This window comes from Mesorhizobium sp. SARCC-RB16n (genome assembly GCF_008520305.1).
In the GTDB taxonomy this organism is placed as follows: Bacteria; Pseudomonadota; Alphaproteobacteria; order Rhizobiales; family Rhizobiaceae; genus Mesorhizobium.
In genome coordinates this window covers 1-225,846 of sequence record NZ_ML703269.1, presented here as the reverse complement: position 1 = coordinate 225,846, position 225,846 = coordinate 1, and the positions used below count along the sequence as shown (strand labels likewise).

The window sequence follows — 225,846 nt, the reverse complement described above, 5'->3', positions numbered from 1 at the left end:
TGCGAGCGCCCGAGCAAGCCCAAGACGTTGCTGCATGCCCCCGGACAATTGGTTGGGATAGTGCTTTTCGAAGCCGGCAAGACCCACACGGTCGACCCAGCGGGTGGCCGCCTCGACTTGCCGGCGTCGCGGCACACCTTGTATCTGCAGGCCGTAGACAACGTTTTCCAGCACGTTGCGGTGCGGTAGCAGCGCAAACTTCTGAAACACCATCGCCGTCTTATGCCGCCTGAACTCGCGCAGCTCATGAGCCCCCATTTTCACGACGTCTTCGTCGCCAACCAGGATCTCGCCCGCCGTCGGATCGACCAGTCTGTTGATGTGGCGGATCAACGTCGATTTGCCGGAGCCGGAAAGGCCCATGATGACCTGTATCGCTCCGGCCGGCATGGTGATGTTGACGTTCTTGAGACCCAGGACGTGGCCGTGGCGCCCGTTCAGTTCGGCTTTGGAAGTCCCCTGCTCCAGCAAGGGAACCATGGCTTTGGCATTCGGTCCGAAAACCTTCCAGAGGTTCCTGATGTCGATCCCGGGCTGGTTCGCTTCAGCCATGGACGATCTCTCGGTGCTTTTGCAGGCGGCTGCCGTATGCCTGGCTGATGCGGTCGAAGATGATGGCGATACCGACAATGGCGAGGCCGTTGAAGACGCCCAAAGTGAAATATTGGTTGGCGATTGCCTTGAGCACCGGTTGGCCGAGCCCCTGCACGCCGATCATCGAAGCGATCACCACCATGGAAAGCGCCATCATGATCGTTTGGTTGACGCCTGCCATGATCGTGGGCAGCGCAAGCGGGAGTTGGACATTGCGCAGCTTCTGCCAGCTCGATGAGCCGAACGCATCCGCCGCCTCCAGCACATCCCTGTCGACCATACGGATTCCGAGATTGGTAAGACGTATCATCGGCGGAACAGCGTAGATAACGACCGCAATGACGCCGGGCACGCGGCCGATCCCCAGCAACATGACGACGGGGATCAGATAAACGAAACTGGGCATTGTCTGCATGACGTCGAGTACCGGATTGACGATGCGCTGCAACCGGTTCGAACGGGCCATTCCGATCCCGATCGGTATTCCGATCACGATTGCAAGCACGGTGCAGACGAAGATCATCGACACCGTCTTCATCGTGTCGTCCCACATATCGAACCAGCCGATGACCAGAAGCGTCACGACACAGCCTGCGACAATCTTCAGGCTGCGACTTGCGATCCAGGCAATGACCGCGACCGCCGCAATCACCACCGGCCAAGGGGTTGCGAGGAGCAGGCGCTCAGCCCAGATGAGGAAGCTCTGAAGCGGGTTGAAAAGGCTCTCTATGCTGTCGCCGTAGGCGCGTGTGAATGCACGGAAGCCTTCATCGATATTCTTTTTCAACAGACGGAGCGTATCTGCGTCCATCGTCGGAAATTTCCAGAACGAATCCATTCCCAGTTTCCCCGTGGAAAAGGCGGGACGGCACCAGCTCGGCGATGCCGCCCGCAACCGCTTGCGCGGGCAGTTAGAGGGAGGCCTTGATCTTTTCGGCCACCTCGGGAGAAACCCAGGTTTTCCAGATGTCCTCATTGTTTTTGAGGAAATGCTTGGCGCCGTCCTCGCCAGTCGCCTGATTATCCGTCATCCAGGCGATCAGCTTGTTGACGGTATCGTTCGACCATGCGCGCTTGTTCAAATAGTCCATGATTGCCGGACCGGCGCGATCGGCGAAAGTCTTGCTGACAAGCGTTTGCACGTCGTCTGCAGGCCATGCATTCGGCTTTGGGTCGGGGCAGTCGCCGATCGATGTGCAGCGCTTCCATTCAGCTGCATCATAGTCAACTCCATACCCGAGCTTGACCATCGGGTACTTGCCGAGGAGCGAGGTCGGAGCCCAATAGTAGCCGACCCAGGGCTGCTTGGCCTCGTAGGCTTTCGCAATCGAGCCATCGAGCCCGGCCGCGGACCCGGTGTCGATCAGCGTGAAACCGGCTTTCTCTCCCCCGAACGCCTTGAAGAGCTGCGTGGTTACGACCGTACCGCCCCAGCCTTGCGGACCATTGTAGACGGCACCCTTGCTCTTGTCCTCCGGAGCGGGAAAGAGTTCGGGATGCTTGAAAAGGTCGGGGATCGTCTTGATGTCAGGATGTGCCTCGGCGACATATTGCGGAATCCACCAACCTTGGATCGCTCCGTCGGAAAGGATTTTCGATGCGGCTATCGCCTTGCCTCCGTCCAGAGCGCTTTTGACCAGTTCCGGCTGCAGGCTGACCCAGGCCTCGGGAACGATATCCGGTTGTCCCTTGCCGGCGAGCGAGGTCAGGGTTGGTACAGTGTCGCCGGAAACGACTTCAGCGGAACAGCCGTAGCCCTTCTCCAAGATGAATTTGTCGAGACTGGCCGCCACGTCAGCGGATTGCCAGTTCATCGTGGCGATTGTCACTTCGCCGCATCCGGCCGCAAACGATGCCGATGCCATCGACAGAAGGCCGAGGGTTGTCCCGGCGAGACATGCAACAATGTGTCTGTATTTCATTTCTTCCTCCCAAGCGGTTGATGCAGACTTCGCTGTTTGACGACCACCGCCTCCTCAAACAGCTATCGGGAACAGCGCCAGCTTTCGTCTATGAAAGCTTTCCTCCAAGCCGGCGATGGCCGAGGCCCGGGCCTACTCCCGTTCCCGTTCTCCCAGATTGTTTTTCTCACCCGGCTTGAGACCTGGACAGGCAGATAAGATTCATCGGTGCATTACTTTTTTTGATGATGACTGCTATTCTTCACGTTGCCGTTCGGCATCGATAGGCAACGTGGCTGCTCCAGAATGCATGATTTACCGCCTTTGAAATCGTTGCGTGTTTTCGAGGCCTGTATCCGGCTCGGAAACTTTACCCGGGCGGCGAGAGAACTGAATGTCGGCCAACCCGCCATCAGTCACCAGATTCATGCTCTGGAAACAGACCTCAACGTCCAGCTGTTCGAAAGGAAGGGCTCGCTCACGGTGCCAACTGCCGAGGCGCTGTCGTACTACCAGACGATAGCGAACGGCCTCTCGGACATCGCCAGGGCGAGCGCCAAGCTCCGAAGGAACAATCGACAGGATGCCCTGACCCTCGCGACCTATCCGGGCATTGCCATGTTTTGGCTTATGGCGCGTCTGGAGAGAGTCAGGCGCCTCTATCCCGATCTGGTTGTCAGGGTAACGACGGCGGAACGCGACCAAGACATCCCGTTGGAGGAGGTGGACTGCGCTATTCTTTTTGGCAGCGGCGATTGGTCAGGGTACGAAAGCCGCTTGCTGATGCAGGAAATTGTGGTTCCGGTGGCAGCGCCCGCTCTCGCTTCGCGCCTTGCCGGCGTTTCCCGCGCCGAAATGCTCGCTCAGGGCCCTTTGATCCACCTTGAAGATCGAGAACAGCGCTGGTTCACCTGGTCGGACTGGCGAGACCTAAGGTCGCCGGACAGTCAGAATATCAATGCCGGCATCACGGTGACCAACCATGGCATTGCCATTCATCAGACCTTGATGGGGTATGGAATTGGGCTGGGCTGGAGCGGCGTGATCGACCAGTTGATCGAGAATGGGCTTCTGATTGCAATGGATCCAGAGCCGATCTCCTCCGAGCGAAGCTATTTCTTGGTCGCAAGGCAGGACTTTCTGGATAGCAAGATCGGAAGGCTTGTGGTCAATTCCTTGGTCGATCAGGAAACGACATTGCAGGGCAACTCATTGTGAAGTTCGTGTCTGTTTGTCGGCCGCGCATCGCCGCTTTCCACTTGGCGGCGTGGCGGACACGACAAGCTTCACCCCGCGCGGGAGAAGCAGCGCCGTGACGGAGCCGCGGCAGCGACACTCTGGGCAGCGCCGCTGCCGTTGTCGCGGCTAGGCGGCTACCCCACCGCGGCCTGACCTGGTACCGCTCATCCAAGGCAACGGCGCAAGCGGCTCCTGCAGGATCTTGACGGATCTCGCGAACCCAGCGACGGCATCGCGGGCGACCGATAGTGGGATCTGGCCATCGTAAGCACGCTGGCAAGCACGGAAGGCCGTTTCGAAAATCGGCCCCCGCCGCTCCCGCGGCCACTCGTCCAGGAAGTCGAATGCATCCTCAAGGCTTCCTATTTCTTGAATGAACTGGCCATCCTTGACCAACACCGGTCGATCGAACGTCCTGTCGCCCATATAGTCCTCCATTCGGTTGAGCGATTTGGTTTGCTGATTCGGCCCTTCACGCAACGGCATGCTCAGGCTCCGCGAACATGCCGCCATCCCCACATCTGGGCGGAACACCGGCGTACGCCGGAACTGGCGGCGGATCATCGTCGTCGTCACCTCGCCAGGGGTATCGCATCCAGTTGCGCCTGGTTTTGCTGCGACGCCGGCTTGAAGACGGACTGCGGTCAACCGGAGCCCTGGCCGGCGGCTTGCGCCTCACCTCGTCCAGGCTGCGGAGCGCACGAAGAATCTCGCTGACCTGAGCAATGGCACCGCTCTCCAATTGGCGCAGGGTGGGATTGTCAGGAACCGCATTGGCGTCTGAAGCCCAGAACGCGAGCAAAGCTCTCTTCTCGCCGATCGTCATTTCCTCGTTCAGGACGTCTTCGGGCGTACGCAGGGCTGCGAATTCTGCAGCGTGCTCTGTCAGTTTGGATTCATGAAAACAGTAAGATTCGGATCTCATCTCCATTCTCCGCGATCTTTGCCTCCCGGCCGAGCCGGGAGGCGGACCACAGACTGAGGTTTCCAGTATTAGGCCACCTTGCGTTGCGGCTCTGCATCTATGGACTGCTTGTTGCCGCCATCCTGAAGCGGAACCGCTCTGGCTTCGGAACCGATCTCGATGCGCCGAGGCTTGAGTTCCTCCGGCACTTCGCGGACCAGGTCCACCGACAGCAGGCCATTATGGATATTGGCCGCCTTGACCTTGACGTGGTCTGCAAGTTTGAACACCTGCTTGAAGTTGCCTATCGCAAGGCCGCAGTGGAGGATTTCCCGATTTTGCTGATCGGGCTTCCTCTGTCCGATTACGGACAATTCAGGGCCGTTCTGCACAAGCTCCACTTCGTCAAGACCGAAGCCGGCGACGGCCATCGTGATACGATAGTCGTTGTCGCCATTCTTCTCGATGTTGTAGGGAGGCCAGTCGGAGCGCACGCTGTTTTCGAGCATGTCGAACAGTCGGTCGAAGCCGACGGTGGTGCGGTAAAGGGGGGAATAATCAAAGCTTCTCATAGCCATATCCTCCGTGAAGCAACATGGTTTACGGGTCGCCGCAGCGTCGCTGCGACGTGGTATGTCGAGCCGAAGCCTCGACGGAAAACGATCTGGGAATCACGGTTTTTTTGTTCAAGAGGCCGCCCGAAATTTTTTTCAGCCATTCATGATCGGGCATGCATCATCAGACTATTGCGGCGAAAGACTTCGGTTGGAAGTGGGTGAGGACTACGGCTCGGGTGGGTGGATCAACTGCCCGAGCAAGTCCGCGCCAGTTTCGGCCTCTGGTCACGAGCTCTCTTGCACGCTCCCGCCGCCGCGCGATAGATGCGTCGGTCAAGGGAGGACATCATGCGGAAAATCCTGGCATCGGCATTGCTGCTTACAGCAGCATCGTTCGCGACCGGCGCTCATGCACTGGACCGCAGCGGAACCCCCGTCGTCGTGACGCCACTCGCGTCACGCACCACCACGGCATCCGGCCAGCCGATCACGCTGCCGCGGAAGAACGTACAGGTGCTGGTCTCGACCTACGACATCGCGCCGGGCGCGACCTTACCGGTCCATCGGCATCCCTTTCCGCGCTACGCCTATGTCGAGGCCGGAACGCTGAAGGTCACCAATGTCGAGAACGGCAACAGCAACACCTACAAGACGGGCGATTTCATCATCGAGATGATCGGGCAGTGGCATCAGGCCACCAACATTGGCGACGGGCCGGTCAAGCTCCTGGTGATCGATCAGGTCGAGGAAGGCGCCAAGAACACCGAATTGCGCAAGTAGCCACCAAGGCTATGCCCCGAAAGGCGAGAAGGCCAGCCGCCTTCCCGCGTCGTCTCACAAGCCAAGCAGTCAAATGTCGCCTGCTCCGAATGGCGTACCGTTCACGCTTCCGCGCCAGCCGTCCTGGTGCTAGGGCTCTTCACAACATCATGAACTGGATCGTCCCTTGACCACAAAAACTCGCCCGCCGCTGATCGAAATCTGTGTCGAAGGCATCGATGGCCTGCTCGCCGCGCAGGCCGCGGGCGCCGACCGGGTCGAACTGTGCGCCAGCCTGGTCGAGGGCGGCATCACGCCGAGCCTCGGCACTGTGCGCGCCGCGCTCGACCAGGCGACCGTGCCGTTCCACGTCATGGTGCGGCCGCGCGGCGGCGATTTTCTCTATAGCGAGACCGAATACCGTTCGATGCTGGCCGACGTCGCCGCACTCCGCAAACTCGGCGTGCCCGGCGTGGTGTTCGGCTGCCTGAACGCCGACGGCACCATCGACGAGAAGCGCATGGGCGAACTGACCGAGGCCGCTGGCACCTTGAACGTCACCTGTCACCGCGCCTTCGACATGACGCGCGATCCGGCCGAGGCGCTGGAAGCGCTGATCCGCTGCAAGGTTGGCCGCGTGCTGACCAGCGGCCAGCGCGACACAGCAATCGAGGGCTTGCCATTGCTTGCGGAGCTGGTCCGGCAGGCCGGCGAGCGCATCATCATCCTCGGCTGCGGCGGGCTCGATCTCGGCAACATCGCCGAGGTTCACGCAAAGACCGGCCTGTCCGAAATGCATTTCGCGGCCCTCAAGGATGTGCCGAGCGCCATGCGCTACCGCAATCCCAAGGTCGGCATGGGCGGCTCGGATCTCGACCGCGAGTATCGCAACACGCTGACCGATACACCGCTGGTGGCGGCGACAATCACGGCGGCCAAGGCATGACCTCTCCGATAGACCGCATAGCGCAGGACGACGAAGCGGCCATACTGGCGCTCAACAACGAGCACGCCGCCGAATTGTCGTGGCTCGAAGCCGAACGGCTGTCCTTCCTGCTCGGCGAGGCCTTCTATGCGCGCCGCATCGGCGATCTCGAAGCCTTCATCATGACCTTCGACCAGGATGCGAACTACGACAGCCCGAACTTCATCTGGTTCCGCGACCGCTACATCAGCTTCATCTATGTCGACCGTGTCGTCGTCGCAGCACATGCAAGAGGCCGCGGCCATGCTCGCCGGCTCTATCGGGACCTGTTCGACCATGCGGAGAGCGCCGGCCACACACTGGTCACTTGCGAGGTCAACACCGACCCGCCCAACCCTGCCTCGGATGCTTTCCACGCTGCCCTTGGCTTCACCGAAGTCGGCGACGCAGTGATCCATGGCGGGAAGAAGGCGGTGCGCTACTATGTCAGGCAGATCGCCGCCTGAACCTGCCGGCTTACCTATTCTAAAGCCGTGCGGCCCATCGTCTGGCCACTATTGGAAGAATCGGGGCGCTCACCAGTTGCGGTTGAGCCATTCGCGCGCCGGCCGCTCGATGAGATAATAGCTGCAGAGGGCGCAGGCAAAAACCCCCGCCAGCATCGGCCATGGGCTGCTGCCCTGCTCGTACACGAATTTGTAGAAGGGCTGCTGCCACAGATAGAGCGAATACGACCACAGACCCAGCATCGTCATCGGCGGGGATGACAGCCATCCGGACAAGAACCGAGTGCTGAAATCCAGCGCGTTGACGGCAATCGCCAGCAATGGCACCGCGATCAGGTAGTGGATCGGTGTCGGTACAGGGTCCGTGAACAGGAAAACCGCGCCGACAGCCGCCGCAACGGTGACATAGGGGCCCTTCAACAAAGTCGGCAGCTTGCCGTCGGCCTTGAGCAGGCAGATCGCGGCCGACAGCAGGATCGAGGCGATGTGCACGTCGGTGCGCCAGTAGGCGGTCTCATAATCCATGTGCAGGAACCAGTAGGAAACCGCGCCATTGGCCATGGCAAGCAGGACCAAGACCAGCAGCAGCGGGATGACACGGCTGCGGCTGGCAACGACTGCACTGATCGCCGCCAGGGTGATATAGGCATGCTCTTCGATGCAGAGCGACCAGATGTGGTCGAGTGCGCCCGCCCGGTTCAGGAGAATTCCGGCATAGTTGTAGGTGAATGTCAGCGCCGTCAGGGCCGCTTTCCATTTGAAGGCGATGAACGTGCCGGAAAGCGCGACCATGGCGACGACGACGAAGACCACAAGCGCCGGATAGATGCGCGAGAAGCGGCGTTTGAAGAATTTCTTCAGCGGGTAGCGTTCGATGAATAGGATTTCGGCCATCAGCCGGCCACTGAGCACGAAGAAGAATTCGACGCCCAACACGCCCAGGTTGATGCCGGGAACGGGGAAAAAATGCCCGATCAGCACCAGGGCGATCGACAGGCCGCGCCAGCCGTCGAGATAGGCCAGCCTTGTCCTGGCCGATCGGTCGGCGATCGTTCGGGAAGGAACCAACCGGGTTGCGGAAATTTCGGACATGCCGATCCTTTCGCATTGGCATGCGAAAGGGCACGGCGGTACGCGCTCCGAACCCGGCTCGCATTCCCGCCCCGACCCATACTGCAGTGCAATATAAATTTGTGCAAGTGCGAGATTGTCGTCGATGAAATTCCCAGGCAAGCATGGACCGCAATTGCTTCAAGCAAGCATGGGGACGCGGCCGCCGGCAACTGGGCAGCTACAGGCGCCAGGAACGAAAAAGGGGCCGTGACAGCCCTTTTCTTGTCCGCGTTGAGCTTGCGTCAGGCGTTGGCTGCCGCCACCGCGCGCTTGGCCATGACCACGATCAGATTGGCGCGGTAGTCAGCGGAAGCGTGGATGTCGCTCATCAGGTTCTTCGCCGGCACTTTCACACCATCGAGCGAAGCGGCATCGAAGCTCTTGGCGAGTGCCGCCTCGATCTCCTTCGAGCGGAAGACGCCGTCGTCGCCGGCGCCGGTCACGGCAACGCTGACGCCATCCTTGCCCTTGGCCACGAACACGCCGACAATCGCGTAGCGCGAGGCCGGGTTGCGGAATTTCTCGTAGGCTGCCTTCGCCGGCGCGGTGAAGGAGACCGCCGTGATGATCTCGCCATCCTTCAAGGCGGTTTCGAACAGCCCCTTGAAGAACTTGTCGGCTGATATTTCGCGCTTGTTGGTGGCGATGGTGGCGCCCAGCGCCAGCAGCGCCGCCGGATAGTCCGCCGCCGGATCGTTGTTGGCGATCGAGCCGCCTATCGTGCCCTTGTGGCGTACCGCCGGATCGCCGATCAGCGACGCCAGATGGGCAAGCGCCGGGCAGGCCTTGCGCAACTTCTCGTCATTGGCAACGTCGAAATGCGTGGTGGCGGCACCGATGGTGACCGTCTTGCCAGACACCTTGACGCCCTGCAACTCCTTGATGCGTGACAGGTCGACCAGATCGGAAGGCGCCGCCAGCCGCGTCTTCATGGCGGGGATCAAAGTCATGCCGCCCGACAGCAGCTTGGCGTCGCCGCTCTTCACGAGCTTGGCGGCTTCAGTGACCGAGGCGGCACGGTGATAGTTGACCGAGTACATGGTTGCTCCTCCTCAATGCTTCGCGGCGCGGATCGCGGCCCACACGGTCGACGGTGTAGCCGGCATGGTGATGTCGGCGATCCCGATGGCATCGGTGATGGCATTGATCACCGCCGGCGGCGAGCCGATGGCACCGGCCTCGCCGCAGCCCTTGATACCGAGCGGGTTGCTCGGACATGGCGTGTTCGACGTCGAGACCTTGAACGACGGCAGGTCGCCGGCACGCGGCATGGTGTAGTCCATGTAGCTTGCCGTCAGCAGTTGCCCGCTGGCATCATAGTGAGCGCCCTCCAAAAGCGCCTGGCCGACGCCTTGGGCGATGCCGCCATGCACCTGGCCTTCGACGATCATCGGATTGATGATGTTGCCGAAATCGTCGGCCGCGACGAACTGGACGATCTCGGTCGTTCCGGTTTCCGGATCGATCTCGACCTCGCAGATATAACAGCCCGCCGGGAAGGTGAAGTTCGCCGGATCGTAGAAGGCCGTTTCCTTCAGTCCTGGCTCCATGCCGGCCGGCAAATTGTGCGCGGTATAGGCGGCCAAAGCCACCTGGAACCACGGCAGGCTCTTGTCGGTACCGGCGACCTTGACTTCACCGTTCTCGATGACGATGTCGCCCTCGTCGGCCTCGAGCAGGTGCGCGGCGATCTTCTTGGCCTTGGCCTCGACCTTGTCGAGCGCCTTGGCAATCGCCGACATGCCGACCGCGCCCGAGCGCGAACCGTAGGTGCCCATGCCCATCTGCACCTTGTCGGTGTCGCCATGGACGATCGACACCGAATCGATCGGCACGCCGAAACGCTGGTTGACCAGTTGCGCGAATGTCGTCTCGTGCCCCTGGCCATGGCTGTGCGACCCCGTCAGGACCTCGATGGTACCGACGGCGTTGACCCTTACCTCAGCCGATTCCCACAGGCCGACGCCGGCGCCGAGCGAGCCGACCGCGGCCGACGGCGCGATGCCGCAGGCCTCGATGTAGCAGCTCATGCCGATGCCGCGCAGCTTGCCCTTCCCGGCCGCATCCGCCTTGCGCTTGGCAAAGCCGGCATAGTCTGCAGTCTTCATGGCCGCGTCGAGCGAGGTCGCATAGTCGCCGGCGTCATAGTTCATGATCACCGGTGTCTGGTGCGGGAAGGTCGTGATGAAGTTCTTGCGCCGCAGTTCGGCCGGAGACACGCCGAGCTCGCGTGCCGCGGCCTCCATGGTGCGTTCCAGAAGATAGGTGGCTTCCGGCCGCCCTGCCCCGCGATAGGCGTCGACGGGTGCCGTGTTGGTGTAGACGGTGCGCACATTGGCGTGGATGGCGGGAATGTCGTACTGCCCCGACAGCAGCGTCGCGTAGAGATAGGTCGGCACACAGGACGAGAACAGCGACATGTAGGCGCCGAGATTGGCGATCGTATCGACCTTCAGCCCGGTGATCCTGTTGTCCTTGTCGAATGCCATTTCCACGGTCGAGACGTGGTCGCGGCCATGCGCGTCGGTGAGGAAGCTCTCGGTGCGGTCGGCGACCCATTTGACTGGCACGCCGGTCTTCTTCGAGGCCCACAGGCAGACGATCTCTTCCGGGTAGATATAGATCTTGGAGCCGAAGCCGCCGCCGACGTCCGGCGCGATCACGCGCAGCTTGTTTTCGGGAGCGACATTGTAGAAGGCGCTCATCACCAGCCTCGCGACATGCGGGTTCTGCGATGTCGTCCAGCAGGTGTAGTGATCCTCGGCCCTGTCGTAATGGCCGAGCGCGGCGCGCGGCTCCATGGCGTTCGGCACCAACCGGTTGTTGACGATCTTCATGCGGGTGACGTGCGCTGCCTCCTTGATGGCGGCGTCGGTGGTCTTGGCATCGCCGATCTCCCAGTCGAAGATCAGGTTGTTCTCGGCCTCGGCATGGACCTGCGGCGCGCCCTTTTCGAGCGCCTTGGTCGCGTCGACGACGGCCTTCAGTTCCTTGTAGGTGATGTCGACCGCCTCGGCCGCGTCACGTGCCTGGCCCTTGGTTTCCGCCACCACCACCACGACCGCATCGCCGACATAACGGACCTTGTCGACGGCCAATGGCGACCATGCGCCCATCTTCATGGGCGAACCGTCCTTGGAATGGATCATCCAGCCGCAGATCAGGTTGCCGATACCGTCGGCCTTGAGCTCCTTGCCTGTCAAGACGCCGATGACGCCCGGCATGCCTTGAGCCTTTTTCAGGTCGATCTTCTTGATCTGTGCATGGGCGTGTGGGCTGCGCACGAAGGCCGCATGCTTCATGCCGGGAACCACCATGTCGTCGACATAGCGGCCGGCGCCGGTGATGAACCTTTTGTCTTCCTTGCGCGCGACCCGAGCGCCAACACCTTCGATACCCATTGCAGAGATTCCTCCCGAAAAGTGAATAGGAAGTAGTGAGGATAGTCGCCGGTTCAGACCGACTACTGACTACTCACGACCGACTCTTCTCTCACGCCGCTTGTTTCGTCTTGCCCTTGGCCCCCTTCGACATCGTCTTCGATGCGGCGAGGATCGCCTTCACGATATTGTGGTAGCCGGTGCAGCGGCAGATATTGCCTTCGAGTTCTGTCCGTACCGTCGCCTCGTCGAGGCCTTCGGGATGACGGTTGATCATGTCCGTTGCAGCCATGATCATGCCTGGCGTGCAAAAGCCGCATTGCAGACCGTGATGTTCCTTGAAGGCCGCCTGGACGGGATGCAGGTCGGCGCCGTCGGCGAGACCTTCGATCGTAACCACCGTCGATCCGGACGCCTGGACCGCCAGCATGGTGCAGGACTTCACCGCCTTGCCGTCGACATGGACGACGCAGGCTCCGCATTGCGAGGTGTCGCAACCGACATGGGTGCCGGTCAGGCCGAGATTCTCCCGCAGGAAATGGACGAGCAGCGTTCGATCCTCGACGGCACCGCCGACCCGCTTGCCGTTCACCATCAACGAAACATCCGACATAGCCCCTCCCTGGGTGTCAACCTTGGTCATCACGCTGCCGACGAGCCGTTGGCACTTCGGCCACGCGTTATTCGTACACCGCGCAACGCACAAAAAACAGCACGACGGAAAAGGCGGATCATTGTACTTTCGGTCATGGCCAAGGCACCAAAGTGTATTCCTCCGGCCCCATTGCCAAAACGCCTCCCGACGGCAACAATGCCTTCGACGCCTGTGCGCCAGCCCTTGAAAAGCCGCGCACAAGAAGGCGTCGGAGGAAATGCGGGAGAACGCCGCTGAGAGGTTCACGGACGCGCTACGCATGCGGCTTGTCGGCGCTGACCACGGACGAGCCCGACCCCGATGTCTTCGCACGCGCGGTAGCCGCCGAGGCCGCTGCCATCGATGCTGGCTTTGCCCTCGTGTTCTTTTCCCAGAGCCTTGTCGAGGCCGGTGCCTTGTCACGGGCACTCTCGGCCCACGCCCCGCTTCTCCACCATGCCGGCTGTTCCACCGCCGGCGAGATCACGCCGCAGGGGCTCGAAGAAGGCCATATGCTGGCGATGCTGCTGCCCTCGGCATCCTTCACGGCGGTCAGCACCATGGTCGACAATTTGTCGACATCGGGCATGGACAGGATCACCGAAGAGGTCGAGGCGCTGCGGCGCACCCTGCGCGCCCGGCTCGGCGGCGAGCGGACCAGGAACACCTTCGCGCTCTGCTTCATCGACGGGCTGTCCTATGCCGAGGAAGCGGTGAGTTCGGCCATCCACTGGGGTCTTGACGACATACCGCTGCTCGGCGGCTCTGCCGGCGACGATTTGAAATTCGAGACGACGCGCTTGATCTCGAACGGCAGGGTCACCTCCGACAGCGCCATCATCGTGCTGATCGCCACGGAAATTCCGTTTCACGTCTTCAAGACCGACAATTTCGTTCCGACAGACGAAAAGCTGGTGGTGACGGCGTCCGATGCGGATCACCGCATCGTGCGGGAGTTCAACGCCACCAATGCGGCGGAGGAATATGCCGCTTCCGTCGGCATTCTCCCGCAGACCCTGACGCCGCTGAGCTTCGCCTCGCATCCGGTGGTGGTGAAGGTGGGCGGTGAATACTACTGCCGCTCGATCCAGAAGATGCACCCGGATGGGTCGCTGTCGTTCTTCTGTGCCATCGATGACGGTGTCGTACTGTCGATCGCCCAGCCCAAGGACATGGTGGAAGCGACACGAGCGGCATTGCGCGAAGTCGAGGAAAGGCTGGGCGGTATTGACCTGATCCTTGGCTTCGATTGCGTGCTGCGCCGGCTCGATGCGCGCAACCGGCAGGTCTTTCGTGATATTTCGGAGCTCTACCGGGTCAACAATGTCGTCGGCTTCGGCACTTACGGCGAACAATACCGGTCGATGCACCTGAACCAGACTTTCACCGGCATCGCTTTCGGTGACCGGCAAGCGGCTGAATAGGGCGGCGACACAGCATGCCGCTCAGGGACATAAACGATCTCGACAGGCTGAAGAAGATCAACGCCGCCCTGGTCAGCCGCGTCGAGCGCTCGATGGATCAGCAAGGTAATGCCTTTTCGCTGTTCCAGACCGCGATCTCGCTGGAAAACCGGGTGCGTACGCGCACCGAAGAACTGCATTCGACCTTGCGCAGGCTGGAACAGTCGAACATCGACCTCAGCGCCGCCAAGGAAAACGCCGAGCTGGCGAACCTGTCCAAGACAAGGTTCCTCGCCGCCGCCAGCCACGACGTGCTGCAGCCGCTGAACGCCGCCCACCTCTCCGTCTCGGCCCTTGCCGAGGTGCAGACCAGCGACGAGGGAAAAAAGCTGGTGCGGCAGGTCGAGCGCTCGCTGGAGACGATGGAAGACCTGCTGCGCACCTTGCTCGACATTTCCAAGCTCGATGCCGGTGTGGTCCAGCCCGACATTGGCGATGTCAGCCTGGAGGCGCTGTTCTCGTCGCTGCGCTCGGATTTCCACCCCGTGGCGGAGTTGAAGGCGCTGTCGCTGAAATTCCGGCCGGTCAATGCCGTGGTCCGCTCGGACAGGACGCTGCTACGCCGCATCCTGCAGAACATCCTCTCCAACGCGCTGGGCTATACACGCTCGGGCGGCGTCCTTGTCGGCACACGCCATCGCGGCGACACCATCCGCATCGATGTCGCCGACACAGGCTGCGGCATTCCCGAGGATCAGCGCGAAGCGGTATTCGAGGAGTTCCATCGCGGCACCTCGCCGGCCAACGCCGAACTCGATGGCGGCGGTCTTGGGCTCGGGCTCGCCATCGTGCGCCGCATGGCCGGCGCGCTCGGCCACCCCGTGACGTTTTCATCCAAGGTCGGCCGCGGCACCATCTTCCACATCGACGTTCCCGTCGGCATCGGCGCGCCGGCCGATGCCATCGCCAGCGCCGCCAGCCTGGAGCGGCCGCGCGGCTACGGCCTGTTCGGCACCAAGGTGCTGCTTGTCGAGAACGACGCCGAGGTGCTGGAAGCCATGACCTTCCTGCTCGAACGCTGGCAGTGCCTGGTGCGCGCCGCGACCTCGACCGACGATGCGCTCGATATGCTCGGCGATACCGACTGGGTGCCCGACATCGTCATCGCCGACCAGCATCTCGACGGCGGCGACCTCGGCACTGCCACCATATCGGAGGTCCGCGACTATCTCGGCCGCGCCGTGCCGGCGCTGATCGTCACCGCCGACAGCTCCGAAGCCGTCGCCAAAGCGGCGCGGGCCGGCGGCATCGAACTGATGCGCAAACCGCTGAAGCCCGCGCAACTGCGCGCGCTGCTGGCGCATTTATTGGCTTGAGCAGGTTGGGGATAGGTAGAACCGATGGCCAATAATATTCTTGGCTACTTGGGGAAGCCAGCATCATCCCTGTTGACGTCACCGCAGTTTGAATCCTGGAAATTCAAACGAACTGTTGACGATGACCTTCCGGAAACGCGCATCGATTACGTTTCTGCTCGTAACAAATTTTCATTCATCTGCGACGAGGATGAAAAGATAAATACAATATTCATTGAAGCCGATAGTTTAGATCGCGATCTCTTGAACATTCCCTTTTCATTCAGCCGCAGCGATGTGCTGAATGTCCTCGGTGTGCCCTCAAAGAGCGGCGCCGCACGGACAGATCCCTTTTTGGGTGAGTACGGCCCGTGGGACCGATTTGATGAAGCGCGTCATTCAATACATATCCTGTATCACGCTCACGTTGACCGAATAAGGAGGGTGGCGCTGGCGCGCGCTGACTCGGTCAATAAGTAACCAAGACCTATCTGCTCAAAATCCCGCCTGATCGCGAAACAACTCCGCATTGTCCAGCTTCGAGACCTCGATCACCGCTTGCGTGCGGCTGTAGACGTTGAGCTTGCGCAGGATCTCCGAGACATGCGCCTTAACCGTGGTCTCGCCGACCTGCAGTTCGTAGGCGATCTGCTTGTTGAGCAGGCCCTGGCGCAGCATCTGCAGCACTCTCAGTTGCTGCGGCGTCAGCTTGGAAAGGCGCTGGACCATATCGGCGCGGTCGGTGCTGTTGGCGTCTGGCGGCTGGCCCTCGTAGGTTTCCGGCACATAGATGGCGCCATCCATCACCGAGCGGATGGCGGCGGCCAGGTCGCTCTTGCGCGCCGATTTCGGGATGAAGCCGGCAGCGCCGTAGGACAACGCCTCGGAGATGATCCTCGGCTCCTCATAGCCAGACACGATCACCACCGGCAGGCGCGGATAGCGGGTCCTGAGCTGCAGCAGCCCGTCGAAGCCGTGCACGTCGGGCATGCTGAGGTCGAGAAGCGCAAGGTCGAAAGGTTTTGCGTCGGCCAGCAGATCCAGCGCCTCGGCGATCGAGCGCGCCTCGACCGTATCGACCTCGGGATAGGCCATCTGGACGGCGCTGTGCAGCGCCTCGCGAAACAGCGGATGGTCGTCGATGATAAGAAACCGGGCACGATCGGTGGGAGGGGTCATAGGGCTCGTTCCGGTTTACCGGCCACACCATAGTCTCCTGACCATGGCCGGATTATTGGCAAATAGTCTATCGCCTGTTGACGGGATTCATCGCTGCAAAAATGATGGGAAGCCTGAATTCCTTATCCAGCCGCGGCAAAGCCCGTGTTTATCAAAAGCGACGCCTTGCCCGGCCCCCAAAATCGGCCGAATGTGCCGCCAGCTCCATCAAGCGCAGAGACCGCCATGACCGCCTTTGTCCTTCCCGTGCCGCCGACGCCTTCTGTCGCCATTGCGGGTTCCGGCGAGCGCTTTGCCGTGCGGCGCATCTTCTGCGTTGGCCGCAACTACGCGGCGCATGCGCGCGAATTCGGCAATGACGAGCGTGACCCGCCCTTCTTCTTCACCAAGCCGGCCGACGCGGTGGTCGATTCCGGCACGGAGATCCCCTACCCGCCGCTGACGGAAAGCCTTCACTTCGAGATCGAACTGGTGGTGGCGATCGGTACATCCGGCTTTCGCATATCCCGTGACAAGGCGCTGGACCATGTCTGGGGTTATGGCGTCGGCATCGACCTTACCCGTCGCGATCTCCAGGATGCCGCCAAGAAGGCGGCCCGGCCCTGGGACTGGTCGAAGGCCTTCGACCGTTCCGCGCCTTGCGGCCCGCTGATTGCCGCGCGGAAATCCGGGCACCCGGCGAAGGGGCGCATCTGGCTCGCTGTCGACGGCGCGGTGAAACAGGATGCCGACCTCGCCGAACTGATCTGGCCGGTGGCCGACATCGTCTCGATCTGCAGCGAAGCAGTCGAACTGCAACCGGGCGACCTGATCTTCACCGGCACGCCGGCCGGTGTCGGCGCGGTCAAGCCGGGCGAGACGATATCAGGCGGCGTGGACGGCATCGGCACGATCGAAATAACCATCGGCCAGTCAAAGTCATGAGCGACATCGCCCTGCACAACTACTTCCGTTCCTCCACCTCCTACCGGGTGCGGATCGCGCTGGAGATGAAGGGGCTGAGCTATGACTACGTCTCGCATCATTTGCGCCACGGCGAGCATCTGGAACCAGCCTACCTCGCCGTCAATCCGCAGGGTTTGGTACCGGCATTGGTGCTCGACGACGGTACGCTTTTGACGCAGTCGCTGGCCATCATCGAGTATCTCGACGAGATCCAGCCCACACCGCCGCTGCTGCCGAAGGATGTGCTGGGACGCGCCCGCGTCAGGATGCTGGCGCAGATCATCGCCTGCGACATCCACCCGGTGAACAATCTGCGCGTGCTGACTTCGTTGCGCACCCTGTTCGGCGCCGGCGACCAGGACATCACCAATTGGTTCAGCCACTGGGTGAACGAAGGTTTCCAGCCGCTTGAAAAGATTCTGGCTTCCTCGCCGACGACCGGAACATTCTGCCATGGCGAGGCGCCGGGGCTGGCCGACATCTGCCTTGCCGCGCAAGTCACCAGCAATGCCCGTTTCGGCGTCGATATGGCGCCCTATCCGACAATTTCGCGCATCAACGCCGCCTGCATGGCGCTACCCGCCTTCCAGAAAGCCGCGCCACAGAACCAGATCGATGCCGAATAGAGTGGCCGCCGATGCCGAGGAAGCCAAGACGCTGGCCGACATCGAGGCGTATGGCTGCCATATCCTGTATGTGCTGGAAGAAGGCGACGATCCACCCTTCGCCTACTCGGTTGGCATAGAGCACAACTTCGACGCGGCAGAACTCGTCGTTGTCGGCTTGAAGCCGGAAATCTCGCAGTCCATCGTCAACGAGTACTGCAGACGCGTGCGAGAAGGAGAGCTTTTCCAGCCGGGACAGCGAGCCTCGGGCTTCGTCAAAGACTTCGATTGTGAATTCGGCGCCGTTGATGCCGCACATTACCCCGAGTATTTCGGCTGGGATATCTGGTTCTACGATGGACACGACTTTCGCGTCATGCAGCTGATTTTCCCCAACCTCGACGGTGTCTGGCCATGGGAGCCCGAAGCCGACGACTGGTTCCGGGCGCGCCAGCCACTGCTCGGTACTGCACCGTCGTCACAGACTTAGTCATAGCGGCTGCCCCGGTCCGGCCGACCTGTCGGTAATGACGGAATCGATTTCCGCTTGACTAGGCAAGGAATCGGCTATCGTTCCGGCAGCGTGGGCTGTGTGAAGGGTGGAGTGACCGATGAAAGCCGTCGTCTTCGAGAAATTTGGCGAAGCGCCGACGATCCAGACCGTGCCCGATCCGAAGCCGGCGGCCGATGGCGTCGTCGTAAAGGTCGAGGCGACCGGGCTCTGCCGCAGCGACTGGCACGGCTGGATGGGCCATGACGCCGATATCCGCCTGCCGCATGTGCCGGGGCACGAACTGGCCGGAATCGTGGTTGCCGCGGGCAAGCGGGTGACCCGCTGGAAGGCAGGCGAACGCGTCACCGTGCCGTTCGCCGTCGGCTGCGGCCACTGCTTCGAATGCACATCAGGCAATCACCAGGTCTGCGAACACCAGTCGCAACCCGGCTTCAACGCCTGGGGCTCTTTCGCCGAATATGTCGCCATCGATCATGCCGACACCAATCTGGTGCGCCTGCCCGACGAAATGGAATTCGCCACCGCCGCCAGCCTCGGCTGCCGCTTCGTCACCTCGTTCCGCGCTGTCGTCGACCAGGGCCGTGTGACGCCCGGCGAATGGGTGGCGGTGCATGGCTGCGGCGGCGTCGGCCTGTCGGCGATCATGATCGCCAGTTCGATGGGCGCCAATGTCATCGCCATCGACCTCACCGAGGAAAAGCTGGACTTCGCCAGGAAGATCGGCGCCGTGGCGACCATCAATGCGTCGAAGACACCGAACGTCGTCAAGGCGGTCAAGCAGATCACCAGTGGCGGCGCTCACATGTCGATGGACGCGCTCGGCCATCCCACCACCTCGTTCAACTCGATCGCCAATCTGCGGCGGCGCGGCCGCCACGTGCAGGTCGGCCTGATGCTGGGCGAGCACGCCCGCCCGCAAGTGCCGATGGACAAGGTGATCGCCTTCGAGCTCGAAATCCTCGGCAGCCACGGCATGCAGGCCTATCGCTACCAGGCGATGATGGACATGATCCGCAACGGCAAGCTGAAGCCCGAACTGCTGGTCGGCAAGAAGATCAGCCTCGACGAAGCGCCCGCGGCCTTGATGGCGATGGGCGGGTTTGAAGGCATCGGCATCGGGGTGGTGACGAAATTCTAGCGAGGGTCGGCATCATCACTATGCAGCCGCACGCCGTGGCAGATCCCGCTTGGCGAATTTCTTCGCCCCGAACACGCAAAGCACCACGCCGAGTGTGACGACGATCATCAGCGGGCTGACCTGTTCATGCAGCAGCGTCGCCGCCAATGCGAGCCCGAAAAACGGCTGCAAAAGCTGCAACTGCCCCACCGCTGCAATACCGCCTTGCGCCAGGCCGCGATACCAGAAGATGAAGCCGATCAGCATGCTGAACAGCGAGACATAGCCAAGACCGATCCAGGCATTGGAGCCGACGCTGGCGAAGGATGGCGGCAGGGTAACCAAGGTCAGCACCAGCATGACCGGCAGCGACAGCACCAACGCCCAGCAGATCACTTGCCAGCCGCCGAGCTTGCGCGACAATGCGGCGCCTTCCGCATAGCCCAGGCCGCAGGCGATGATGGCCGCAAGCATCAGCCCATCGCCGACCGGCGAAGCCGTCACGCCTTGCGCAAGCGCAAAACCCGCCACCAGGGCACTGCCGAGGCATGAGAACAACCAGAAGGCTGGCCGGGGCCGTTCACCGCCGCGCAGCACACCAAAGATCGCGGTCGCCAGCGGCAGCAGGCCGACAAAGATGATCGAGTGGGCCGAGGTGACATGCTTCAGCGCCAGCGCCGTCAGCAGGGGGAAGCCGACCACCACGCCAAGCGCAACGATGATGAGCGACAGCAAGTCATGACGCCCGGGGCGCTTCTCGCGGAACACAAGCAGCAGCGCCAGGCCAAGCAGGCCGGCTATGACGGCGCGGGCCGATGTCAGGAACATCGGATCGAGATCCATCACCGCAACGCGCGTCGCCGGCAACGAACCGCTGAAAATCAGCACGCCGATAAATCCGTTCACCCAGCCGCTCGCCGTCTTGTCCATCACAGGCTCCATTGCTTTCGCCTTCTATCGTGCAGACGCCCATGGTGCAGCCAGAGACAATGGGGTACAATTCAATGAAACTGTAATGGCGGATAGAGCAGTACGGATGACGGACGTTGTTTTGGAACCCGATGGTGCACGCACCCTTGTGGAAAGTGTCATGGCGACCATCCGTCAGCGGATCGCCGCGCGCAGCCTGACACCGGGAACCAGATTGCCGTCGATCCGCGCCTTCGCAAAGTCCATGCAGGTGTCCAAATCCACCGTGGTAGAAGCCTATGAGCGGCTTGCCGCCGAAGGCGCGATCCGCTCCCGGCCGGGTTCCGGTTTTTATGCTGCCGGCTCGCTGGCGCCGCTGTCTTTGGCCGAGATCGGTCCCCGGCTCGACCGTGCCGTCGATCCGCTCTGGGTCTCCCGCCAATCGCTGGATGCCAGCGACGAGATCCTGAAACCCGGTTGTGGCTGGCTGCCGGCCTCCTGGATGCCTCAGGCCGCGCTGCGTCGTGCACTGCGCACCGTGGCGCGTGCAGACGATGTCGCGCTCGCCGATTACGGCACGCCGCTCGGTTTGCCGCCGCTACGCCAATTGCTGGCGCGGCGCATGGCCGGGCACGGCATCGAAGCCTCCCCCGAACAGATCATGCTGACGGAATCGGGAACCCAGGCCATCGACCTGCTCTGCCGGTTCCTGATCGAGCCCGGCGACACGGTGCTGGTCGACGATCCCTGCTATTTCAATTTCCACGCTTTGCTGCGCGCCCACCGCGCCAAGGTCGTCAGCGTCCCCTACACGCCGTCGGGGCCGGACATCGAGCTGTTCGCCCAGGCGCTCGCCGAACACCGGCCGCGCCTCTACATCACCAACTCCGCCATCCACAATCCGACCGGTGCGATCCTGTCTCCGGTGACGGCCCATCGTTTGCTCAAACTGGCCGACCAGTCGGATCTGACCATCGTCGAGGACGACATTTTCGCCGATTTCGAACATGCCCCCGCCCCCAGGCTGGCGGCGTTCGATGGCCTCAGCCGCGTCGTCCAGATTGGCAGTTTCTCCAAGACGCTGTCGGCGTCGGTCCGCTGCGGTTTCATCACCGCGCCCCGCGACTGGATCGAGGGCCTGACCGACCTCAAGATCGCCACGACTTTCGGCGGCGGACGGCTGGCGGCTGAACTTGTGCTGACGCTGCTGAAGGACGGCAGCTACCGCAAGCACATGGATCTGCTGCGCGCGCGCCTCTCGCGTGCCATGGACGAGACCAGCGCCCGGCTGAAGGCGATCGGCATCACCCCCTGGATCGATCAGCCAGCCGGGCTGTTCCTGTGGTGCGGCCTGCCGGATGGGGCGGACGCGGCCGAAATCGCCCGCCGCGCTCTGGCCGACAACATCGTGCTGGCACCCGGCAATGCGTTCAGCCTGTCGCAGTCCGCCAGCCGCTTCCTGCGCTTCAACGTCGCCCAATGCGCGGACGAGCGGATTTTCAAGATGCTCGAAACGGCGATGGCGCACTGATCGGTCAGCGACCCGCACAGACTTCCCGTACGCACTCGCGCAGCCAGCGTTGCGCCGGGTCGGCATCGAAGCGCGGATGCCAGAGCATCGAGATAGTGACGTCCACGGTAGCGACCGGCAGCGGAAAACTGTGCATGCCGGCGCGCGCTCCTGCCGTATGCCGCTCGGGCACGCTGGCGATCAGATCCGAGGCACGCGCCATGGCAAGTGCTGCCGAGAACCCCGAGACCATGCACACGGCCGTCCGCTGCAAGCCAATCGTGCCCAGGGCCTCGTCGATCGGCCCCTTCTCGCGGCCGCGCCTCGAGACGCTGATGTGCCGGCCGCGCGCATAGCGCTCAGGCGTCACCTTGCCCTCGGCCAGGGGATGGTCGGCTCGCACCGCGCCGATGAAGCGGTCGCGAAACAGCGCCTGAATGCGCACTTCGGGTCCGGTTTCGCCGGCAACGCCGATTTCCAGGTCAATCGCCGCTTCGCGCAGCGACATCGCATCCTTGTCGGACTTGGGCGCAAAACGCAGCCGCACGCCTGGCGCATCAGCCTCGATGCGGGCGACGAGCCGGGGCGCGAACTCCTCGACGAAGCTTTCGTTGGTGCGCAATGTGAAGATCCGGTCCAGGCTCCAGGGATCAAGCAACTCGGCCGGACGCAGCAGCACTTCCGCGTCCTGGACGACACGGCCGACCTGTTGCCGCAGTTCCTCCGCACGCGGCGTCGCCACCAGGCCACGCCCGGCGCGCACCAGCAGAGGATCGCCCGTTGCCTCGCGCAGCCGCGCCAGCGTCCGGCTCATCGCCGAAGGGCTGAGGCGCAGACGGCGCGCCGCGCGCGCCACGCTGCCTTCAGCCAGCAGGATATCGAGGGCAAACAGCAAATTGAGATCGGGTAATGTCATCGGTTTATCATAGCATGATATGGCGTTTGACGCACGGATAAGATGCAAATGCTGCGCCTTCCGCCGCATCGGGCACAAGACTAGATCTATGCCCTGGCATTGACGCTTGGCAGAGGCAATTTCGGCGTGCTCAATTTGGGCTTGCTGGTCGCGGCCGGTATCGGCGTCATCGTATTCGCCATCGCGCAGGCGAAGGCGAAAGCACCCCTTGTCCAACCCGCGAGCCTCTGCGATCCGCGGCGGAGTGCTGGCCTCGCCATGAGCTTGATCGTTGCCACGGTGATGATGGCAACCCTGGTGGTTGCTCCGTTCTACCTGTCGCGCGGGCTCGGCTTGGATGCCGCGATGGTCGGAATGGCGCTTTCGACCGGGCCGCTTGTCTCGACCCTGTCAGCGCTGCTGGCGGGGCGGCTGACCGATCGCTTCGGAGCTCACAGGATGATGGTCGCCGGCCTGCTCTGCCTCGCCACTGGGACATTCCTCCTGTCGCTTGCCCTGACCAAGCTCGGCATTGCCAGCTATGTCGTTCCAATCACCGTCACCTGCTTCGGCTACGCCCTGTTCCAGACCTCCAACAACGCCGCCGTCATGAGCGGTGTCGGTGCCGGCGAGCGCGGCGTCATATCAGGCTTGCTCAACCTGTCGCGCAATCTCGGTCTGATCACCGGCGCATCGCTGATGGGCGCCATATTCGCAGTTGCATCGGCCGGTACGAGGCAAGGAACAGGACAGGACGTTCTGAGTTCCGCTTCAGCCGCCCGGGGGATGCAGGTCACCTTTCAGACGGCAACGGCCCTGGCGCTGGTTGCGCTGCTGCTCGCGCTGTTCTCACTGCGCTTTGCAGGCCGTATACGGTCCGGGATGGCGTGACCCTTTTGGCTGTTGCCGGCCGCGGGCCGCCCAAAGGACCGCCGTTCAGGCCCCCGCCCGCTTACGGCGTTCGTAAAGCATGACGAGTGTTTCAGCCATCAGCGCCGGCTTTTCCTCGCCTTCGATCTCGACCGTGTTGGCTGCCTTCATCAGATACTGGCCTGGACCCAGGTCTTCCATGGAAAGCAGCGTCGTGCGCAAGCGGATGCGTGCGCCGACCCTGACCGGCGCCAGGAAACGCACCTTGTCGAAACCGTAATTGAAGGCGGCCTGCGTATTCTCGGGCACGATCCCCATTTCGAGGGCCAGTGCGCCGATAATCGACAACGTCAGATAGCCATGTGCGATCGTGGTGCGGAACGGGCTTTGCCGCCGCGCCCGTTCAGGATCCACGTGGATCCATTGATGGTCGCCGGTGCATTCGGCGAACTGGTTGATACGGTTCTGGTCGACCGTGGTCCATTCCGAGACGCCGAGTTCCTGTCCGGACATTGTTCTCAGCTGCTCGTAGGTTGGCGGCGTTTTAGGCCGTACTTCCGTCATTCCTGCTTTCCCGATCGCTTCCAAAGCTTCCGGACCACGAACCGGCGGCCTCTGTCAATTCGTACTGCGCAAATCCGTTCCGCCGGATTCGAGCTGAATCGTGCCATGCCTTGCCCCACAATGGCAGGCCAAATCGGATTTTCCGACCTTTCAGGCTGCCGGGAGCTCATGCCGTAGCGCTAATGCAACTATGTGCAAGGTTGCGGAATCGCGAATCGGCGTGCCGTGGCGAGGGGGTAACGACAGCCGATGAGAATCTACTTCTGCCCGTAACCGGCGCGGACCTCCTCCATCGCCTCCTTGATGCGCGCGCGCAGGATGTCGATCGATTCGGTGCCGGATTTCCTGGCCAGTTCAGCCACCTCACCGGCGTTCTTGAGCGCGGCCTCGAAGGATTTTCTGGCAAACTCCGTCTGCTTGGCCATGAGTTCCTGCGGATTTCCGGGTGCGCGGTAGCTCTGCGCCATGTCGGCGACCTCGCGCAGCGTGTCCTGCAGCATTTCGCGCTGCCTTGACAACAGCGAGGATGCCCCGGCCGCACTGGTCCGTGCCGCCTTCTCCAGCGCTTCGAGGTTCTTGCGATGATGGGCAAGGATCGCCTCGACATCGACATTGGGCACCTTCAGGTCACGGCCGAATCTGCCGAACATCTCCATGAAGGAATCGGATTCTGGTTGTCTGGCCATGACTGTCTTCTCCCCTGTTGCCGCGTTTGCGGATGCCCCCCCGACGGGAGAATAGCACTCGAACGCCGCGTGTCCATTTCGAACGCACGGCTGGCGATCGATACGGATCAATTGACCGGGAGCAGCAACTCGATCGCATAGAGCACGATGCCGGCCAGCCCGCCGATGATCATGCCGTTGAAGCGGATATATTGCAGGTCCCTGCCGATGTTCATCTCGATCAGTCGCGTCAGTTGGGCAAGATCCCAGCGCTTGACCTGGTCGGCGATGAATTTCGAGACGCCGCTCTTCTGGCTCTCGACGAAGGAGGCCAGCGCCACCACGAATCCTTGGTTCATGTCGGCGCGGATGTGCGCATCGCCGGCAAGATGTCGGCCGACCTCGACGAACATGTTGGCGAGATGCTCCCGGATCAGCGAATTCGGCGCTTTGGCATCCTGCTCGATGAACAGGCTGAGGCTCTCCCACATGTCGCCGGCCAGCGCCCGGACTTCGGGTCTGGCAAGGAAATCGCGTTTCATTTTCTCCGCTCGCTTGGCATATTGCTTGGACGTGCGCAGCCGTTCGACGAAACCTTGCGCGAAACGGTCGAATTCAGCGCGCATCGGGTGGTTGGGATCGGCACGCACCTCATCCAGCAGGGAGCCCGCCGAGGCGACAATCTTCTTCAGAAGATAGGCATCGGCGCGGAACAGATTGAACAGCGACGGCAGTTCCTCGCGGATCTTGTCGCGCATCGTCGCCAGCGCCTTTTCGTCGTTGAGGAACCGGCCGATGACCTTGATGAACTCGTCGAACAGTTTCTGGTGGCGGCGGTCGTCGGTGAGCGCCGACAGGAGTTCGGCGGCCAGCGGCGCCAGCGGCACCTTTTCGATCTGTTCGAGCATACGGCTGGTGACGAAACCGCGCAGGCCGGATTGTTCGACGGCGGCAAGCGTCTGCGGTACCAGCCGCACGACGAAGCGCGACAGCCCGGTGGCGCGCTCGGCATCGGCCAGCCAGTCGGCGACGAGCGCCGAAAAATCGACCTCGGCGAGTTTTTCACGCACCGGTTCCGGCGCCAGGAAATTGACCTCGATGAAACGGCCGAGATTGTCGGCGATGCGGTCCTGGTTTTCCGGGATGATGGCGGTGTGGGGAATCGGCAGCCCGAGCGGCCGTTTGAACAGCGCCACCACCGCGTACCAGTCGGCAAGGCCGCCGATGGTTGCCGCCTCGGCGAAGGCGGCGACGAAGCCGAGCCACGGATAGCTGCTCTGGAAGGACTTGGCCAAGGCGAAGACCAGCACGCAGAGTGCCAGCGCCGCTGTGGCGACGAACTTTGTCCGCCGCAGCGCGGAAAGCTTGGCGCCCGCGTCAGTATCGAAACGCACTGGCGCCAGGGACTGGTCCGATTGAGCCATGGATGGGCCGCTCCTCGTCGATCTCAGCCAATTTAGTGTTTCGGCGGCCAGAATGCCCGTGACAGCGATTATCCCCGTGGTTTCGCGCCCGACCACGCACATAAAGTTGACGAGAATATTCAGCTATAATGCGAAGCCAGTCTGGAATTGTTCCAAGGTATAGGCCATATTCGGTCGAGGCCAGTGTGGTGAACCCGAAAATTCGGATGAAGCCGCGCGCCGGCAAAGTTCTAGACTCTGGCATGGTTGCAGCGTGCCAGCGCTTTGTGAGGATGAGATGCGGCTTACGCGCCAAACCAACTATGCCATGCGCATCCTGATGTATTGTGCCGCCAACAATGAACGGTTGAGCCGCATCCCGGAGATCGCGGCCGCCTATTCGGTGTCGGAACTTTTCCTGTTCAAAATCCTGCAGCCCTTGGTCGAGAACGGCCTGGTAGAAACTGTCCGCGGCCGGAACGGAGGGGTACGGCTCGGCCGTGCCGCCGAATCGATAAGCCTGTTCGACGTGGTGCGCGTGACCGAGGAAAGCTTTGCCATGGCGGAGTGCTTCGAGAACGACGCGGCCGAATGCCCGCTGGTCGACAGCTGCGCATTGAACTCGGCCCTGCGCGAAGCGCTCAACGCCTTCTTCGCCGTGCTTGCCCGCTACACGATCGCCGATCTGGTGGCGGCGCGGCCGAATGTGCGCAACCTGCTCGGCATCGACCTGCTGGAACGCCGCGCGCCGGCAGCTTGATCCCTGTCGCGTCGTGCGAGGTCGGCTGAATATCAGCTGACCGACGATTGCGGGAGCACGAACGGCATGTTGGCGGCCGGCAGCACCCCGACCTTGAGCCGGCAGTCGAACACTTTCTCGATCAGATCGTCACTCAGCACGTCCCACGGCGAGCCGGTCGCCGCCAACCGGCCGCGATGCATCACGAAGATGCGGTCGGCAAACATCGCCGTCAGGTTGAGGTCGTGCAGGATCGCGACCACGCCGCCGCCTCTTCTGGCGAAGTCGCGGGCGATGTTCATGATGATCAGCTGATGCTTGATGTCGAGGCTGGAAACCGGTTCGTCGAGCAAAAAGATAGCGCGGCCTGCCGTCGAGCACCGGCGCCCATACCTGGCACAGCACGCGCGCAAGCTGGACGCGCTGCTGCTCGCCACCGGAAAGCTCCTGGTAGAAACGGCCGGCAAAACCGTCGAGATCGACGCGAGCCAGCGCCCGCTCCGGCAGGCGTTCGTCCTCGCCGGGCAGCACGCCGGAGCGGCTACTGACAAGGCCAAGCCTGACGATCTCGCGCACGGTGAAAGGAAAGGACAAGGTCGTTGCCTGAGGCAGCACCGCTCGCACGGTCGCGGCCTCGACCGGCTTCATCGTCGACAGCTCGCGACCGTTGATGACGATCCGCCCGGTATGGGCGAGATCCCCCGACATCGCCTTGAGAAAAGTTGTCTTGCCCGATCCGTTGGGGCCGACGATGGCCGAGATTTCACCCGGCCTGACTTCGAAATCGACGTTGGCGACAATGCGCTTCTTGCCGATCGCCACAGAAACATCGCGCGCTTCGATCATGAAGCACTCCTCCAGGGTCTCAAATCTCACAAATCAATCACGCCACGCTTGCGCAGCAGGATCCACAGGAAGAACGGCGCGCCAGCGACGGCGGTGACGATGCCGATCGGCAACTCGGCCGGCACCACGATGGTGCGGGCGACCGCATCGGCCAGAAGCAGCAGCGAAGCGCCGAGCAGCGCCGAGGCCGGCAGCAGATAGCGGTTGTCGGGACCGATCAGAAGGCGCAGCAGATGCGGTACGACGATACCGACAAAGCCTATACCGCCGCTGACGGCGACCGACGCGCCCACAGCCGCCGAGACACCGACGATCGCCGTGTATTTCAGCCGTTGCACTGGAATGCCGAGATGGCCGGCTGTCGCCTCGCCGAGCGCCAGCGCGTTGAGGCTGCGGGCCAGGAACGGCATCGCCGCAAGTGCCAGAACGATGATCGGTCCGACGGAGCTGATCTTAGGCCACGTCGCACCACCGAGCGATCCCAACTGCCAGAACGTCAGGTCGCGCAACTGGCGATCGTCGGCCATGAAAATGAGGATTCCGGTCATCGCCATGGCAAGTGCCGTCAGCGCGATGCCCGCGAGCAGCATGGTGGCGACCGAGGTTTGCCCGCGTCGCGTCGCGATCTGATAAAGCACCAATGTGGTGGCGAGGCCGCCGAAGAACGCCGCAAGCGGCAGCGCAAGCGTGCCGAGCAAGGCGGCCAACGGTGCCAGCATGGTCCCGCCAAGTACGACGACGGCCACAGCGCCAAGGCTGGAGCCGGCTGAAACCCCGATCAGGCCGGGATCGGCGAGCGGATTGCGGAACAGCCCTTGCATGACCGCGCCGGATACTGCCAGCGCCGCGCCGACCAGCACGCCGAGAATGACGCGCGGCAGCCGGATATCGTAGACGATCAGGCTGTCTCGCGCGTTGAGCGCCGCATCGCCGGGAACGATGCCAAAGAGCCAATCCCCGATGACGGTCACGGCGGATGCGTCCGACGCCCCGAATGTGAGCGAAAGCAAGACGGCGATCGCCAGGCACAGGCACAGCAAGAGGATGACGAGGCGGGCGCGACCGGAACGATCGCCTTCGGATGCATTCGCCTTCACCGGGCCGGCGATCGATTGATCGACCATGATGCTCAGTCCGTGACCTGTGCGCCATAAAGCGACACGGCGAGGTCGTGGATGGCGTCGGCCGTTCGTGGCCCAAAGCCGAGCAGATAGGCGCCATCGATGCGGATCAGCTTGCGCGCGGTACCGGCCGGCGTCGAAGCAATGGATGGATTGCCGAACACTTCGTCGTCCGAGACCGGCGGCCCGGCGTTGCTCATCATCAGGATCACGTCCGGCCTGGCGGTGATGATCGCTTCGTCGGACAGTTGCTTGTAGCCGGAAAAGCCCTCGATGGCGTTGGCGCCGCCGGCTAGCTCGACAATGCCGTTGGCCGCGGTGTCGCTGCCGGCCGCCATGATCTTGCCGCCCTGCATCGAAAGCACGAACAAGACACGTTTGCGCTCCTTGATCGAGGCCGTCTGCTTCTCGGCCGCCTTCAGCCTGGCGTCGACCTGCTTGGCCAAGGCTTCGGCCTTTGCATCGGCGCCAAGCGCCTTGCCGACGATGCGAATCTTGTCGAGGATGCCTTCATGATCGTACCGATCGGGCACCTCGATAAACTGGACGCTCGTCTTCTTCAGCACGTCGACGGTTTCCTTGGGGCCGCTGCCGTGCAATGCCAGTATGCCTGTCGGATTGACCGACAAGACACCTTCCGGCGACAGCTGGCGCATGTAACCGACATCGGGCAACTCACGTACTGCTTTCGGATAGAGGCTGCTGGAATCTCGCGCTACCAGATGTTTTTCCTCGCCAAGCGCATAGACGATTTCGGTGATGGACCCGCCGATGGCGGCGATCTTCGAAGGATCGGCGAAAACCGAAACGCCTTCGGCGGCGCCGGCTGGTTGCATCGCGGCGAAAGCCAGGGAAAAGCCGATCGCGGAACCGATCATCGATCCGCGCAGGGCGGACGGTCTCGACACAAACCGCATTACACTTTCCTCAGGCTGCCGTCGGGTTTGGGATGCGCGGCAGCTGCTCGGCCAGGAACCGCCAGTCGTCGCGTTCGCCCTCGCCTTCATGGCGCTTGCCGAAGAACTGGATGATCATGTCGCCATTGGCGGCATAGACCTCGAGCGAGGTGACATGGCCGTCCTTGGTTGGCTTGCGCACCGCCCAGACCTCATGGATGTGGTCGGTTCGCAGATGTAGATGAAAGGTCTCGTCCAGCACGTTGATCCATGGTCCCATTGGCTTGATCGACTTGATCGGGCCGGAATGGATCTGGATGCAGCCGCGGTTGCCCACGAAGCACATGATCGGCATCTCGCTTTCGACGGCGTGATGGAACATGGCCCGCACCGCGTCATTGTCGAGCAGCCAGGCATAATCCTGGCCAACCATGCGCACCGCCTGGCGGCGGCTGAGCTTCAACGTCTTAAGCATGCCGAAGAACTGGTGCACGTCCGTCAGCCGGCCCCAGCGGTCACGCAGATCGTCCAGGCTTGCCGTCGATGTCCCGGCCTCGCTTTCTTCGTCGAGAACGGATCCCGAAATGTCGACCATCGGCTCCTGGTTCGACGATCCCAGCGAGGCGACCAGCTTCTGGTAGCCGTAGAGGCTGGAGGACGGGCGCAGATGCACCTTGTGCACCGCCTCGCCGGCCGCATCGAAGAACTGTAGGCTGCGGCGGATGTCGTCGCCGTCCCGCTTTTCCACGGCGAAGCCATGCGCCCAGATTTTCGGGAAGATGCGCAGGTCGATGTTCTCGCCAAGCACCATCGCATTGTGATTGCCGGTGACGACCTTGTCGTACACGCCGATCTTTTCGTGCACGGCGCTTTCGTTGCGGGTCAGCGCCATGACCTCGCCAACGGCCTCGAGACCGGTCAGAAGGTCGTTGACGCGCGGCTCGACGCGAATGACGCCGTCGCCGCAATGCGCGGCTACCAGCTCGGCCTTCGAAACGCCGAGCTGGGCGGCCAGGTCACGCTCGCGCGTTTTCGGATTCTCCGTCCGGGCCCGCCGGATTTCATGCGGAGCGGGTTTTACGCGCTGGTCCATGTCTTTACCCCTGATGCCTTGCCCTTACTTGTTGAGGATGAGCTTGCCCTGGCGGGTGATCTTCAGCCGGTAGAGCGCCCCACGATGTTCGATGCCGATCTCGTGTTCGCCCTGGAACAGCGTGTTGCTGGACAGCGTGCGCACCGCCAGAGGAACCCGTTCGAAGCGGGCTGCAGTGGCATCATCGGAACGGCGGACGCGATAGCGAAAATCGTTGGGATTGTGCGTGTTCATCTGGGTCGATCCCTTTCCTGTGCCGGACATCTTGCTAGGCGTTGCGAAATTGCCGATTCATTTCTTGACTTGAATAATCATGTTTATTAGTCAGTGCAATACCGGACTAATGAGTCAACATTTAAGATGCCGGATACGATCAAAAATGTCAGCGAGCCCCGCGCCAGCCAGCATGGAACCTGGGATTTGGAGTTGGGGCATGGGATTGATGAATTGGGAACGGCGCGGCCGGTGGACGGCGAACGGCGCGGCGGCTTTGCTCGCAAGCGTGGCGGCGATCGCTCTATCCGCGCCATCGGCGCACGCGCAACAGGCGACGCAGCCGGCGGGCGGGCAGACCGATCGATCGAAGAAGACTGACCAGGAAAAAGTAGCTCCTGCGGGCGCGACGCTGCTCGACAAGATCCTGGTGCTCAGCCGCACCGGCGAAACGGCGATCGAATCGCTGGCCTCGGCCAGCCATGTCGACCAGCAGCAACTCGACCGCCGCATGGCGACGACGCCAAACGAGATGCTTTTCGGTGTACCCGGTGTCGCGGCGCAGGCAGACGCCAGGCGCGTCAGCACCAGCGTCAACATCCGAGGCCTGCAAGATTTCGGCCGCGTCGCTGTGATCGTCGATGGCGCGCGTCAGAATTTCCAGCGCTCCGACCACGGCACGCAGTCGACCTTCTATATCGATCCCGAACTCGTCAAATCCGTCGACGTGATCCGTGGTCCGGTCGCCAACACCTATGGTTCAGGCGCCATCGGCGGCGTCGTCTTCTTCGACACCAAGGACGCGGAAGATTTCCTCAAGCCTGACGAGACCTGGGCCGGTTCCGTCGCCGGACGCTACGAAAGCAACGGCAAAGGTTGGACATCAAGCGCATCCGGCGCCTATCGCATCAATGAGAACTGGGACGTGTTGGGCAACATCGTCTACCGCGACTACGACAACTACAAGGACGGCGGCGGCGACACCGTCAATGGCACCGGCTTCGATGTGCTGAGCGGCCTGCTCAAGACCACCATCCGGCCGACCGAGAACAGTGAACTGAAGCTTGGCTGGGTCGGCTCGAGCGACGGCTGGGACGAGACCAGCGCCGGCGTGCCTGTCAATGATGTCGACCTGAAGTCGAACACCTTCACGGCCCGCTACAACATCACCGACGAAGACAAGAGCTGGCTCGATCTTCACATCAACACCTCCTACAACAAGACAAATCTCGACCTGACCAGTCTTGTCCCGCAGAACCGCTTCGATCCGGTGACCGGTCTCCCCGTGGTGCTGCCGGCAGGATCACGGTCGACATTCGATGTCGGCACGACCGGTATCGATATCTGGAACACGTCACGGTTCGAAACGAGTGGCATCGCGCATGAACTGACCTATGGCGGCGACTGGGTCGGCGACAACGTCAAGACAGGCGGCGCGGCCGGCGGCGACAGTTTCTACACCCCTTCGGGCAAGCGCAATGTGTCGGGCGCCTACATCCAGGACAAACTCACATGGCCCTGGCTCGAAGTCATCGCCGGCCTGCGCTACGACAGCTACAGCCTGAAGGATGACACGCACGATATTTCCGGCGACAGGCTATCGCCGCGCGTCACGGTCGGTGTCTCGCCGTTCGAGAGCGCCGGCCTTGCCGGCCTGCAATTCTATGGCACCTATGCGGAAGGCTATCGCTCGCCTTCGATCACGGAGACTCTGATCAGCGGCAACCATCCGGCAGGCGTCAGCTTCCCGTTCCTGCCCAATCCAAATCTGCGGCCTGAAACCGGCAAGACGACCGAGTTCGGCGTCAACTACAAGCAGAACGACATCTTCGAGGCTGGCGACGCGCTTCGTCTCAAGGCCACCTACTTCAACAACGATGTCGACGACTATATCGAAGGTGTGACCCTATCACCGTTCGCTCCAGGCAGCGGCTGCCCCTTCGGTCCCGGCATCCCGATCTGCTTCCGGTATCAAAATTTCGCCAAGGCCAGGATCAACGGTTTCGAGCTGGAAGGCGTTTACGACGCGGCATGGGGCTATGCCGGCCTCTCGGCCTCGATCACGGATGGTCACACCGTTTCCTACAAGGGTGTGGAAGCCGACCTCGCCACCATTCCCTCCTCTCAGGTCACCGCTCAGCTCGGCTTGCGTTTCCTCGAGGATAAGCTGACCGTCGGTGGCGAAGTGCAGTACAATGGCAAGCCGAAGGGCAATGCGGTGGCAACCGACTATACGCTGGTCAACGCCTTCGCCAGCTATCAGGCGACCGACAATCTGAAAGTCGATTTCCGTGCCGACAATCTGTTCGACGTCAAATACGCCAACCCGCTGAATGGCAGCACGACCATCGCTGTCTATGAACCCGGCATCACGCTGAAGCTGGCGGCAACCATGCGATTTGGAGGCTGACCATGACGAGCTTGACGACTTCCCTTCGTCTACTGACCTCGACGCTGGCGATGTCGCTTGCGACGGTTCCGGCGTGGGCTGAACAGTCCGCGCCGGTCCTGACCCTCGAACTCAATGCCGCACAGCCTTCCGACAAGGGCTGCCGCCTGACCTTCTTGGTCAGCAACAATCTCGGCGCCGACCTCACCAAGGCGGCGTTCGAGATCGCGCTGTTCAACGAAGCCGGCGTCGTCGACCGGCTGACCGTGCTCGACTTCAAGGAGCTGCCGGCAGGCAAGACCAAGGTGACGCGCTTTGACCTGGCCGCCACCGACTGCACCAGGGTCAGCCGCGTGCTGATCAACAGCGCGACGGAATGCGCCGGTACGGGCATCGAACCAGCCGCGTGCATGCGCAAGCTGAAGACGGACACCAAGACCGGCATCGCTTTCGGCGTCTGAGGTGGGACTGCATCCCGCCTTTGCACGACATATGGTGGCCCGGCCCCTGGCCGGCCTTCTTCTGTTTGAGCCAGTCCATCTTGATTTGACAATGACGCCTGGGTCGCTGCATTTTCCGCCGCGCGACATGCAGAAACCCAGTCCCCTCCCCGATGCCGGCGACCAGTTGGCGATCGTGCCGGCCGAGCCGCTTGCCCAAATGCGGCCGCCTGCCGGCAACGGCAAATGGGTGACGGCGATCGCCATCTCCGGCCTGCTCCATGCTGCGGTAGCGGCGGCTTTTCTGATCTCGCCGGCCCGCACATTCGATTCCAGGGAGACGGAGCAGTCCGAAGGCGGCGATCACACAGGCGACAAGGTGGCCGGGAGTGCCCTGGACAAGGACCCTACGGCAATAAATGTCAGGCTGGTGCCGAACCAGCCCCCGGTCAATCCACGTCAGGCGGAGGCGGTGAGGGCAGCACCGCCGACAGAACCTTCGCAGCCCGTGCGGAAAACCGCGACACAGGATCGCGAGCCTGTCCGGGATGCCGTAAAGCAGGCATCGCAGCCCTCGCGGGAGCCCGCCAAACAGCCTGTGGTCACGCCCGACATATTGGCGACGGCAAGATCGCGCCCGGACGACCAGAGCGTGGCCGCCAGGAGCGAAACGCCGGCGCAGCCGAGCGTCCAAGCCGAAACGGTCGAAATGCCTGTCGCCGTCCCGGACCAGCCGCCGATCCCCTATGCAAGGCCAACTCCGGCAGCCGTCCCTGCGATAGCCGAAGCAGGGGATAAAAGGAGCGGCACGGCCGATGGCCAGGATCGGCCGGCGCAAGCGGCCAGCAAGGGCAAAAGGCAGAAAGAGGCCGGCAGCGCCGCGGAAGGCAGCTACCGCGGCGACGTCTTTCGAAAGCTTGGCAGCGTCAATCGTACTCTCCCGCCTTCGCTGCAACTGGCCGCGCGTAACAATGCGGTTGTCGCATTCGTCATAGGTCGGAAGGGCGACATGGATCAGTTGCGCATCCTGGAAAGCTCAGGATCGGCGACTTTCGATGAGGCCGCGCTCGGCATCGTGCGCAAGGCTGCTCCCTTCCCTCCAATTCCGCCACAGGCCGGGACTCCGAGTTTGGAGTTCGAGGTCGGGATCGGCCCATTCTGAATGGGCACGGAACAAACGTTGCGGGCCATTAATTATCCGCATGAAAGGAACCCCATGTACATCGCCATGAACCGCTTCAAGGTGCAGACCGGCTCCGAGGCCGATTTCGAAGCCGTGTGGAAGAACCGCGATTCCAGCCTCGCCGAGATGAAGGGATTCCGGGAATTCCATCTGCTGCGCGGCCCGGTCAACGAGACCGAAGGCTACACGCTGTTTGCGTCGCACACGGTGTGGGAGAGCCACGACGATTTCGTCGCCTGGACCAAGTCGGAGAACTTCCGCGCTGCCCACCGGAATGTCGGCACGACGAAGGTCCATTATCTCGGCCATCCTCAGTTCGAGGGCTTTTTCGTCGTCGAGGGCGCGTAAGTACCGACCAGTCTATGCAGCGGCCAAGAGGCTGGCATTACCGCCCGCCGCTGTGGTGTCGACACAGACCGCCCGCTCATGCGCATAGGCCGCCGGATTGAGCACCTCGCTGACCAACGGCACGATCGGCCCGCTGCGCTCGGCGATGACCTTGCGCACGATGCGCGCCGCCTCGGGTGTGCCTGAAAAAGCAACGACATCGACGTGCAGCGATCGCGCCTCGACAGGATCGGGGCGACCATCGATGGCCGCCAGCGGCAGGCCTTTCCCGGTCAATGCGGAGAGTGTCGCCGGGGCACCTGGCGCCACGGCCAGCACCGCATTGCCGGCGGCGAGCGCCTGGATGGTCTGCGTAAGCAGCGTGTCGGCGTCCGGCCCCAGGCACAGCACGCGGCCGCGCGGCGACAGCGACAGCGTGTTGGCCTCGCCGGTCGGGCCGGGCAAATCGACCTGGCCGAAATCGATGCTGGCGGCGGCACCGATCGCCGCCGCGCCCTTGCCGCGCAGATGCTTCCTCAGAATGGCGATCCGGTCCGGCCGCGTCGACCAGCCGCCAAGCGCCGGATCGGGCAGATTGTCGGCAAGCTCGGTCGCCGTCACCTTGTGGCCTTCGCCGACTTCGGTGCCCGCTTCCGGCCCTTTGCGGAAACGCCTGAGATAGTGCGGCCCGCCGGCCTTTGGCCCGGTGCCGGATAGGCCCTCGCCGCCAAATGGCTGCGAACCGACGACGGCGCCGATCTGGTTACGATTGACGTAGATGTTGCCGGCATGGATGCCGTCGACGAAATGCTGCACGCGGCCTTCGATGCGGGTGTGCAGGCCGAAGGTCAGGCCATAACCCTTGCGGTTGATGGCGGCGATGACGGCGTCGATCTGGTCGGCGTCGAAACTGGCGACATGCAGCACCGGCCCGAACACCTCGCGTTCCATCTCCTCTATGCCCTTGACCCTGAAGACATGCGGCGCGACGAAACGTCCGTCCTTGGGGGCTTCCAGCTTGGCGATCAGCCGGCCCTCCAGGCCCTTCTTCGTGCAATAATCGCGGATCGACGCCTGCGCCTCATCATCGATGACCGGTCCGACATCGGTCGAGATCAGCCAGGGATCGCCGATGTTGAGCGCCTCCATGGCGCCCTTCAGCATCTCCAGCATCTTCTTCTCGACGTCTTTCTGCACATAGAGCACGCGCAGCGCCGAGCAGCGCTGGCCGGCGCTCTGGAAGGCCGACGCCAGGATATCGCGCACCGCCTGCTCGGGCAGCGCGGTGGAATCGACGATCATGGCGTTGAGACCACCGGTCTCGGCGATCAGCATCGCGTCCGGCGCGGCGGTCTCGGCCAGCTGTTTCTCGATCAGCTTGGCAACCTCGGTCGAGCCGGTGAAGCAGACGCCGGCAATACGCGGATCCGCTGTCAGCGGGCCACCGACCGATGGGCCGTCGCCGGGCAGGAGCTGGATGACGTCTTCCGGCACACCGGCCTCGCGGAGCATCTCGACGGCACGGAAGGCGATCAGCGGGGTCTGCTCGGCCGGCTTGGCAATCACCGAATTGCCGGTGACGAGTGCTGCCGCGATCTGGCCGGTGAAGATGGCGAGCGGGAAATTCCATGGCGAAATGCAGACGATGACACCACGCGCTTGCGTGCCCGCCTCGGCGTTCGCCGCCTCGGTGGCGTAGTAGCGCAGAAAGTCGACAGCCTCGCGCACTTCGGCGACGCCGTCGGCCAGCGATTTGCCGGCTTCGCGCGTGGCGAGCGCAAAGAACTCGACCGCATTGGCTTCGTAAAGGTCGGCCGCGCGGTTCAGGATGCCGGCACGCTCGGCGACCGGCCGTTTTGCCCAGGCCGGCTGCGCCTCCACCGCGATGCGCACGGCGGTCGCTACTTGCTTGGCGGCGGCCTCGTGAACCGTGCCGACGACCTCGGAAGGCTTTGCCGGATTGACGATCGGGCGCTGCTTGCCGTAGCCGGCGGCACGCGTGATCGGCTTGGCGTGCCAGCGATCGGGACCCGCGAACGCCGCCCTGGCCTGGTCGATATCAGCCAGCGTCACCGTATCGGTAATGTCGAACCCTTTCGAGTTGCGACGCCCCGCGCCAAAAATCTGGGAAGGCCGGGTGATCGCCGGATTGGCGGCGGGACCCTGGCTTTCGACCGTTTCCAGCGGATCACGCGCGATGTCCTCGGGCTCGACGTCCTCGTCGGTCAATTGGTGCACGAAGGAGGAATTGGCCCCATTTTCCAGCAGCCGCCGAACCAGATAGGCAAGCAGGTCGGAATGCGCGCCGACGGGCGCATAAATGCGGCAGCGCGTACCCTCCGACCGGCTCACGGTTTCGTGCAAGGCCTCGCCCATGCCGTGCAGGCGCTGGAATTCGAAAGTGTCGCGGTTGTCGACCATCGACAGGATGGCGGCGACGGTGTGGGCATTGTGGGTGGCGAATTGCGGATAGATTCGGTCGGTCATGCCAAGCAGCTTTTTCGCGCACGCCATGTAGGAAACGTCGGTGTTGGCCTTGCGCGTGAACACGGGATAGCCTGACAGTCCGAGCGTCTGCGCCCGCTTGATCTCGGTGTCCCAATAAGCGCCCTTGACCAGCCGAACCATGATGTTGCGGTTGTACTTCTTGGCCAGCGCATAGAGCCAGTCGATGGTGAAAGCCGCGCGCGGGCCATAGGCCTGCACGACGACGCCAAAACCGTTCCAGCCGGCGAGCTCCGGCTCGGCCAGCACCCGTTCGATGACGTCGAGCGACAGATCCAGGCGGTCCGCCTCCTCGGCATCGATGTTGAGGCCCATCCGCGAATGCCGTGCGGCCAGAGCCAGAGACAGCAGCCGCTCGGCCATCACAGGCAGCATTTCTTCCTTCTGCGCCACCTCGTAGCGCGGATGCAGGGCAGAAAGCTTGACCGAGATGCCATGGTTGAAGCGGATATCGGGTCCGTTCGAGCCGGAATCGAGCGAGGAAATGGCATCGGCATAAGCCTTGTGGTAGCGCAAGGCATCGGCCTCGGTACGGGCGGCCTCGCCCAGCATGTCGAAGGAATAGAGGTAGCCCTTCTGGATCATCGGCCGGCCGCGCTTGACGGCTTCGGCGATGGTGCGGCCGAGCACGAACTGCTCGCCCATCTCGCGCATGGCGGCGGCCACCGCCTTGCGGATGACCGGTTCGCCAAGACGGCGCACCATCGAGCGCAGCGTGCCTTCGATGCCGCCCTCGCCTTCGTCGAGCACGCGGCCGGTCAGCATCAGCGCCCAGGTCGAGGCGTTGACGAAGATCGAGCTTGAACCACCGGAATGCGCCGACCAGTCATGCGGCGCGATCTTGTCGGCGATCAGATCGTCCATTGTCTCGGTGTCGGGCACGCGCAGCAGCGCCTCGGCCAGGCACATCAGCGCCACGCCTTCCTTGGTGGAGAGACCGTAGGCGGAGAGGAAGACTTCCATCAGCCGCGGATCGGTGGAGCCCCGCACCGCCCGCACCAGGTCGGCCGCACGGGCCGAGATCGCCTTGCGGTCTCCGGCCGAAAGCCCGGTCGCCTCGGCTAATCGCTTAACCGCGGCGTCTTCGTCGGGCAAATAATTGGCACGGATCTGCTGGCGGATGGCGTCGAACGGCATGGCGGTCCTGTGAGCAAGCATAAGGGAACGGGCCGGCGATCACCGGACCGAATGGCGCAAGCTAGCACAAGTGCCAGATTTCAGGCGGTCTGAAAAAATCGACAGAGCAGCCCAACTGATCTATGATTTCGCCATAAATTACCTATTCGGGCTGTGTTCTCGATGACAGAAGACCAATTGGACCGCATCGACAGGAACATCCTGTCGGCACTGGCCGGCAATGGCCGGCTTTCCATGTCCGAACTGGCGGCAAAGGTCGGTCTTTCCAAGACGCCGGTGCAGGCGCGGGTGAAACGATTGGAGAAGGACGGCTACATCAGGGGCTACCAGGCGATCATCGACCGCGAGCGCATGGGCGAAGGCCATGTCGCCTTCGTTCAGGTGAAGTTGTCGGACACCCGATCCGCCGCGCTCGATGCCTTCAACCGGTCCGTACAGGCGGTGCCGGAGATCGAGCAGTGCCACATGATGGCATCGAGCTTCGACTATCTCCTGAAGGTCCGCACCAAGGACATCGCCGCCTATCGCCGCGTGCTCGGCGAACGCATCTCGGCCCTGCCCCACGTCGCCCAGACCTCGACCTTCGTGGCAATGGAGACGGTGAAGGACCGGTAATCACTCCGTCAGTGTCTTCAGGAACGCCACCAGGGCGGCGCGCTCGCGGTCCGATAGCTCCAGCGGGTGAATTTCGGATGTCCCTTCGACACTTGGCGCCGCCTTGGCGTAATGCGCCACCACCTCGTCGAGCGATGAAAACTGCCCGGCATGCATGTAGGGCGGCCGTGTCGCCGCACCGCGTAGCGACGGCGTCTTGTAGGCGCGTACCAGTTCCGGCGCATCCTTGACCATGAAGCGCAGCTCGCCGCAGGCACTGGCCTCGCCATCGCGATAGGCGCCGAAACAGTTGAACGGGTCGGCCTCGACCTGGGCTACCGCGTCTACGCGCCCGCGATCCGGCGGTAGATCCGCGACAGGCGGCACACCCGTGTTGTGAAACCCGTTGTCGGTGAAGCGCGGGCCGTTGTGGCAGGTCACGCAATTGGCCTTGCCGATGAACAGTTTCAGCCCAAGGATTTCTTCCCGCGAAAAGGCCGCATCGCCTTTCGGCTCGGCACCTGTGGCGAGGTCCAGCGCAAAGCGGTCGAAGCGCGTCGGCGCCGGTTCGATCGAGCGTTCGAAAGCGGCGATCGCCTTGCCGATATTAGCATAGACGCTGTTGACGGCATCACGCTGCGCGCCGCTCATCGCGTTCCAGGCAGCCTTTTCGGCATTGCTTCCAAGCGGGCTGGCATTCAGGGGAATGCCAGAAAAATCGGGCAATGGCCCGAAAATGCGCTCATAGCGTTCGCTGAAGCGCGCCTTCATGTAATGCGCGTAGGCGGTGCGGTTGCCTGCCTGTTCCAACGGGTTTTCGAGCGGCGTCAGCGCCTGCGCCCACAGGCTGTCGCGGCGGCCATCCCAGAAGAACCAGGGGTCGCGCGCCACACCGGCCAATGGCATGGTGCGCCGGTTGGTGCGGCCAACCCCCACCGCTTGCGGCAGGTCGTCCTGGAATTGGCGGTCGATCTTGTGGCAGGTCGAACAGGACACCGTGCCGTCGCGGCTCATCCCAGCGTCGAAGAACAGCGTCGAGCCAAGTGCGGCAGCGGCCGGCACATCCGCAAAGCGATTGGTGGTGTCCGGTTTCAGCGCCGGCAGTGTGTTCAATGCCAGCGAAGCAATCGTCTTCTTCTCGGCGTCGGAAAAATCCGGCTTGCCGCAACCGCCAAGGAGCACGGCCACCGTCAGCGCCAGAAAGCAGAAAAGGCGCCTCATCGACCGCTCACAGCACCACGTTGAACAGCACAGTGTCGGAGCCCGCGCCGGACGATATGGCGAAACGCAGTTGCCACAAGCCGCTCATGGTGAATTTGAGCCCCTCTATGCGATAACGGCCCTCGCCGAGATAGTCGGTCGCCTGCGGACTGGTCGGCAGACCGTGATTGTGTTGCGGCATGCCGCCGGAGATGGCGATTGCGGCTCGCTCCACCGAAGCGCCTGTCTTTGTCTTCAGCGTCAGCACCCAGGATTCCAGCTCCCCCTGCCGCACCACGCCGCGTTCCGGCACGAAGCTCGCTACATACAATCCGTTGTCGGTTTTCTTCGTCCGCGAGATATCCGGGCCGACCGGCTGTGCCGAATGCGGCGCCGTCAGATAGACGGCCGCGAGAACGCCGACCAGCAAAGCCGCCAGACCAAGACCTGCCAGGAGATAACGCCATAACGATGCCAAACCGGTTCCTCTTCTGCGGACAACGTTCTGCCGGGTGGATCGCATCCCACCGGCCTGTGGGAAAACGCTGTGGCGCAAAAATGCCTGCTTGCCAAGCATGGCGCTGCGTCCGGCAAAAAGCTACAGCACCCAAATCACTGGAGGATTGCAGATGGTGGGAAACGGCGTCGCCTCGATCGGCGAATGCATGCTGGAACTGTCGGGCCAGACCGGCCCGAACTGGCGCATGGGCTTTGCCGGCGACACGTTCAACACGTTGTGGGCGCTGCATGCGCTGAGCGGCGACCGGCCCGCAACCTATGTCTCGGCTTTCGGCGACGACCCCTTTTCGCAAGGTCAGATCGCTTTCTTTGCCGAAAACGGCATCGGCATCGGCTCCAGTCCGGTGATACATGGCGCGCGCCCCGGCCTCTATGCTATCACGCTGACCGGTGCCGAGCGCTCTTTCACCTACTGGCGTGGCGACGCCGCCGCCCGCCAGCTCGCGTCGGATCCGGCGGCACTGTCGAAAAACCTGGAAAATCAGGCGCTTGTGTACTTTTCTGGAATCACCTTGGCAATTCTGGATGACGCCGCACGCACGGCACTTCTGGCGGCTGTGGCCAAGGCACGCGCGGCGGGCTCGCTGATCGCCTTTGATCCGAATTACCGGCCACGGCTCTGGCGGCGCCGCGAAGATGCGCAAGCGGCGATCTTCGAGGCGCTTGCCGTCACCGACATCGCGCTGCCGACCTTCCCGGACGAGCAAATGCTGTTCGGCGATGACACCCCGCAATCGACCGCTGATCGCCTCGGTCAATTGGTCAATGAGGTCGTGGTCAAGAACGGCGAGGCGCCGGCGTTGATCGCCGAGGGCGGAGCGCTGGGGGAGGTCGCCGCGATCCATGTCGCGATGCCCGTGGACACGACAGGTGCCGGGGATTCCTTCAACGGCGGCTATCTCGCCGCACGGCTTGCCGGTTTTGGCCCGGCGGACGCTGTCCAGCACGCGCACCGCGTTGCCGCTGCCGTCGTGCAGGTCCGCGGCGCACTGGCGCCGTTCGAGACGCTGCAGGCGGCGTTCGGCAAGGTCCTGAAAAGCTAACCTTGCCGGAACCGGTATTCGGTCACATGATGATAGATCGCCCCCGGCCATAGGGTCGCCTGCGGGAAATAGGGCCGGTTCGGCGCGTCAGGCCATATTTGCGGCTCCAGGCAGAAGCCGCTGAGGGCTCTGTAATTGCGTCCTTCCAAGCCGGTGCGTGGTGTCACATATTGCCCGGTATAGAGCTGGACACCGGGCTCCGTGGTCCAGACTTCCATCTCGACGCCGGAATTCGCCCCTTGCGTCCATGACGCTTGCCGGAGCGGTCCGCGCGCTGAGGCAAGGCAGAAATTCTGGTCGTAGGGAAGCTGCTCCCCCTCGGTCTCCATGCGCAGCGGCCGCGCCTGGCGGAAATCGAAGGGCGTGCCATCCACCGGCTTGACCACGCCGGTCGGGATCATGTCGCCGTCGACAGGCAGATAGGCGCCGGCATTCAGCATCATCCTGTGGTCGAGAATGTCGCCGGTGCCGCCATCATCGAGGTTGAAATAGGAATGCTGGGTGAGATTGCACGGCGTCGGCTCCTCGCAGGTCGCCGTCAGTTCGACGCTGAGCGTGCCGGGAATTTTCAGCCGGTAGGTGCAGGTAACGTCGAGCGCGCCGGGAAAGCCCATCGCGCCGTCGGGATCATGCAGTGTGAGCGTAACGAAATCCCGGCCATGCAGCGAAACCGCCCATGGCCGGTGGGAGTAGCCTTGCGAGCCGCCATGCAGCGTATGCTTGTCGAGGAAGTTGCGCTCGGTCTGGTAGCGGTTGCCGCCAATTGTGAAACGGCCCCCACCGATGCGGTTGGCGTAGCGCCCAACCACCGCGCCGAAGAACGCGGTATCAGTCTCATAGGCTTCAAGATTGCTATAGCCGAGCACCAGCGGCGCATCGTGCCCGGTCAGGCGCAGATCCTGGACGATGGCGCCAAACCCGATGATGTTGGCGGTGAGACCGCCGCCCCTGATGGTGAAGCGGCGGATCGGTTCGCCTGCCTGTGTCGTGCCGAAAACCTCGCCGTCCTTCATCATCATGCCCGCAAATGCCAGTGGATCCAAAGGACTTCGGCTGGTTCATCAGCCTGGGGCAAGTTTACCAGCCTGCCCCAGCACTAGCCTATCAGAGGCCGAGGCCGCCGATGCACACATATTTGGTATCGAGGTAATCCTCGATGCCCTGATGTCCGCCTTCCTTGCCAAGTCCGGATTCCTTGACGCCGCCGAACGGTGCCTCCGGCGTGGTGATGAGGCCTTCATTGACGCCGACCATGCCGTATTTCAAGCCTTCCATGACCCGGAAGGCGCGGCCGAGATCGCCGGTGTAGAAATAACAGGCAAGGCCGAACTCGGTGTCGTTGGCGAGCGCGACGGCCTCTTCCTCGGTCTCGAACTTGAATACGGGTGCGACCGGGCCAAAGATCTCTTCCTTCATGAAGCGCATTTTCGGCGTCGCGTTGGCGATCACCGTCGGCTGGAAGAACGAGCCGCCCAGCGCATGGCGATGACCGCCGGCAACGACCTTGCCGCCCTTGGCGGTGGCGTCGGCGATCAGTTCCTCGACCTTCTCGACCGCCTTCTCGTCGATCAGTGGTCCCTGCTGAACACCCTCTTCGAGGCCGGAACCGACCTTCAGGCCATTGCTGGCCGCCGCCAGCTTCTCGACGAACTTGTCATAGACGCCGGCCTGGACGAGGAAGCGGTTGGTGCAGACACAGGTCTGGCCGGAATTGCGGTATTTGGCCGTGATCGCGCCGGCAACGGCGCGCTCGATATCGGCGTCGTCGAAGACGATGAACGGCGCGTTGCCACCGAGTTCCATCGACACCTTCTTGACCGTGACCGACGACTTCTGGATGAGCAGCTTGCCGACCTCGGTCGAGCCGGTGAAGGTGATCTTCGATACCAGTGGATTGGCGCAGATTTCGTCGCCGATCTCGCTGGCAGAACCGGTCAGGATGTTGACGACGCCCTTGGGAAAGCCGACTTCCTCGGCCAGCGCACCCCAGGCGAGGCCGGAATACGGCGTCTGCGAGGCCGGCTTGACGACGGCGGTACAGCCTGCGGCGAGTGCGGGACCGAGCTTGCGGGCCAGCATCGAGGACGGGAAATTCCATGGCGTGATGGCGGCGATGACGCCGACCGGTTCCTTGGTCACCAGGATGCGGCGATCCGCCCATGGCGAAGGCACGACGTCGCCATAAGTGCGGCGGCCTTCCTCGGCGAACCAGAGGATGTAGGCGGCAGCCGAACCGATCTCGCCCTTGGATTCGAACAGCGACTTGCCCTGCTCGATGGTGAGCAGTTCGGCCAGCACGTCCTGATTGTCCATCATCGCATCATGCAGCTTGCGCAGCAGCTTGGAGCGCTCGAGCGCGGTCGTCTTGCGCCAGGTCTTGAAAGCTTCATCGGCGGCCTCGATGGCGCGGCGTGTCTCGGCCTTGCCCGACTTCGGCACCGTGCCGATCTTGAGGCCGGTGGCAGGATTGTTCACATCGACCGTCTGGCCGCTGTCGGCCTGCACCCATTCGCCATTGATGAGATTGGCCTGGCGCATGAAATGGCTGGTTTTCTGAAGCATGGTCTAGCCTCCGTTCGGCGCTCACGGGCCGCTATCTGGATGTCTTCGGTAAAGCGCAGGCAGAGCCGCGCGCTGGAGCCATTGCTCTTAACCTAGGGAAAGCCCCGCAAGCAATCGCAAGATGGCATATAGGGGTTGGACCAGCGCAAGGCGAGAGCGAGTGGCAGACGCCGTCGTCAACCTCACCCGAAAACATGCAGGACAACCGTCAGCCAGAAGGCGGTGGTGATGACCGCGCAGGCGGTGGCGATGGTCATCTGGTTCGACGCCAGTGCCTGGCCGGTGTTGAACTGGACGGCGATGAGATAGGAGTTGATGCCGGAGGGCAGTGCCGCCACCACGACCGCCACCTTGGCCGTTAACGGCGGCAGGCCGAGCAGCCAAACGAAGGCAAGAACCAGCGCCGGCATCAGGAACAGCTTCAGCACCGAGAGCGCCAGCGCCGGCCGTACATTGCCTGATATGCCGAAGCGGCGCAGGCTGAGCCCCATGGCAAACAGCGCCACCGGCCCGGCCGTATTCGCCAGCGCATCGACCAGCCGCATGACGAGACCGGGCAGCGGCACGCCGCTGAGCCGCCATGCCAGCCCCAGGAGAATGCCGATGATCAGCGGGTTGATGAACAGCCGCCTCAGGAAGCCGCGCAGGACCCGCAACGGATGCACATGTTCGCCGCTGCCCCGGCCGAACATCTCGAACAGCACGATCGAAGCCATCATCATGATCGGCAGATGCACCGAGACCAACAGCGACAGCACTTCGAAGCCGCTCGGACCGAATATACCAAGGATGAAGGGAGCGCCGAGCAGCACGACATTGGAGTAGGCGGACGATACGCCGCCGACGACCCCGGCGCGCGCGTCGCGTCCGAAGATCCGCGTGGTGACGACATGGCCGGCGGCCCAGGTGATCGCCACGGCGGTGAAATAGGCGCCCCACAGCGGCCATGGCGCCACGCCGTGGAAATCCGCCTTGACCATGGTCTGGAACAGAAGCAGTGGCATTGCCACCGAAACCGCGAAGTCGGATATCCCCTCGCCGCTCGCCGGTCTCAAATAGCCTGTGAGCCCAGCCAGATAGCCGAGCGCGACAAGACTGAAGACGAACAGGACGGTTTCTATGAGCGGAGACATTTTTCAGGGATAGGCGACCCACGGTCGCGGCGCAATCGCGCCCGAATTTGATCATCGTCGGCTGGCAAGCTTTACCGAAGCCGGCTACACGATCCCCATCCCGTTCACCGACCAGAAGATCAACCTGGTGAAGCATCAACTCGCCAAAAAGTGAGGCCTGAAACGCGGCCGACTCCCGGCTTGTCTTTGTGCCCGCTTTCCAATCCCTATATGCGAATGGTTGGAGCCCGATGCGGTCTCATGGAAGGGTGGCGATGATCCGGTTTGCCTTGGCGTTGTTCCTGCTTGTCGTCCCCGCCGCCGCGCACGCGACGGACGCCGGTTGGGCGCTGCTGCGCGACGGCGGCCATGTCGTGCTGCTGCGCCACGCCATGGTCACCGGCACCACCGACCCGGCCAATTTCGACATCGGCAATTGCGCCACCCAGGTCAATCTGTCGGCGCGCGGCAAGCAGCAGGCAAGCAAGATCGGCGCCCTGTTTGCCGCCCGCGCGGCTCCCATCGCGCGCCTTCTGTCCAGCCGCTATTGCCGCTGCCTCGACACGGCGCGCACCGCCTTCGAGATTGAGCCGGAACTGTTCGCACCGCTCGACCTCTTGAAGAGCGACGCGGCCGAGAAGGCGGCGCAGATCGCGGCGGTGATGAAGGAAATCCGCGCCTATACCGGTTCCGACAATCTGGTCATGGTTACCCATCTCGAAAATATCGTTGCGCTGACCGGCGTGTCGCCGCGCGAAGGCGAGGCCGTGGTGGTAGAGCCGCAGGGCAATGGCCTGCGCGTGCTTGGCCGCGTCACCTTCTAGTGACCGTCGGAACCAGTTGACGCGTTTGTAAGCAGCCACGCGTCGATGCGGACCTTCCACGCCTCGATCATATGCTCATATGCGTCCACCGTCAGCGCCGATAGATGGGTCTCGCCGGCGGCGTTCAACGCCGTGAAGGCATAGGCAATCGATGCCTGTGTGCCTCCGTCCACAGCCTGACACGCCACCTCGACAAATCCGAAACGCGAATCCGGCGTGACCCTGACATAGCGAACGCGATGTGCCAGTGGATCCCAGTCAGTGCAGGCCCAGAGTGTTGTCTCATCGCCATGAACGGTCCGGAAGACCATGCCTTGCCGCGTTTCGCCACTTTGCGGGTGCAGAAACTCCGGATGCCAGCCCTCTACCCACAAGGTTTCGCCGATCGGCGTAAACAGCGGAAAAACGCGTTCGACCGCCCCGGAAAGGACGATATCGTGGCGGCGCTCAAGATGGCTCGTCATCCGCCGTTCTCCTCCGTTCGGTCAGACGGTGGCTGTCCGCCGCGCCAAGTTCCAGCCCGTAGATACGTTTCAGCTGGCTGATCGTTTCCAGGGTCGCCGGCGAAAACGGCGTCTGGCCTTCGAAAGCATGCAGCACGATGCCTTCGATGAGATCGCCGAGGCTCATATCGCCATGCTCGGCTAGGGCCTTGAGCACCTTCACCAATCGTTTTTCCAGACGGACCCCGGTCTGCACGCGTTCAATGTCCATGACAGGAATGCTACCATGGTACATTGGTACAAAAAACCGGTAATATGATCGTGTTGCCGAAATGACAGCTGAGCTTACGTTACGTCAATGGAAGGGCCGCCGGGTCAACCGGCAGCCCTTCTTGCGTTTCCTTGCCGCGCTACCCATCTGCGCCCGGCTTATCAGGCCTTTTCCTGCCGGGAAAAACCGATTAGACAGCGCCCAAACAAGCTGCGGACAGATTCCGCCCGCAAAGAAGGAAAAGCCCTTGTCCACGACGAACTCCACCACGTTCGACAAAGTCGCCAAGATCATTGCCGACACCAGCGAGATCGATATCGACACCATCACGCCCGAGAGCCATACCATTGACGATCTCGGCATCGACAGCCTCGACTTCCTCGACATCGTCTTCGCCATCGACAAGGAATTCGGCATCAAGGTGCCGCTGGAAAAGTGGACCCAGGAAGTCAATGACGGCAAGGCTTCGACCGACGATTACTTCGTCATGAAGAACCTGTGCGCCAAGATCGACGCGCTGGTTGCCGCCAAGACCGCCTGAGGTCACAGGGCGCGTGACTTGACGCGCTCCGTCACCTGACCCACAAAGCCGCTCATGAGCAGCCCGCACGACGTCGTCATCACAGGTATCGGCCTTGTTTCCTCGCTGGGGGAAGGTCCTGATACCCACTGGCAGAAGCTGGCGCAGCCCAGCCAGAAGCCGGTGCTCGAAGCCGCGCGCTTTGCGCCCTACACGGTTCATCCACTGCCCGAAATCGACTGGAACCTGCAGATCGCCAAGCGGGGCGACCAGCGCCAGATGGAGACATGGCAGCGGCTCGGCACCTATGCCGCCGGACTTGCGCTGGACGATGCCGGAATCAAGGGCAATGACGAACTCTGCACCACCATGGACATGGTGGTGGCCGCCGGCGGCGGTGAGCGCGACGAGGCCGTGGACGCCGACATTCTCGCCGCGTCGGAGAGCCGCAACGACCGCGACGTGCTGCTCAACGAGAAGCTGACCACCGAGCTGCGCCCAACCCTGTTCCTGGCGCAGCTTTCCAATCTGCTCGCCGGCAACATCTCCATCGTCCACAAGGTGACGGGATCCTCGCGCACCTTCATGGGTGAGGAAGGTGCCGGCGTCGCCGCCGTCGAGACGGCGGCAGCGCGCATCCGTTCCGGCCAGTCGACGCACATCCTGGTCGGCGGCGCCTTCCAGACCGAACATTCCGACATGCTGCTCGGCTATGAGCTCGCCGGTTATCTGCATCGCGGCCCATGGAAGCCTGTCTGGCAAAGGCAGGGCGCCGAGGGCGGCGGCGTCGTGTCGGGTTCCGGCGGCGCCTTCCTGGTGCTCGAGCAGCGCGAACACGCGGCAAGCCGCGGGCGCAGGATTTACGCTGAGCTTGGACCTGTCGTCTCCGGCCGCGCCAGGCGGGCGCGCGGAGAACTCGACGCCGAGATCGCTCTCCTGCTCAAGCAGGCGGCGCAGCCGAACGGCAAGCTGCTCGCCATGTCGGGCGCATCCGGCGCGCATGCGGCAACATCAGCCGAAAAGGCGGCGCTCGACGCTAATCCGGCGATATCGGCGCGCGGTTTCGCGACACTGACCGGGCACATGAAGGAAGCACAGTTTCCCTTCGCCGTGGCGCTGGCGGCACTCGCCGTCGACCGCAAGGCCGCCTACCCCGTCTTTGACGCCGCGGCCGAAAAGCCGTTTGAAGGCATTCCCGCGAGCGTCCTTGCAACGGCGATCGGTTATCACCAATTCGAGGGCATGGCGCTGGTCAACGCCGCTTGAGGCGGCGTTTTCGCGATCGTGCTGCAGAGATCAAGAGGGCTCCCGGATGGCCAATTTCAGAGATCACATGGGCAGGCCGATTGTCGCCGTGACCGGCATCGGCGTGGTGACCTCGCTCGGCGTCGGCAAATCAGACAATTGGGCGGCGCTGACCTCGGGCAAGTCGGGCATCCACCCGATCACCCGTTTCCCGGTCGATCACCTCAACACGCGCATCTCCGGCATGGTCGATTTTCTGCCGTCGAGCTCCAGGGGAGCAAGCCTCCTCACCTATGAGCTGGCGGAAACGGCGGCGCAGGAGGCTGTCGGCGAAGCCGGCCTGAATGCCGGTGATTTCGGCGGTCCTCTCTTTCTTGCCTCGCCGCCGGTCGAACTCGACTGGCACGACCGCTTCGCGCTCTACAATTCCGACAAGCAGGATTCCGGCGCCGAAAGGCTGCTGCGCGTGGCGCGCGGCCTGAAGGAACTCGATGTCTTCGAAACCACCCAGTTCGGCTCGATCGCCGACCGGCTCGCCGACCGCTTCGGCACGCGCGGCCTGCCGATCACGCTCTCGACCGCTTGCGCCTCCGGCGCCACCGCCATCCAGCTCGGCGTCGAGGCGATCCGCCGTGGCGAATGCGACCAGGCGCTGTCGATCGGCGCCGACGGCTCGGCGACCGCCGAGGCGCTGATCCGCTTCTCGCTGCTGTCGGCTCTCTCCACCCACAACGATAATCCGGAAAAGGCTTCCAAGCCGTTTTCCAAGGACCGTGACGGCTTCGTATTGGCTGAAGGGTCCGGTGCTCTGGTGCTGGAATCGCTGGAGGCAGCGCTTGCCCGAGGGGCCGCTGTTCTCGGCATCCTTAGCGGTTGTGGCGAAAAGGCCGACGATTTCCATCGCACCCGCTCCAAGCCGGACGGTTCGCCGGCGATTGCCGCTGTCCGGGCCGCACTTGCCGATGCGGGCCTCGGCGACGACGAGATCGACTATGTCAATGCACACGGCACCTCGACGCCGGAAAACGACAAGATGGAGCACCTGTCGCTGTCGACGGTGTTTGGCGAGCGCATTGGCTCGATGCCGATCTCGTCCAACAAGTCGATGATCGGCCACACGCTGTCTGCGGCGGGCGCGGTCGAAGCGGCGTTTTCGCTGATGACGATGCGCGAAAGCGTCATTCCCCCGACCATCAACTATGACAATCCCGACCCGGCGATCGTGCTCGACGTCGTGCCGAACAAGAAGCGCGATGCGCAGGTTCGCACCGTACTGTCGAACTCCTTCGGCTTCGGCGGCCAGAACACTTGCCTTGTCATGGCGCGGGAACCGGTCTAAGCGAGCCCTTTCCGCTTAACAGAAACCGACAGGCTCCATGCGCGCACTGCAACTTATCGAGGACCGCCGCCTTGAAACGGTGGACCTGCCACCCCCGCCGCCGCCCGCGCTTGGCGAAGTCACGCTGCGCATCAAGGCGGTGGCGCTGAACCACATCGACGTCTGGGGCTGGCGTGGCATGGCCTTCGCCAAGCGCAAGCTGCCACTGGTCGTCGGCGCCGAGGCCTCCGGCGAGGTCGAGGCGGTCGGTCCCGGCGTTTCCAGCTTGCTGCCCGGACAATTGGTGTCGATCTATGGCGCCCGCACTTGCGGCCTCTGCCGCGCCTGCCGTGAAGGCCGCGACAATCTCTGCGAACATGTTTCGGGCGTTCACGGTTTCCATCTCGACGGTTTCGCGCAAGAGAAGATCAACCTACCGGCGCGCCTGCTGGTCCCCGCGCCACCTGGCGTGACCGATATCGGAGCCGCGGTTGCTCCGGTCACCTTCGGCACCGTCGAGCATATGCTGTTCGACAATGCGAGGCTGCAGCCTGGCGAGACGATCCTCGTCCATGCCGGCGGATCGGGCATCGGCTCGGCGGCGATCCAGCTGGCCAAGCGGATGGGCTGCACGATCATCACCACTGTCGGTTCGAACGACAAGATCGACAAGGCCAAGGCACTCGGCGCCGATCATGTCATCAACTACCGCGACGACCGCTTCGAAGGCGTCGTGCGCAAGCTGACGAAAAAGAAAGGCGTCGACGTCGTGTTCGAGCATGTCGGCACCGACACCTTTGCCGGCTCGATGCTGTGCCTGAAGCGCGGTGGCCGCCTGGTGACCTGCGGCTCGACCTCGGGCGTGTCGACGCAGATCAACCTGATGCAGCTCTTCCAGCAGCAGTTGAAACTGCTTGGATCCTTCGGTTGCCGCATGGAGAATATAGCCAACGCCATGCAGAAGATGGCGGCGGGGCAAGTCACGCCGGTCATCGACACCGAGGTCGGCTTCGACGACATCGATGCCGCGCTGAAGCGCATGGAAGGCCGCGACGTCTTCGGCAAGATCATCCTGCGCGTCGCCTAGAGCCTCGATTTCCGTGCTCAAGAAGCTTCGCCGCGACCTGAAATTTCGCTATGGCAGACAACTGCGCCAGGTGAATTACTGGGTTGTCGCGCGCGCGGCGATGATCATCATGTCGCTGCTGCGCCTGCTGCCGGTCGACAGCGCGCTGAATTTTGCCGACCGCACAGCTCGCCTCATTGGCCCAAGGGTCGGACGCCACCAAGTCGCCATCGACAATCTGCGCAAGGCCTATCCGGAAAAGAGTTATGGCGAAATCCAGGCCATCGCCTCCGACATGTGGGGCAACATGGCCCGCCTTGCGGCCGAATACATCTTCCTCGACGCCCTGTTCGACTATGACCCCGCCGCCGGCAAGCCGGGTCGGGTCGAGGTCAAGGGAACAGAGCATTTCGTCGAGATCGCGGCCGAAAAGCAGCCGCACATCGTCTTCACCGGCCATCTCGGCAATTTCGAATTGCTGCCGGTGGCGGCGGCGACATTCGGCATGAACATCACCGCGCTGTTTCGGCCGCCCAACAATCCCTACCTCGCCGACTACATCCTTTCGACAAGGCGATCGACCATGGGAGGCCTGCTGCCTTCGATGGCCGGTGCCTCGTTCGCGCTGGCTGGGGTGTTAGAGAATGGCGGCAATATCGGCGTTCTCGTCGACCAGAAATTCTCCAACGGCCTGGACACCACCTTCTTCGGCCGTCCCTGCCAGAGCAACCGCGTGCTCGGCACTCTTGCCCGTCACTATGACTGCGATGTCTACCCGGCGCGTTGCGTCAGGCTGCCGGGCAACCGCTTCCGGCTCGAGATCGAGGACAAGCTGGTCCTGCCGCGCACGGCCGACGGCAGCGTCGACGTCCACGCCACCACCCAGATGCTGAACGACGTCGTCGAGCGCTGGGTGCGCGAGGATCCCGGCCAGTGGATGTGGTTCCACAAAAGGTGGGAAATCAGCAACTGGCGGCGAAAAAAGCACACCAAGCCGGCTCCCGTCTCAAACACCTGAGCAAAGGCCCCGGCGGGAAAGTGAGTTCCTCCGCCGGCAGACAAAGCCAGTATCAGCGAACCGCCAATCGCCTAATTGGTGACGACAATGCGCGTATTGCCGAATCCGACTTCCCGCACCATCGCATAGAAGGTCGCGGCATTGGCCGTGTGCAGCCGTACGCATCCGTGCGACGCCGGACGTCCAAGTTGCCGCACCGCACCCGTGCCATGAATGGCGTAGCCGCCGTGGAAGAACACAGAATATGGCATCGGCGACATATGGTACTTTTTCGAATACCACATCCGTGCGGTCCGCTGCGGGCGGTAGGTGCCGCGCGGCGTGAAGTAACCTGGACGCGCGGTGGACACCGTCCACCGATAAACCTCCAGGCCATATCTTACTGTCATAGTCTGCGACGACACATCGATATTTGCTTCAAGCATCGCCGCCTGGCTTGCGATAGATGTGCCAAACAACGCGGCCGCCAGCATCGCGGCCACAAGTAAAAACTTTTTCATGCGATCAAACCCCTTTGATTGCCCCTTGCATGTCCACCATCAAGTTGTTTTTCACTTTTTTAACGGCAGGTGAATGGGATACCACACACTCCTTGACCAATTCCCCAATCCATTGCAGCAAATTTGAACGATTTCCCGCAGTAGTTGCCGCAACGACATGCCACACGGGGTTTGATCGACGGGCTTGCAAAACTGTCGGGATCGCTGCTCAACTTGTGGCATGAACGAGCGACTCCTCGAGGCAATCGATATCAGGCGCGACGAGTTGGTGGCGCTGACCGCCGACCTCATTCGTTTTCCAACCATCAACCCGCCCGGCGAAGCCTACCGGCCATGCGCCGAATATATCGGTGCGCGGCTAAGAAAGCGGGGCTTCGAGACCGAGTTCATCCGCGCCGAAGGCACGCCCGGCGACACCGATCGCTATCCGCGCGTCAATGTCGTTGCGCGGTTCGATGGACGGTCACCAGGCGCCTGCGTCCACTTCAATTCGCATATCGACGTGGTCGAGGCTGGCGAAGGCTGGACGGTGGATCCCTTCGCCGGCATCGTCAGGGACGGCAAGCTCTATGGCCGCGGCGCCTGCGACATGAAGGGCGGCCTCGCCGCCTCCATCATCGCCGTCGAAGCCTTCATGGAAATCTTCCCCGACTTTCCCGGCGCCATCGAGATCTCTGGAACGGTCGACGAAGAATCCGGCGGCTTCGGCGGCGTCGCCCATCTGGCCGGGCTCGGCTATTTTTCGAAGCCCAAGGTCGACCACGTCATCATCCCCGAGCCTCTCAACAAGGACCGCATCTGCCTTGGCCATCGCGGTGTCTGGTGGGCGGAGATCGAGACCAAGGGCGAGATCGCGCACGGCTCGATGCCGTTTCTCGGCGACAATGCAGTGCGCCACATGGGTGCCGTACTGCGGGCCTTCGAGGACGAATTGTTTCCGGCACTAGACCGCAAGATGACGCGCATGCCGGTGGTGCCGGAAGGCGCCAGACGCTCGACCATGAACATCAATTCCATCCATGGCGGCCAGACCGAGGATTTCCGGCCCGGACTGCCCTCGCCCAACGTGCCCGATTCCTGCCGGCTGACCATCGACCGGCGCTTCCTGCTCGAGGAGGATCTCGCCACGGTCAAAAGCGAGGTGACGAGTATTCTCGACCGGCTGAAGCGCGAGCGCAAAAAGTTCGATTATGAAATCCGCGACCTGATGGAAGTGTTGCCGCTGATGACCGAACGCGACGCGCCCGTGGTCAAGGCGGTGGCGCAAGGCATTCACGCGATCTTCGACCGCGAGCCCGACTATGTCATTTCGCCCGGCACCTACGACCAGAAGCACATCGCCCGCATCGGTCATATCTATGACTGCATCGCCTATGGCCCGGGTATTCTCGACCTCGCCCACCGGCCGGACGAATGGGTCGGCATATCGGACATGGTGGAATCGGCCAAGGTGATGGCCATCGGCCTCAACGTGCTGCTGCGTGGCACTGCCGCTGGATAGGTCTCACACGGGGCGAGCTTCGACCGATCAACATGGCTACCGAAGAAAAACATTCCCGGCCACGCGCACAGCACGAAACGCAATTTACTCCCGCGCGAAATCACGCTTCTATCGCCCGGTTTGAGCCTGAACGCATGGGGAGTCGCACGATGAGACTGTGGAAAACCATTCTGGCCGCGACGGTCCTTGCGCTGGCCGCCGGAAGCCATGCCTTCGCAGCCCGGACCGACCTGGTCATCGGCATTCCGCTCGAGCCGCCGCATCTCGATCCAACCGCGGGTGCCGCCGCCGCCATCAAGGAAGTGCTCTACGCCAATGTCTTCGAGGGCCTGACCCGGATCGGGCCCAATGGCGAGGTTCTGCCGGATCTGGCCCAGAGCTGGACCATTTCCGATGACGGCAAGGTCTATACGTTCAAGCTCCACACCGGCGTCAAATTCCACGATGGCGCCGATTTCAGCGCCGACGACGTGAAATTCTCGCTCGACCGGGCCCGCGCCGACAATTCGGTCAATGCGCAGAAGGGCCTGTTCGCGGCCATCGACAAGGTTGACGTCATTGATCCGGCGACGGTCAAGGTCACGCTGAAGAACCCGCAAGGGTCGTTCCTCTACAATATGGGCTGGGGCGACGCGGTGATGGTGTCGCCGAAATCCGCCGACACCAACAAGGAAAACCCTGTCGGCACCGGCCCGTTCAAGTTCCGGAACTGGGCCAAGGGATCGTCGATCACGTTGGTAAAGGCCGACCACTACTGGGGCGCTCCGGTGTTCCTCGACAAGGTCGAGTTCCGCATCGTCCCAGATGCCGCGGCCTATGTGCCGGCGCTGCTGTCCGGTGACATCCAGGCCTTTCCCTTCTTCGATCCCGACAGTCTGGCACAGGTCAAGGACGACCCGCGTTTCAAGGTGGTGATCGGCTCGACCGAGGGTGAGACCATCCTGGCGATCAACAACAAGAAGCCGCCTTTCGACAAGCTGCAGGTCAGGCAGGCGATCTCCTACGCGCTCGACCGCAAGGCGATCATCGACGGAGCCTCCGCCGGCCTTGGCCTGCCGATCGGCTCCCACATGTCGCCAGCCAACAAGGACTATGTCGACCTCACCGGCCTCTATCCGCACAATGTCGACAAGGCCAAGGAGTTGCTGAAGGAAGCCGGGCTGGAGAACGGCTTCAAGGCGACGCTGAAACTGCCGCCGCCCAGCTATGCACGGCTGGGTGGCGAGATCATCGCCTCGGAGCTTCGCGATGTCGGCATCAACCTCGAGATCATCCCGGTCGAATGGGCGCAGTGGCTGGACCAGGTATTCACCAAGAAGGACTACGACCTGACCATCGTCTCCCACACCGAACCCAATGACATCGATATTTATTCGCGCAAGGACTACTACTTCAACTACGACAATCCGACCTTCGACAAGATAATTGCCGACCTCAACCTCACCTCCGACGAAACCAAGCGCAAGGAATTGCTTGGCGAGGCGCAGAAGATCCTGGCCGACGACGCCGTGGTCGGCTTCCTCTACGAATTGCCGAAGGTCGGCGTCTGGGACGCCAAGCTCCAAGGCCTGTGGGAGAACGCGCCGATCCAGGCCAATGATCTCACCAAGGTGAAGTGGAGCGAGTGAGGTTCGTGGTGCGCGCCTCGCTCCCTCGCCTCACATGACCGCCTACCTCCTCAAGCGCCTCGCCATCGCCATCGCCACGCTGGTCCTGGCCTCGATGGTGGTGTTCGCCGTGTTGGAAATCCTCCCCGGCGACCCGGCGCGGCTGATGCTGGGCATGAACGCCAGCGCCGACCAGGTCGAACTCTTGCGCAACCAGATGGGTCTCAACGCGCCGCTGGCTTGGCGCTACCTTCATTGGGCCGGCGGCCTGCTCAGCCTCGATTTCGGCCGCTCCTATACCTATTCGGTACCGGTGATCGATCTCGTGCGTGAACGGCTTGCCGTCTCGCTGCCGCTGGCGCTGATCGCGCTTGCCCTTTCCACCATCATCGCCATACCGGTCGGCCTGTTTTCCGCCAGCCGGCGCGGACGGGCCGGCGACACGGTGGCGATGGGCGTGGCACAGCTTGGCGTCGCCGTGCCCAATTTCTGGTTCGCGCTGATGCTGATCTATGTCTTCGCCGTCTGGCTGCGACTGGTCCCGGCAGGAGGTTTTCCCGGCTGGGGCGCCGGCGCCTGGCCAGCGCTGAAATCGCTGCTGTTGCCGGCGGTGGCGCTTGCCTTGCCGCAAGCGGCGATCCTGGCGCGCGTTACCCGTTCGGCGCTGATCGAGGTGCTGAACGAGGACTATATCCGCACCGCCCGGGCCAAGGGCCTGCCCTATCGCGCCGTGCTTTGGCGGCACGCGCTGCGCAACGCCATGATCCCGGTGCTGACCATCCTTGGCCTGCAATTCGCCTTCCTGCTCGCCGGCACCATCATCATCGAGAATGTCTTCTATTTGCCCGGCCTCGGCCGGCTGGTGTTCCAGGCGATTACCCAGCGCGACCTGATCGTCGTCGAAAGCGTCGTCATGCTGCTGGTCGCCGCCGTCATTGTCGTCAACCTCGTTGTCGACCTTTCCTATGCGGTGGTCGATCCCCGCCTGAGGACCCGGCAATGACGCTACGCATCGACATTCCCGACGAGACGTTCCGCAGCATCCTGGCCAAGGCATTTGGGAATACCGCATTCGTCGCCGGCTTCGTCATCACCGTACTGATCCTGGCGATGGCCATGGTCTCTTATGTCTGGACGCCTTACGATGTGACGAAGCTGGTCATAGCCGACAAGACGCAAGGCCCCTCGCTGGCCCATTGGTTCGGCACCGACCATTTTGGCCGCGACATCCTGTCGATGGTCATGGTCGGCGCCCGCAATTCGATCGCCGTGGCGCTGGTCGCCGTCGGTATCGGCATGGGTGTCGGCGTGCCGCTCGGCGCCTTCGCCGCGGCGCGCGGCGGCCTTGTCGACGAGGCGCTGATGCGAGTCAACGATCTCGTCTTTGCCTTCCCCGCGCTGCTGTCGGCGATCATGATCACCGCCATTTTCGGGCCGGGCGCCGTCAATGCGATCATCGCCATCGGCATCTTCAACATCCCGGTCTTTGCCCGCGTTGCCCGCGCCGGCGCGCTTGCCGTCTGGCCGCGCGAATTCATCCTTGCCGCGCGCGCCGCAGGCAAGAGCAGCACGCAGATATCGATCGAACATGTGCTGCCCAACATCGCCACGCTTCTTCTTGTGCAAGGCACCATCCAGTTCGCGCTGGGCATCCTGGCCGAGGCCGGGCTTTCCTATCTCGGCCTCGGCGCGCAGCCGCCAATGCCGAGCTGGGGCCGCATGCTGTTCGACGCCCAGACGCGCATGGTGGTGGCGCCGTGGATGGCGATCTTTCCCGGCATGGCGATCGTCGTCACCGTGCTCGGCCTGAACCTTTTGGGCGACGGCATCGCCGACATTCTCGATCCTAAATCGCGGCGGCAGCGATGAGCCTGCTCGAAGTCGACAATCTGTCGCTGACCATCGGCAACACGCAGATCTTGAAGAACATGGAGCTCTCCGTCGCGCCCGGCGAGGTGATGGGATTAGTCGGCGAATCCGGCTCGGGCAAATCGATGACCGCCCTGACCGTGATGCGGCTCCTGCCCCATGCCGCACGCGCCACCGGGCGCGTCACATTCGACGGCATCGATATCCTGACGGCAACCGAGGACCAGATGTGCGCGCTCCGCGGCGACGACATCGGCATGGTGTTCCAGGAACCGATGACAGCGCTCAATCCGGTCAAGACGATCGGCGAACAAGTCGCGGAAGGCATACGCTGGCACACCAGGGCAAGCCGTGCCGACGCCGAGGAGCGGGCGCGAAAAATGCTCGATCGCGTCGGCTTGCCCGAAGCAAAATTCCCGCTGTCACGCTACCCGCACGAACTGTCCGGCGGCCAGCGCCAGCGCGTCGTCATCGCCATCGCCTGCGCGCTGAAGCCGAAGCTTTTGATCGCCGACGAGCCGACGACCGCGCTCGACGTGGTGCTGCAGGCGCAGATCCTCGATCTCCTGCGCGACCTCGTCGCGGAGACCCGCATGGGCCTGCTGCTGATCTCGCATGATCTCGCTGTCGTGACCGAGATGGCCGACCGCATCACCATCCTGCGCCATGGCGAGGTGATGGAGGCCGGCGACACGGCGCCCACGCTGTCCGGTCAGTTGCACCCCTATACGCGCCAGCTGGCGCAGGCTTCGATGCATGTGCCTGCACGCGCCAGACCGCACGGCGCCGGATCGAGCCAACCTCTGCTCGAGGTCGAGGGCGTGACGCGCGACTATCACGGCCGCCGCATCTCGCTGTTCAGGCGCGCGCCTGACATTCGTGCGGTCGACGGCGTCTCCCTGTCGATGGCGCCGGGCCAGTCGGTGGCGTTGGTCGGCCGCTCCGGCTGCGGCAAGTCTACCCTTGCCCGCATGATCCTGGCACTGGACCGGCCGAACTCGGGCACAATCCGGTTTCGCGGCGAGACCGTCACTGGCAAGAGCGAAGCCGAACTGAAGCCGGCCAGGCGCGACATGCAGGTCGTCTTCCAGGACCCTTACGGCTCCTTCGATCCGCGCCAGAAGGTCGAAAAACTGGTCGCCGAACCTCTGCATGTCCTGGAGAAAAAACCGACGCGCGCCGAACGCCGCGAGATGGTGGCGCATGCGCTGCACGAGGTCGGCCTCGATCAACGAGACATGGACAAGTATCCGCACGAATTTTCCGGTGGCCAGCGCCAGCGTCTGTCGATCGCCCGCGCCATCATCACCCGCCCAAAACTGGTGGTCGCCGACGAGCCGGTGTCGGCGCTCGATGTCTCGATCCGCGCGCAGATCCTGGACCTGTTCGCCGGGCTCAACCAGAAACTCGGCATCGGCTATCTCTTCATCACCCATGACCTGACCGTCGCCCGCGCCATCACGGACGAAGTGCTGGTCATGCATGACGGCAAGATCGTGGAGCGCGGCAAGACGAGCGAGGTGCTGGTCCACCCGCAATCCGAGGCGGCGCAAGCTCTGGTCGCCGCAGCGCCAGATCTGCACCGGGCGATCGCGAAACGAATGCAGGAACAGGGGTGAGCTGCCGGTCCCCCTACTCGTCCGGCTTGACCACATCGACCGGGCTGATGTCGAGAAGATCGAGCGTGCGGCGCAACAGGCGCACCTCGCTCTCGGCCAGTTGTGAATCCGCTTTGGCGATCTCCGCCATGTGCTGGGCCAATTGCTTGCGCCGTTCGACGTCGAGATCGCGGAACAGTGCGATCGCCTGCGAGCCGTTGGTCTCGTAGCCGAATTCATTGAGATATTCGATGACGGCATCGATGCTGGTTTCCGGAATGCCGAAGGCGTCCTTGCAGATGCGCCGGAAGGCAACCATCTCGCTCTCGCTGACCGTGCCGTCGGCCAGGATCATGCGGAACAGCATCAGGAGTTCCGCCGACAGCACGGGATCGTCCGCCACCTTGCGCACACCCGGGTCCCCGTCGAAGATCGAACGTATCTGGTCGAGCAGTGCGAACGCCATGAGCAGCCCCTTCCGATTCCTCTTGAATAGAGTTAGCGCGGAATCGGTCTTGCGCAAACAGGGTGGCCGTGGTCGAACGCCCCTGTCCTAGCCCGCCAGACATCTCCGAATATCAGATGATCGATCTCACCACCCAGACCGTCGCCATGCTCGCCTTCGCGGCTTTTGCCGCGGGCTTTGTCGATTCGATCGCCGGCGGCGGCGGGCTGATCACCATCCCAGCACTGCTGCTTGCCGGTTTCACCCCCGTCGAGGCGCTTGGAACCAACAAGCTGCAAGGCATGTTCGGCTCGGGGTCGGCGACTATCCACTATGCCTCCAAGGGCTATGTCGACCTGCGCCGGCAATTACCGTCGGCGCTGCTGGCATTGGTCGGAAGTGCGCTCGGCGCCTTGCTGGCGACGATCGTCCCAGGCGATCTGCTGCGGGCGCTGCTGCCACTCGTGCTGATCGCCATCGCGCTCTATTTCGCGCTGAAGCCCAACATGAACGACGTCGACCGCGCCGAGCGCCTGTCGCCCTTCCTGTTCGGACTGACGCTGGTGCCTGCCATCGGCTTCTATGACGGCGTGTTCGGTCCCGGCGCCGGCTCCTTCTACATGCTTGCCTTCGTCGCTCTTGCCGGCTACGGCGTGCTCAAGGCGACCGCGCACACCAAACTGCTCAATTTCGCTTCCAACATTGGCGGCTTCATCGTCTTTGCCGCTGTCGGCGTCATCTCCTGGAAGATCGGCCTGATAATGGGCGTTGCCCAGTTCCTCGGCGCGCACGTTGGCGCCAGCCTCGCCATGCGCATCGGCGCCAAACTGATCAAGCCGCTGCTGGTGATCGTCTGCGTGGCCCTAGCCGTGAAGCTGCTGGCCGATCCGGCCAACCCGCTGCGTGTCATGATTGGTGTGTGATCACGCTCCTGTTACAATGACATTGATCGAATCATGCTGGGGGGATCAGACATGAATCTCAGCGCGCCTACCCAGATTGTTTTCATCAGCTCCCTTGTTATCGCCATCATCGGCATTCTTGCGGCACTTGGCGTCCTTGCGTTCATTCCGCTCGCATCGGTGTGGATCATGCTTGTCGCTTACATCGTGCTTGCCGCCGGCTGCCTGATGCGCGGCGTATAGACACGAGAAATCCCAGGCAACTCGGAGCGCCCGGTCAAAAGCCGGGCGCTTTTGATTTTGGGCGGTGGTCTGCTAGATTCTCCGCTACGGAGGAAAGCGATGCCGGTGGAGATGCAACACCGCAAGGAACGCGACCAGTCCATTGCCGGTCGCTTCGAGATGCTGCGGCGCGTGCCCAGCGCTAAGCTCGCTGGTGTCGTCACCGACATCTGCGGCTACCGCGAAACTGCCCTCGGCCATTTCCGCAACATCGAATATGCTTCGCTGACCATACCATTGGTGATCAGTTTCGCCGAGCCCTTTGCCATCGGCCTTGGCAAGGCTCCTGGCGATAATGACCGTTTCGCCAGTTTCGCCGCCGGCCTCTATGCCGGGCCGGTGATGATCGAATCCTTCGGCGGCGCCTGCTGCGTCCAGGTCAATTTCACCCCTCTTGGCGCACGCCGCTTCTTCCGCCTGCCGATGAGCGAATTGACTGACAGCATGGTCGTCCTCGATGACGTGCTTGGCGGGGAAGGTTTGGTGCTGCGCGAACGGCTCGGCAATGAGCCTGACTGGACGGCGCGTTTCGATATTGCCGAAGCCTTCGTCGCCGCCCGCCTTGAGAGCGCCACTGATACGCCGCTCGAAATCGCCTGGGCCTATGACCGCATCATCGCATCCGGCGGCCGGACCCGGATTGCATCCATTGCCGAGCGGCTGGGCTGGAGCCGCAAACACCTCGCCGACAAATTCTCAGACGCAACCGGCATCGGCCCCAAGATGCTGTCGCGCATCGTCCGCTTCAACCGGGCGCTCCGCCTGTCGAGGCAACAGACCGTCGACTGGGCCGACGTCGCCGCCGATTGCGGCTATGCCGACCAGGCGCATCTGGTGCGCGAGTTCCGCGTTCTTGCCGGCGAAACGCCGACGGCACTTTCCGCCAGGTAACATTTCTTCAAGACGCTGGAACAGCCTTCGAACAAAGTGAGGCATCGACCAACCCAGATGAAGGAGGTTCCCATGCCTGCGACCACTGAAGCCCCCCGCCTCTATCCTGCCCTGCGTTACAAAAACGCGGCGAAAATGATCGACTGGCTCTGTGAAGCCTTCGGTTTCAGCGTCCGTGCCCGCTATGGCGAAGGCGATGTCGTGCACCATGCCGAACTGGTCTTCGGCTCCTCGATGATCATGCTCGGCACCGTGCGCGACGACGACTACGGCAAGATGGTCGGCGAACCCGGTTCAGGCGGCGGCAAGTCGATCTATATCGCGGTCGACGATGCCGACGCCGCCTATGCCAAGGCCAGGAAGGCCGGCGCGACGATCATCCAGGAACTGACGAACCGCGATTATGGCAGCCGCGAATTCATCTGCCGCGATCCCGAAGGCAATGTCTGGTCGTTCGGCACCTACTGGCCGAAGGCCGGTGAGAAGGCCTGACCTTCAACGTGCCAGTGAAAAAATCGCATCACAGTCGAGATGGGTTTCCAGCTCGGCGGCGACCTCGTCCAGCGCCCGCTCGACCTCGGCGCGATAATCGATGCCACCGCCCCTGACACCCAAGCTTTCGAGGAATTTCCCGCGAAAGCCGTCGGCGCCGAACAGGCCATGCATATAGGTGCCGATCACTTTGCCGTCGGCCGAGATCGCGCCATCCTCGACGCCGTTGATGATCGCAGACGGTCGCCTGGTGTCCGGGCCGGTGGTGCGGCCGAGATGGATCTCGTAGCCCGCGAGCGGCTGGTCGAACGGCACCGAGCGGGCACTGACATTGCGCACTGTCTTCTCCGGCTCCATCACCGTTTCGATATCGAGCAGGCCGAGCCCTTCGGCCTCGGTGACGCTGCCTTCGATGCCATCGGGATCGCGCACCATGCGGCCAAGCATCTGGAAGCCACCACAAATGCCGACGACATGGCCGCCGCGCTTGCGGTGCGCGGCCAGATCCCGGTCCCAGCCATTCTCGCGAAATTTCAGGAGATCTCCGATCGTCGACTTCGAGCCGGGAATGACCACCAGCCCGGCATCGGCCGGCAGCGGTTTTCCCGGCGGCACGAACACCACTTCGACCTGCGGTTCGGCCTTGAGCGGGTCGAGGTCGTCGAAATTGGCGATGCGGCCAAGCATCGGCACCACCACTTTCAGCGCGCGCGTCTCGCCGGACGCCAGCCGCTCCAGCACCACGGAATCCTCCGAGGGCAGCCGGACAGCAGCCTTCAGCCACGGCACGACGCCAAAACAGCGCCATCCGGTGAATTTCTCGATCGCCTTCAAGCCATCGTCGAACAGGGAAACATCGCCCCGGAACTTGTTGATGAGGTAGCCGACGATCATGCGCCGGTCCTCTTCGGGCAGGATCAGGTGCGTACCGGCGACCGAGGCGATGACGCCGCCACGATCTATGTCACCGACCAGCACCACGGGCACGTCGGCGCGCGTGGCAAAGCCCATATTGGCGATGTCGCGGCTGCGAAGGTTAATCTCGGCTGGCGAGCCGGCGCCCTCGACGATGACGAGGTCGGCGCCTTCGCCGACCTTCGCCCAGGAGTCCAGTACGGCGTCCATCAGCCGGCCCTTCAGTGCCTGATAGTCGCGCGCCCGCGCTTCACCGAACACCTTGCCCTGGACGATGACTTGGGCGCCGACATCGGTCTGCGGCTTGAGCAGCACCGGGTTCATATGGACCGACGGCGCAGCGCCGCAAGCGATCGCCTGCAGCCATTGCGCGCGGCCGATCTCGCCGCCGCCATGGTTGTTGTCACCGGGAATATCGGCGACGGCGGCGTTGTTCGACATGTTCTGCGGTTTGAACGGCCGCACCTTCAGGCCGCGATTCCTGGCGACGCGGCACAGCCCAGCGACCAGCACTGTCTTGCCGACATCCGAACCCGTCCCTTGCAGCATGATCGCCTTGGCCATCAGTTCCGGCCCTGCGTCGCGGTTCCGGTGATCGTGGACTTCTGCGCCAGAGGCCCGCCGCGCCAGATATAAAGCGCCAGCAGCGGGTCCTTGCCCGTGCACATGGCGTGGTTGACATTGGAAGCGTGGTGGATGATCTCGCCGGCTTCACGCGTGCGAAAACCGCCTTCGCCCATGCGCCATTCGGTGCCGCCGGTCAGCGGAACATAGATCTCCTCGGCGACGTGATGATGGTCGGGGTAGACGATTCCGGGCCCAAGAATCAGCAGCCCGGCCGCGACCTCGTCATTGGCGAAATGGCCACGCGTGCCAAACATTTCCAGCCACCCGTAATTGTCGACGAAATCTTTTCCGAAATCCGCTTCGCTGTAAGTCTGCCCCCAATGGAGGTCGTTGCGCTGCCGCGCCAGCAATTGCACCAGCGGTTTGGCGGCCATCGGCGCCAGCTCAGCCGCGCGATCGAGATGACGCAGGCAACCAAGCGGATGCGGCTCCAGATCGCGGGCCGGCATATCCCAGCCGATGCGCGCCACGGCCTCGCGCACCAGGGCGTCATCGACGGAAGCAAGATAGGCGTGGAACTGTCCCAGCAGCTCATCGAATTTTGTCGTCACATCTTGCTCCGGGCATGCATTGGTGCACAGCCGATCCGCGGCGGGTCGGGTTGCGCGGCGGTATCATTGGTCTAGATTGGTGCGCGCGCAAAGCCAAAAACGACAGGCCAGCGGGCTAGCTGGCCAACACATAGGGAGCACGCCATGGACGCCGCGGTCGATGCGAGCATCAGCCAGTTCGAACTCAACGAGGAACAGCGCGCCATCCAGGAGATGGCCCAGGCCTTCGCTGCCGACCGCGTCGCGCCCAATGCGCTAGACTGGGACCGCCGAAAGCACTTTCCCGCCGACGTGATCCGTGAAACCGGACCGCTCGGCCTCGGCGGAATCTATATTAGGGACGACGTCGGCGGTTCCGCGCTCGGCCGGCTCGATGCGGTGCTGATCTTCGAGGCGCTGTCGCATGCCGATCCGGCCTTTTCGTCCTTCATCTCGATCCACAACATGGTGGCCTCGATGATCGACCGTTTCGGCAATGAAGAACAGCGCCAGCGCTTCCTGCCGAAGCTCACCTCCATGGAATGGCTGGCGAGCTATTGCCTGACCGAGCCGGGCTCCGGCTCCGATGCCGCTGCATTGAAGACGCGCGCGGTGAAGAGCGGCGGCGACTATATTCTCAACGGCGCCAAGCAGTTCATCTCCGGCGCGGGCGACAGCGACGTCTACGCCGTCATGGTGCGCACCGGCGCCGACGGCCCGAAAGGCATCTCCACCATTGTCGTGCCCAAGGATGCGCCCGGCCTCTCCTTCGGCGCCAACGAACACAAGATGGGCTGGCACATGCAGTCGACCCGCCAGGTGATTTTCGAGGATTGCAAGGTGCCGGCGGAGAACCTTCTGTCGGGTGAAGGCGCCGGCTTCGGCATCGCCATGGCCGGGCTCGACGGCGGCCGGCTGAACATCGCCGCCTGTTCGCTGGGCGGCGCGCAGTCGGCGCTCGACAAGGCTCTGTCTTATACCGCCGAACGCGAGGCCTTCGGCTCGAAAATTAACCAGTTCCAGGCGCTGCAGTTCAGGCTGGCCGACATGGAGACAGAGTTGCAGGCCGCGCGCATCTTCCTTTATGCGGCGGCCTCGAAGCTCGACCGCAAGGCGCCGGACGCCGGCAAATGGTCGGCGATGGCCAAGCGCTTCGTCACCGACACCGGCTTCAACGTCGCCAACGATGCACTGCAACTGCTTGGCGGCTACGGCTATCTGCATGATTACGGAATTGAGAAGCTGGTGCGTGATCTGCGCGTCCATCAAATTCTCGAAGGTACCAACGAGATCATGCGCGTGATCATCGCGCGCGCCCTGATCGGCCGCTGAAGCCAGCAAGCTCCGGGAGAGAGACTATGACGACGATCGCCTTCATCGGCCTCGGCAATATGGGTAATCCAATGGCCGCCAACCTGGTCAAGGCGGGGCATGCGGTGCATGGCTTCGACCTGATGCCGGAGAACCTGACCGTCGCGCGGGAACACGGCGTCGTCGTCATGGCCAACGCACCGGCCGCGGTGAAGGATGCCGATGTCGTGATCACCATGCTGCCGGCCGGCAAGCATGTGCTGTCGGTCTATGAAGAGATCGCGCGGAAAGCGAAAAAGGGCACGCTGTTCATCGATTCCTCGACCATCGACGTGGATTCGGCGCGCAAGGCGCATGCCATCGCAGCGAAACATGGCCTGCTCTCGATCGATGCGCCGGTTTCGGGCGGCACCGGTGGTGCCACGGCCGGCACGCTGACCTTCATGGCCGGTGGCTCCGAAAATGCCTTCGCCGCAGCCGAGCCGATCCTGAAACCGATGGCCGGACGCATCGTCCATTGCGGTGGCGACGGCGCCGGCCAGGCCGCCAAGATTTGCAACAACATGATCCTCGGCATTTCGATGATCGGCGTCGCCGAGGCCTTCGTGCTGGCGGAAAAACTGGGCCTGTCGCATCAGGCGCTGTTCGACGTCGCCTCGACATCTTCGGGCCAGTGCTGGTCGCTGACCACTTATTGCCCGGTGCCCGGCCCGGTGCCGACTTCGCCCGCCAACAGGGATTACAAGCCGGGATTTGCGGCGGCTCTTATGCTGAAGGACCTGAAATTGTCCCAGGAAGCAGCGCTTGGCGCCGGCGCGGTGACGCCGCTCGGCGCTGAAGCGGCGCAGCTCTATGCCTTGTTCAACGCCCAGGGCCATGGCGGCGCCGATTTCTCCGGCATAATTAATTTTCTGCGCGGAAATTCAGCGTAAGCAGCGGATTCGATAGCGTTTTTTCGGGCCTTTCCAGGAAAAGAACCGTAAATTTAGATTTGCTTAAGTTCTCGATAACTCCGCGGTAACGATGTCCCTATAAAACGGATTGCGAGGCGGACATATCGCATCCGCCCGGCGCTCCGGATCAGGTCTCGCGTACCGGAGCCCGTAAGTTTCGCAAGTGTCTTCGTAGCGAAACGCCATGCGTATCTGGCAAAGCCGCGTTCCCGATGGGGCGCGGTTTTTGCATTTCCGGCCCCTTTGTTACCGACGATCCGTCTATATTCCGATCGCCGCACCCGGGATCGGCACGTGATCTTCATTGGTCAGCACGATCGGTGCATCGACGCCATCCACGCGGACCACGAGCAGGCGCGTGCTCCATGCGCCGGCATTGCGAACCAGATGGGAAAACACGGTGCCTTTGCCCTTGGCGCCGTGGACGGGAATGCTGAACTGGGCGTCGCCCGCTCCATTCGCATTGACGTTGAGGTGGCCTCCGACCCAGAAATTATCGGTCACATCATCGCCGATGGCGGCCTTCACCCGGGTGTCGGCGCGGACGGCATCCATGGTCATATGGTAGGCGTCGCTGCCTTTGAGCACGAAGGGAATGCTGCCTACCATCGTCGCGCAGCCGCCGATACTGACCACCCAGACGGCAAGGCCGGCGATCGCCCAATTGCGTTGCGTCTTGCGGAATTGTTCGGCGTCACGCCAGGCACGGTTCCGCCAGGCCCAGCGGCTGCCGCGCGCGCCGAGCACGATGATCATGATGAGGTTGACGACGGGGATCAGCGCCAGCAGCGCGATGAAGGTGCTGTTGCCGATGCCCCAAATCCAGTTGAGAAAGAAGGCGCCCCAGTTCCAGCGATCGAGTTCGGCTGGAATTTCGGCCGGCTGGTTGAGCGGTTGTCCGGCCATGATGTCCCCCATCGGTACGTGTGCCGATCGGTTCTAGCGCATCATGTCGACAATGCGCAAAATCAAAGTTCCGCGGCGCTCATTTCAAGTCCTGGACGAAAGCCGGCGAAAATTCTTTTTTACCGCGCGGCTGGCCGGCTTCAGCGCGGCGCTGATCGACCGTTCGGCCGCGACGCCGTTGAACAACGACGGCGTGCGGCCGGAAAAGACTTCAGGCCAGAAGCCTGATGCCGACCGCAGCAAGGACATTTGCGCCGCGAAAATCCCCTCGGCCAGGGCGACCGTCTTCTCGTTGACCGCTCGCGCGGTCTCGGTGCGCCATGGCTGGTCGCTGCCAGCCTCAATTGCCATCAGAGGCAGTCGCATCATCGCCACCATGGGCGCCAGCATGAGATCGCCGCCGATCGCGGCAGCCTCTCGGCCGCGCCGGCTCTTGCCCGTCCTGCTCATGAACACAGCCCCCAAAACAGCAGCCGATGCGCTGCCCAGCAATTACGCGCGGCGGGTGACATCGTTCCCACCGCGACGGATTTTAGGGCCGGGCCCCCAATCAGCGGACGCCCGGCTTCGTTTTACCGCTTGCGTAGGTCGGCTTGCGCAAGGTCGAGCGCCTTGCCGATGCGCTCGCAGGCCATGTCGATGGTGTCGCGGGTCCAGATCAACGGCGGCGACAGGATCATCGTGTCGCCGGTGGCGCGCAGCATCATGCCGTTGGCGATCGCGTGGTCGCGCACCGCCACCGCGGCACTTCCCGACGGCAGGAAACGCTCCTTCGTCGCCTTGTCCCTGACGATCTCGATCGCGCCCATCAGGCCGATCGAACGCACCTCGCCGACCAGATCATGCCCGGCAATCCGCTCCTGCAATGCCCTGGCGAAATAAGGCCCGGTGTCGTTTCTGACGCGATCGACAAGGCCTTCCCGTTCGATGATCTCCAGGTTCTTCAACGCCACTGCGCAAGCCACGGGATGACCGGAATAGGTGTAGCCATGGTTGAACTCGCCGCCCTTCTCGACCAGCGTCGAGGCGATACGGTCGCCGACCAGCAGCGCCGACAGCGGCTGATAGCCCGATGTCAGCGCCTTGGCCGTGGTGATGGTGTCCGCTTCGATGCCGAAGGTCTGGGCCGCGAACCACTCACCTGTCCGGCCATAGCCTGTGATGACCTCGTCCAGCATCAAAAGCACATCGTATTTGCGGCAGATACGCTGCACTTCGGGCCAATAGCTTGCCGGCGGGATCTTGACGCCGCCCGCCCCCATCACCGGCTCGCCGATGAAAGCCGCGACCTTGTCGGCGCCAGCCTCGAGGATGGCATCTTCGACGGACTTTGCCGCGCGCAGGCCGAAATCGTGGTCGCTTTCGCCAGGCAGCGCCAGCTCATAGGCATAGGGCATCATCACATGGACGATGTTGGGCACGGCACCGTTGAGCTGCTTGTGCATGGCATCCATGCCGCCGAGCGAAGTGCCGGCGATGGTCGAGCCGTGATAGGCCATCTTGCGCGAGATGACGCGATTCTTCTCCGGCTTGCCCTCCAGCACCCAATAGTGGCGCACGAGGCGCAACGCGGTGTCGTTGGCCTCCGACCCGGACGAGCCATAAAACACCTGGTTGACGTTGCGTGGCGCGATCTCGGCCAGCTTCTTCGACAACAGCACCGGCGTCGGCGTCGAGCATTTGAAGAAGGAATTGTAGTAAGGCAGTTCCTTCATCTGGGCATAGGCGGCCTCGGCCAGTTCGTCACGGCCATAGCCGATATTGACGCACCACAGGCCGGCCATGCCGTCCAGCAGTTCCGTCCCTTCGGAATCGTAGATAAACGGGCCATTGGCATGAGTGATGACGCGCGCGCCGGCCTCGCGCAGGTCCTTGTGGTCGGTGAACGGATGAAGATGATGCGCGGCATCGATCTGCTGAAGCTGCTTCAGCGAATAATTCTGATAGGTCATGTCTGATCTTCCCTCTGGAATTCAATCCGGCTGGCGCCGGGACGAATGCATCAGAGGGCGGCAGGCGGCGAATAGCCGATGCGGGCGCACAGCCGCAAAAGCTCGGCGCGCAGCGTGCGCGATGACGGTGTCACCGCGACGCGGAATGCCCTGACCCCAAGGAGGCTGGCCGATATCCGGACGAGAACCATGGCCCGCACCTTAGAGCAAAGGCTGGCCGAGGTGAACCACCCTTTGCTTGGCCCATGAGCGGAATGCGTCTAGGCCTTGGGGCCTAGCGCCCGCTGCAGGAACACATATTTCATCGCCGTCTGCGCCGCCTGTGGCCGGCGGTCGCCGCGACCGCCATGGCCGCCTTCGGTCTCCTCGAAGAACAGCGTCTTGCCGTGTCCGGCCTCCTGCAGGCGGGCCGCCATCTTGCGCGCATGGCCGGGGTGGACCCGGTCGTCGGCGGTCGAGGTCGTCAGCAGCACCGGCGGATAGGCGGCATCCGTCTTGACATGTTGATAGGGCGAATAGGCGGAAAGCCATTTGGCGTCTTCCGGCTTTGACGGATCGCCATATTCGGCCATCCACGAAGCACCCGGCGGCAGTTCGGTGTAGCGCAGCATGTCGAGCAGCGGCACCTCGATGATGACGGCGCCGAAAAGCTCGGGATGCTGTGTCAGGGATGCGCCGGTCAGCAAGCCGCCATTGGAGCCGCCCTGGATGCCAAGCGAGGCAGGCGTTGCGATGCCACGCCTGACGACATCCTCAGCCACCGCGGCAAAGTCGTCGAAGCCGTTCTGGCGCTTGCCTTTCAGTGCGGCCTGATGCCAGGCCGGGCCGAACTCGCCACCGCCGCGAATGCAGGCCTGTACATAGGCGTTGCCCTTCTCCAGCCACAGCCTGCCGCGCACGCCTGCGTAGCCGGGCAGGAGCGGCACTTCGAAGCCGCCATAGCCGTAGAGCAGCGTCGGCACCGGACCCTTCTGGTCGCGCCGCCGCACGACGAAGTATGGGATCATCGTACCATCCTTCGAGCGCGCCTCGAACTGCTCCGAGATCAGCGGCGAGGCATCGAAGCGCGCCGGCTGCGACTTCACCGTTGCGAGCGTCTCGCCATCGTCATCAGACCATATGATCGAGCTCGGCGTCAGGAAATCCGTGAAGGAGAAGGAGACGGTGGAGCCGAAATGCTCGGCATGGCTGATGCCGATAGTGCCGTTTTCAGGCAGCGCGACAGGTTTCAGCGACCAGGCGCCGGCCTCGCGCTCGCAAACGAGAACCTTGCCGCGCACATTGTCCATCAGGCTGATGAACAGGCGGTCCTGCGTTCTGGCGAGCCCTGCAATCGACACGCGATGTGCCGGCGCCAGCAACGTCTCGATGGCGCCAAAACCGCCGGTTTCGATCCAATGCGCGAAATCGAAGGAGTAAAGCCCGTCCGGCTGGCACGCGGTACCATCCGGCGCCGTCCATGGGCTGCGCACCCCGAACACCAGTTGATCCCTGAAGAGCGCGGTGTCGGTCACGTCGTCGGGCAGCGGGATGCGGCGGTTCTCGGCCGAAGGAAGACGCAGGAAACTGTGCGATGCGAAGAAGTTGAGTGTCCGCGCCAGAAACAGGTGACGCTTCTCGCCGTCGAACTCGACCCCGGCGCCAACGGCAAGATCCTCGGTCTTTCCCTCGAAGATCGGGGTCGCCTCTTCCAGCCTGGTGCCGCGCTTCCAGAGCTTGACCACGCGCGGATATCCGGACTCTGTCTTGTCGGCCTCTTCGAAAGCGGCCGAGACGATAACCGTATCCTCGTCCAGCCAGCCAAAGCCCGATTTCGACGCCGGTGCCTGAAAACCGCCTTCCACGAAGGACTTGGCCGTGATGTCGAACTCGCGCATCGCGCTGGCATCACCGCCATCGGGCGACATCGAGACCAGGCAGCGGTTGAAATCGGGGTAAAGCCTGACAGCACCGCCGAACACCCATTTTATCCCCTCCTTCGCCGCAAGCTGGTCGAAGTCGATGATCGTTTCCCAGTCGGGCTTGTCGGTCTTGTAGGAGGCGACCGTCGCGCGGCGCCACAGGCCGAGCGCATTGGTCTTGTCCTGCCAGAAATTATAGACATAGCCGGCGATTGCCGCGCCGACAGCGATATTGTCCTCGGCCGTCATCAGGTCGAGCGCCGTCTGGAACGACGCTTGATAGGATGGATCGCCCTGCAATTCCGCCACCGTGACCTCGTTCTGGCTATGGACCCAGTCGAGCGATTGTCTGCTGGTCCTGTCTTCCAGCCACAGGAAGGGATCGCCGGCCTTTTGAGAGGGCTGAGCTTTGGTTGTCGAAGAGGTCATGCAGGTCTCCGGGGGATTCTGGGTGGCTTTGCCTACATCGCGTTGGCCGCGATGACATTCAAGATGCGATATGGTCTTTTGCGGCCAGCGTCAGGTTGGTTCACAGCACCCGCCGGCGGATAATCGTCGCCAGCGCCAGCACTGCGCAGATCGCGCCAAGCGTGGCCGGCAGGCCCCCCGCGCCGAGCACATCCATCACGCCGCCAGCAAGCGGCGGGACCAGAATACCGCCAACACCCCACATCAGGGAGAATGCCGCATTTCCGGCGACCAGCGCCGAGCCGGTGAAGCGCTCGCCAAGCTCGATGATCGACATCGTGTAGATGCCGTAGGACACCGCGCCCCAGACGAAGACGCAGGGCCAGACCAGCGGAGTTTCTATCAGCACCGGCAGCAGCGCACAGCCGAACAGCGTCAGCAAGACGCAGATGAAGCGCACCAGGCGGGCCGTCAACCGCTCGGCCAGCAGGCCAAGCGGCACCTGCATGGCAATGTTGCCGGCGATCATGACCGACAGCAGCGCCGACATGCGAGCCTCCGCGATGCCATAATGCGTGCCATAGACAGGCAGCAGCGCCAGCGCGGCCTGCTCGAAGCCGGCGGCCACGACCACCGCCGACAGAAGCAGCCAGGCGAGCGGCATGAAACCCATCACCGAAACCTGATGCCCGGCCTCGTCCACCCTGGGCAGCCGCGGCAGAACCGACGCCAGGCAGATGCCGCACAGCACGAAGGCGCAAATGCCGACGAGGAATGGCGGCCACCCTTCCGTGCCGACGGCAAGCAGACAAAGCGGGCCGGTAGCGAAGCCAGCGGAAATGATCGTCGAATAGAGGCCCATGATGCGGCCGCGCCGGGCCGGCGGTGCCAGCGCGATCACCCAGATTTCACTGAGCACATAGAGCGGGTTGGTCACCACGCCGATCAGGAAGCGCAGCGGAAACCAGAGATAGACGTTCTGCGTCCAGCCGATCAGCGCCAGCACGACGGCCGAAAGAGCCGCGCAAGTGAGCGCCGTACGGCCTGCCCCGAACCGCCTTGCCAGCCCAGGTATCAGCGGCGATGACAGGATGAAGCCGACGGGGGTCATCGCCGCCGACAGGCCGATCATCGCCGGCGAAACACCCTGCCGCTGCAGGATGAAGCTCAGCAGCGGATAGGACAGCCCCTGGGCGATAGCGAACACCGAGACGGTCGCGATCACGCCGGTGATACCGGCCCACTGCGGTCCGGCCTCGCTGTTGTGCGAATCGGCCGCGATCATGTCTTGCCCCTCCGGCGCACGGAGGAACGATAGAGCGCGAAGATCACCAGCAAGGCGTCGAGGCCAATGATCACGGTCGGCAATCCCACTGGCCCGATCGCCTGCATCAGCAGGCCCGCGCCTGGCGGGCCAACGATGCCGCCGACGCCCCATAGCAAGGCGAACGCCGCATTGCCGGTGACCAGCAGCGAGCCTCTGAAGCGACTGCCGAGTTCGACCAGCGCCATCGTGTAGACGCCGTAGCCAACCGCACCCATTACCAGAAGCACGCCCCAGATCAGCGGTGTGGTGATCAGCAGCGGGAGCAGAACAGCGCAAACGGTCGTCGCCACCGCGCAGGCCAGGATCATCGGCCGGCCACCGAAGCGTTCGGCGAGCAGGCCAAGCGGGATCTGCAAAAGAATGTTACCTAGCGACAGCGCCATCACCAGGGCGGCGAGCACCGCCTCAGGCAGGCCGTAGCCTGCGCCGAAGACCGGGACCAGCGCATAGGTGCTTTGCTGGACGGCGGCCGAAACCAACACCGCCAGCAGCAGCGCCGGCGCCAGCCGGGCAAAACCGACAAAACTTCCCGGCGGCTGGCCGTCATCCTCGAACCCTGCGAGCTTCGAGGAGACAAGGCGCAAAATGACCGCGCAAAGCACAAAGCCGCCAATGCCGACGCTGAAGGGCGCCCAACCCTCGATGCCGACAAAGGTCAGGGTAAACGGACCGGCCGCATAGCCGGCGCCCATCAGTGTGTTGAACACGCCCATCACCCGGCCGCGCCGCGACGGCGGCGCCAACGACAGCGCCCACACCTCGCCGAGGATGTAGAGCGGATTGATGACCACGCCGATGATGAAGCGGATGACGTACCAGGCCACCCAGTTCTGTAGATAGCCGATGCCCAGGAAGCACAGCGCTCCGATCAGCGAGCATCCGACTGCCAGGTTTCGCGCACCGACCAGCCGAACCGCTACCGGCACGAAAGAGGCCGACAGGATCAGTCCGAGTGGCATCATCGCCGCCGACAGGCCGATCAGGCCTGGCGACATGCCTTGCTTCTGCATCAGGAGCGTGAACAACGGCGAGCTCAGGCCTTGCGCCGCTCCGAACATGGCAAGTGCTGCGGTGACGCCCGCGAGCGCCGCCCACTGCGTTCCCGCTTCGCCTTCGCTCGAGCCGGTTGCGACCATGCTGTCATTCCACGTGAGGTGCCAGCTGACCTCCTGGCCGGCAAGGGTCATCAGCTACTGGTTCGATCGGAGGAAAGGAAGGGCCGGCAAGCGAAATCCGCTTGCGCCAATGGCCCCTCGGGCGGGACCAGCGATAGCAGACAGGAACGGATGGCAGGTGCCCTGCTGCCGCCGCTATGGAAAATAACGGGCGATCGCGCCCTTCTTGCCATCGGCGTAAGGCTTCAGCCACTTGTCGTCGGTGGAAAGCCCGTCATCGTCGGAAGGACCCTTGCCGATCGTCCTGCGCCAGGCGCGGAACTTGTAGTGGTCGAACACGTCGAGCATGTGCACCGCGTAGGCGGCTGCGAAGGTCTTGTCGCCTTCGACGATCACCAGGTTCTCGTCGTTTTCGTAGGAGGCCTTGTAGCCGAGATTGTGGCTGCCGGTGACGACGGTGGCGTTGTCCTCCATCGGATCGATGATGACGATCTTGTCGTGCACGATCGCGTGGCCGATCGTCAGCACCTCGGCCTGAAAGTCGCGGGCGATGGTGGCGCCGGTCAGGTTCGCCGCCCGCACGATGGAGACGTTCGGCGCCTCCCAAACCTTCTCCGGATAGACGAAGGGCGCCTTGCCGTCCTTGTTCGATTTATGGGTGACCGGATCCTTGGTCGGCGCGACATAGTTGGGCATGGCGGTTTGGTCGGAGATCGCGCCTTGCACGATCAGCTTCGAATCGGCCTTCGCCGCCGCGACGGCCTGGTCGATAACCGAGTTTTCGCCAAGCAGCGAAGGATTGAAGACCAGAAACAGCACCGCCCGTTTCGCAGCCCTGATGCGGGCGAAGACATCCTCGAGATCCACCGGCCGCACCGAAATGTCCTTCTTGTTGCGATCGGGGTCGTTCGGCGAGAACCAGACTGTCATGCCATCCAGCGCCATGGTGGCGCCGTTCAGCGGGTTTGGAATGTGATTCTCCTTGCGAAACGGCACGCCTTGCGTCTGCGCGACGTGGCCGGACGCGCTTTCCGAGGCCGGTGGCGGAAAGAAATCGGCTTTCATACGCTGCCAATAGGCGTCGAAGATTTCGGCCATCGCGGGATCGTCACGGATAAAGGCGTTGTTGGATTGCCCGCAAATCCCCGTTGACGTCCAGTTGGTGCTGCCGGTCATCACCGCTTGCGGCTTTCCCTGGGCATCGCGGTAGACGGCAAATTTGTTGTGGCCGATATGGTTGTTGTTGAAGAGGCGGTCCGTCACCACGACGCCCTCATCGCGCAGGCGCTTCCTGTAGGGCGCATTGCCGGCATCCCAGGCCTTGGTCTGGTCGTCCTTGGCCGAATTGGAAAGAATGACCTCGACGACGTCCTTGGCGGCGACTATGGCGTCGCACAACTCGTCATCGCCAAGCTCATAAAGCGCAAGCCTGACGGTGCCGCCGTCAATCCGGGCCCGCTTCAACAGACTGGTCAGCACATCAGGCACATCGCCATGAAGATAGGCGCGTATCTTGCTGGTCGGATCCTGCAGCACCGCTCTGATCTTGTCGCGCTGCCCGACCTTGATGCCGGCCTCCTGCAGCGCGTGCGACATCCATTGCGTCGACAGCACGCCGTTGGTGAAGGCAACACGCGCCTTGCCGAACATCTGCCCCAAGAAGATCGGTGGACTGACCGCGCCCTGACCGAGATAGCCCAGCGGCCGGGGCGTCCCGGTATAGGCGGGTTTGCCGTCGACGACCTGGTCGGGGCGCACTGGAACCGGATCGAGGCCCGGCTTCATGTCGCCGACCGGACGCACCCGGTAGGCGATCAATTCGCCGTCCGGCCTGACGTCTATGCTGTCGCGCCGCCGCCGCACGGTAAGATCGCGCCAGAATGTCTTCTGCACCGGCCAGACGCCGGTATCCTGCGGTATCCATCGCGGGTTGCTCTGACCCTTGAAAGGCACCCAGGATGCCAGACAACGCTCCTCACCCGTATCGGGATAGAGGCGCACGATCTCGAAACCGAGGCAGTCCGGGATCATCCCGTCTATGTCCCAGGAAAGGAACGCGACTTCATTGTTTGTCGCGGCACGCACTTTGACGACATCAGGCATTAGCTGTCCCTCCAAAGACGTTCAGCATACAAGTATGTCAGAAGTAAAAGACGGTACTGTAACGTGCGCGCCGTCGGCAACATTCGCCCCGATCATGCTCAGCACTTGCTGGCGCGTCACGGTGACAAGGCGGGTCGCCGCCATGCGGCTGCCGTTCGGGCATGTCGCTTCCCTCGCTCTAGTGGTCGCCGCCTCCGCAATGGCCGGACAGCCGCCGGTCCATTATGCCGCCCACTTTCGCATCGTACGAGGCTCCCCATGACCGCCGCCCTTCAACTCGCCGAACCGGCTCCGGCAACCGATCGTGCCCGCCGTGGGGGTCGCGCCGGAAAGCGCGCCGGCGGCTCGGCCGCGTTCGAGCAGCCGGCTTTCCGCCAGCTGAAAAATCCGCTGACGCCGACCAGGCTGGTGTCCGAGGATGAGTTGGAATCGATCCACCTCGCCTCCCTGCGCGTGCTCAGGGAAATCGGTGTCGACGTTCTGCACGACGAAGCCCGCCGCATCATGAAGGCGCATGGCGCCGATGTGCGCGAGGGCTCGGAGCGCGTGCGCTTCGACAGCGACATGATCCTCGAACTGGTGTCGAACTGCCCGTCCGAATTCACCATCCATGCCCGCAATCCCGCGCACAATGTGCGCTTCGGCGGCAACAATCTGATCATCTCGATGATGGCGTCGGCACCCAATTGCTCCGACATCGATCGTGGCCGCCGGCCGGGCAACCAGGCGGACTACCGCAACTTCCTGCGGCTGGCCCAGATGCACAACATCCTGAATTGCACCGGCGGCTATCCGGTCGAACCGACCGACATCCATCCGTCCGTGCGCCACCTCGAATGCGTCCGCGATCTCGCGACGCTGACCGACAAGGTGTTCCACATCTATTCGCTCGGCAAGGAGCGCAATGTCGATGGCATCGAGATCACGCGCATCGCGCGCGGCATCAGCCATGAGCAGATGCTGGCGGAGCCGTCCGTCTTCACCATCATCAACACCAATTCGCCGCTCAAGCTCGACGTGCCTATGATGGAAGGCATCATCCAGATGTCGAGCAAGGGCCAGGTCGTCATCGTCACGCCATTCACGTTATCGGGCGCCATGGCCCCGGTAACCATTGCCGGTGCGCTGGTGCAGCAGAACGCCGAAGCGCTCTCCGGCATTGCATTCGCCCAGATGGTCAGGAAGGGCGCGCCGGTCGGCTATGGCGGCTTCACCTCCAATGTCGACATGAAATCCGGTTCACCGGCCTTCGGCACGCCCGAATACATGAAGGCGCAGCTCGTCGGTGGCCAGCTTGCTCGCCGCTACAACATCCCCTACCGCACCTCAAACACCTGCGCCGCCAACACGGTCGACGCGCAGGCCGCCTATGAAAGCGTGTTCTCGCTGTGGGGCGCGGTGCAAGGTGGCGGCAATCTGATGATGCATGCGGCCGGATGGCTCGAGGGCGGTCTGCGCTGCTCCTACGAGAAGACCATTCTGGACATCGACCTCTTGCAGATGGTGGCCGAATTCCTGACCCCGCTCGACCTCTCCGAAGAGGCGCTCGGCTTCGATGCCATCCAGTCGGTTGGCCCCGGCGGCCATTTCTTCGGCACCCAGCACACGCAGGATCGTTACAAGACCGCCTTCTATTCGCCGATCCTTTCCGACTGGCGCAATTTCGAGACCTGGGCCGAAGCCGGATCGCCGACGGCGCTGGAAAAGGCCAACAAGGTCTGGAAGGAGCGGCTGGCATCCTATGACGAGCCGTACATGGACCCCGCCATTCGCGAGGAACTCAACGCTTTCGTCCAGAAGCGCACGGCCGAAGGCGGCGCGCCGACTGATTTTTGATCAATGTTGTTGATGAACGGTCGACCCCCACTCCGGCGAGCTTCGCTCGCCACCTCTCCCCCGATCGACGGGGTAGAGGAAGGGCGCGAGCTTATTCCAGCCGGCGCCCTTCCTCTCCTTCCGGAGGGGGGAGAGGTGGCGCTGCGAAGCAGCGACGGAGTGGGGGAAGCCATTCATGAAACGCGCAGCCGCCGCAAAACTGGTACAACACAGCGAGCGCGTAAACTCCGGCAAGCGGGCAATCAGGCGGAGGCATTGCTGTGGCTTGAACTAAAGGTACGCAAGCTTGGCGGTCATCGCTTTACCCGTCAGCTCTCCATTGGCCCCTTTTTCGCTGACTTTGCTTGCCGCGAAAATTGGCTCGTTGTCGAGGTTGATGGGTCCCAGCACGCCGACAGTTCCTATGACCGTCGCCGCGATGATTTCATGCGCGCCCAAGGTTATTCCATCCTGCGCCTTTGGAGCCATGACGTCCTGAAACATCGTACTTCCGTCTGTGAAACCATCCTTGCCGCGCTTGATGGCAGGCTCTCCGAAAACATCGCCGCATCCGACCTCCGCTTTGTTTTCACGCCCACCTCATTCGATTCAATCTCTTCAAAAACGGACCTATCTTCATGAAATCCCATGTAAAAGCGGTTGTCATTGGCGGCGGCGTCGTTGGCTGCTCGGTTCTATACCACCTGGCCAAGGCCGGTTGGACCGACATTATGCTGATCGAGCGCTCTGAGCTCACCTCCGGCTCGTCCTGGCATGCGGCGGGTGGCTTCCATACGCTGAACGGCGATCCGAACGTTGCCAAGCTGCAGGCCTACACCGTCCAGCTCTACAAGGAGATCGAGGAGATTTCCGGCCAGTCCTGCTCGCTGCACCTGACTGGCGGCGTCATGATGGCCGATACGCCCGAGCGCATGGACTTCCTGCGGCTGGCCCACGCCAAAGGCCGCTATCTCGGCATGGACACCGAACTGATCACGCCGTCCGAAGCCAAGGCGATGTTCCCGCTGATGGACGAAACCAATTTCGTCGGCGCCATGTGGGATCCGGTCGAAGGCCATCTCGACCCCTCCGGCACCACCATCGCCTATTCCAAGGCGGCGAAAAAGCTCGGCGCCGAGATCGTGCTGCGCAACCGCGTGGTCGACCTGACACAGCAGCCGGACGGCACCTGGAACGTCGTCACCGAACAAGGCACGGTTCACGCCGAACACGTCGTCAATTGCGGCGGCCTGTGGGCGCGCGAGATCGGCCGCATGGTCGGTGTCGAGCTGCCGGTGCTGGCCATGGAGCACATGTATCTCCTGACCGAGCCGATGCCGGAGGTCGAGGAATTCAACAAGTCGACCGGCCGCGAAATGATCGGCGTGCTCGACTTCAAGGGCGAGATCTACACCCGCCAGGAGCGCAACGGCATCCTGCTCGGCACCTATGAGAAGGCCTGCAAGCCGTGGTCGCCGGTCAACACGCCGTGGGATTTCGGCCACGAACTGCTGCCCCCGGATCTCGACCGCATCGCGCCGTCGCTGGAAATCGGCTTCAAGCATTTCCCCGGCATCGAAAAGGCCGGCATCAAGCAGATCATCAACGGCCCCTTCACCTTCGCGCTCGACGGCAACCCTCTGGTCGGCCCGGTACAAGGCCTGACCAATTTCTGGTGCGCCTGCGCCGTCATGGCCGGCTTCAGCCAGGGCGGCGGCGTTGGCCTCGCTCTGTCCAACTGGATGGTCCACGGCGACCCGGGCTTCGACGTCTGGGGCATGGATGTCGCCCGCTTCGGCGAATGGGCCGGGCTGCGCTACACCAACGCCAAGGTGCGCGAAAACTATTCGCGCCGCTTCTCGATCCGCTTCCCGAACGAAGAATTGCCGGCCGCCCGCCCTGCGCAGACGACGCCGCTCTACGACACCATGCTCGCCAACAATGCCGTAATGGGCGACTCGTGGGGCCTCGAGACCCCGCTATGGTTCGCGCCCAAGGGCAAGGAACCGAAAGACATTGTCTCCTTCCACCGCTCCAACGATTTCGGGCCGATCGGCGAGGAAGTGCGCGCCACGCGCGAGCGTGTCGGCGTCACCGAGATCGCAAACTTCGCCAAATACGAAGTGTCGGGACCGGGCGCGGAAGAGTTCCTCAACCGACTGATGACCAACCGCATGCCGAAGACCGGCCGCATCGTGCTGACGCCGATGATCAACGAATTCGGCAAGCTGATCGGCGACTTCACCATCGCTAAGGCGGGTGAAGACCGCTTTATGATCTGGGGTTCTTCGGCCGCGCAGAAATACCACATGCGCTGGTTCGAAAAGCATCTGCCCAAGGATGGTTCGGTCCGCATCCATCGCTTCGACCAGACACTGGTCGGTCTCTCCATCGCCGGGCCGAGGTCGCGTGACCTCTTGCAGAAATTGGTCGATGTCGACATTTCGACCAAGGCTTTCCGATTCATGGATTTCCGTGAAATGGCCGTCGGCGGCGCGCCCTGCCTGGTCAACCGCATCACCTACACCGGTGACCTCGGCTACGAGATCTGGATGGCGCCGGCCTATGAGCGCCTTGTCTATAAGGCGATCAAGGACGCCGGCGAGGAATTCGGCATCGTCGATTTCGGCATGCGCGCGCTGCTCTCCATGCGCCTGGAAAAGAACTTCCCGACCTGGTTCCGCGAGCTGCGGCCGATCTACGGGCCGTTCGAAGGCTCGATGGATCGCTTCATCAAGCTCGAGAAGAACGATTTCATCGGCCGTGAAGCCGCCGCCAAGGAACAGGCGGAAGGGCCAAAACTGCGCCGCGTCTCCTTCATCGTAGACGCGGCCGATGCCGACGTGATGGGCGACGAGCCGATCTGGGCCAAGGTCAGCAAGGATTACGGCACGGTGGAAAGGCCACATGGCTACGGCGCGCCACGCTTCGACACTTCAGGCAAGGAAATACGTGGCTCGAAGGCCGCCGAAGGCGCGTCCGCAGTGCGCGGCATCGTCGACGGCGACTGGCGCGTCGTCGGCTGGGTGACGTCGGGCGGTTATGCGCATTACGTGCAGAAATCGATGGCGCAAGGCTATGTGCCGGCAGCCCTCGCCGAGGACGAACGTGCTGGACTATTCGAGATCGAGATCCTCGGGCATCGCCGCCCGGCCCGCATCAACGTCGAAGCGCCCTTCGACCCGAGCGGCGAGAAGATGCGGACCTGAGGTTTCACCATGGACAGCGAAGCGCCAAAGGGGAGCTTCGGCCGACATCGCAAGATCATGCCGTTCGAGCCGGGCTCGATCGAAGCGTTGCGCGACGCCTCCCGTGAGAAGGCGGCGTCACTCAATCAGCATGTGCTGGGCTATGGCGCGCAAGCCGAAGCCGAGTGGGCCGCGGCAGGCATTGCGGCGCCAGACCTGCCCGCCATGCGGCAATATCGGCTCGGCCGCATTCGCGCTGAACTGAAGCGCCGTGGTTATGCTGGCGCCCTGCTCTACGACCCCGTCAACATCCGTTATGCGACCGACTCGACAAACATGCAGCTTTGGGTCGCGCATAACCCCACGCGGCATTGCTTCGTCGCCACCGAAGGTCCCGTGGTGCTGTTCGACTATTTCTCCTGCGAGCATCTTTCCGACCACTCCGGCATCGTCGACAAGGTGCGGCCGGCGGTGTCGTGGATGTATCTTTATAGTGGCGAACTGACCGAGCAAAAGGCCCGACGCTGGGCGGCTGGCATCGCCGATCTGGTCAGGGAGCATGGCGGTGGCAACAACCGCATCGCCGTCGACCACATCAATCCGGAAGGCGTCGAGGAACTGGCGCGGCTTGGTGTTTCCATCGGCAATGGCGAAGCGGTGATGGAAAACGCCCGCCTGATCAAATCGGCGGACGAAATCCTCGCCATGCGCCGCGCCATCGTTGCCTGCGAGGCGGCGATGGGCGAGATGGAAGAGGCACTGAAGCCCGGCATCTCCGAGAACGAGTTATGGGCCGAACTCCATCGCGGCAACATCGCGCGCGGCGGCGAATGGATCGAGACGCGGCTGCTGACGTCGGGACCGCGCACCAACCCATGGTTCCAGGAATGCTCGTCGCGGATCATCGAGGCCGGCGATCTCGTCGCCTTCGACACCGACCTTATCGGCCCCTACGGCTTCTGCGCCGACCTATCACGCACCTGGCTGTGTGGGGATATTAAGCCGACTAACGAACAACGCAACCTGTTCCGCATTGCAGTCGATCAGATCGAACACAACACCGCTTTGATGCGGCCCGGCATCTCGTTCCGCGAACTTGTCGAACGCTCTGCGGTGCCGCCAGGCGACTGTTTCCCGACTCGCTACGGCGTTCTCTATCACGGCGTCGGCCTGGCCGACGAATACCCGACCTTGCCGCATGCCAGCGACTGGACATCCGATACGCCCGACGGCGTTCTGGAACCGGGCATGGTGCTGTGTGTGGAGAGCTACATCGGCCGGCTTGGCGGGCATGAAGGTGTCAAGATCGAAGAGCAGATCCTGATCACCGAGACCGGCAACGAAAAACTTTCAACCTACCCGTTGGATGCGAGGCTGCTCGGCTAGGCCGGCAAGCGCTTCGCGCATCGCGCGCATAGTCTTTTCCGGCGTCGTTCTGGCGGTGATGTAAGGCAGGCCTTTGCGTCGTGCCGTCCAGCCGACGACCACGACCTTGCGCGCCGCCGGTTCGAAACGCTGCGCCAGCGCCCAGCTTTCGCAATCGATCGCAGCGATATCGGCTTTGCCTTCGGCGACCGCCACGATCGAGCCGCGATGGCCGCCGCTTTCGCCGCGCGATGAAAAGATGTCGAGGCTTTCGCCGGCCGCTTCCAGATCGCGCGTCAGCGCGATGATGCCCGACATGGAATCGAGGCTGTTGAAGGTGAAGCGCCTGCCTCGGATGAGATCGAGTGGCAGCAAGGCCTTACCGTCGGCGGGCGACCGAACCTCCGTCCCCTCGCCTGTCCGCATGACCAGCGCGCTCGAATAGAATTCGCCTTGTCCGCCTTCATAGGCGTCATAGCTTGGCTGGCCGACCACCTGCACATGCCGGGAGAGGCCGAGTTCCATCGGCCCCCAGCAGGTCTGCGCGAACAGCAGCGCCGGATGCAGCCAGAGCTTGTGGAAATCATGTTCGTCAGGCGGCAAGGTTGCCGGATCCGGAGCGATCAGCTCCCCCTGGGCATCGTGGATACCGCCCGGCACTGGCGGCAGGTCGCCATTGCGGCGCACGATGGATTGCGGCGCATCGATACCCTTCCGCCGGAAAGCATCGCGCAACGACGTCCATTGCGCGTCGACCTCGTCGCGCACTTCGGGCCAGTCGTACATCGGCAACGCCGCAATCAATTCGCTCATGCCGATATCAAACCACCCTGTCCGGAGAAAAGATCGCAAAAACGCGGCGCCCAATCAGAATTGGCCGACACGGTATCCACGCTGTCCGCGGATACTATTCCTTGGGTGGCTCGGCCGGGACCGGCACGGTGCCAAGCCCATTGATGCTGCGTGCCCTGACGCGCGGCTTGAATGCCCTGCCCGGCTCCGGCGCGCGCCGCAGCACCGGGTGCACGATCGGCTCCTTGGCCTTGAAGGCAAAGGCTTTGACCAGCGCGAAATAGTTCGGGTAGGCATAGCCATTGTTCATCCGCAGCCATTCTTCGCGCCGGTCACGAAACAGCTTTGGCAGCCGGTACCAGGCGATGGTCGGGCTCTTGTGATGGACAAAGTGCAGATTGTTGTTGAGGAACAGGAACGACAGCGGCGAACGCTCGACAATCACCGTGCGGCCTTCCGGGTGCTCCGACCACTGATGCTCGGCATAGGTGCGGATCGAGATCAGCGACTGGCCGAGCCACACCGGCACCAGCACATAGAGCCAAACCGGCATGCCGAACCCGAACTGCACGACCGGCAGCACCACGGCAAGGCCGATCGCATGCAGCAGCCAGGCCTTGCGGATCGCCCTGTCGCCGGCGATCGCCTGCTTGGCGTCATCGATGAAGAAGCCGATGCAGGACAGCCACGGGCCAAGCACCAGGCGACCAACCATGGTGTTGTTGACCTTGAGCAGCAATTTCATCAGCGGCGGCATTTCTTCGTGCATCCAGAGCGCCTGATAGTAGCTCTCGGGATCGTCCAGCGGATCGGTCAGCCGCTCGTCGGCATGGTGGCGCAGGTGAATGGTCTTAAAGCGGCGGAACGGCCAGGCAAGACCGATCGGCAGGAAGACAAAGGCTTCGTTGACCAAAGCGTTGCGGGTCGGGTGACCATGCAGCACCTCATGCATGATCGAGGACTGCAGTGCCAGCGTAACGGCCATCACGATCAGTGCTGTTATGGGATAGGATGGCCAGAGGAAGAAGCCGGCGGCGAACCATGTGCCGTAGCAGAAGAAAGCGAGGACTACGGTCGGCCATTCGATGGCCGGTCTGCTGCTTCGACGGATGCTCTTGCCTGGTATGCTTGCCATGCTATCGACCACTGTCCCTCAGTCGCCGGAACCCCAACTGGTTCCTGACAGCATTGTGTCAGGAGAAGTGATTCCACTCAACGCGACAAAGTGAACAAAATGTTGCGTCTGCGCATTTTTGGCTGCATATGTTGTACATTGTAAACAGCCTTAGGGATTCGTTTACGCCTGAAGTGCCCCTTGTGCCGCTTCGGCGCAAATTTTTCCTTCCGATGCATGGAGCGATAGGATGGACAAACGCGATCTCTCAGCGATCTTCCGGGAGCGTTTGAAGCTCCTCCTGACACGGTCCGACCTCAACCAGTCGGCTTTCGCGTCAGCTGTCGGCATCGATCGGTCGGCGCTGTCGCAACTGATGTCGGGCGCCTCGACGCGCCTGCCGCGGGCCGAAACCCTGCTCAACATCGCCGCCGAATTCAAGGTGTCGCTGGATTGGCTGCTTGGTCTCAGCCAGGACGAAGGCGTGACCGGCGAAATCCGCGAGAGCCTAGAGATCGAGGAAGCGCCCGACGGCTTCGACCGCACGCTGCTCGCCAAATGGTTCGCTGAAGCCGCAGGCACCAAGATCCGCTATGTGCCAGCCGGCATTCCCGACCTTCTGCGAACACACGCACTCGTCGACTACGAGGCCAACATCACCAACAGGAGCCGTCAGGCGCAGGCCAGCGAAACCCAATACCGCATCGAATACAACCGGCGCCCGGAAACCGACATGGAAGTCTGCATGCCGCGCCACACGCTGGAGATCTTTGCCCGCGGCCTTGGCGTATGGGATCGTTTTCCGGCGGCCGACCGCCAGCAGCAACTCGCCCATATGGCGACGCTGCTCGACGACCTCTACCCGACCTTCCGCCTGTTCCTCTATGACGGCCGCATGCGCTATTCCATCCCGCTCACCATCTTCGGCCCCTATCGCGCAGCCATCTACGTCGGCGACATGTATGTCGTGCTGAACGCCACCCAGCCAGTCCAGGCGCTGACCCAGCATTTCGACAATCTGATCCGCGCCGCCGACGTCAACCCGCATGAGGCAGCAAGCTTCGCGCGCAATCTGGCCGGCATGTCGTTCGCATCAGGCTCTGTCTGATCGACGACAATCATGGTCGTTCAAGCGTCCTTGGCCATCGATGGCCAAGGCGAAAGGTCACCCGGATTGCCAAAGGACAGCCCATGCCAGACCCACGCCGTATCGTCGTCCCTCCCCAGTCGGGCCGCTCCATTCGAGTTTCGCGCGGCGATCTCGTGCGCATCATCGACCCTAAAGGCCAGCAGGTTGCCGATCTCTGGGCATTCGCCACCGAACCAGCGCTCGATTGGCTGAGCACGTCGCAGACCCGCGACATCACCGAACGGCTTTTCCCCGGCGTTGGCGACCACTTCTACAGTGCCGCCGCCAAGCCGATGCTGACGCTGGTCGAAAACGCATCGCCCGGCCCGCACGACATGCTCTACCCTGCCTGCGACAACGCACTCTACGAGCGCGCCGGCTTTCCCAACCACCCGAATTGCCGGGACAATCTGATGCAGGCGCTTGCCGCCGAGGGCATATCGCTGCCCTTCGTGCCTGACCCCGTCGACCTTTTCCAGAACTCCCTGCCGCAGCCGGACGGCAGGTTGGTGGTCGAGGCCTCGATCAATCCGCCCGGCGGCAATGTGACATTGCGCGCCGAACAGGACCTGCTGCTGGTGGTCACCGCCTGCTCGGTCGACTATTACCCGACCAATGGCGGGATCTGCACCGAGATCGAGGTCGAGATCACCGCAGGATCGTGAGCAAGGGCCTCAATCTGGCCGGAGTGCGGCAAATCATTGACTAGACATAAAGACTTCTTTATATCCTTATTCGAATTCAAAACACGAAAGCCAATCCGATGACGACGACCAACCCCATTGACGCACTGTTGGCTGAAAAGGGCGTGCTGCTGGCCGATGGCGCCACGGGCACCAATTTGTTCGCCATGGGTCTGGAGGCTGGCGAAGCGCCGGAACTGCTGAACGAAACGGCGCCCGACACCATCACCAGCCTGCACCAGAATTTCGTCGACGCCGGCGCCGACATCATCCTGACCAACTCCTTCGGCGGCACCCGCCACCGGCTCAAGCTGCACCATGCGCAGGATCGCGTGCATGCGCTGAACAAGCGGGCCGCCGAGATTGCGCGGGCCGTTGCCGACAAGGCCGGCCGCAAGGTGATCGTTGCCGGCTCCGTCGGTCCGACCGGCGAGTTGCTGGTGCCGCTCGGCGCCATGACCTATGACGAGGCGGTTGACGCCTTTGCCGAGCAGATCGAAGGTCTCAAGGAAGGCGGCGCCGAAGTCGCCTGGATCGAAACCATGTCGGCACCCGATGAGATCCGCGCCGCTGCCGAAGCCGCCATCCGCGTCGGCCTGCCCTACACTTATACCGGCTCGTTCGACACCGCCGGCCGCACCATGATGGGCCTGCTGCCGAAGGACATCCACGGCGTCGCCGACGGCCTCTCGCAGGCGCCGCTCGGCGTTGGCGCCAATTGCGGCGTCGGTGCCTCAGACATCCTGGCCTCGCTGCTCGACATGACCGAGGCGAAGCCGGAGGCGACCGTCATCGTCAAGGGCAATTGCGGCATTCCCGAATTCCGTGGCACCGAGATCCACTATTCCGGCACGCCCGAATTGATGGCCGACTATGTCCGGCTCGCCGTGGATGGCGGAGCCAAAATCATCGGCGGCTGCTGCGGCACCTCGTTCCAGCATCTTGCCGCGATGCGCAAGGCGCTCGACGCCCACACAAGGGCGGATCGTCCGACGGTCGAAAAAATCGTCGAACGCATTGGCCCGATGCGCAACAAGGTGGCGACGGCAAACACCGCCGAGACCAGCGAAGCCCGCCGCGAGCGGCGTCGCACCCGCGCCTGACGCGATTTCTTTTTGCGGCTATTCGCTGTTGTCGGCGTAGCTCGACTGCGCCGACTTGAAATCGACCACCTTGTCTCCGCGCATTGTCGCCAGCGCACCCGACGCACCGGGATCGGTAATCTGCTCCAGCATGGCTCGGAAGCGATCATTGGTCAGCGCCGACATGGCTGTGTTGCGCGCCTGCGCGACGTCATCGCTGATGCGCCTGGATTCGGCTGATGGGCCTGATGAAACCGCCGAAGCATCCTGTGCGGGTGGTATCGAGCCGGCGATAGTTCTGATCTGCAATTCCGGCTCCCTCAAGCCTTACACGTGACCGGTGTAGCAAGAGGGAGTTGCGATCCGGTACCGGAAATGCAGCGCAATTTAATGATCCTGCGCGCTGCCGTCGGATCTGTTGAGATTCAGGTCAGGCCGAGCCGAAAACAGTGACTTTCGAGAACCGGAGCGGAGCGTACTTGAAGTACGTGAGCACCGGAAGCGCAGGAAGCCACTGTTTGCAGACCGGCATCACCTGAATATCAATAGATCCGAAAAAAGGCCGGCAAGGGAAAGTATCCCTCGCCGGCCTGCCTCACCCGCCCGTGGGGCCGGCTATCAGAACGATCCCATCATCTGAAAGAAACCGACCTTCATCGCCACTACCGGTTGCCGCCCAGCGCCGAGGCAAGGCGCACAAGCGAAAGGAACTCGGACCTGTACCCAAACGGGTCGGCTCCTCGGGCGGCAGTGGCAATCTCCATGATCTTGTCGTAGCCGAACTTCGCTGTCGCATCCTCGTCGCGCAGCTTCTGGCCGAAGGCCGCGACCGCGACTGAGAAACGCTGATCGGTGCTCGCCTGGTCGAAAGACGCCACCTCGTTGGCCGAGGTCACCGGCGTGGTGATCAGCTTCGAGACGCCTTCGTTCGGCAGCTTGTAGCGGATCTTGACGAACGCATATTCGTCCGCATTGGCAACGCCACCATTGTTGACCGTGGCCTGGCCATAGCGCAGCGGATCGATCTGCTCGCCACCGCTGCCCTTCGGCGTGATCTCATAGATCGCGGTGACCGAGTGGCCCGAGCCGATATCGCCGGCATCGACACGGTCATTGTTGAAATCCTCGCGGTTGAGCGCCCGGGTCTCGTAGCCGATCAGGCGGTATTCCGAGACCTTGTTCGGGTTGAACTCGACCTGGATCTTCACGTCCTTGGCGATGGGGAACAGCGTCGAGGAGGCATCCTCGACCAGCACCTTCTCCGCCTCCGCCAGCGTATCGATATAAGCGGCGGTGCCGTTGCCGTTCTGGGCGATGGTCTGCATCATCTGATCGTTCAGATTGTCGTGGCCGAAGCCGAAGACCGACAGGAAGACACCGGTTTTGCGCTCGGTCTCAATCAGACGCTTCAGATCATCGTCGTCGCTCTGGCCGACATTGAAGTCGCCATCGGTGGCGAGCATCACCCGGTTGACGCCGTCCTTGATGAAGGACTGCTGGGCAAGCTTGTAAGCTTCCTTGATGCCGGCTTCGCCAGCGGTCGAGCCACCAGGCTGCAGATTGTCGATGGCATTGAGGATCTTGTCCTTCTCGGCCGCCCTAGTCGGCATCAGCACGGTGCCGGCGTCGCCCGCATAGGTGACGATCGAGACCGTGTCGTCGGCCTTCAGCTTGCTGACCAGCAGCCGGAATGCCGACTTGAGCAGCGGCAACTTGTCCGGTTCGTCCATCGAGCCCGACACGTCGATCAGGAACACCAGATTGGCCTTCGGCTGCTCGGTCGGCTTGATGTCGAAGCCCTTGATAGCGACATGCATCAGCTTGGTGTGATCATTCCACGGCGTCGGCATGATGCTGACCGTGGAGTTGAACGGCGTCGATGCCGAATCAGGGCCCTTCCAGTCATAGGGGAAGTAATTGATCATCTCCTCGACACGGACCGTGTCGGCCTGCGGCACCGACCCTTCTTTCAGCGAGCGGCGCACGAAGGAATACGAGGCAGTATCGACATCGATCGAGAAGGTCGAGACCGGGTCTTCCAGTGCCGCATGTACCGGGTTGGTCTTGAAATCCTGGACGCGGTTGCGGTTTTCCACTTGCGGCGCGGCTTGGTCGGCCGGCTGCTGGACCATCAGCTTGGATTCGGCGGCCGGCATGCGGGCCATCCGCGATGTGCTGGGCGCGCCGGTGGCGCCATCCAGCGCGAACTCACCTGTCGGCGCGGGCGCTGGCTTGTAAGTCTGCAAAGTGCCCGACTCGGATTCGTTGGTTGCTGCCGGAGCATCGGCCGGCGCACCACGTCCCAGCGCATCCTGCTGCGCAGCACCGCCAACGGCGGTCGATTCGGGTTTCGGCGGCGGAGCCGGCGCCACAAGCGCATCGGTCGCATCGCGGCTTTCCACGACCGCGTCCGCCTTCTTGTCTTTGGTAGGCGCGGTGGTCGCGGTCGGTTCGTTGACGGCCTGATCTCCCGGTGCCTGCTTGGCCAGCGGCTTCAGCGTCGCCGGCTTGTCGGCCAGCGTCTCGGTGATCTTCTCGCCTCCGCCGAACGGCGACGGCTGTTCCCTCAGCATGTGAAAGGTGGCGTATCCGGCGATCGGCAGGGCGACCAGCCCGGCAAGGGCCGGCGTGGCAATGAGTTTCTTTTGCATGATCTCGCTCCAGAGCTTTTGTGCTCGCTCTGTGAGACGAAGGCCGCCGACCGATCCTTGGGTGACGGCGGAAATATTCTCCTGGTCATAGGCGCGCATAGCGGCCTCGAAGGCACGCGCCTTCGCATCCTCGCCGGGTGCTGGTATTGCTGCGTCGCGCAGCTTTCTGAGTTCGTTGTCGTCGACCATGGTCACACTTCCCCGGCTGAACGCATCAACGTCTTCAGCCGTTTCTTCGCTTCATGGATGTGCCAGGAAACCGTCGTCTCCGAGATCGCCATCGCCTCGGCGGCGGCCGCGTGGCTCAAGCCTTCGCCATAGACAAGCATCACGGCATCGCGCTGCTTGTCGGGCAATTGCCGCACCGCCGCCCACAGCGCCTCGGCGGGGTCTTCGCTCTCGGCCGGGGCCTCGCCCGAAATCAGCGCGTGGACGCCATAGGCCTCGGTCTTGACCGTCTCGCGCGCGGTCTTGCGTATCATGTCGCGCGCGGCGTTCACCGTCATGGTATAGAGCCATGTCGTGAACGCGCCGCCACCGCGATAATCGCGGATTGCCTTGCCCAGTCTGACACAGACTTCCTGGGCAATGTCTTCGGCATCGGCCTTCCTGCCGCACCAGCGATAGGCGGCGCGATAGACGAAGTCGTAGTGACGCTCCAGCAATTTGCCGAAGGCCCCCCTGTCTCCGCCCTTCGCCCGCCCGATCAGTTCGGCGTCGGAGGCTTCGCTCTCATCCAGCATCATCGCCATCATTTGCCTGTTGGACGAAGGCTAATGGCTAATCCTTGGGGTGATGGAAAGATTTTTTCGAATTGGGACTTTTGCACCTGGAGCGTGTCGAGATCCAGCCAGGCCGGCTTCACCTAATATCAACACGCCTGGCCCGCCGCCCAGCCCGACGACCAAGCCCATTGGAAATTATAGCCGCCGAGCCAGCCGGTGACGTCGACGACCTCGCCGATGAAGAACAGGCCCGGCACCGACTTCGCCTGCATCGTCTTCTGGTCGAGGCTATTGGTGTCTACCCCGCCGAGCGTCACTTCGGCCGTCCGGTAGCCCTCCGAACCGGCCGGCTTGATGCGCCAGTCGTTGACCGCGGCCTCGACAGTTTTGATCTGCGCCTCGGAAAGATCGGCGAGATTGCCGTCGAGCCCGGTTCGCTCGGCTATCGCCTGGGCCAGCCGTTTCGGCAAATGATTTGCGAGCACGGTCTGCACCGCTTGCCGGCCATTGCCGCGTTTGGCGGCGCGGACGAGCTCAGCCACATCCGTACCCGGCAGCATGGCGATGCGGATTTCATCACCCTCGCGCCAATAGGATGAGATTTGCAGGATGGATGGCCCGCTGACGCCGCGATGCGTGAACAGCATCGCCTCGGAAAACCGCGTGTTGCCACAGGCAATCTCGGCGTCGACTGCGTTCCCGGCCAGGGGCGAAAGCCGCTCAAGCGTTTTTGCATCGAAGGTCAGCGGCACCAGGGCAGGCCGTGTTTCGACGACGGCAAGGCCAAACCGTTCGGCAAGCTCGTAGCCGAAGCCCGTTGCGCCCATCTTGGGGATCGACTTGCCGCCACAGGCCACGACCAGGGACCGGCAGGAGACCGAGCCGGCGGAGAGCCTGAGTTCGAACCCTTCCTCGGTTTTGCCGATAGTCTCAACGGAAGTCGACAATATCAGCTTGGCGCCCCTGCCCTGCATTTCCGAGACCAGCATGTCGATGATCTGGCGCGCGGAACCGTCACAGAACAGCTGCCCCAGTGTCTTCTCGTGATAGGCAATGTCGTGGCGTTCAACGAGCGCAATGAAGTCGCGTTGCGTATAGCGGCTGAGCGCCGAGATGCAGAAATGCGGATTCCGCGAGATAAAATTCTTCGGGCTCGCACGGATGTTGGTGAAATTGCACCGGCCGCCGCCGGAGATGCGGATCTTTTCGCCAGGTGCCGCCGCATGATCAAGGATCAGCACCGAACGGCCTCGCTTGGCGACCTCCACGGCGCACATCATACCGGCAGCGCCGGCGCCGATGATCACGACATCGTAGGATTGCATCAGGCTGATCGTTCCCGCATGACCCGCGCCGCTTCAGCCGGGTCGCCAATCCCGCCTGATACCTCCAATGTGTCGCGCGGCCAACAGGGTGGCGATGGCTCAGACCAGCGTTTCGGCGAACAAATCAGTCAAGCGCTTCCAATGCCGCTCCGCGCCTTCTGCATTGAAGACGCTGTGATCCGGCACGCACCAGCCATGCGCCATGCCGACATAATTCTCGATCGCGTGGTCGACTTCAGCATTCCGCAGCGCCTCCTCCAGCCGCGTCGACTGCTCCGGGGGGAAGCTCCTGTCGACACCGGCCATGCCGACATAGACACGCGCCTTGATGGCGGCAGCCTTGCGGTGCGGACTGTCGGCGGCATCGCTGGCAAGGTTGCCGCCATGGAAACTGGCGGCGGCCTTGATCCGGTCTGAATAGGTCGCGGCGGCGTTGAGCGCCCGCGCACCGCCCATGCAATAGCCGACCGTCCCGATCGGTCCCGTGACGCCTTCGCCGGCGAGTGCCTCGAGAAACGCGCCGCTGTCGCTGATGGTCATCTCCTGCGTCGTGCCGGTGACCAGCGCCATCAGTGCTGTCTTGGTTTTTTCCTCGGTGAAGGCGGTCTTGGCATCGAACGGACCGTAAGGCGCGTTGCGATGGAAGAGGTCGGGCACCAGCACCGCATAGCCCTCGCCCGCCAGCCGTTCCGCCATCTGATCAAGCGCCGGTCGCGGACCGAAGGCGTCCTGGTAGAGAATGACACCGGCCTTGGCTGGCGAGACCTTGGACGAGCGGAACAGGCCTGCCTTCGCCACACCATCGCCGATCTTGATCTGAAGATCCTGCTTCGTCATTGCCTGCTCCGTTTTTCAGATGTGCGATACATATCCGCGCAAGCCGCTACGGCAAGGCGTTGCCTGAGACCGGCGGTCAACATTTCGTGCGGGATCGTGTGACGCGTTTGCAGGCCCGACTGCCTGCGGAAGGTCTTGGTCAGTCTTCGCCGTCGAAGCCTATGGTCCTGCCGCCGACATGCAGCGCCCGGCCCGCGCCGAACCCCATCATGGCCGCGCCCAGTCCGAGCGCGACGAACAGGAAGGCCGATTCCGAGAAACTGCCGGTCCAGCCGCGGATCAGGCCCACGAGCAGCGGGCCAAAGGCCGCGAGCATATAGCCCACGCCTTGCGCCATGCCAGAAAGATGCGCCGCGACGTGTGAATCCGGCGAACGCAGCACGATCAGGGTCATGGCGGCGGCGATCAGGCCGCCCTGCCCGATGCCTTGAAGGATTGCCCAGAAAAGCACGGTCGACGTCGGTGCGAACAGAATACCGAGCAGCGCAACCACCGCGATGCCAACGAGGGCGACGTTGATGCCGCGCTGATCCTTGAGCCGCATCGCAACGGACGGCACGGCAAGGCAGGTGATGACCTGCGCCATCACCGACACCGAAGCGATAGCGCCGGCGGTGGCCGCATCGAAGCCGCGCTCGCGCAGGATCGGCGCCAGCCAGCCGAAGATACAATAGGCGAGCGCCGACTGCAGTCCCATGAACAGCGTCACCTGCCACGCCAGGCGATCGCGCCACAGACCGACGACGTGGAAGCCGCGATGGCTGACCTGTCGCCGGCTGGCCAGCGCCTGCGGAATCCAGATCAGCAGCACGACCAATGTCGGCACCGCCCACGCAGCGAGCGCGCCAGACCATGAACCGGTGACAAGATGCTCGATCGGCAGGGTGAGACCGGCGGCGGCAGCCGAACCGGCGCACAGAGCCATGGTGTAAAGCCCGGTCATGACAGCCGCACTGCCGGCAAAATCGCGCTTGACGAGACCCGGCAACAGGACATTGCCGATGGCAATGGCGCCACCGGCAAGGAAGGTGGCGACAAACAGCAGCGGCACCCACTCGAAACAGCGCAGCGCGGTTCCCAGCGCCAACAGCACAAGGGCGCCAAGCAAGGTTCGTTCGGCCCCATAGCGCTGGGCAAGCCTCGGCGCGAAGGGGGCGAACAGGCCGAGGCACAAGACTGGCAGCGTGGTCAGCAGGCTGGCGCCGGTCGTCGATAGACCGGTCGCCTGCATTACCTCGGGCAACAGCACCGACAGGCTGGAAAACAGCGGCCGCAGGTTGAAGGCGATCAGCACAAGGCTTGCGCCAAGCACGATGCGGGCGGCGCGGCTGCGCAGTTCCGGCGGCTGCGGCGTGGGCAGGCTATCGGCTTCGGCATCGATGAGGTCCAGCCCCTCGACGGCCTTCGGGTCGGGTTGGCGAAATGTCTGGTTCATTGGGAAAGCAGTCTTTCAAGTTGGGCAAGCACCGGCGCCATGAAGGCGCGGACGGCGGCAACCGCACGGTCGGGGTCGCTCGCGGCGATGGCATCGACGATTGCCGCATGCGCTTGCTGGTCCGGTTCGGGCAGTTCGCCGTCGATGGTGGCATGGATGGTTTCGGTGATGGCGGCGGTGAAGAAGTCGTAGAGTTCCATCATCGCCCTGTTGCCGGACGCCGCAACGACCGACTTGTGGAAGGCGAGGTCTCGTCGTACGAACGCTTCGCTTCCGCCATCCGCGGCATTGCCGCGCTCGGCAAGCAATCGGCGCATCTGGTCGAGATCGGCGGGTGTGCGGCGCAAGGCGGCAAGCCGTGCGGCCTCCAGGTCCAGCGCCGCCCGCGCCTCCCACTGATCGCGCAGCCCGGTGCGCTTGACGCGATCGAGCGCGGCGGAGGAATCGATGGTCGAGCGCACATAGGTGCCCGAGCCCTGGCGCGTATCCAGCAATCCCTGCGAGACCAGCACTCTCACCGCTTCGCGCACCGTACCGCGGCTGACCGACAGAAGGTCGCTGAGGGTCGCTTCATTCGGTACACGCTCGCCGATGCCCCAGCGACCGCTGAGGATTTCGCTGCGGAGGCTTTCCGTCGCGCTGGCGGTAAGATTGGTTCTGACGGCAGGTTGCATCGGCCTATTCATCAAGTCATCTGATGACTTGATGAATAGGCTTGTTTGTACCTGTCGTCAAGAGGCTCATGGGCGTAACGCCCGTCAGGCAAGACATCGATCAGTTGGCGGCCCGTGCAAAGCTCGCCATGTGAAACGCCTGGACCTCCGGCGGATAGCGATAGGAGGAGCCATAGGGGCAGGCATTGCGGTCGAGGCAACCGCCACTGCGGCACGGCTCGCCGTTCGCCCCCCGCACATGGACCAGGCAGGCCTGGTAGGCGAACCCTTCCGTGGAATAGGCATCGACCGGACAGGATTTCAGGCACGGTTTCTCGACGCATGTGTCGCAGAGATGGATCGACTCGCGGGGCTCGGGAAGCGCTATCTCCTCCTCGAACAGCAACGCGCCGCGATAGGCATGCCAAAGCCCGTATTGCGGATGCATGAGGATGCCGAGCGGCGATGGCTTCAGCCCCTCCGCCCGAACAGCCCATTGCTGGAACGGCAGGTAAGGCTTGTCGGACGGCGAAACTGCGCGAGCGCCAAATTCTTGTGCCACGTCGCCGATGACCTGCCGCGACCAGGTATCGAGCGGATTTGCGATCGCCTGTGGCTGCTGCTCGCGCCAGCGCAGGAAATGCGGCCAAGGCGCGGCACCCGCCTGCCCTACCAGCAATAAAGACTTTGCAGGCGCGCCCGAGGCGCCATGAGGGCCACTCTCGTGATCGGAAAAAAGAAAGCCGCCACGCGGGATGAGGCCGTTGGCGCCAAGCGCGGCCGTGATCTCCTCGATCATGCCGCGCACGCAAATCATCCCTTCTTGTCCGGATCGGAGAACGCGCTCCGCCAGACTTCCTTGTGGATGATGTTGGCGACTTTAGCCCCGCCTGACTCGGGCTCCTTTCAAGTGAAGGCGTCGGGCATCGACCCCTTCTTCCTGGCGATGAAGTCCTTCAGGGCTTCGTCGATGCCTTCATCGAGGTGCGGCGCCTCGTAAGCCTCCAGCCAGCGGCGGGCGAGATCGTTGGCACGCTGCGGCGCGGTCTTCTGGCCCTCGGCCAGCCACTGCTCGTAGGAGTTGTTGTCGGCGATCGACGAGCGGTAGAAGGCGGTCTGGAAATTGGCCTGGGTGTGGTCGCAGCCGAGATAGTGGCTGCCCGGACCGACCTGGCGGATGGCATCCATCGCCTGGCCGTTTTCCGACAGGTCGACGCCTTCGCAGAATTTCTGCTGCATGCCGAGCTGATCGATATCCATCATGAATTTTTCATAGCAGGACGCCAGCCCGCCCTCGAGCCAGCCGGCCGAATGGAGCACGAAATTGGTGCCGGCAAGGATGGTTGAGTTCAGCGTGTTGGCGCTCTCATAGGCTGCTTGTGCGTCCGGCACCTTCGAGGCGCAGAGCGAGCCGCCGGTGCGGAACGGCAGTCCGAGCCGGCGGGCGAGTTGCGCCGCGCCATAGGAGACCAGCGACGGCTCCGGCGTGCCGAAGGTCGGCGCGCCCGACTGCATCGATATCGACGACGCGAAGGTGCCGAACAGCACCGGCGCACCTGGACGGATCAGCTGCGTGAACGAGGCGCCGGCCAGCACTTCGGCCAGGACCTGCGTCAGCGTGCCGGCGACCGTCACCGGGCTCATCGCGCCGGCGAGGATGAACGGCGTGACGATGCAGGCCTGATTATGCCGCGAATAGACCTTCAGGGCGCCGAGCATGGTTTCGTCGAACACCATCGGCGAGTTGGCGTTGATCAGGCTGGTCAGCACCGTGTTGTTCTCGACGAAGTCGTCGCCGAACACCAGCTTGGCCATCGCCACCGTGTCCTCGGCGCGCTCCGGCGCGGTCACCGAACCCATGAACGGCTTGTCGGAATATTTGATATGCGCGTAGACCATGTCGAGGTGGCGCTTGTTGACCGGCACGTCGACCGGCTCGCACACCGTGCCGCCCGAATGGTGGATCGATGGCGCCATATAGGCGAGCTTCACGAAATTCTGGAAATCCTCGATCGTCGCATAGCGCCTGACGCCGTCGAGATCGCGCACGAAGGGCGGGCCATAGACCGGCGCGAACACGGTCGCGTCGCCGCCGATCTGTACCGAGCGTTCCGAATTGCGGGCATGCTGGGTGTAGATGGACGGCGCGGTCTTCAAGAGCGAACGGCAGAGCCCCTTGGGAAAATGCACGCGCTCGCCCTTGACGTCGGCGCCGGCCTCTTTCCAGAGCTGCAGCGCTTCCGCGTCATCGCGAAAAATGATGCCGATCTCTTCCAGCACCGTGTCGGTGTTCTTCTCGATCAGCGCCAGGCCTTCCTCGTTCAGCACTTCGTAGACGTTGATCTTGCGCTTGATGTAGGTGAGCTGGGTGCCGGGGCCGCCGCCGGAACGCGCCGCGCGCCTGGCCGCTGCTCCACCGCTGGCGCCGCGCCCACGCCGCGCGTTTGACGCTTCCTGGTCGACTGCCGCGTGTTCGCTCATGATCACTCTTCCCTGAATATGGCCAGGCCTCGATATGGACCGGTCCGTAACCGTTGCAGCCGCATGGCGCGGCTTTCGCCGGATCGTAGCCATGCACCCTATTCGAAACGGCCCGTCCGCGCCAACGCCTGTCGCAAAATCGACAAGAAATCCGATAGATTTTCCAGTCGCTTTCCTTTTGCGGGAAGTCGCAAATCAGCTATGGATACCCGCCCGTTGCGGGTTAGGTATGAACGCCATTATTTTGTGCCTTGCGACACAGTCGCGATGCCGTGAGGAGCTGGATTAAAATGTCCGACGACGAGATCATCCTTTCCGAACTTTCCGATGACGAGTTGGTGCAGCAGATGCACGACGATCTCTATGACGGTCTGAAGGAAGAAATCGAGGAAGGCACGCGCATCCTGCTCGATCGCGGCTGGGCGCCCTACAAGGTGCTGACCGAGGCACTGGTCGAAGGCATGCGTATCGTCGGCGAGGATTTTCGCGACGGCATCCTGTTCGTTCCCGAAGTGCTGTTGTCCGCCAATGCCATGAAGGCCGGCATGTTCATCCTGCGCCCACTGCTCGCCGCCACCGGCGCGCCCAAGCAGGGCAAGATGGTGATCGGCACCGTCAAGGGCGACATCCACGACATCGGCAAGAACCTCGTCGGCATGATGATGGAAGGCGCCGGCTTCGACGTCATCGACCTCGGCATCAACAACGCGGTCGAGAAGTATCTCGATGCGATCGAGCAGCACCAGCCCGACATCATCGGCATGTCGGCTCTGCTCACCACCACCATGCCCTACATGAAGGTCGTCATCGACACGATGAAGGAAAAGGGCATTCGCGACGACTATGTAGTGCTGGTTGGCGGGGCACCGCTCAACGAAGAATTCGGCAAGGCCGTCGGCGCCGATGCCTATTGCCGCGACGCAGCGGTGGCGGTCGAAACCGCCAAGGATTTCATGAAGCGCAAGCACAACGTGCGTGCTTCGGCCTGATCCAAGGCATCAGGACGACGAAAAAAAGCCGCGCCTTGCAGCGCGGCTTTTTTGTTCCCAGATGAAAGAGGTGGCTGCCGATCAATTGGCGACAGTGTCTTTGACCGCCCTCGCCGTCGATTTGACGTCCTTGCCGACGCCGCGGACGGTGTTCGCGCAAGCCGTAAGGGCGAGGACGCTGGCAAGAATAGCAATCGGAGCGATGCGTAGCAGTTTCATGGACGGTGTCTCCCTCAATAGATAAATTAGCCCACGACAACGAAGGCCGGCTTGACTGATCCCATGGCCAAATCACAGAAAACGAAACCGAATCAAGGCGACAGGCTGCTCGTCATCGCTTGCGGGATGATTGCGCGCGAGGTGTTGGCCGTCAAGGAACGGCTCGGGCTGGATCACCTCGAATTGACGTGTTTGCCGGCGGAATTTCATTTCTATCCTGACCGCATCGCACCGGCCATGGACAAGGCGATCGAGAAGGCCAAGGCGGAGGGTTACATCAATATCTTCGTCGGCTATGCCGATTGCGGTACCGGCGGCTTGCTTGACCGCGTACTGGAGAAGCATGGCGTCGAGCGCATGGCCGGCCCGCATTGCTTCGCCTTCTATCAAGGCATGGACGCCTATGCGAAGGTCGCCGACGACGACATGATGTCGTTCTACATGACGGACTTCCTGTGCCGCCAGTTCGATGCCTTCTTCATGAAGCCGCTCGGGCTGGACAGGCACCCGGAACTGATCAAGGACTATTTCGGCAATTACGAGAAGCTGATCTATCTGGCGCAGACCGATGATCCGGAGCTCGACAAGGTCGCGGAAAAGGCGGCCGCCCTGCTCGGCTTGACCTACGAGCGTCGCTCGACCGGGTTTGGCGACCTGACGCCAGGCCTGGCGCGTGCGGCCGCGAGCGCCTGAGGGCTTCAGCTCTCGTCTTCGGCCGCCAGCGCCGCCAGCACGTCGGCAAAGCTCGTCCTGCAGGCAAAACCCAGCCTCTCTCTCGCCCGCGACGAGTCATAGACCCGGTCGATCGAGGAAAACATCGTCCAGCCTTTGCGTGCATAAAGTGCGGGAAATTCGGGAAAATAACGCGCCACGACCGATGGGGCGTCTGCGATCAAGTCCGCGCAATCATCGGGCTGGAACGGCGTAGGCGCACAGACGATGAAGATGCCGAAGCCGAGCTCCGGTGCCTTCTCCAGTGCCGCGACATGCGCCTGCGCCGCGTCGTCCACCGTCAGCCGCCGAAACAGCAACTCGTTCGCCTTGGTATTGGCGTCCGACTGCTCGATCGCATGCGCCATGTCGTCGGCCTCGGGGAAGAAACGGGCCGTGCGCAGCACCACCACAGGCAGCCCGTGCCGGAGGTGGTAGAGACGGCAGAGATGCTCGGCGGAGAGCTTGGTCACCCCATAGATGTTGCGCGGCTCGGGCGACATCGATTCCGTCAGCCACGCCGCCTTGCGCGCGCCACCCTCGAAGCCGTCGCGTATCGCCTGCGAGATCATCAGCGAAGTCGTTGACGTGAAGACGAAGCGTTGCACATTGGCCGCTACCGCCGCATCGAGCAGGTTTAGCGTGCCCTGCACGTTGGCCGCGATGAAATCACTGTTGGCGTGGCTTTCTATGTTGGGCTTGTGCAGCGCGCCGCTGTGAATGATGGCTTCAGTTCGATTGTCCCTGACTGCTCGCATGACCAGATCGCGGTCGGCAATCGAGCCGACGATCCGCGTTTCGGCCGATGGAATGGGATCGAGGCCGGTGACGTCATGTCCAAGCCCGCGCAGGATTGGCGCCAACGCGCTTCCTAGCCAACCTGATGACCCCGTAAGCAAGATTCGCATTCGTCACACCATGAATTTCGACCGTGACGCTGTTAAGCACGGATGACAGGCGCCAGCGACCCGGTAAGTTATGCGCCAGACGGCAGCGGCGCCGTTCCAGACAAAACAGGGATTCCTCTGATGAACCTCCGCCCCTTACTTGCCACTGTCGGCCTGTTCTGCTGCGTTTTGCCCGCCCTTGCCGACGGCCAAGTGCAGAAACTGATCACCGCCGCCGACAAGGCGCGGCTCGACAGATATGGCGACACGCGCAAGGCGGCGCTCGCCGAGGCAAAGGCGGGCAACCCCGCCGAGGTCAAGCAGCTCGACGCGCTGCTGGCCAAGCCGCTGGTCGCCTTCTCCGACAAGGATCTCACTGGCAATTGGCGGTGCCGCACGATCAAAGTCGGCGGACTGAGCCCGCTCGTCATCTATGGCTGGTTCAAATGCAGGGTAACCGATGATGGCTCCGGCTGGCGGCTGCAAAAGATCAGCGGTTCGCAGCGCACCCAGGGCCGTTTCTTCGACGACGGCGACAAGCGCTCGATCTATCTTGGCTCCGGCTCCGTCAACGACGACCGGGCGAAGCCCTATGGCAGCGGCTCGCAAACCGATCAGGTCGGTTACGCCTTCCGCAACAGCGCCAAGGAATGGCGCATCGAATTCCCCGCGCCCTACTACGAATCGAAGCTCGACATCATGGAGTTCAAGCGCTGACCGGATCTATCATGCCGGCATACCAAGGATTAACCCGCCTGCCCTAAGGTCCGGCCGCATCAGCCGGTCCTTGGAGCGTGGCAAGATCAATGGCAGCGTCGAAATCCAATCCGCGACCGATTGTAGTCGTCACCGGTGGCGGCGCGCACGTCTGGGCCATGATCAACGACCTCACCGACCGCGTCGGCCCTGTCAGCGTCATCCTCGAAATCCCTGAATCTAAAAAACAATTGCTGCGCGGCCGCGCCCGACGCCAGGGCTGGGTCTCTGCCATGGGCCAGCTCGGCACGATGGTGCTGAGCAGGCTCGGAAAACGGCTTTATGTCAAACATGCCGCCCGGTTGATTGCCGAGGAGAAGCTTGAAACGGAACCGCGGCAAGGCCAGGTCATCGTCCATGTGGCATCCGCCAACAGCGAGGAATGTCTGCAAGCGATCCAGAAGATGAAACCTGGCGTCGTGCTGCTCAACGGTTGCCGGCTGATTTCCAGGGAGATGCTCGGCAAAATACCTTGTCCGGTGCTCAACTATCATGCCGGCATCACCCCGAAATATCGCGGCATGAATGGCGGCTATTGGGCGTTGACGTCAGGCGATCCGCAGAATTTCGGCACCACCGTCCATCTGGTCGATGCGGGCGTCGACACCGGCGGCGTGCTGAAGCAGGCGCGCGGCAAGCCGAAACAAGGCGACAGCATCTCCAGCTACGCGCTGCGCCAGGTGGCGTTTTCGCGCGACATCTGCGTCGAGGCGGTCAGCGACGCGCTAGCCGGAAAACTCGCAACGTTCGATCCAGGCCTGCCATCGAAACAGTGGTACCACCCGACGATCTGGTCCTATGTCTGGACAGGGCTGAGAACCGGCATCTGGTAACGCATCCGGCGTCCACAACAGCGCAAATTCCGCCGCCATTATTGCTGCATTCACCCTGTCGCGACATGGGTCGCAAACGAATAAACGCACCTTTCATTTTACGACATCGAAATGCGTCGCTTTTGAATGCGCGCGCGTCGTCCCATAACAAGCGGGCCAACTGCGCTTGCGGCAATGCTCGGGGATCGAGGAGCGAGAATTCATGGCCGATCTTATCGTCGTCTACTGGCGCGACATCCCTGCCCAGGTCATCGTCAGGAAAGGCCGGCAGAACGCCAAGCGCGAACTGCCGTTGCGCTTCACCGAGGCGATCGACATGTGCGCCATGCGCACCGGCGCCGGTGGCACGGACGACTATCTCGCCGAATGGCGCAAGGCCGATCCCGTTCCGGTTGGTGACGATCTCGAATCCGAGGTCGAAAAGGCGTTCCACGAACTCGACGCGAAATACGACCGCGAGCGGCTGGTCGCTCTGGTCAAGGCGGGCGGAAAAGAAAATGTCTGACGAGAACCCGGCGGTTACCCAGGCCACGCTGGTCAAGAAGGCAGCGCCGAAATCCGACTACAAGCCGGCCGACGTGTCGCCGCAGCGCCGCGTGCAGCGCTCGTTTGCGGTGAGGTTATGGTCTGTCCGGCATTCGCGCCTGCTCGAATGGTTTTATGCCCGTTTTGCCGACACGTTCCTGCTGCTGCATCCCTTGTGGAAGGGCATCGGCTATGGTCGTGTCGAGGCGCCGGTCAAATTCGTCGAAAAGCGCGTCAAGGGCTTCATGTTCGACTGCCGCATGTGCGGTCAGTGCATCCTGTCCTCGACCGGCATGTCGTGCCCGATGAACTGCCCCAAGCAGTTGCGCAACGGCCCTTGCGGCGGCGTGCGCGCCAACGGCAATTGCGAGGTCGAGCCCAATATGCCCTGCGTCTGGGTCAAGGCCTGGGAAGGTTCGCAGAACATGGTCAACTCCGACAGGATCCTCACCGTGCAGAAGCCGGTCGATCAGTCGTTGCGCGAAACCTCGGCCTGGTTGCGGGTGACCGCGCAGGCCGCGGCAGCCCGTGAAGCTGCCGCCGCAGCGAAGACCGGAGCCTCTGCATGATCGGCCGCCAGCTCGACGAAAATCCGGCCGGCATCCATTTGCCGCTCGATCCCCTGCCCGGCCACACCTCACGCGGCCGGCTGGAGCGGGTGCTCAGGCGCGGCGAGTTCGCGGTGACGACCGAGCTCAATCCGCCCGACAGCGCCGATCCCGAGGACGTCTACAACAGGGCGAAGATCTTCGACGGATGGGTCGACGCCATCAACGCCGTCGATGCGTCCGGCGCCAATTGCCACATGTCGTCGGTTGGCATCTGCGCATTGCTGACCCGCATGGGCTACGCCCCGATCATGCAGATCGCCTGCCGCGACAAGAACCGCATCGCGATCCAGGGCGATGTTCTGGGAGGTGCCGCGATGGGCGTCGCCAACATGCTGTGCCTGACCGGCGACGGCGTGCAGGCCGGCGACCAGCCTGGCGCCAAGCCGGTGTTCGATCTCGATTCCATGTCGCTGCTCGAGACCTGTCGCATCATGCGTGACAACGGCAAGTTTCTGTCCGGCCGGAAGCTGACCACGCCGCCGCAGCTGTTCCTGGGCGCTGCCGTCAATCCGTTCGCGCCGCCCTTCGACTTTCGCCCGATCCACCTCGGCAAGAAGATCGCCGCCGGCGCGCAATTCATACAGACGCAGTATTGCTTCGACGTGCCGATGTTCAAAACCTTCATGCAAAAGGCCCGCGATCTCGGCCACACCGAAAAGGTGTTCATCCTGTGCGGCGTCGGCCCGCTCGCTTCCGCCAAGACGGCAAAATGGATCCGCTCCAACGTGCCGGGCATCCATATTCCTGATGCCGTCATCAAGCGGCTGGAAGGCGCCCAGGACCAGAAGAAGGAAGGCAAGCAGCTCTGCACCGACATCATCAACGAGGTGAAGGAAATTCCCGGCGTCTCTGGCATCCACGTGATGGCCTACCGCCAGGAGGAATATGTTGCCGAGATCGTCGATGAATCGGGCGTGCTGAAGGGCCGCCAGCCATGGAAGCGTGAGATCCGCCGCGACGACCAGATGGTCGCCGATCGGCTGGACCACATCCTGCACGACGAGATTACCGAAACCCAGGTGGATATGGTGAAGACCGCGCATTGAGAGCGTGGAACGACCACCATTCGCTTGATCGACAAGAGATAACGATATAAAGAACTCTTTATATCACGACGGAGAGATTTCATGACCCGGACCATCGTCGCCTCGGCGACACGAGAAATCATTATCGGCTTCGACCAGCCCTTCTGCGTGATTGGCGAACGCATTAACCCGACCGGCCGCAAGAAGCTCGCTGCCGAGATGGTGGTTGGCAATTTCGAGACCGTCATCAAGGACGCGCTGGAGCAGGCCGCCTGCGGCGCCACAATGCTCGACGTCAATGCCGGCGTCACCTCGGTCAACCCGAACGAGACCGAACCCGGTCTGCTGGTGCAGACGCTGGAAATCGTCCAGGGCCTGGTCGACTTGCCGCTGTCGATCGATAGTTCCGTCACCGCCGCGATCGAGGCCGCGCTGAAGGTCGCCAAGGGGCGCCCGCTGGTCAACTCCGTCACCGGCGAGGAAGAAAAACTCGAGGCCATCCTGCCACTGGTCAAGAAATACAATGTTCCGGTCGTCGCCATCTCCAACGACGAGACCGGCATTTCGATGGATCCGGACGTGCGCTTTGCCGTCGCCAAGAAGATCGTCGAGCGCTGCGCCGATTTCGGCATTCCGGCGCACGACGTCGTCGTCGACCCGCTGGTCATGCCGATCGGCGCGCTGGGCGATGCCGGCCGCCAGGTGTTCGCGCTGCTGCGGCGCCTGCGTGAGGAACTCAAGGTCAACACCACTTGCGGCCTGTCTAATATCTCGTTCGGCCTGCCACACCGCCATGGCATCAACGCCGCCTTCATCCCGATGGTGATCGGCGCTGGCATGACCTCCGCGATCATGAACCCGGTGCGGCCGCAGGAGATGGAAGCCGTGCGCGGCGCCAACGTGCTGAACGGCACCGACGAGAACTGCACCAAATGGATCAAGACCTACAAGGATTACAAGCCGGCCGAAGGCGGCCACGCGGTGGCGGCGCCGACAGCGGTCAATGCACCGGGCGAAGGCGGCGGCAATGGCGGCCGTCGGCGCGGCGGCCGTGAAGCCCGCATGGGCCGGGGATAAGCGCGCAATCGTGAATTCACCTGCCAACATTACCGATCCGCTCGTGCTGTTCATGCCGTCGGGCAAGCGCGGGCGGTTCCCTGTCGGCACGCCAGTGCTCGACGCCGCGCGCCAACTCGGCGTCTATGTCGAAAGCGTGTGCGGCGGACGTGCCACTTGCGGGCGCTGCCAGATCGAGGTGCAGGAAGGCAATTTCGCCAAGCACAAGATCACCTCCTCCAACGACCACATCTCGCCCAAAGGCCCCAAGGAAGAGCGCTACGAACGCGTCCGCGGCCTGCCCGAACGGCGCCGCCTCTCCTGCTCGGCGCAGATCCTCGGCGATCTCGTCATCGACGTGCCGCAGGATACCGTCATCAATGCACAGACCATCCGCAAGGATGCCGACACAAGGGTGATCGCCCGCGATACGGCGATTCGTATGTGCTATGTCGAGATCGAAGAGCCCGACATGCACAATCCATCAGGCGATCTCGACCGGCTCAAGATCGCGCTGATGAAGGACTGGAGCTTTAAAAACCTCGAATTCGACTTCTACCTGCTGCCGCAGGTGCAAGGCATATTGCGCAAAGGCAACTGGACCGCGACAGCCGCCATCCACAAGGACGCCGACAGCGACATCGCGCGCGTCATCGCGCTGTGGCCGGGCCTCAAGAACGAGGCCTATGGCCTCGCCTGCGACATCGGCTCGACCACCATCGCCATGCACCTGGTGTCGCTGCTGTCGGGCCGGGTCGCCGCCTCTTCCGGAACGTCGAACCCGCAGATCCGCTTCGGCGAGGATCTGATGAGCCGCGTCTCCTATGTGATGATGAACCCGGATGGCCGCGAGGGAATGACGGTCGCTGTCCGCGAGGCGATCTCCGGCCTCGTCGACAAGGTCTGCGCGGAAGGCAATGTCCAGCGCAACGACATCCTGGATTCGGTCTTCGTCGGCAATCCGATCATGCACCACCTGTTCCTCGGCATCGATCCGACCGAGCTCGGCGGAGCCCCCTTCGCGCTTGCCGTCTCGGGCGCCGTTCGCATCAAGGCATCCGACATCGGGCTCAAGCTCAACCAGGGCGCACGGCTCTATATGCTGCCTTGCATTGCCGGCCATGTCGGCGCCGACGCGGCGGCGGTGACGCTGTCGGAAGGCCCGCATCGCCAGGACGAGATGATGTTGATCGTCGATGTCGGCACCAATGCCGAGATCGTGCTCGGCAATCGGGCGCGTGTTGTCGCCGCCTCCTCGCCCACTGGTCCTGCCTTCGAAGGCGCCGAAATCTCCGGTGGCCAACGCGCCGCGCCCGGCGCCATCGAGCGCGTGCGCATCGATCCCGACACGCTGGAGCCGAAATACCGCGTCATCGGCTCGGAACTGTGGTCCGACGAACCCGGCTTCCTCGACAGCGTACAGGCGACCGGCGTCACCGGCATCTGCGGCTCCGGCATTATCGAAATCGTCGCCGAAATGTATCTCGCCGGCATCATCTCGGAAGATGGCGTCGTCGACGGATCGCTTGCCGCGCGCTCGCCGCGCGTCGTCGCCAACGGCCGCACCTTCTCCTACGTGCTGAAGGAAGGCGAACCCAAGATTACAATCACCCAGACCGATGTGCGTGCTATCCAGCTCGCCAAGGCGGCGCTATATGCCGGCACCAAGCTGTTGATGGAAAAGCAGAACACCGAACATGTCGACCGCATCCATTTCGCGGGTGCCTTCGGCTCCTTCATCGATCCGAAATACGCCATGGTGCTCGGCCTTATCCCCGATTGCGATCTCGACAAGGTCTCGGCCGTCGGCAACGCCGCCGGCGCCGGCGCTCGCATGGCGCTGCTCAACCGTGGCTATCGCCGCGAGATCGAGGAGACGGTGAGCCAGATCGAGAAGATCGAAACGGCGCTGGAACCGAAATTCCAGGAGCATTTCGTCTATGCCATGGCGCTGCCCAACAAAGTCGATCCGTTCCCGAAACTGTCGGCGGCGGTAAAACTGCCGCCACGCAAGACGGTGAGCGAGGATGGCATCGCCGGCGACGCTGCACCCCGCCGGCGCTCGCGCGAAGGCCACGCGGCAAGGCGCGGGCGCGAATAGACCCGTCGGCCTCTCCCTCGATTTTATTTGTATGCAAATGTTTCCGGATCGGCCGATCCGGAAACCGAAATGCTGTTTTCGCGAAATCCATCCGATACATGGCAGGCGCATTTACCCCGCATCGAACGGCGGCCAAAGATAATGCATGTCGCCCAAAAGTGACCTCGGTTTTGGGGGAACGACATGCATCAAAACAAAGACCTAAAGCGCGTCGCATGAATCCGTTTCGACGCGACGCGCTTTAGTCCTTGGCCATCGCCGTTCTTCAAGGGAGATGAAAATGTCGATGTTCGAAAATCTCGGCCGCTTTGGTGCCACCATCAGGCAGGCCCACGCCAGGAACAAGGCGATCCGCGCGCTCAACAGCCTGCCGATGCATGTCCAGAAAGATATTGGCTGGCCGGCTTCACCACCGGCCGACCCGCAGGCAACGCTTGCTTCGCTGCTACTGGGCACCACGCGCTGATGACCTTTGCCGACAAATGCAAACTACTCGCCAGGCGCCGGGGACCGCGCACGTCCCCGGCGCCTGCCACCAACCGGCTCCGCGCTGCGCTTCTGCCGCGTCGCTGATCACTACGCGAGCGCCATATTCGAAGATCACGCCGCCATGCGGATATTCGCAATCTTGACATTTCTGGCCAACGCACGATCTTCGAACGACAGGGGAATTCTCTTAGTCGGCTGCAGCCGAAGTTCGTGTATCCGCATGCCAAGTTTGAAAAGCCACTTCGTGTCCTTCGTACTCAGGCACAGCCGCAAGCGGGCCTTTTCCAGCCCGGAAAACCTGCAGCGCTGGATCGCGGCCGCGCGCAAAACCGAGGATCACCATCCGCCGGCCTTGCTCCAGCAGCGTTTCGATATCCAGACGCGCACCGTGGACGGTTTCCCGGTCTACGAAATCGCCCCCAGAGCCGGAGAGCACAAGCGGATTCTCTACCTGCATGGCGGCGCCTATGTCTTTGAGATCACGCCCTATCACTGGCATCTGATCACCGACATGGCCGACCGGTTGGGCTACGGCATCACCGTGCCGATCTATCCGATCGCCCCGGAACACGATTTCCACGCCATGTTCGGCATGGTCGGCGCTGTCTATCGCCAGATGATCGAGGAGACAGAGGCGGAAGACATCGTCTTCATGGGCGATTCCGCCGGCGGCAACATGGCAGTGGTGCTGACCATGATGGCGGCGGAAGAGGGCCTGCCCCTGCCCTCGCGCCATGTGCTGATTTCACCCGGGCTCGACGTCTCGCTCGCAAACCCGGAAGTGTTCGAGGCCGAGCGGAACGATCCATGGTTGGGGATTGCCGGTGGGCGGGAGGCAATCCGGCTCTATAGTGCCGGTATGGATCCGACGGACTGGCGCATCAGTCCGGTCTATGGCGATCTGTCGGTGTTACCGAAGACATTGCTTATGACGGGCTCCCGCGATCTTCTCACACCCGACAATCTGATCTTTGCGCAAAAAGCCCGCGCCGCCGGTGTCGAGGTGGAACTGGTGTACGAGGAAGGCATGTTCCACGTTTGGCCGCTGATTGACATGCCGGAAGCGCGGCGCGCGCGCCAACACATCGTCGCGTTTCTCACGGACGACGCCTACATTCGACCTGAAAGGGAAATGGCCAAGTCGTCGACCAAAGCTTCGTCGAGCAATCCGTTCAGGACCGGGTTGGCGAGCACGTAAATCGCCTGCAATATCTCTTCATTGCGATCTGGCTGATAGTCAATGTCTTCCCTGCATTCGACCAGATCAGCCCATCTCTCGACATCGGCGGCGGCGAGTTCTCCTGCACGGAACCGTTGCAGCACGCTGACGATATGATCGGCAGTCAGCACTACTGACGGCGTCTCGGACCATCCCAGCACACCAACCATTTCGGCCAGACGATCAATTGGCCTGGCGAACGTGACGAGATCGCCGAGCACTGAAACTCGGCTCCACGACATCGATCAGAACTTGCCGGTTTCCCGAAACACTTCGAAGGTCGCGCGGATGTGGTCGGCGACGGCCTTGACCGGCGCGCTGGCGTCCGGCGCCACCACCATGGCAAGATTGTAAGTGCCGATATCGGGCATTCCGTCCTTCGGGCAGAGTTCGACCATGTCGTTGCCGAGGAACGAGCGCGGCAGCGGCGCGACCGCGAGGTCTGCCATGATGGCAGCGCGCTGGCCCGCGGTATGGGCGCTCATATAAGCGACGCGATAGTTGCGACCCTCGCGGCCCAACGCCTCGAGCGCACCGGCCCGCCAGGCGCAGCCCTCTTCCCACAGCGACACCGGCAAGGGTTCGCGCAGATGCGCGCAGCCGCCCTTGGCGCCCGCCCACACGATCGGCTCGGTCAAGAGCACCTCCGCGCCGAGCGCGCTGGTCTTGTAGGAGTTGGTCAGAAGCGTGATGTCGAGCGCGCGGTCGTCCATGCGGCGGCGCAGATTGCTGCTCTGGTCGATGGTGACGTCGACGGCGATCGAGGGATGCGACTGCGCGAAACGCTTCAGCACATGCGGCAGCACGCGCTCGCCATAATCGTCCGGCGAGCCCAGCCGAACCACGCCGACAATATCGGGAATGATGAACTTCGACACCACCTCGCGGTTGATCGACAAAAGCCGGCGGGCATAGCCGAGCAGCATCTCGCCATCGGTGGTCAGCGTCACCGAACGCGCGTCGCGCGCGAACACCGAGCGGCCGAGGATATCCTCCAGCTTCTTGATCTGCATGGAGACGGCCGACGGCGTGCGGAACACGGCATTGGCCGCGGTGGTGAAGCTGCCGGTCTCGGCAATCGCCACGAACGTGCGCAAAACATCGAGGTCGAGCAGCGGCAGCGGATGATTGAGTGGGGCGTTCATGGCGATCAGCCTTCAATTTTTCTGATACAAAGCATCATTCCATTTCGTTTGATTGAACAGCAGATCGGGAGCATAGTCAACTCCATCGAAGCAGCGTGCTGCCAGAAGCGGTCACCAAACGACCACCACGCAGACCTGCATTCGACATGTAATGAAGCTGAAACAGACCTGACGTAACGCATTGCCGGCGCCTCCCGCGCCGCTGCAAAGGAGATCGAAATGTCTATCCTGTCGTCCCTCGGCCGCATCGCGACCGAATTCAACGCGGCCCGCGCCCGCTACCAGACCGAACGCGCCATCCGTTCCCTGCCGATCGAATTGCAGAAGGATATCGGCTGGCCGGAAGCTTCCGACGCCAAGACCGGCACTCGCTACGGCATCGGAACCTGGGCTGGAGCGAAGTAGATCGTGTGTACCCCGTGCTGAAGGCCTGCCGCGCAACCCGCCCGGCAGGCCTTCTCTATTTTATTTGTATTCAAACGAACTCAGGAGCCATGCCGCCGCTGCATGGCGCATATGAGCAAGCCGCATAGCAGCTCGTTTTTGAAGCTAACCAGCTGTAAATATTCGTAAATATTGGGCATATTGGCTATAGCCTGCCCAAATCTGTCGCATTCGGTGTCGCTTTTCATATCAAGCGCTTCGCTTTTGCGATTTAGTTTCTGCTTACACAAGCCTATATCCCCGTCAGCAAACGAGCTGCCCCACTCCATCAAGCGAAGGCGACCCGTCTGAGCAACCGATTGGAGATGATCATGAAGCTTTTTGCCCGCCTCTTCGCCCGCCGCGAAATGAACCTGACCACCGCTCTCGAGCGCCAGCGTCTTGCCAACACCATGCCTGGCCAGACCGGCGCCATGGCTGCGGCGCGCCTAGGCTTCGTCGCCTGAATGAAAGCAGTTCCAGGAAGTGTGTAACGGTTTTCCGTCCGGAACTGCGTGAAATAGAAAATACAAGATACCTCCAGAGCCGTGCTCCCTGCCACGGCTTCAGAGTTGACTGCCGCCGCTTCGGTTCCGCCGAGGCGGCGTTTGTCTTGTTGCGCTTCCACCACCTTTTCACAACCTGACGGTGGCCTGGTTTGAGCAGCCCCGCGCGGCGATTGCCCATTTGCGACCCATGTCGCAAATTTAATCTTGCTAAAGCCGCCTAGCCGATTGACAGGAATGATTTTTCCTGATGACGCTATGCTATTCGCGACATCCTGTTCGCGTCATGGCCAGATGAGGTTCCCCGTGAACGCCGTCAAGCATCCGATCAAGCGATCGTTTGTGTTCTTCCTAGTTCCCGATTTCACCATGATCGCTTTTGCGACCGCGCTGGACCCGCTGCGCTCCGCCAATCGGATGCTCGGCTATGAGGCCTATCGCTGGCGCCTTGCCAGCATCGACGGGAAACCGGTGCGCGCCTCCAACGGCGTCGAATGTGCCGTCAACACCTCGCTGGAAGAGGAACGCAAGAAGATGGCTGGGCCGGATCGCCCTAACATGGCCATCGTCTGCAGCGGCATCAATGTCGAGCGCTACCAGAACAAGTCGGCCTTTGCCTGGCTGCGCGAGGAATACAATCGCGGCGTCGCGGTGGGTGGCCTGTGTACCGGTGCGCATATCCTGGCCGCTGCTGGCCTATTGTCGAACAAGCGCTGCGCCATCCATTGGGAAAACCTGCCGGGCTTTTCCGAGGCCTTCCCGAAGGCCAATGTCTTTGCCGACCTGTTCGAGATCGACCAGAACACCTATACCTGCGCCGGCGGCACCGCCGCGCTCGACATGATGCTGAAGCTGATCGGCGACGATTTCGACGAGAATCTCGTCAACCGCGTGTGCGAGCAGGTGCTGACCGACCGCGTGCGCAGCCCGACCGACCGCCAGCGCCTGCCGCTGCGCGCTCGCCTCGGCGTGCAGAATTCGAAGGTGCTGACCATCATCGAGCTGATGGAGGCCAACCTGTCCGAGCCGCTATCGCTGATCGAGATCGCCGACCATGTCGACCTGTCGCGCCGCCAGATCGAGCGCCTGTTCCGGACCGAGATGGGACGCTCTCCTGCCCGATACTATCTCGAAATCCGCCTCGATCGCGCCCGCCATCTCTTGATCCAGTCGTCGATGCCGGTGGTCGAGGTCGCGGTCGCCTGCGGCTTCGTCTCCGCCTCGCATTTCTCCAAATGCTACCGCGAGCTCTATGCCCGCTCGCCGCAGCAGGAGCGCGTCGACCGCAAGCAATTGCTGGCCGCCTGATCCAACCATACGCGCTGATGATCGAGCCCTGAGCGGCTAGTGCACGTCCGCGGTCCGCATCGCCTCGACGCGGATGTCCTCGGTCAGCCTAGCCTTCAACGCAGAGAATTCCGGACTGGTCTTCAGCGTGTAATGGCGGGGATGCGGCAGGTCGATGGCGACATCCGACTTGATGTGGCCGGGCCGCGCCGTCATCACGATGACCCGCGAGGCCATGAAGATCGCCTCCTCGATGTCATGGGTGACGAACAGCACCGTCTTCTTGCGCCGTTCCCATATGCCGAGCAGCAATTCCTGCATCAGCCCGCGCGTCTGGTTGTCGAGGGCTCCGAACGGTTCATCCAGCAACAGGATGTCCGGATCGTTGGCCAGCGCGCGGGCGATCGCCGTACGCTGCTGCATGCCGCCGGAAAGCTGCTTCGGCCAATGGTTCTCGAATCCCTTCAGCCCAACGAGATCGACATAGGAGGCAACGATCCCGTCCCTCTCCTCTTCGGCCATGCCGCGTTCGCGCAGGCCGAAGGCGATGTTTTCGGCGACCGTCAGCCAGGGAAACAGCGTGTAGGACTGAAAGACCATGCCGCGGTCCGGCCCGGGTCTCGTCACCGGCTTGCCGTCGAGCAGAACGCGGCCTTCGCTTGGCGCCTCCAGACCGGCGACGATCCTCAACAGTGTCGACTTTCCGCAACCCGAGGGCCCCAGGATGGTGATAAAATCATTGGCCGCAACGGCAAGATCCACCGGCATCAGCGCCCTGACCGGCTCTCCGCCCCGCACGCCGGCAAAGGTGCGCGAAACGCCCTCGATAAGAAGCTTGCTCATGCCAGGCTCCATGGAAAGAGCCAGCGGTTGAACGCCTTGAAGGCGAAATCGGACAACAGCCCGATCAGACCGATGACGATGATGCCGAAGATGATCTGACCGGTCGCCAGCCGCGATTGGCTGTTGATGATCATATAGCCGATGCCGGAGGACGAGCCGATCAGCTCGGCAACGATGACATAGGTCCAGGCCCAGCCAAGCACCAGCCGCAGCGTCTCGGCGATTTCAGGCGCATTGGCCGGCATGATGACCCGCCTGACAATGCCATTGTTGGTCGAGCCCAGCGTATAGGCGGCCTCTACCAGATCGCGCCGCGTGGACCCGACCTTGACGGCAATGATCAGGATGATCTGGAACACCGAGCCAACGAAAATGACGAGCAGTTTTTCCAGCTCGCCAATGCCCGCCCACAGGATCAGCAGCGGAATGAAAGCCGAGGCCGGCAGGTATCGGGCGAAGGAGACGAAGGGCTCCAGAAACGCTTCCACCGGCTTCCAGGCGCCCATGGCGATGCCGAGCGGCACGGCGACGACCGAGGCTAGCACAAAGCCGCCGAAGACACGCCAGATGGTGATCAGTATGTCGAGCCAGAAACGGTCCTCGACCAGCAGCCGCCAGCCATCCCGCAGCATCGACAGCGGATCGGCGAGGAAGATGCGATTGACGTGGCCGCCAAGCGTGATCCAGGCCCAGAAGGCCACGAACAGCACGAAGAAGGAAATGCCGAGCACCGTTCGCAGGCTCGGTGAGACAGGATGCAAGGGGCGCATCTTCGTCCTTTGTCAGCGGGAAGGCGGCGGCGCTCTGCGCCACCGCACGATGCTCAAGGGTTGAACCGTCAATTCGCCACGGCGCTGGTGTCGGCCAGCGTGGCGACGTCGGGCGCCTCCTTGATCAGCCCCATCTGCAGCAGCAGTGCACCCGCGGTCTTGGAAAAATCCTGGAATTCCTTGGTGAAGAACTGCTTGTTCTCAGCCTTGTCGGCCCATTTCAGGTACTTCGCCGAATCCTCGAATTCCTTGGCCGACTGTTTCACGTCGGCGCCCATGATCTCGTAGGATCTCTGCGGATCCTTCTTGATCAGGTCGAGCGCGTCGAAATAGCTGTCGGCAAGCGCCTTGGCGGCGTCGGGATTGGCCTTGAGGAATTCGGGCGTGCAGCCGACCGTGTCGAGAACCATCGGATAGTCGAGCGTGGTCGCCAGAATATGTCCCTGGTCGGCCTTGTCGCGCACGGCCGAAAGGAACGGCTCATAAGTGACCGCCGCATCGTTCTGGCCAGCCAGAAAGGCTTGCGCCGCCGCATCAGGCTCGAGATTGACGACCGTCACGTCCTTGGTCGACATGCCGTTCTTGTTCAGCACCCAGGCGAGCAGGAAATAGGGCGACGTGCCTGGCGCCGAGGAGGCGACGGTCTTGCCCTTGAGATCGGCGACGGTTTTGATGTCGTTGCGCACGACGATACCGTCGGCGCCATAGGATTTGTCGAGCTGAAAAATCTGCTTGGTGGTCACCCCGCTGGCGTTCCAGACCAGCCAGGTCTCGACCGTGGTGGCGGCGCATTGCAGGTCGCCGCTGGCGATGGCGAGCGGACGGCTGGCCTGCGGCACCTTCTTCAAGGTCACGTCGAGGCCATGCTTCTCGAACAGCCCTGCCTGCTTGGCGAGCGTCAGCGGCGCGAATCCGGTCCAGCCGCTGATGCCGATGGTGAGTGAGGTGGCGGCCATCGCCGGCGCGGACATGCCCGCGGCAAGTGTCAATGTCGCGGCAAATACGGTTATCCTGTTCATGTCAGTTCCCCTTGTTTTCTCTGGGCGAAATTGTTCACAGAGGCCGATGGGCTTGTCAATCAACAGGAACGTGTTGGCGGCTTGGAAAACAGGGGCAGACCGTTTGGGATTGCTCTATCTGTTGTCGGGCATCCAGTTGCGGTTGCGCCACATTTTCTCGCCGACCTGGCAGTCGGTGACGGGCTTGTCCTGTGCCAGCACCACTGGCGGATGGTCCGCCTCCTCCGCCGCCCATTGGCGCGACGCCGGACCGGCAAGCTCAAGCACAAGCTTGCGGCGGATGGCTTCGGGAAATTGTGTCCAGTCGTTCACCGGGATCATGAAGGCGCCGGGGCCGCCGATGACGCAGTCGCTGTAGTAGCGGTCGAGATCGTTGACGTCGTAGACGCCGGAAAAGCCGCCTCGGGTCATCAGCGGCAGACCGTTGATGACGATGCCTTGCCTGACCACCCCGTCGCGGACAAGATTGACCGGCGCGCCCTGGTTGTTCGGCCCGTCGCCGGAAATGTCGATGACGCGCTTGGTTCCCTGGTAGCCGCTTTCGGCGAAAAGGTCGCTGCCGAACTCCAGCGCACCGGAGATCGAGGTGCGCCGCGCGCTGTTGGGCGGCTGGGCCGACAATTGCGCCACCACCCGCTCCGCGTCGGCCCGGGTTGCGATCACTGTCCACGGCACGATGACGCGTTGCCAGCTGGTGCCGGCCCATTCGACATAGGTGACGGCGATCTTGCCATATGTGCCATCGGCGATCGCCTGCAGAACATTGTCATTTGTCAGCGCCGCCGCGTAGCCATGGCGCTGGATCTCGAGTTCGGCCGGCGAGATGGACAGCGACACGTCCACCGCCAGCACCAACTCGACATCGACCGGCTCGGCGGCGGTCGATCCTGTGGTCAGGCCGCAAAGCAACGCCAGGACGGCGGCGCCCGAAAGCCGAAGACCTGCACGGACGGAAGCGGACATGACGCAACGCTAAGCGAAAATCGCCGACATAAAAAGTAAAAAGGCCGGTAACGGACCGGGGCTCTTGAGAGCACGGATTCCGCCACCGTCACTGCTTGTTAGTCGGCCATCCGCCCCTGCCTCTCCACTCGACAGGTTCGGTCTCGACCGGTTTGACTTCGCCCGTTTTGGCGAGTTCTTTGCGCTTCTTCCCGGTCTGACCGCGAACAACTCGCCAATTCGGTCTGAACGATGGGGGAAACCACAGCAAAACGCCGGCAGCCGCCGCCGGCAAGATGATGGCGAAGCGAAGCACCGAGAGAGCGAGACCGCAGATGCCTACAACCAGCGCCGCGCGATGTGCCCCGAGGCGCGGAGAAAGCAAATCCCTGGCGATCGTGCCGCCGTCCAATGGATAGGCCGGCAGCATGTTGAGCCCAAAAAGGACAAGGTTCAGCAGCAGGCCAAGCCAAAGTGCCAAGGCCAGCAGGCCAGTCGAAGGCACGGACAACCAATCCCCATACGGATCGCGAGGGATGAAAGAGCCGAAGACCAGATAGCTGCACGCGGCAAATAGCACTGCCAGAACGATGTTTGTCGAAGGACCCGCAAAGGCAATCCGAGCCCACATGTAGGGACACGGCTTCAGCGCTGGCGCGGGTTTGAAATATGTCAGGCCGCCGAAGAGGTAGAGGTCGATACGGTCGGTTCCGACGCCTAGCCGGCGTGCGGCCCTCATATGGGCGAGCTCATGCAGGAATATCGATAGAAACAGCAGCACTGCAAAAATGAACGTATGGGCGATCGCCTCCGAAGGGCTTATCCGCCATTCATAGACAAAGGGCAGGACAGCGGGGATTGCAAAGGTCCAGGAGATGCGAACGGGAATATCCCCACGCAGCCAGAACATCAGCGTGTTGTTTTTCTTATCCCAGCCCAAGACACGCAAGTAGCCGTCCTCCCCGATGCGCGAAGGTAGGTGATAACCGCTACTGAACAAAGCAAAAAGGCCCAATTTTCAATTAGGCCTTTCTAAGAGGTTATGCCGCTCTCCGTGGATTCAGCTCCGCGGCTTGAGATTCTCCGGGTCATAAAGCGGCTTGTAGCCGACGCTGGCGACTTCAACCGGATAGGTCTCGCCGAAATACTCGACCTTGAGCTTGCGGCCCTCCTGGGCATAGGCCCACGGCAAATAGGCGAGCGCGATGTTCTTGCCGATCGTCGGGCCATAGGCGACCGATGTGGTGAAGGAGCGACGGCCGAGTTCGTCGACCAGCGTTTCCCCGCTCACGGGGTCCATCACCGGCATGATGCCGACCGGATAACGGGCAACACCCTTGGAATCGGTATTCTCGGTCATCACCAGCGTGCACAGCATGGCGGGCTGGTGCGCGCGTTCGCGATACTCCACATGCTTGGCCTTGCCGCAGAAATCGTTGTCCTTGACCTTCGGACGGGCGAGATCGGCTTCCAGCAGATTATACTCGGTCAAAAGATCGGCGTTCTGCAGCCGCAGGCTCTTTTCCATGCGGCGGGTGTTGGCATAGGTCTCGACGCCGAACGGCATGACGCCGGTCGAGCGCAGCGCGTCCCAGACGGCGAGACCATCCTCGTAGCGCATATGCAGCTCCCAGCCCTGCTCGCCGACATAAGAGATGCGGAAGGCGGTGACATCCCTGCCGCCGATCCGGACCGGCTTGATTGCCGCGAACGGAAAATTCTCCGGTGAAAGCCCATCCGGGTTCTCGACCACCTTTTGCAAGGTCGTCCGGGCGTTCGGCCCCCATATGCCGATGGTGACGTACTTCTCGGTCACGTCGGTGATGGTGACGTCGAACCCTTTATCCTGCGCCGTGCGCTGCATGTAACGGAAGTCGCGCGGGCCGGCGTCGGCGCCATCGATCAGCCGGCAGCGGTCGGCCATGCGGATCACGGTGAAGTCGGCGCGCACCATGCCTTCCTCATCGAGGAAGTGGGTATAGATGCCCTTGCCAATGTTGTTGTCGCCGCCGATCTTGGCCGCGCACAGCCATTCCAGCAGCGCGACATGGTCAGGCCCTTCAATGTCATACATCGAAAAATGCGAGAGGTTGACGATGCCGCAATCTTCGCTCATCGCCAGGTGCTCTGCGTTGGAGACGCGCCAGAAGTGACGGTTGTCCCATTCGTTCTCGCGCACCGGAACCCGGTTGCCATACTTCTCAAGCAGATGCTCGTTGGCGGCATAGCCATGCGCTCGCTCCCAGCCGCCCAACTCCATGAAGTAGCCGCCGAGTTCTTTCTCGCGTTCCCAGAACGGCGAGCGCCTGATGTTGCGGCCCTTGGAGAAGGGTTCGCGCGGGTGCACCGCCGGATTGTAGACCTTCATCGCCGTCTCGGTGCAACGATCCCAGATGAACTGTTCCTTGGTCTGATGCGGATAGAAGCGCGCATAGTCGATCGCGTGGTGGTCGATCGCGGTGCGGCCGTCCGTCATCCAGTCGGCAATCAGCTTGCCCATGCCGGGGCCGTCCTTCACCCAGATGGCAACGGCGTACCACAGGCCCCTCACCTTCTGGCTTTCGCCCATCGACGGGCCGCCGTCGGCGGTCACCTGGAGCAGGCCGTTGAAGGAATGGCTCTCGTTATAGCCGAGTTCGCCCAGGATCGGCGTCAGTTCCATGGCCCGCTCGAGCGGCGCCAGGATCTGCTCCATATCGAGATCGCGCTGCGACGGCGACAGCCGCGCCTGGTCCTTCTCAAGCAGATCGCGCGGATGGCAGAGGCGCGGATTGGTCTCTTCGTAATAGCCCCACTCGATCTGCCCGCCTTCGGCGGTCTTGGGATCGCCTGTGTCGCGCATATAGGCCGAGTTGCCCTGGTCGCGCAGCAGCGGCCAGCCGATCTCCTTGCCGGTGCCGGAAAACTCGGTGTACGGGCCGAAGAAGGTAAGCGGATGGTCAATCGGCATGACCGGCAGGTCCTCGCCGACCATTTCGGCGATCAGCCGGCCCCAGATGCCGGCACAGACGATCACATAGTCGGCCTCGATCGTGCCGCGGTCTGTCACCACGGCACTGATGCGGCCGTCCTTGACGACGAGCGACTTCGCCGGCGTGTTGGCGAAGGAATTAAGCTTGCCAGAGGCTTCAGCCTGATCGACCAGCTTGCCGGCGACTGTCTGCGAGCGCGGGATGACGAGGCCAGCGTCCGGATCCCACAGGCCGCCCTGCACCAGATCCTGTTCGATCAGCGGGAATTTTTCCTTGATCTCGGCGGGTTCGATCAGCCGGGCGCGCGTGCCGAAGGCCTTGGCCGAGGCGATCTTGCGCTTGATCTCGTCCATGCGGCCGTCGTCGCCGACACGGGCGACCTCGAGGCCGCCAACGCGCGCGTAATGGCCCATCTTCTCATAGAAATCGATGGAATAGAGCGTCGTCCAGCAGGACAGGAAATCGTGGCTGGTGGTGTAGCAGAAGTCCGACGCGTGCGCGGTCGAGCCGATATCAGTCGGGATGCCCGACTTGTCGATGCCGACAATATCGTCCCAGCCGCGTTCGATCAGATGATGGGCGATCGATGCGCCGACAATACCGCCGAGGCCAATAATGACGACCTTCGCCTTTTTCGGAAACTCTGCCATTGCCCGCGACTCCAGAATGCTGTTGCGGGCGGCGTCGGCGCCCGTTTGATCGGCGCACAATATGCAGGCGGCGGGCACGGCGCTACCGCCTGTTTGCGACACGCCGCGGATGCGGCGCGACCCATAGGGATCAGGAGAATTGCTGTTCGTCAGGCGAAGGCCGCAGACATCCTCGGCTTGAAAACCGACCGGTAGCCTGATGTCTTCAGCTTGACCACCAACTTGCCAATTTCGGCTGCCGACAGGGCGCCACCCCTTTGATCCTGGTCACCGCGACCGGCTCGACGAAACGATAAAAGGCCGGACAAATGCCCGGCCTTTCCAATCATGCCGCAGAGATTACTTGATGCGAGCGACGCCGCCGGAAATCTCGACGGTTTCCGAACCGGTCAGGGCTTCGAGGTCACCGTTGGGCAAGGTGACGAAGCAGCCGTTCTGGCAGAACTCGACGGTTTCACCGCCGGCCAGCGCAAGCTCGGTCTTGCTGCCGCCCTCGGTCACGACCAGCGTGCGGGTCTCGGCGTCCTTGTTGACCGCGCTGGCGGCATGGGCCGAGCCGCTCACGGCGAGCATGGCCACGGCAGCGACGAGAGACTTCCACATATCGCAATATCGGTGTTCCCACCGCCTCTGTTGCATTTCACAAGGCATTTTCGCCTTTGCATGGGAGCTTATATGAGATGGAAGCTGAACCGCAACTGAATGCCGCATTCATGCCGCAATTGGCTTGGGCGACATGCAACCCTGCAATCTCCGATCTAATCCGGATCGGGCTTGCGTGTCTTACGGCCTGATTTGGCCTGACGCTTCGCCTCGGCTGCGGCTTCCACCTTTGCCTGTTCCTGTTCGGCGAAATCGGCCTCGATCTTGTCGTCGTCGGTCGGCCATGCCACGTGCTTCTTGACCTCGACGACCGCGCGCGGCGTGGAAGGGATTTCGATGTGCTGGTCGTCGAACTTTTCCAGCACGGCGAAGCGGACGTCGTTCTGCACGATGTTGCCGTTCATCACATCGGCCAGGAACACACGCATCTCGAATTCGAGCGCGGCAGGTCCGAAATTGGAAAACAGCACGAACGGCTCGGGGTTCTTCAGCACCAGCGGATGGCTGCGCGCGATCTCCAGCAGGACGGCGTGAACCTGCTTGACGTCGCTGCCATAGGCGACGCCGACCTTGATGTCGATGCGGCCGAGCTTGTTGCGATGCGTCCAGTTGCCGACGGCGTTGTTGATCAGGTTGGAATTGGGCAGGATCACCGACTGCCGCTGGAAAGTCTCGATCTCGGTGGCGCGCACGCTGATCTTCTTGACCGTGCCGCTGACGTCGCCGGCCACAATCCAGTCGCCGACCTTGAACGGCCGCTCTGCCAGCAGAATCAGGCCAGAGACGAAATTGGACACCACATTCTGCAGGCCAAAGCCGATACCGAGTGAAAGAGCACCGGCGACCAGCGCCAGACTGGAGAGGTCGATGCCGGCGGCCGAGATACCGACGAGCGACGCCAAGGCGACGCCGGCATAGCCGACTGCCAGCCGGATCGAGTTGCGCACCCCGGTATCGACCTTGCCGCGCGCCATCACCGAACCATCGAGCCAGCCCTGGAACCAGCGCGTCAGGAAATAGCCGATGATGAAGACGACGATGCCCGAAAGGATGCCGGTGACCGAGATCGTCACTGAACCGATGGTGATCCCAGTCGCCAGCTTGTAGGCCCAGGCTTCGATGTCGCCGGGCTGGAAGCCCCACATCAAAAGGATCAGCGGCAGGAACACCAGCACGATCATTACGTTGATGGCGATACTGACGACGAGGCCGAGCTGGTCGAGTGCCGTGTCCTCGTAGCTCGAATTGGCTGACAGCCAGCGCCCGACCGAGGTGTCAGCGAAAGCGCCCTCCTCGCCGATCGCCTGCGCCGACAGGAAGCCGATATAGGCGGTGACCAGGGCAGTGCCGGTAACGACGACCTGCAGTGAGACAAAAAGGGCAAGGCCTATATAGCCGAGCAGCGCCGCGACGATGGTGAAAAGACCAAGAGCCAGCGACAGGTAACGCAGCCATGCCGGCCACGGCCGCCAGCTTCCGTCCCGCGCCTTGAACGGTCTCAGCATCGCCATCAGGATCAGGATGATGCCGACGATGATGGTAGCGACGAAACTGCGGGCGATGGTCAGTGACAGTGGCGAACCCATCTTGTCGTTGATCACCGACAGGAAGGTGTTGATGCTGATGACCACGGCCATGGCGGTGGTGAGGCGCACAAGCCAGCGCGCCGGTCCCGTTTCGACCGGGATAAGGCGCCAGTTCGGCAGCCGCGGCGACAGCGCCGCATTGGTCAGCCGGTTGACGCAGAACACCACGCCGATGACCGTCGCCAACGCATTGAGAAAGAGGCCAATATCGCCGCGTAATACATTGTAATAATTGAAGAAGAAGATAGTCGACCCGAGAAAGGCGCCAACCGCCAGCGTCGGCAGCAAGGTCGACCAGAAAGCCACCGACAGGCGGCTGAGATAGGATGGGTCTTCGTTGGTGGGGTCGGCTTCGAACACACGCCCGAACAGACGCCTGCCGCCGACCAGCAGCACCAGCGCCAGGCCGAGCGCCACGAAGGTTGCCGCCAGAATGGCCTGGAACTTGAACTTGATGGCGAAGCTCAGCCAGGACGACACCGCCTTGTAGAAATTGCCGAACTCGTCGCGCGCATCGGAAAACACCTGCGGGCTCAAGGCGTCCGAGAGCACGTAACGCTTGGTCAACAGGTTGCGGAACAGCGCGCTGCGCATGTTGCCGATCTTGTCGATCAGTCCGCTGATGCGGATCGACAAGGCCTGAGCCTGCGAGATGACCGCGTTGATCTCCGCCTTTTCGGACGTCAGGGCCTGGCGTTCGCCGCTGACGATGTCGGGCTCCGCCGGTTGGCCGGCGGCAGGCGGCGGCCCGAGCTGTTCGAGCCGGCTGTTGATTTCACCTAGGCGTGTGCGGAACGCCAAGGCGCTGGTCAGCGATTGCCGTGACAATTCCTCGAGCTGCAGGCGGATATCGACGAGGTTGCTGTCGTCCTCGCCATCCTGCTGGATCTGCTTCTCGAAATTGTCGGCCTTGGTCGTCAGGCCCTGAATGATCTTCTGCTGGTCGGCAACCAGTCCCGCGGGCGCCTGGCCAACGCCTTGCGCCGCCGCCTCGAACGACAACGGCGCCGAAACGACAAGCGCCAGGACCAGTATGAGGCGAAGCAATCGAAAAAACATGATGTGTCGGCGACTCATGGGTGGCAAAGGCATTCAAAAAGCCTGTCCTTGATAAAGACGGCCATATCATGGGGCAAGTCACCGCGACCGATCGCACATCAGGCGTCGGCCAGTCGAAAGGCGATGGCGCAATATTGGCTTTGCATCAGCCCCCTGCTCTATAGTCTGCCGCATCGCCCGCAACGGACACCTTACACATGGCAGAGTATTCGGCCCTTTCGCTGCTCGCGAACGCGCTCAAGGGAAACAAGGACTGGAAGCCGGCATGGCGCAAGCCGGATCCGAAGGCGTCCTACGACGTCGTCATCATCGGCGGCGGCGGGCATGGACTGGCGACCGCCTACTACCTCGCCAAGGACCACGGCATCACCAATGTCGCGGTGCTGGAGAAAGGCTGGCTGGGCTCCGGCAATGTCGGCCGCAACACGACGGCCGTTCGCTCGAACTATCTCCTGCCGGCCAACACCCGCTTCTACGAACATTCGATGAAGCTGTGGGAGAACCTGTCGCACGAACTCAATTACAACGTCATGTTCTCGCAGCGCGGCTGCCTGAACCTGGCGCACACGCCGGCCCAGTTCGACGACTACGCAAGACGCGGCAACGCCATGCGCCATCTCGGCGTCGATGCGGAATTGATGACGCCAGTCGAGATCAAGCGCCTGATCCCGGCGCTCGATATCTCCAATGATGCACGCTTTCCCGTGGTTGGCGGCCTGATGCAGCGGCGCGCCGGAACCGCCCGGCACGATGCGGTCGCTTGGGGCTATGCACGCGGCGCCGACCGGCGCGGCGTCGACATCATCGAGAACTGCGAGGTCACCGGCTTCCTGCGCGACGGCGACCGCGTCACCGGCGTTACCACCTCGCGCGGCGATATCAGGGCCAAGAAAGTGGCGGTTGCGGTGGCCGGCAGCACCGGACGTGTCATGCAACTGGCCGGCATCGAGACGATGCCGATCGAGAGCCATGTGCTGCAGGCCTTCGTCACCGAATCGCTGAAACCCTTCATCGACACCGTCGTGACCTTTGGCATGGGCCACTTCTACATGTCGCAGTCCGATAAGGGCGGCCTTGTCTATGGCGGCGACATCGACGGCTACAACAGCTACGCCCAGCGCGGCAATCTGCCGATCGTCGACGAGGTGATGAGCGAGATGCTGGCGCTTTTCCCCGGCCTTGCGCGTGTGCGCATGCTGCGCTCCTGGGGCGGCGTCTGCGACATGTCGATGGACGGCTCGCCGATCATCACCATGGGGCCCCTGCCCGGCATGTATCTCAATTGCGGCTGGTGCTATGGCGGCTTCAAGGCGACGCCCGCGTCCGGCTGGTGCTTTGCCTGGACCATCGCCAAGGATCAGCCGCACGATTTCAACGCCCCCTTCACGCTGGACCGCTTTCATCGCGGCCTGGTGATCGACGACAAGGGCCAGGGCGCGAACCCGAGGCTTCACTAAACAAGCCTTCATTAGGAACATTCCGTGCTGATCACTTGCCCCTATTGCGGCCCGCGCGACGTCATCGAGTTCACCTACCAGGGTGATGGCAACCGCGAACGTCCCGACCCTGCTTCGCAAAATTTCGAGGCCTGGAACGCCTATGTCTACGACAGGCTGAACCCGGCCGGCGACCACAACGAGATCTGGCAGCATTCCGGCGGTTGCCGGGTTCACCTGAGGGTTGTGCGCAACACGCTGACGCATGAGATTTCCAATGTCGCCTTCGTGCGCGGCGATCACAGCTCGGCCGCGCGCCGCAAGGCGGAGGACAAGCCATGAGCCCGCGCCGCACCGACACCGGCGGCCACGTAGACCGGCTGAAGACGATCCGTTTCACGTTCGACGGCGTTGCCTATACCGGGCATGGCGGCGACACGCTGGCGTCCGCCCTTCTGGCCAACGGCGTCACGCTGTTCGGGCGTTCTTTCAAATACCACCGCCCGCGCGGCCTGCTGAGCGCAGGCGTCGAGGAGCCCAACGCGCTGGTAACGGTGCTGAAAGGCGAGGTGCGCGAGCCCAACATTCCGGCGACGATGGTCGAGATCCATGACGGGCTGATCGCCGTCAGCCAGAACCGTTTCCCCTCGCTCACCTGGGACATCCATGCCGTCAACCAGCTCGGCGGCAAGCTGCTGTCGGCCGGCTTCTACTACAAGACCTTCATGGGGCCGGTTGTCGGCCCGCTGAAAGGCACGCGCTTCTGGATGTTCTGCGAACACTTCATCCGCCGCGCCGCCGGCCTCGGCAGCGCCGGATCGGCAAAGGACCCGGCCCGCTATGAGCGCATGAACGCCTTTTGCGACGTGCTGGTGGTCGGCTCCGGCCCGGCCGGCCTGATGGCCGCCAAGACCGCTGCAGATCAAGGCGCCCGCGTCATCCTGGCCGATCTCGAGCCGCGTTTCGGCGGCTCCGCCAACTGGTCCGGCGAAACCATCGATGACGCGTCCGCCGCTGATTGGGTGCGGCGCACCGTCGCCCAGCTTGAGGCGCGAGACAATGTCCGGCTTCTGCCGCGCACCACGGTCTGGGGTTACTACGACAACAACACGCTTGCCGCGCTCGAGCGGGTCAGCGACCACAAGGCGCAGCCCGCCAAGGGTGAGCCGCGCCATCGCTACTGGGCGATCCGCGCCGGATCCGTCGTGCTGGCCACCGGCGCCTTCGAAAGGCCGCTGGTGTTCCCCGGCAATGACAGGCCCGGCGTGATGCTGGCGCATGCGGCGGAGCGCTACGCCAACGAATTCGGCGTGCTGCCGGGGCAGCGCGTCGTGGTGTTTACCAACAATGACAGCGCCTACCGGTCGGCGCTGGCGCTGAAGCAGGCAGGTGCGGCGATCGTCGCCATCGTCGACGTGCGCCCGCAACCATCCGCCGAGATGAGCGCCCTGGCCGGCGAAGCCGAGGCGGAACTGCTTTCCGGCCATGCGGTGGTCGCCACCGAAGGTGGCAAGGCCTTGTCCGGCCTCAAGGTCCAGCGGTTCGACATGGTCGCGGGTGCGCTGAGCGGCGATGCACGCAGCGTCCATGCCGATTGCCTGCTGATGTCGGGCGGCTGGTCGCCGACCATCCATTTGGCCAGCCAGGCCGGTGCCAAAGCGGAATGGAACGAGGCGCTGCAAGCTTTCCTACCGCCGAAGCGGACGCAGAAATGGGTTGGCGCCGGCGCCTTCAACGGCCATTTCATGACCCTTGAAGCAATATTGGACGGCCGCAACGCAGGTCTCACCGCGGTCGGGGCAACAGTTGCGCCGATGGCGTACCCGCATATCGAATCCTTGCCTTGCGACCCCCGTCCTGCGCCCGTGTTCGAGATCAAGGCCAAGGGCAAGAGCTTTGTCGACTTCCAGCACGACGTGACCGCGGAGGATGTCCGCCTGGCGCATCGCGAAGGCTTCGTCTCCGTCGAGCACCTGAAACGCTACACCACGCTCGGCATGGCGACCGATCAGGGCAAGAGTTCCAACGTTCCCGGCCTCGCCATCATGGCCGAGGCACTGGGCAAACCGATCCCGGAAGTCGGCACGACCCGCTTCCGGCCACCCTTCGCGCCGGTGTCGATCGGCTCGCTGGCAGCCGAGCGTTTCGGCGACCTCAAGCCCGAACGGCTGACGCCGATGCATGACTGGCATGTCGACAATGGTGCGACCATGTACTCCGCCGGTCTGTGGTACCGGCCGATGATTTACGGGCTTTCAGGCGAGACGGTCGAACAGGCCTATGTGCGCGAAGCCAAGGCGACGCGCGAAAATGCGGGCATCGTCGATGTCTCGACGCTGGGCAAGATCGCCGTGCAAGGCCCCGACGCCGCCGCGTTCCTCGATCGTGTCTACACCAACATGTTCTCGACGCTCGCCGTCGGCAAGGCGCGCTACGGGCTGATGCTGCGCGAGGACGGCTTTGCCTTCGACGACGGCACCACCTGGCGGCTCGGCGACCAGGATTTCCTGATGACCACCACCACGGCCAATGCCGGCAAGGTGATGCAGCATCTGGAATATTTCCTCGACGTGATCTGGCCGGAACTCAAGGCCCACGTCACCTCGGTGACCGACGAATGGGCGGGCGCCGCGATCGGCGGGCCGAAAGCGAGGCAGATTCTGGCCGCCTGCGTCACCGGCACGGATGTCGACAATGCGACGCTACCCTTCATGGGCATCGTGCACGGCGAGATATCAGGCGTGCCGGTAATGATTTGCCGGCTGTCTTTCTCCGGTGAAATGGCCTTCGAGGTCTATTCCGGCGCCGGCCACGGCACCCATGTCTGGGAAGCGTTGGTCGAGGCCGGCAGGCCGTTCGGGCTGGTCACTTACGGCCTCGAGGCGTTGGGCACGATGCGCATCGAGAAGGGCCATGTCACCGGCGCCGAGATCGACGGCCGCACCACGGCGCGCGACCTGCATCTCGACTGGATGCTGTCGAAGAAGAAGCCGTTCATCGGCTCAGCGATGATGGACCGGGAAGGTCTCGTCGCGTCCGAGCGGCTGGAACTGGTCGGCCTGATCGCGCTCGACAACCGGCCGCTCAATGGCGGCGCCCACATTGTCGAGGAAGTCGACGAGGCCAATCCGCACGGCTCGATCGGGCACATCACCGCCTGCTGCTATTCGCCGGCGCTCGGCAAGCATATCGCGCTCGCGCTGGTCAAGGGCGGCAAGGCCAGGCACGGCACGCGTGCCCATGTCTCCGATCCCTTGCGCAACCGCTTCGGGCCCGTGGAGATCGTCTCGAACCACTTCTACGATCCGGAAGGGACTCGCATGCATGGCTGAGCGTCAATCGCCCCTCGAGCCGGAGTTCCATGTCGGATCGCACGGCAATTTCGAACATGGCGTCGAGATCCTGCTCACCGAAACCAGGCCGGGCTCGATCGTGCAACTTGCGGCATGGCCGGGCGAAGAGAAGACGCTGATGGCAGCCATCCGCGCTGTCACCGGGCTCGCTTTGCCCGACGGCGCCGGCGGCGGCTCGAGCGACGGCGTGAAATCCGTGTTCGGCTTCGCACCGGGAAAGTTCACCGTGACCGATGAGGCCGAAGGACTGGCCTCGGCCTTCGCCAAGGTGGTGGCGCCGGCCATGGGCACGGTGACGGACCTGTCGCATGGCCGCACCGCCATCCGCATTGCCGGGCCGAAAGCAGAATGGGTGCTGTCGAAATTCTTCGCCATCGACTTCGCCCTGCCCGCCTTTCCGGTCGGCGCCGGCCGCTCGACAACGCATCACGATGTCTTCGCCCAGATCCAGCGCACCGGCACCGACCAGTTCGACATCTATGTCTTCCGCTCCTTCGCGCGTTCGTTCTGGAAGGCGCTCTGCCATGCCAGTGAGGAAGTCGGCTACGAGGTGCAGTAGGCGGCGTGGTCATGGAGGCGCTGCCTCTGGCCTCAATGCCGGCCGGTTCTGCCGCTAGAGAATCCTGCCGCGGGCGCCCATGATGGAAAACGTGGCCGCCCAAGCGGTCCAAGGGGTATGAAAACCCCGTCTCAGAGTCGGCATATTTGGTTCGAACATCCCCATGACTGCTGAACTATCCGCCGGCGCCGCCGATCGCGCCGATGTGCCGGCCAGAGCCATGCTCCTGCTGCCGCTGACGGTCGCCTGCGGCGTGTTCATGACCAGCCTCGACCAAAATGTCGTGGTGACGGCGCTGCCAGGCATCAGCGAAAGCCTTGGCCGGCCGCCAAGCCAGCTCGGCCTGCTGATCACCGTCTACGTCGCCAGCCTGATCATCTCGATGCCGCTCGGCGGCTGGGCGGCCGACCGTTTCGGCCTGCGCAACGTCTATTGCTTTGCCTTGCTGGTGTTTGCCGCCTCATCGGCCCTGTGCGGGCTGTCTGATAACATCTGGATGCTGGTCGGCGCCCGCGCGCTGCAGGGCTTCGGCGGCGCGCTGATGGGCACGCTGGGCCAAGTCGTCATCCTGTCGACCTTCCCGCGCAGCCGGACCTTGAAGATCAACATGTATATCTCTCTGGCCGGGCAGTCCGGGCCGCTGGTCGGTCCGCTCGTCGGCGGCGCGCTGACCACCTATATCTCCTGGCGCTGGATCTTCTTCATCAACGTGCCGTTCGCGCTCGCGGCGGCAGTCCTTGCCGCCTCGCTGTTCCCGACAATGACCAAGCCCGTGCGCACGCGGTTCGATTTTCCAGGCTTTGTGCTGGTCGGCGGCGGCATGGTTCTGCTGGTCTTCGGTATGGACTCCCTTGCGGCGAAAGACGCCGCCGGCAGCATGATCGCGGCCGAGCTTGCGCTGGCGCTCACCGTCCTGACGGCCGCCTCCTTCTATTGCCTGCGCGTGCCCAATCCCCTGCTCGATCTCAAGCTCCTGCGTATCCGCACCTTCCGCATCTCTTTCCTTACCGGCGGCGGCCTCGACACGATCGGTCTCAGCTCCGTCGTCTTCCTGCTGCCGCTGATGTTTCAGCTCGGCTTCGGCATGAGCGCGGTGCAGGCGGGATCGCTGACCTTCGTGGCGGCGGTCGGGTCGGTCGGTATGCGTGTCTTCATGCCACGCATTCTCAACCGTTTCGGGTTTCGCCGCGTGCTGGTCTTCAACACGCCCGTGGTCGCCGCCATGGTCGCGGGCTTCGCCTTGACGCAAGCAACGACCCCGGTCTGGATCACGCTCACCTACATCTTCGTCTTTGGCGTCTTTCGCTCGGTGCAATGGGCTTCGACCGGCAACCTCGCCTATTCCGATATCGCGCCCGAACAGCTCGCCCGCTTCAGCGCGCTCTACTACATCCTCTGGCAGCTGGCGGTCGCGATAAGCGTCGGCCTGGCGGCGGCGATGCTGTCGTTTCTCGCCGGCGGCGGGCCGGCCGTCGCCAGCAACTTCCGGATCCTGTTCGTGATCGAAGGCGTCATCACGCTTTGCGCGCTGTTCGCCTATCTCAAGCTGACGCCGCAGGACGGCGCCCATGTCAGCGGCCACGGCGCACACATGAACACGGAATAGCGGACCTGCGCCGGACGAAACCTATTCGCTGAACGTCACCCATTCCTCGAGCGGCTCACGATCGGTGCGGAAGGCGTTCTCGGGCTTGGAAGTGTCTTCATAGCCGAGCGCCATGCCGCAAACGACGATCTCCTCGTCGGGAATGCCGAGCACCGGTCGGATCTGCCGGTGATAGGGCGCAAAGGCCGCTTGCGGACAGGTATGCAAACCCCTGCCCCGCGCCGCGACCATGATGTTTTGCAGGAACATGCCGTAGTCGATCCACGAACCCTGGTTGAGCCGGCGGTCGATGGTGAAGATCATGCCGACCGGTGCGTCGAAGAAGACGAAGTTGCGGTCATGCTGGGCACGCATCTTGTCGACTTCCCGGCGGCCTATGCCGAGTGCGCCGTAGAGGCCGAACCCGTTGGCACGGCGGCGGGTGAGATAAGGCTCGAAGAACTGGGTCGGATAATAGCGATATTCGTCCCAGTCGGCTTTCTCCGCGCGGATGCCGGAATTCATGATGGCATCCGTGATCCGTTGCTTGGTCCCGCCCTTGGTGACGTAGACCCGCCACGGCTGCATATTGGTGCCGGAGGGAGCGCGTGCCGCAACAGTCAGTATGTCACGGATCGTCTCGTCGTCGATCATGTCGGGCAGAAATGCGCGCACTGAACGGCGCGACATGATCGCGTCGTCGACGATCTCGGCATCAACCGCGATTCGAGCCTTCTTTTCCAGCATGGGCCGTCCCTTAGCCATGTTCTCGATCGGACGTCCCCACTCGCCGCTCGCGGCGGAGCCTTTGCATGAACCTTCAAAATCCTGCAAGCAAATCTTGAGCATCGGTGAAAATCTACTTGATTTTTTCATGAGCTTCATTTCTCATGAAATTCGACTGCAATTTTTCATGAAGTGAGCGCTTTGGCCTCCCCTACCGCACGAACATTACAGGGACCTGACGAACGCGTGCTGGCCGGCGATATCAGGGCCCTGCGCCGGGTGCGCGGGCTGACGTTGGCCGAGATCGCGCTGAAACTCGGCCGTTCGGTCGGCTGGGTCAGCCAGGTCGAGCGCGGCTTGTCGACGCCATCACTTAGTGATCTACGGGCCTTCGCCGAATTGTTCGGCGTGCCGATCAGCCTGTTTTTCAGCCATGAGGTGCCCGTGGAAAGCGAGCGCGGCGTGGTGGTGCGCGCCGGCAAGCGCCGCACGCTTGGCACCAGCGAATCCGGCCTCGTGGAGGAGCTTCTCTCACCGGACCTCGGTGGTAGCTTCGAGATGGTGCGGTCGGTCTTCGCGCCGGGCGCGGAGTTGAGGAACGAGGCCCGCCGGCCGACCGAGGAGGCCGGATACATCGTATCCGGGCAGTTCGACATCGAAATAGCCGGGGTCTGGCACCACCTTAGCGAAGGCGACTCCTTCCGCTTCGAAGGCAAGCCGTACCGCTGGCGCAATCCCGGCACCGAGCCGGCGGTTGTCATTTGGGTGGTTTCGCCACCGGTCTATTGAACGCATGTTGGCCAAAACCCTGCGGCGGTTTTGGGATAACGACAAAACAAAAATAGAAGCGCAACGCGCGTGAAGGTTGGGAGAAGAACATGGCGGGTTTGCCGAGCACGGCGCGCGTGGTGATCATCGGAGGTGGCGTGGTCGGCACCTCTTCGCTTTATCATCTGGCCAAGGCCGGCTGGACCGACTGCGTGCTCCTGGAAAAGAACGAGCTGACCTCGGGCTCGACCTGGCATGCGGCCGGCAATGTGCCGACCTTCTCCTCCTCCTGGTCGCTGATGAACATGCAGCGCTATTCGACCGAGCTCTATCGTGGGCTCGCCGACGCAGTCGACTATCCCATGAACTACCATGTCACCGGCTCGCTCAGGCTCGCCCACACAAAGGAGCGCATGCAGGAATTCCAGCGTGCCAAGGGCATGGGCCGCTACCAAGGCATGGACATAGACGTGGTCGGTCTCGACGAGATCAAGAGCCGTTACCCCTTCCTCGAAACGCATGAGTTGAAGGGCGCGCTCTACGATCCGAGCGACGGCGACATCGATCCTGCGCAGCTGACGCAGGCGCTGGCCAAGGGCGCGCGCGACATGGGTGCCAGGATTATCCGCTTCTGCCCCGTTACCGGCGTGCGCCGCGAGAACGACGAGTGGGTGGTCGTAACAGCGCAAGGCGAGATCCGCTGCGAGATCGTCGTCAATGCAGCCGGCTACCGTGCCGCCGAAGTCGGCAAGATGTTCGGCCGCGAAGTGCCGATGATGGTGATGAGCCACCAATACATATTGTTCGAGGAAATCCCCGAACTCGCCGCATGGTCGAAGGAACAGGGCAAGAAGCTGCCGCTGCTGCGCGACGTCGACACTTCATATTATTTGCGCCAGGAAAAGGCCGGCATGAATCTTGGCCCCTATGAGCGCAATTGCCGCGCGCATTGGGCAACCCACAACGATCCCATGCCGGACGACTTTTCCTTCCAGCTCTTCCCCGACGATCTCGACCGGTTGGAGCACTATCTGGCCGATGCGGTCGCCCGCGTCCCGATCCTCGGCACTGCCGGCCTGTCCAAGGTCATCAACGGCCCAATCCCCTATGCGCCGGACGGCAATCCGCTGATCGGGCCGATGCCCGGCGTTCCCAATGCCTTCGAGGCTTGCGTCTTCACCTTCGGCATCGCCCAGGGCGGCGGCGCCGGCAAGGTGCTGGCCGAATGGGTGACACAAGGCCAGACCGAATGGGACATGTGGTCCTGCGACCCGCGCCGCTTCACCTCCTTTGCTTCCGCGCCGGACTATTGCGTCGCCAAGGGCATGGAAATCTATGGCAATGAATACGCCATCCAGTTCCCGCGTCACGCCTGGCCGGAAGGGCGTGACAGGAAACTGTCGCCGATCCACGATCGCATCAAGGCCTTCGGCGCCCGCTTCGATGCCTATAATGGCTGGGAACGCGCCACCTGGTACGCGCAGGACGGCGACGACATCTCCGAGGAAGCCACGCTGACCTTCCGCCGCGACGGGCCCTGGCAGCAGCGCGTCCGCGAAGAGTGCCTGGCCGTGCGCGACGCCGCCGGCATCCTCGACCTGCCCGGCTTCTCGCGCTTCAACCTCGAGGGCCCTGGGGCCGCCGAATGGTTGAGCCGGCAGGTGACCGGCCTGGTGCCGAAGCCCGGCCGCATCGGCCTCGTCTATTTCTCCGACGACAAGGGCCGCATCGTCACCGAAATGTCGGTGGTGCGGCATGGCGAGGAGTCCATGACGCTGATTACCGCGGCGGTGGCGCAATGGCATGACTTCGAATGGCTGAAGTCGCACATGCCCGGGAATGCAGAGTTCAAGCTGATCGACCGGACAGAGGAATTCTCCACGCAGATCCTCGCTGGTCCCAATTCGCGAAAGATTCTTGCCGATGTCTGTGAGGCCGACCTGGCCTTGCCGTGGCTGACGCATCAGGAGACCCGGATTGCGGGCCGTTGGGCCAAGCTGGTCCGCGTGTCCTTCGCCGGCGAGCTCGGCTGGGAGATCCACACCAGGGTCGACGACACCGCCGCGATCTTCGATGCGATCTGCGCCGCCGGGCAGAATCACGGGCTGAGGCCGTTCGGCATGTACGCGCTGGATTCGCTGCGCCTGGAAAAAGGCTACCGCACCTGGAAGGGCGACCTGTCGACGGACTACTCGATCCTGCAGGGCGGGCTCGAGCGCTTCGTCAAATGGGAAAAGCCCGACTTTCGTGGCAAGACGGCGCTCCAGAACGAGAAACAGCAAGGCGTGAAGAAGCGTTTCGTCACGCTGGTGGTCGAAAATCCCGGCGACTGCGACGCACCTTACATGTCGACGCTGTGGCATGACGGCCAGATCGTCGGTGAGACGACATCGGGAGGCTGGGGCCATCGCATCGACAAATCGATCGCGCTCGGCATGCTGCGCGCCGACCTGACCGAGCCCGGCACCGCCATCGAGGTCGAGATCTTCGGCGACCGCTTCAAGGCGGTCGTGCAGCAGGACGAGCCCTTATGGGATCCCAGGAACGAAAGGCTGCGAGCATGAAGCCGGTTATCCTCACCGATGGGGGCATGGGCCAGGAGCTGGTCCGGCGCGGCAACTCCGAGCCGACGCCGCTGTGGTCGGCCAGGGTGCTGATCGACGAGCCGGACCTCGTGCGCGGCCTGCATGCCGAATTCATCCGCGCCGGCGCCCGCGTCATCACCATAAACACCTATTCGGCGACGCCGGAACGCCTGGCGCGCGAGGGCGCGGAAGATCTGTTCAAGCCGTTGCAGAAGCGCGGCATCGACCTCGCCAGGCAAGCGCGCGGTGAGGCCGGCGACGCGGCGATCGCCGGCTGCCTGTCGCCGCTTTTCGGCAGCTACGCGCCAGCGCTGACCATCTCCTACCAGGACGCGCTCGACATCTACCGCCGCATCGTCGCCGAGCAGGCCGACGGCGTCGACCTGTTCCTGTGCGAGACCATGGCGTCGGCGGAGGAAGCGCGCGCGGCGGTCACCGCCGCATCGGAAAGCGGCAAGCCCGTCTGGGTGTCATGGACGCTGGCCGATCACGGCACGCCGCGCTTGCGCAGTGGGGAGAAGATTGCGGCGGCAGCGGAGGCGCTCGGGGATATGCCGGTGGCGGCGCGGCTGCTCAACTGCTGCCGCCCGGAAGCGATCGCGGCGGCCTTGCCGGAGCTGATCGAGCTCGGTGGCCCGGTCGGCGCCTATGCCAACGGCTTCACCTCCACCCAAGCGCTCAAGCATGGCGGCACGGTGGATGTACTGCATGCCCGCCACGACCTCGGTCCAGATGCTTATGCCGAACAGGCTGTCGGCTGGGTGGAAGCGGGTGCGGACATAGTCGGCGGTTGCTGCGAGGTCGGTCCGGCCCATATCGCCGCCTTGCGCGACCGGCTGCAACAGGACGGCTACACGATCTCGGGAGTCTTGCATGCCTAAACCATCATCGCGCATCACCGGCATCGTGCCTTCGGGCAAGGATGGCTGGGAGGTTCATTTCGCCGCCTGGAACCGCAAGGAAGCCGGCGAGGACATCATCATGCTTTCGGTCGGCGACCATGATTTCGACACGCCGTCGGAAACGATCGAAGCCTGCGTCGCGGCAGTTCGCGGCAGCAACCATCATTACACGCCGCTGCCCGGCCTGCCGCGTCTGCGCAAGGCGATGGCGGCGGCCTCAAGCGCCTGCACCGGGGTCGAGACCATGCCGGAAGAGGTCATCGCCACGCCAGGCGGCCAGGCCGCGCTTTACGCGGCCGTGCAAGCTGTTCTCGACCCGGGCGACCACGCCATCGTCGTCGCCCCCTACTATGCCACCTACCCAAACACCTTCAGTGCGGCGGGTGCCAGTTTCACCGTCGTCGAGACACCAGCCGAGGATGGCTTCCAACCCCGCGCCGACATGATCCTTGCGGCACTCAAGCCCAACACTCGCGCCATCTTGATCAACACCCCGAACAACCCGACCGGTGCTGTCTATTCGCGCGAGCGGCTGGAACAGCTGGCCGAAATCTGCCGCGAGCACGATCTCTGGCTGCTTTCGGACGAGGTCTATTGGACACTGGGCGGCGGCGAGCACATCTCGCCACGTTCGCTGCCCGGCATGGCCGAGCGTACGCTGGTCATCAATTCCATGTCCAAGAGCCACGGCATGACCGGCTGGCGCATGGGTTGGCTGACCGGTCCCGAGGAGATGATCACGCTGCTGATCAACCTCAACCTGGTAACAACCTACGGCCTGCCGGCCTTCATCTCGATCGCTTGCGCCGAAGCGCTGGAGCAGCACTATGGCGTCAAGGACATCGCCGAACGCTACGCGGCGCGCCGCACCGTCCTGCTGGATGCGGTGCGCGGCATGAACGATGTCACCGTGCGCGGCTCCGAAGGCGGCATGTATGTCATGCTCGACATATCGGATATCGAACCCGACGACGAGAAATTCGCCTTCGCCTTCCTCGACAAGGAGAAGGTCGGCGTCATGCCCGGCTCCAGCTTCGGCGAGGCCGCGGCCGGCCATATCCGCATCAGCCTTTGCCAGCCCGAACCCGTGCTTAGGGAAGCAGCCGCCCGGCTGCGCCGTTTTGTTTCCAGCTATCGCCGCGAGGCCGCATGACCGCCAGGACCATTCCCACCAAAGCGCGGGCCGTCATCATCGGCGGCGGCGTCTCCGGCTGCTCGGTCGCTTATCACCTGGCCAAACTCGGCTGGACCGACATCGTGCTTTTGGAGCGCAAGCAGCTGACCTCGGGCACAACATGGCATGCCGCCGGGCTGATCGGCCAGCTGCGCGGTTCGCAGAACATGACACGGCTGGCGAAATATTCGGCCGACCTGTACGTCAAGCTGGAAGCCGAGACCGAAGTCGGCACTGGCGTGCGCCAGGTCGGCTCGATCACCGTCGCGCTGACCGAAGAGCGCAAGCACGAGATCTACAGGCAGGCCTCGCTCGCCCGCGCCTTCGACGTCGATGTGCGCGAGATTTCGCCCAACGAAGTCAAAGAGATGTATCCGCATCTGAACGTTTCGGATGTGGTCGGCGCCGTGCACCTGCCGCTCGACGGCCAGTGTGATCCCGCCAACATCGCCATGGCATTGGCCAAGGGTGCGCGCCAGCGTGGTGCCACCATCGTCGAGAATGTGAAGGTCACAAAGGTCCATACGAAAAATGGCCGCGTCTCCGGCGTGTCCTGGGCGCAAGGAGAAGGCCAAGGCACGATCGAGGCCGACATCGTCATCAACTGCGCCGGCATGTGGGCGCGCGACCTCGGCGCACAGACCGGCGTGAACATCCCGCTGCACGCTTGCGAGCATTTCTATCTCGTCACCGAGCCGATCCCCGGCCTCGGCCGCCTGCCTGTGCTGCGCGTGCCGGACGAATGCGCCTACTACAAGGAAGACGCCGGCAAGATGATGCTCGGTGCCTTCGAACCGGTGGCCAAACCATGGGGCATGGACGGCATCCGCGAGGATTTCTGCTTCGACCAGTTGCCGGAGGACATGGACCATTTCGAGCCAATCCTCGAAATGGGCGTCAACCGCATGCCGATGCTGGCCACCGCCGGCATCCACACTTTCTTCAACGGACCCGAAAGTTTCACCCCCGACGACCGCTACTATCTTGGCGAGGCCCCGGAGCTGCGCGGTTATTGGATGGCGACGGGCTACAATTCGATCGGTATCGTCTCGTCCGGCGGCGCCGGCATGGCGCTGGCGCAGTGGATCAACGATGGCGAAGCGCCGTTCGACCTCTGGGAAGTCGACATCCGCCGCACCCAGCCGTTCCAGAAGAACCGCCGCTATCTCAAGGAGCGCGTTTCCGAAACGCTCGGCCTGCTCTATGCCGACCACTTCCCCTATCGCCAGATGGCAACCTCGCGGGGCGTTCGCCGCTCGCCCCTGCACGAACATCTGAAGGCGCGTGGCGCCGTGTTCGGCGAAGTCGCCGGCTGGGAGCGCGCCAACTGGTTCGCGCGCGAAGGCCAGGAGCGTGAATACCGCTATTCCTGGAAGCGGCAGAACTGGTTCGACAACCAGCGGGACGAGCATCTGGCCGTCCGCAACAAGGTCGGCCTGTTCGACATGACCTCGTTCGGCAAGATCCGTGTCGAGGGCCGCGACGCCTGCGCCTTCCTGCAAAGGCTCTGCGCCAACGATATGGACGTGGCGCCGGGCAAGATCGTCTACACGCAAATGCTCAACCAGCGCGGCGGCATCGAAAGCGACCTAACCGTCTCCCGGCTTTCGGAGACCGCCTACTTTCTCGTCGTGCCGGGCGCCACGCTGCAGCGCGACCTGGCCTGGCTGCGCCGGCATGTCGGCGAGCAGTTCGTCGTCATCACGGACGTAACCGCAGCTGAAAGCGTGCTTTGCCTGATGGGCCCGGATGCACGAAAACTGATCCAGAAGGTCAGCCCCAACGACTTCTCCAACGAGAACAATCCGTTCGGCACATTCCAGGAAATCGAGATCGGCATGGGCCTCGCCCGGGCCCACCGCGTCACCTATGTCGGCGAACTCGGCTGGGAGCTTTATGTCTCGACCGACCAGGCGGCGCACGTCTTCGAGGCCATCGCAGAGGCCGGCGCCGATGTCGGCCTGAAACTTTGCGGTCTGCACACACTGGATTCCTGCCGCATCGAAAAGGCCTTCCGCCATTTCGGCCATGACATCACAGATGAGGACAACGTGCTGGAAGCTGGCCTCGGCTTCGCAGTGAAGACGGGCAAGGGGGATTTCATCGGCCGCGATGCCGTACTGAAGAAGAAGGAAGCCGGATTGAACCGCCGTCTGGTCCAATTCCGCTTGAAGGATCCGCAGCCATTGCTCTTCCACAACGAGGCAATCCTGCGCGACGGCAAGATCGTTGGTCCGATCACTTCGGGCAACTATGGGCACCATCTCGGCGGCGCGATCGGGCTGGGCTATGTGCCTTGCCAGGGACAGAGCGAGGCAGATGTGCTGGCCTCGACCTACGAGATCGAAATCGCCGGCGAGCGGTTTGCGGCTGAGGCGTCGCTGAAGCCGATGTATGATCCGAAGGCGGAACGGACGAGGATGTAGCGCTTCTTACCCTTCTCCCCATTCTACGGGGAGAAGGGGCGATAATCGCTCAAAACCGCTCCAGCTTCGCCCGCACCTTGACCAGAAACGCCGCCCGCGACCGCGGTGTCGAAGAATCCATCAAATAATGCGCCAGGAAGAACGTCTTGCAGCGCGTGGCGCACAGCGCCCGCATGCCGCGCAGCAAGGTCTTGCGTCCGGGTTGGCCGACAACGACGCTCCACCAGGTCGGCGCACCGCAGGTGGTGATGACGCCGACCTTGGTGACATGCCGCATCAGCGACCTGATCCCTCCCTTGCCCGCAGGCAGCTTGAAAGCAATGTCGGTCGCCCATACCCGATCGAGCCAGCCCTTCAGCATCGCTGGCAGCCCGTACCACCATGTCGGATACACGAACAGGATCGCCTCGGCCCAGTTGAGCAGTTCGAAATGCGGTTTCAGCGCCGGATCCTGCGGCGCCTGATTGTTATAACTGCGCCGCTCCTCGCAGCCCATCACCGGGTTGAATTTTTCGGCGTAGAGATCGAGCAGCCGCACGTCCCAGCCTCGTCGCGTCAGCACAGCCACGGCTGTGTCGCGGACAGCGGCGCAAAAGCTCTCCGGCACCGGATGGCAGTAGACGACGAGAACACGCATCAGAACGCATCCATGCTGACCGCGACCTTCGTCATGAAGGACTTCCGCGTTTCGTCGGTCGACAGGTTCATCGCGTAATGCGCGAGGTAGCTCACCGGTGCGCCTGGCCTTACCGTGGCGCGCAGCATGCGCTTGATCAGTTTTCGCGGCGGATCGCCCATCAGAATGGCGCGGAATCGGCTGCCGCCATAGGTGGTGACCGCCGCAACCTTCCTGATGTTGTACAGTGACGGCTGCACCTTGCCGTCGACCAGCTTGAACGACACGCCCGGCAGGAAGACGCGATCGAAAAACCCTTTCAGGACCGCCGGGAAACCGTAATTCCAGACGGGATAGGAAAGCACCAGCGCATCGGCCCGCAGCAGGCGCTCGACATAGGACGCGGCAGGGTCTCCGGGGCCGCGGAGGTTGTGATAATCCAGCCTCTCCCGGCGCGTCATCCGCGGGTCGAAATCCTCGGCGTAGAGATCGCAGTCGTCCACTGTATGGCCCGCCGCCGCCAGCCGCTCGACGATCATCCGGTGCAGGCCGGCGTTGAAGCTGGTCTCGACCGGATGGGCATAGAGGACGAGGATGTTCATCAGCCTGCCTTTTGCAGCCCCTTGAACAGGAAGGTCCGGCCGGAACGATAATCGTAGTCCGGGTTTTCCCAGGCGATCATCTTGCCGGGGTTGAGCAGGCCTTGCGGATCCGTCTCGCGCTTGAAGGCGAGTTGCACTGCGTCGGTCTGCTTCATGCCGCCCTCTTCCAGCGTGTAGCGGTGCGGGTTGAAGATCGGGCAGCCGTTTTCCTCATGCAGGCGAATGATCTCGTCTAGCCGCGCCTCCGTGGTGAACTTGACCAGTGGCAGGCCGAAGCAGGTGATGTTGCCGTCCAGCCGCACGAATTCGAGATGCGAAAACACTTCGCCGGGAAACATCGCGCCCATTTTCTCGACCAGCGCCAGCTGCTTGGGAAAGGGATAGAGCGACTGCAGGTAGGTGATGGCGGGGTCGACGCGCAGCGCCCTGAGCGTGGTGTGGTTCCACGCCAATTCGTAGGCCGGCGGCAGGCCCTTTTTCTCCTCCGGCGCGGCAAGGGCGGCGTTGAAGATCACTTCGCCACCGGTGCGGCGCGTAAAGGCAAGAAAGGCGTCGAGCCCATGCTGCGCCACCATGACGACGCAGATGCTTTGCCCCTCCCTGAAAAATTTCTGATGGCGTTTGAAATAAAGCTGCGGCACGGGTGCTGCGATCGGCGTGATCAGCTTGGTCAGGATGCCATCCTGGCAGGCCAGCGCATTGCCGTAGCGGGCCGCATCCATGAAGGCGTCGAAGCCGACGATGACGTCGATCCACTCATAAGTTGCCGTCAGCGGCATCTCGACCTCTGATATGATGCCATTGGTACCATAGGCATGGGTCACCTTGTGCAGGTCTTCGCCGGTGAGTTCGAGCACCCTCGGCTCTGCCTCCATCGTCACCACGTGCAGCCGCAGCACATTGCCGAAATCCCGCAACCCGCCGAAATTGATCGAGCCGACTCCGCCAGAACCACCGGCGATGAAGCCGCCAATCGAGGCGGTGTTGTAGGTCGAGGGCGACAGTCGCAGTTCCTGCCCGGAATGTGCCCGCGTCGCCTTGTCGATATCGGCCAGCACCGCGCCGGGTCCGGTCACCACGCGTCCGGGACCGATGGACTTGATCTCATTCATTTCGGCGAGGTTCAGCACCACCCCGCCCGAAAGCGGCATCGCCTGGCCGTAATTGCCGGTGCCGCTGCCGCGCGGCGTCACTGGCACGCCATGGCGGTGACAGGCGGCTAGCACGCGGATCAGTTCAGCCTCGGTCTTCGGCGTCACGATCAGGTCGCCGGTAACATGATCGAGCTGCTTTTTCAGCACCGGACTGTACCAGTAGAAATCGCGGCTCTTCTGCTGGACGATCGCCGGATTGTCGTCGAGTTTTATCCCGTCGAGATCGCGTTTGAGCGCCGAAACATCCATCATTCCACCATCAACCCGTCGAGTTCGGCATAGTCGGGCAATTGCCGGTCTATCGCCCGCCCTGCGCGCACGACGATGCGATCCGATTCGGGCCGCGACAGCAATTCCGTCCAGCTCCGACCTTTGAACAGGACGAAGTCGGCAGCGCCGCCGGCGGCAAGCGCGCCGAAGCCGTCGAGCCGCATCACCTTGGCCGGCGTCGCGGTGACCGCCTGCGGCCAGTCCGCGACCGGATGGTCGAAATGCAGGATGCGCGTCGCCATGCGGTAGACCTCCAGCATGTCGAGATCGCCATAGGCGTAGAAGGGGTCGCGCGTGTTGTCGGAAGCGACGGCCACAGGAATGCCCCTCGCCCTCATCTCGTGCAGCAACGTCACGCCACGCCAGCGCGGCGTGGTGCTGTCGCTCCGCCGGTCCTGCAGATAGAGATTGCACATCGGCAGCGACACGATTGCCAATCCAGCCTTCGCCACCTTGTCCAGCGTGTCCAGCACCTCGAGATCGGGCTGACGCGCCAGGGAGCAACAATGGCCGACGAGGATCTTGCCTTCGAAGCCGTTCCACAGCGCCGCCTCGGCGATCTTCTTCAGCGAGATCGCCGCGACGTCGTCCGTCTCGTCGGCGTGAAAATCGAGGTCGAGCCCGTGCTTGATCGCCTGGGCGAAGACGTGGTCTAGCAACTCTTCCAGGTCCGGCACCATATAGGTGACGACACCCAGCACGCCCTTGGCGGCGGCCACCCTCTTCGCCAACCTGTCGAACCATTTTTTGTCGCGCACGCCCTCGATACCGAGCAGGCAGGCGCCCTGCAGTTCGATGCGTCCGCGCCATGCCTCGCGCATCGTCTCGAACACCGGCCAGGAGATTTCCTCCTGCGGCGCAACGCTGTCGATATGAGTTCTGAGCGCCCTGGTGCCATGCGCGTAGGCCGAGCGCAGCGAGAAATCCATGCGGCGGGCGACGTCGTCAGCGCTCCAGCGCGCGACGCGGTCGGCGCCCGTGGCATTCAACGCGCCGATGAACGTACCGTCGGGATTGGGCTTTCGCGGCCAGATATGGCCCTTGTCGATATGCGTGTGGCAATCGACGAAACACGGCAGCACGATACGGCCGCCAAGGTCGATGGCGCCGGCCGGAACCCTCGATGCGGCATGCGCGGCGATGCTGGAAATCTTGCCGTCGTCGACGGTGATGTCGGCAAGGGCGAATCCATCCCTGTTGAAGGTCGCGGCAAGACCCGGCGACAGCGACGCATGAAGCCGGACATTGATTAGGTGGTAGGAACCGGTGGTTGGTATCAAGGCACTACCGCTCCTGCTTCAGCGCGCTCTCGTGCCAGCGCCGCAGAATGAGATGCGAAATCAGCGACAGCACGAGGAAGATCAGGATGCCGGTGAGCGAAATCAAAAACAGCGCCGCGAAAAGCCTAGGCGCATTCAGCCGGTAGCCGGCCTCGATGATGCGCGAGGCGAGCCCGGACGACTGGCCGGTGGCGCCGGCGACGAACTCGGCCACCACGGCGCCGATCAGCGACAGGCCGCCGGCGATCTTCAGCCCGCCGAGGAAATACGGCATCGCCGCCGGCAGCCTGAGATAGCGCAGCTGCTGCCAGCGCGTCGCGCCGTTGAGCTTGAACAGGTCGCGCAGATTGCGGTCGACGGAGTTGAGGCCGAGCGTGGTGTTGGACAGGATCGGAAAGAAGGCGACGATCCAGGCGCAGAGCAGAAGCTTGGTCGTCTGATTGTCGACATAGATGTTGATCAGCGGAAAGATCGCCACGATCGGCGTCACCTGCAACACAATGGCGAAGGGGAAGAACGACATCTCCACCCACTTCGACTGCGCGAACAAGACCGCTAGGCCGACGCCGCCGACAACCGCGAGGAGCAGACTGAGGAAGGTGATGCGCAAGGTGACCAGCAGTGAAGAGAACAGCAGGCCGGCATCGTTATCAAGCGTCGACAGCACCACGCCGGGCCGCGGCAGGATATACTGCGGAATCTCGTTCCAGACGCAGATACGATCCCACAGCCAGATGGCCAGGATCATGATCGCCAGCGGCAGCACCCAGCGGCCGATCCGCTCGAGCCGCTCCTGGCGCACGCGGCGCGCTTCCTCGGGGTCGAGTTTCAACGTGCCGTCAATGACCGTCATGGTGCGAACCCGCCGTTGAATTGATGGCGTTGACCAGCACGTCCGAGGCTTGCCGGCAAAGGGCTGCATAATCCGGCGAGGTGCGAAACGCCTCGTCGCGCGGATAGGAGGCCTCGATCGCGAGTTCGTCGAACACCCTGCCCGGCCGCGCCGCCATGACGACGACGCGGTTGGACAGAAAGACACTTTCGAACACGCTGTGGGTGACGAAGACAACGGTGAAACGCTCCTCCTGCCACAGTTCCAGCAGGTCGTTGTTGAGCTTGAAGCGGGTGATCTCGTCGAGCGCGGCAAATGGTTCGTCCATCAACAGCACGCGCGGCTTGGTCACCATGGCGCGCGCGATCGAAACGCGCATCTTCATGCCGCCCGACAGTTCGCGCGGCACCGCGTTCTCGAAACCGGTGAGGTGAACTCGCGCCAGCATCTCCGTTATCGCCGGTGCGGCCTTGGCGCGGGAAATGCCTTTCAGCCTGAGCGGCAGCCAGACATTGTCGAAGACGCTGGCCCAGGGCAGCAGCGTCGGCTCTTGGAAAACAAAACCGATATTGGAGCGGTCGAGCGAGCCGCCGCCGCGCCAATCGAGCACGCCCGATGTCGGCGTCGACAGGCCTGCAATCAGCCGCAGCGCCGTCGATTTGCCGCAGCCCGACGGCCCAAGCAGGCTGAGGAAATCGCCTTCCCGGATCGTCAGGTCGACATCGCTGAGCGCCGTCACGCCGTTGGAGAAAACCTTGCCGACGCCACGCAGCGCCAGCAAGGCCGGCGCGGCGTTCGATATGCCTGCCGTCGCTTGCGCCACCTGTTCCCGAATCATGCCGGACCGGCCTATTTCTTCAGCTCGAGCCCGACACCCTTGTTGATGAAGGCCAGCGTGTAGGCTTTCGTGATGTCGATGCCTGCGGGCGTGACCTTGGCCTTGACCATCTTGTCGTAGAAACTCTTGATCCGCGCATCGGTCATGGCGCCGATGCCGAGCTTCTCGGTGTCGCCGGAATCGGCAAGGCCGAACTTCTTCATCTGCTCGATCGAGAAGGCGATCTGCTCGTCGCTCATGTCAGGATTGTCTTTCTTGATCATGTCGTTGGCGGCCTTGTTGTCGCCGTAGAGGTACTTGTACCAGCCCTTGGCCGAGCCATCGACGAAGCACTGGACCACCTCGGGCTTCTTGTCGATCGTGTTCTGCATTACCTCGATCGTGGTCGAATAGGTGTCCCAGCCATAGTCGGCGAGCAGGAACTGGTTCGGCACGAAGCCGCCTTCCTTCTTGACCGCGAACGGCTCCGAGGTGACGTAGCCCTGCTGGATCGACTTCTTGTTGGCGATGAAAGGAGCGGTATTGTAGGTGTAGGGCACGCGCTTTGAAGCGTCGAAACCGAGTTCGATCACCATCCACTGGAAGAAGGTCTGCGCGCCTTCGTCGCCCAGAATGTACTGGTCGGCGTTCTTCAGGTCTTCCCATTTGTCCAACCCCTCGCCGGGGTGGGACATGATGACCTGCGGATCCTTCTGGAAGTCCGCCGCCACCACGCGCATCGGAATGCCTTGCTGGACGGCATCGAAGGCCGACAGCAAATTGCCGCCCATGTAAAAATCGATCTTGCCGGCCAGGAGCATCGGCCGGCCGCTGACCTGAGGGCCGCCCTGCATGATGGTGACGTCGAGACCGCAGGCGGCATAGGTGCCATCCGCCACGGCCTGGTAATAGCCGCCATGTTCCGGCTCGGCGAGCCAGTTGGTGCCGAAAGTGACTTTTTCATTCGCTGCCGCACCCAGTGTGCTGGCCGCAAGCAGGGCCACCACCGCGACCGAAATCTTCTGTCTCACATACATTGACACCACCCTTTATTTGCACCGGCGCGCTGCGCGCCATGCTTGACACCAAAGATTCGAGAAGCAAGACACATGCCACCGGCGTCGCGCGCCGGGACCCGCCCGCCTGCACCACAGCCGTCTGCGAAAGCCGGAAAGGTCGTGCTGCACCGAGGGCATCGTGCCTATTTTTTGAACGCCTGTCCACAATCGTGCCGGCGACATGCACCGCCATCTTGATGGTGCAATGCATCCGGCCCTAGGCTGGCGATACCCAGGAGAATGCCATGTTCAAGTTCCTCACCCCGAAGTCGATCAAGCCGCCCTTTGCCCGGTACAGCCACGGCGTCGAGGTGCCGGCCGGCAAGCGGCTGGTGCTGTGTTCGGGCCAGGTCGCCATCACGGCGGAGGACGAGATACCGGAAGACGCCGGCGCGCAGGCCGAACTCTGCTTCAGGAACATCGCCGCGGTCCTGGGCGAGGCCGGGCTGGGATTGCCGGACATCGTTCGCATCAACGCTTACGTCACCGACCGCGCGCATCTGCCGCCCTATATGGAGGTCCGCGACCGCCTGTTTTCGAGCCCAGCGCCGGCCTCGACGCTGATGATCGTTTCCGGCTTTGCCCGGCCCGAATTCAAGGTCGAGGTCGAAGCAATCGCGGCCGGGTGATCGACAGGCCGGCCACACCGCGCTAGGTCTGCCCCGATCATTTGAAGAGGCATGACATGACCGTAGCAAAAAGACGCGTCTGGTGGGGCGATTACCGGACAACCGAATATGCCTCGATCGATCCCGAGTCGACGATAGCTGTGCTGCCGGTGGCTGCGATCGAGCAGCATGGGCCGCATCTGCCCGTCTCGACCGACACCTCGATCATGAACGGCATGCTCGACACGGTGATTTCGCGCCTGCCCGGGGACCTCGACATCCGCATCCTGCCGGTCCAGGCGGTGGGCAAGTCCAACGAGCATCTGCAAGCGCCGGGCACACTGACCTTGCCGGCAACGACGCTGATCGAGGCGTGGACCGAGCTTGGCCTGTCGATCGCACGAGCCGGCGTGCGCAAGCTCATCGTCGTCAATTCGCATGGCGGCAATGAAGAGATCATGGGCATCGTCACGCGCGAACTGCGCGTGCGCGAAAAGTTGCTGGCGGTGAAGACCAGCTGGCAGCGCTTTGGCCGCCCGGCCGGCATGTACACCGAGCTCGAGGACCGCCACGGCATCCATGGCGGCGATGTCGAGACGTCGCTGATGCTGCATTTCCGGCCAGATCTCGTCGACATGGGCAAGGCCGACAATTTCGTTTCCAACGTCGCCGAGGCCGAGAAGGAATTCGCGCTGCTGCGCCAGACCGGCACGCATGCCTTTGCCTGGATCGCTGGGGATCTCAACCCGAACGGCGTCGTCGGTGACGCCAGCATCGCCACAGCCGAGAAAGGCCGATTGACCGCGGAATATCAGGCCGACGGCTTCATCAGCCTGGTCCGGGATGTGCGCAAGGCAAAGCTCGCCGAGTGGCTGAAATAGCTAACCGTCGATCTTGAGGGCGAAGGGCGTGCCTTCGAAGGCGTCGGCGCCGCGCCCGATCGACTCGATCGCCTCGATCATGCGGCCATTGCGCCCGAGCAGCGTATCGGCCACCGCGATCAGCCGCGGATTGGGCGTCGCGGAAGGCGACAGCGCGCGCAACGTCTGCGCCAGTTCCAGCTCATTGCGTGTAGGCGCCAGTGCCGCGGTGATTATATAGGCCGAGGCGGTCGAGCGGCTGATGCCGGCATAGCAGTGCACCAGCATCGGCTTCGCACGGTCCCAGCGGCGCGCGAAATCGAGCAGGTTGCGCACATGCTCCTCGCCCGGCATGGTCATGCCCTCCTGCGCCACCGCGATGTCGTGCATGACCAGATGCAGGTGGTTCTCCCTACGGATCGAGGCCGGACACACCACCTCGGTGCCGGCGGCGAGCAGCGACAGCATGCGGTCGGCGCCGGTCCTGGCCACCGTTTCCTCGATCTTCGCCAGCGAACAGACATGGATCATTGTTTCGGACCTTTCGGCCGATCCTCGCGCCGCGACTCCCAATCGGCAAGAGCCGATTCGAGCCTGCGCCATTCCTCCTCGCTTCCCGGCAGGCCGGCGCGCAGGACATGCGGCCGGTTGGAGAAATGCCGGAGCAGGATGCCGCTCTCGCCAAGCGCGGAAAACAAGCCGCCGGCATCGGGCAGGCTGAGATAGCGGAACAATGTGGTGCCCCCCGCGACGGGAACGCCGAAACGGCCGAACAGCGCATCAAGCCGTGCGGCCGCATCCGCCAGCGACGCCCGCATCGCGTCCTGCCAGTCGAGATCGGCGAGCGCGCGGATGCCGTATTCCAGTGCCGGTCCGGCGACGGCCCACGGCCCGAATTGCGTCTCCAGCCGTTCAGCCGTCGGCGCGTCGGCAAGCGCGAACCCAAGCCGCAGGCCGGCCAGACCAAAGAACTTGCCGAAGGAACGCAGCACGACGATACCGCCCTGGGCGACATCGCCGGCGAGGCTGTGTTGGCGTGGGCCGACATCCATGAACGCCTCGTCGACGACCAGCAGCGCCCCCTTGGCGCGAAGTCCTGCAGCCAGCATCAGCAGCCGGTCGCGTTCGATGACGCGCCCATCCGGATTGTTCGGATTGACGATGATGGCGAGGTCAGCGTCGGCCAGCGCCGCGAAATCACGGGCCTCGACCACCTCATGCCCGGCAATCGCTGCCGCCCGGGCGTGTTCGGCATAGGTCGGCCCCAGCACCAATGCCTTGCCGGGCTTCACCAGCGACGCGACGCGCGGCAACAGAATTTGCGTACCCGGCGCCGACACGACGTTTCCTGCGGAAGGCGCCCCATAGGTGTTGGCTGCAATCGCTGTCAGTTCGCGCCCGCGCGCGGCCTCCGGCAATCGCCACAGGGAGGTGGCGGGCAGGTCGAAAAGCGGGTAGGAGTGCGGATTGATACCGGTCGAGAGGTCGACGAAAGGCAGCACGGCATTGGGGAAAAGCGCCCTGGCCCGGCCAAGACTTCCACCATGGTCCACCGCTCCTTCAAGAAGCTTCATGTCAGTCCTGATCGCTTTCCTGTCATTGGTTGTCGAATTCGCTCTGGGTTATCCCGACTGGCTGTTTCGCGCCATCGGCCATCCGGTGACGTGGTTCGGCAGGCTGATATCCTTTCTCGACCTGAGGCTCAACCGCGCTACTGATCCCGACGCGCTGCGTCGTCAACGTGGTGTCCAGGCGCTTTTGGTCATCGTGCTGGTGCCAGCGGTAACAGGTCTTTGCGTGCAGCTTGTTCTGCTCTGGTTCGTCCCCTTGGGGTGGATCATTGCCGTCCTTCTGGCAACATCGCTTCTGTCGCAGAAGAGCCTGCATGAACATGTCGAAGCCGTCGCCGACGCGCTCGACAGTGGAGGCCTCGACATGGGCCGAGCCGCCGTCTCGCGGATCGTCGGCCGTGATCCCGAAACGCTGGACCGCGCCGGCGTCTGCCGTGCCGCGATCGAAAGCCTGGCTGAGAATTTTTCCGATGGCATCGTCGCCCCCGCTTTCTGGACCGGCGTGGGCGGGCTGGCCGGTGGCGCTGCATACAAGGCGGCCAATACTGCAGATTCGATGATCGGCCACCGCACCCCGCGCCACGAGGCCTTCGGCTGGGCAGCGGCGCGCTTCGACGATTGGATCAACCTGCCGGCGTCGCGGCTGACGGCGCTGCTGATCGTGCTCGCTTCCTTCCTGGTCGAGGATGCCGACCCTCACGGCGCCTGGAAAGCGGTACGGCGCGACGCGAAAAAACACCGCTCGCCCAATGCCGGCTGGCCGGAAGCGGCCATGGCCGGCGCGCTTGGTCTGGCGCTCGCCGGGCCACGCAGCTATGGCGGCCTCGTGGTCGACGACGTCTTCATGGGCGAAGGCGGCCGCCGCGATGTCGACAGCGGCGATATAAGGCGCGCGCTGAAACTCTACCGTGTCGCCGATTTCCTGCTGATCGGCTTGTTCGGCCTAGTCGCGGTGACCGCTGTTCTGGTGTTCTAAAACTCTATCCCCTGCTGCGCTTTCACGCCGGCCGAGAAATGATGCTTGGTCACGCCCATCTCGGTGACCAGATCCGCTGCCTCAACCAGCGCTGGCTTGGCGTTGCGGCCGGTGACGACGACATGCAGGCCTTCGCGCCGGTCCTTCAGCGCGGCGACCACCTTGTTGAGATCGAGATATTCGTAGCGCAACGCGATGTTGAGCTCGTCGAGCACGACGAGGCTGATCGACGGATCGGCGATCAACTCGACAGCCTTGGCCCAGGCAGCCTCGGCAGCGGCGATGTCGCGCTTCAGGTCCTGCGTCTCCCAGGTGAAGCCCTCGCCCATCGCATGCCAGACGACGCGGTCGCCAAAGGCGGCAAAGGCATCCTTCTCGCCGGTGTGCCATTTGCCTTTGATGAACTGGACAACGCCGACGCGCTTGCCGTAACCGAGCATCCGCAGCGCCAGCCCGAAGGCGGCTGTGGTCTTGCCCTTGCCGGGACCGGTGTTGACGATCAGCAACCCCTTCTCGATCGTCTTGCCGGCAACCTCGGCGTCCTGCACCGCCTTGCGCTTGGCCATCTTGGCGCGATGGCGTTCTTCATCCTTGTCGTCGATATCAGTCATTTCACTTCACCTTGAACGGTAGCCCCGCCACCATCAGCAGCACCGCGTTGGCAACCGCTGCGACCCGCTGGTTGAGCCGGCCGGCATCGTCGCGAAACCTGCGCGCCAGTGCGTTGTCGGGCACGATGCCTTGCCCGACCTCGTTCGACACCACGAACCACGGCCCGCGCGGCCGCGACAGCACGTCGGCCAGCCGTCGGCACTCCGCCTCCACGTCGTGATCGGCCAGCATATGATTGGTCAACCATAGCGTCAGGCAGTCGATAAGCACCGGCTGATCATCCGGCAACGCCTCCAGCGCTTCGGCAAGGTCGAGAGGCGCATCGATGGTCAACCAGCCCTCGCCGCGCCGCGAGCGGTGCAGCGCGATGCGCTCACGCATCTCGTCGTCATAGGCTTGCGCCGTGGCAATATAGGCCCATGGCGAGGGCAATGCCGTCACCAGGGTTTCGGCGTGCGCGCTCTTGCCAGAGCGCGCACCACCGATAATCAAGGTCAGCTTGCCGCGATCAGGCAAAACTGTCGCGCAGACTGGTCGCCGTGCCGGTGAAGCGCCCGCGCACCACACCCACGACTGCGCCGAGCACCAGCCAGAACACCAGATTGGTCAGCGTCACCGCCACCACGAACTGATGGTGCAGTCCTTCCGGGATCGGTGTCTCGAAACTGTCGGGCTGCGGCGCGCCGACCATATGCGGGGCAACGATCAGCAAGACGGCGAGGATGGTCAGCGGCAGCGATCTGCGAAACACGATCAGGCCGAGGCCCATAGCGGTCGCCGCCGCCGTTGCCGTCCACCAGATCTGGCGCGGAAGCAGATCGGCCGCCGGCATCGCCGGAAGTTCCGGCTGCAGGCCGAGGCCTGGCGCCAGCGTGAACACGGCAAAGCCGGCCAGTCCCCAGAACACGCCCTGGCGCCAGTTGCCGACGCCGCCGGCAAACTCGGAAACCGCGACCAGGACCAGCGCGAAGCCTATGCCGGTGACGATATTGGCAACCACGCTGAAGGCGAAACGCTCGAAACCGTCGGCCGGCGCCCAGCCTTCATCCTCCGCCGGCGCCATGGCATCGGCGGGTGCTGGCGCGGCAGAACTCATCGCATTTCCGGCGGGGGGCACCGCTTTCATGGCGTCGTTGCTAGCCGCCGGTGCGGCCGCGTGGTCATGGTGATGGCCGCCGCCGGCCTTTTCGTAGACTTCCGCCTTGAGGATCAGCGGCACGGTCGCGTAGGCCTGCATGCAGGCGAGGACGACGCCGGCCACGAGCCCTGCGATCGCCGCGACGAACACGACGTTGCGAAACAGATTCATGATGTCAGGTCCTCGTCAGTGGCAGGGAAACGCCATCGAGTGGCGATAGTCGTGGGCAGCATTGTGGACCGCATCGATATGCGAGAAGCCGACAAAGCCGACGACGAAGATGCCGAGCAGCGCCGCGAGCGCGAGTTGCATGAAGCGCGACTGCGAGGAGACCGAGGCGCCGAGGGAGACGGAAGCGGTAGTCATGTCTTGTCCTTTCGCCCTCCACCCGAGGGCATCGAAGTCTGTTTCCTGTCGCCGGCAGGTCTCCTGGCTCGCGGATAAGCGCCCTTCCCCACCTTCCCGAAGGAAAACCTTCAGTGGCATATGGAGAGGACTACCGCACACAGTTGCGGGGGCAGCCACGGCATTGGGCGAAACCTCGCCCGCACCGCATTCCCTCTTGGCTCCCAAAAAAGGAACCGACGACGTTGGTGACTATAGGGAAATTCGCCGCGCCCGGCAAACCAAATTCCGACAGCCGGCAGCGCAGGAGCGTCGCATCGGCAAGGCTGCTCCCATCCCGTCCTGATTGACAAACTTCCTGGCCGGGTGTCGGCTGGCAACCCTCACAGGAAGCCAGCCATGCAGCCCAATGCCAGCGAGCGCGATCCCTATAACGGCCTGACCCGAACCGAGCCGACGCTGCCCTCATCGGCATATTGGGACCATGAGAACTATCAGCGTGATCTCGACGCCATCTGGTACAGAAGCTGGCTGCTCGTCTGCCGCGAGGCCGACCTTCCCCAGCCTCTGGCCTTCCGCCGATTCCGTATCGGCACGCAGGACATCATCGTGCTGCGCGACGAGACCGGCGCGTTGCGCGCCTTCCACAACACGTGCCGGCATCGCGGCTCGCAGCTTTGCCAGGAGAGTGAGGGCCGGCTGAAAGCACGGCTGATAACCTGCCCCTACCACGCCTGGTCCTATTCGCTGCGCGGCGACCTTGTGCGCGTGCCATCGAAGTCGCTGCCTGACGGCTTCGACAAGGCCGATCACCCGCTTTATCGCGTCGCCCTTTCGGTGTGGCGAGGCTTCGTCTTCGTCAATCTTGCCGAAGATGCTGCCGGCTCGGCGCAATCCTCCTTCGATCCCGCTTCCGGCAACCTCGGCAACTGGCCGCTCGAATCGTTAGTGTCAGGCCATGTGCTGCGCAAGGTGATGAACTGCAACTGGAAAATCTTTTGGGAAAACTTCAACGAGTGCCTGCACTGCCCGGGCGTCCACAAGGACCTGTCGCGGCTGGTGCCGATCTATGGCCGCGGCCTGATGAGCCGGCATGACGATCCCGAATGGCTCCGCCACGCCGACAATGACGCGCCGGAATTTTCCGGCGGCCTGCGCGCCGGGGCTGAGACATGGTCGCGCGACGGCCAGACGCATGGGCCGGTCTTCCCGGACCTGACGCCAGCCGAACGCATCGCCGGCCAGACCTACGCCACCAGCTTGCCTTCGATGTTCATCGTCGGCCATGTCGACTATGTCAGGACTGTCCGGCTGGTGCCGCTCGGTCCCGAACAGACGGAGCTTGTCGCGGAGTGGCTGTTCGCGCCCGAGGCGCTCGCCGAGACCGATATCGACAACATCATCGCCTTCGGCACACAGGTACTGGAGGAGGATGCAGCGATTTGCGAGGTCAACCAGAGGGGCCTGCGCTCGATGCGCCATACAGCCGGCGTGCTGATGCCCGAGGAGTATGACTTGCACCGCTTTCACAACTGGGTGCGCGAGCGCCACGCAGCGGTTTTGCCCTGATTCTAGAGGGATTTCGGCAGATATCGCCACGTCATGAAACCGCAAAACGCGGCCAGCAGGCCGAGCGTGACGAACACCGATCCCAACCCGAAGAAGGCCAGCACCACCGAATAGACCAGCGGTGGCGTCAGTTCGGAAAAGTCGAGATAGGTGCGGTAGACCGCCGCCATCTGCGCGCGCTCATAGGAGCGCACTGAGCGCATGAAGGCGGTTGAGCCCAGTGCATCGAGCGCGATGGTGAAGAAGGCGCCGCACAATAGGAAGGCGCCGGTCAGCAAGGGCGCTGCCGCTCCGACCGTGCCCGCGGCGAGCAGCGCCGCCGACATGGCGAAATAGGCAAAAGTCATGGTCCTACGGCCGCCGAAGCGTTTCCCCGCCTTGCCCCAGAAGATCGCCATGAACAGCAACGCGTTGCCGGCCGAGACCAGCAGGCCGCCGGCCAGTTCGCCCTCGCCGGTGATGACCATGAAGAGCGGTCCATAGACGAAGAACGTCGTCCAGAAGCAGGAGCGGCCAAAGGCGATCAGCCAGGCGAGCCGGAGCCTCGGCTGAGCGACGAAGCGCCCGATATTGGCGAGCGGATTGGCCGGCCGCGTCCTGCCCGGCTGGATGGAGGTGTTGTCGCTGAGCCGATAGAACCAGAACAGCGCCAGCAAGGCCATGGCGAAAACCGCCACCGCGCCATGCGCGGCATAAATGCCGAAATGCGCATAGAGGAAGATGCCGAGCGTCGGCCCGCAGGTCCACGCAACCATCGACCACGCCATGCGCAGCGACTCGGCCTGCATGAAGTCGGTCTTGCGGATGTGGTCCATGATGTAGAGGTTGAGCGTGATCGACAGCGCGCTGGCGCCCATGACGCGGCACAGCATGCCGGCCAGTTGCCCGGCGAGCGTATGGGTGACGAAGAACAGCGAGCCGATGGCGAGTAGGCAGGCGCCTGCCGTGTAGACCCAGCGCCGTGCAAAGCGGCGGATCAGCATCGGCATGAACAAGGTCACCGACAGGCCGATCATGGACACGACGGTGTAGAGGATCGAGACGATCTGCTCATTGTGGAGAATCTCGTAGGCCTGGATCGGGATGACGCTCGACACCATGGCGCGGGCGAAGGATTCGACCGCGTAGAGCGAGGCGAAGGTGCGCGCGTCCGCGGCCTTGAGGGCCGGAAGCCAGATCGGATGGCGAACATGGGTGGACATTGCTTCCCCAAAGCAGAATCGCGGCGTCAAATCTGCCGTGGACATTTCAGGCCCATTAAGAGGAAACCGACGCATATCCGGCAAAAAGCGAAGCCGGTCAAAGGCTTTCCCGCGCTGGCCCAACCCGGTGGCTGGCGCGGCCTCCGCCGCGCGGTCCGGCCCGGGCGACCGGTCTTCTTCTATCCGGTGCAACCGTGATAGTCGTCTTGCAGGGGCTGAATCAGATCGCGAGACCATGAGCATCCAAACGCCGACCGCACCCGTTCCGGAGCCATCGAAGCGCATCGTCGCCATCGATATCTTGCGCGGCTTCGCGCTGATCGCGATGGCGAGCTACCATTTCACCTGGGACCTGGAATTCTTCGGCTACACCGATCCCGGTCTCACCGCTTTCGGCTGGTGGAAGATCTACGCTCGCTGCATCGCCTCGACCTTCCTGTTCCTGGTCGGGGTCAGCCTCTATCTCGCCCATGGCCGACAAATCCGCTGGAACGGCTTCTGGAAGCGGTTCGCCATGATCGCAGGTGCCGCGGTCGCCATCTCGGTCATCACCCGCATCGCCACGCCCGACGGATTCATCTTCTTCGGCATCCTGCACGAGATCGCGCTCGCCAGCCTGCTTGGCCTCGCCTTCCTGCGCCTGCCGGCGCTGCTGACGCTTGTCGTCGCCGCGCTCGTCATCGCGGCGCCCGTCTACCTGCGCTTCGAGGCCCTCGATCACCCCTGGCTGTGGTGGATAGGCCTGTCGGCAATCAATCCGCGCTCCAACGACTACGTGCCGCTGTTTCCATGGTTCGGCGCCGTGCTTCTCGGCCTCGGGGCGGCGAAACTCGCTTCCGCTTCCGGCATACGGGCCCGCCTGGCGAGCCTCGTGCCCGGCCGCTGGGCCAATCCGCTGGTCTTCATCGGCCGCCACAGCCTGGCCTTCTACCTGATCCACCAGCCGCTGCTGATCGGTTGCGTCTGGCTGTTCTCGCAAGTGATGCCGGCCCAGATCGACCCCCCGCGGGTCAATTTCCTGAAAACCTGCCAGCGCTCATGCGAGCAGATGCGCAACGCAACCTTCTGTTCGAGCTATTGCGGCTGCATGCTCGAGACGCTCGAAGGCGAAGCTTCTCTTGATAGGCTCTACAACAACGACCAGACTGCGGACTTCAGGGCGCATCTGTCCGATCTTGCCGCAACGTGCACCGCCAAGACCGACGACAAGATGACGGAGGGAGGGACACAATGATCGAGCCGAAGCCGAAGCCTGGGGTAGTACCGTGGCCGCCAGTGATCTACGCCGCCGCAATCGCCGTCAGCATCATCCTCGGCATGCTCTATCCCCTGCCTTGGATTGGCGACCTGCTGGGCGACATCCTGTTTGCCGCAGGCTGGGTGGCACTGTTCGCCGCCGCCGCGCTCTGGTTCACCGCGGTCCGCATCATGATGCGCGCCAAGACCACGCTCAGCCCCACCGCCCTGCCGGACCACCTGGTCACCTCGGGCCCATTCGGCGTCACCCGCAATCCGATCTACCTGGCGTTGACGCTGATGCTGATCGGCGTTGCCTTCGTCTCCGGCATCGCCTGGTTCTTCCTGCTTGCCTTCGTCGCCGCCTTCATCACCCAGAAGGTCGCGATCGAGGGCGAGGAAAAGATACTGGCGGCGAAATTCGGCAAGAAATACCGGGATTATTCCAAACGGGTGCGGCGCTGGATTTGAGCAGGGTTACGTGTTGACGCCGAGCTCGACGAGCCGCTCGACGCAAGACTCTTCGGCCTGGTCGAGTTCGGCCAGCGTCTCCTCGAGGTCGCGGCGCTTTTGCCGGAGATCCTCGCGTTTTTCCTCGATGCGCTTGATCATCAGCTTGAGCTGCCCGACCTCGCCTGGCGGCTCCTTGTACATCTGGATGATCTCGCGGATCTCGTTGATCGAGAAACCGAGCCGTTTTCCGCGCATGATCTGCCGGATGAGATGGCGATCGGATGGGCGAAACAGCCGCGTGCGGCCGCGCCGCACCGGCTGCACCAGTCCCTCGTCTTCGTAGAAACGCAGCGTCCGCGTCGACACGTCGAATTCGCGGGTCAGTTCGGTGATCGAATAATATTCCCGCATTGTCACTCCACGCCGGAAGCCCGGGCATTCGCCATGCGGCGCCCTCCGTCCCGAACCAAACCCTTGCCACATCGGAATCGACGCGGCACCCAGCGCGAGCCTCGCACGGCATTTACGTAAAAGTCAATTGAGACCGCTCACCTGACGCCGAACCACCAGCTTGCCAGGCCGAGGAAAGCGAAAAAGCCGACGCAGTCGGTGACGGTGGTGACGAAAACCGCCGACGCCACGGCTGGGTCGATCTTGAACCGGTCGAGCAACAGCGGAATGAGGATGCCGGCAAGTGCTGCCGCGAACATGTTGATGATCATGGCGGCTCCTATGATCCCGCCGAGATTGGGATCGCGAAACCAGGCGGCGGCGACGATGCCGATCAAAACGGCAAAGACGATGCCGTTGATGAAGCCCACACCCACCTCGCGGCGGATGATGCGGGCGGCGTTGTAGATGTCGAGATCCCTGGTCGCCAGCGCCCGCACGGTGACGGTCATGGTCTGCGAACCGGCATTGCCGCCCATGCCGGCCACGATCGGCATCAGCACGGCGAGCGCCACGATCCGCTCGATCGTGTGGTCGAACAGGCCGATCACCGATGCCGCCAGAAATGCCGTCAGCAGATTGACGAGCAGCCAGGGAACGCGGGAGCGCGAGGTCGACAGGATGCTGTCGGAGAGTTCTTCGTCGCCGACGCCGCCCATGCGCAGCAGGTCTTCCTCCGCTTCCTGCTGGATGACGTCGACGACGTCGTCGATGGTCAGCACGCCGACCAGCCGCTCGTTCTCGTCGACGACGGCGGCCGACAAAAGGTCGTATTGTTCGAATTCCCGCGCCGCCTCTTCCTGGTCCATGGTTGCGGGAATGGCGTGCCGCGTTTCATGCATGACTTCCTCGACCTTGACCGCGCGCTTGGTGCGCAGGATCTGGTCGAGATCGATGGCTCCCAACAACTTGAAGGTCGGATCGATGACGAAGATCTGGCTGAAGCGCTCGGGAAGGTTCTTGTCCTCGCGCATGTAGTCGATGGTCTGGCCGATGGTCCAGAAGGGCGGCACCGCGACGAACTCGGTCTGCATACGCCGCCCGGCGGTCTCTTCCGGGTAGTCGAGCGAACGGCGCAGCCTGATCCGCTCGGTGAACGGCAGCTGCGACAGGATCTCGTCCTGGTCTTCCGGTTCGAGATCTTCGAGGATGTAGACGGCATCGTCGGAATCGAGTTCCTGTACCGCCTGCGCGATCTGCGCATTGGGCAGGTGATCGACGATATCCATGCGGATCGCCTCGTCGACCTCGGTCAGCGCGGAGAAGTCGAAGTCGGCGCCCAGCAGCTCGACCAGGGCAAGCCGCTGTTCGGGGTGCAGCGCCTCGATGAGATCGCCAAGTTCCGACTGATGCAGGTCGTCGACTTCCCGCTTGAGGGTCAGCGTGTCGCGGTCGGCGATCGCGGCGCCGATCTGGGCAAGGAAGGACGAAAGGACGGCACCGTCCTCGCCATAAATGTCGGCGTGGTGCTCGTCGGCGGCCCCGGCGCCGGTCGTCCGTTCGTCCTGGCCTTCCACCAGCGCCTCCCGCCATCAGAATCCCGGAAAAGGTGCAAATCAGGTCTAGACCATGATTCCGCAAAGTGGAAACCGGTTTTCGGATCCGGCGCCCATACAAAGCGATGGCGATCCGGAACGCCTCAACTTCGCAACATCTTCTTCCAACGCACGGGAATTTCAGGTCAAACGCATGCTTGCCCGCTCACGTCGGGGCTTCGCCGATGCGTGCTATCATGGGCGCACGGACTCTCGATTTCATCGAAAGAAGGGCGCCCTTCGGCTTCCTGCGGCGCGACAGCTGATGTCGCTGGGGAAAGAGCACCCCTGCACCATTGCGGCAGAATTGTCATGATGCAGGTCCAGGCATCGGCTGGACCCGCCAGGCCGCAACAAAAAAGCCGGAAGCCCTTGAAGATCAGGTCTCGGACAGAAAACAAGGCAATCGAGGAGCGGCGCGTTCGCGTGGTCGTGGCCGAACGCAATCCGCTCGTCATATCGGCTCTGCGCGAAATGCTGGAATGCGACGGGCGCTTCGAACTTCTGGCCTCGGTACAAAGCGGCAGGCATTTCCTGGAGCTGGCAACGGTGCGGGAGTTCGATGTCGCCGTGATCGGCTGGAAGCTCTCCGACATGGACGGCGCGGACGTCCTGGCCGAGGTCCAGGACAGCAAGCTCAACGTTCGCATCGCGGTTTTTTCAAACGACCATGACATCGGCATCCTGAAACAATGCGTGCGCCTGGGGGCTCAGGGCTACTGCTTCCAGTTCGACGATCCCGCCATCATCTTCGACACGATCCTGGCAGTCGCCCATGGCCGCATCTGCATCCCCTATATCGACATCAACAAGGTCAACGACACGCCTCTGTCCCGGCTTACCGTGCGCGAGCGTGAACTGCTGGCGGTGCTGTCCGACGGCTGGACCAATTTGCAGATCGCGACCCGGACCGGCATCTCCGAGAATACGGTGAAATACCATCTCAAGAATCTCTACGACAAGCTGGACGTCCGCAACCGCGCCATGGCGGTCGCGCTCTATTCGAGCGAGAAGCGTCGAAGCCCCAAGTCGCCTATCGGGTAGGCCAACCGGGTAGGAGCACGCCACCCGCACGGGCCAAGAACTTACCCGGCAAGGTGTTGTTGGCCGGCCTTTCCGACGCGACACTTCCTCCCATAATCCAAAACGATCGGAGGAGTTCGCGCATGGCTGGGTTCACTCATCTCTTCATCCCCGGACCCACAAACATTCCCGAACAGGTGCGGCAGGCGATGAACCTGCCGATGGAGGACATGCGCGCGGCCACCTTCCCCGACCTCACCCTGCCGCTGTTCGAGGACATCAAAAAAGTCTTCAAGAACGAGACTGGCCGCGTCTTCATCTATCCGTCCTCCGGCACCGGCGCCTGGGAAGCGGCGATGACCAATGTGCTCAGCCCCGGCGACCGCGTGCTGATGTCGCGCTTCGGCCAGTTCTCGCATCTGTGGGTCGACATGGCCGAGCGGCTCGGCTTCGAGGTCGACATGATCGACTGTGAATGGGGAACCGGCGTGCCGCTGGACCTCTATGCGGAGCGGCTGAAGGCGGACAAGACACACCGCATCAAGGCGGTCTTCTGCACCCAGAACGAGACGGCGACTGGCGTCACCAGCGATGTCGCAGGCTGCCGCGCGGCGCTCGACGATGCGAACCACCCAGCGCTCCTCTTCGTCGACGGCGTCTCGTCGATCGGCTCGATCGACTTCCGCCAGGAGGAATGGGGCGTCGACTGCGCCGTCAGCGGCTCGCAGAAGGGCTTCATGCTGCCGGCCGGCCTCGGCTTCCTCTCGGTCAGCAAGAAGGCGCTCGTCGCTTCCAGAACCGCAACCCACCGGCGCTGCTTCTTCTCCTTCGAGGACATGATCCGCGCCAACGACGCCGGTTATTTCCCCTATACGCCTGCGACGCAATTGCTGCGCGGCCTGCGCGCCTCGCTCGACCTGATCGCCGAAGAAGGGCTGGACGCCATCTTCGCCCGTCACCATCGGTTGGCCGAAGGCGTGCGCAAGGCGGTCGACGCCTGGGGACTGAAGCTCTGCGCCAAGGCGCCGAAATGGCATTCGGACACGGTCAGCGCCATTCTCGTGCCGGAAGGCATCGACAGCGGCGACGTCGTCAAGCGCGCCTACGAGGCCTACCAGACGTCGCTCGGCGGCGGCCTCAACAAGGTGTTCGGCAAGGTTTTCCGCATTGGCCATCTCGGCTGGCTGAACGAGGTGATGGTGCTGGCCTCGCTGTCATCGGCTGAAATGGCGCTGCTCGATTGCGGCGTCCGACTGGCGCCGGGCTCCGGCGTCGGCGCCGCTATCCAGCATTTCCGCGCCTCGGCCGCGGTGCCGGTCGCCGAAGCCGCCTGAGGGGAGAGAAGATGAGCCACACCATCAACCACCTCAAGAAACTCAGGCTGCAGCGCAGCGAGCTGGCGGTTCCCGGCTCGAGCCCGGAGATGATCGACAAGGCGGCCAACAGCGCCGCCGACTTCGTCTTCCTCGACATAGAGGACGCCGTCGCCCCGCCCGACAAGGAACGCGCCCGCAAGAACATCATCCAGGCGCTCAACGACATCGACTGGCGCGCCAAGGGCAAGACCGTTTCGGTACGCATCAACGGCCTCGACACCCATTATATGTACCGCGACGTCGTCGACGTGATGGAACAGGCCGGCGACCGGCTGGACACCATATTGGTGCCGAAGGTCGGCGTGCCGGCCGATCTCTATATGGTCGAGGCCATGGTCAACCAGATCGAGATGGCCAAGGGCTTCAAGACCCGTGTCGGCCTGGAAGCGCTGATCGAGACCGCGCTTGGCATGGCCAATGTCGAGGCCATTGCCGCGACGCCAGGCCGGCTGGAGGCGATGCATTTCGGCGTTGCCGACTATGCCGCCAGCAACAAGGCGCGCACCGTCAACATCGGCGGCCTCAATCCCGACTATCCCGGCGACCAGTGGCATTTCGCCCTGTCGCGGATGACCGTCGCCTGCCGCGCCTATGGGTTGCGCGCCATCGACGGGCCGTTCGGTGATTTCTCCGATCCGGAAGGCTACAAGGCGGCCGCCAGGCGCGCCGCCGCGCTCGGCATCGAAGGCAAATGGGCGATCCATCCCTCGCAGATTGCCTTGGCCAACGACGTGTTCTCGCCGCCGGAGAAGGAAGTCACGCGCGCCCGCCGCATCCTCGAAGTGCTGAAGGAAGCCGAGGCGCAGGGCAAGGGTGCTGCGGCGCTCGATGGCAAGATGATCGACGCCGCATCGGAGCGCATGGCGCGCAACGTGCTGGTGGTCAACGACGCCATCGAACGCGCCGGCCAGCTCAATTAGCCAACGAGGGCCGCGCGTCGCGGCATTTTGACGATCTGGGGAGGAGAAAAAATGGACATCCACGAATATCAAGCCAAGGAACTGCTCGCCCGGCATGGGGTGCATGTGCCGCGCGGCGGCCTGGCCTACAGCCCGGAGCAGGCGACCTACCGGGCGCGCGAGATCGGCGGCGGCAAATGGGTGCTGAAGGCGCAGGTTCATTCCGGTGCGCGCGGCAAGGCCGGCGGCATCAAGGTCTGCTCCAATGACGAGGAGATTTCCAGCGCCGCCGAAGCCATGCTCGGGCGCAAGCTGGTGACCCACCAGACCGGCCCGCGCGGCAAGCTGATCTCGCGCCTCTATCTGGAGGAAGCCGTCGACATCGCGCAGGAGCTCTATCTCGGCTTCGTGCTGGACCGCAAGGAAGAGCGCGTCATGATCGTCGCCTCGGCCGCCGGCGGCATGGAGATCGAGGAGATCGCCGAAAGAGCGCCGGATTCCATCATCCGCGCCACCGTCGATCCGGGCGTCGGCATGCAGCGCTTCCAGGCGCGCGAGATCGCCTTCGGGCTCGGGCTTGAGGACAGCCTGATCGGCAAGGCGACCGAGACCATCTTCAGCTGCTATCAGGTGTTCCGCGACTACGACGCCTCGATGCTGGAGATCAATCCGCTGGTGGTGACCCGCGACGGCAGCCTGGTGGCGCTTGACGCCAAGATGTCGTTTGACGAGAACGCGCTGTTCCGGCGGCCGGAAATCTCCGAATTGCGCGACAAGAGCCAGGAAGACCCGCGCGAAACCTTCGCCAGCGACCGGGGCCTCTCCTATGTCGGCCTCGACGGCAATATCGGCTGCATCATCAATGGCGCCGGGCTCGCCATGGCGACGATGGACATGATCAAGATCGCCGGCGGCGAGCCGGCGAACTTCCTCGACATCGGCGGCGGCGCTTCGCCCGAGCGGGTGGCGAAATCCTTCCGCGCCGTGCTCGGCGACAAGAATGTCGAGACGATCCTGGTCAACATCTTTGCCGGCATCAACCGTTGCGACTGGGTTGCCGAAGGTGTCATCAAGGCGATCCGCGAGGTCGGTGTCAACGTGCCGCTGGTGGTGCGGCTTTCCGGCACCAGGGCCGAGGAAGGACGCAAGATCCTAGCCGATTCCGGCGAGGCGGTGATCGTCGCCGACACACTCGCCGAAGCCGCCGAAAAAGCCGTCGCCGCATGGCGCACGGCCACCAAGAAAAAAGCAGCCTGAGGGAGGACAGAAAAATGGCAATCCTGCTCAATCGCAGCACGCGCGTCATCGTGCAAGGTTTCACCGGCAAGATCGGCAGCTTCCATGCCGAGGACATGAAGCGCTACGGCACCAAGCTCGTCGGCGGCGTCACTCCGGGGAAAGGCGGCCAGACGCATCTCGGCCTGCCGATCTTCAACACAGTCAAGGGCGCGGTGCGCGAAACCCGTGCCGAAGCCAGCATCGTGTTCGTGCCGCCGCCCTTTGCCGCCGATTCGATCATGGAGGCGGCGGATGCGGGAATAAAGCTCTGCGTCTGCATCACCGACGGCATCCCCTCGCAGGATATGATGCAGGTCAAGCGCTACATGCGCCGCTACCGATTCGAGGACCGCATGCGGCTGGTCGGGCCGAACTGCGCCGGCATCATCACGCCGGGACAGGCGCTGATGGGCATCATGCCCGGCTCGATCTACCTTCCCGGCCGCGTCGGCATCGTCGGCCGCTCGGGAACGCTGGGCTACGAGGCCGCTTCGCAGATGAAGGCGCTCGGTATCGGCGTCTCGACCAGCGTCGGCATCGGCGGGGATCCGATCAACGGCTCCTCCTTCAAGGACGTTCTGAAGCTGTTCGAGCAGGACGACGAAACCGACGCCGTGGTGATGATCGGCGAGATCGGCGGACCGCAGGAAGCCGAAGCCGCGATCTGGGCGCGCGACAATATGAGGAAGCCGCTGATCGCCTATATCGCCGGACTTTCCGCCCCGAAAGGCCGCCGCATGGGCCATGCCGGCGCCATCATCTCGGCCTTCGGCGAGTCCGCGCAGGAAAAAGTCGAGATCCTGAAAGAGGCAGGCGTGATCATCGTGCCGACGCCGTCGTCCTTCGGCGACGTCGTGGCCGATACGCTGGCTCGGACGAAGAAGGCGGCTTAGCCGCAGGGTCGGGCGAAATCAAGACGCGGCAACGCGGTCTCGGTAATGCGCCGCCCGCCTTGGTCTCGGGCGTGCAAAGCGGTTGATCCGTTATAGCCACTCTCAGCGATTAAATCCTCGTGGCGCACTTGTTTCGCTGGAAACGATTTGCTACACGCCGCGAGCCGGTCGGTTCCGGCTCTACCACGTGCGGTCGTGGCGGAATTGGTAGACGCGCAGCGTTGAGGTCGCTGTGGGGCAACCCGTGGAAGTTCGAGTCTTCTCGACCGCACCAAATCATCCTGGCGACACAGCCTGCGGATCGAACGAGCAAGCACTCAATTGCCTTGCTGGAGCCCAAGCGCACGGCGAACTGGACGTTTCCGCCCGACATAGCCATATGGAAGGCGACGAGAGAGACGCCATGCCAGAACGCAGCCAGATCGCCACGTCGTTCCTGCCTTTGCCCGGTTCGGCGCCGGTCGAATGGCTGGTCGAACCTGGCCTTACCGCCTATCCCGATGCGCTGGCCTTCATGGAGGCGCGCGCCGAGGCGATCCGTAGCGGAGCCGCCGGCGAGATGGTCTGGCTGGTCGAGCATCCGCCGCTCTACACCGCCGGCACCAGCGCCCGCATCGAGGACCTGATCGAGCCTGACCGCTTTCCGGTCTTCGCGGCAGGACGCGGCGGCGAATACACCTATCATGGGCCTGGCCAGCGGGTTGCTTATGTCATGCTCGACCTCAAGCGCCGTCGCGAGGACGTGCGCGCCTTCGTCGCCGCGCTCGAACAGTGGATCATCGTTACGCTCGCCGCCTTCAACGTGCGGGGCGAACGCCGCGAGGACCGGGTCGGTGTCTGGGTGGTGCGGCCCGATCGCCCTGCCCTGCCGGACGGCTCACTGGGCGAGGACAAGATCGCGGCGATCGGCATCCGGCTGCGGCGCTGGGTCAGTTTTCATGGCATCGCCATCAATGTCGAGCCGGACCTCGCCCATTTCGGCGGCATTGTTCCTTGCGGCGTGCAGGACCATGGCGTCACCAGCCTCGTCGATCTCGGCCTGCCCCTGACCATGGCCGATCTCGACCTGGCGCTGAAATCCGCTTTCGAGGACGTATTCGGTCCCGCCACAGCCTTGCCCGCCGAAGCTTCGCGCAAGGCCGGCTGACACTGTCGGTCTGGGAACTGCTTAAGGTGTATTGAGATTCAGGTCAGGCCGAGCCGAAAACTGTGGGTTCCGAGAACCGGAGCGGAGCGTACTTGAAGTACGTGAGCACCGGAAGCGCAGGAAGCCACCGTTTGCAGGCCGGCATCACCTGAATATCAACACACCTTAGATCAGTTGGGCGGAAGCCCACAGCACGCCGCAGCCATGGATGGCGAACACCGCCAGCAAGGCCCCTGCGATGACGAAGCGGTCGACGGTGCCGATCGGCTCCAGTTCGTGACGTGGCTTCACCCCGCTGCCGACGGTGAGCAGGCTGAGGATCGAAAAGACCGCGCCGGCCGCGAGCAGAAAACCTGACGAAAAACCCGCCCGCCAGCCAAGCGCCAGAAAGGCCGAAAGCAGCGAGAACGACGCCAGCGCCAGGACGACCGGCCCCGGGCAGATCTGGCGCAGCACCTGGCCACCGTCGAATTTCCACACCGGCACCAGATTGGCGATGTTGAACAGGGCCACGCAGCCTGCAAGAGCGGCCAGCAGCGCGGCTGCGGCCTTGTGGCCTTCGCCACCGGCAAGCACGCTGGCGGCGATGACGATCGGCACCAGGAAGGCGGAGAACCCCGCCCCCATCAATGCCACGAAAGCCACTTCGAAACGGCTGTTATAGGGCCGGCCGCCAATGGCGATGCCGCCAAGCAGCGGGATGAAGATCATCCGCGCCCTGCGATGGCCCGTCAGCCGGAACGCCGCCATGTGGCCGAGTTCGTGCAGTGCCACCACCGACGTCAGGATCGCGGCCAGCGCCAGCCCGCCGAGGTGAAGGCCGAAGAACGGCCACAGCATCAATGCCGACAGCACGGCAAAGCCGACCTGGCTCAGCGGATGCTCGAACCACCCGCCCTTGCGATACTGCCCGGTCCTTGCCCAACGCTGCAATTTGGACAACTCGCGGCGCATGGCGAAGTAACGGAACACCAGGAAGGCGACGCCGCGATACCGGTCGGTTCGGCTGAGCGTCACGCGCGTGCCGCTGCCCTGAGAAACCAGTTCGGCGGTCTCGCCATAATCCTTCCAGAACGAGCCATCGAGCGCGGTATCCTCGATCACCCGCATCGAGAAGCGGCTGCCCTCGACGACATCTTCGAACCGCGCCCTGCGCTCTATCGGCTTGCCGTCGCGGCCCTCCCACGACAGCATGATGCGGGCCACGCCATCTTCGTCCAGCGGCTGAGCCGACAGGATCTCGCCGGACCAGCCGGCATCGCTGCCAAGTGGCCACAGGGCCTGCCACAGGCGCTGTCGGTCCATTGCCACGATGCGGCTGGACCGGACCGTGCGCAAACCAAGCGGCACGGTCATCAAGAGAAAAATCAGCCCGAGATTGCTGGCCACGAGAATGGCCGTGACGATGGGCGACACCTGGACGTTGCTCCTGCCTGGAGGCGCACCCTAACGTCGCGGCGGCAAGAAAAGCTTAACGGCGGAGCGGCTTATGGCCATCGGGAAACAGCGATGGCGGACGCCGCCAACTCACATGGCTCCGATCCAGATCGCCATGGAAACAAGAAACGCGCTCATGCAAACCAGCGAGATGACATCCTGAACCAGATCGGTCATAACTCTCTCCTGTTGTTGATATGTTCGCAATTTGTTCTAATTTTGTTTCAATGTCAATTGCTAGGGGGGTATGGAGATAGGTCGAGAAATTAGCAGGGTTAGCGAGGGGTTAACGGATTTCAAATCGCCAGATAGCTGAAGATCAGCTTGTGAATGCCGTAAGCGGTGTCTTGCTAGCACGTTGATTGTGGTTCGACAGTCGATATCCGGGATAGCAGCGGTGATCGGCGCGGCAACTATTCGCCATTTGCCGTCATTCTTGAAATCGGTAGTATTCCAAGCCATCGTCAATGAACTGGTTGAACCATGCTGAAAATAGATAGCGGGCGATTACAAGACCCGAAAATTCTTTCACCGGTTGAGATTGTCCAGGAATGCGAGACACGTGGACGATTGGTTGTTCAGTTCAGCAGGCCAGAAGCATATACGCCCGGGATTTTGGCGTCGCTGAATGAGGCCTGCGGGCTAGTCAAAGATCGCCTTCAAGTTCGATTCTACGGGCATTACAGCGGGCGTTTCGATGCAATGACTCTCCGTCATCTGCCTGAAACACGTAACCTCGCAGTCGATTGCCTGACTGCAATCGACAATGAGGAGGAGATCGGGCGGCTCCCAAATCTGAAGTTGCTAAACTTCGGGGTCTTTGAGCTGGACCGCCCAGACTTTCTGAGAACGATAGAACTTCGCCATTTGGCGCAGCTTTCGCTCGGCGAAAACCGCAAGCGGAACTTTGATCTTTCACCCTTGGCCGACTGCGAGTTGCTCGACAGCCTTTTTATCCAAGGCCACTCAAAGGGTATCGACGGGTTGGAAGGCGTGCCTCGGTTGCGGACGTTGACATTAAGTGGTTATGCCAAGAAACATGCGCTGAATTTTGTGAACGGCATATCGACGCTGAAGGAGCTGAAGTTGATCTTGGGAGGTCGTGCCGATCTTGACGACCTGTCGAGCAAGTCTATTGAGATTTTGCAGATTATCCGCGTGCAGGGGCTAACAACGATGGGTGATCTGTCTCGGTTGCCCGCACTATCGGCGCTTCGGATTGACGACCAGATTCAACTGAAGCAGGTGGACTTGAACGGAGCGAGCCTCAAGCGGCTTGCTCTGTTCAATTGCAAAAGCTTGGCGGAGTTGCCCGGGTTGGATACGCAGGATCAACTTCGGGAATTCTTAGCGTCTCGCGTAGCACTCGACCTTGACGGCCTGCGTGATCGGGAATGGCCTTCAGCTACGCGATCCGTTAGGCTTTTCTCCGGCAAAAACAAATGGAACGATGACGCCGCAGCTCGGCTGACTGCGCGAAATCTAAACGAGAGCAGCGACCTCTGGCTTTGATCTGGCGACGGTCCGATCAGACTTGATATGGCCGCGTCGGGCTGGAGCTTGTAAACAACGTAAATCGGCTAAATTCGGAAGAAGTATTCTACGATTCGGTTCAATATTATCTCATCCAATGCGCGGCCGAAGTTATGACTGGAGGTGCCACAGATGGCGCGGCGGCGTAGGCTTCCAGTCCTGGAGGATCAGGATTAGAGCGCGCTTGTGTTAAAGTTTGGCCGAGGCGACAATTCTTGGGCTGAGGCACTGCTGAGCGATGGACGTGGGGAAGTACGGAGGCGCAAATCAAGGTGACCGCTGGCGAAAGCGTATGCGACAAGGCCGCCGGCGACGCCTCTCTCGCAACCTTGTAATTTGGTTGTTCATTGTGGCGACGAGCGCGATATCGTCCACTCTGATCGCAATAAACGCTCACTGGCGATTCTAAGCCAGCTCCGCGCGGTACACCCCGAGCGAAACGATTCCTTAAAGCGGCACCACCTTGCCGTCGGCGAGCGTGACGCGCCGGTCCATGCGTGATGCCAGCTCATGGTTATGCGTGGCGATCAGCGCCGCGAGCCCCGATTGCCGAACCAGCGCTTCCAGCGCCTCGAAGACGTAGGAGGCTGTGACCGGGTCGAGGTTGCCGGTCGGCTCGTCGGCGAGCAGCACCAGCGGCGCATTGGCAACCGCACGCGCAATGGCGACACGCTGCTGCTCGCCGCCGGACAGCTCGGATGGACGGTGCGACGCCCGCTTGCCGATCTGCATGTAGTCGAGCAGCTGCGCCGCGCGCTCGCCCGCTTCCTTGCGCGGCAGCCCCTTGATGAGCTGCGGCATCATGATGTTTTCCAGCGCCGAAAACTCCGGCAGCAAATGATGGAACTGGTAGACGAAGCCGACATCGTTGCGGCGGATCGAGGTGCGCTCATCATCGGACAACCGCCCGCAGGCGCGTCCGGACAGGATCACGTCTCCGGCGTCAGGACGCTCCAGCAGGCCAGCCGTGTGCAGCAGCGTCGACTTGCCGGTGCCCGACGGCGCCACCAGCGCCACCATCTCGCCGCGCCGCAGCGAGAAATCGGCGCCGTTCAGGATGGTGAGCTTGCGCGGCCCCTGGACGTAGTGCCGCTCGACGCTCTTCAGCTCGATAATGACCTCGGCCACTACTCGTACCTCAAGGCTTCGACCGGATCGAGGCGGGCCGCCCGCCACGCTGGAAACACCGTTGCCAGGAAGGACAGCGCCAGTGCCATGATGATGACATAGGTCGTCTCGCGCGGGTCCATCTTGGCCGGCAGTTGGCTGAGAAAATAGAGCTCCGGATTGAACAGCACCTTGCCAGTCATCCAGGAGAAGAACTGGCGGATCGATTCGATGTTGGTGCAGATCAACACGCCGAGCAGCACGCCGGCGAGCGTGCCCGTCACGCCGATTGCCGCTCCCGTCATCAGGAAGATGCGCAGGATGGCGCTGCGCGAGGCGCCCATGGTGCGCAGGATGGCGATGTCGTGCCCCTTGTCCTTCACCAGCATGATCAGTCCGGAAATGATGTTCAGCGCCGCCACCAGCACGATCAGCGTCAGGATCATGAACATGACATTGCGCTCGACCTGCAGGGCCGAAAAGAAGGTCTCGTTGCGCTGGCGCCAGTCGACAAGGTCGATCGGGCGTTGCGCCGCCTCTTCCACCTTCGGCTTCAGCGCGTCGACATCATCGGGATTGTCGACATAGATCTCGATCGTCTGCGCCCGGCCGTCCATGTTGAAATAGAGCTGCGCTTCGGAGAACGGCATGTAGACGATGGAGCTGTCATACTCCGACATGCCGACTTCGAAGATCGCCGCGATCTTGTAGCCCTTCATGCGCGGCGTCGTTCCGAGCGGCGTCACGTCACCGTCCGGCGAGATCAAGGTGATGGTATCGCCGAGCGTCAGGCCGAGATTCTCGGCCATCCGCTTGCCGATGGCGACGCCCTCGCCCGTATCGAAATCGGCAAGCGAGCCTTGCTTGATGTTTTTGGCAACGATGGCGATCTTGCCGAGATCCTCACCCCGGATGCCGCGCACCAGCGCGCCGGTGCCGCCGCCGACATTACCTTGCGCCAGCACCTGGCCGTCGATTAGTGGAATGGCGTACTTGACCCCGGACACACCGTTGATGCGGCTGGCGACTTGGGCATAGTCCTCGAGCGGCGAATCGAGCGGCTGCACGATCAGGTGTCCATTGACGCCAAGGATGCGCGTCAAAAGCTCGGCGCGGAACCCGTTCATCACAGCCATGACCACGATCAGCGTGGCGACGCCCAGCATGATGCCGAGAAAGGAGATCGAGGCGATCACCGAGATCACCGTCTCCTTGCGCCGCGAGCGCAAATAGCGCCACGCAACCATGCGTTCGAAGATTGAGAACGGTCCGGCGCCCGCCGATCTCGCTGCCGCCGCCTCGCTCATGCGGCGGCACCGAAGCGTTTTTTCGCGTCGGCGATCGGCAGCGTCACCCGCTCGCCGCTCTTGCGATTCTTGATCTCGATCTCGCCGGCGGCTACGCCGCGCGGTCCGACGATCACTTGCCAGGGCAGGCCGATCAGGTCGGCAGTGGCGAATTTGCCGCCCGGTCGCTGGTCGGTATCGTCGTAGAGCACATCCTTGCCGGCGGCGGTGAAGGCAGCGTTGAGTTCGTCGCAGACGCGGTCGCAGTCGGCATCGCCCGCCTTCATGTTGATCAGCCCGATATCGAACGGCGCCACCGCTTCCGGCCAGATGATGCCGTTCTCATCGTGACTTGCCTCGATGATCGCCGCGACCAGCCGCGACGGGCCGATGCCGTAGGAGCCGCCCGAGGCGAAATGATCCTTGCCGTCGGGCCCGGTCACCTTGGCACCCATCGGCTTGGAGTATTTCTCGCCGAAGTGGAAGATATGGCCGACCTCGATGCCGCGAGCCGAAACCTTGTCGCTTTCAGGGACCTTCTGCCAGGCCGCCTCGTCATGCATCTCGTCGGTGGCGGCGTAAGGTGTCGTCCACGTCTTGACGATATCCGATATCTCGCCGTCATTGGCGAAGTCGGTGTTCGCACCGGGCACGGCAAGCGACAGATACTCGCGATGGCAGAAGACCTGGCTTTCGCCGGTATCGGCCAGGATGATGAATTCGTGGCTGAGGTCGCCGCCGATCGGCCCGGTGTCGGCCCGCATCGGGATCGCCTGCAGGCCCATGCGGGTGAAAGTCCTGAGATAGGACACGAACATCCTGTTATAGGCGGCTCTCGCGCCCTCGAAGTCGAGATCGAAGGAATAGGCGTCCTTCATCAGGAATTCGCGCGAACGCATCACGCCGAAGCGCGGCCGCACCTCGTCACGGAACTTCCACTGGATATGGTAGAGGTTGAGCGGCAGGTCCTTGTAGGACTTGACGTAGGCGCGAAAAATCTCGGTGACCATTTCCTCGTTGGTCGGTCCGTAGAGCATGTCGCGGTCCTGACGGTCCTTGATGCGCAGCATCTCCTTGCCGTAGTCGTTGTAGCGGCCGCTCTCGCGCCACAGATCGGCCGACTGGATGGTCGGCATCAGGATCTCCAGCGCACCGGCGCGGTTCTGCTCCTCGCGGATGATCTTGCAAACCTTGTCCAGCACCCTCTTGCCCAGCGGCAGCCAGGAAAAACTGCCCTGCCCCTGCTGGCGGATCATGCCGGCGCGCAACATCAGCCGATGCGAGACGATTTCGGCCTCGCGCGGATTTTCTTTGAGGATAGGCAGGAAATAGCGCGACAAACGCATGGACTGGTCCGTGAATGAGAATGTCCACGCCAGAATCGGCGCGGCGCAGGCTTGCTTGCCCCGGCTTCATAGCGATTTCATGACGGAATGGAAACCCGGCCATCCCACCACATCAGCTCCTTCCGCCCCGGAATCCCTCGCTTCCGGATCAGTCCACGCCGACAATGGAACGCACCGAACCTCTTCGGGGTTGACCGCCAATTCTTTGCGCGCGTCAATTGCGAACATGCCGCAAAGGCTCTGTCGACCCTGCCTGTCCGTTTCAAAAGCAAAGCCTGCCGCACTATTGTGCAGTGCAGCACGAGAATGCCCGTTTCAAGGCAAAATTCTTCGTGACATTTTCATTTCCGTTAGGCTAATGTGCCCCGATAACCGAGAGGGCAGAAACAAATCTGCCTTCCTACGCGGTCAAAGTCTTGGGAGGATGCGATCTAGGCGCGGTTACTCGCTGCCGCCGGACACCGGAAACAGATCGGACGCGTTTAATTGCAAGGCCTTGTGCCTTGCATTTTTTTTGTGCAATCATCTGGTTAGCGCCGCGAATTACCAGGCTACATGACCTTGCGTCAGCCTCCCATGGCCGCCGGGCGGGGCTGCATCTCAAGTCCATCCGCAGCGCTCCGATCTCGTCGGAACACCGTTGCCGGGGCTCTCTACTTCGCTGGGCTCTGGCCGAAGTCCGGCACGATGTGCGGGATGTCGTTGAGGCTGTATCCCAGCCCGTGCGTCAAACCATAGAAAATGCCCATCAGGATCGCCGTCGCGATGGTGGTGCGGATCACGGCACGCAACATATGCGGCCCGCGCGGCGCGCTCGGAACCGTGCCCAGCGTCACGTCGTGATCGTCCTCCTGCGTCTTGACGCTGAACGGCAGAACGGCAAACAGCACCACCCACCAGGTCGCGAAAAACAGGGCGGTGAACGAAACCCAGCTCATGATTGCTCCAGTTCGATCAGCGTACCGAAGAAATCCTTCGGATGCAGGAACAGCACCGGTTTGCCATGGGCGCCGATCTTGGGATCGCCGTCGCCAAGCACGCGGGCGCCGGCGCCCTTGAGCTGGTCGCGCGCGGCCAGGATGTCGTCGACCTCGTAGCAGAGATGGTGCATGCCGCCCGACGGATTCTTCGCCAGGAATGCCGCGATCGGCGAGCCCTCGCCAAGCGGCTCCAGCAATTCGATCTTGGCGTTGCCGACATTGACGAACACCACGGTGACACCATGCTCCGGCAAGGCCTGCGGCTCGGTCACTTCGGCGCCGAGCGTGTTGCGGTAAGCTGCAACGGCGGCAGCCAAATCCGGCACCGCAAGCGCGACATGGTTCAGCCGTCCGAGCATGTCCGAGCTCTTCTCCCAGGTCCAATGACTGGCGTCATACGTCAAATCGACCGAGACCAACAGCCATTCGGGAGGCGCGCACTGTCGCACCTGTTCCAACTGATATCAGCAAAGTACAAAGGGAAATGTCCGGAATCAGCCCTGCCCGTGCCCGCGTTTTCACCTTCGATCTTGGGTCGTTCAAAGTAGCCGCCCTGCTCGACGCCGTCGATATCAGAGACGAGCTTGCATCGGCCTTCGCGGCCGGACAGCCGCCGGCCGCCGTGCTCGAACTCGCGGTCTCGAACTTCATCGACCCAGATCGCTACGAGCATTGCTTCATCCCGACGCTGATCGACATCGGTTCCGAAAAGATCCTGTTCGACACTGGATGCGGGGATGAGGACAGTTCACTCCTGGAGTGTCTGCAAGCCCTTGGGTTCGGCCCCGATGACATCGATGTGGTGGTCATCACGCACGGGCACCCGGACCACATTGGTGGGCTTGTCAGGAATGACCAACCCGTCTTCAGCCGAGCGCGATACGTATTTGGCAGGGCGGAATTCGCCTTCTGGACCGAGGGAAATGCAGTGCGTGCGCCCAGGTTGGCCAATCGTGATCTCTTCAGGCGAATCTGCACCGGGCTCGCCGATCGCGCGACATTCATTGCGCCTGGATACGAAGTGGTGCCGGGCATCACTGCCATCGACGCGGCGGGCCACTCACCCGGGCTTTTGGCATTCCTTGTCGAAAGCGGCGGCCAGCAATTGCTGATCTGGTCGGACGCTTTCCTGCACTATGTCGTGTCCATCCAGCGTCCGGAGTGGCATGCCGATTTCGACGACGACAAGGAAAAGGCAACCGAGACCCGCAAGCGGTTGCTGAGGATGGCTGCGGAACGACGCCTGCTCGTCGCCGGCCATCACATGCCGTTTCCGGGCCTGGGCTATGTCGGGCAGACAGGTGGGTCCTTTCGCTGGATTCCGGTCAGCTACCAGCTGAACGTCTGAGCACCCGCCCCTTTTCAACGGGTGACGAACACCGTAACCAGCGGTTTCTTGCCCCATGCTTCGTTGGCCGCACCGCGCACCGCGCGCCGCACCGCCTCCTGCACGAGGTCGAGGTCCTTGCGGCGCTGACGGGGGATCGATTCGACCGCGCCAACGGCCGCATCGATCATCAGGTCCTCGAGCGCCTCGCCACGAGCATCGGCCTCGGCGACGCCGATGGCGACCAGATCGGGATCGCCCGCCAGTTCATACTTCTCGTCGAGAACGACATTAACCGCGACATGACCGGCAAAGGACAATTTGCGCCGGTCGCGAATACCCATCGCCTGATCGGTACCGATCAGGTTGCCGTCCTTGTAGACGCGGCCGAACGGCACCTGGTCGATGATGGTGGCGGGACCTGGCGCGAGCCGCAGTATGTCGCCGTCGCGCACCTGCGCCACCTGGCCGATGCCGGAGGTCGACATCAGCGAGCCCTGCGCCACCAGATGCGCGGCCTCGCCATGCACGGGAACGCCGATCTGCGGACGCACCCATTCATACATCTTGCGCAGCTCACTGCGGCGGGGATGGCCGGAAACGTGCACCAGCGCGTCGCCATCCTCGATGATCTTGATGCCGAGATCGATCAGGCGGTTCTTGATTTCGAGAATCGCCTTCTCGTTGCCGGGAATGGTGCGCGAGGAAAACACCACCGTGTCGCCCGCTGTCAGAGACACCGATTTCATCTCGTCGCGTGACAGTTTCGCCAGCGCCGCCAGCGGCTCGCCCTGGCTGCCGGTGCAGATGATGACCAGGTTCTCGCGCGGGATGAAACCGAAATCCTCCTCGGCGATGAACTCCGGCAGCCCGTCCATGTAGCCAAGCTCGTCAGCCACATCGATGACGCGCTTCAGCGAGCGGCCGAGCACCAGGCACTGGCGGCCGGCATCGCGCGCCGCCCTGGCGATCGAGACGATGCGTCCGACATTGGAAGAAAATGTGGTGACGGCGACGCGGCCCTTGGCGGCCTGGATGACGCCTTTCAGGCCCTCGCCCACGGCCACTTCCGAAGGCGACTCGCCTTCGCGCAGCGCATTGGTCGAATCGCAGATCAGCGCCAGCACGCCCTTGTCGCCATAAGCGCGGAAGCGCGCCTCGTCGGTCTTGGGTCCGATCGTCGGTTCCGGATCGATCTTCCAGTCGCCGGTATGGATGACGGTGCCGGCAGGCGACGTGATCGCCAGCGACATGGGTTCGGGAATGGAGTGCGCCACCGAAATGGCTTCGATCTCGAAGGGACCGACGGTGAACTTTTCGCCGGCCCGGTAGATCGTCAGCGGGATCTTGGGCGCGCCCTGCTCGCCCTGCCGCTTGGCTTCCAGCAGCCCGGCGCTGAACGGTGTCATCCAGACCGGCGCCTTCAGCTTCGGCCAGATGTCGAGCAGCGCGCCGTAATGGTCCTCATGCGCATGGGTGATGATGATGCCGCGCAGATTGGCGAGGTTCTCCTCGATGAAGCGCGTGTCGGGCAGGATCAGGTCGACGCCCGGATGCGCCGCGTCGGGAAAGGTGACGCCGACATCGATGACGATCCACTCGCGCGCGCTCGGCGGGCCGTAGCCGTAGAGGGCGAAGTTCATGCCGATCTCGCCGACGCCGCCGAGCGGCACGAAGACGAGTTCGGCGTTGTCCGCTTTCGCCATGATTTTTCCCTTCCTGGCCCTCAGGCCAAGCCGTTAAAGCAATTCAAGCAAAAGTGTCTAACGGTTTTCAGTCCGGAATTGCTCAAAAACAAAACTAAATCCGCGCGGACCCGACCGCGCCGAAATGCACATCGCCGGCGGCGACTGTCAGAACAGACCCGTCATCGTCGCGGATCACGAAACGGCAGTCCTCGTCAATGGTCTCGAACACGCCACGCACCACATTGCCGTCAATTCTGACAGCAACCTCGCCGCCAAGGCCCGCGGCGCGGGCCAGCCAACGCTTCCTGATGGCGGCAAGGCCACGCCCTTCGTCCCAAAGGCGGGCATTCTCGCTCCAGGCATCCGACAGCGCCAGAAACAGGGTTTCGGCATCGCAAGCCGCGCCCAACGCATGAAGTGACGTCGCGGGATACGGCAAATCCTGCGGGTACGCCACCACGTTGACGCCGATGCCCACCGCCACCGCGAAGCGACCACCGTCAAGCATCGCCGATTCCAGCAGGATGCCGGCGAGCTTGGCCCCAGAGGCGAGCACGTCGTTCGGCCATTTGAGCTCGAAGCGGTTCTGGCCCTGGCTCGCGCCATCGAGGCCTATCGCGATGCGGCCCTTCGGCACCACCGCGTCGAGCGCGTCGGCCAGCGCCAGCCCGGCGACAAAGCCGAGCGTCGCGGCAAGGCGAAGTTCGCCGCCGGTGATGACGAGCAACGTCGCCGCCAGATTGCCTTCCGGCGTTGCCCAGGCACGGCCACGCCGGCCACGCCCGCTTTCCTGCTTCTTGGAAACGACCCAGAGCTTGCCCGGATCGCCCGCCCGGGCATGGTCCAGTGCCAGAGCGTTGGTGGAGCCGACACTGTCATGCGCCTCGAGCCGGAACCCTTCCGACGCCGAGGTTGGAGCCAGCCGAAATGCCATCCCGTCAGAAAAAGGTCTTGGCGGCGGCTTCGGCGTAGGTGCCGATCGGACCGCCGATCAGCACATAGAACAGCACGAAGGCGCCGGAGACCCCGAGCACGAGGCGCAGTTCACTGGCCATCGGCACGAAGCCACCGACAGGCTCATCGAACCACATGATCTTGATGATACGCAGATAGTAATAAGCGCCCACTACCGAGGCCAGCACGCCGATGATCGCCAGCGCATAGAGATTGGCGTTGATGGCGGCGAGGAAGACGTACCACTTCCCCCAGAAGCCGGCGAGCGGCGGGATGCCGGCCAGCGAGAACATCAGGACGGTCAGGATCGTCGCCATGATCGGGTTGGTCGAGGAAAGCCCGGCCAAATCGCTGATCTGCTCGACATTGCCTTCCTTGCGCCGCATGGCGAGGATGAAGGCGAAGGTGCCGAGCGTCATCACGAGGTAGATCAGCATGTAGATGGCGACGCCGCGCACTCCGGCCTGGCTGTTGGCGGCAAGGCCGACGAGCGCGTAGCCCATGTGGCCGATCGAGGAATAGGCCATCAGGCGCTTGATGTTGGTCTGGCCGATCGCGGCGAAGGAGCCGAGCGCCATCGAGGCGATCGAGATGAAGACGACGATCTGCTGCCAGTCTGCGGCGATCGGCTTGAACGCGCCCATGGTGACACGCACGATCAGCGCCATCGCCGCCATCTTGGGTGCGGCCGCCAGGAAGGCGGTCACCGGCGTCGGCGCGCCTTCATACACATCGGGCGTCCACATATGGAACGGCACCGCGGAAATCTTGAAGGCAAGACCGGCCAGCACGAAAACCAAGCCGACGACGAGGCCGAGCTGGCGCTCGCCGCTGCCCAGCGCCGTGGCGATCTCGTGGAAGCCCACATTGCCGGTGTAACCATAGACTAGGCTGATGCCATAGAGCAGCATGCCCGAGGACAGCGCGCCAAGGACGAAATATTTGAGGCCCGCCTCGGTCGAACGCAGATTGTCGCGATTGATCGCCGCCAGCACGTAGATCGCCAGCGACTGCAGTTCGAGGCCGAGATAGAGCCCGACCATGCCGTTGGCCGAGATCATCAGCATCATGCCGAGCGTGCAAAGCAGGATCAGCACCGGATATTCGAACTTGTCGAAACGCTCCGTCTTGGCAAAGCGCATCGACATGACCAGCGTCACCGCCGAGCCGACCAGCGCCAGCACCTTCATGAAGCGGGCGAAGGAATCCTGGACGAAGGCGTTGCCATAGGCGCTGCCCTGCCCTGCGTGGAAGATCAGCCAGGCGCCCGCGATTACCAGCACGGCGACAGCAAGGCCGGTCACCGTATTGGCGGTGTTGGAACGCGAATAGGCCCCGACCATCAGCAGCGCGAGCGCGCCGATGGCAAGGATCAGCTCGGGCGTCGAGAGCGACAGGCTGGAAAGAAGGTCCGGCGTCATGGTTCGCAAACCCCCTGGGTCAGTTCGCCGCCGCGGTCTGCGCGGTGCCGATGGATGCGGTGACATTGGTGACGAGCGACTTGACCGACTGGGCCGTCGCGTTGAAGACGGGTGCGGGATAGACGCCGAAGAAGATGACCAGCACGACCAGCGGATAGATGATCGCCTTCTCGCGAGTTGACAGATCGAGCAGCCCTTTCAGGCTGTCCTTGGTCAGCGCGCCGAAAATCACCCGGCGATAGAGCCAAAGCGCGTAGGCGGCTGACAGGATGACACCGGTCGCGGCGAAGAACGCCACCCAGGTGTTGACCCGGAAAACACCCAGCATGGTCAAGAACTCGCCGACGAAGCCCGACGTGCCAGGCAGGCCGACATTGGCCATGGTGAAGATCATGAACACGGTGGCGTATTTCGGCATGTTGTTGACAAGGCCGCCATAGGCCGCAATCTCGCGCGTGTGCATGCGGTCATAGATGACGCCGACGCACAGGAACAGCGCGCCCGAGACCAGGCCGTGGCTGAGCATCTGGAAGATCGCGCCCTGCACGCCTTCCTGGTTCATGGCGAAGATACCCATGGTGACGAAGCCCATATGGGCGACCGACGAATAGGCGATCAGCTTCTTCATGTCCTCCTGCATCAGCGCCACCAGCGAGGTGTAGATGATGGCGACGACCGACAGCGTGAACACCAGCGGCGCGAACATTTCGGACGCCATCGGGAACATCGGCAGCGAGAAGCGCAGGAAGCCGTACCCGCCCATTTTCAGCAGGATGCCGGCCAGAATGACGGAACCTGCCGTCGGCGCCTCGACGTGCGCGTCCGGCAGCCAGGTATGCACCGGCCACATCGGCATCTTCACCGCGAAGGAGGCGAAGAAGGCTAGCCACAGCCAGGTCTGCATGTTGGCTGGGAAGCTGTGCGTCAAAAGCGTCGGGATGTCGGTGGTGCCGGACTGGTAGAACATCGCCATGATGGCGAGCAGCATCAGCACCGAGCCGGCGAGCGTATAGAGGAAGAACTTGAACGAGGCGTAGACGCGCCGCTTGCCGCCCCAGACGCCGATGATGATGAACATCGGGATCAGGCCGGCTTCGAAGAAGACGTAGAACAGCACGATGTCGAGCGCGCAGAACACGCCGATCATCAGCGTTTCCAGAAGCAGGAAGGCGATCATGTAGGCCTTGACGCGCTTCTCGATCGCTTCCCACGACGCCAGGATGCAAAGCGGCATCAGGAAGGTTGTCAGGATGACGAACAGCATGGAAATGCCGTCGACGCCCATATGGTAGGAAATGCCGGAGTCGAGCCAGGCGACCTTTTCGACGAACTGGAAGCCGGCCTGCGAATTGTCGAAGCCTGCCCAGATCAACAGCGACACCAGGAAGGTGAATGCCGTGGTTATGAACGCAATGGCGCGGATGTTGCGGCGCGCATTTTCGCTGTCATCGTTGATGAACAGGATCAGCAGCACACCAACCAGCGGCAGGAAGGTGACCAGCGAGAGAATTGGCCAGGCGGTCATCAGAGCATCATCCAGGTGACGAGTGCGGCAACGCCGATCAGCATGGCGAAGGCATAGTGGTAGAGGTAGCCGGTCTGCAGCTTGACGACGCGGTTGGTGACATCGACGACGCGCGCCGAAATGCCGTCAGGCCCGAGCCCATCGATGATGGTCCCGTCGCCGGTCTTCCACAGGAAGGAACCGAGACGCTTGGCCGGCCGCACGAACAGGAAGTCGTAGAGTTCGTCGAAATACCACTTGTTGAGCAGGAAGTCGTAGAGCCCGCGATGGTGGGCAGCGAGGTTCCTCGGCATGTCCGGCGAGCGGATGTAGAACTGCCAGGCCAGCGCGAGCCCGATCAGCATGGCGATGAAGGGCGACAGTTCGACCCACAGCGGCAATTCATGGATCTCGTGCAGGATATGATTGTCCGGCAGCGTGAACAGCGACGCCTTCCAGAACTCGGCATAGCCTTCGCCGATGAAGGAATTGTGGAAGATGATGCCGGCAAACAGCGCGCCGGCCGCCAGGATGAACAGCGGCACCAGCATTACCGGCGGCGATTCGTGGACGTGATGCATCACCTCATGGCTCGCTCGCGGCTCGCCGTGGAAGGTCATGAAGATCAGCCGCCAAGAATAGAAGGAAGTGAAGCACGCGGCGATGACCAGCAGCACGAAGGCCAGGCCCGCGACCGAATTGTGGCCGGCGAAGGATGCTTCGATGATGGCGTCCTTGGAGAAGAAGCCGGCGGTGCCGATGACGGTCACCGGAATGCCGACGCCGGTCAGCGCCAGAGTGCCGATCACCATCATCCAGTAGGTGGTCGGGATCAGTTTCCTCAAACCGCCCATCTTGCGCATGTCCTGCTCGTCGGAGACGGCATGGATGACCGAGCCGGAGCCGAGGAACAGCAGCGCCTTGAAGAAGGCATGCGTGAACAAATGGAAGATCGCCGCGCCATAGGCGCCGACGCCGAGCGCCACGAACATGTAGCCGAGCTGCGAGCAGGTCGAATAGGCGATGACGCGCTTGATGTCGTTCTGGACGAGACCGACTGTCGCGGCGAAGAAGGCGGTGAAGGCGCCGATGAAGGTCACCACCGTCAGCGCCGAATGCGACAGCTCGAACAGCGGCGACAGCCGTGCCAGCATGAACACGCCGGCCGTCACCATGGTGGCGGCATGGATGAGCGCCGACACCGGGGTCGGGCCTTCCATGGCGTCCGGCAGCCAGGTGTGCAGCGGCACCTGCGCCGACTTGCCCATGGCACCCATGAACAGCAGCAGGCAGACGACGGTCATCGCGGCCTGCTTGTCCAGCGCATGGCCGAGGAATGTGAGCACGGCCGCTCCCTGCGGCGCGCCTTCAGCAGGAATGAACGTCGCCGCATTGGCGAAGATGGTGCCGAGATTGACCGAGCCGAACAGCACGAAGAGGCCGAAAATGCCGAGCGCGAAGCCGAAATCGCCGACGCGGTTGACGACGAAGGCCTTGATGGCGGCGGCATTGGCCGAGGGCTTCTTGTACCAGAAGCCGATCAGCAGGTAGGACGCGAGGCCCACCCCTTCCCAGCCGAAGAACATCTGCACGAGGTTGTCGGCCGTCACCAGCATCAGCATGGCGAAGGTGAACAGCGACAGATAGGCGAAGAAGCGCGGCCGGTTCGGATCGTGGTGCATGTAGCCGATCGAATAGACGTGAACCAGCGCCGACACGGTGTTGACCACCACCAGCATCACCACCGTCAGCGTATCGATCCTGAGTGCCCAGGAGACATCCAGGCCGCCGGACTGGATCCAGTGCAGCACCGGCACGGTGAACACCTCGCCATGGCCGAAGCCGACGCTGAAGAAGGCGATCCATGACAGCACGGCCGCGATCACCAGGAAGCCCGAGGTGATGTATTCGGATGCCTTGGCACCGAGCGACGTGCCGAACAGGCCGACGATCAGAAAGCCGAGCAGTGGAAGGAAGACGATCGCTTGATACATAGTCGCCCCGTCAACCCTTCATGGTGTTCACGTCTTCGACCGCGATCGAGCCACGGTTGCGGAAGAAGACGACGAGAATGGCAAGTCCGATGGCGGCTTCAGCCGCTGCGACCGTCAGCACGAACAGCGCGAACACCTGGCCGACCAGATCGCCGAGCGCCGCCGAAAAGGCGACGAAGTTGATGTTGACCGCGAGCAGGATCAATTCGATCGACATCAGGATGACGATGATGTTGCGGCGGTTGAGGAAGATGCCGAACACGCCGAGCGTGAACAGGATCGCCGATACGGTCAGATAATGTGCGATGCCGACGACCATCTCAGACTCCTTCGCCCGACTTGACCTTGCGGATTTCCATGCCGGTCGCCGCGGTGCGGCCGACCTGGGCTGCGATCGACTGCCGCTTGACCCCTTCCTTGTGGCGTAGCGTCAGGACGATGGCGCCGATCATGGCGACCAGCAGGATGAGGCCCGAAATCTGGAAGTAGTAGAGGTAGTCGGTGTAGAGGATGTCGCCGAGCGCTGCCGTGTTCGAGCGCGCGGCGAGATCCGGGATGGGCTTTGCGATCGTCGAGGCGAGCTTCGGCGCGAAGGTGTAGCCGCCCAGCACGACGATCAGCTCCGCCGCCAGGATCAGCCCGACCAGCGCGCCGATCGGCGCGTATTGCAGGGCTCCCTCCTTCATCTCCGCGAAGTCGACGTCGAGCATCATGACGACGAACAGGAACAGCACCATGACAGCGCCGACATAGACGACGAGCAGGATCATCGCCAGGAACTCGGCGCCCGTCAGCATGAACAGGCCGGCGGCGTTGAAGAAGGTCAGGATCAGGAACAGCACCGAATGCACGGGGTTGCGCGACGAAATGACCATGAACGCCGACGCCACGGCGACAAAGGCGAAGAGGTAGAAAAAGGCCGCCTCTAGTCCACTCAGCATTGGGGATCCCCCGGTTCCTGTCCAAACAGGACAATCGTCCTGTTCGTTATCTCTGGCTTCGTCCTATTTCCGATACCGAAGCCGCGTTGTCCTATCGCATGTTCCGATCGCGTTGAAATACCCGATCGAAAAAAACATGCGACACTTTTGTCTTCCGGAGGATGATCTTGTCCGAAACGTCTGCAACTTTTCGGGATCATTCTCTGGACGAGGACCCTCGCCCCGTCCATGCGTCAAATGTCAACGATAGGGCGAGTCCAGCGAGATGTTGCGCGCCAGTTCGCGCTCCCACCGGTCGCCATTCGCCAGCAGCCTGTCCTTGTCGTAGTAGAGTTCCTCGCGCGTCTCCGTCGCGAACTCGAAATTCGGCCCCTCGACGATGGCGTCGACCGGGCAGGCCTCCTGGCAGAAGCCGCAATAAATGCATTTCACCATGTCGATGTCGTAACGCACCGTGCGGCGCGTGCCGTCATTGCGGCGCGGGCCGGCCTCGATGGTGATCGCCTGCGCCGGGCAGATCGCCTCGCACAGCTTGCAGGCGATGCAGCGTTCCTCGCCATTGGGATAGCGGCGCAATGCATGCTCGCCCCGGAAGCGCGGGCTGGTCGGGCCCTTCTCGTGCGGATAGTTGATCGTCTCCTTCGGTGCGAAGAACTGGCGCATCGACAGGAAAAAGGCGCTGACGAAATCCTGCAGCAGCAGCGATTTTGCGGCTTGGGACAGAGCGGACATCACGCAAACCCCGTGATCTTGAGGAAGGCCGCGGTGGCGACGACCATGAACAGCGAGATCGGCAGGAACACCTTCCAGCCCAGCCGCATCAGCTGGTCGTAGCGGTAGCGCGGCACGAAGGCCTTCACCATCGAGATGCCGAAGAACACGAAGCAGACCTTCAGCACGAACCAGATCACGCCGGGCACCCAGGTGAAAGGCGCGAAGTCGAAGGGCGGCAGCCAGCCGCCGAGGAACAGGATGGTGGCCAAGGCGCACATCAACACGATGGCGACATACTCGCCGAGGAAGAACAGCAGGAACGGTGTCGACGAATACTCGACCATGTGGCCGGCGACCAGCTCCGATTCGGCTTCGACCAGATCGAAGGGCGGACGGTTCGTCTCGGCCAGGGCCGAGATGAAGAAGATGATGAACATCGGGAACAGGGCCAGCCAGTTCCAGTCGAGGAACGTGTTGGGCAGGCCGAGCCGCGTACCAAGCCCACCCTGCTGCGACAGCACGATATCGCTGAGGTTGAGCGAGCCGGCGGTGAGCAACACGGTGACGATGACGAAGCCGATCGAGACTTCGTAGGACACCATCTGCGCCGCCGAGCGCAGCGCGCCGAGGAACGGATATTTCGAGTTGGACGCCCAGCCGCCCATGATCACGCCATAGACCTCGAGCGAGGAGATGGCGAAGACATAGAGGATACCGACATTGACGTTGGCGATCGCCCAGCCCTGGCTGACCGGAATGACCGCCCAGGCCGAGATCGCCAGCACGGCGGAGACCAACGGCGCCAGCAGGAAAACGCCCTTGTTGGCGCCGGACGGAATGACCGGCTCCTTGAAGACGAACTTCAACAAATCGGCGAAGGCCTGCAGCGTACCCCAGGGGCCGACGACATTCGGGCCACGGCGCAACTGCACCGCCGCCCAGATCTTGCGGTCGGCGTAGAGGATGTAGGCGACGAAGATCAGCAGCACCACGATCAGCACGACTGACTTCAGAAGGATCAGCAACGCCGGCAGCACGTAGAAGGAGAAGAAGGTGTCCATGCTTATTCCGCCGCCTGCTTGAAGCCGCTCTTGGCCAGTGCCGAGCATTCCGCCATGACAGCCGATGCCCGCGCGATCGGGTTGGTCAGGTAGAAATCCTTGACCGGCGAGGTGAAGGTGCCCTTGTTCAGCCGCCCACCGAGCTTCGCGACATTGGCGATATCCCCGGCACTGCCGGCCGCGACCTGATCGATGCGGGCGAGATGCGGAAATTCACCATAAAGCTTGGCGCGCAGCTGCGGCAGAGAATCGAATGGCAGTTTCTTGCCCAGCACATCGGACAGTGCCCTGAGAATCGCCCAATCCTCGCGTGCATCGCCCGGCGCGAAGCCGGCGCGATTGGTCTGCTGCACGCGCCCCTCGGTGTTGACGTAGGTGCCGGACTTTTCGGTATAGGCAGCCGCCGGCAGGATGACATTGGCGCGGTGCGCGCCAGCGTCGCCGTGTGTACCGACATAGACGACAAAGGCGCCACCGGTCTTGCTCATGTCGATCTCGTCGGCGCCGAGCAGGAACAGCACATCCGTCTCGCCCAGCATGCCGGCAACGTTCTTGCCACCCTCGCTCGGAACGAAGCCGAGATCGAGGCCGCCAACGCGCGCCGCTGCATTGTGCAGCACGGCAAAGCCGTTCCAGTCGGTGCGGGCAGCATTCACGGCTGCCGCAAGCTTGGCCGCCTGGCCGAGCACGGCCGCACCATCGGAGCGCGCCAGAGCGCCCTGGCCGACGATGATCAGGGGATGCGTCGCCTTCTTCAGCGTCTGGAAGAACTTGCCGTTGCCGTCAGCCAGATCCTTCAGCGAGTCCGGCCCGGCGCCCAACTGTTCGTAGTCATAGCGCGTGTCGCCGACATCGCCGATGATGCCGACCGGCAGATTGCCGAGGCGCCAGCGCTTGCGGATGCGGGCGTTGAGCACCGAAGCCTCGAAGCGCGGATTGGCGCCGATGATCAGCACCGCGTCGGCCTGCTCGATGCCTTCGATGGTCGGGTTGAAGATGTAGCTGGCGCGTCCGAGCGCCGGGTCGAGTGCGGCTCCATCCTGGCGGCAATCGACGTTCTTCGAACCGAGCGAAGCCATGAGGAGCTTCAGCGCATAGATTTCCTCGACCGCGGCGAGATCGCCCGCGATCGCGCCGATCTTCTCGGGCGTCGTCTTCGACACCGCGTCCTTGATCGAAGCGAACGCTTCGGCCCAGCTCGCCGGAACCAGCTTGCCGTCCTTGCGCACATAGGGGCGGTCGAGGCGCTGCGTGCGCAGGCCGTCCCAGATGAAGCGGGTCTTGTCGGAAATCCATTCCTCGTTCACCGCTTCGTTGACACGCGGCAGGATGCGCATCACTTCGCGACCCCGGCTATCGACGCGGATCGCCGAGCCGACGGCATCCATCACGTCGATCGATTCGGTCTTGGTCAGTTCCCATGGCCGCGCCTGGAAGGCGAAGGGCTTGGAGGTCAGCGCGCCGACCGGGCAGAGATCAATGACGTTGCCCTGCAGCTCCGAGGTCATCGCCTGTTCCAGATAGGTGGTGATCTCGGCATCCTCGCCGCGGCCGATCAGGCCGAGTTCGGAAATGCCGGCAACCTCGGTGGTGAAGCGGACGCAGCGCGTGCAGTGGATGCAGCGGTTCATCACCGTCTTGACCAGCGGGCCGATATACTTGTCTTCCACCGCGCGCTTGTTCTCGTGGTAGCGCGAGGAATCGACGCCGAAGGCCATCGCCTGGTCCTGCAGGTCGCATTCGCCGCCCTGGTCGCAGATCGGGCAGTCCAGCGGATGGTTGATCAGCAGGAATTCCATCACGCCTTCCCGGGCCTTCTTGACCATCGGCGTGTTGGTGAAGATTTCCGGCGGCTCACCGTTCGGACCGGGGCGCAGGTCGCGCACGCCCATCGCGCAGGACGCTTGCGGCTTGGGCGGACCGCCCTTCACCTCGATCAGGCACATGCGGCAATTGCCGGCGATCGACAGCCGCTCGTGGAAGCAGAAGCGCGGCACTTCCGCGCCCGCGTCCTCAGCCGCCTGGAGCAGCGTGTAGTGGTCGGGTACAGTGATTTCTTTCCCGTCGACCTTGAGCTTTGCCATTCGCCTCAAACCCCTGCGGATTTCCCGCAATCTCATTTTCCGGGCGCGACAGACGCAGCGCCCGACATTTCTTTCACTTCTTCGCGGCCAGCGCCGCCGCCTGGGCAGTCCAGTCGTCACGGCCGATGCGGCCCTTGAACGACAGATAGTCGTCGACCCAGGCGATCTCTTGCGGCGACCAAGCGGCGACTTGGGCGAACGTCCAGATACCGAGGCCGTTAAGCACCTTCTCCAGCTTCGGACCGATGCCCGATATCGCCTTCAGATCCGACGGCTCCGCCGGCCTGTCCATGGCCTTGGGCTGACGGAAATCCTCGGGCATCAGCACACCGGGAGCATCGTCCGTTGCCGGAGCTGCATCGGCCACGGGCGCCGTGATGGCGGCTTCCTTGGCGGCAATGTCCGTAACTTCCTGCGCAAAGGACTGCGCCTCGGCAATCATGGTCTTCGCGGTCGCCCGCGCCTTGGTGGACGACGCGTCTTCGAATTGCTCGACGCGGGCCTCGAAATCCTCGATCAGCGGCTGCATGAGGCGCTGTGATGCCTCCGCGGCTCCCGAAAGTGCGCCCATCCAGACGCCGAACGCATGATTGGCGAGCCCCATGCCAAGCGCCGACATCGTCACCGCACCCGCGACAGGGTGCGCGAAAAGGTTGACGGCGCTTGCCATCTCCTTCGGCATCATCCTGGTCAGGTCCTGGTTCATTTTCTCGATCTGGTCCAAACTGGGCATCAATGGGTAGGGTGTCGAATACGGTGCCATAGAGTTCTCCTGGTCGTTTCTTCGTTCGCCCCGCCCCGTTTTCTTCCCGCGTTCAAAAGTTTTCTTATTATTCCGCCGCCACCATCACCGGTTCTGCCCGGTGCGCGTTCCGCGAAAACTCGTCGATGCGCCGCTCCACCTCGCCTCGGAAATGCCGCATCAGGCCCTGGATCGGCCATGCCGCCGCATCGCCCAGCGCACAGATCGTGTGGCCCTCGACCTGCTTGGTGACGTCCAGCAGCATGTCGATCTCGCGCTTTTGCGCCTCGCCGCGCACCAGCCGCTCCATCACCCGCCACATCCAGCCGGTGCCTTCGCGGCACGGCGTGCACTGGCCGCAGCTTTCATGCTTGTAGAAGTAGGACAGCCGCGCGATCGCCTTCACGACATCGGTCGACTTGTCCATGACGATGACGGCCGCCGTGCCGAGGCCCGACTTGAGGTCGCGCAAAGCGTCGAAATCCATCGGCGTGTCGATGATCTGTTCGGCCGGCACCAGCGGCACCGAGGCGCCGCCCGGAATGACCGCGAGCAGATTGTCCCAGCCGCCGCGAATGCCGCCGCAATGCGTCTCGATCAGCTCGCGGAACGGGATCGACATCGCCTCTTCGACGGTGCACGGATTATTGACGTGGCCGGAGACGCAGAACAGCTTGGTGCCGACATTGTTGGGCCGGCCGAAGGACGAGAACCAGGCCGCTCCCCGGCGCAGGATGGTCGGCGCCACCGCGATCGATTCGACATTGTTGACGGTGGTCGGGCAGCCATAGAGGCCGACATTGGCCGGGAATGGCGGCTTCAGCCTGGGCTGGCCCTTCTTGCCTTCGAGGCTTTCCAGCAGCGCCGTTTCCTCGCCGCAGATATAGGCGCCGGCGCCATGATGCATGTAGATTTCGAAATCGTAGCCCGACGTATTGTTCTTGCCGATCAGCTTGGCCTCGTAGGCCTCCTCGATCGCCCGCTGCAGCGCCTCGCGCTCGCGGATGAACTCGCCGCGCACATAGACGTAGGCGGCAATCGCGCCCATGGCGAAGCCGGCCAGGAACGCACCTTCGACCAGCGTGTGCGGATCGTTGCGCAGGATATCGCGGTCCTTGCAGGTGCCGGGCTCGGATTCGTCGGCGTTGATGACGAGATAGCTCGGCCGGCCGTCGCTCTGCTTGGGCATGAACGACCATTTGAGGCCGGTCGGGAAGCCGGCGCCGCCGCGTCCGCGCAGGCCCGACGCCTTCATCTCGTTGACGATCCAGTCACGCCCCTTGGCGACGATGCCGGGCGTGTTGTCCCAGGCGCCGCGCGCCATGGCGCCGGCCAGAGACTTGTCGAAGAGGCCGTAGATGTTGGTGAAGATGCGGTCTTTGTCCTGAAGCATTTTTCGTCCCTCAGACCGGCTTCTTGGTCGGTTTGGCGGTAGGCTGCTTGGTCTCCGGCGCCTTGAAGGCGCTGCTCGGTTCGGCCCGCTTCTTCGGCCCACTGCGCTGCTTGGAGACCTTCTCGACTTCCGGCGCCGCCTTGTTGGCGTTGGCGGCCGAATGCGGCGGGGCCGAAACGCTCGCCGCCTTCTCCGCCGCTGGCGCCACCTTGGCCTTTGAAGGCGTCTTCAAAGCCGGGCTGGTCTCAGCCGCATCGGTCTTCGGCTTGCTGGCGTTGGACGGCGCGACAGGGGGCGCCGCCGGTGCCGGCACCGGCGCCGCGATGATCGCGTCGGGCGCTGCCTTGGCAGCCTTGGCCGCTTCCCGGGCTTCACGGTCGCGGGTCGACTTGAGGATTGCCTTTTCGCTCTTCAGCGTCGTCAAACCGGAGGCCGGCTCCGAGCCGGTACGGCCGTTCTGCGGTCCCGGCGTCACCGAAGCGCCCTTGCCGGCGTCGTAGAGATCGATGATTTCGGCCAGCCGTTCCGGCGTGAGGTCCTCGAACGTGTCCTTGAACACCATGACCATCGGCGCGTTGACGCAGGCGCCGAGGCACTCGACCTCTTCCCACGACAAGGTGCCCTTGTCATTGGTGTGGAACTGGTCGTGATGGATTTTCGAACGGCAAACATCCATCAGCGCTTCCGAGCCGCGCAGCATGCAGGGCGTGGTGCCGCAAACCTGGATGTGCGCGCGTGTGCCGACCGGATTCAACTGGTACTGCGTGTAGAAGGTCGCGACTTCGAGACCGCGAATACGTGGCATGCCGAGCATGTCGGAGATGGTCTCGATCGCCGCTTTGGTGACCCAGCCTTCCTGCTCCTGCGCAATCATCAAAAGCGGAATGATCGCCGACTGCTCGCGGCCCTTCGGATATTTCTTGATCCATTGCTTGGCAGCCGCCGTATTCGCCTTGTTGAAGGCGAAGGACGCTGGCTGGACGCTGGCTTCTGCGAGACGGCGGACTGACATTTAGCGATCGACCTCACCAAACACGATGTCGAGGGAGCCAAGAACGGCGGTGACGTCGGCCAGCATGTGGCCGCGGCACAGGAAATCCATGGCTTGCAGATGCGCGAAGCCGGGGGCGCGCAGCTTGCAGCGGTAGGGCTTGTTGGTGCCATCGGAGACCAGATAGACGCCGAACTCGCCCTTCGGTGCCTCGACCGCCGCATAGACCTCGCCGGCCGGCACGCGATAGCCTTCGGTGTAGAGCTTGAAGTGATGGATGAGCGCTTCCATCGAACGCTTCATCGCCTGGCGCTTGGGCGGCACCACCTTGCCGTCGAGGTTCGACACCGGGCCGGTGCTTTCCTTGCCGAGCAGCAGGTCGACGCACTGGCGCATGATCCGTGCCGACTGGCGCATTTCTTCCATGCGCACGAGATAACGGTCGAAGCAGTCGCCGTTCTTGCCGATCGGAATGTCGAAATCCATTTCCGAATAGCATTCATAGGGCTGCGACTTGCGCAGGTCCCAAGGCGAACCCGAGCCGCGCACCATGACGCCCGAAAAGCCCCAGGCCCAGGCATCGGCCAGCGAAACGATGCCGATATCGACATTGCGCTGCTTGAAGATGCGGTTGCCGGTGAGCAGCTTGTCGAGATCGTCGATCGACTTCAGGAACGGATCGATCCACTTGCCGATGTCCTCGACCAACTGCCGCGGCAGGTCCTGGTGGACGCCGCCGGGCCGGAAATAGGCCGCATGCATGCGCGAACCGGAGGCGCGCTCATAGAACACCATCAGCTTTTCGCGCTCGACGAAGCCCCACAGCGGCGGCGTCAGCGCGCCGACATCCATCGCCTGCGTCGTCACGTTGAGGATGTGCGACATGATGCGGCCGATTTCGCAATAGAGCACGCGGATCAATTGGCCGCGCCTCGGCACCTCGATGCCGAGCAGGCGCTCGGCGGCGAGCGCGAAGGCGTGCTCCTGATTCATCGGCGCGCAATAGTCGAGCCGGTCGAGATAAGGCACCGCCTGCAGATAGGTTTTTGCCTCGATCAGCTTTTCGGTGCCGCGATGCAGCAGCCCGATATGCGGATCGACGCGGTCGACGACTTCGCCGTCGAGTTCCAGCACGAGGCGCAAAACGCCGTGCGCCGCAGGATGTTGCGGGCCGAAATTGATATTGAAATTGCGGACGGAGGTTTCAGCCATTTACTGCTTTGCCTTCTCATCCCCGGGCAGCACATAGTCGGTGCCTTCCCAAGGGGAAAGAAAATCGAAATTGCGGAATTCCTGCTTCAATTCCACAGGCTCGTAGATGACGCGCTTGGCCTCGTCGTCGTAGCGCACTTCGACGAAACCGGTCAGCGGGAAATCCTTGCGCAACGGATGGCCTTCGAACCCGTAGTCGGTTAGCAGGCGGCGCAGGTCCGGGTGGCCCGAAAACAGCACGCCATAGAGATCGTAGGTCTCGCGCTCGAACCAGTCGGCGCCGGGATAGACGCCGGTGATCGACGGCACCATCGTCTCCTCGTCGGCCTGCACCTTGACGCGGATGCGCACATTCTGCTTCGGCGAAAGCAGGTGATAGACGACGTCGAAGCGCTTGGCCCGCGACGGATAGTCGGCGCCGCAGACATCGATGATCGATATGAACTGGCAGCGCGCATCGTCGCGCAGGAAAGTCATCACTTCGACCAGATTGCCCGGCTCGACCTGAACGGTGAGCTCGCCATAGGCGAGCACCGCATCGCCGAAGCGGCCAGGCAGCTTCTCGCCGAGATAGGTCGACAGTTCGCTTAAGGAGGCGGCCATGGATTTACCGTTCGATCGTGCCGGTGCGGCGGATTTTCTTCTGCAGGAGAAGAATGCCGTAGAGCAGGGCTTCGGCGCTCGGCGGGCAGCCGGGCACATAGATGTCTACCGGCACGACGCGGTCGCAGCCGCGCACCACCGAATAGGAATAGTGATAATAGCCGCCGCCATTGGCGCAGGAGCCCATCGAGATGACGTAGCGCGGCTCCGGCATCTGGTCGTAGACCTTGCGTAGCGCCGGTGCCATCTTGTTGGTCAGCGTGCCGGCCACGATCATGATGTCGGACTGGCGCGGAGACGCACGCGGCGCGACACCGAACCGCTCCGAGTCATAGCGCGGCATCGAGGTGTGGATCATCTCGACGGCGCAGCACGCCAGGCCGAAGGTCATGAACATCAGCGAGCCGCTTCGCGCCCAGGTGATCAGCGCCTCGGTCGAGGTGACCAGAAAACCCTTGTCGGCAAGCTCATTGTTGATTTCGAGGAAGAAGGGATCGTCCTCCCCCACCGGCCTGCCGGTGTTGGGATCGATGATTCCCTTGGGCTTTGGCGCGACGAGGGTGCCTGAACTGTCGTTCAATCCCATTCCAGCGCTCCTTTTTTCCATTCATAGGCAAAGCCGATTGTCAGCACTGCCAAAAATACCATCATCGACCAGAAGCCGAGCATGCCGATCTTCGAGAAGGACACCGCCCAGGGAAACAGGAAGGCCACTTCGAGGTCGAAGATGATGAACAGGATCGACACCAGGTAGAAACGGATGTCGAACTTCATGCGGGCGTCGTCGAACGAGTTGAACCCGCACTCATAGGCGGACAGCTTTTCGGGATCGGGGTTGCGATACGCCACCAGGAACGGTGCGGCCAGCAGCGCCAGGCCGACGACCAGCGCCACGCCGATGAACAGGACGATGGGCAGGTACGAACTGAGGAGTGCGTTCATGCAGCGGCTTTCCGTTGGCGCCAATCCACGTTGATTACAGCACCGGTCCTTAATGCGGAAGCGTGACAGTTTAACCGCTGAACCGTTTTAAGGAGCTTATGCTGCAACGCGGCGAGGGTTAGCGCAGCACTTCCAGCGAAGCAAGTCAAACCTTGTTCAAAACGCCGAGCTGGACGGCATTCCGGGAGAAACTGGTCCCATACGCTCTTGTTTGATTTCCTTCGTTTTTTACTCCACTTTTCTCTCCTGACAGGGTTGCCGCCAAAACCCTGCTAGCATGGACAGGAATCACGCCTCGCAATGACGCCAGACAGGTCCATCAGAGACGCATCCGCATGAAGGAAAAGATCTCGCTTGCCGCCGCCCGGCGCATCGCGCTCGCCGCTCAGGGGTTTCTCGATCCCCGCCCCGCCGGCACGCCCGACCGCCGCCACTTCGCCCGCGTTCTGTCCCGCACCGGCCTACTGCAGATCGATTCCGTCAGTGCGGTGGTTCGCGCCCATTACATGCCGCTCTATTCGCGTCTTGGCCCCTATCCCATCGCTTTGCTCGACAACGCCGCCGTGACGCGCAAGCGCACCGTGTTCGAATACTGGGCGCATGAGGCCTCGTTCCTGCCGGTCGAGACCTACCCGCTGATGCGCTGGCGCATGCAGCGCGCCGAGCAAGGCGATGAAATGTATCTGGGCCTGGCCAAATGGGGCCGCGAGCACGCCACCTATATAGAAGAGATCTACCGCGAGGTCGTCGCGCGCGGCCCGGTCGCCGCCTCCGCGCTGGAAGGCCAGAAGGGCTCCGGCGGCTGGTGGGGCTGGAGCCACGCCAAGCATGCCTTCGAATGGCTGTTCTGGGCCGGGCGCATCACCACGGCGCATCGGCGCGGTTTCGAGCGCTTCTATGACCTGCCCGAACGCGTGCTGCCGCAGGCGATCCTCGACCTGCCGGTACCGGCCGTCGAGGATGCGCATCGCGAATTGCTGCGCATTTCCGCTCGCGCCCATGGCGTCGCGACATCAGGCGATTTACGCGACTATTTCCGCCTGTCTCCGGCGGACATGAAAGGCCGGCTGGAGGAACTGGTCGAGACCGGCGAATTGCTGCCGGTGCGGGTCGAAGGCTGGGACAAGCCGGCTTATCTTTACAACGATGCTCGTTTGCCACGCAAGATCGACGCCCGCGCTCTGCTGGCGCCGTTCGATCCGGTCGTCTTCGAGCGCTCGCGCTCGGAGCGGCTATTCGATTTCCACTACCGCATCGAGATCTACACCCCGGCCGACAAGCGCCAATACGGCTACTACGTCCTACCTTTCCTGCTCGGCGACAGGATCGTCGCGCGCGTCGACCTCAAGGCCGACCGGCCGGCCAGTGTCTTGCGTGTCCATGCTGCTTACGCCGAACCCCGCGCGCCTGCCGAAACTGCCGCCCAGCTTTTCGAGGAATTGAAGCAGATGCAGGGCTGGCTTGGCCTCGAACGCATCGAAGTGACGCCTGCCGGCGATCTGGGCCCGGCGCTGTCCGACATCGCGGTGTCGTAAGCTCGCGTTGACACCGCTGCCCGCAAGAGCCTAAATCCAGTCCAGACGGTCTCCTCTCGGCAAAGGGAGGAGCCAAGAGGGAATGCGGTGCGGGATTGAAAAATCCCAAATCCGCGGCTGTCCCCGCAACTGTAAGCGAAGAGCCAAGGCCGAAAGCCACTGGGATTGTCCCGGGAAGGCGGCTACCCAAGGCGATGACCCGCAAGCCAGGAGACCTGCCGTCTGGAATGCAAGAATCCGATCGCCCGGCGGGTTTTCCGGGCAAGGAGCCTGATTTGGACCGCGACAGCAGTTTTTCGGCTGAAACAACGGACATTTTGTCCGGCGAGGATGATTCCCTGGTCGGGATCACTGTCATCGTCTGCGCCTCCTGTCGCGACGAGACCGGCTCCGACGCCCATCCCCGGGCCGGCGAACTTTTGGCTGAAGATACGCGCCAAGCAGCCTCGAGCGAGAAAATTCGCATTCGCACCGTCGAATGCCTCGGCAATTGCAAGCGCCGGCTGAGCGCCGCGATCCTGCGCGATGGCTCTTGGAGCTATGTCTTCGGCGATCTGACCACGACCAGCGGCGCCGATCTCGTCACCGGCGCGAAACTCTTCGCTACCTCTCGCGACGGCCTCATTCCCTGGCGGGGCCGCCCCGATAGCCTCAAGCGCGGCCTCGTTGCCCGCATCCCTCCCCTCGACATGCTGAAAGACTGATCATGACCACGTCCGTTTCCCGCGTTCCCTGCACCGTCGTCACCGGCTTCCTCGGCGCCGGCAAGACGACGCTGATCCGCCATCTCCTGGAAAACGCCGGCGGCAAGCGTATCGCGATCATTGTCAACGAGTTCGGCGACATCGGCATCGACGGCGAAATCCTCAAGGGGTGCGGCATCGATACCTGCCCCGAGGAAAACATCGTCGAATTGGCCAATGGCTGCATCTGTTGCACAGTCGCCGACGATTTCGTGCCGGCGCTCGACCAGATCCTGTCGCTGACGCCCAAGGTCGACCATATCCTGATCGAAACCTCGGGCCTCGCCCTGCCCAAGCCGCTGGTCCAGGCTTTCCAGTGGCCGACAGTGAAGAGCCGGGTGACCGTCGATGGCGTCATCGCGGTGGTCGACGGTCCCGCACTTGCCGAAGGCCGCGTCGCCAACGACATGGACGCCCTGCAGGCGCAGCGTGCGCAGGACGAGACACTGGACCATGACGATCCGGTCGAGGAAGTCTTCGAGGATCAGATCGCCTGCGCCGATCTGATCATCCTGTCGAAGAGCGATCTGATGGACGCCGAGGGCTCAGCCCGCGCCAACGCCATCATCGGCGAACACTCCGCCCGCGCCGTGAAGATTGTGCCGACGTCTCACGGCAAGGTCGATCCCTCGGTGCTGCTCGGTCTTGGGCTCGCCGTCGAGGACGACATCGAGAACCGCAAGTCCCATCATGACGGCGCGTTCGACCATGAGCATGACGACTTCGACACGTTCATCGTCGACATTCCCTCGATCGCCAATCCGGACGAGTTGGCAAAGCGCGTCGCCGCGGCCGCCGAACAGGAAAACGTGTTGCGGGTGAAAGGCTTCGTCGAGGTCGGCGGCAAGCCGATGCGGCTCCTGCTGCAGGCTGTCGGCCCGCGCGTCAATCATTACTATGACCGCGCCTGGACCGCCGAGGACGACCGTCGTTCGCGCCTCGTCGTCATCGGTCTCAAGGGGCTGAACCGCCCCGCGATCGAACGTATCCTCGCCGGCTGATCTCAGGCACGAGCCGCGATGCACATCCTCACCACGACCTCCGCCTCGCTCGACGACCTCGCCGAGCCGGTCGACCTGCGGCAGGCGCCGGCGGATATCGTGGCGCTGTCCTTCACCGACAGCGATCTCGCCGGACTGGCGGCTGCATGGAAGGCCGACGCCGATCGCTTGCCCTCGATGCGGCTCGCGGCACTGCGCGACCTGCGCCATCCCATGTCCGTCGATCTCTGGATCGACAGCGTCGCCCGCCATGCCAAGGTCATCCTGGTGCGCATCCTCGGCGGCTACGACTGGTGGCGCTATGGCTGCGACCAGCTCTCGGCAATTGCCCGCGAGCACGGCATAAGACTGGCGTTGCTTCCCGGTGAAAGCCATGACGAGGATCTCCGGCTGATCGAAGCCTCGACGCTGCCGCGCGCCGAACTCGACGGCCTGCTCGGCTATTTCCGCGAGGGCGGCCCGGCCAATATGAGTGCGCTGGTGCACAGGCTGGCAGGACTGATTGGACAGGACAGGCCCGTCGCCAACCCGGTCAGCGTGCCAAAGGCCGGCTACTATCAGCCTGGATTGGGTGTCGCGGAGGAGCCGGACCTTTCAAATGTCGGCGCTCCCGTCATCCCGATTCTCTTTTACCGATCGATGCTGCTTGCAGCCGATGTCGCCCCGATCGATGCCTTGGCCGAGGCTTTGCACTCTCAGGGACTGGCACCGGTCCCGATCTTCGTTTCCAGTCTCAAGGACCTGGTGTCCCTGGCGTTCGTCGAAACTGCCATAGCATCGCTGAAACCGGCCGCCATCATCACCGCGACCGCTTTCGCGTCCGGCGCCGAGCCCGGCGTGGAAACCCTGTTCGACCGCGCTGGCGTGCCTGTCTTCCAGATCATCGTCGCCACCACCCGCCGCGATATCTGGGAAAACAACCAGCGCGGGCTCGCCCCCGCCGACCTTGCCATGCATGTCGTGCTGCCAGAGCTCGACGGCCGCATCCTTGCCGGCGCCATTTCCTTCAAGGGCGAGAGCGATGTCGACCCGGCGCTTGGCCACCGTGCCTTGGCCAACCGGCCGGAAGCGGATCGTGTAGAGCAAGTAGCCAAGCGCGTGGCGGCCTTCATCCGTTTGCGGGGGACCGCGCGCGCCGAACGCAAGCTCGCGATCCTGATCCCCGATTATCCCAGCGCACCTGGCCGAACCGGCTACGCGGTCGGGCTGGATGTTCCGTCCAGCGTGCTGGGCATGCTGCATGACTTGAGCGAACAGGGCTATGTCGTTGAAGGGATTCCGCAAACGCCGCGTGAATTGCTGGATTTGCTGGAACGCGGCAATCATGGGCTGAGGCTGGACGACTATTACTCCTTTTCGACTGAGTTGCCGTCAGCGGCAATTGCTGCGGTAGACGCTGCCTGGGGCAGAGCGGAAGATGAGACAGGTCTTCGCGAGCGCAAACCTTCGCAATCAAGCAAGAAACACTTCCCCTTCCACGCCGCGAATTTCGGCAACATCACCGTGGCCCTCGCCCCCGATCGCGGACGCTCCGCCGATCGCCGCGCCGACTATCACGACCCGACGCTCCCGCCGCGCCATGCGCTCCTCGCCTTCGGCCTCTGGCTGCGCAAATCGCTCAGCGTCCACGCACTCATCCATGTCGGCGCCCACGGCACGCTGGAATGGCTACCCGGCAAGACCGTTGCGCTCTCGCAAAACTGCTTCCCCGAGATCGTCACCGGCTCCCTGCCCGTCATCTATCCCTTCATCGTCTCCAACCCCGGCGAAGCAGCGCAGGCCAAGCGGCGCATTGCCGCCGTCACGCTTGGCCATCTGCCGCCGCGGCTGACAGGCGCCGGACTGGACGAGGGCCAGCATAAGCTCGAACGGCTGGTCGACGAATATGCCCAGGCCGACGGGCTCGACCGCCGCCGCCGCGACCGTCTCGCCAGGCTGATCGTCGACACCGCGCAAAAGACCGGCCTCGCCTCCGAAGCCGGCATCGCCGAGACCGACGCGCCCGACGAGGCACTGCGCCGCATCGACGCCTGGCTCTGCGACCTCAAGGATTTCGCCATCAAGGACGGGCTGCATGTCTACGGCCGCGTCGCTGACGACGAGCTTGACACTATGCGCCGGCAAAGCGCGGAAGCCGAGAAGGCGGCGCTATTCGCCGCGCTCGATGGCCGTCACGTCAAGGCAGGCCCGGCCGGCGCGCCCGCGCGCGGCCGCTCCGATGTCTTGCCCACCGGCCGCAACCTGTTCACCTCGGATCCGCGCACCATGCCGACGCCGACCGCCTATGACCTTGGCAAGGCGGCTGCCGAGGAAGTCATACGCGGCTACATGCAATCGCGCGGCGACTGGCCGCGCTCGCTGGTGACAGACCTCTGGGGCTCGGCCTCGCTGCGCACCGGTGGCGAGGAGATTGCGCAGGGCCTGGCGCTGATGGGCTGTCGGCCGCAATGGGACACTGCCACCGGCCGCATCACCGGCATCGAAGTGCTCCCACCGGCTACGCTCGGCCGCCCGCGCGTCGACGTGACCTGGCGCATATCGGGGCTGTTCCGCGACATGTTTCCGACCCAGATCGCCCTGATCGACGCCGCCGCCAAAGCCGTTGCTGCACGCGACGAGGACGATTCGGAAAACCCGCTCGCCGCCAGGACCCGAGCCGACGGCAAGGTCAGCCCGCGCATCTTCGGCACCTCGCCCGGCACTTACGGCGCCGGCGTCGAGGAACTTTTGTCGAGCGGCGACTGGACAGCGCGGGAAGAAATCGGCCGCGCCTATCTCGACTCCACCTCGCACGCCTATGGCGGTGCCGGCGGCGAAGGCATCTCGGCGCCCGGCGCTTTCGAGGGCCGCATCGCCGAAGCCGATCTTCTTGTCCACACCGGCGACGACCCCGGCCGCGACATCCTCGAAGGCTCCGCTGACGTCGCCTTCATCGGCGGCTTTTCGGCCGCCTTGGCCACGCTCGGCAGGAACGCCGACGTCATCGTGCTCGACACCACGGATCCGCAGAAGCCGAAGCCGCGCTCGGTCGGCGAGGCGGTGTCGCGCGTGGTGCGTGCCCGTGCCGTCAACGCCCGGTTCATATCAGGGCAAATGCGCCACGGCCCGCGCGGCGCCTCCGAATTCGCCGAAACCGTCGACCGGCTGGTCGGCTTCGCCGAGACCACCCATGCCATTTCAGGCGCGCTGATCGAGGCCGTGCACGATGCCTATCTCGGCGATCCGAACGTTCGCGCCTTCATCCTGCGCGAAAATCCCGCAGCCGCCAAAGTCATCGCCGAGCGCTTCCTGTCGGCGCGCCGGCGCGGCCTCTGGCATCCCTTGCGCAATTCCATCGACGACGATCTCGCCGCGCTGATTGCCGAGGCGGAAGCGCTCGGGGTAGCGGCATGAACGCCGTCTCGCGCCGTGGCGCCTGCCCCGCTTTGTCGGCACCGATGCAGACGGGCGACGGCCTGCTGGTGCGGCTCAATCCGGTCGCCGGAGGCCTATCGCCGAAGCTCTTGATCGGTTTGGCCGAATCCGCCTTGCGCCACGGCAACGGCATCATGGAGGTGACGGCCCGCGGCAGCCTGCAGATCCGCGGGCTCACAACGGAAAGCGCTGTGTTGCTGGCGGCGGAGGTCGATGCATTGGGCATCGCGGTGCGCACCGGCGTGCCGGTGGAGACCGGCCCGCTGGCTGGCGTCGACCCGCGGGAGATTGCCGATCCGCGGCCGATGGCTGAGCGCATTCGGATGGCAGTCGAAGAAGCCGGGCTGACGCAGCGGCTCGGACCAAAGGTTTCGGTGATCGTCGACGGCGGCGGGCAACTGACGCTGGACGCGGTGACGGCCGATGTGCGGCTTGTTGCGGTGCGAGCCGACAACAACATCGTTTGGAGCGTATCGGTTGCCGGCGACGGCCGAAACGCGAAGGTGTTGGCAACAGTCGATGCGGATGCCGCAAGAGACATAGCCGTCGCTGCACTCAGGATGGTCGCCGAAAAGGGCCTCGAGGCGCACTCACGAGATTTGTCGGAGCGGCAACTCAATTCTCTCGCAGGCTGGCATTCTGTGGCGCCCCCCTCTGTCCTGCCGGATATCTCCCCCACGAGGGGGGAGATCGGCAGCTTTGCCGCCAGCACTTCCCTTTCAACGTCGAAAATTGGCGAAGACAGCGATAACAGCGCAATCTCCCCCCTCGTGGGGGAGATATCCGGCAGGACAGAGGGGGGCGCCGTAGAGCGCAGTCGCCTATCAATCAGCCTCTTCAATCTAAATGACGGCCATGCCCTCGGCATCGGGCTGCCGTATGGTAGCATGCCAGCAGGCAAGATCATTGTCCTCGCGCAAACCGGCCTCACTCTCGGTGCGACCGAAATCCGCCTAGCACCTGGCCGCGCGCTGCTTTTCCTCGGCCTGACTGCCGGCGCTTGCCATTCGCTTCAACAGGTGGCCACCACCTTCGGCTTCGTCACCTCCCCCGCCGACCCACGCACGCGCATCGCCGCTTGTCCCGGCACACCTGCCTGCGCCTCCGGCCGCATCGCGACCCGCGACATCGCCGAGGCAATCGCCGCCGAAAACGCCGATAGTCTCGACTTCACGCTACATGTCTCCGGCTGCGCAAAAGGCTGCGCGCATCCGGGTCCGGCGGCGCTGACTTTGGTCGGCGGCGAAAACGGAGCCGGACTTGTCGTGAACGCGACGGCAAAGACTCTTCCTGCCGGCTACAGGCCGGGCTATGACGCCGCGCGCGGCATCAGCCGCGTCGCGGCGGTGATCCACAGCGCACGACTTCCCGGCGAAACCGCCGCCGCCTGCCTGACAAGGCTTGGCACGGCGGGCATCGCCGAGGCTTACCAACAGGAATGAGCATGGCCGCCTACGACTACATCCACGACGGCACGGCGATCTACGAGCGCTCCTTCGCCATCATCCGCGCCGAGGCTGACCTGTCGCGCTTCTCGGAAGCCGAGGCCGATGTCGCCATCCGCATGATCCATGCCTGCGGCCAGGTCGAGGCAGCAAGTCATTTTGTTTTCTCCCCCGATTTCGTCACCGCCGCGCGCAAAGCACTTGCCGCCGGCGCGCCGATCTTCTGCGATGCTGAAATGGTCTCGCATGGCGTGACGCGTGCCCGGCTGCCGGCCGGCAATGAGGTGATCTGCACCTTGCGCGACCAGCGCACGCACGACATCGCCAGGGAGATCGGCAACACCCGATCGGCTGCCGCGATCGACCTGTGGGGCGAGCGCATGGCCAGTTCGGTTATCGCTATCGGCAATGCGCCGACCGCGCTCTTCTACCTGCTGGAAAAACTACGCGATGGCGCGCCTAAGCCGGCCGCCATTATCGGCATGCCGGTCGGTTTTGTCGGTGCCGCCGAATCCAAGGATGCGCTGGCCGAAAATTCCTATGGCGTTCCCTACGCCATCGTCCGCGGCAGGCTTGGCGGTAGCGCCATGACCGCCGCCGCGCTCAATTCACTGGCGAGGCCGGGCCTGTGAACGCAATTTCCAAAGGCAGGCTTGTCGGTGTCGGCACCGGTCCGGGCGACCCCGAATTGTTGACGCTGAAGGCCGCGCGAGCCTTGGCCGAGGCCGATGTCGTGGCCTATTTCGCCAAGCGCGGCAACAACAGCAACGCGCGCGCCATCGTCGAAGCGCGCTTCCGGCCCGACATGCTGGAACTGCCGCTGCTCTATCCCGTCACCACCGAGATTGACAAGGATCACGACGATTACCGGTCGCAAATCGCCGGTTTCTACGAAGAGTCGGCCGACAGGGTCGCCGAGCACCTCGACGCAGGCAAGATCGTTGCCGTGCTGTCCGAAGGCGATCCGCTGTTCTATGGCTCCTACATGCACCTGCATGTCCGCCTCGCCCATCGTTTCCCGACCGAGGTCATTCCCGGCGTCACCGCCATGTCCGGCTGCTGGTCGCAGACCGGTGTACCGATCGTCCAGGGCGACGACGTGCTGACGGTCCTGCCCGGCACGATGAGCGAGTTTGAATTGACGCGCCGGCTGGCCGACACCGATGCCGCCGTCATCATGAAGGTCGGCCGCAACCTGCCCAAGATCAGGCGCGCGCTGGAGGCGACCGGCAAACTGACGCGCGCTGTCTATGTCGAGCGCGGCACCATGGCCGGCAGCGTCTCGATGAAGCTTGCCGACAAGCTGGACGACAAGGCGCCCTATTTTGCCATCGTGCTGGTCGCCGGCTGGTCCGGCAGGCCTGGCGTGGCTGGAGCCCAGGCATGAGCGGGCGTCTCACTGTCATCGGCCTCGGCCCCGGCAATGCCGACCAGGTCACCCCGCAAGCCAGCCGCGCTATCGCCGAGGCAAAATTCTTTTACGGATACAAACCCTATGTCGACCGGCTCGAGCTGCGCCCTGACCAGACACGGGTCGCGTCCGACAACCGTGAGGAACTCGCCCGCTCCAAGGACGCCTTGACCAAGGCCGCCGAGGGCCACGATGTCGCCGTGGTGTCCGGTGGCGATCCCGGCGTGTTTGCCATGGCCGCGGCCGTCTGCGAGGCGATCGAGGCCGGTCCGGCCGAATGGCGTGCGGTCGATGTCGCCGTCGTGCCAGGCGTCACCGCCATGCTCGCGGTCGCCGCCCGCATCGGCGCGCCGCTTGGCCACGACTTTTGTGCCATCTCGCTGTCCGACAACCTGAAGCCTTGGGACCTGATCGAGCTGCGTCTGCTGGCAGCGGCCGGGGCCGGCTTCGTCATCGCGCTCTACAACCCGATCAGCAAGGCGCGCCCCTGGCAGCTTGGCCGCGCCTTCGAATGCCTGACCGCCATCCTGCCCGGCACGACGCCGGTGATCTTCGGCCGCGCCGCCGGCCGCCCGGACGAGCGCATCGAGGTCTATCTGCTGGCCGAGGTCGACGCAGAAAAAGCCGACATGGCGACCTGCATCATCATCGGTTCGCCGGAAACCCGGATCATCAAGCGCGGCGACAAGCCGGCGCTGGTCTATACGCCGCGCTCGGCATCGGGCTCGACAAAATGATCGACCATCGCGGCCAGCGCTTCGACGGTTTCAGCCGAAGGCACTTGCGGCAGATCAGGCCTGCGCACCATGACAACCTCGATGCCGCGCGTTCGCGCCGCGGCAATCTTCCCGTATGTCGCCGCGCCGCCGCTGTTCTTCGACACGACGGCGTCAATGCCATGCTTTTCGAGCAGGGCGCGCTCGTCCGACTCACGGAACGGACCGCGCGCCAGAAGATAGTCAGCATCGGGCACGGCCAGCTCCGGCTCAACCGGATCGACGCTGCGGATGAGATAGTGGTGTTGGGGGGCCGCTTCGAAGGCGGCGACCTCCTGGCGGCCAAGCGCGAGAAACACACGGCGCGGCGTATCCCCAAGCGCCCGCGCTGCGCTGGCAACACTGTCGACCTCAAGCCAGCGGTCACCTTGGACGGCCTCCCATCCCGGGCGCCGCAAGGCAAGGATCGGCACGCCGGTCTTGCGCGCGGCCATTGCCGCATTGGCCGAGATTCGCGCCGCGTAGGGATGCGTGGCATCGATCAGCAGACCAGTGCCTGTCTCGCTGAGATACGCAGCCAGACCATCGGCGCCGCCGAATCCCCCGCTTCGCACGGGCACGCCCTGCGCGACAGGGCTTTCCGTGCGGCCGGCCAGCGAAAGCGTGACCGAGCAATCGGCGCGCGCCACCAGTTTTCCGGCCAGTTGCCGGGCTTCGGTGGTGCCGCCAAGGATCAGAATGCGGTGGGTCATCATGCCTGCTGAGGGTCCGCGCGGCGCCAAGCTCAACGCAAAATGGCTCACCATCGTCGGCATCGGCGAGGACGGTTTAGCGGGTCTCGGCGACGAGGCCAAGCGGCGGATCGCCGAGGCCGAGTTCATCTTCGGCGGCAAGCGGCACCTGGCGCTCGTCGCTTCCTTCGCCAAGGGCAAGCCGCGTCCCTGGCCGGTTCCGTTCGATGCCGGGATGGCCGACGTCCTGGCGCTTGCCGGCAGAAACGTTTGTGTGCTCGCCTCTGGCGATCCGTTCTTTCACGGTGTCGGCGCCACCCTCGCCCGCAAGGTCAAGCCGCACGAGATGCATGTCATATCAGCGCCCTCGGCGATTTCGCTGGCCGCGGCCCGCCTTGGCTGGGCGCTGCAGGACATCGAGATCACCTCGTTGCACGGCCACCCGATCGACCTGATCCGCCCGCTGCTGCAGCCCAATGCGCGCATCCTGGCGCTGACGTCGGATGGCGATGCACCCACTGCAATTGCCCGCCTGCTCACCGAGCTCGACTTCGGCGCTTCACGGTTGACGGTGCTGGAGGCGTTGGGCGGACCGAAGGAGACATTGCGCTCAGCGCGTGCCGATGCCTTCAATCTGGAAAACATCAATCCACTCAACATCCTGGCAATCGAAATCGATTCGGCTCCGCAAGCCCGCGTGCTGCCGCTCACATCAGGCCTTGCCGATCATCTGTTCGAGCATGATGGCCAGATCACCAAGCGCGAAATCCGCGCCGTCACCCTGTCGGCACTGGCGCCGAGGCGCGGCGAATTGCTGTGGGATATCGGCGCCGGCTCAGGCTCGATCGGCATCGAATGGATGCTCGCCCATCCCTCGATGCACGCCATCGCCATCGAGGCCGACCCGGCCCGCGCCACCCGCATCGGCCACAACGCCATTGCCTGCGGCGTTCCCGGCCTCGTCATTGTGGAAGGCAGCGCGCCCAAGGCACTGGCCAAACTAGCGACGCCCGATGCCATCTTCATCGGCGGTGGTGGCAGCGAAGCTGGCGTCTTGAACGCCGCCATCAAGGCCTTGCGCGCCGGCGGCCGTCTCGTCGCCAACGCGGTGACGCTGGAGATGGAAGCCCTGCTCCTCGCCCAGCACACGAAACTGGGCGGCGATCTCACCCGGATTGCCATCTCCCGCGCTTCGCCGGTCGGCTCCATGCAGGCATGGAGGCCGGCCATGCCTGTCACGCAATGGAGCTGGGTAAAGCCATGATGGTCGCGGGCATCGGCAGCCGCAAAGGCGTGCAGGTTGAAGACGTGCTCGCCGCGATAGAAACCGCGCTCGAAGCGCACGGCCTGGCGATGTCGGCTCTTTCGGCACTGGCCACCGCAGCGCTCAAGAAGGATGAAGACGCGATCGCTGCCGCTGGTCGCAAGCTGAACCTTCCCGTCATCATCGTCGATGACGCAGCCCTTCAGGCCGCCTCGCCGCACACACTCAGCAGGTCCAGCCTCTCGCGGGAGCTGGCCGGCACCCCCTCGGTTTCAGAAGCCTCCGCCCTCGCCGTCGCCGGCAAAGGCGCCAGCCTGCTCGGGCCTCGCACTGTGCTCGGCGCGGTCACCTGCGCCATCGCCATCAGCGGAGACGCGCCATGACCGTCCATTTCATCGGCGCCGGCCCAGGCGCCGCCGACCTCATCACATTGCGTGGCGCTATGCTTTTGGCGAGTTGCCCGGTCTGCCTCCATGCCGGCTCCATCGTCGCGCCGGAATTGCTACAGCATTGCGCGCCGGGAACAAAACTGATCGACACCGCGCCGATGTCGCTCGACGAGATCGAGGCTGAATATGTGGCCGCCCACAAGGCCGGCCATGACGTTGCCCGTCTGCACTCCGGCGACCTGTCGGTGTGGAGCGCCGTCGCCGAGCAGATCCGCCGGCTGGAAAAGCATGGCATCCCCTACACGCTGACCCCGGGCGTGCCTTCCTTCGCCGCCGCCGCCGCAGCGCTTCGCCGCGAGCTGACCATCCCCGAAGTCGCGCAAAGCCTGGTGCTGACCCGCGTTTCCGGACGTGCGTCGAAAATGCCACCTGGCGAAACGCTGGCCGGCTTCGGCCGCACCGGCGCCACGCTGGCCATTCATCTTGCCATCCACGCCATCGATCGCGTCGTCGCCGAACTGACGCCGCACTATGGCGGCGATTGCCCGGTGGCGATCGTCTTCCGCGCCTCCTGGCCAGACGAGCGCGTACTGACCGGCACGTTGGAGACCATAGAGGCGCTCCTGGCCGCCGATCCGATGGAGCGTACGGCGCTCATCTTCGTCGGCCGCTCGCTGGCGGCGGAAGGCTTTGGCGAGAGTTCATTGTATGACGCCCATTATCAGCGGCGTTTTCGCGGACGGGACGGATTGTGAGCGGCTGCACTGGAAATAAAGGCGAAAACGCTACGCTCGAACAGGCGCTCGCGCGGCTGAACTTCAAGCCTCGTCCGCTCGAGCCGGGCCACGTCTGGCTGGCCGGCGCCGGTCCCGGCGATCCGGGCTGCCTGACCCTGGAAGTGCTGGCGGCGCTGGCCGAAGCGGACGCACTTGTCTACGACGCTCTGGTTTCGCCGGATGTCGTCGCCGTTGCCGGAAATGCCGAGCTGTTCTTTGCCGGCAAGCGCGGCGGCCAACCCTCGATGAAGCAGGACGACATCACCGCTTTGCTGGTGCGACTGGCGCGTGAAGGCCGCCGCGTCGTCAGGCTGAAGGGCGGCGACCCCTATATTTTCGGCCGTGGCGGCGAAGAGGCGCTGGCCCTGGCGCGCGAAAACATCCCGTTCCGTGTGCTGCCGGGCCTGACATCGGGCCTCAGTGCATTGGCCGCCACCGGCATCCCGGCCACTATGCGCGGCATCAACAAGGCTATCATTCTGGCGACCGGCCACGCCGCCGGCACCGATGACGACATCGACTGGGCGGCAATCGCCCGCACCGGCCAGCCTGTCGTCGTCTATATGGGCATGGCCAATCTGCCTGTTATAGCGGGAGCCCTGCTCGACGGGGGACTGGCGCCGTCGACGCCGGCGGCCGTGATCGTCGCCGCGACGACACCGCAGGAGCGAACCGTCGTCGCCACACTCGCCACCATTGCCGAGGCAGCGGCGGCCGCCGGGCTCGCCTCACCGGCGTTGATCGTCGTCGGCGCCATCGTCGCCATGCGTGCCGCGCTGGCGGGGCAAGCATGACGGCGCGCGCGATCATCATCGGCGCACCGCGCTCCGGCTCGGGCAAGACCAGCGTCACCATCGGCATCCTGCGCGCGCTCACCCGGCGTGGCCTGAAGGTGCGCGGCGCCAAATCCGGCCCTGATTATATCGATCCCGGCTTCCACACCGCGGCCACCGGCCTTTCCGGCGTCAACCTCGACAGCTGGGCGATGCCGCCGTCACTGCTCAATGCGCTGGCAGCGCAAGCCGCCGATGACACCGATTTCGTCATCCTCGAAAGCGCCATGGGCCTGTTCGACGGCATTCCGGCCGCGCCAGGCCGCACCGGCTCGGCGGCCGATCTTGCGCGGCTTTACGGCCTACCGGTGCTGTTGGTGCTCGACGTGTCGGGCCAGTCGACCACGGCGGCGGCCGTCGCCAAGGGTTTTGCCACCTACGATCCGGACGTCCGCATGGCAGGCGTCGTTCTCAACCGGCTGGGTAGCGAGCGCCATCGGCGGCTGTCGGGCGATGCCATCGAGGCGATCGGCCTGCCCGTCGTCGGCGCCATCCTGCGCGATCCCACGCTCAATTTGCCCGAGCGCCATCTCGGCCTCGTCCAGGCCGGCGAGTATGATGACCTGATGGCGCATCTCGATCGGCTCGCCGACATGGCGGAGAAGTCGCTCGACCTCGACGCGGTCATGGCGCTGGCAACACCCCTCACCCCGGCGATTGGCGACTTCGCCGACGCGCTGCAGCCGCCTGGCCAGCGCATCGCGCTGGCCGAGGACGCCGCATTCAGCTTCCTCTACCCGCATGTCGCCGCCTGTTGGCGCAAGGCTGGTGCGGAGATCGTCCCGTTCTCGCCGCTCGCAGATGAAGCGCCCGACGAGGATTGTGATGTCTGCTGGCTGCCGGGCGGCTATCCCGAGCTTCACGCCGGCAAACTCGCAGCTGCCACGAATTTCCATGCGGGAATGGCGCGTTTCGCCACGACAAAGCCGATCCATGGCGAGTGCGGCGGCTTCATGGTGCTTGGTGAAGCGCTGGAGGATGCCTCCGGCGAAACGCATCGCATGCTCGGCCTGCTCGGCCATTCCACCAGCTTCGCCAAGCGCAAGATGAATCTCGGCTATCGCGAGGCACGGCTGCGCGCCGACTGTCCGCTGGGGCCGCAAGATGCACTGATCCGGGGGCACGAATTCCACTATGCGCAGATGACGGCCACCGGCAATGACGAGCCGCTGGCCGACCTCGCCGACGGCCAGGGCAATCCGCTCGGCGCTTCCGGCTACAGGCGCGGCCATGTCAGCGGCACCTTCTTCCACGCCATTGCGCGGGCCTAGACCATGAAGCTCCCAAGAATCACCCTGTCGCCTCGGCAAGCCCTCGATGACATCGCGCTCTGCCTGGTCTTCTTCACGCGCCTGCCGCTGCCCGTGTTCGATTTTCGTGGCCGCAGCCTCGCCGCGGCGATCTGGGCCGCTCCCATTGCCGGCCTCGTCGTCGGCTTGATCGGCGCCATCGTCTTTGCCACGGCGGAACGGTTTGGCCTTGCCATAGGACCGTCGGCCGCTCTCGCCCTTGTTACAACCGTGCTCACCACAGGCTGCCTGCACGAGGATGGTCTCTCCGACGTCGCCGATGGCTTCGGTGGCGGCAAATCGCGCGGACGCAAGCTCGAGATCATGCGCGACAGCCGCATCGGCGCCTATGGTGCCATGGCGCTGGCGCTATCGCTGCTGACCCGCTGGAGCACGCTTTCGGAACTTCCCGATCCCACGCAAGCCCTCGTCGCTCTGGCGGCCGCCCACGCCGCTTCGCGTGGCGTGCTGGGCGCCTTCATGCATCTTTTGCCACCGGCTCGGTCCGACGGCCTCTCGGCCGGCGCCGGCACCGTCTCGCTCGAAACGGCAATAGCCGGCGCCGTGCTCGGCGCTATTCCGCTGCTCCTGCTTGGCCCCGGCGGCGCCATCGCCGCGTTGATCCTGCTTGGCCTGCTGTTTGCCGCCTTCCACGCCCTTTGCCTCAACCAGATTGATGGCCAGACCGGCGACACCGTTGGCGCCTTGCAGCAGTTGAGCGAAATCGCAGTGCTTCTCGTCGCTTCCGTCGCCCTTTCCTGATCCCTCTTGACCTGATTCCCTTCTGGAGACCTTGCCCCCATGCCCTTCATATCCCTCGATGAATTGCGCGCCGCCTGCCTCGACCTGCCAGTCGGCAGCGATGCCGCGGCCAATGCCGTTGCCCGCCGCCAGGACACGCTGACCAAGCCGCAAGGCAGCCTCGGCAGGCTCGAATCGATCGCCGCCTGGCTGGCGCGCTGGCAAGGCCGCGACATGCCCCGACTAGACCGCGTGAAAGTCTTCGTCTTCGCCGGCAACCACGGCGTCACCGCGCAAGGCGTGTCGGCCTACCCTTCGGAAGTCACCGTGCAGATGGTGGCGAATTTTGCCGGTGGCGGTGCCGCCATCAACCAGCTCGCCCGCATCGCCGGCGCAGAACTCGACGTCATCCCGCTCGACCTCGACCATCCCACGGGCGACTTCACGCAGACATCCGCGATGGACGAGAAAGCCTTTCTCGCCGCCGTCTCGGCCGGTTATGACGCGGTGACGAAAGATCTGGACCTCGTCTGCTTTGGCGAAATGGGCATCGGCAACACCACGCCGGCCGCCGCCATTTCGGCTGCCTTGTTCGGCGGCGGTGCCGAAAAATGGACCGGACGCGGCACCGGCGTCGATGATGCCGGCTTGAAGCGAAAGGTGGTCGCCATCGAAGCCGGCTTGAAGCGTCACGCCGCAGTCCTAGCCGATCCACTTGGGGTCGCGGCCAATCTTGGCGGGCGCGAGCTCGCCGCCATATTCGGCGCCACGCTCGCTGCGCGGCATCTAGGCATACCCGTGCTGCTCGATGGCTTCGTCTGCGCCGCCGCCGCGGCACCGCTGGCGAAGCTGCACCCAACCGGACTTGCTCATACGATCGCCGCACACGTCTCCGCCGAATCGGGCCATCGCGGCCTGCTCGAAGCGCTCGCCCTGCCGCCGCTGCTCGATCTCGGCATGCGGCTCGGCGAAGGCTCCGGCGCCTGTCTTGCTGTCAACATCGTGCGCTCGGCGCTGGAGTGCCACGTGAGGATGGCGAGCTTTGCCGAGGCGGGAGTGTCGGAGAAGTAATCCGTCAAATTTTCAACGTGATTGAGCCAAAATGATAACGCCGTTTTGATTGTTCCATGAAACCAGTAAATCTCATGTGGAGATCAGGCGATGTATTTGAAGGCGATAACTGTCATTGCGCTGCTTTGCGGCACTGTTGCGCCGGCTTTTTCGCAGATGTCGATGAGAATGGCCGCTTCCGGCGCGCCGGCGACGACGGGCTGGCCAAGATCCAATCCAGCCTGACCATGACCCTTCCCGTTAAGGACGACGAGGATGTCGCGGCGCAGCAGCAAACCGCGCTGCGTTCATTCTACAAGGTCGCGGCCGGCAGTTGTGCCATGGTGCTCGATACCGTTGCCGACACATGCGAGGTCACCAGTGTGACCACGAACGTCAACGCCAGAGATCGCAGCATGGGGGGTGCTGCGGGATCGCAGATGACGGTGACCGGGCAGATCGCCATGAAGGTCAAGTTCAAGGCCAGTATCGGCAAACCGGCGCAGTAAGGCACCTGCAGCCCCGCCACCCCACCTGGTTCATCACTGAGGCCTGTTCAAGCGCTCAACGCCGACCAACGTACATATTTCGTCGAGACAACGATCCAAATTCTCGTGAATTTCGGTACCCGTGAACCGAAGGACGGTCCAGCCTTGTCCACATAGCCAGCGATCTGGTTTTGCGTCATGGGTCCGCTGGTATTTGGTCTTGTGGTATTCATGTCGCCGCTCGGCCCTTCTGCAGGCTCCCGCGAGGGACGCATATTAGCAAGAAAGAATATATTAACGGCTGTGGTGCAGCCTTCTATACGGGGACGGGTAATGCCTCCTCATCGGACGTTCCAAACGCGCGCCCTGAAGCGCCGGGACGCTCGACCAATGCGGAGCAAACGCATGAGTGTCGGAGCAGCTCTCGAACTATTGCTGCGGTTGATTTATAACCGAGCCATGAAGTTGGCGGCGTTGCCGGAGGATGAAAGGGATATACACTACGATCTCATCCGCCGCTCATGTTGCGAAGCCGCCGAGCACATCGGGCAAAACCCCGACAAGGCAGCCATCACGGCAAACGATATGGTTGAGTTTATTCGCGCACTAGTGGGAATCATCGAAGTGGGCCGTGGATCAAACCAAGGGCCAAGCACCGATCGGCCGCCGCCAGCGCGACATTTTGGCAGCCGGGAGAACGGCTTGACGCGCATCTAGATCCAGTATGCAATTTCGGTGCTGGCCCAAAATATCTGGACATAGCGCGGACACGGACTTCCGCCTGCATCCGTCAGGGTCCCTCACCTCGTCCAACAAATTGATTTTGTTAGAATTTGGTGGGTGCGCACAGGATTGAACTGTGGACCCGCTGATTAAGAGTCAGCTGCTCTACCAACTGAGCTACGCACCCACTCGGCCGGCAAAAACCGGCGTTGGCGGCCATATAGCCGCCGATGCCGATCCTGTCCAGCCCTGCTGGAATCATTTCCCGACAAATCGACCGAGGCCCCTCCCGATCAGACGAAAAGCTTGCCTTCCGCCACTTTGATCGCATTGCCGCCAATGCGCGCGGACGCCAGTTTTCCGCCTTGTACGGTCAGTTCGAGGCGGATGCGCGATGGCCGGCCCATCTCCAGCCCCTGCTCGATCCATAGCTGCGAAACCCCGTCGGTCGGGGCATCGAAATGCATGATGGCCCCGGCGAAGGCGGCCGCCGCCGAACCGGTCGCCGGATCCTCGTAGGACGGCGTGCCTGGCACGATCATGCGGACATGGAACGCGCTTTCGTGATTCACCGTTTCGCGGCAATAGACGTACGGGCTGGCGAAGGCCCACTCGCTCTTGCGCGGCGCCAGTTCCGACCATGCCTGATTGTCCAGCCGGATCCGGCCCGCCGCCTCGAGATCGGCAACCGGAATGGTCACATAGGGCACACCCGCCGACCAGAACGCGACGCGGTGATTCTCGAAGCCGATCTCGTGCGGTGCCAGGCCAAGTGCGGCGCCGATCGCCACCGGATCGGCTTCGAGCTTCAGCGGCTCCGGCAGCTTCGCCAGGTCGAATTCGGCGAAGGTGGCGCCGTCATGCTTACTCACGGCGCAACGCACGAGACCGATGTTTTCTTCGAGCACGAAGATGCCGGCGCCGCCCTCGCCGGCCAGTTCCGCCAGCGCGATGGCCGAGCCCACTGTCGGGTGGCCCGCGAACGGCATTTCATAGTCGGGCGTGAAGATACGGATGCGATTTCGGTGCTTGGGATTGTCCGGCGGCAGCACGAAGACCGATTCGGACATGTTGAACTCGCGCGCGATGGCTTGCATCGCGGCGGTGCTCAGACCTTTGCAATCCAACACCACGGCCAGCGGGTTGCCGGCCAGTCGCTCGGTCGTAAACACATCGTAAAGCAAGTAATTCCGGGTTTGCATTCCTGCCTCAATCCCAACATGGGCGAAATTTAATTTGGTATTTGAACCTGTAAGCCTGATCTGTGCACAGATAGGGACATTACGCATCATAGGGGTCCGACGTGGACCAGATTGTCAATCTGCCAAAGACGGAATCGGATTCCGCCATCGAGACGGCGCTTGGGCTCGACCACACCGGCCGGCGCAGGACGCGCCGCCGCGGTTGGCTCTATGCGTTGCTGACCCTCATCGTGCTTGCCGCCGGTCTTGGTCTCTATCAGTGGTATGCGGGTAGTCCGGCCAAGATCGACTACACCACCGTCCCGGCCGCCAAAGCCGACCTCACCGTCCAGGTGTCGGCGACCGGCACGCTGCAGCCCCTCACCCAGGTCGACATATCAAGCCAGCTCTCCGGCATCATACGCTCGGTCGCGGTCAACGAGAACCAGCAGGTGAAGAAGGGCGACGTGCTGGCGGCGCTCGACACCGCCAAGCTGCAGGTCCAGATCGAACGGGCTGAAGCGTCCGCAAAAGCCGCGGCTGCCAATGTCGAGGATGCCAAGGTGACGCTCGCCGAGAACGAGAGCGCGCTTGTCCGCGCGGCGGCCCTGACCAAGCGCGGCATGGCGACCGACCAGTCGCTCGAGGCGGCGACGGCGACGCGCGACCGCTCCAAGGCGGCACTCGACAGCGCCGAGGCCAATCTCGCCATCGCCAATGCAGACTTGAAATCGCAGCAGACCGATCTCGGCAACAGCACCATCTACGCGCCGATCGACGGCATCGTACTAACGCGTTCGGTCGACCCCGGCCAGACGGTCGCCTCTTCGCTGCAGGCGCCGGTGCTGTTCATCATCGCCGCGGATCTGAGGAACATGGAGCTGGTGGCGGCGGTCGACGAGGCCGACATCGGCGCCGTCAAGACCGGCCAGCACGCCCGTTTCACGGTCGATGCTTTCCCGGACCGGCCATTCGATGCCGAGATCCGCGACATCTCCTATGCCTCGGTCACGACAGACGGCGTCGTCACCTACAATGCGCGGCTTGAGGTCGACAACAACGAGCTTCTGCTGCGCCCGGGCATGACCGCTACCGTTTCGGTCGTTACCAGGCAGGCCAAGGATGTGCTCACCGTGCCCGCCAGCGCCTTCCGCTACCGACCGGCGCAGCAGGCCGCGCGTGGCTGGAGCCTCAGCGACCTGTTCACCGGCCGCATGGGCCGCCCTGGCGGCAATCGCCAGCGTCAGGCCGCAACCGCACCCACCGACGGCTCGCGCACGCTCTACATGCTGGAGAACGGTCGGCCTCATCCAGTCAGCGTCAGGATCGGCTCCACCGACGGCGAACTGACCGAGATCACCTCCGGCCTGGAGGAAGGCGCCCAGGTGATCACCGCCTCGCAGTCGCGGAGCTGAGGCCGTGGCCGCCGGTGCTGCCCTCATCACCTTCGACAAGGTCTGGAAAAGCTACGGCCAAGGCGAAGCCAAGGTGCATGCGCTGGCGGGCGTCGACCTTGCCATCCGGCGCGGCGAATTCGTCGCCATCATGGGGCCCTCCGGCTCCGGCAAATCGACTGCGATGAACATCATCGGCTGCCTCGACACGCCGACGGCCGGAACCTATTCCTTCATGGGCGTCGATGCTGGCCGGCTCGACCGCAACCGCCGCGCCATTCTGCGCAACCTCTATGTCGGTTTCGTCTTCCAGGGCTACAATCTGCTGGCGCGCACCACAGCGGCCGAAAATGTCGAGCTGCCGCTGATCTATCGCGGCGTCGCCGCCCGCGACCGCCGCGACCTTGCCATGCAGGCGCTGGCCGAGGTCGGCCTTGTCGGCCGCGAGCATCACACGCCGGCCGAACTTTCCGGCGGCCAGCAGCAGCGCGTCGCGATCGCACGCGCCATCGTCACCAAGCCGACGCTGCTCGTCGCCGACGAGCCGACCGGCAATCTCGACACCGCACGCACGCACGAGATCATGGAACTGCTGACGCGGCTGAACAGGGAGCTTGGCCTGACCATCGCCATGGTCACGCACGAGGCCGACGTCGCCGAATATGCCGAGCGCACCATTGGCTTCCTCGACGGCCATGTCGCCTCCGACACAATGAACATGGAGACGGCATGATCTGGGAAACCGTCCGTCTCTCGCTGCGCTCGATCCGCCGCAACGTGCTGCGCTCGTTCCTGACGCTGCTCGGCATCGTCATTGGCGTTGCCGCCGTCATTGCCATGCTGACCATCGGCTCCGGCACCACCCAAAAGGTCAAGGCCGACATTTCCAAGCTCGGCAGCAATCTGCTGGTCGTCCGGGCTGGGCGCCCGGCCGGCCCCGGCGGCCCGGGCGGGCTCGACCAGGCGGTGCGGCCGCTCGCCGAAAAGGACCTGGCGGCGCTGGTCGCGCATCTCTCCGGCGCGCGCGCCATTTCGCCGGCATCGCAGAAACAGGTCCGCGTCATCTTCGGCACAGAGAGCCTGACTTCAGGCGTCACCGGCACCGACAGCGCCTATCTCGACGCGCGTGACTGGAAGCTGGTGTCAGGGCGGCCGTTCAGCGATTCCGAAACCCGCTCGGGCACCGGCGTCTGCCTGATCGGCGAGACGGTGCGCCAGCAGTTCTTCGGTGCCGGCGATCCCGAGGGCGAGATCATCCGCGTCAACCGCACCTCCTGCAAGATCATCGGCCTGCTCGAGCCGAAGGGCTATACCGGCTTCGGCCAGGACCAGGACAATGTCGTGCTGATGCCGCTGCATGCCTACCAGCGCCGCATCGCCGGCAACCGCGATATCGACAACATCTACATCGCCGCCGATGACAGGACGCCGACCAGCGAGTTGCAGCCGCGCGTCGAGGACATTTTGCGCGATGCGCGCCGTATTACTCCCGACCGCGAAAGCGATTTCGGCATCCGCGACATGACCCAGATCGCCGACGCCATGGCCAGCGCCACCACCACCATGACCGGCATGCTGGGCGCGGTCGCCGGCGTCAGCCTGCTGGTCGGCGGCATCGGCATCATGAACATCATGCTGGTCTCGGTCACCGAGCGAACGCGAGAGATCGGCATCAGGCTCGCCATCGGCGCGCATGAAAAGCACATCCTTATCCAGTTCCTGGTCGAGGCGACGGTGCTGTCGCTGCTCGGCGGCATCATCGGCATCCTGATCGGGCTGGCGCTGGCAGGCCTCGCCTCCGCGACGCTGACCATTCCCTTCACGCCCAGCCCCGCAGTCATCCTGCTCGCCGTCGGTTTTTCAGCCCTGATCGGCATGGTGTTCGGTTTCTTCCCGGCGCTGCGTGGCGCTAGGCTCGATCCGATCGACGCGCTGCGGCACGAATAGGCAGCAAGCTGAGTTGCATCCTGCACTTGTTCGATTGTGCAGCCTTTGATGTTTTCGCCTCACGCCAGATGGTATCTCGCCCGTTACCTGCCCACTATCCTGCTTTCCCACGGATTGACGGTTTTCAACCCGGCGGCCGCGAATGGGCTGGTGTCGCGGGTGGCGACCGTGAGACCGTGTGCTGCGGCAGTGGCCGCGATATAGCCGTCGGCGTTGCCGATCGCCTTGCCTGCGGCTCTCGCCTGTACCATGAGGATGGCATAGGCGTTCGACGCATCGAGATCGAAGGGCAGAATACGGCCTGCAAACAGCGGCAGTGCTTGCTGCTCAAGATGATCATGCAAGATCGTGCGGCGCTTTCCGGCAGGCATCGCCGCGATACCGAAACGCAACTCGGCCACGGTGACGGCCGAGAGATATAGGGTTTCGACCGCCTGCGCATCGATCCACGCGATGACGCGTGGATCGGGCACAGGTCTCCACGGTTCGGAAATTACATTGGTGTCGACAAGGATCATTCGAACCGCACCGGCTCGCCCGGTGTTTTGTCGCGAAGCTGCTGCAAGGTATCGACATCCTCTTGCGACAATCCGGCCTCGCGACCGATGGCGGCGAGCAGCGAGCCGAGTTTGACCCGATTGGCCGGCCGCACGGCCGTTTCAAGGATCTCTCGCATCTCGGCCTCGGTGCTGCGGCCGTGGTGCGCAGCCCGCACCTTCAAGGCGCGGAGCGTTTCCTCTGGCAAATTGCGTATAGTAACGGCGCTCATCGATAGCAACCTACTTGTAGTGATGTCGTTGATAGCATTTTAGCGAATTTGATCGCACAACACAATCTCTGGGCTTCTCCGCAAGGCGCACGCAAGATACCAACGATTTAGCCTTCGTTCGAAAAATGCCACTCGATCAGCGGCTTCATGTGCGCCGACAGCCCGTCCGGCAGGTCGCCGGCATGGCGGATGATCACCGGTCCCTCGATTTCCGGATCGACTTCGGTGGCGACGAAGGCCGAGATTCGGCGCGCGATCTCATCGGCAGGCTCATCGACATGATAACGGCGGAAGATGACGGTTCCGCTTGCCGTAGACAGGGCGTGCCAGCGCACGCCGCGCCTGGCGTCCAACAGGTCGAGGCCGGTCTCCTCGCGCACCTCGCGGATCATGTTGAAATCGACATCCACGAGACCATCACGGAAATCGATCGGCTCGAACGAACCGGCGGCGAAATAGACCCGACCGGCATTGACCGTTCGCGGCCCCATGCGGATCGCCACCAGCGCATTGTCGCCGGCCACCAGCATGGCATGGGCATAGGCGTGTTCGGCGCCGGAATTCTCGCGCCGCTTCCGCCACAGCATGAAGGTCGAGTAGTTGACCGGATGGCAGCGGCCAATGAGGCTGCGGTCGCGATAGGCAAGCTCTGAAAGCAGAACCACAGTGCCGTCGAACAGCGCCGGATTGGCCGCTATCTCCTGCCGCCAGTTCTCGGCAATCGCCTCCACATTATCCACCGCGAAGGGATGCGGGCCGGCATCGAGGCGCACATCGATGGCGTCGACCGGGAGGATGACGTTGCGCGGAAGATCAAAACTCATGCCGGCGCTCAGGCCCCATTCTGCCCATCAGACCATGTCCAGCGTGATCGCCACCGGGCAGTGGTCCGAAGCCTTGGGCCGATCCCAGCCGGCACGCGGGAAGCGCTCGACTTCCTGGCCCGCGGGAAAGATCGTGCGCCAGGGTTGGCCGTTGCGGATGATGTCGGGGACGGCGGTGGCATTCTTCGCCGCCAGTCCCCTGGAAAGCAGGACATAATCGAGCTGGCACAGATGCCGCTCTTCGGGTCCGCGTGTGTGATAGAAGGTCCAGCGGTTCATTTCCGGCCGCCGCTCGACCACATTTTCGCAGAAGCCGCCCGCGGTCAGCACGTTGATGCAGGACAGGTTCTCGTCCACCACCTGGAAACGATAGCCGTCGATCTCATCGCCGGCGATCTTCACGCGCTGGCGGTAATCGTTCATGTCGCCGCAGATCGCCCAGCGCTTGTCGGCGGCATGTTCCCGACCGAAACGCTCCTCGATGATGTGCCGCACGGCCCGCGCCTCGGCGATGCGCACCGGCATCGTCGCCTCGCGTCCGTCGAGCCCGTTGCGGGGCGACCCCATCGACTTGAAGTGCACGAGATAGAGCGTCATCGGCGCGCCGCCGACCTTGATGTCGACTTCCAGGCAGTCGCGCCGGAAGATGCGCTCGTTGGCCTGGTTGCCGAGGGCCGCAAGCTCTGGCGTGTGCAGCCCGAACTGCTCGTAGGTGACATAGGCGTGGCTGGTCATGCGCACGAATTCGATCGGCTGTCCCTGCGCGGTTTCATTGCGCATCATCAAGGCGACGTCGATGCCGCGCGAATCGTTGCCCGACGTGGTGTATTTCTGGCGGTAACCCTGCCCCACCATCTTGAACAGATAGCCATATTCGAAGGCTTTCAAGGCCTCGATATTGTCGACCTCCTGCATGCAGATGATGTCGGCGCGGGTGGCGGCGATGGCCAGCGCCGTCAGCTGCCGCGTATCGTCGGATTGCGCGATGGCTCGCGCCTGTTCCAACATCCTGTATTCGGCCTCGCTCTGGATATCGAACAGCGCCAGCGTGCGATCCTCGTTGAGCTGGTTGCGATAGCCGGAAAAATCGAACCTGTTCATCAGGTTCTCGACATTGAAGGTGGCAAGGCGCAGCGACATGTCCTGACCTTTGCCCGCAAGCGACAGCCAACACAAGAGCCGAGGCGCATGCCCGTCATGGTTGACGGAACCTTTCTGTTCATCTTCCGTTCATAGGAAAAGTCCCATCAATAGGCCTCTTCCCGGTGTGTCGGCGTGGGGCCTTTACTCCTTGGAGAGTGAAATGAAACCGCTCTTTTCTTCCTTCCGGTCCGGGCTGATAAGCCTCGGCCTTGTTGCGGGACTGACGGTGCCGTCGCTCGCCGGCCCGATCCTGCAACCGGATCTCTCGACCGCAACCACGGCGCCCGCGCCGCAGATCATCCCCGTCCGCGACAGCTGGGCCGGCGGCAACAATCGCCCGATCTGGCGCTGGCACAACGGTGGCGGCGACTTCAGATTCCGCTCCGGCAACTTCAGCGGTCAACGTAATTTTTCCCGTAACTGGAACGGCGGCAACTGGAATGGCAATAACAACTGGCGTTGGCGGCATCATCGTCGAAACTTCGATGATGGTGACGCGGCCATTTTGGGTCTAGGCCTCGGCCTCGGATTGGGCAGCCTGGCCTACAACAACTATTATGATCCCTATTACTATGACTCCTATCCGCGGTACTATCACCCGCATCGCTACTACCGTGCGGGTCGGCTTTCCAGCGCCCATGTCCAGTGGTGCTATAACAGGTACCGGTCGTATCGCGCCTGGGACAACACGTTCCAGCCCTACAACGGCCCGCGCCAGCAGTGCTGGTCGCCTTATAGTTGAGCTGTAACCGAACCTGGCAATCTGAAATAAAAACGGCGCCTCGCGGCGCCGTTTTATTGGTCGAGCCTGGATCGCTCAGTTCTTGGCCTTGTCGACCAGCTTGTTCTTGGAAATCCACGGCATCATCGCGCGCAGCTTGGCGCCGACTTCCTCGATCTGGTGGCTATCGTTGTTGCGGCGGATGCCCTTGAAGCGCGACATGCCGGCGCGGTATTCCTGCATCCATTCCGAGGTGAATTTTCCCGTCTGGATATCCTTCAGCACGCGCTTCATCTCGGCCTTGGTCTCGGCGGTGATGATGCGCGGACCCGAGACATATTCGCCCCACTCGGCGGTGTTGGAGATCGAGTAGTTCATGTTGGCGATGCCGCCTTCATAGATCAGGTCGACGATCAGCTTGACCTCGTGCAGGCACTCGAAATAGGCCATCTCCGGTGCGTAGCCGGCTTCCACCAGCGTCTCGAAGCCGGCGCGGATCAGTTCGACCAGGCCGCCGCACAGCACGACCTGCTCGCCGAACAGGTCGGTCTCGCATTCCTCGCGGAAATTGGTCTCGATGATGCCCGAACGGCCGCCACCGACGCCGCATGCATAGGAGAGAGCCAGGTCGAGCGCGTTGCCCGAGGCGTCCTGGTTGACGGCGACCAGGCACGGCACGCCGCCACCCTTCTGGTATTCGCCGCGCACCGTGTGGCCCGGGCCCTTCGGCGCGATCATGACGACGTCGACGGTCGACTTCGGCTCGATGAGGCCGAAATGCACGTTGAGGCCGTGCGCGAAGGCGATCGCGGCACCATCGCGGATATTCGGCGCGATTTCGTTCTTGTAGATGTCGGCCTGCAATTCGTCGGGCGTTGCCATCATCATCAGGTCGGCCCATTTGGCGGCGTCGGCGACGCTCATCACCTTGAGCCCGTCGGCCTCGACTTTCTTGGCGGTCGCCGAGCCGGCCTTGAGGCCGATCGCGATTTCCTTGGCGCCGGAATCCTTGAGGTTGAGCGCATGCGCCCTGCCCTGGCTGCCATAGCCGATGATGGCGACTTTCTTGCCCTTGATCAGGTTGAGATCGGCATCACGATCGTAATAGACACGCATTTTACTTCCTTCCCGTTTTCTAAGATCAAAGGCCTCGCGGCCCGGTTTTTGCTCCGAAAAGAGCGAGAAACTGCTGCGTCGCGCGGATGGCATCGCCGCCGATCGCCGCCTCAGTCAATTCCAGCCGGTCACCGAGCAGCAGACGGATCTGCACATCCCGGCCAACCAGCCCGAAAAAGGTACGGAACGCCATCTCGGCATCCGTAAATTCAAGGAGCCCGGCATGCCGGCCGGCTTCAAGCACCGGCTTCAGCCACTTGGCCAGTGCAAAGCGTCCGTTCTCCAGCACGACGGCGCCGAGATTGTCCTTGCCCGAACCCGCATGGCCGACCGCCACCCGGTTGAGCGCGATCGAGGTATCGCTGGAAATCACTTTCAGCCAGTCGCAGGCAAAGCGCTCGAGGCTCGCCGTCAGCGAGGCAAGGTCGAGCCCCTTGCCGTCGACCGAAGCCACGCGCACCTTGGACGCCTGCCACTGCACGGTCGCCGTCAGCAGCCCATCGCGGTCGCCGAACCATTTGTAGAGCGTTTCCTTGGAACAACTCGCGCGGCGCGCCACGGCGGTCATGGTCAGGTGATCGCCGTCCTCGACCAGCAACCGCAAAGCCGCATCCAGAACGGCCTGCTGCCGCTCCGTCAGCGTCTCGCTGTTGTTGGTGTCGGCGTGAGCCTGCAACACGTCCCGTTCCTGTTAATGGTGGTCCTTGCTCGCCTCCGCGAGCGCCGTACCGTACGTTACGGTTCGGCATATTGCGCAATCCGAGGATCGGCGCAAGGGCAAAGAAGAAAAATATCTGCCGATGCCGGCGCGGCCGCGCCATGCGCAGGCTCAGTCCGTGGCAGGCGGATGACGCAGCCGGCCGAGCAGTGCCGAGACCATGCCCAGCTCATCCGGCGAGAGCTTGGCACCCACCAGTTCGGCGATCGAGCGTCCGTAGACCGCCCACATCCGGCGGCGCGTCTCACGTCCCTTGGCCGTGACGCGGATGATTTGCCCGCGGCCGTCATCGGCCACCGGCAGTTTCTCGACCAGTCCGTCGGCCTCGAGCCGAGCCAACAGCCGCGAGATGTTGTATTGCGCAAACAGGGTGCGCTCGATCAATTGAAACGGCCGCAAGCCGCCCTCGCCGGCCTCCGCAAGCTCGTGCAGCACGTCGTACCATGCAAGCGGCGGCAGACTGCCCTCCTTCAGCGCGTCCTCGGCACGCTCCATCAGTTGGCGTGACACCCGCATCAGGCGGGCCCAGACCTTGATGGCATCCGGCGAAGGCATCTCTGTCATGGCCGCACCATAAGAGATAGATGCAACTGCATCAAGCTTGACGATCAATGCAGATGCATCTACATAGATGCAAATGCATCGATATCGAGAGACACATCCCATGAAACGTGCCGACACCCTCATTCTCGTCAGCCATCCCCTCTGCCCCTATGTCCAGCGTGCAGCGATCTCGCTGGCGGAGAAAGGCGTCCCGTTCGAGCGCATCGACATCGACCTCGCCGACAAACCGGACTGGTTCAAGGCAATCTCGCCGCTCGGCAAGGTGCCGCTGCTGCGCGTACAGCAAACTGGCGACGAGACGATAATCTTCGAATCCGCGGTCATCCTCGAATTCCTCGAGGAGACGCAGGCCAATCCCCTCCACCCTGCTGATCCCTATGCACGCGCCCGGCACCGTGCCTGGATCGAGTATGGCTCAGCCATTCTCAACGCCATCGGCCGGCTCTATTCAGCATCGAGCGAGGCCGGCCTCCTCGCCGAGTCCAGCGCGCTGTCGGCGATGTTCGACCGTGTTGAGGTTGAACTGCCGGGCGATGCCCCGCGGAGCGGACCATGGTTCGCTGGCAACCGCCTTTCCCTGGTCGATGCCGTTTACGGCCCGGTCTTCCGGTACCTCGACGCTTTCGACCGGATCGGCGATTTCGGCATCCTGGACGGCAAGCCGCTTGTCCAGGCCTGGCGCAAGGCGTTAAGCGACCGTCCGTCGATCAGGCAAGCCGTGGCGCCGGACTATCCGCAGCGCCTGCAGGCTTTCCTGCGGGCGAAGGGATCTTTTCTATCAAGCCTCATTCGGCAAGGCGATCCGGCCACCGCGCCTCGGCAAGTCCAGCCCGCCTGAACGGATCGACCACCGTTCCGGCCACCATCGAGGCCAGAAACCGCGGCGCCGGCGGAATCCTGGCGATCGTCGCCACCAGCCTGTCGCGAATGAAGGGCAGCGCCACGGAATCCGACTGGTAGAAGGGCGTGAATGCAAGCGACAGTGCCTGGAAGGCCCGCACATGCCAGCGCCGCGCATTGGCGTAGGCTTCGAGTGCCGCCTCCACGCCGTCCGCGCGCGCCAGCGCATGGCTGAGCGCCGCAGCGTCGAGCAGCGCCATATTGGCGCCCTGGCCAAGCTGCGGGCTGGTCGAATGCGCGGCATCGCCGATCACGGCCAACCGCCGGCCAACAGGAAACTTCATCGTGTGGTGGCCGTAGCGGGCCAGCGAGAGCTGGTCGAAACTGTCGATCTGGCTGGTGAACGCCTCGGCCTGCGGCCACAGTCGCACCACCCGCTCCTTCCAGGCATCGATGCCGAGGCTGCGCAGAGCATCGGCATCCGCCGGTTTCAGGCTCCAGAAGAATGCCGCCATCTTTTCGGCATCCGGTTCCGGCCGGCCGATCGGCAGCACGCCGATCATCACGTTGGCCTTGTCGTAGCGCTGCAAAAGCGCGTGCTCGTCAAAGCCCTCGCCTTGCCAGTCCAGCGATGCCCAGAACGCGCCATAGGTGAGTGGTCGTGGTGCTCCGGCATTATCGGCGCACTGCCGCAGTTTCGAGCGTGCGCCGCTGGCGTCGACAACCAGATCGAACGGTCCTGCCCTTCGTCCGTTGCCACAGATCAGCGTCGCCCGTTCGCCGGTCTCCATAGTCTCGATCTCGACGCAGGTCTCGATGGCGATCGCCTCGCGCCGGGCAGCGCGAAACAGCACGCCGAACAAGGCCGCCCGGTGCACCGCCAAGCCGAAGCGGCCGCCGTGCTGAGCGTCGTAGCGGACGTCGAGCACGGTGCGGCCGGTCGAGGCGTCGGCGCCATGCAGCCGATCGATGCGGGCCCCAAGCGCCAGTATGTCGTCCAGCAGACCGAGATCGGCCAGAACCGTCAGCCCGGTCGGCTGCAGGATCAGACCTGAGCCTACAGGTTTGGGTTCCTCGAAACGCTCGAAGATGGTGATGCGGTGTCCGGCCCGCTTGAGATAGAGCGCCATGGCCAGTCCCGCCGGACCGGCGCCTGCAATTGCGATATCGTAGGAAATGCCGTTGCCCCCAAGCCGAACTGGCCGGGACAATCCTTCAGCCGCCGGATGAAATCAAGTCGCGACGCAGAGCGCTACGCGGCTGGTCAAGCCTGTGTCGAGTCAAAGGCAGTGCGCGCGTCGCGCACCGCGTCGTGGTTGTTTTCAGCCCACTGCAACAGATACTGCAAAGCGTCGAACATTGATCGTCCGAGGTCTGTCAGGCTGTATTCGACGCTGGGCGGTTTGGTCGGGAACACTTCGCGATGCACATAGCCATCGCGCTGCAAGTCATAGAGCGTCTGGGTCAGCATGCGCTGCGAGATGTCGGGAACCAGCCGACGCAATTCGCCGAAGCGATAAGGCTGCTCGGCCAGGGCCGCCGTCAACAGCGAGCTCCATTTGCCATTCAGCCCCTGGATGACGTCGCGGACCGGGCAATCGGCAATGTTTCCGCCGTCGGTCATCGCTTTATAGACTTCGAGTTTGGATTTCAGATTGACGGTCCGGCTGTCCATGGCTGGTTCCCTGCGTGTGCCTACCTCCCGAAAAACTGCCTTCTTTACGGCATCGGGTCAATTCCTATTTTAGTGCTGGGCTCTTTTTGAGACTGCCACCCGAACCGCCTTCCGGCGCAATGTCAGGATCCCCCATGACCGCAACTCTTCTCGTTACCGGCGCGTCCGGCCAGCTCGGCCGCAGCGTTATCAATCATCTGCTGAATACATTCGAGGTGCCGGCGGCCCGGATCATCGCCACCACCCGCACGCCGGCCAATCTTGCCGACTTGTCGGCGCGCGGCGTCACCGTTCGCGAGGCCGATTTCGACGATCAGGCCTCGCTTGCCAAGGCCTTCGCCGGCGCCGACCGGGCGCTCATCATTTCGACCAACGAGCTGGCGATCCAGGGAAAGCGGCGCGAACAGCAGCTGGCGGCGGTCGCGGCGGCCAGCAAGGCTGGCGTCGGCCACTTGCTTTACACCTCGCTGCCCAACACCGAGCCGGGTTGCGCCGTGCTCTTTGCCCCCGATCATTACGACACCGAACAGGCGATCAAGGCCAGTGGCATTCCCTACACGATCTTCCGCAATGGCTGGTATGACGAGAACCTGTTCATGGCGATGCCGCAAATCCTCGCATCGGGCCAATGGTATACGTCCGCGGCCGGCGGCGCCATTTCCTATGGCGCGCGCGACGATCTCGCCGCGGCCATTGCCGCGGGGCTGGCTTCGGACAACAGCGAAAGCACGACTTACACGCTGACTGGCCCAAAGGCCTATACATCAGCCGAAGTCGCGGCACTCGTCACCGAAGTCACCGGCAAGCCGATCCAGGTCGTCCAGCTCTCCGACGAAGCGCTCACCGAGGGGATGAAGGCAGCCGGGCTTCCCGAGCCGATCGCCAAACTGCTGGTGTCCTTCGACGCCGCCACGCGCGCCGGCGATCTTGGCATGGTGACGGACTCGGTGGAGACACTTTCCGGCCGGAAGTCGATACCGCTGAAGCAGTTCCTCGAGGCCAACAAGGCAGCCCTGGCTGGCTGAAACCAGCGCGGCGGGAAGTCTTTCTCCCGCCGCGCTATTTCGGGGTCTTGACCAGCCCGAGCCTGATCAGGCTTTCTCCGGTAGCGGCCAGCGCGTCCTCGCGCGAGCGAGGCGCCCAGCCGAGCATGCGCACCGCCTTGGCGTTGGTGGCGTTCTTGACCTTGCCGAGTTCCGTCACGAGCTGAGCGGCTTCAGCGTTGAACAGCCCCACCACCCGCACCAGCCAATCGGGAAGCTCCCGCGTCGAGACCCGCGAGGCGGCCACGCCGAGCCGCGTCTTCACTGTCTGCGCAATCGCCCGCACGGTCATGAAATCGCCGGCGACGGCCAGAAACCGCTCGCCCTTGGCGGCGGGATTGGTCATGGCGCGCACATGTAGGTCGGCCACGTCGCGCGCGTCGACCACGCCGAAGGACAGGCGCGGCAATCCGGGCATGGCACCGTTCATCATGCGCTGGACAAATTCGGTGGAGGTCGAATGATCGGACCCCAGCACAGGTCCGAAAATGCCGACCGGGTTGACGACCGCCAACTCCAGGCTGCCCCCCTCGGCGGCGATGAAATCCCAGGCCGCGCGTTCGGCGAGCGTCTTCGATTTCACATAGGCGCTGACCTTGGCCGTTGGATCGGTCCAGCTCTCCTCGGTGAAGGGCCGGCCGTCGGGCGGCATCTTGCCATAGCCGATAGCAGCGAAGGATGAGGTGAGCACCACGCGCCTGACACCGGCGTCTCGTGCAGCCCTGAGCACCCGCAAGGCGCCCTCGCGGGCTGGAACGATCAGCTCGTCCTCGTGTTTGGGCACGCCGGGCGGGAACGGTGACGCGACATGCAGAACATAGTCGCAGCCGGCGATAGCATCGGGCCAGCCGGCGTCGCTCATGAGGTCGGCTATGGCAAAGGAGAGCCTGTCGCCCGGCTCGGCGCCGCCGGCCTTCAACATGGCGATAACGTCGGCCTCGCGTTTGCTGGACCGCACGGTCGTCCGCACGCGGTAGCCTGCCTTCAACAGGGCCAGAATACAGTGAGCGCCGAGGAACCCCGATCCGCCGGTGACAAGCACCAATTCGCCGCTCATCAGGCAACCTCACGATTGCGTTGAA

220 protein-coding genes, 2 tRNA genes, 3 pseudogenes and 2 riboswitches (1 of these 227 only partly in view) are annotated in these 225,846 nt (G+C 63.1%); of the genes and pseudogenes, 106 read left to right on the top strand and 119 right to left on the bottom strand.

Annotation, left to right across the window (positions count from 1 at the left end; all coding sequences use genetic code 11):
• The 3 genes from C7I87_RS17760 to C7I87_RS17750 form a co-directional block, all read right to left on the bottom strand.
• Positions 1–552, bottom strand: partial view of a quaternary amine ABC transporter ATP-binding protein gene (locus C7I87_RS17760; protein WP_149905421.1) — the 5' portion only. 495 nt of this gene lie to the left of the window's left edge; the window shows 552 of its 1,047 coding nt (coding positions 1–552); the start codon lies at positions 550–552; its stop codon lies off the left edge, out of view.
• The gene (locus C7I87_RS17755; protein WP_149905522.1) at positions 545–1,432 is read right to left on the bottom strand and encodes an ABC transporter permease; all 888 of its coding nucleotides are present in this window, start codon (positions 1,430–1,432) and stop codon (positions 545–547) included. The genes C7I87_RS17760 and C7I87_RS17755 overlap by 8 nt, the downstream gene beginning before the upstream one ends.
• Before the next feature lie 73 nt (positions 1,433–1,505).
• Positions 1,506–2,459 (bottom strand): ABC transporter substrate-binding protein, encoded by a 954-nt coding sequence (locus tag C7I87_RS17750; protein ID WP_149905521.1) that lies wholly within the window; start codon positions 2,457–2,459, stop codon positions 1,506–1,508.
• A 342-nt stretch (positions 2,460–2,801) separates the two neighbouring features.
• Between C7I87_RS17750 and C7I87_RS17745 the strand changes: the two genes are divergently transcribed.
• On the top strand, positions 2,802–3,713 hold the full coding sequence (locus C7I87_RS17745) for a LysR substrate-binding domain-containing protein (RefSeq protein WP_149905420.1): 912 nt from the start codon (positions 2,802–2,804) through the stop codon (positions 3,711–3,713).
• A 147-nt stretch (positions 3,714–3,860) separates the two neighbouring features.
• Here the strand turns inward: C7I87_RS17745 and C7I87_RS17740 are convergent, their stop codons facing one another.
• From C7I87_RS17740 to C7I87_RS17730, 3 genes are all read right to left on the bottom strand, one after another.
• Positions 3,861–4,160, bottom strand: a complete 300-nt coding sequence (locus tag C7I87_RS17740; RefSeq protein WP_149905520.1) for a DUF982 domain-containing protein — start codon at positions 4,158–4,160, stop codon at positions 3,861–3,863.
• Between the two features lie 46 nt (positions 4,161–4,206).
• Complete coding sequence (locus C7I87_RS17735) at positions 4,207–4,659, bottom strand: hypothetical protein (RefSeq protein WP_149905419.1); 453 nt, start codon at positions 4,657–4,659, stop codon at positions 4,207–4,209.
• A 68-nt stretch (positions 4,660–4,727) separates the two neighbouring features.
• A complete protein-coding gene (locus C7I87_RS17730) occupies positions 4,728–5,210 on the bottom strand; it encodes an Hsp20 family protein (RefSeq protein ID WP_149905519.1) in 483 nt (160 codons plus the stop codon).
• A gap of 333 nt (positions 5,211–5,543) precedes the next feature.
• Here C7I87_RS17730 and C7I87_RS17725 point away from each other — a divergent pair, with 333 nt between their 5' ends.
• The 3 genes from C7I87_RS17725 to C7I87_RS17715 all read left to right on the top strand — a co-directional run bounded on the left by C7I87_RS17725 (position 5,544) and on the right by C7I87_RS17715 (position 7,385).
• A complete protein-coding gene (locus tag C7I87_RS17725; RefSeq protein ID WP_149905418.1) occupies positions 5,544–5,975 on the top strand; it encodes a cupin domain-containing protein in 432 nt (143 codons plus the stop codon).
• Between the two features lie 166 nt (positions 5,976–6,141).
• A complete protein-coding gene (locus tag C7I87_RS17720; protein ID WP_246696298.1) occupies positions 6,142–6,900 on the top strand; it encodes a copper homeostasis protein CutC in 759 nt (252 codons plus the stop codon).
• On the top strand, positions 6,897–7,385 hold the full coding sequence (locus tag C7I87_RS17715; RefSeq protein WP_149905416.1) for a GNAT family N-acetyltransferase: 489 nt from the start codon (positions 6,897–6,899) through the stop codon (positions 7,383–7,385). Before C7I87_RS17720 ends, C7I87_RS17715 begins: the two co-directional genes overlap by 4 nt.
• Positions 7,386–7,454: 69 nt before the next feature.
• Here the strand turns inward: C7I87_RS17715 and C7I87_RS17710 are convergent, their stop codons facing one another.
• The 4 genes from C7I87_RS17710 to C7I87_RS17695 all read right to left on the bottom strand — a co-directional run bounded on the left by C7I87_RS17710 (position 7,455) and on the right by C7I87_RS17695 (position 12,491).
• Positions 7,455–8,477: an acyltransferase family protein gene (locus C7I87_RS17710; RefSeq protein ID WP_149905415.1), complete on the bottom strand. Its 1,023-nt coding sequence runs from the start codon at positions 8,475–8,477 to the stop codon at positions 7,455–7,457.
• Positions 8,478–8,740: 263 nt separating this feature from the next.
• Positions 8,741–9,538 (bottom strand): FAD binding domain-containing protein, encoded by a 798-nt coding sequence (locus C7I87_RS17705; protein ID WP_149905414.1) that lies wholly within the window; start codon positions 9,536–9,538, stop codon positions 8,741–8,743.
• Between the two features lie 12 nt (positions 9,539–9,550).
• Positions 9,551–11,899: a xanthine dehydrogenase family protein molybdopterin-binding subunit gene (locus C7I87_RS17700; RefSeq protein ID WP_149905413.1), complete on the bottom strand. Its 2,349-nt coding sequence runs from the start codon at positions 11,897–11,899 to the stop codon at positions 9,551–9,553.
• A 91-nt stretch (positions 11,900–11,990) separates the two neighbouring features.
• Entirely contained in the window at positions 11,991–12,491 is a 501-nt protein-coding gene (locus tag C7I87_RS17695) for a (2Fe-2S)-binding protein (protein ID WP_149905412.1), read from the bottom strand.
• A 308-nt stretch (positions 12,492–12,799) separates the two neighbouring features.
• On the opposite strand from C7I87_RS17695, the gene C7I87_RS17690 reads away from it, so the two are divergent.
• From C7I87_RS17690 to C7I87_RS17680, 3 genes are read left to right on the top strand one after another with little or no spacing between them, the layout of a single operon-like run.
• Positions 12,800–13,936: an FIST signal transduction protein gene (locus tag C7I87_RS17690; RefSeq protein WP_149905411.1), complete on the top strand. Its 1,137-nt coding sequence runs from the start codon at positions 12,800–12,802 to the stop codon at positions 13,934–13,936.
• Between the two features lie 14 nt (positions 13,937–13,950).
• Positions 13,951–15,291, top strand: coding sequence for a hybrid sensor histidine kinase/response regulator (locus C7I87_RS17685; protein ID WP_149905410.1), 1,341 nt, complete (start codon positions 13,951–13,953; stop codon positions 15,289–15,291).
• A 24-nt stretch (positions 15,292–15,315) separates the two neighbouring features.
• Positions 15,316–15,750 (top strand): hypothetical protein, encoded by a 435-nt coding sequence (locus tag C7I87_RS17680; protein ID WP_149905409.1) that lies wholly within the window; start codon positions 15,316–15,318, stop codon positions 15,748–15,750.
• A gap of 15 nt (positions 15,751–15,765) precedes the next feature.
• Here C7I87_RS17680 and C7I87_RS17675 read toward each other — a convergent pair whose 3' ends face one another.
• Positions 15,766–16,449 carry a response regulator gene (locus tag C7I87_RS17675; RefSeq protein ID WP_149905408.1) on the bottom strand — a complete coding sequence of 228 codons (684 nt, stop codon included), beginning with the start codon at positions 16,447–16,449 and terminating at the stop codon, positions 15,766–15,768.
• A 225-nt stretch (positions 16,450–16,674) separates the two neighbouring features.
• Between C7I87_RS17675 and C7I87_RS17670 the strand changes: the two genes are divergently transcribed.
• The 4 genes from C7I87_RS17670 to C7I87_RS17655 all read left to right on the top strand — a co-directional run bounded on the left by C7I87_RS17670 (position 16,675) and on the right by C7I87_RS17655 (position 19,651).
• The gene (locus C7I87_RS17670) at positions 16,675–17,373 is read left to right on the top strand and encodes a fumarylacetoacetate hydrolase family protein (RefSeq protein ID WP_149905407.1); all 699 of its coding nucleotides are present in this window, start codon (positions 16,675–16,677) and stop codon (positions 17,371–17,373) included.
• Entirely contained in the window at positions 17,370–18,020 is a 651-nt protein-coding gene (maiA, locus tag C7I87_RS17665; RefSeq protein WP_149905406.1) for a maleylacetoacetate isomerase, read from the top strand. Before C7I87_RS17670 ends, maiA begins: the two co-directional genes overlap by 4 nt.
• Before the next feature lies 1 nt (position 18,021).
• Positions 18,022–18,489, top strand: a complete 468-nt coding sequence (locus C7I87_RS17660; RefSeq protein ID WP_246696297.1) for a DUF4262 domain-containing protein — start codon at positions 18,022–18,024, stop codon at positions 18,487–18,489.
• 121 nt (positions 18,490–18,610) lie between these two features.
• Positions 18,611–19,651, top strand: coding sequence for a zinc-dependent alcohol dehydrogenase family protein (locus C7I87_RS17655; RefSeq protein ID WP_149905404.1), 1,041 nt, complete (start codon positions 18,611–18,613; stop codon positions 19,649–19,651).
• Positions 19,652–19,669: 18 nt separating this feature from the next.
• Here the strand turns inward: C7I87_RS17655 and C7I87_RS17650 are convergent, their stop codons facing one another.
• Positions 19,670–20,560 carry a DMT family transporter gene (locus C7I87_RS17650; RefSeq protein WP_149905403.1) on the bottom strand — a complete coding sequence of 297 codons (891 nt, stop codon included), beginning with the start codon at positions 20,558–20,560 and terminating at the stop codon, positions 19,670–19,672.
• A gap of 106 nt (positions 20,561–20,666) precedes the next feature.
• On the opposite strand from C7I87_RS17650, the gene C7I87_RS17645 reads away from it, so the two are divergent.
• Positions 20,667–22,070 carry an aminotransferase-like domain-containing protein gene (locus tag C7I87_RS17645; protein WP_149905402.1) on the top strand — a complete coding sequence of 468 codons (1,404 nt, stop codon included), beginning with the start codon at positions 20,667–20,669 and terminating at the stop codon, positions 22,068–22,070.
• 4 nt (positions 22,071–22,074) lie between these two features.
• Here C7I87_RS17645 and C7I87_RS17640 read toward each other — a convergent pair whose 3' ends face one another.
• Complete coding sequence (locus C7I87_RS17640) at positions 22,075–22,965, bottom strand: LysR family transcriptional regulator (protein ID WP_149905401.1); 891 nt, start codon at positions 22,963–22,965, stop codon at positions 22,075–22,077.
• Between the two features lie 99 nt (positions 22,966–23,064).
• On the opposite strand from C7I87_RS17640, the gene C7I87_RS17635 reads away from it, so the two are divergent.
• Complete coding sequence (locus C7I87_RS17635; protein ID WP_246696296.1) at positions 23,065–23,835, top strand: MFS transporter; 771 nt, start codon at positions 23,065–23,067, stop codon at positions 23,833–23,835.
• A 45-nt stretch (positions 23,836–23,880) separates the two neighbouring features.
• Here the strand turns inward: C7I87_RS17635 and C7I87_RS17630 are convergent, their stop codons facing one another.
• The 3 genes from C7I87_RS17630 to C7I87_RS17620 form a co-directional block, all read right to left on the bottom strand.
• Complete coding sequence (locus C7I87_RS17630) at positions 23,881–24,378, bottom strand: MaoC family dehydratase (protein ID WP_149905400.1); 498 nt, start codon at positions 24,376–24,378, stop codon at positions 23,881–23,883.
• A 257-nt stretch (positions 24,379–24,635) separates the two neighbouring features.
• Positions 24,636–25,064, bottom strand: coding sequence for a phasin family protein (locus tag C7I87_RS17625; protein WP_140711389.1), 429 nt, complete (start codon positions 25,062–25,064; stop codon positions 24,636–24,638).
• A gap of 107 nt (positions 25,065–25,171) precedes the next feature.
• The gene (locus C7I87_RS17620; RefSeq protein WP_149905399.1) at positions 25,172–26,467 is read right to left on the bottom strand and encodes a DUF445 domain-containing protein; all 1,296 of its coding nucleotides are present in this window, start codon (positions 26,465–26,467) and stop codon (positions 25,172–25,174) included.
• Between the two features lie 277 nt (positions 26,468–26,744).
• Here C7I87_RS17620 and rirA point away from each other — a divergent pair, with 277 nt between their 5' ends.
• Positions 26,745–27,206, top strand: coding sequence for an iron-responsive transcriptional regulator RirA (gene rirA / locus C7I87_RS17615; protein WP_149905398.1), 462 nt, complete (start codon positions 26,745–26,747; stop codon positions 27,204–27,206).
• A gap of 32 nt (positions 27,207–27,238) precedes the next feature.
• On the opposite strand, the pseudogene C7I87_RS17610 reads toward rirA, so the two are convergent.
• The 5 genes and pseudogenes from C7I87_RS17610 to hemP form a co-directional block, all read right to left on the bottom strand.
• Positions 27,239–28,031 (bottom strand): annotated as a pseudogene (locus C7I87_RS17610) (heme ABC transporter ATP-binding protein).
• Positions 28,032–28,057: 26 nt separating this feature from the next.
• Complete coding sequence (locus tag C7I87_RS17605; RefSeq protein ID WP_149905397.1) at positions 28,058–29,155, bottom strand: FecCD family ABC transporter permease; 1,098 nt, start codon at positions 29,153–29,155, stop codon at positions 28,058–28,060.
• Between the two features lie 5 nt (positions 29,156–29,160).
• Complete coding sequence (locus tag C7I87_RS17600) at positions 29,161–30,069, bottom strand: heme/hemin ABC transporter substrate-binding protein (protein ID WP_149905396.1); 909 nt, start codon at positions 30,067–30,069, stop codon at positions 29,161–29,163.
• A 10-nt stretch (positions 30,070–30,079) separates the two neighbouring features.
• On the bottom strand, positions 30,080–31,141 hold the full coding sequence (locus C7I87_RS17595) for a hemin-degrading factor (protein WP_149905395.1): 1,062 nt from the start codon (positions 31,139–31,141) through the stop codon (positions 30,080–30,082).
• A 24-nt stretch (positions 31,142–31,165) separates the two neighbouring features.
• Positions 31,166–31,375, bottom strand: coding sequence for a hemin uptake protein HemP (gene hemP, locus C7I87_RS17590; protein WP_149905394.1), 210 nt, complete (start codon positions 31,373–31,375; stop codon positions 31,166–31,168).
• Between the two features lie 199 nt (positions 31,376–31,574).
• Between hemP and C7I87_RS17585 the strand changes: the two genes are divergently transcribed.
• The 4 genes from C7I87_RS17585 (at position 31,575) to C7I87_RS17570 (ending at position 35,714) form a co-directional block, all read left to right on the top strand.
• Positions 31,575–33,764: a TonB-dependent hemoglobin/transferrin/lactoferrin family receptor gene (locus tag C7I87_RS17585; protein WP_149905393.1), complete on the top strand. Its 2,190-nt coding sequence runs from the start codon at positions 31,575–31,577 to the stop codon at positions 33,762–33,764.
• Between the two features lie 2 nt (positions 33,765–33,766).
• Complete coding sequence (locus C7I87_RS17580) at positions 33,767–34,204, top strand: hypothetical protein (protein WP_149905392.1); 438 nt, start codon at positions 33,767–33,769, stop codon at positions 34,202–34,204.
• A 91-nt stretch (positions 34,205–34,295) separates the two neighbouring features.
• On the top strand, positions 34,296–35,345 hold the full coding sequence (locus C7I87_RS17575; protein WP_246696295.1) for a TonB family protein: 1,050 nt from the start codon (positions 34,296–34,298) through the stop codon (positions 35,343–35,345).
• A gap of 54 nt (positions 35,346–35,399) precedes the next feature.
• Positions 35,400–35,714, top strand: a complete 315-nt coding sequence (locus tag C7I87_RS17570; RefSeq protein WP_149905391.1) for a heme-degrading protein HmuQ — start codon at positions 35,400–35,402, stop codon at positions 35,712–35,714.
• Between the two features lie 12 nt (positions 35,715–35,726).
• Here the strand turns inward: C7I87_RS17570 and putA are convergent, their stop codons facing one another.
• Positions 35,727–39,335 carry a bifunctional proline dehydrogenase/L-glutamate gamma-semialdehyde dehydrogenase PutA gene (gene putA / locus C7I87_RS17565; protein ID WP_149905517.1) on the bottom strand — a complete coding sequence of 1,203 codons (3,609 nt, stop codon included), beginning with the start codon at positions 39,333–39,335 and terminating at the stop codon, positions 35,727–35,729.
• A 162-nt stretch (positions 39,336–39,497) separates the two neighbouring features.
• On the opposite strand from putA, the gene C7I87_RS17560 reads away from it, so the two are divergent.
• The gene (locus C7I87_RS17560) at positions 39,498–39,950 is read left to right on the top strand and encodes an Lrp/AsnC family transcriptional regulator (protein ID WP_023769910.1); all 453 of its coding nucleotides are present in this window, start codon (positions 39,498–39,500) and stop codon (positions 39,948–39,950) included.
• On the opposite strand, the gene C7I87_RS17555 is transcribed toward C7I87_RS17560, so the two are convergent.
• Both C7I87_RS17555 and C7I87_RS17550 read right to left on the bottom strand, forming a co-directional pair.
• A complete protein-coding gene (locus C7I87_RS17555) occupies positions 39,951–41,150 on the bottom strand; it encodes a cytochrome-c peroxidase (RefSeq protein ID WP_149905390.1) in 1,200 nt (399 codons plus the stop codon).
• A gap of 7 nt (positions 41,151–41,157) precedes the next feature.
• On the bottom strand, positions 41,158–41,607 hold the full coding sequence (locus C7I87_RS17550; protein ID WP_149905516.1) for a FixH family protein: 450 nt from the start codon (positions 41,605–41,607) through the stop codon (positions 41,158–41,160).
• A gap of 151 nt (positions 41,608–41,758) precedes the next feature.
• On the opposite strand from C7I87_RS17550, the gene C7I87_RS17545 reads away from it, so the two are divergent.
• Positions 41,759–42,691 (top strand): sugar kinase, encoded by a 933-nt coding sequence (locus tag C7I87_RS17545; protein WP_149905389.1) that lies wholly within the window; start codon positions 41,759–41,761, stop codon positions 42,689–42,691.
• Here C7I87_RS17545 and C7I87_RS17540 read toward each other — a convergent pair.
• From C7I87_RS17540 to C7I87_RS17530, 3 genes are all read right to left on the bottom strand, one after another.
• The gene (locus tag C7I87_RS17540; RefSeq protein ID WP_149905388.1) at positions 42,688–43,710 is read right to left on the bottom strand and encodes an aldose epimerase family protein; all 1,023 of its coding nucleotides are present in this window, start codon (positions 43,708–43,710) and stop codon (positions 42,688–42,690) included. The two genes, C7I87_RS17545 and C7I87_RS17540, sit on opposite strands and share 4 nt — an antisense overlap.
• Before the next feature lie 85 nt (positions 43,711–43,795).
• Positions 43,796–45,253: an NAD-dependent succinate-semialdehyde dehydrogenase gene (locus C7I87_RS17535; protein ID WP_149905387.1), complete on the bottom strand. Its 1,458-nt coding sequence runs from the start codon at positions 45,251–45,253 to the stop codon at positions 43,796–43,798.
• Positions 45,254–45,435: 182 nt separating this feature from the next.
• On the bottom strand, positions 45,436–46,386 hold the full coding sequence (locus C7I87_RS17530; RefSeq protein ID WP_149905386.1) for an AEC family transporter: 951 nt from the start codon (positions 46,384–46,386) through the stop codon (positions 45,436–45,438).
• A gap of 254 nt (positions 46,387–46,640) precedes the next feature.
• Between C7I87_RS17530 and C7I87_RS17525 the strand changes: the two genes are divergently transcribed.
• Positions 46,641–47,189 (top strand): histidine phosphatase family protein, encoded by a 549-nt coding sequence (locus C7I87_RS17525; RefSeq protein ID WP_149905385.1) that lies wholly within the window; start codon positions 46,641–46,643, stop codon positions 47,187–47,189.
• Here C7I87_RS17525 and C7I87_RS17520 read toward each other — a convergent pair.
• Positions 47,186–47,653 carry an SRPBCC family protein gene (locus C7I87_RS17520; RefSeq protein ID WP_149905384.1) on the bottom strand — a complete coding sequence of 156 codons (468 nt, stop codon included), beginning with the start codon at positions 47,651–47,653 and terminating at the stop codon, positions 47,186–47,188. The two genes, C7I87_RS17525 and C7I87_RS17520, sit on opposite strands and share 4 nt — an antisense overlap.
• A complete protein-coding gene (locus C7I87_RS17515) occupies positions 47,637–47,903 on the bottom strand; it encodes a hypothetical protein (RefSeq protein ID WP_149905383.1) in 267 nt (88 codons plus the stop codon). The genes C7I87_RS17520 and C7I87_RS17515 overlap by 17 nt, the downstream gene beginning before the upstream one ends.
• Positions 47,904–48,150: 247 nt before the next feature.
• Between C7I87_RS17515 and C7I87_RS17510 the strand changes: the two genes are divergently transcribed.
• From C7I87_RS17510 to C7I87_RS17490, 5 genes are read left to right on the top strand one after another with little or no spacing between them, the layout of a single operon-like run.
• The gene (locus tag C7I87_RS17510; protein ID WP_027029416.1) at positions 48,151–48,444 is read left to right on the top strand and encodes an acyl carrier protein; all 294 of its coding nucleotides are present in this window, start codon (positions 48,151–48,153) and stop codon (positions 48,442–48,444) included.
• Between the two features lie 54 nt (positions 48,445–48,498).
• Entirely contained in the window at positions 48,499–49,689 is a 1,191-nt protein-coding gene (locus tag C7I87_RS17505) for a beta-ketoacyl-ACP synthase (RefSeq protein WP_149905382.1), read from the top strand.
• Positions 49,690–49,735: 46 nt separating this feature from the next.
• Entirely contained in the window at positions 49,736–51,007 is a 1,272-nt protein-coding gene (locus C7I87_RS17500) for a beta-ketoacyl-ACP synthase (protein WP_149905381.1), read from the top strand.
• Positions 51,008–51,044: 37 nt separating this feature from the next.
• The gene (locus C7I87_RS17495; protein WP_149905380.1) at positions 51,045–52,073 is read left to right on the top strand and encodes a zinc-binding dehydrogenase; all 1,029 of its coding nucleotides are present in this window, start codon (positions 51,045–51,047) and stop codon (positions 52,071–52,073) included.
• Positions 52,074–52,086: 13 nt separating this feature from the next.
• Positions 52,087–53,070: a lipid A biosynthesis lauroyl acyltransferase gene (locus C7I87_RS17490; protein WP_188393884.1), complete on the top strand. Its 984-nt coding sequence runs from the start codon at positions 52,087–52,089 to the stop codon at positions 53,068–53,070.
• A 71-nt stretch (positions 53,071–53,141) separates the two neighbouring features.
• Here the strand turns inward: C7I87_RS17490 and C7I87_RS17485 are convergent, their stop codons facing one another.
• On the bottom strand, positions 53,142–53,570 hold the full coding sequence (locus C7I87_RS17485) for a L,D-transpeptidase (protein ID WP_149905378.1): 429 nt from the start codon (positions 53,568–53,570) through the stop codon (positions 53,142–53,144).
• 220 nt (positions 53,571–53,790) lie between these two features.
• On the opposite strand from C7I87_RS17485, the gene C7I87_RS17480 reads away from it, so the two are divergent.
• The 5 genes from C7I87_RS17480 (at position 53,791) to C7I87_RS17460 (ending at position 60,166) form a co-directional block, all read left to right on the top strand.
• Positions 53,791–55,071 carry an acetylornithine deacetylase/succinyl-diaminopimelate desuccinylase family protein gene (locus tag C7I87_RS17480; protein ID WP_149905377.1) on the top strand — a complete coding sequence of 427 codons (1,281 nt, stop codon included), beginning with the start codon at positions 53,791–53,793 and terminating at the stop codon, positions 55,069–55,071.
• 149 nt (positions 55,072–55,220) lie between these two features.
• The gene (locus tag C7I87_RS17475) at positions 55,221–56,699 is read left to right on the top strand and encodes an ABC transporter substrate-binding protein (protein WP_149905376.1); all 1,479 of its coding nucleotides are present in this window, start codon (positions 55,221–55,223) and stop codon (positions 56,697–56,699) included.
• 34 nt (positions 56,700–56,733) lie between these two features.
• The gene (locus tag C7I87_RS17470; protein ID WP_149905375.1) at positions 56,734–57,681 is read left to right on the top strand and encodes an ABC transporter permease; all 948 of its coding nucleotides are present in this window, start codon (positions 56,734–56,736) and stop codon (positions 57,679–57,681) included.
• A complete protein-coding gene (locus C7I87_RS17465; RefSeq protein ID WP_149905374.1) occupies positions 57,678–58,547 on the top strand; it encodes an ABC transporter permease in 870 nt (289 codons plus the stop codon). The genes C7I87_RS17470 and C7I87_RS17465 overlap by 4 nt, the downstream gene beginning before the upstream one ends.
• Positions 58,544–60,166 (top strand): ABC transporter ATP-binding protein, encoded by a 1,623-nt coding sequence (locus C7I87_RS17460; RefSeq protein ID WP_149905373.1) that lies wholly within the window; start codon positions 58,544–58,546, stop codon positions 60,164–60,166. Before C7I87_RS17465 ends, C7I87_RS17460 begins: the two co-directional genes overlap by 4 nt.
• A 13-nt stretch (positions 60,167–60,179) precedes the next feature.
• On the opposite strand, the gene C7I87_RS17455 is transcribed toward C7I87_RS17460, so the two are convergent.
• Positions 60,180–60,611, bottom strand: coding sequence for a TerB family tellurite resistance protein (locus C7I87_RS17455; RefSeq protein WP_149905372.1), 432 nt, complete (start codon positions 60,609–60,611; stop codon positions 60,180–60,182).
• A gap of 116 nt (positions 60,612–60,727) precedes the next feature.
• Here C7I87_RS17455 and C7I87_RS17450 point away from each other — a divergent pair, with 116 nt between their 5' ends.
• The 4 genes from C7I87_RS17450 (at position 60,728) to C7I87_RS17435 (ending at position 63,157) form a co-directional block, all read left to right on the top strand.
• Entirely contained in the window at positions 60,728–61,513 is a 786-nt protein-coding gene (locus tag C7I87_RS17450; protein WP_149905371.1) for a TSUP family transporter, read from the top strand.
• A 51-nt stretch (positions 61,514–61,564) separates the two neighbouring features.
• Positions 61,565–61,735 carry a hypothetical protein gene (locus tag C7I87_RS17445; protein ID WP_149905370.1) on the top strand — a complete coding sequence of 57 codons (171 nt, stop codon included), beginning with the start codon at positions 61,565–61,567 and terminating at the stop codon, positions 61,733–61,735.
• A gap of 99 nt (positions 61,736–61,834) precedes the next feature.
• A complete protein-coding gene (locus C7I87_RS17440) occupies positions 61,835–62,665 on the top strand; it encodes a helix-turn-helix domain-containing protein (protein ID WP_149905369.1) in 831 nt (276 codons plus the stop codon).
• A gap of 72 nt (positions 62,666–62,737) precedes the next feature.
• The gene (locus C7I87_RS17435) at positions 62,738–63,157 is read left to right on the top strand and encodes a VOC family protein (protein WP_149905368.1); all 420 of its coding nucleotides are present in this window, start codon (positions 62,738–62,740) and stop codon (positions 63,155–63,157) included.
• A 3-nt stretch (positions 63,158–63,160) separates the two neighbouring features.
• Here the strand turns inward: C7I87_RS17435 and C7I87_RS17430 are convergent, their stop codons facing one another.
• Both C7I87_RS17430 and C7I87_RS17425 read right to left on the bottom strand, forming a co-directional pair.
• Positions 63,161–64,636, bottom strand: a complete 1,476-nt coding sequence (locus C7I87_RS17430; RefSeq protein WP_149905367.1) for a cobyric acid synthase — start codon at positions 64,634–64,636, stop codon at positions 63,161–63,163.
• Complete coding sequence (locus C7I87_RS17425) at positions 64,636–65,250, bottom strand: dimethylsulfonioproprionate lyase family protein (RefSeq protein WP_149905366.1); 615 nt, start codon at positions 65,248–65,250, stop codon at positions 64,636–64,638. Before C7I87_RS17425 ends, C7I87_RS17430 begins: the two co-directional genes overlap by 1 nt.
• Positions 65,251–65,394: 144 nt before the next feature.
• Between C7I87_RS17425 and C7I87_RS17420 the strand changes: the two genes are divergently transcribed.
• Together C7I87_RS17420 and mmsB are read left to right on the top strand one after the other, a co-directional pair.
• The gene (locus C7I87_RS17420; RefSeq protein WP_149905365.1) at positions 65,395–66,561 is read left to right on the top strand and encodes an isobutyryl-CoA dehydrogenase; all 1,167 of its coding nucleotides are present in this window, start codon (positions 65,395–65,397) and stop codon (positions 66,559–66,561) included.
• Between the two features lie 26 nt (positions 66,562–66,587).
• Positions 66,588–67,472 carry a 3-hydroxyisobutyrate dehydrogenase gene (gene mmsB, locus C7I87_RS17415; protein WP_149905364.1) on the top strand — a complete coding sequence of 295 codons (885 nt, stop codon included), beginning with the start codon at positions 66,588–66,590 and terminating at the stop codon, positions 67,470–67,472.
• Between the two features lie 282 nt (positions 67,473–67,754).
• Here mmsB and C7I87_RS17410 read toward each other — a convergent pair whose 3' ends face one another.
• The 8 genes from C7I87_RS17410 to C7I87_RS17375 form a co-directional block, all read right to left on the bottom strand.
• Positions 67,755–68,399, bottom strand: coding sequence for a cytochrome c oxidase assembly factor Coa1 family protein (locus tag C7I87_RS17410; protein ID WP_149905363.1), 645 nt, complete (start codon positions 68,397–68,399; stop codon positions 67,755–67,757).
• Positions 68,400–68,483: 84 nt separating this feature from the next.
• Positions 68,484–68,849 carry a hypothetical protein gene (locus C7I87_RS17405; RefSeq protein WP_149905362.1) on the bottom strand — a complete coding sequence of 122 codons (366 nt, stop codon included), beginning with the start codon at positions 68,847–68,849 and terminating at the stop codon, positions 68,484–68,486.
• Positions 68,850–68,971: 122 nt separating this feature from the next.
• Positions 68,972–70,351 carry an aspartate aminotransferase family protein gene (locus C7I87_RS17400; protein ID WP_149905361.1) on the bottom strand — a complete coding sequence of 460 codons (1,380 nt, stop codon included), beginning with the start codon at positions 70,349–70,351 and terminating at the stop codon, positions 68,972–68,974.
• A gap of 50 nt (positions 70,352–70,401) precedes the next feature.
• Positions 70,402–70,542, bottom strand: coding sequence for a capsid protein (locus C7I87_RS17395; protein WP_149905360.1), 141 nt, complete (start codon positions 70,540–70,542; stop codon positions 70,402–70,404).
• Positions 70,543–70,611: 69 nt separating this feature from the next.
• A complete protein-coding gene (locus C7I87_RS17390) occupies positions 70,612–72,681 on the bottom strand; it encodes a prolyl oligopeptidase family serine peptidase (RefSeq protein WP_149905359.1) in 2,070 nt (689 codons plus the stop codon).
• Positions 72,682–72,781: 100 nt separating this feature from the next.
• Positions 72,782–73,945 (bottom strand): MFS transporter, encoded by a 1,164-nt coding sequence (locus C7I87_RS17385; RefSeq protein ID WP_149905358.1) that lies wholly within the window; start codon positions 73,943–73,945, stop codon positions 72,782–72,784.
• A complete protein-coding gene (locus C7I87_RS17380; RefSeq protein WP_149905357.1) occupies positions 73,942–75,123 on the bottom strand; it encodes an MFS transporter in 1,182 nt (393 codons plus the stop codon). Before C7I87_RS17380 ends, C7I87_RS17385 begins: the two co-directional genes overlap by 4 nt.
• 174 nt (positions 75,124–75,297) lie before the next feature.
• Entirely contained in the window at positions 75,298–77,205 is a 1,908-nt protein-coding gene (locus C7I87_RS17375) for a phospholipase D-like domain-containing protein (RefSeq protein ID WP_149905356.1), read from the bottom strand.
• 258 nt (positions 77,206–77,463) lie between these two features.
• On the opposite strand from C7I87_RS17375, the gene C7I87_RS17370 reads away from it, so the two are divergent.
• From C7I87_RS17370 to C7I87_RS17355, 4 genes are all read left to right on the top strand, one after another.
• Complete coding sequence (locus tag C7I87_RS17370) at positions 77,464–79,041, top strand: trimethylamine methyltransferase family protein (RefSeq protein ID WP_149905355.1); 1,578 nt, start codon at positions 77,464–77,466, stop codon at positions 79,039–79,041.
• 135 nt (positions 79,042–79,176) lie between these two features.
• Positions 79,177–79,662 carry an endonuclease domain-containing protein gene (locus tag C7I87_RS17365; protein WP_149905354.1) on the top strand — a complete coding sequence of 162 codons (486 nt, stop codon included), beginning with the start codon at positions 79,177–79,179 and terminating at the stop codon, positions 79,660–79,662.
• On the top strand, positions 79,659–82,229 hold the full coding sequence (locus C7I87_RS17360; protein ID WP_149905353.1) for a GcvT family protein: 2,571 nt from the start codon (positions 79,659–79,661) through the stop codon (positions 82,227–82,229). The genes C7I87_RS17365 and C7I87_RS17360 overlap by 4 nt, the downstream gene beginning before the upstream one ends.
• A gap of 9 nt (positions 82,230–82,238) precedes the next feature.
• Positions 82,239–83,594: a M24 family metallopeptidase gene (locus C7I87_RS17355; RefSeq protein WP_149905352.1), complete on the top strand. Its 1,356-nt coding sequence runs from the start codon at positions 82,239–82,241 to the stop codon at positions 83,592–83,594.
• Here the strand turns inward: C7I87_RS17355 and C7I87_RS17350 are convergent.
• Positions 83,559–84,386, bottom strand: coding sequence for a phosphate/phosphite/phosphonate ABC transporter substrate-binding protein (locus C7I87_RS17350; RefSeq protein ID WP_149905351.1), 828 nt, complete (start codon positions 84,384–84,386; stop codon positions 83,559–83,561). The genes C7I87_RS17355 and C7I87_RS17350 overlap by 36 nt on opposite strands.
• Before the next feature lie 94 nt (positions 84,387–84,480).
• A complete protein-coding gene (locus tag C7I87_RS17345) occupies positions 84,481–85,500 on the bottom strand; it encodes a fatty acid desaturase (protein WP_149905350.1) in 1,020 nt (339 codons plus the stop codon).
• A 229-nt stretch (positions 85,501–85,729) separates the two neighbouring features.
• Here C7I87_RS17345 and C7I87_RS17340 point away from each other — a divergent pair, with 229 nt between their 5' ends.
• The 3 genes from C7I87_RS17340 (at position 85,730) to bmt (ending at position 88,394) form a co-directional block, all read left to right on the top strand.
• Positions 85,730–86,587 carry a helix-turn-helix domain-containing protein gene (locus tag C7I87_RS17340; RefSeq protein ID WP_149905349.1) on the top strand — a complete coding sequence of 286 codons (858 nt, stop codon included), beginning with the start codon at positions 85,730–85,732 and terminating at the stop codon, positions 86,585–86,587.
• Between the two features lie 83 nt (positions 86,588–86,670).
• Positions 86,671–87,273: a DUF1989 domain-containing protein gene (locus C7I87_RS17335; RefSeq protein ID WP_149905348.1), complete on the top strand. Its 603-nt coding sequence runs from the start codon at positions 86,671–86,673 to the stop codon at positions 87,271–87,273.
• A gap of 98 nt (positions 87,274–87,371) precedes the next feature.
• On the top strand, positions 87,372–88,394 hold the full coding sequence (gene bmt / locus C7I87_RS17330; protein ID WP_149905347.1) for a betaine--homocysteine S-methyltransferase: 1,023 nt from the start codon (positions 87,372–87,374) through the stop codon (positions 88,392–88,394).
• An 18-nt stretch (positions 88,395–88,412) separates the two neighbouring features.
• On the opposite strand, the gene C7I87_RS35275 is transcribed toward bmt, so the two are convergent.
• The 9 genes from C7I87_RS35275 to C7I87_RS17285 all read right to left on the bottom strand — a co-directional run bounded on the left by C7I87_RS35275 (position 88,413) and on the right by C7I87_RS17285 (position 98,480).
• On the bottom strand, positions 88,413–88,682 hold the full coding sequence (locus C7I87_RS35275) for a hypothetical protein (protein ID WP_188393883.1): 270 nt from the start codon (positions 88,680–88,682) through the stop codon (positions 88,413–88,415).
• 353 nt (positions 88,683–89,035) lie between these two features.
• Positions 89,036–91,213, bottom strand: a complete 2,178-nt coding sequence (locus C7I87_RS17320) for a VWA domain-containing protein (RefSeq protein ID WP_149905346.1) — start codon at positions 91,211–91,213, stop codon at positions 89,036–89,038.
• Positions 91,214–91,215: 2 nt separating this feature from the next.
• Positions 91,216–91,776 (bottom strand): RNA polymerase sigma factor, encoded by a 561-nt coding sequence (locus C7I87_RS17315; protein WP_149905345.1) that lies wholly within the window; start codon positions 91,774–91,776, stop codon positions 91,216–91,218.
• A gap of 119 nt (positions 91,777–91,895) precedes the next feature.
• Positions 91,896–93,074 (bottom strand): BaiN/RdsA family NAD(P)/FAD-dependent oxidoreductase, encoded by a 1,179-nt coding sequence (locus tag C7I87_RS17310; protein ID WP_149905344.1) that lies wholly within the window; start codon positions 93,072–93,074, stop codon positions 91,896–91,898.
• A gap of 99 nt (positions 93,075–93,173) precedes the next feature.
• The gene (locus C7I87_RS17305) at positions 93,174–93,911 is read right to left on the bottom strand and encodes a dienelactone hydrolase family protein (protein ID WP_149905343.1); all 738 of its coding nucleotides are present in this window, start codon (positions 93,909–93,911) and stop codon (positions 93,174–93,176) included.
• A gap of 139 nt (positions 93,912–94,050) precedes the next feature.
• Positions 94,051–95,346 carry a CynX/NimT family MFS transporter gene (locus C7I87_RS17300; RefSeq protein WP_149905342.1) on the bottom strand — a complete coding sequence of 432 codons (1,296 nt, stop codon included), beginning with the start codon at positions 95,344–95,346 and terminating at the stop codon, positions 94,051–94,053.
• On the bottom strand, positions 95,343–96,020 hold the full coding sequence (locus C7I87_RS17295) for a FadR/GntR family transcriptional regulator (RefSeq protein WP_149905341.1): 678 nt from the start codon (positions 96,018–96,020) through the stop codon (positions 95,343–95,345). The genes C7I87_RS17300 and C7I87_RS17295 overlap by 4 nt, the downstream gene beginning before the upstream one ends.
• Before the next feature lie 100 nt (positions 96,021–96,120).
• Positions 96,121–96,807, bottom strand: a complete 687-nt coding sequence (locus C7I87_RS17290; protein ID WP_188393882.1) for a 4Fe-4S dicluster domain-containing protein — start codon at positions 96,805–96,807, stop codon at positions 96,121–96,123.
• A 98-nt stretch (positions 96,808–96,905) separates the two neighbouring features.
• Positions 96,906–98,480, bottom strand: a complete 1,575-nt coding sequence (locus tag C7I87_RS17285; RefSeq protein ID WP_149905339.1) for a trimethylamine methyltransferase family protein — start codon at positions 98,478–98,480, stop codon at positions 96,906–96,908.
• Positions 98,481–98,770: 290 nt separating this feature from the next.
• Between C7I87_RS17285 and C7I87_RS17280 the strand changes: the two genes are divergently transcribed.
• Complete coding sequence (locus C7I87_RS17280) at positions 98,771–99,469, top strand: corrinoid protein (RefSeq protein ID WP_149905338.1); 699 nt, start codon at positions 98,771–98,773, stop codon at positions 99,467–99,469.
• Between the two features lie 81 nt (positions 99,470–99,550).
• On the opposite strand, the gene C7I87_RS17275 is transcribed toward C7I87_RS17280, so the two are convergent.
• The gene (locus C7I87_RS17275) at positions 99,551–99,688 is read right to left on the bottom strand and encodes an entericidin A/B family lipoprotein (RefSeq protein WP_149905337.1); all 138 of its coding nucleotides are present in this window, start codon (positions 99,686–99,688) and stop codon (positions 99,551–99,553) included.
• A 63-nt stretch (positions 99,689–99,751) separates the two neighbouring features.
• Between C7I87_RS17275 and C7I87_RS17270 the strand changes: the two genes are divergently transcribed.
• Positions 99,752–100,381, top strand: coding sequence for a DUF1638 domain-containing protein (locus C7I87_RS17270; RefSeq protein ID WP_149905336.1), 630 nt, complete (start codon positions 99,752–99,754; stop codon positions 100,379–100,381).
• A 5-nt stretch (positions 100,382–100,386) separates the two neighbouring features.
• On the opposite strand, the gene C7I87_RS17265 is transcribed toward C7I87_RS17270, so the two are convergent.
• The gene (locus tag C7I87_RS17265; RefSeq protein WP_149905335.1) at positions 100,387–101,307 is read right to left on the bottom strand and encodes an NAD-dependent epimerase/dehydratase family protein; all 921 of its coding nucleotides are present in this window, start codon (positions 101,305–101,307) and stop codon (positions 100,387–100,389) included.
• 120 nt (positions 101,308–101,427) lie between these two features.
• Between C7I87_RS17265 and C7I87_RS17260 the strand changes: the two genes are divergently transcribed.
• The 9 genes from C7I87_RS17260 to C7I87_RS17215 all read left to right on the top strand — a co-directional run bounded on the left by C7I87_RS17260 (position 101,428) and on the right by C7I87_RS17215 (position 109,880).
• The gene (locus C7I87_RS17260; protein ID WP_149905334.1) at positions 101,428–102,003 is read left to right on the top strand and encodes a DUF4893 domain-containing protein; all 576 of its coding nucleotides are present in this window, start codon (positions 101,428–101,430) and stop codon (positions 102,001–102,003) included.
• A gap of 89 nt (positions 102,004–102,092) precedes the next feature.
• A complete protein-coding gene (locus C7I87_RS17255; RefSeq protein WP_149905333.1) occupies positions 102,093–102,875 on the top strand; it encodes a formyl transferase in 783 nt (260 codons plus the stop codon).
• A 202-nt stretch (positions 102,876–103,077) separates the two neighbouring features.
• Entirely contained in the window at positions 103,078–103,380 is a 303-nt protein-coding gene (locus C7I87_RS17250; protein ID WP_149905332.1) for a virulence factor, read from the top strand.
• On the top strand, positions 103,373–103,969 hold the full coding sequence (locus C7I87_RS17245; RefSeq protein ID WP_149905331.1) for a methylenetetrahydrofolate reductase C-terminal domain-containing protein: 597 nt from the start codon (positions 103,373–103,375) through the stop codon (positions 103,967–103,969). Before C7I87_RS17250 ends, C7I87_RS17245 begins: the two co-directional genes overlap by 8 nt.
• A complete protein-coding gene (locus tag C7I87_RS17240; RefSeq protein ID WP_149905330.1) occupies positions 103,966–105,057 on the top strand; it encodes a methylenetetrahydrofolate reductase in 1,092 nt (363 codons plus the stop codon). Before C7I87_RS17245 ends, C7I87_RS17240 begins: the two co-directional genes overlap by 4 nt.
• Positions 105,058–105,138: 81 nt before the next feature.
• A complete protein-coding gene (locus C7I87_RS17235; RefSeq protein WP_149905329.1) occupies positions 105,139–106,113 on the top strand; it encodes a methyltetrahydrofolate cobalamin methyltransferase in 975 nt (324 codons plus the stop codon).
• Positions 106,064–108,193: an ASKHA domain-containing protein gene (locus tag C7I87_RS17230; RefSeq protein WP_149905328.1), complete on the top strand. Its 2,130-nt coding sequence runs from the start codon at positions 106,064–106,066 to the stop codon at positions 108,191–108,193. Before C7I87_RS17235 ends, C7I87_RS17230 begins: the two co-directional genes overlap by 50 nt.
• A gap of 280 nt (positions 108,194–108,473) precedes the next feature.
• Positions 108,474–108,659, top strand: coding sequence for a hypothetical protein (locus C7I87_RS17220; RefSeq protein WP_149905327.1), 186 nt, complete (start codon positions 108,474–108,476; stop codon positions 108,657–108,659).
• Positions 108,660–108,902: 243 nt separating this feature from the next.
• Positions 108,903–109,880: an alpha/beta hydrolase gene (locus tag C7I87_RS17215; protein ID WP_149905326.1), complete on the top strand. Its 978-nt coding sequence runs from the start codon at positions 108,903–108,905 to the stop codon at positions 109,878–109,880.
• On the opposite strand, the gene C7I87_RS17210 is transcribed toward C7I87_RS17215, so the two are convergent.
• Both C7I87_RS17210 and C7I87_RS17205 read right to left on the bottom strand, forming a co-directional pair.
• Positions 109,793–110,122 (bottom strand): hypothetical protein, encoded by a 330-nt coding sequence (locus C7I87_RS17210; protein WP_149905325.1) that lies wholly within the window; start codon positions 110,120–110,122, stop codon positions 109,793–109,795. The two genes, C7I87_RS17215 and C7I87_RS17210, sit on opposite strands and share 88 nt — an antisense overlap.
• Positions 110,123–110,146: 24 nt before the next feature.
• Entirely contained in the window at positions 110,147–111,046 is a 900-nt protein-coding gene (locus C7I87_RS17205) for a LysR substrate-binding domain-containing protein (RefSeq protein WP_015317416.1), read from the bottom strand.
• Positions 111,047–111,265: 219 nt separating this feature from the next.
• On the opposite strand from C7I87_RS17205, the gene C7I87_RS17200 reads away from it, so the two are divergent.
• The 3 genes from C7I87_RS17200 to C7I87_RS17190 all read left to right on the top strand — a co-directional run bounded on the left by C7I87_RS17200 (position 111,266) and on the right by C7I87_RS17190 (position 113,283).
• Entirely contained in the window at positions 111,266–111,451 is a 186-nt protein-coding gene (locus C7I87_RS17200) for a hypothetical protein (RefSeq protein WP_149905324.1), read from the top strand.
• 350 nt (positions 111,452–111,801) lie between these two features.
• Entirely contained in the window at positions 111,802–111,936 is a 135-nt protein-coding gene (locus tag C7I87_RS36480) for a hypothetical protein (protein WP_013894968.1), read from the top strand.
• Positions 111,937–112,344: 408 nt separating this feature from the next.
• Positions 112,345–113,283, top strand: a complete 939-nt coding sequence (locus tag C7I87_RS17190; RefSeq protein ID WP_373424744.1) for a GlxA family transcriptional regulator — start codon at positions 112,345–112,347, stop codon at positions 113,281–113,283.
• A gap of 36 nt (positions 113,284–113,319) precedes the next feature.
• On the opposite strand, the gene C7I87_RS17185 is transcribed toward C7I87_RS17190, so the two are convergent.
• The 8 genes from C7I87_RS17185 to C7I87_RS17150 all read right to left on the bottom strand — a co-directional run bounded on the left by C7I87_RS17185 (position 113,320) and on the right by C7I87_RS17150 (position 123,706).
• Positions 113,320–114,105: an ABC transporter ATP-binding protein gene (locus C7I87_RS17185; protein WP_149905322.1), complete on the bottom strand. Its 786-nt coding sequence runs from the start codon at positions 114,103–114,105 to the stop codon at positions 113,320–113,322.
• Positions 114,102–114,875: an ABC transporter permease gene (locus C7I87_RS17180; RefSeq protein WP_149905321.1), complete on the bottom strand. Its 774-nt coding sequence runs from the start codon at positions 114,873–114,875 to the stop codon at positions 114,102–114,104. Before C7I87_RS17180 ends, C7I87_RS17185 begins: the two co-directional genes overlap by 4 nt.
• Positions 114,876–114,943: 68 nt before the next feature.
• The gene (locus tag C7I87_RS17175) at positions 114,944–115,894 is read right to left on the bottom strand and encodes an ABC transporter substrate-binding protein (RefSeq protein ID WP_149905320.1); all 951 of its coding nucleotides are present in this window, start codon (positions 115,892–115,894) and stop codon (positions 114,944–114,946) included.
• A 114-nt stretch (positions 115,895–116,008) separates the two neighbouring features.
• Complete coding sequence (locus C7I87_RS17170; RefSeq protein WP_149905319.1) at positions 116,009–116,857, bottom strand: DUF1194 domain-containing protein; 849 nt, start codon at positions 116,855–116,857, stop codon at positions 116,009–116,011.
• 88 nt (positions 116,858–116,945) lie between these two features.
• A complete protein-coding gene (locus C7I87_RS17165; RefSeq protein WP_149905318.1) occupies positions 116,946–117,851 on the bottom strand; it encodes a site-2 protease family protein in 906 nt (301 codons plus the stop codon).
• A gap of 45 nt (positions 117,852–117,896) precedes the next feature.
• Entirely contained in the window at positions 117,897–120,458 is a 2,562-nt protein-coding gene (locus C7I87_RS17160; RefSeq protein ID WP_149905317.1) for a GcvT family protein, read from the bottom strand.
• Positions 120,459–120,797: 339 nt separating this feature from the next.
• Positions 120,798–121,061 carry a hypothetical protein gene (locus C7I87_RS17155; RefSeq protein WP_188393881.1) on the bottom strand — a complete coding sequence of 88 codons (264 nt, stop codon included), beginning with the start codon at positions 121,059–121,061 and terminating at the stop codon, positions 120,798–120,800.
• Positions 121,062–121,216: 155 nt separating this feature from the next.
• Complete coding sequence (locus C7I87_RS17150; RefSeq protein ID WP_149905315.1) at positions 121,217–123,706, bottom strand: mechanosensitive ion channel family protein; 2,490 nt, start codon at positions 123,704–123,706, stop codon at positions 121,217–121,219.
• A 197-nt stretch (positions 123,707–123,903) separates the two neighbouring features.
• Between C7I87_RS17150 and C7I87_RS17145 the strand changes: the two genes are divergently transcribed.
• The 5 genes from C7I87_RS17145 to C7I87_RS17125 all read left to right on the top strand — a co-directional run bounded on the left by C7I87_RS17145 (position 123,904) and on the right by C7I87_RS17125 (position 130,660).
• Positions 123,904–125,163 (top strand): sarcosine oxidase subunit beta, encoded by a 1,260-nt coding sequence (locus C7I87_RS17145; RefSeq protein ID WP_149905314.1) that lies wholly within the window; start codon positions 123,904–123,906, stop codon positions 125,161–125,163.
• Positions 125,164–125,187: 24 nt separating this feature from the next.
• Positions 125,188–125,484 (top strand): sarcosine oxidase subunit delta, encoded by a 297-nt coding sequence (locus C7I87_RS17140; protein ID WP_149905313.1) that lies wholly within the window; start codon positions 125,188–125,190, stop codon positions 125,482–125,484.
• Entirely contained in the window at positions 125,481–128,474 is a 2,994-nt protein-coding gene (locus tag C7I87_RS17135; RefSeq protein ID WP_149905312.1) for a sarcosine oxidase subunit alpha, read from the top strand. Before C7I87_RS17140 ends, C7I87_RS17135 begins: the two co-directional genes overlap by 4 nt.
• On the top strand, positions 128,467–129,054 hold the full coding sequence (soxG, locus tag C7I87_RS17130; protein WP_149905311.1) for a sarcosine oxidase subunit gamma: 588 nt from the start codon (positions 128,467–128,469) through the stop codon (positions 129,052–129,054). The genes C7I87_RS17135 and soxG overlap by 8 nt, the downstream gene beginning before the upstream one ends.
• A gap of 163 nt (positions 129,055–129,217) precedes the next feature.
• A complete protein-coding gene (locus C7I87_RS17125) occupies positions 129,218–130,660 on the top strand; it encodes an MFS transporter (RefSeq protein WP_149905310.1) in 1,443 nt (480 codons plus the stop codon).
• A gap of 21 nt (positions 130,661–130,681) precedes the next feature.
• On the opposite strand, the gene C7I87_RS17120 is transcribed toward C7I87_RS17125, so the two are convergent.
• Positions 130,682–131,386 (bottom strand): nitroreductase, encoded by a 705-nt coding sequence (locus C7I87_RS17120; RefSeq protein WP_188393880.1) that lies wholly within the window; start codon positions 131,384–131,386, stop codon positions 130,682–130,684.
• A gap of 225 nt (positions 131,387–131,611) precedes the next feature.
• On the opposite strand from C7I87_RS17120, the gene C7I87_RS17115 reads away from it, so the two are divergent.
• The 5 genes from C7I87_RS17115 (at position 131,612) to C7I87_RS17095 (ending at position 139,220) form a co-directional block, all read left to right on the top strand.
• Positions 131,612–132,154, top strand: coding sequence for a helix-turn-helix domain-containing protein (locus tag C7I87_RS17115; RefSeq protein WP_188393879.1), 543 nt, complete (start codon positions 131,612–131,614; stop codon positions 132,152–132,154).
• Positions 132,155–132,243: 89 nt separating this feature from the next.
• The gene (locus C7I87_RS17110) at positions 132,244–134,697 is read left to right on the top strand and encodes a GcvT family protein (protein WP_149905307.1); all 2,454 of its coding nucleotides are present in this window, start codon (positions 132,244–132,246) and stop codon (positions 134,695–134,697) included.
• Positions 134,694–135,599 (top strand): homocysteine S-methyltransferase family protein, encoded by a 906-nt coding sequence (locus C7I87_RS17105; protein WP_149905306.1) that lies wholly within the window; start codon positions 134,694–134,696, stop codon positions 135,597–135,599. The genes C7I87_RS17110 and C7I87_RS17105 overlap by 4 nt, the downstream gene beginning before the upstream one ends.
• On the top strand, positions 135,592–136,773 hold the full coding sequence (locus C7I87_RS17100) for a pyridoxal phosphate-dependent aminotransferase (RefSeq protein ID WP_149905305.1): 1,182 nt from the start codon (positions 135,592–135,594) through the stop codon (positions 136,771–136,773). Before C7I87_RS17105 ends, C7I87_RS17100 begins: the two co-directional genes overlap by 8 nt.
• On the top strand, positions 136,770–139,220 hold the full coding sequence (locus tag C7I87_RS17095; RefSeq protein ID WP_149905304.1) for a GcvT family protein: 2,451 nt from the start codon (positions 136,770–136,772) through the stop codon (positions 139,218–139,220). Before C7I87_RS17100 ends, C7I87_RS17095 begins: the two co-directional genes overlap by 4 nt.
• Before the next feature lie 49 nt (positions 139,221–139,269).
• Here C7I87_RS17095 and C7I87_RS17090 read toward each other — a convergent pair whose 3' ends face one another.
• Genes C7I87_RS17090 through C7I87_RS17060 form a run of 7 tightly spaced genes read right to left on the bottom strand, consistent with a single transcriptional unit; the run spans position 139,270 to position 145,828 of the window.
• A complete protein-coding gene (locus tag C7I87_RS17090) occupies positions 139,270–139,857 on the bottom strand; it encodes an NAD(P)H-dependent oxidoreductase (RefSeq protein ID WP_149905303.1) in 588 nt (195 codons plus the stop codon).
• Positions 139,857–140,438: an NAD(P)H-dependent oxidoreductase gene (locus tag C7I87_RS17085; RefSeq protein ID WP_188393878.1), complete on the bottom strand. Its 582-nt coding sequence runs from the start codon at positions 140,436–140,438 to the stop codon at positions 139,857–139,859. Before C7I87_RS17085 ends, C7I87_RS17090 begins: the two co-directional genes overlap by 1 nt.
• Positions 140,438–141,841 carry an FAD-binding oxidoreductase gene (locus tag C7I87_RS17080; protein ID WP_149905514.1) on the bottom strand — a complete coding sequence of 468 codons (1,404 nt, stop codon included), beginning with the start codon at positions 141,839–141,841 and terminating at the stop codon, positions 140,438–140,440. The genes C7I87_RS17085 and C7I87_RS17080 overlap by 1 nt, the downstream gene beginning before the upstream one ends.
• A complete protein-coding gene (locus tag C7I87_RS17075; RefSeq protein WP_149905301.1) occupies positions 141,841–143,142 on the bottom strand; it encodes a cytosine deaminase in 1,302 nt (433 codons plus the stop codon). The genes C7I87_RS17080 and C7I87_RS17075 overlap by 1 nt, the downstream gene beginning before the upstream one ends.
• Positions 143,143–143,146: 4 nt before the next feature.
• Positions 143,147–143,995: an ABC transporter permease gene (locus tag C7I87_RS17070; protein ID WP_149905300.1), complete on the bottom strand. Its 849-nt coding sequence runs from the start codon at positions 143,993–143,995 to the stop codon at positions 143,147–143,149.
• Positions 143,982–144,812, bottom strand: coding sequence for an ABC transporter ATP-binding protein (locus C7I87_RS17065; RefSeq protein ID WP_149905299.1), 831 nt, complete (start codon positions 144,810–144,812; stop codon positions 143,982–143,984). The genes C7I87_RS17070 and C7I87_RS17065 overlap by 14 nt, the downstream gene beginning before the upstream one ends.
• Positions 144,813–144,823: 11 nt before the next feature.
• Positions 144,824–145,828: an ABC transporter substrate-binding protein gene (locus tag C7I87_RS17060; protein WP_149905298.1), complete on the bottom strand. Its 1,005-nt coding sequence runs from the start codon at positions 145,826–145,828 to the stop codon at positions 144,824–144,826.
• A gap of 266 nt (positions 145,829–146,094) precedes the next feature.
• Between C7I87_RS17060 and C7I87_RS17055 the strand changes: the two genes are divergently transcribed.
• Both C7I87_RS17055 and C7I87_RS17050 read left to right on the top strand, forming a co-directional pair.
• Positions 146,095–146,478, top strand: a complete 384-nt coding sequence (locus C7I87_RS17055) for a RidA family protein (RefSeq protein ID WP_149905297.1) — start codon at positions 146,095–146,097, stop codon at positions 146,476–146,478.
• Between the two features lie 56 nt (positions 146,479–146,534).
• The gene (locus tag C7I87_RS17050) at positions 146,535–147,338 is read left to right on the top strand and encodes a creatininase family protein (RefSeq protein ID WP_149905296.1); all 804 of its coding nucleotides are present in this window, start codon (positions 146,535–146,537) and stop codon (positions 147,336–147,338) included.
• Here C7I87_RS17050 and C7I87_RS17045 read toward each other — a convergent pair whose 3' ends face one another.
• Together C7I87_RS17045 and cobD are read right to left on the bottom strand one after the other, a co-directional pair.
• The gene (locus C7I87_RS17045; RefSeq protein ID WP_149905295.1) at positions 147,339–147,848 is read right to left on the bottom strand and encodes a tyrosine phosphatase family protein; all 510 of its coding nucleotides are present in this window, start codon (positions 147,846–147,848) and stop codon (positions 147,339–147,341) included.
• A complete protein-coding gene (gene cobD / locus C7I87_RS17040; protein WP_149905294.1) occupies positions 147,845–148,891 on the bottom strand; it encodes a threonine-phosphate decarboxylase CobD in 1,047 nt (348 codons plus the stop codon). The genes C7I87_RS17045 and cobD overlap by 4 nt, the downstream gene beginning before the upstream one ends.
• Between cobD and cbiB the strand changes: the two genes are divergently transcribed.
• Positions 148,890–149,864, top strand: coding sequence for an adenosylcobinamide-phosphate synthase CbiB (cbiB, locus tag C7I87_RS17035; RefSeq protein ID WP_149905293.1), 975 nt, complete (start codon positions 148,890–148,892; stop codon positions 149,862–149,864). The two genes, cobD and cbiB, sit on opposite strands and share 2 nt — an antisense overlap.
• Here cbiB and cobO read toward each other — a convergent pair.
• The 4 genes from cobO to C7I87_RS17015 are packed head-to-tail and all read right to left on the bottom strand — an operon-like array spanning position 149,861 to position 151,980.
• Positions 149,861–150,475 (bottom strand): cob(I)yrinic acid a,c-diamide adenosyltransferase, encoded by a 615-nt coding sequence (gene cobO / locus C7I87_RS17030; protein WP_149905292.1) that lies wholly within the window; start codon positions 150,473–150,475, stop codon positions 149,861–149,863. The genes cbiB and cobO overlap by 4 nt on opposite strands.
• A 1-nt stretch (position 150,476) precedes the next feature.
• The gene (gene cobU / locus C7I87_RS17025; RefSeq protein WP_149905291.1) at positions 150,477–150,992 is read right to left on the bottom strand and encodes a bifunctional adenosylcobinamide kinase/adenosylcobinamide-phosphate guanylyltransferase; all 516 of its coding nucleotides are present in this window, start codon (positions 150,990–150,992) and stop codon (positions 150,477–150,479) included.
• Positions 150,985–151,785, bottom strand: a complete 801-nt coding sequence (locus tag C7I87_RS17020) for a CbtA family protein (RefSeq protein WP_149905290.1) — start codon at positions 151,783–151,785, stop codon at positions 150,985–150,987. Before C7I87_RS17020 ends, cobU begins: the two co-directional genes overlap by 8 nt.
• A gap of 15 nt (positions 151,786–151,800) precedes the next feature.
• A complete protein-coding gene (locus C7I87_RS17015; RefSeq protein ID WP_015317373.1) occupies positions 151,801–151,980 on the bottom strand; it encodes a CbtB domain-containing protein in 180 nt (59 codons plus the stop codon).
• Positions 151,981–152,015: 35 nt separating this feature from the next.
• Positions 152,016–152,215: riboswitch (cobalamin riboswitch) on the bottom strand.
• Positions 152,216–152,358: 143 nt separating this feature from the next.
• Here C7I87_RS17015 and C7I87_RS17010 point away from each other — a divergent pair.
• Entirely contained in the window at positions 152,359–153,528 is a 1,170-nt protein-coding gene (locus tag C7I87_RS17010) for an aromatic ring-hydroxylating oxygenase subunit alpha (RefSeq protein ID WP_149905289.1), read from the top strand.
• A 2-nt stretch (positions 153,529–153,530) separates the two neighbouring features.
• On the opposite strand, the gene C7I87_RS17005 is transcribed toward C7I87_RS17010, so the two are convergent.
• Positions 153,531–154,730 (bottom strand): MFS transporter, encoded by a 1,200-nt coding sequence (locus C7I87_RS17005; RefSeq protein ID WP_149905288.1) that lies wholly within the window; start codon positions 154,728–154,730, stop codon positions 153,531–153,533.
• A 235-nt stretch (positions 154,731–154,965) separates the two neighbouring features.
• Between C7I87_RS17005 and C7I87_RS17000 the strand changes: the two genes are divergently transcribed.
• Together C7I87_RS17000 and C7I87_RS16995 are read left to right on the top strand one after the other, a co-directional pair.
• On the top strand, positions 154,966–155,964 hold the full coding sequence (locus C7I87_RS17000) for a heparan-alpha-glucosaminide N-acetyltransferase (protein ID WP_149905287.1): 999 nt from the start codon (positions 154,966–154,968) through the stop codon (positions 155,962–155,964).
• Positions 155,961–156,437 carry a methyltransferase family protein gene (locus tag C7I87_RS16995; protein ID WP_149905286.1) on the top strand — a complete coding sequence of 159 codons (477 nt, stop codon included), beginning with the start codon at positions 155,961–155,963 and terminating at the stop codon, positions 156,435–156,437. Before C7I87_RS17000 ends, C7I87_RS16995 begins: the two co-directional genes overlap by 4 nt.
• Positions 156,438–156,443: 6 nt before the next feature.
• Here C7I87_RS16995 and C7I87_RS16990 read toward each other — a convergent pair whose 3' ends face one another.
• Together C7I87_RS16990 and mgtE are read right to left on the bottom strand one after the other, a co-directional pair.
• Entirely contained in the window at positions 156,444–156,830 is a 387-nt protein-coding gene (locus C7I87_RS16990; RefSeq protein ID WP_006203215.1) for a MerR family transcriptional regulator, read from the bottom strand.
• A 137-nt stretch (positions 156,831–156,967) separates the two neighbouring features.
• A complete protein-coding gene (gene mgtE / locus C7I87_RS16985) occupies positions 156,968–158,386 on the bottom strand; it encodes a magnesium transporter (RefSeq protein WP_149905285.1) in 1,419 nt (472 codons plus the stop codon).
• A 390-nt stretch (positions 158,387–158,776) separates the two neighbouring features.
• On the opposite strand from mgtE, the gene C7I87_RS16980 reads away from it, so the two are divergent.
• The 7 genes from C7I87_RS16980 to lipB all read left to right on the top strand — a co-directional run bounded on the left by C7I87_RS16980 (position 158,777) and on the right by lipB (position 165,020).
• Complete coding sequence (locus C7I87_RS16980; protein WP_149905284.1) at positions 158,777–159,448, top strand: LuxR C-terminal-related transcriptional regulator; 672 nt, start codon at positions 158,777–158,779, stop codon at positions 159,446–159,448.
• 122 nt (positions 159,449–159,570) lie between these two features.
• A complete protein-coding gene (locus C7I87_RS16975; protein ID WP_149905283.1) occupies positions 159,571–160,761 on the top strand; it encodes an aminotransferase class V-fold PLP-dependent enzyme in 1,191 nt (396 codons plus the stop codon).
• Positions 160,762–160,772: 11 nt separating this feature from the next.
• Complete coding sequence (locus tag C7I87_RS16970) at positions 160,773–161,723, top strand: HpcH/HpaI aldolase/citrate lyase family protein (RefSeq protein ID WP_149905282.1); 951 nt, start codon at positions 160,773–160,775, stop codon at positions 161,721–161,723.
• Positions 161,724–161,774: 51 nt separating this feature from the next.
• A complete protein-coding gene (locus C7I87_RS16965) occupies positions 161,775–162,959 on the top strand; it encodes a malate--CoA ligase subunit beta (RefSeq protein WP_149905281.1) in 1,185 nt (394 codons plus the stop codon).
• Between the two features lie 14 nt (positions 162,960–162,973).
• Positions 162,974–163,873: a succinate--CoA ligase subunit alpha gene (sucD, locus tag C7I87_RS16960; RefSeq protein WP_149905280.1), complete on the top strand. Its 900-nt coding sequence runs from the start codon at positions 162,974–162,976 to the stop codon at positions 163,871–163,873.
• A gap of 189 nt (positions 163,874–164,062) precedes the next feature.
• Positions 164,063–164,147 (top strand) — tRNA-Leu (locus tag C7I87_RS16955).
• Positions 164,148–164,276: 129 nt separating this feature from the next.
• Positions 164,277–165,020, top strand: coding sequence for a lipoyl(octanoyl) transferase LipB (gene lipB / locus C7I87_RS16950; RefSeq protein WP_149905279.1), 744 nt, complete (start codon positions 164,277–164,279; stop codon positions 165,018–165,020).
• Between the two features lie 165 nt (positions 165,021–165,185).
• Here the strand turns inward: lipB and C7I87_RS16945 are convergent, their stop codons facing one another.
• Entirely contained in the window at positions 165,186–166,436 is a 1,251-nt protein-coding gene (locus C7I87_RS16945) for a site-2 protease family protein (RefSeq protein WP_149905278.1), read from the bottom strand.
• Positions 166,437–166,940: 504 nt separating this feature from the next.
• Here C7I87_RS16945 and C7I87_RS16940 point away from each other — a divergent pair.
• Positions 166,941–167,969 carry a hypothetical protein gene (locus C7I87_RS16940; RefSeq protein WP_149905277.1) on the top strand — a complete coding sequence of 343 codons (1,029 nt, stop codon included), beginning with the start codon at positions 166,941–166,943 and terminating at the stop codon, positions 167,967–167,969.
• Between the two features lie 468 nt (positions 167,970–168,437).
• On the opposite strand, the gene C7I87_RS16935 is transcribed toward C7I87_RS16940, so the two are convergent.
• From C7I87_RS16935 to mce, 5 genes are all read right to left on the bottom strand, one after another.
• Positions 168,438–169,118: an ABC transporter ATP-binding protein gene (locus C7I87_RS16935; protein ID WP_135915676.1), complete on the bottom strand. Its 681-nt coding sequence runs from the start codon at positions 169,116–169,118 to the stop codon at positions 168,438–168,440.
• Entirely contained in the window at positions 169,118–170,404 is a 1,287-nt protein-coding gene (locus C7I87_RS16930; RefSeq protein ID WP_149905276.1) for a lipoprotein-releasing ABC transporter permease subunit, read from the bottom strand. The genes C7I87_RS16935 and C7I87_RS16930 overlap by 1 nt, the downstream gene beginning before the upstream one ends.
• Positions 170,401–171,729 carry a proline--tRNA ligase gene (gene proS / locus C7I87_RS16925; protein ID WP_149905275.1) on the bottom strand — a complete coding sequence of 443 codons (1,329 nt, stop codon included), beginning with the start codon at positions 171,727–171,729 and terminating at the stop codon, positions 170,401–170,403. The genes C7I87_RS16930 and proS overlap by 4 nt, the downstream gene beginning before the upstream one ends.
• A 653-nt stretch (positions 171,730–172,382) precedes the next feature.
• Positions 172,383–172,667 carry a DUF1467 family protein gene (locus C7I87_RS16920; RefSeq protein ID WP_149905274.1) on the bottom strand — a complete coding sequence of 95 codons (285 nt, stop codon included), beginning with the start codon at positions 172,665–172,667 and terminating at the stop codon, positions 172,383–172,385.
• Positions 172,664–173,068, bottom strand: a complete 405-nt coding sequence (gene mce / locus C7I87_RS16915; RefSeq protein WP_149905273.1) for a methylmalonyl-CoA epimerase — start codon at positions 173,066–173,068, stop codon at positions 172,664–172,666. The genes C7I87_RS16920 and mce overlap by 4 nt, the downstream gene beginning before the upstream one ends.
• A 125-nt stretch (positions 173,069–173,193) precedes the next feature.
• On the opposite strand from mce, the gene C7I87_RS16910 reads away from it, so the two are divergent.
• The gene (locus tag C7I87_RS16910; protein ID WP_149905272.1) at positions 173,194–174,057 is read left to right on the top strand and encodes an MBL fold metallo-hydrolase; all 864 of its coding nucleotides are present in this window, start codon (positions 173,194–173,196) and stop codon (positions 174,055–174,057) included.
• A 14-nt stretch (positions 174,058–174,071) separates the two neighbouring features.
• On the opposite strand, the gene C7I87_RS16905 is transcribed toward C7I87_RS16910, so the two are convergent.
• The 17 genes and pseudogenes from C7I87_RS16905 to C7I87_RS16825 all read right to left on the bottom strand — a co-directional run bounded on the left by C7I87_RS16905 (position 174,072) and on the right by C7I87_RS16825 (position 192,280).
• On the bottom strand, positions 174,072–175,742 hold the full coding sequence (locus tag C7I87_RS16905) for a ribonuclease J (protein WP_149905271.1): 1,671 nt from the start codon (positions 175,740–175,742) through the stop codon (positions 174,072–174,074).
• Positions 175,743–175,836: 94 nt separating this feature from the next.
• Positions 175,837–176,658, bottom strand: coding sequence for a biotin--[acetyl-CoA-carboxylase] ligase (locus C7I87_RS16900; RefSeq protein ID WP_149905270.1), 822 nt, complete (start codon positions 176,656–176,658; stop codon positions 175,837–175,839).
• A gap of 4 nt (positions 176,659–176,662) precedes the next feature.
• Positions 176,663–178,099 (bottom strand): NADH-quinone oxidoreductase subunit NuoN, encoded by a 1,437-nt coding sequence (gene nuoN / locus C7I87_RS16895; RefSeq protein WP_149905269.1) that lies wholly within the window; start codon positions 178,097–178,099, stop codon positions 176,663–176,665.
• A 19-nt stretch (positions 178,100–178,118) separates the two neighbouring features.
• Positions 178,119–179,624 carry an NADH-quinone oxidoreductase subunit M gene (locus C7I87_RS16890; RefSeq protein WP_149905268.1) on the bottom strand — a complete coding sequence of 502 codons (1,506 nt, stop codon included), beginning with the start codon at positions 179,622–179,624 and terminating at the stop codon, positions 178,119–178,121.
• The gene (gene nuoL, locus C7I87_RS16885) at positions 179,624–181,597 is read right to left on the bottom strand and encodes an NADH-quinone oxidoreductase subunit L (protein ID WP_149905267.1); all 1,974 of its coding nucleotides are present in this window, start codon (positions 181,595–181,597) and stop codon (positions 179,624–179,626) included. The genes C7I87_RS16890 and nuoL overlap by 1 nt, the downstream gene beginning before the upstream one ends.
• A gap of 10 nt (positions 181,598–181,607) precedes the next feature.
• The gene (nuoK, locus tag C7I87_RS16880; RefSeq protein ID WP_149905266.1) at positions 181,608–181,916 is read right to left on the bottom strand and encodes an NADH-quinone oxidoreductase subunit NuoK; all 309 of its coding nucleotides are present in this window, start codon (positions 181,914–181,916) and stop codon (positions 181,608–181,610) included.
• Between the two features lies 1 nt (position 181,917).
• On the bottom strand, positions 181,918–182,538 hold the full coding sequence (locus C7I87_RS16875) for an NADH-quinone oxidoreductase subunit J (RefSeq protein WP_149905265.1): 621 nt from the start codon (positions 182,536–182,538) through the stop codon (positions 181,918–181,920).
• 240 nt (positions 182,539–182,778) lie between these two features.
• Positions 182,779–183,270 carry an NADH-quinone oxidoreductase subunit NuoI gene (nuoI, locus tag C7I87_RS16870; protein WP_013531098.1) on the bottom strand — a complete coding sequence of 164 codons (492 nt, stop codon included), beginning with the start codon at positions 183,268–183,270 and terminating at the stop codon, positions 182,779–182,781.
• The gene (gene nuoH, locus C7I87_RS16865; protein ID WP_023763315.1) at positions 183,270–184,313 is read right to left on the bottom strand and encodes an NADH-quinone oxidoreductase subunit NuoH; all 1,044 of its coding nucleotides are present in this window, start codon (positions 184,311–184,313) and stop codon (positions 183,270–183,272) included. Before nuoH ends, nuoI begins: the two co-directional genes overlap by 1 nt.
• Before the next feature lie 2 nt (positions 184,314–184,315).
• Entirely contained in the window at positions 184,316–186,397 is a 2,082-nt protein-coding gene (gene nuoG, locus C7I87_RS16860; protein ID WP_149905264.1) for an NADH-quinone oxidoreductase subunit NuoG, read from the bottom strand.
• Positions 186,398–186,470: 73 nt separating this feature from the next.
• Positions 186,471–187,160 (bottom strand): NADH-ubiquinone dehydrogenase, encoded by a 690-nt coding sequence (locus C7I87_RS16855; protein WP_149905263.1) that lies wholly within the window; start codon positions 187,158–187,160, stop codon positions 186,471–186,473.
• A 67-nt stretch (positions 187,161–187,227) separates the two neighbouring features.
• Positions 187,228–188,532, bottom strand: a complete 1,305-nt coding sequence (gene nuoF / locus C7I87_RS16850; RefSeq protein WP_149905262.1) for an NADH-quinone oxidoreductase subunit NuoF — start codon at positions 188,530–188,532, stop codon at positions 187,228–187,230.
• A 22-nt stretch (positions 188,533–188,554) separates the two neighbouring features.
• Positions 188,555–189,544, bottom strand: a pseudogene (gene nuoE, locus C7I87_RS16845) (NADH-quinone oxidoreductase subunit NuoE); the annotation flags it as partial.
• The gene (locus tag C7I87_RS16840; protein WP_149905260.1) at positions 189,545–190,735 is read right to left on the bottom strand and encodes an NADH-quinone oxidoreductase subunit D; all 1,191 of its coding nucleotides are present in this window, start codon (positions 190,733–190,735) and stop codon (positions 189,545–189,547) included.
• Positions 190,736–191,338, bottom strand: coding sequence for an NADH-quinone oxidoreductase subunit C (locus C7I87_RS16835; protein ID WP_149905259.1), 603 nt, complete (start codon positions 191,336–191,338; stop codon positions 190,736–190,738).
• A 4-nt stretch (positions 191,339–191,342) separates the two neighbouring features.
• Positions 191,343–191,924 carry a NuoB/complex I 20 kDa subunit family protein gene (locus tag C7I87_RS16830; protein WP_015317338.1) on the bottom strand — a complete coding sequence of 194 codons (582 nt, stop codon included), beginning with the start codon at positions 191,922–191,924 and terminating at the stop codon, positions 191,343–191,345.
• Positions 191,915–192,280, bottom strand: a complete 366-nt coding sequence (locus C7I87_RS16825; RefSeq protein ID WP_010910112.1) for an NADH-quinone oxidoreductase subunit A — start codon at positions 192,278–192,280, stop codon at positions 191,915–191,917. Before C7I87_RS16825 ends, C7I87_RS16830 begins: the two co-directional genes overlap by 10 nt.
• A 335-nt stretch (positions 192,281–192,615) precedes the next feature.
• Here C7I87_RS16825 and C7I87_RS16820 point away from each other — a divergent pair, with 335 nt between their 5' ends.
• The 8 genes from C7I87_RS16820 (at position 192,616) to C7I87_RS16785 (ending at position 202,566) form a co-directional block, all read left to right on the top strand.
• Positions 192,616–193,815: a winged helix-turn-helix domain-containing protein gene (locus C7I87_RS16820; protein ID WP_149905258.1), complete on the top strand. Its 1,200-nt coding sequence runs from the start codon at positions 192,616–192,618 to the stop codon at positions 193,813–193,815.
• Positions 193,816–193,844: 29 nt separating this feature from the next.
• A riboswitch (cobalamin riboswitch) is annotated at positions 193,845–194,053 on the top strand.
• 37 nt (positions 194,054–194,090) lie between these two features.
• Complete coding sequence (locus C7I87_RS16815) at positions 194,091–194,519, top strand: DUF1636 family protein (RefSeq protein WP_149905257.1); 429 nt, start codon at positions 194,091–194,093, stop codon at positions 194,517–194,519.
• A gap of 2 nt (positions 194,520–194,521) precedes the next feature.
• Positions 194,522–195,559: a cobalamin biosynthesis protein CobW gene (gene cobW, locus C7I87_RS16810; protein ID WP_149905256.1), complete on the top strand. Its 1,038-nt coding sequence runs from the start codon at positions 194,522–194,524 to the stop codon at positions 195,557–195,559.
• An 18-nt stretch (positions 195,560–195,577) separates the two neighbouring features.
• Entirely contained in the window at positions 195,578–198,952 is a 3,375-nt protein-coding gene (gene cobN, locus C7I87_RS16805) for a cobaltochelatase subunit CobN (RefSeq protein ID WP_149905255.1), read from the top strand.
• A complete protein-coding gene (gene cobG, locus C7I87_RS16800) occupies positions 198,949–200,415 on the top strand; it encodes a precorrin-3B synthase (protein ID WP_149905254.1) in 1,467 nt (488 codons plus the stop codon). The genes cobN and cobG overlap by 4 nt, the downstream gene beginning before the upstream one ends.
• A gap of 2 nt (positions 200,416–200,417) precedes the next feature.
• Positions 200,418–201,050, top strand: coding sequence for a precorrin-8X methylmutase (locus C7I87_RS16795; RefSeq protein WP_149905253.1), 633 nt, complete (start codon positions 200,418–200,420; stop codon positions 201,048–201,050).
• On the top strand, positions 201,047–201,805 hold the full coding sequence (locus tag C7I87_RS16790; protein ID WP_149905252.1) for a precorrin-2 C(20)-methyltransferase: 759 nt from the start codon (positions 201,047–201,049) through the stop codon (positions 201,803–201,805). Before C7I87_RS16795 ends, C7I87_RS16790 begins: the two co-directional genes overlap by 4 nt.
• Positions 201,802–202,566: a precorrin-3B C(17)-methyltransferase gene (locus C7I87_RS16785; RefSeq protein ID WP_149905251.1), complete on the top strand. Its 765-nt coding sequence runs from the start codon at positions 201,802–201,804 to the stop codon at positions 202,564–202,566. Before C7I87_RS16790 ends, C7I87_RS16785 begins: the two co-directional genes overlap by 4 nt.
• On the opposite strand, the gene C7I87_RS16780 is transcribed toward C7I87_RS16785, so the two are convergent.
• Positions 202,530–203,297 (bottom strand): cobalt-precorrin-6A reductase, encoded by a 768-nt coding sequence (locus C7I87_RS16780; protein ID WP_149905250.1) that lies wholly within the window; start codon positions 203,295–203,297, stop codon positions 202,530–202,532. The two genes, C7I87_RS16785 and C7I87_RS16780, sit on opposite strands and share 37 nt — an antisense overlap.
• Position 203,298: 1 nt before the next feature.
• On the opposite strand from C7I87_RS16780, the gene cbiE reads away from it, so the two are divergent.
• The 7 genes from cbiE to cobT are packed head-to-tail and all read left to right on the top strand — an operon-like array spanning position 203,299 to position 209,639.
• Complete coding sequence (gene cbiE / locus C7I87_RS16775; RefSeq protein WP_149905249.1) at positions 203,299–204,540, top strand: precorrin-6y C5,15-methyltransferase (decarboxylating) subunit CbiE; 1,242 nt, start codon at positions 203,299–203,301, stop codon at positions 204,538–204,540.
• The gene (locus C7I87_RS16770) at positions 204,537–204,923 is read left to right on the top strand and encodes a cobalamin biosynthesis protein (RefSeq protein ID WP_149905248.1); all 387 of its coding nucleotides are present in this window, start codon (positions 204,537–204,539) and stop codon (positions 204,921–204,923) included. The genes cbiE and C7I87_RS16770 overlap by 4 nt, the downstream gene beginning before the upstream one ends.
• A complete protein-coding gene (gene cobM, locus C7I87_RS16765) occupies positions 204,920–205,684 on the top strand; it encodes a precorrin-4 C(11)-methyltransferase (protein ID WP_149905247.1) in 765 nt (254 codons plus the stop codon). Before C7I87_RS16770 ends, cobM begins: the two co-directional genes overlap by 4 nt.
• A complete protein-coding gene (gene cobA / locus C7I87_RS16760; RefSeq protein WP_149905246.1) occupies positions 205,681–206,499 on the top strand; it encodes a uroporphyrinogen-III C-methyltransferase in 819 nt (272 codons plus the stop codon). The genes cobM and cobA overlap by 4 nt, the downstream gene beginning before the upstream one ends.
• A complete protein-coding gene (locus tag C7I87_RS16755) occupies positions 206,496–207,809 on the top strand; it encodes a cobyrinic acid a,c-diamide synthase CobB (RefSeq protein ID WP_149905245.1) in 1,314 nt (437 codons plus the stop codon). The genes cobA and C7I87_RS16755 overlap by 4 nt, the downstream gene beginning before the upstream one ends.
• Positions 207,810–207,812: 3 nt before the next feature.
• The gene (gene cobS, locus C7I87_RS16750; RefSeq protein ID WP_149905244.1) at positions 207,813–208,589 is read left to right on the top strand and encodes an adenosylcobinamide-GDP ribazoletransferase; all 777 of its coding nucleotides are present in this window, start codon (positions 207,813–207,815) and stop codon (positions 208,587–208,589) included.
• A gap of 39 nt (positions 208,590–208,628) precedes the next feature.
• The gene (cobT, locus tag C7I87_RS16745) at positions 208,629–209,639 is read left to right on the top strand and encodes a nicotinate-nucleotide--dimethylbenzimidazole phosphoribosyltransferase (RefSeq protein WP_149905243.1); all 1,011 of its coding nucleotides are present in this window, start codon (positions 208,629–208,631) and stop codon (positions 209,637–209,639) included.
• Positions 209,640–209,722: 83 nt separating this feature from the next.
• Here cobT and C7I87_RS16740 read toward each other — a convergent pair whose 3' ends face one another.
• A complete protein-coding gene (locus C7I87_RS16740; protein ID WP_149905242.1) occupies positions 209,723–209,914 on the bottom strand; it encodes a hypothetical protein in 192 nt (63 codons plus the stop codon).
• A 45-nt stretch (positions 209,915–209,959) separates the two neighbouring features.
• Between C7I87_RS16740 and C7I87_RS35270 the strand changes: the two genes are divergently transcribed.
• A complete protein-coding gene (locus C7I87_RS35270; RefSeq protein WP_188393877.1) occupies positions 209,960–210,127 on the top strand; it encodes a hypothetical protein in 168 nt (55 codons plus the stop codon).
• Between the two features lie 33 nt (positions 210,128–210,160).
• On the opposite strand, the pseudogene C7I87_RS36760 reads toward C7I87_RS35270, so the two are convergent.
• A pseudogene (locus tag C7I87_RS36760) lies at positions 210,161–210,319 on the bottom strand (DUF559 domain-containing protein); the annotation flags it as partial.
• 192 nt (positions 210,320–210,511) lie between these two features.
• Here C7I87_RS36760 and C7I87_RS16730 point away from each other — a divergent pair.
• Positions 210,512–210,823 (top strand): hypothetical protein, encoded by a 312-nt coding sequence (locus tag C7I87_RS16730; RefSeq protein ID WP_149905241.1) that lies wholly within the window; start codon positions 210,512–210,514, stop codon positions 210,821–210,823.
• 117 nt (positions 210,824–210,940) lie between these two features.
• On the opposite strand, the gene C7I87_RS16725 is transcribed toward C7I87_RS16730, so the two are convergent.
• A tRNA-Lys gene (locus tag C7I87_RS16725) sits at positions 210,941–211,016 on the bottom strand.
• 106 nt (positions 211,017–211,122) lie between these two features.
• The gene (locus C7I87_RS16720; RefSeq protein ID WP_149905240.1) at positions 211,123–212,031 is read right to left on the bottom strand and encodes a PhzF family phenazine biosynthesis protein; all 909 of its coding nucleotides are present in this window, start codon (positions 212,029–212,031) and stop codon (positions 211,123–211,125) included.
• 101 nt (positions 212,032–212,132) lie between these two features.
• Between C7I87_RS16720 and C7I87_RS16715 the strand changes: the two genes are divergently transcribed.
• The 3 genes from C7I87_RS16715 to C7I87_RS16705 are packed head-to-tail and all read left to right on the top strand — an operon-like array spanning position 212,133 to position 215,351.
• On the top strand, positions 212,133–213,425 hold the full coding sequence (locus C7I87_RS16715; protein WP_149905239.1) for an efflux RND transporter periplasmic adaptor subunit: 1,293 nt from the start codon (positions 212,133–212,135) through the stop codon (positions 213,423–213,425).
• A 4-nt stretch (positions 213,426–213,429) separates the two neighbouring features.
• Positions 213,430–214,137 (top strand): ABC transporter ATP-binding protein, encoded by a 708-nt coding sequence (locus tag C7I87_RS16710; RefSeq protein ID WP_149905238.1) that lies wholly within the window; start codon positions 213,430–213,432, stop codon positions 214,135–214,137.
• Positions 214,134–215,351, top strand: a complete 1,218-nt coding sequence (locus C7I87_RS16705; protein ID WP_149905237.1) for an ABC transporter permease — start codon at positions 214,134–214,136, stop codon at positions 215,349–215,351. Before C7I87_RS16710 ends, C7I87_RS16705 begins: the two co-directional genes overlap by 4 nt.
• Before the next feature lie 83 nt (positions 215,352–215,434).
• Here C7I87_RS16705 and C7I87_RS16700 read toward each other — a convergent pair whose 3' ends face one another.
• From C7I87_RS16700 to C7I87_RS16685, 4 genes are all read right to left on the bottom strand, one after another.
• Positions 215,435–215,869: a type II toxin-antitoxin system VapC family toxin gene (locus C7I87_RS16700; protein ID WP_149905236.1), complete on the bottom strand. Its 435-nt coding sequence runs from the start codon at positions 215,867–215,869 to the stop codon at positions 215,435–215,437.
• Positions 215,866–216,120, bottom strand: a complete 255-nt coding sequence (locus C7I87_RS16695; protein WP_140615778.1) for a FitA-like ribbon-helix-helix domain-containing protein — start codon at positions 216,118–216,120, stop codon at positions 215,866–215,868. The genes C7I87_RS16700 and C7I87_RS16695 overlap by 4 nt, the downstream gene beginning before the upstream one ends.
• Before the next feature lie 107 nt (positions 216,121–216,227).
• Positions 216,228–216,944, bottom strand: coding sequence for an NUDIX hydrolase (locus C7I87_RS16690; protein WP_149905235.1), 717 nt, complete (start codon positions 216,942–216,944; stop codon positions 216,228–216,230).
• Positions 216,945–216,971: 27 nt separating this feature from the next.
• On the bottom strand, positions 216,972–218,084 hold the full coding sequence (locus C7I87_RS16685) for an endonuclease/exonuclease/phosphatase family protein (protein ID WP_149905234.1): 1,113 nt from the start codon (positions 218,082–218,084) through the stop codon (positions 216,972–216,974).
• A gap of 163 nt (positions 218,085–218,247) precedes the next feature.
• On the opposite strand from C7I87_RS16685, the gene C7I87_RS16680 reads away from it, so the two are divergent.
• A complete protein-coding gene (locus C7I87_RS16680; RefSeq protein ID WP_149905233.1) occupies positions 218,248–218,829 on the top strand; it encodes a BA14K family protein in 582 nt (193 codons plus the stop codon).
• 75 nt (positions 218,830–218,904) lie between these two features.
• On the opposite strand, the gene ilvC is transcribed toward C7I87_RS16680, so the two are convergent.
• The 3 genes from ilvC to C7I87_RS16665 all read right to left on the bottom strand — a co-directional run bounded on the left by ilvC (position 218,905) and on the right by C7I87_RS16665 (position 221,206).
• Positions 218,905–219,924, bottom strand: a complete 1,020-nt coding sequence (gene ilvC / locus C7I87_RS16675) for a ketol-acid reductoisomerase (RefSeq protein WP_013531065.1) — start codon at positions 219,922–219,924, stop codon at positions 218,905–218,907.
• A 25-nt stretch (positions 219,925–219,949) separates the two neighbouring features.
• Positions 219,950–220,603, bottom strand: a complete 654-nt coding sequence (locus C7I87_RS16670; RefSeq protein WP_149905232.1) for a TetR/AcrR family transcriptional regulator — start codon at positions 220,601–220,603, stop codon at positions 219,950–219,952.
• Between the two features lie 150 nt (positions 220,604–220,753).
• Positions 220,754–221,206, bottom strand: coding sequence for a MarR family winged helix-turn-helix transcriptional regulator (locus tag C7I87_RS16665; RefSeq protein ID WP_149905513.1), 453 nt, complete (start codon positions 221,204–221,206; stop codon positions 220,754–220,756).
• 100 nt (positions 221,207–221,306) lie between these two features.
• Between C7I87_RS16665 and C7I87_RS16660 the strand changes: the two genes are divergently transcribed.
• The gene (locus C7I87_RS16660; protein WP_149905231.1) at positions 221,307–222,044 is read left to right on the top strand and encodes a glutathione S-transferase family protein; all 738 of its coding nucleotides are present in this window, start codon (positions 221,307–221,309) and stop codon (positions 222,042–222,044) included.
• On the opposite strand, the gene C7I87_RS16655 is transcribed toward C7I87_RS16660, so the two are convergent.
• Positions 221,992–223,257 carry an FAD-dependent oxidoreductase gene (locus C7I87_RS16655; RefSeq protein WP_149905230.1) on the bottom strand — a complete coding sequence of 422 codons (1,266 nt, stop codon included), beginning with the start codon at positions 223,255–223,257 and terminating at the stop codon, positions 221,992–221,994. The two genes, C7I87_RS16660 and C7I87_RS16655, sit on opposite strands and share 53 nt — an antisense overlap.
• Before the next feature lie 53 nt (positions 223,258–223,310).
• Positions 223,311–223,721 carry a winged helix-turn-helix transcriptional regulator gene (locus C7I87_RS16650; protein ID WP_140758067.1) on the bottom strand — a complete coding sequence of 137 codons (411 nt, stop codon included), beginning with the start codon at positions 223,719–223,721 and terminating at the stop codon, positions 223,311–223,313.
• A gap of 134 nt (positions 223,722–223,855) precedes the next feature.
• Between C7I87_RS16650 and C7I87_RS16645 the strand changes: the two genes are divergently transcribed.
• Positions 223,856–224,746: an SDR family oxidoreductase gene (locus C7I87_RS16645; RefSeq protein ID WP_149905229.1), complete on the top strand. Its 891-nt coding sequence runs from the start codon at positions 223,856–223,858 to the stop codon at positions 224,744–224,746.
• 34 nt (positions 224,747–224,780) lie between these two features.
• On the opposite strand, the gene C7I87_RS16640 is transcribed toward C7I87_RS16645, so the two are convergent.
• Positions 224,781–225,821: an SDR family oxidoreductase gene (locus C7I87_RS16640; RefSeq protein ID WP_149905228.1), complete on the bottom strand. Its 1,041-nt coding sequence runs from the start codon at positions 225,819–225,821 to the stop codon at positions 224,781–224,783.
• Between the last annotated feature and the right edge of the window lie 25 nt (positions 225,822–225,846).

Bases quoted from the DNA above. Each gene is read 5' to 3' on its own strand.
- C7I87_RS17755 (WP_149905522.1), bottom strand. From the start codon at position 1,432: ATGGATTCGTTCTGGAAATTTCCGACGATGGACGCAGATACGCTCCGT.
- C7I87_RS17750 (WP_149905521.1), bottom strand. From the start codon at position 2,459: ATGGCATCGGCATCGTTTGCGGCCGGATGCGGCGAAGTGACAATCGCC.
- C7I87_RS17745 (WP_149905420.1), top strand. From the start codon at position 2,802: ATGCATGATTTACCGCCTTTGAAATCGTTGCGTGTTTTCGAGGCCTGT.
- C7I87_RS17740 (WP_149905520.1), bottom strand. From the start codon at position 4,160: ATGGGCGACAGGACGTTCGATCGACCGGTGTTGGTCAAGGATGGCCAG.
- C7I87_RS17735 (WP_149905419.1), bottom strand. From the start codon at position 4,659: ATGAGATCCGAATCTTACTGTTTTCATGAATCCAAACTGACAGAGCAC.
- C7I87_RS17730 (WP_149905519.1), bottom strand. From the start codon at position 5,210: ATGAGAAGCTTTGATTATTCCCCCCTTTACCGCACCACCGTCGGCTTC.
- C7I87_RS17725 (WP_149905418.1), top strand. From the start codon at position 5,544: ATGCGGAAAATCCTGGCATCGGCATTGCTGCTTACAGCAGCATCGTTC.
- C7I87_RS17715 (WP_149905416.1), top strand. From the start codon at position 6,897: ATGACCTCTCCGATAGACCGCATAGCGCAGGACGACGAAGCGGCCATA.
- C7I87_RS17710 (WP_149905415.1), bottom strand. From the start codon at position 8,477: ATGTCCGAAATTTCCGCAACCCGGTTGGTTCCTTCCCGAACGATCGCC.
- C7I87_RS17705 (WP_149905414.1), bottom strand. From the start codon at position 9,538: ATGTACTCGGTCAACTATCACCGTGCCGCCTCGGTCACTGAAGCCGCC.
- C7I87_RS17700 (WP_149905413.1), bottom strand. From the start codon at position 11,899: ATGGGTATCGAAGGTGTTGGCGCTCGGGTCGCGCGCAAGGAAGACAAA.
- C7I87_RS17695 (WP_149905412.1), bottom strand. From the start codon at position 12,491: ATGTCGGATGTTTCGTTGATGGTGAACGGCAAGCGGGTCGGCGGTGCC.
- C7I87_RS17685 (WP_149905410.1), top strand. From the start codon at position 13,951: ATGCCGCTCAGGGACATAAACGATCTCGACAGGCTGAAGAAGATCAAC.
- C7I87_RS17680 (WP_149905409.1), top strand. From the start codon at position 15,316: ATGGCCAATAATATTCTTGGCTACTTGGGGAAGCCAGCATCATCCCTG.
- C7I87_RS17675 (WP_149905408.1), bottom strand. From the start codon at position 16,449: ATGACCCCTCCCACCGATCGTGCCCGGTTTCTTATCATCGACGACCAT.
- C7I87_RS17670 (WP_149905407.1), top strand. From the start codon at position 16,675: ATGACCGCCTTTGTCCTTCCCGTGCCGCCGACGCCTTCTGTCGCCATT.
- maiA (WP_149905406.1), top strand. From the start codon at position 17,370: ATGAGCGACATCGCCCTGCACAACTACTTCCGTTCCTCCACCTCCTAC.
- C7I87_RS17655 (WP_149905404.1), top strand. From the start codon at position 18,611: ATGAAAGCCGTCGTCTTCGAGAAATTTGGCGAAGCGCCGACGATCCAG.
- C7I87_RS17650 (WP_149905403.1), bottom strand. From the start codon at position 20,560: ATGGACAAGACGGCGAGCGGCTGGGTGAACGGATTTATCGGCGTGCTG.
- C7I87_RS17645 (WP_149905402.1), top strand. From the start codon at position 20,667: ATGACGGACGTTGTTTTGGAACCCGATGGTGCACGCACCCTTGTGGAA.
- C7I87_RS17640 (WP_149905401.1), bottom strand. From the start codon at position 22,965: ATGACATTACCCGATCTCAATTTGCTGTTTGCCCTCGATATCCTGCTG.
- C7I87_RS17630 (WP_149905400.1), bottom strand. From the start codon at position 24,378: ATGACGGAAGTACGGCCTAAAACGCCGCCAACCTACGAGCAGCTGAGA.
- C7I87_RS17625 (WP_140711389.1), bottom strand. From the start codon at position 25,064: ATGGCCAGACAACCAGAATCCGATTCCTTCATGGAGATGTTCGGCAGA.
- C7I87_RS17620 (WP_149905399.1), bottom strand. From the start codon at position 26,467: ATGGCTCAATCGGACCAGTCCCTGGCGCCAGTGCGTTTCGATACTGAC.
- rirA (WP_149905398.1), top strand. From the start codon at position 26,745: ATGCGGCTTACGCGCCAAACCAACTATGCCATGCGCATCCTGATGTAT.
- C7I87_RS17605 (WP_149905397.1), bottom strand. From the start codon at position 29,155: ATGGTCGATCAATCGATCGCCGGCCCGGTGAAGGCGAATGCATCCGAA.
- C7I87_RS17600 (WP_149905396.1), bottom strand. From the start codon at position 30,069: ATGCGGTTTGTGTCGAGACCGTCCGCCCTGCGCGGATCGATGATCGGT.
- C7I87_RS17595 (WP_149905395.1), bottom strand. From the start codon at position 31,141: ATGGACCAGCGCGTAAAACCCGCTCCGCATGAAATCCGGCGGGCCCGG.
- hemP (WP_149905394.1), bottom strand. From the start codon at position 31,375: ATGAACACGCACAATCCCAACGATTTTCGCTATCGCGTCCGCCGTTCC.
- C7I87_RS17585 (WP_149905393.1), top strand. From the start codon at position 31,575: ATGGGATTGATGAATTGGGAACGGCGCGGCCGGTGGACGGCGAACGGC.
- C7I87_RS17580 (WP_149905392.1), top strand. From the start codon at position 33,767: ATGACGAGCTTGACGACTTCCCTTCGTCTACTGACCTCGACGCTGGCG.
- C7I87_RS17575 (WP_246696295.1), top strand. From the start codon at position 34,296: ATGACGCCTGGGTCGCTGCATTTTCCGCCGCGCGACATGCAGAAACCC.
- C7I87_RS17570 (WP_149905391.1), top strand. From the start codon at position 35,400: ATGTACATCGCCATGAACCGCTTCAAGGTGCAGACCGGCTCCGAGGCC.
- putA (WP_149905517.1), bottom strand. From the start codon at position 39,335: ATGCCGTTCGACGCCATCCGCCAGCAGATCCGTGCCAATTATTTGCCC.
- C7I87_RS17560 (WP_023769910.1), top strand. From the start codon at position 39,498: ATGACAGAAGACCAATTGGACCGCATCGACAGGAACATCCTGTCGGCA.
- C7I87_RS17555 (WP_149905390.1), bottom strand. From the start codon at position 41,150: ATGAGGCGCCTTTTCTGCTTTCTGGCGCTGACGGTGGCCGTGCTCCTT.
- C7I87_RS17545 (WP_149905389.1), top strand. From the start codon at position 41,759: ATGGTGGGAAACGGCGTCGCCTCGATCGGCGAATGCATGCTGGAACTG.
- C7I87_RS17540 (WP_149905388.1), bottom strand. From the start codon at position 43,710: ATGATGATGAAGGACGGCGAGGTTTTCGGCACGACACAGGCAGGCGAA.
- C7I87_RS17535 (WP_149905387.1), bottom strand. From the start codon at position 45,253: ATGCTTCAGAAAACCAGCCATTTCATGCGCCAGGCCAATCTCATCAAT.
- C7I87_RS17530 (WP_149905386.1), bottom strand. From the start codon at position 46,386: ATGTCTCCGCTCATAGAAACCGTCCTGTTCGTCTTCAGTCTTGTCGCG.
- C7I87_RS17525 (WP_149905385.1), top strand. From the start codon at position 46,641: ATGATCCGGTTTGCCTTGGCGTTGTTCCTGCTTGTCGTCCCCGCCGCC.
- C7I87_RS17520 (WP_149905384.1), bottom strand. From the start codon at position 47,653: ATGACGAGCCATCTTGAGCGCCGCCACGATATCGTCCTTTCCGGGGCG.
- C7I87_RS17515 (WP_149905383.1), bottom strand. From the start codon at position 47,903: ATGGACATTGAACGCGTGCAGACCGGGGTCCGTCTGGAAAAACGATTG.
- C7I87_RS17505 (WP_149905382.1), top strand. From the start codon at position 48,499: ATGAGCAGCCCGCACGACGTCGTCATCACAGGTATCGGCCTTGTTTCC.
- C7I87_RS17500 (WP_149905381.1), top strand. From the start codon at position 49,736: ATGGCCAATTTCAGAGATCACATGGGCAGGCCGATTGTCGCCGTGACC.
- C7I87_RS17495 (WP_149905380.1), top strand. From the start codon at position 51,045: ATGCGCGCACTGCAACTTATCGAGGACCGCCGCCTTGAAACGGTGGAC.
- C7I87_RS17485 (WP_149905378.1), bottom strand. From the start codon at position 53,570: ATGAAAAAGTTTTTACTTGTGGCCGCGATGCTGGCGGCCGCGTTGTTT.
- C7I87_RS17480 (WP_149905377.1), top strand. From the start codon at position 53,791: ATGAACGAGCGACTCCTCGAGGCAATCGATATCAGGCGCGACGAGTTG.
- C7I87_RS17475 (WP_149905376.1), top strand. From the start codon at position 55,221: ATGAGACTGTGGAAAACCATTCTGGCCGCGACGGTCCTTGCGCTGGCC.
- C7I87_RS17470 (WP_149905375.1), top strand. From the start codon at position 56,734: ATGACCGCCTACCTCCTCAAGCGCCTCGCCATCGCCATCGCCACGCTG.
- C7I87_RS17465 (WP_149905374.1), top strand. From the start codon at position 57,678: ATGACGCTACGCATCGACATTCCCGACGAGACGTTCCGCAGCATCCTG.
- C7I87_RS17460 (WP_149905373.1), top strand. From the start codon at position 58,544: ATGAGCCTGCTCGAAGTCGACAATCTGTCGCTGACCATCGGCAACACG.
- C7I87_RS17455 (WP_149905372.1), bottom strand. From the start codon at position 60,611: ATGGCGTTCGCACTGCTCGACCAGATACGTTCGATCTTCGACGGGGAC.
- C7I87_RS17450 (WP_149905371.1), top strand. From the start codon at position 60,728: ATGATCGATCTCACCACCCAGACCGTCGCCATGCTCGCCTTCGCGGCT.
- C7I87_RS17445 (WP_149905370.1), top strand. From the start codon at position 61,565: ATGAATCTCAGCGCGCCTACCCAGATTGTTTTCATCAGCTCCCTTGTT.
- C7I87_RS17440 (WP_149905369.1), top strand. From the start codon at position 61,835: ATGCCGGTGGAGATGCAACACCGCAAGGAACGCGACCAGTCCATTGCC.
- C7I87_RS17435 (WP_149905368.1), top strand. From the start codon at position 62,738: ATGCCTGCGACCACTGAAGCCCCCCGCCTCTATCCTGCCCTGCGTTAC.
- C7I87_RS17430 (WP_149905367.1), bottom strand. From the start codon at position 64,636: ATGGCCAAGGCGATCATGCTGCAAGGGACGGGTTCGGATGTCGGCAAG.
- C7I87_RS17420 (WP_149905365.1), top strand. From the start codon at position 65,395: ATGGACGCCGCGGTCGATGCGAGCATCAGCCAGTTCGAACTCAACGAG.
- mmsB (WP_149905364.1), top strand. From the start codon at position 66,588: ATGACGACGATCGCCTTCATCGGCCTCGGCAATATGGGTAATCCAATG.
- C7I87_RS17410 (WP_149905363.1), bottom strand. From the start codon at position 68,399: ATGGCCGGACAACCGCTCAACCAGCCGGCCGAAATTCCAGCCGAACTC.
- C7I87_RS17405 (WP_149905362.1), bottom strand. From the start codon at position 68,849: ATGAGCAGGACGGGCAAGAGCCGGCGCGGCCGAGAGGCTGCCGCGATC.
- C7I87_RS17400 (WP_149905361.1), bottom strand. From the start codon at position 70,351: ATGACCTATCAGAATTATTCGCTGAAGCAGCTTCAGCAGATCGATGCC.
- C7I87_RS17395 (WP_149905360.1), bottom strand. From the start codon at position 70,542: ATGGTTCTCGTCCGGATATCGGCCAGCCTCCTTGGGGTCAGGGCATTC.
- C7I87_RS17390 (WP_149905359.1), bottom strand. From the start codon at position 72,681: ATGACCTCTTCGACAACCAAAGCTCAGCCCTCTCAAAAGGCCGGCGAT.
- C7I87_RS17385 (WP_149905358.1), bottom strand. From the start codon at position 73,945: ATGATCGCGGCCGATTCGCACAACAGCGAGGCCGGACCGCAGTGGGCC.
- C7I87_RS17380 (WP_149905357.1), bottom strand. From the start codon at position 75,123: ATGGTCGCAACCGGCTCGAGCGAAGGCGAAGCGGGAACGCAGTGGGCG.
- C7I87_RS17375 (WP_149905356.1), bottom strand. From the start codon at position 77,205: ATGCCTGATGTCGTCAAAGTGCGTGCCGCGACAAACAATGAAGTCGCG.
- C7I87_RS17370 (WP_149905355.1), top strand. From the start codon at position 77,464: ATGACCGCCGCCCTTCAACTCGCCGAACCGGCTCCGGCAACCGATCGT.
- C7I87_RS17360 (WP_149905353.1), top strand. From the start codon at position 79,659: ATGAAATCCCATGTAAAAGCGGTTGTCATTGGCGGCGGCGTCGTTGGC.
- C7I87_RS17355 (WP_149905352.1), top strand. From the start codon at position 82,239: ATGGACAGCGAAGCGCCAAAGGGGAGCTTCGGCCGACATCGCAAGATC.
- C7I87_RS17350 (WP_149905351.1), bottom strand. From the start codon at position 84,386: ATGAGCGAATTGATTGCGGCGTTGCCGATGTACGACTGGCCCGAAGTG.
- C7I87_RS17345 (WP_149905350.1), bottom strand. From the start codon at position 85,500: ATGGCAAGCATACCAGGCAAGAGCATCCGTCGAAGCAGCAGACCGGCC.
- C7I87_RS17340 (WP_149905349.1), top strand. From the start codon at position 85,730: ATGGACAAACGCGATCTCTCAGCGATCTTCCGGGAGCGTTTGAAGCTC.
- C7I87_RS17335 (WP_149905348.1), top strand. From the start codon at position 86,671: ATGCCAGACCCACGCCGTATCGTCGTCCCTCCCCAGTCGGGCCGCTCC.
- bmt (WP_149905347.1), top strand. From the start codon at position 87,372: ATGACGACGACCAACCCCATTGACGCACTGTTGGCTGAAAAGGGCGTG.
- C7I87_RS17320 (WP_149905346.1), bottom strand. From the start codon at position 91,213: ATGGTCGACGACAACGAACTCAGAAAGCTGCGCGACGCAGCAATACCA.
- C7I87_RS17315 (WP_149905345.1), bottom strand. From the start codon at position 91,776: ATGGCGATGATGCTGGATGAGAGCGAAGCCTCCGACGCCGAACTGATC.
- C7I87_RS17310 (WP_149905344.1), bottom strand. From the start codon at position 93,074: ATGCAATCCTACGATGTCGTGATCATCGGCGCCGGCGCTGCCGGTATG.
- C7I87_RS17305 (WP_149905343.1), bottom strand. From the start codon at position 93,911: ATGACGAAGCAGGATCTTCAGATCAAGATCGGCGATGGTGTGGCGAAG.
- C7I87_RS17300 (WP_149905342.1), bottom strand. From the start codon at position 95,346: ATGAACCAGACATTTCGCCAACCCGACCCGAAGGCCGTCGAGGGGCTG.
- C7I87_RS17295 (WP_149905341.1), bottom strand. From the start codon at position 96,020: ATGCAACCTGCCGTCAGAACCAATCTTACCGCCAGCGCGACGGAAAGC.
- C7I87_RS17285 (WP_149905339.1), bottom strand. From the start codon at position 98,480: ATGAGCGAACACGCGGCAGTCGACCAGGAAGCGTCAAACGCGCGGCGT.
- C7I87_RS17280 (WP_149905338.1), top strand. From the start codon at position 98,771: ATGTCCGACGACGAGATCATCCTTTCCGAACTTTCCGATGACGAGTTG.
- C7I87_RS17275 (WP_149905337.1), bottom strand. From the start codon at position 99,688: ATGAAACTGCTACGCATCGCTCCGATTGCTATTCTTGCCAGCGTCCTC.
- C7I87_RS17270 (WP_149905336.1), top strand. From the start codon at position 99,752: ATGGCCAAATCACAGAAAACGAAACCGAATCAAGGCGACAGGCTGCTC.
- C7I87_RS17265 (WP_149905335.1), bottom strand. From the start codon at position 101,307: ATGCGAATCTTGCTTACGGGGTCATCAGGTTGGCTAGGAAGCGCGTTG.
- C7I87_RS17260 (WP_149905334.1), top strand. From the start codon at position 101,428: ATGAACCTCCGCCCCTTACTTGCCACTGTCGGCCTGTTCTGCTGCGTT.
- C7I87_RS17255 (WP_149905333.1), top strand. From the start codon at position 102,093: ATGGCAGCGTCGAAATCCAATCCGCGACCGATTGTAGTCGTCACCGGT.
- C7I87_RS17250 (WP_149905332.1), top strand. From the start codon at position 103,078: ATGGCCGATCTTATCGTCGTCTACTGGCGCGACATCCCTGCCCAGGTC.
- C7I87_RS17245 (WP_149905331.1), top strand. From the start codon at position 103,373: ATGTCTGACGAGAACCCGGCGGTTACCCAGGCCACGCTGGTCAAGAAG.
- C7I87_RS17240 (WP_149905330.1), top strand. From the start codon at position 103,966: ATGATCGGCCGCCAGCTCGACGAAAATCCGGCCGGCATCCATTTGCCG.
- C7I87_RS17235 (WP_149905329.1), top strand. From the start codon at position 105,139: ATGACCCGGACCATCGTCGCCTCGGCGACACGAGAAATCATTATCGGC.
- C7I87_RS17230 (WP_149905328.1), top strand. From the start codon at position 106,064: ATGGCGGCCGTCGGCGCGGCGGCCGTGAAGCCCGCATGGGCCGGGGAT.
- C7I87_RS17220 (WP_149905327.1), top strand. From the start codon at position 108,474: ATGTCGATGTTCGAAAATCTCGGCCGCTTTGGTGCCACCATCAGGCAG.
- C7I87_RS17215 (WP_149905326.1), top strand. From the start codon at position 108,903: ATGCCAAGTTTGAAAAGCCACTTCGTGTCCTTCGTACTCAGGCACAGC.
- C7I87_RS17205 (WP_015317416.1), bottom strand. From the start codon at position 111,046: ATGAACGCCCCACTCAATCATCCGCTGCCGCTGCTCGACCTCGATGTT.
- C7I87_RS17200 (WP_149905324.1), top strand. From the start codon at position 111,266: ATGTCTATCCTGTCGTCCCTCGGCCGCATCGCGACCGAATTCAACGCG.
- C7I87_RS36480 (WP_013894968.1), top strand. From the start codon at position 111,802: ATGAAGCTTTTTGCCCGCCTCTTCGCCCGCCGCGAAATGAACCTGACC.
- C7I87_RS17190 (WP_373424744.1), top strand. From the start codon at position 112,345: ATGATCGCTTTTGCGACCGCGCTGGACCCGCTGCGCTCCGCCAATCGG.
- C7I87_RS17185 (WP_149905322.1), bottom strand. From the start codon at position 114,105: ATGAGCAAGCTTCTTATCGAGGGCGTTTCGCGCACCTTTGCCGGCGTG.
- C7I87_RS17180 (WP_149905321.1), bottom strand. From the start codon at position 114,875: ATGCGCCCCTTGCATCCTGTCTCACCGAGCCTGCGAACGGTGCTCGGC.
- C7I87_RS17175 (WP_149905320.1), bottom strand. From the start codon at position 115,894: ATGAACAGGATAACCGTATTTGCCGCGACATTGACACTTGCCGCGGGC.
- C7I87_RS17170 (WP_149905319.1), bottom strand. From the start codon at position 116,857: ATGTCCGCTTCCGTCCGTGCAGGTCTTCGGCTTTCGGGCGCCGCCGTC.
- C7I87_RS17160 (WP_149905317.1), bottom strand. From the start codon at position 120,458: ATGGCAGAGTTTCCGAAAAAGGCGAAGGTCGTCATTATTGGCCTCGGC.
- C7I87_RS17155 (WP_188393881.1), bottom strand. From the start codon at position 121,061: ATGTGGAAGTCTCTCGTCGCTGCCGTGGCCATGCTCGCCGTGAGCGGC.
- C7I87_RS17150 (WP_149905315.1), bottom strand. From the start codon at position 123,706: ATGTTTTTTCGATTGCTTCGCCTCATACTGGTCCTGGCGCTTGTCGTT.
- C7I87_RS17145 (WP_149905314.1), top strand. From the start codon at position 123,904: ATGGCAGAGTATTCGGCCCTTTCGCTGCTCGCGAACGCGCTCAAGGGA.
- C7I87_RS17135 (WP_149905312.1), top strand. From the start codon at position 125,481: ATGAGCCCGCGCCGCACCGACACCGGCGGCCACGTAGACCGGCTGAAG.
- soxG (WP_149905311.1), top strand. From the start codon at position 128,467: ATGGCTGAGCGTCAATCGCCCCTCGAGCCGGAGTTCCATGTCGGATCG.
- C7I87_RS17125 (WP_149905310.1), top strand. From the start codon at position 129,218: ATGACTGCTGAACTATCCGCCGGCGCCGCCGATCGCGCCGATGTGCCG.
- C7I87_RS17120 (WP_188393880.1), bottom strand. From the start codon at position 131,386: ATGCTGGAAAAGAAGGCTCGAATCGCGGTTGATGCCGAGATCGTCGAC.
- C7I87_RS17110 (WP_149905307.1), top strand. From the start codon at position 132,244: ATGGCGGGTTTGCCGAGCACGGCGCGCGTGGTGATCATCGGAGGTGGC.
- C7I87_RS17105 (WP_149905306.1), top strand. From the start codon at position 134,694: ATGAAGCCGGTTATCCTCACCGATGGGGGCATGGGCCAGGAGCTGGTC.
- C7I87_RS17100 (WP_149905305.1), top strand. From the start codon at position 135,592: ATGCCTAAACCATCATCGCGCATCACCGGCATCGTGCCTTCGGGCAAG.
- C7I87_RS17095 (WP_149905304.1), top strand. From the start codon at position 136,770: ATGACCGCCAGGACCATTCCCACCAAAGCGCGGGCCGTCATCATCGGC.
- C7I87_RS17090 (WP_149905303.1), bottom strand. From the start codon at position 139,857: ATGCGTGTTCTCGTCGTCTACTGCCATCCGGTGCCGGAGAGCTTTTGC.
- C7I87_RS17085 (WP_188393878.1), bottom strand. From the start codon at position 140,438: ATGAACATCCTCGTCCTCTATGCCCATCCGGTCGAGACCAGCTTCAAC.
- C7I87_RS17080 (WP_149905514.1), bottom strand. From the start codon at position 141,841: ATGGATGTTTCGGCGCTCAAACGCGATCTCGACGGGATAAAACTCGAC.
- C7I87_RS17070 (WP_149905300.1), bottom strand. From the start codon at position 143,995: ATGACGGTCATTGACGGCACGTTGAAACTCGACCCCGAGGAAGCGCGC.
- C7I87_RS17065 (WP_149905299.1), bottom strand. From the start codon at position 144,812: ATGATTCGGGAACAGGTGGCGCAAGCGACGGCAGGCATATCGAACGCC.
- C7I87_RS17060 (WP_149905298.1), bottom strand. From the start codon at position 145,828: ATGTATGTGAGACAGAAGATTTCGGTCGCGGTGGTGGCCCTGCTTGCG.
- C7I87_RS17055 (WP_149905297.1), top strand. From the start codon at position 146,095: ATGTTCAAGTTCCTCACCCCGAAGTCGATCAAGCCGCCCTTTGCCCGG.
- C7I87_RS17050 (WP_149905296.1), top strand. From the start codon at position 146,535: ATGACCGTAGCAAAAAGACGCGTCTGGTGGGGCGATTACCGGACAACC.
- C7I87_RS17045 (WP_149905295.1), bottom strand. From the start codon at position 147,848: ATGATCCATGTCTGTTCGCTGGCGAAGATCGAGGAAACGGTGGCCAGG.
- cbiB (WP_149905293.1), top strand. From the start codon at position 148,890: ATGTCAGTCCTGATCGCTTTCCTGTCATTGGTTGTCGAATTCGCTCTG.
- cobD (WP_149905294.1), bottom strand. From the start codon at position 148,891: ATGAAGCTTCTTGAAGGAGCGGTGGACCATGGTGGAAGTCTTGGCCGG.
- cobO (WP_149905292.1), bottom strand. From the start codon at position 150,475: ATGACTGATATCGACGACAAGGATGAAGAACGCCATCGCGCCAAGATG.
- C7I87_RS17020 (WP_149905290.1), bottom strand. From the start codon at position 151,785: ATGAATCTGTTTCGCAACGTCGTGTTCGTCGCGGCGATCGCAGGGCTC.
- C7I87_RS17015 (WP_015317373.1), bottom strand. From the start codon at position 151,980: ATGACTACCGCTTCCGTCTCCCTCGGCGCCTCGGTCTCCTCGCAGTCG.
- C7I87_RS17010 (WP_149905289.1), top strand. From the start codon at position 152,359: ATGCAGCCCAATGCCAGCGAGCGCGATCCCTATAACGGCCTGACCCGA.
- C7I87_RS17005 (WP_149905288.1), bottom strand. From the start codon at position 154,730: ATGTCCACCCATGTTCGCCATCCGATCTGGCTTCCGGCCCTCAAGGCC.
- C7I87_RS17000 (WP_149905287.1), top strand. From the start codon at position 154,966: ATGAGCATCCAAACGCCGACCGCACCCGTTCCGGAGCCATCGAAGCGC.
- C7I87_RS16995 (WP_149905286.1), top strand. From the start codon at position 155,961: ATGATCGAGCCGAAGCCGAAGCCTGGGGTAGTACCGTGGCCGCCAGTG.
- C7I87_RS16990 (WP_006203215.1), bottom strand. From the start codon at position 156,830: ATGCGGGAATATTATTCGATCACCGAACTGACCCGCGAATTCGACGTG.
- C7I87_RS16975 (WP_149905283.1), top strand. From the start codon at position 159,571: ATGGCTGGGTTCACTCATCTCTTCATCCCCGGACCCACAAACATTCCC.
- C7I87_RS16970 (WP_149905282.1), top strand. From the start codon at position 160,773: ATGAGCCACACCATCAACCACCTCAAGAAACTCAGGCTGCAGCGCAGC.
- C7I87_RS16965 (WP_149905281.1), top strand. From the start codon at position 161,775: ATGGACATCCACGAATATCAAGCCAAGGAACTGCTCGCCCGGCATGGG.
- sucD (WP_149905280.1), top strand. From the start codon at position 162,974: ATGGCAATCCTGCTCAATCGCAGCACGCGCGTCATCGTGCAAGGTTTC.
- lipB (WP_149905279.1), top strand. From the start codon at position 164,277: ATGCCAGAACGCAGCCAGATCGCCACGTCGTTCCTGCCTTTGCCCGGT.
- C7I87_RS16940 (WP_149905277.1), top strand. From the start codon at position 166,941: ATGCTGAAAATAGATAGCGGGCGATTACAAGACCCGAAAATTCTTTCA.
- C7I87_RS16930 (WP_149905276.1), bottom strand. From the start codon at position 170,404: ATGAGCGAGGCGGCGGCAGCGAGATCGGCGGGCGCCGGACCGTTCTCA.
- proS (WP_149905275.1), bottom strand. From the start codon at position 171,729: ATGCGTTTGTCGCGCTATTTCCTGCCTATCCTCAAAGAAAATCCGCGC.
- C7I87_RS16920 (WP_149905274.1), bottom strand. From the start codon at position 172,667: ATGAGCTGGGTTTCGTTCACCGCCCTGTTTTTCGCGACCTGGTGGGTG.
- mce (WP_149905273.1), bottom strand. From the start codon at position 173,068: ATGCTCGGACGGCTGAACCATGTCGCGCTTGCGGTGCCGGATTTGGCT.
- C7I87_RS16910 (WP_149905272.1), top strand. From the start codon at position 173,194: ATGTCCGGAATCAGCCCTGCCCGTGCCCGCGTTTTCACCTTCGATCTT.
- C7I87_RS16905 (WP_149905271.1), bottom strand. From the start codon at position 175,742: ATGGCGAAAGCGGACAACGCCGAACTCGTCTTCGTGCCGCTCGGCGGC.
- C7I87_RS16900 (WP_149905270.1), bottom strand. From the start codon at position 176,658: ATGGCATTTCGGCTGGCTCCAACCTCGGCGTCGGAAGGGTTCCGGCTC.
- nuoN (WP_149905269.1), bottom strand. From the start codon at position 178,099: ATGACGCCGGACCTTCTTTCCAGCCTGTCGCTCTCGACGCCCGAGCTG.
- C7I87_RS16890 (WP_149905268.1), bottom strand. From the start codon at position 179,624: ATGACCGCCTGGCCAATTCTCTCGCTGGTCACCTTCCTGCCGCTGGTT.
- nuoL (WP_149905267.1), bottom strand. From the start codon at position 181,597: ATGTATCAAGCGATCGTCTTCCTTCCACTGCTCGGCTTTCTGATCGTC.
- nuoK (WP_149905266.1), bottom strand. From the start codon at position 181,916: ATGGTCGTCGGCATCGCACATTATCTGACCGTATCGGCGATCCTGTTC.
- C7I87_RS16875 (WP_149905265.1), bottom strand. From the start codon at position 182,538: ATGCTGAGTGGACTAGAGGCGGCCTTTTTCTACCTCTTCGCCTTTGTC.
- nuoI (WP_013531098.1), bottom strand. From the start codon at position 183,270: ATGTCCGCTCTGTCCCAAGCCGCAAAATCGCTGCTGCTGCAGGATTTC.
- nuoH (WP_023763315.1), bottom strand. From the start codon at position 184,313: ATGGACACCTTCTTCTCCTTCTACGTGCTGCCGGCGTTGCTGATCCTT.
- nuoG (WP_149905264.1), bottom strand. From the start codon at position 186,397: ATGGCAAAGCTCAAGGTCGACGGGAAAGAAATCACTGTACCCGACCAC.
- C7I87_RS16855 (WP_149905263.1), bottom strand. From the start codon at position 187,160: ATGGCACCGTATTCGACACCCTACCCATTGATGCCCAGTTTGGACCAG.
- nuoF (WP_149905262.1), bottom strand. From the start codon at position 188,532: ATGCTTCAGGACAAAGACCGCATCTTCACCAACATCTACGGCCTCTTC.
- C7I87_RS16840 (WP_149905260.1), bottom strand. From the start codon at position 190,735: ATGGCTGAAACCTCCGTCCGCAATTTCAATATCAATTTCGGCCCGCAA.
- C7I87_RS16835 (WP_149905259.1), bottom strand. From the start codon at position 191,338: ATGGCCGCCTCCTTAAGCGAACTGTCGACCTATCTCGGCGAGAAGCTG.
- C7I87_RS16830 (WP_015317338.1), bottom strand. From the start codon at position 191,924: ATGGGATTGAACGACAGTTCAGGCACCCTCGTCGCGCCAAAGCCCAAG.
- C7I87_RS16825 (WP_010910112.1), bottom strand. From the start codon at position 192,280: ATGAACGCACTCCTCAGTTCGTACCTGCCCATCGTCCTGTTCATCGGC.
- C7I87_RS16820 (WP_149905258.1), top strand. From the start codon at position 192,616: ATGAAGGAAAAGATCTCGCTTGCCGCCGCCCGGCGCATCGCGCTCGCC.
- cobW (WP_149905256.1), top strand. From the start codon at position 194,522: ATGACCACGTCCGTTTCCCGCGTTCCCTGCACCGTCGTCACCGGCTTC.
- cobN (WP_149905255.1), top strand. From the start codon at position 195,578: ATGCACATCCTCACCACGACCTCCGCCTCGCTCGACGACCTCGCCGAG.
- cobG (WP_149905254.1), top strand. From the start codon at position 198,949: ATGAACGCCGTCTCGCGCCGTGGCGCCTGCCCCGCTTTGTCGGCACCG.
- C7I87_RS16795 (WP_149905253.1), top strand. From the start codon at position 200,418: ATGGCCGCCTACGACTACATCCACGACGGCACGGCGATCTACGAGCGC.
- C7I87_RS16785 (WP_149905251.1), top strand. From the start codon at position 201,802: ATGAGCGGGCGTCTCACTGTCATCGGCCTCGGCCCCGGCAATGCCGAC.
- C7I87_RS16780 (WP_149905250.1), bottom strand. From the start codon at position 203,297: ATGACCCACCGCATTCTGATCCTTGGCGGCACCACCGAAGCCCGGCAA.
- cbiE (WP_149905249.1), top strand. From the start codon at position 203,299: ATGCCTGCTGAGGGTCCGCGCGGCGCCAAGCTCAACGCAAAATGGCTC.
- C7I87_RS16770 (WP_149905248.1), top strand. From the start codon at position 204,537: ATGATGGTCGCGGGCATCGGCAGCCGCAAAGGCGTGCAGGTTGAAGAC.
- cobM (WP_149905247.1), top strand. From the start codon at position 204,920: ATGACCGTCCATTTCATCGGCGCCGGCCCAGGCGCCGCCGACCTCATC.
- C7I87_RS16755 (WP_149905245.1), top strand. From the start codon at position 206,496: ATGACGGCGCGCGCGATCATCATCGGCGCACCGCGCTCCGGCTCGGGC.
- cobS (WP_149905244.1), top strand. From the start codon at position 207,813: ATGAAGCTCCCAAGAATCACCCTGTCGCCTCGGCAAGCCCTCGATGAC.
- cobT (WP_149905243.1), top strand. From the start codon at position 208,629: ATGCCCTTCATATCCCTCGATGAATTGCGCGCCGCCTGCCTCGACCTG.
- C7I87_RS35270 (WP_188393877.1), top strand. From the start codon at position 209,960: ATGGTGCTCGATACCGTTGCCGACACATGCGAGGTCACCAGTGTGACC.
- C7I87_RS16730 (WP_149905241.1), top strand. From the start codon at position 210,512: ATGAGTGTCGGAGCAGCTCTCGAACTATTGCTGCGGTTGATTTATAAC.
- C7I87_RS16720 (WP_149905240.1), bottom strand. From the start codon at position 212,031: ATGCAAACCCGGAATTACTTGCTTTACGATGTGTTTACGACCGAGCGA.
- C7I87_RS16705 (WP_149905237.1), top strand. From the start codon at position 214,134: ATGATCTGGGAAACCGTCCGTCTCTCGCTGCGCTCGATCCGCCGCAAC.
- C7I87_RS16700 (WP_149905236.1), bottom strand. From the start codon at position 215,869: ATGATCCTTGTCGACACCAATGTAATTTCCGAACCGTGGAGACCTGTG.
- C7I87_RS16695 (WP_140615778.1), bottom strand. From the start codon at position 216,120: ATGAGCGCCGTTACTATACGCAATTTGCCAGAGGAAACGCTCCGCGCC.
- C7I87_RS16690 (WP_149905235.1), bottom strand. From the start codon at position 216,944: ATGAGTTTTGATCTTCCGCGCAACGTCATCCTCCCGGTCGACGCCATC.
- C7I87_RS16685 (WP_149905234.1), bottom strand. From the start codon at position 218,084: ATGTCGCTGCGCCTTGCCACCTTCAATGTCGAGAACCTGATGAACAGG.
- C7I87_RS16680 (WP_149905233.1), top strand. From the start codon at position 218,248: ATGAAACCGCTCTTTTCTTCCTTCCGGTCCGGGCTGATAAGCCTCGGC.
- ilvC (WP_013531065.1), bottom strand. From the start codon at position 219,924: ATGCGTGTCTATTACGATCGTGATGCCGATCTCAACCTGATCAAGGGC.
- C7I87_RS16665 (WP_149905513.1), bottom strand. From the start codon at position 221,206: ATGACAGAGATGCCTTCGCCGGATGCCATCAAGGTCTGGGCCCGCCTG.
- C7I87_RS16660 (WP_149905231.1), top strand. From the start codon at position 221,307: ATGAAACGTGCCGACACCCTCATTCTCGTCAGCCATCCCCTCTGCCCC.
- C7I87_RS16650 (WP_140758067.1), bottom strand. From the start codon at position 223,721: ATGGACAGCCGGACCGTCAATCTGAAATCCAAACTCGAAGTCTATAAA.
- C7I87_RS16645 (WP_149905229.1), top strand. From the start codon at position 223,856: ATGACCGCAACTCTTCTCGTTACCGGCGCGTCCGGCCAGCTCGGCCGC.
- C7I87_RS16640 (WP_149905228.1), bottom strand. From the start codon at position 225,821: ATGAGCGGCGAATTGGTGCTTGTCACCGGCGGATCGGGGTTCCTCGGC.